Annotated in this window: 151 protein-coding genes and 2 riboswitches (1 of these 153 running past the window's edge); of the genes, 88 read left to right on the top strand and 63 right to left on the bottom strand. The window is 65.6% G+C overall.

Annotation, left to right across the window (positions count from 1 at the left end):
* Nucleotides 1–13: 13 nt before the first annotated feature.
* Entirely contained in the window at nt 14–958 is a 945-nt protein-coding gene (locus N4G42_RS15365; RefSeq protein ID WP_260667791.1) for a LysR family transcriptional regulator, read from the bottom strand.
* 97 nt (nt 959–1,055) lie between these two features.
* Here N4G42_RS15365 and N4G42_RS15360 point away from each other — a divergent pair, with 97 nt between their 5' ends.
* Nucleotides 1,056–2,291, top strand: coding sequence for an MFS transporter (locus N4G42_RS15360; RefSeq protein ID WP_260667789.1), 1,236 nt, complete (start codon nt 1,056–1,058; stop codon nt 2,289–2,291).
* 147 nt (nt 2,292–2,438) lie between these two features.
* Here the strand turns inward: N4G42_RS15360 and N4G42_RS15355 are convergent, their stop codons facing one another.
* Together N4G42_RS15355 and N4G42_RS15350 are read right to left on the bottom strand one after the other, a co-directional pair.
* Nucleotides 2,439–3,035 carry a molybdopterin-dependent oxidoreductase gene (locus N4G42_RS15355; protein WP_260667799.1) on the bottom strand — a complete coding sequence of 199 codons (597 nt, stop codon included), beginning with the start codon at nt 3,033–3,035 and terminating at the stop codon, nt 2,439–2,441.
* A gap of 118 nt (nt 3,036–3,153) precedes the next feature.
* Nucleotides 3,154–4,179, bottom strand: a complete 1,026-nt coding sequence (locus N4G42_RS15350) for an ABC transporter substrate-binding protein (RefSeq protein WP_260667788.1) — start codon at nt 4,177–4,179, stop codon at nt 3,154–3,156.
* A gap of 234 nt (nt 4,180–4,413) precedes the next feature.
* Here N4G42_RS15350 and N4G42_RS15345 point away from each other — a divergent pair, with 234 nt between their 5' ends.
* The 7 genes from N4G42_RS15345 (at nt 4,414) to N4G42_RS15315 (ending at nt 11,814) form a co-directional block, all read left to right on the top strand.
* The gene (locus tag N4G42_RS15345) at nt 4,414–5,232 is read left to right on the top strand and encodes a class II aldolase/adducin family protein (RefSeq protein WP_260667787.1); all 819 of its coding nucleotides are present in this window, start codon (nt 4,414–4,416) and stop codon (nt 5,230–5,232) included.
* A complete protein-coding gene (locus tag N4G42_RS15340) occupies nt 5,229–6,377 on the top strand; it encodes an acyl-CoA dehydrogenase family protein (protein WP_260667786.1) in 1,149 nt (382 codons plus the stop codon). The genes N4G42_RS15345 and N4G42_RS15340 overlap by 4 nt, the downstream gene beginning before the upstream one ends.
* Nucleotides 6,378–6,398: 21 nt before the next feature.
* Complete coding sequence (locus tag N4G42_RS15335) at nt 6,399–7,400, top strand: NAD(P)-dependent oxidoreductase (protein ID WP_260667785.1); 1,002 nt, start codon at nt 6,399–6,401, stop codon at nt 7,398–7,400.
* 146 nt (nt 7,401–7,546) lie between these two features.
* Nucleotides 7,547–8,506: an ABC transporter substrate-binding protein gene (locus tag N4G42_RS15330; protein ID WP_260667784.1), complete on the top strand. Its 960-nt coding sequence runs from the start codon at nt 7,547–7,549 to the stop codon at nt 8,504–8,506.
* A 216-nt stretch (nt 8,507–8,722) separates the two neighbouring features.
* On the top strand, nt 8,723–9,931 hold the full coding sequence (locus tag N4G42_RS15325) for an MFS transporter (RefSeq protein WP_260667783.1): 1,209 nt from the start codon (nt 8,723–8,725) through the stop codon (nt 9,929–9,931).
* Nucleotides 9,932–10,086: 155 nt separating this feature from the next.
* Nucleotides 10,087–11,133 carry a methionine ABC transporter ATP-binding protein gene (locus N4G42_RS15320; RefSeq protein WP_260667782.1) on the top strand — a complete coding sequence of 349 codons (1,047 nt, stop codon included), beginning with the start codon at nt 10,087–10,089 and terminating at the stop codon, nt 11,131–11,133.
* A 15-nt stretch (nt 11,134–11,148) separates the two neighbouring features.
* Nucleotides 11,149–11,814, top strand: coding sequence for a methionine ABC transporter permease (locus tag N4G42_RS15315; RefSeq protein WP_056067588.1), 666 nt, complete (start codon nt 11,149–11,151; stop codon nt 11,812–11,814).
* A gap of 182 nt (nt 11,815–11,996) precedes the next feature.
* Here the strand turns inward: N4G42_RS15315 and N4G42_RS15310 are convergent, their stop codons facing one another.
* The 4 genes from N4G42_RS15310 to N4G42_RS15295 all read right to left on the bottom strand — a co-directional run bounded on the left by N4G42_RS15310 (nt 11,997) and on the right by N4G42_RS15295 (nt 16,393).
* On the bottom strand, nt 11,997–12,776 hold the full coding sequence (locus N4G42_RS15310; RefSeq protein WP_260667780.1) for an N-acetyltransferase: 780 nt from the start codon (nt 12,774–12,776) through the stop codon (nt 11,997–11,999).
* Between the two features lie 86 nt (nt 12,777–12,862).
* Complete coding sequence (locus N4G42_RS15305) at nt 12,863–13,897, bottom strand: tripartite tricarboxylate transporter substrate binding protein (protein ID WP_260667779.1); 1,035 nt, start codon at nt 13,895–13,897, stop codon at nt 12,863–12,865.
* A gap of 61 nt (nt 13,898–13,958) precedes the next feature.
* Nucleotides 13,959–15,263: a glycerate kinase gene (locus tag N4G42_RS15300; protein WP_260667777.1), complete on the bottom strand. Its 1,305-nt coding sequence runs from the start codon at nt 15,261–15,263 to the stop codon at nt 13,959–13,961.
* 41 nt (nt 15,264–15,304) lie between these two features.
* Entirely contained in the window at nt 15,305–16,393 is a 1,089-nt protein-coding gene (locus tag N4G42_RS15295; RefSeq protein WP_260667776.1) for a tartrate dehydrogenase, read from the bottom strand.
* Between the two features lie 167 nt (nt 16,394–16,560).
* Between N4G42_RS15295 and N4G42_RS15290 the strand changes: the two genes are divergently transcribed.
* Nucleotides 16,561–17,535, top strand: coding sequence for a LysR substrate-binding domain-containing protein (locus N4G42_RS15290; RefSeq protein ID WP_260667775.1), 975 nt, complete (start codon nt 16,561–16,563; stop codon nt 17,533–17,535).
* A gap of 116 nt (nt 17,536–17,651) precedes the next feature.
* The gene (locus N4G42_RS15285; RefSeq protein WP_121944071.1) at nt 17,652–18,239 is read left to right on the top strand and encodes a DUF1566 domain-containing protein; all 588 of its coding nucleotides are present in this window, start codon (nt 17,652–17,654) and stop codon (nt 18,237–18,239) included.
* A gap of 55 nt (nt 18,240–18,294) precedes the next feature.
* On the opposite strand, the gene N4G42_RS15280 is transcribed toward N4G42_RS15285, so the two are convergent.
* The 3 genes from N4G42_RS15280 to N4G42_RS15270 all read right to left on the bottom strand — a co-directional run bounded on the left by N4G42_RS15280 (nt 18,295) and on the right by N4G42_RS15270 (nt 20,143).
* Complete coding sequence (locus tag N4G42_RS15280; RefSeq protein WP_260667774.1) at nt 18,295–18,696, bottom strand: carboxymuconolactone decarboxylase family protein; 402 nt, start codon at nt 18,694–18,696, stop codon at nt 18,295–18,297.
* A complete protein-coding gene (locus N4G42_RS15275; protein WP_260667773.1) occupies nt 18,623–19,102 on the bottom strand; it encodes a MerR family transcriptional regulator in 480 nt (159 codons plus the stop codon). Before N4G42_RS15275 ends, N4G42_RS15280 begins: the two co-directional genes overlap by 74 nt.
* Nucleotides 19,103–19,252: 150 nt before the next feature.
* Complete coding sequence (locus N4G42_RS15270) at nt 19,253–20,143, bottom strand: LysR family transcriptional regulator (RefSeq protein ID WP_260667772.1); 891 nt, start codon at nt 20,141–20,143, stop codon at nt 19,253–19,255.
* A 213-nt stretch (nt 20,144–20,356) separates the two neighbouring features.
* Between N4G42_RS15270 and N4G42_RS15265 the strand changes: the two genes are divergently transcribed.
* The 4 genes from N4G42_RS15265 to N4G42_RS15250 all read left to right on the top strand — a co-directional run bounded on the left by N4G42_RS15265 (nt 20,357) and on the right by N4G42_RS15250 (nt 24,494).
* Nucleotides 20,357–20,710, top strand: a complete 354-nt coding sequence (locus tag N4G42_RS15265; RefSeq protein ID WP_165836557.1) for a cyclophilin-like fold protein — start codon at nt 20,357–20,359, stop codon at nt 20,708–20,710.
* A 201-nt stretch (nt 20,711–20,911) separates the two neighbouring features.
* The gene (locus N4G42_RS15260; RefSeq protein WP_409557836.1) at nt 20,912–21,907 is read left to right on the top strand and encodes an alpha/beta hydrolase; all 996 of its coding nucleotides are present in this window, start codon (nt 20,912–20,914) and stop codon (nt 21,905–21,907) included.
* A 3-nt stretch (nt 21,908–21,910) separates the two neighbouring features.
* Nucleotides 21,911–23,230, top strand: coding sequence for an MFS transporter (locus tag N4G42_RS15255; protein ID WP_409557834.1), 1,320 nt, complete (start codon nt 21,911–21,913; stop codon nt 23,228–23,230).
* Between the two features lie 124 nt (nt 23,231–23,354).
* Complete coding sequence (locus tag N4G42_RS15250) at nt 23,355–24,494, top strand: zinc-binding dehydrogenase (RefSeq protein WP_260667770.1); 1,140 nt, start codon at nt 23,355–23,357, stop codon at nt 24,492–24,494.
* 215 nt (nt 24,495–24,709) lie between these two features.
* Here the strand turns inward: N4G42_RS15250 and N4G42_RS15245 are convergent, their stop codons facing one another.
* Nucleotides 24,710–25,003, bottom strand: a complete 294-nt coding sequence (locus tag N4G42_RS15245; RefSeq protein WP_260667769.1) for a DUF4148 domain-containing protein — start codon at nt 25,001–25,003, stop codon at nt 24,710–24,712.
* 295 nt (nt 25,004–25,298) lie between these two features.
* Between N4G42_RS15245 and N4G42_RS15240 the strand changes: the two genes are divergently transcribed.
* From N4G42_RS15240 to N4G42_RS15220, 5 genes are all read left to right on the top strand, one after another.
* Nucleotides 25,299–26,300: an IS1595 family transposase gene (locus N4G42_RS15240; RefSeq protein ID WP_260667768.1), complete on the top strand. Its 1,002-nt coding sequence runs from the start codon at nt 25,299–25,301 to the stop codon at nt 26,298–26,300.
* An 82-nt stretch (nt 26,301–26,382) separates the two neighbouring features.
* Complete coding sequence (locus N4G42_RS15235) at nt 26,383–26,691, top strand: hypothetical protein (RefSeq protein WP_260667767.1); 309 nt, start codon at nt 26,383–26,385, stop codon at nt 26,689–26,691.
* Nucleotides 26,692–26,854: 163 nt separating this feature from the next.
* Nucleotides 26,855–27,943, top strand: a complete 1,089-nt coding sequence (locus N4G42_RS15230; RefSeq protein ID WP_260667766.1) for a DUF6817 domain-containing protein — start codon at nt 26,855–26,857, stop codon at nt 27,941–27,943.
* Nucleotides 27,944–28,209: 266 nt separating this feature from the next.
* Nucleotides 28,210–29,013 carry a MetQ/NlpA family ABC transporter substrate-binding protein gene (locus N4G42_RS15225; protein ID WP_260667765.1) on the top strand — a complete coding sequence of 268 codons (804 nt, stop codon included), beginning with the start codon at nt 28,210–28,212 and terminating at the stop codon, nt 29,011–29,013.
* Nucleotides 29,014–29,298: 285 nt separating this feature from the next.
* Complete coding sequence (locus N4G42_RS15220; protein ID WP_260667764.1) at nt 29,299–31,605, top strand: bifunctional diguanylate cyclase/phosphodiesterase; 2,307 nt, start codon at nt 29,299–29,301, stop codon at nt 31,603–31,605.
* Nucleotides 31,606–31,792: 187 nt separating this feature from the next.
* Here N4G42_RS15220 and N4G42_RS15215 read toward each other — a convergent pair whose 3' ends face one another.
* The gene (locus N4G42_RS15215; protein ID WP_099730040.1) at nt 31,793–32,437 is read right to left on the bottom strand and encodes an FMN-dependent NADH-azoreductase; all 645 of its coding nucleotides are present in this window, start codon (nt 32,435–32,437) and stop codon (nt 31,793–31,795) included.
* Nucleotides 32,438–32,569: 132 nt separating this feature from the next.
* Here N4G42_RS15215 and N4G42_RS15210 point away from each other — a divergent pair, with 132 nt between their 5' ends.
* Nucleotides 32,570–33,517, top strand: a complete 948-nt coding sequence (locus tag N4G42_RS15210; protein WP_056746686.1) for a LysR family transcriptional regulator — start codon at nt 32,570–32,572, stop codon at nt 33,515–33,517.
* Nucleotides 33,518–33,681: 164 nt separating this feature from the next.
* On the top strand, nt 33,682–34,551 hold the full coding sequence (locus tag N4G42_RS15205) for an HDOD domain-containing protein (RefSeq protein ID WP_056746683.1): 870 nt from the start codon (nt 33,682–33,684) through the stop codon (nt 34,549–34,551).
* Between the two features lie 103 nt (nt 34,552–34,654).
* Here N4G42_RS15205 and N4G42_RS15200 read toward each other — a convergent pair whose 3' ends face one another.
* The 4 genes from N4G42_RS15200 to N4G42_RS15185 form a co-directional block, all read right to left on the bottom strand.
* Entirely contained in the window at nt 34,655–35,755 is a 1,101-nt protein-coding gene (locus N4G42_RS15200; RefSeq protein WP_260667763.1) for an ankyrin repeat domain-containing protein, read from the bottom strand.
* Nucleotides 35,752–36,366, bottom strand: coding sequence for a sigma-70 family RNA polymerase sigma factor (locus N4G42_RS15195; RefSeq protein WP_409557833.1), 615 nt, complete (start codon nt 36,364–36,366; stop codon nt 35,752–35,754). Before N4G42_RS15195 ends, N4G42_RS15200 begins: the two co-directional genes overlap by 4 nt.
* 22 nt (nt 36,367–36,388) lie before the next feature.
* Complete coding sequence (locus N4G42_RS15190) at nt 36,389–37,297, bottom strand: hypothetical protein (protein ID WP_260667762.1); 909 nt, start codon at nt 37,295–37,297, stop codon at nt 36,389–36,391.
* Nucleotides 37,298–37,438: 141 nt separating this feature from the next.
* Entirely contained in the window at nt 37,439–39,100 is a 1,662-nt protein-coding gene (locus N4G42_RS15185; RefSeq protein WP_056067627.1) for a methyl-accepting chemotaxis protein, read from the bottom strand.
* 289 nt (nt 39,101–39,389) lie between these two features.
* Between N4G42_RS15185 and N4G42_RS15180 the strand changes: the two genes are divergently transcribed.
* The 6 genes from N4G42_RS15180 to N4G42_RS15155 all read left to right on the top strand — a co-directional run bounded on the left by N4G42_RS15180 (nt 39,390) and on the right by N4G42_RS15155 (nt 44,734).
* Nucleotides 39,390–39,974, top strand: a complete 585-nt coding sequence (locus tag N4G42_RS15180) for an RBBP9/YdeN family alpha/beta hydrolase (protein WP_056067829.1) — start codon at nt 39,390–39,392, stop codon at nt 39,972–39,974.
* A 232-nt stretch (nt 39,975–40,206) separates the two neighbouring features.
* On the top strand, nt 40,207–41,211 hold the full coding sequence (locus tag N4G42_RS15175; protein ID WP_260667761.1) for a sulfate ABC transporter substrate-binding protein: 1,005 nt from the start codon (nt 40,207–40,209) through the stop codon (nt 41,209–41,211).
* Nucleotides 41,212–41,248: 37 nt separating this feature from the next.
* Entirely contained in the window at nt 41,249–42,118 is an 870-nt protein-coding gene (cysT, locus tag N4G42_RS15170; RefSeq protein ID WP_056746214.1) for a sulfate ABC transporter permease subunit CysT, read from the top strand.
* Entirely contained in the window at nt 42,115–43,020 is a 906-nt protein-coding gene (gene cysW / locus N4G42_RS15165; RefSeq protein WP_260667760.1) for a sulfate ABC transporter permease subunit CysW, read from the top strand. The genes cysT and cysW overlap by 4 nt, the downstream gene beginning before the upstream one ends.
* Complete coding sequence (locus tag N4G42_RS15160; protein ID WP_056067633.1) at nt 43,017–44,141, top strand: sulfate/molybdate ABC transporter ATP-binding protein; 1,125 nt, start codon at nt 43,017–43,019, stop codon at nt 44,139–44,141. The genes cysW and N4G42_RS15160 overlap by 4 nt, the downstream gene beginning before the upstream one ends.
* A 56-nt stretch (nt 44,142–44,197) precedes the next feature.
* Nucleotides 44,198–44,734, top strand: a complete 537-nt coding sequence (locus tag N4G42_RS15155) for a disulfide bond formation protein B (RefSeq protein WP_260667759.1) — start codon at nt 44,198–44,200, stop codon at nt 44,732–44,734.
* 134 nt (nt 44,735–44,868) lie between these two features.
* Here N4G42_RS15155 and N4G42_RS15150 read toward each other — a convergent pair whose 3' ends face one another.
* The 3 genes from N4G42_RS15150 to N4G42_RS15140 form a co-directional block, all read right to left on the bottom strand.
* Entirely contained in the window at nt 44,869–45,087 is a 219-nt protein-coding gene (locus N4G42_RS15150) for a hypothetical protein (protein ID WP_056067635.1), read from the bottom strand.
* 186 nt (nt 45,088–45,273) lie between these two features.
* Entirely contained in the window at nt 45,274–45,945 is a 672-nt protein-coding gene (locus N4G42_RS15145; protein WP_099730046.1) for a glutathione S-transferase, read from the bottom strand.
* The gene (locus tag N4G42_RS15140; protein ID WP_099730047.1) at nt 45,942–46,943 is read right to left on the bottom strand and encodes a rhodanese-related sulfurtransferase; all 1,002 of its coding nucleotides are present in this window, start codon (nt 46,941–46,943) and stop codon (nt 45,942–45,944) included. The genes N4G42_RS15145 and N4G42_RS15140 overlap by 4 nt, the downstream gene beginning before the upstream one ends.
* A gap of 91 nt (nt 46,944–47,034) precedes the next feature.
* Between N4G42_RS15140 and N4G42_RS15135 the strand changes: the two genes are divergently transcribed.
* Nucleotides 47,035–48,663: a GAF and HD-GYP domain-containing protein gene (locus N4G42_RS15135; RefSeq protein WP_121943093.1), complete on the top strand. Its 1,629-nt coding sequence runs from the start codon at nt 47,035–47,037 to the stop codon at nt 48,661–48,663.
* 87 nt (nt 48,664–48,750) lie between these two features.
* Here N4G42_RS15135 and N4G42_RS15130 read toward each other — a convergent pair whose 3' ends face one another.
* On the bottom strand, nt 48,751–49,641 hold the full coding sequence (locus tag N4G42_RS15130) for a LysR family transcriptional regulator (protein WP_260667758.1): 891 nt from the start codon (nt 49,639–49,641) through the stop codon (nt 48,751–48,753).
* A 114-nt stretch (nt 49,642–49,755) separates the two neighbouring features.
* On the opposite strand from N4G42_RS15130, the gene bla reads away from it, so the two are divergent.
* Nucleotides 49,756–50,670, top strand: coding sequence for a class A beta-lactamase (gene bla / locus N4G42_RS15125; RefSeq protein ID WP_409557832.1), 915 nt, complete (start codon nt 49,756–49,758; stop codon nt 50,668–50,670).
* Here bla and argA read toward each other — a convergent pair.
* The 4 genes from argA to N4G42_RS15105 all read right to left on the bottom strand — a co-directional run bounded on the left by argA (nt 50,667) and on the right by N4G42_RS15105 (nt 54,984).
* Nucleotides 50,667–52,013, bottom strand: coding sequence for an amino-acid N-acetyltransferase (argA, locus tag N4G42_RS15120; RefSeq protein ID WP_015014347.1), 1,347 nt, complete (start codon nt 52,011–52,013; stop codon nt 50,667–50,669). The two genes, bla and argA, sit on opposite strands and share 4 nt — an antisense overlap.
* 86 nt (nt 52,014–52,099) lie before the next feature.
* Nucleotides 52,100–52,597, bottom strand: coding sequence for a hypothetical protein (locus tag N4G42_RS15115; RefSeq protein WP_260667757.1), 498 nt, complete (start codon nt 52,595–52,597; stop codon nt 52,100–52,102).
* Nucleotides 52,598–52,625: 28 nt separating this feature from the next.
* Nucleotides 52,626–54,737 (bottom strand): AAA family ATPase, encoded by a 2,112-nt coding sequence (locus N4G42_RS15110; RefSeq protein WP_260667756.1) that lies wholly within the window; start codon nt 54,735–54,737, stop codon nt 52,626–52,628.
* Between the two features lies 1 nt (nt 54,738).
* Nucleotides 54,739–54,984 (bottom strand): hypothetical protein, encoded by a 246-nt coding sequence (locus N4G42_RS15105; protein WP_015014345.1) that lies wholly within the window; start codon nt 54,982–54,984, stop codon nt 54,739–54,741.
* Nucleotides 54,985–55,343: 359 nt separating this feature from the next.
* Between N4G42_RS15105 and hrpA the strand changes: the two genes are divergently transcribed.
* Nucleotides 55,344–59,483 (top strand): ATP-dependent RNA helicase HrpA, encoded by a 4,140-nt coding sequence (gene hrpA / locus N4G42_RS15100; protein ID WP_409557831.1) that lies wholly within the window; start codon nt 55,344–55,346, stop codon nt 59,481–59,483.
* Between the two features lie 152 nt (nt 59,484–59,635).
* Nucleotides 59,636–61,321 carry a long-chain fatty acid--CoA ligase gene (locus tag N4G42_RS15095; protein ID WP_260667755.1) on the top strand — a complete coding sequence of 562 codons (1,686 nt, stop codon included), beginning with the start codon at nt 59,636–59,638 and terminating at the stop codon, nt 61,319–61,321.
* A gap of 85 nt (nt 61,322–61,406) precedes the next feature.
* On the opposite strand, the gene N4G42_RS15090 is transcribed toward N4G42_RS15095, so the two are convergent.
* A complete protein-coding gene (locus tag N4G42_RS15090; protein WP_056067655.1) occupies nt 61,407–61,781 on the bottom strand; it encodes a PilZ domain-containing protein in 375 nt (124 codons plus the stop codon).
* A 124-nt stretch (nt 61,782–61,905) separates the two neighbouring features.
* Between N4G42_RS15090 and N4G42_RS25580 the strand changes: the two genes are divergently transcribed.
* The 4 genes from N4G42_RS25580 to N4G42_RS15060 all read left to right on the top strand — a co-directional run bounded on the left by N4G42_RS25580 (nt 61,906) and on the right by N4G42_RS15060 (nt 67,025).
* The gene (locus tag N4G42_RS25580; protein WP_313771916.1) at nt 61,906–64,866 is read left to right on the top strand and encodes an EAL domain-containing protein; all 2,961 of its coding nucleotides are present in this window, start codon (nt 61,906–61,908) and stop codon (nt 64,864–64,866) included.
* Between the two features lie 204 nt (nt 64,867–65,070).
* Nucleotides 65,071–65,562 carry a hypothetical protein gene (locus N4G42_RS15070; RefSeq protein ID WP_260667754.1) on the top strand — a complete coding sequence of 164 codons (492 nt, stop codon included), beginning with the start codon at nt 65,071–65,073 and terminating at the stop codon, nt 65,560–65,562.
* 122 nt (nt 65,563–65,684) lie between these two features.
* Nucleotides 65,685–66,464 carry a 2OG-Fe dioxygenase family protein gene (locus N4G42_RS15065; protein ID WP_260667753.1) on the top strand — a complete coding sequence of 260 codons (780 nt, stop codon included), beginning with the start codon at nt 65,685–65,687 and terminating at the stop codon, nt 66,462–66,464.
* Nucleotides 66,465–66,587: 123 nt separating this feature from the next.
* Entirely contained in the window at nt 66,588–67,025 is a 438-nt protein-coding gene (locus N4G42_RS15060) for a universal stress protein (RefSeq protein WP_099730067.1), read from the top strand.
* Nucleotides 67,026–67,216: 191 nt separating this feature from the next.
* Here the strand turns inward: N4G42_RS15060 and N4G42_RS15055 are convergent, their stop codons facing one another.
* The 4 genes from N4G42_RS15055 to N4G42_RS15040 all read right to left on the bottom strand — a co-directional run bounded on the left by N4G42_RS15055 (nt 67,217) and on the right by N4G42_RS15040 (nt 70,981).
* The gene (locus N4G42_RS15055; RefSeq protein ID WP_260667752.1) at nt 67,217–68,200 is read right to left on the bottom strand and encodes a tripartite tricarboxylate transporter substrate binding protein; all 984 of its coding nucleotides are present in this window, start codon (nt 68,198–68,200) and stop codon (nt 67,217–67,219) included.
* 188 nt (nt 68,201–68,388) lie between these two features.
* Complete coding sequence (gene bktB, locus N4G42_RS15050) at nt 68,389–69,573, bottom strand: beta-ketothiolase BktB (protein WP_056746178.1); 1,185 nt, start codon at nt 69,571–69,573, stop codon at nt 68,389–68,391.
* A gap of 91 nt (nt 69,574–69,664) precedes the next feature.
* Nucleotides 69,665–70,426 carry an SDR family NAD(P)-dependent oxidoreductase gene (locus N4G42_RS15045; protein WP_260667751.1) on the bottom strand — a complete coding sequence of 254 codons (762 nt, stop codon included), beginning with the start codon at nt 70,424–70,426 and terminating at the stop codon, nt 69,665–69,667.
* Nucleotides 70,427–70,465: 39 nt separating this feature from the next.
* The gene (locus N4G42_RS15040) at nt 70,466–70,981 is read right to left on the bottom strand and encodes a MarR family winged helix-turn-helix transcriptional regulator (RefSeq protein WP_056746174.1); all 516 of its coding nucleotides are present in this window, start codon (nt 70,979–70,981) and stop codon (nt 70,466–70,468) included.
* 75 nt (nt 70,982–71,056) lie between these two features.
* On the opposite strand from N4G42_RS15040, the gene N4G42_RS15035 reads away from it, so the two are divergent.
* Nucleotides 71,057–71,962, top strand: coding sequence for a DMT family transporter (locus tag N4G42_RS15035; protein WP_260667750.1), 906 nt, complete (start codon nt 71,057–71,059; stop codon nt 71,960–71,962).
* A gap of 72 nt (nt 71,963–72,034) precedes the next feature.
* Here N4G42_RS15035 and N4G42_RS15030 read toward each other — a convergent pair whose 3' ends face one another.
* Entirely contained in the window at nt 72,035–72,697 is a 663-nt protein-coding gene (locus N4G42_RS15030) for an RluA family pseudouridine synthase (protein WP_260667749.1), read from the bottom strand.
* Nucleotides 72,684–74,894 (bottom strand): ATP-binding protein, encoded by a 2,211-nt coding sequence (locus N4G42_RS15025; RefSeq protein ID WP_260667748.1) that lies wholly within the window; start codon nt 74,892–74,894, stop codon nt 72,684–72,686. The genes N4G42_RS15030 and N4G42_RS15025 overlap by 14 nt, the downstream gene beginning before the upstream one ends.
* A gap of 249 nt (nt 74,895–75,143) precedes the next feature.
* Between N4G42_RS15025 and N4G42_RS15020 the strand changes: the two genes are divergently transcribed.
* Nucleotides 75,144–75,800, top strand: coding sequence for an NAD(P)H-dependent oxidoreductase (locus tag N4G42_RS15020; protein WP_056067837.1), 657 nt, complete (start codon nt 75,144–75,146; stop codon nt 75,798–75,800).
* Nucleotides 75,801–75,866: 66 nt separating this feature from the next.
* Here the strand turns inward: N4G42_RS15020 and N4G42_RS15015 are convergent, their stop codons facing one another.
* From N4G42_RS15015 to N4G42_RS14970, 10 genes are all read right to left on the bottom strand, one after another.
* Nucleotides 75,867–77,237, bottom strand: a complete 1,371-nt coding sequence (locus N4G42_RS15015) for an MFS transporter (RefSeq protein ID WP_260667747.1) — start codon at nt 77,235–77,237, stop codon at nt 75,867–75,869.
* Complete coding sequence (locus tag N4G42_RS15010) at nt 77,227–78,507, bottom strand: acyltransferase family protein (protein WP_260667746.1); 1,281 nt, start codon at nt 78,505–78,507, stop codon at nt 77,227–77,229. Before N4G42_RS15010 ends, N4G42_RS15015 begins: the two co-directional genes overlap by 11 nt.
* A gap of 78 nt (nt 78,508–78,585) precedes the next feature.
* Nucleotides 78,586–79,629, bottom strand: coding sequence for a MerR family transcriptional regulator (locus tag N4G42_RS15005; protein WP_116749683.1), 1,044 nt, complete (start codon nt 79,627–79,629; stop codon nt 78,586–78,588).
* A gap of 4 nt (nt 79,630–79,633) precedes the next feature.
* The gene (locus N4G42_RS15000) at nt 79,634–80,041 is read right to left on the bottom strand and encodes an FKBP-type peptidyl-prolyl cis-trans isomerase (protein ID WP_260667745.1); all 408 of its coding nucleotides are present in this window, start codon (nt 80,039–80,041) and stop codon (nt 79,634–79,636) included.
* 169 nt (nt 80,042–80,210) lie between these two features.
* Nucleotides 80,211–83,099 carry an aminomethyl-transferring glycine dehydrogenase gene (gene gcvP / locus N4G42_RS14995; protein WP_260667743.1) on the bottom strand — a complete coding sequence of 963 codons (2,889 nt, stop codon included), beginning with the start codon at nt 83,097–83,099 and terminating at the stop codon, nt 80,211–80,213.
* A 114-nt stretch (nt 83,100–83,213) separates the two neighbouring features.
* A complete protein-coding gene (gcvH, locus tag N4G42_RS14990) occupies nt 83,214–83,588 on the bottom strand; it encodes a glycine cleavage system protein GcvH (RefSeq protein ID WP_056067689.1) in 375 nt (124 codons plus the stop codon).
* A gap of 87 nt (nt 83,589–83,675) precedes the next feature.
* Complete coding sequence (gene gcvT / locus N4G42_RS14985) at nt 83,676–84,818, bottom strand: glycine cleavage system aminomethyltransferase GcvT (protein ID WP_260667742.1); 1,143 nt, start codon at nt 84,816–84,818, stop codon at nt 83,676–83,678.
* 49 nt (nt 84,819–84,867) lie between these two features.
* Nucleotides 84,868–84,998, bottom strand: a riboswitch (glycine riboswitch).
* 13 nt (nt 84,999–85,011) lie between these two features.
* Nucleotides 85,012–85,117, bottom strand: a riboswitch (glycine riboswitch).
* 5 nt (nt 85,118–85,122) lie between these two features.
* On the bottom strand, nt 85,123–86,400 hold the full coding sequence (locus N4G42_RS14980; RefSeq protein ID WP_260667741.1) for a TRAP transporter large permease: 1,278 nt from the start codon (nt 86,398–86,400) through the stop codon (nt 85,123–85,125).
* Nucleotides 86,397–86,891 (bottom strand): TRAP transporter small permease, encoded by a 495-nt coding sequence (locus tag N4G42_RS14975; RefSeq protein ID WP_056067696.1) that lies wholly within the window; start codon nt 86,889–86,891, stop codon nt 86,397–86,399. The genes N4G42_RS14980 and N4G42_RS14975 overlap by 4 nt, the downstream gene beginning before the upstream one ends.
* 125 nt (nt 86,892–87,016) lie before the next feature.
* The gene (locus N4G42_RS14970) at nt 87,017–87,988 is read right to left on the bottom strand and encodes a TRAP transporter substrate-binding protein (RefSeq protein WP_056067699.1); all 972 of its coding nucleotides are present in this window, start codon (nt 87,986–87,988) and stop codon (nt 87,017–87,019) included.
* Between the two features lie 447 nt (nt 87,989–88,435).
* Here N4G42_RS14970 and N4G42_RS14965 point away from each other — a divergent pair, with 447 nt between their 5' ends.
* The 10 genes from N4G42_RS14965 to N4G42_RS14920 all read left to right on the top strand — a co-directional run bounded on the left by N4G42_RS14965 (nt 88,436) and on the right by N4G42_RS14920 (nt 101,186).
* Nucleotides 88,436–88,894 carry an Lrp/AsnC family transcriptional regulator gene (locus N4G42_RS14965; protein ID WP_056067700.1) on the top strand — a complete coding sequence of 153 codons (459 nt, stop codon included), beginning with the start codon at nt 88,436–88,438 and terminating at the stop codon, nt 88,892–88,894.
* Between the two features lie 252 nt (nt 88,895–89,146).
* Nucleotides 89,147–90,058 carry a LysR family transcriptional regulator gene (locus N4G42_RS14960; protein WP_056067702.1) on the top strand — a complete coding sequence of 304 codons (912 nt, stop codon included), beginning with the start codon at nt 89,147–89,149 and terminating at the stop codon, nt 90,056–90,058.
* Between the two features lie 305 nt (nt 90,059–90,363).
* Complete coding sequence (locus N4G42_RS14955; protein ID WP_108498210.1) at nt 90,364–91,158, top strand: putative hydro-lyase; 795 nt, start codon at nt 90,364–90,366, stop codon at nt 91,156–91,158.
* Nucleotides 91,159–91,183: 25 nt separating this feature from the next.
* Nucleotides 91,184–92,149 (top strand): TRAP transporter substrate-binding protein, encoded by a 966-nt coding sequence (locus tag N4G42_RS14950; protein WP_099730078.1) that lies wholly within the window; start codon nt 91,184–91,186, stop codon nt 92,147–92,149.
* Nucleotides 92,150–92,260: 111 nt separating this feature from the next.
* Nucleotides 92,261–92,770: a TRAP transporter small permease gene (locus N4G42_RS14945; RefSeq protein ID WP_056067705.1), complete on the top strand. Its 510-nt coding sequence runs from the start codon at nt 92,261–92,263 to the stop codon at nt 92,768–92,770.
* A gap of 21 nt (nt 92,771–92,791) precedes the next feature.
* Nucleotides 92,792–94,090, top strand: a complete 1,299-nt coding sequence (locus N4G42_RS14940) for a TRAP transporter large permease (protein ID WP_192421486.1) — start codon at nt 92,792–92,794, stop codon at nt 94,088–94,090.
* Between the two features lie 42 nt (nt 94,091–94,132).
* A complete protein-coding gene (locus N4G42_RS14935; protein WP_260667739.1) occupies nt 94,133–95,098 on the top strand; it encodes a TRAP transporter substrate-binding protein in 966 nt (321 codons plus the stop codon).
* Nucleotides 95,099–95,129: 31 nt separating this feature from the next.
* Nucleotides 95,130–95,678 carry a hypothetical protein gene (locus N4G42_RS14930; protein WP_108498208.1) on the top strand — a complete coding sequence of 183 codons (549 nt, stop codon included), beginning with the start codon at nt 95,130–95,132 and terminating at the stop codon, nt 95,676–95,678.
* Between the two features lie 49 nt (nt 95,679–95,727).
* Nucleotides 95,728–99,381, top strand: coding sequence for a hydantoinase B/oxoprolinase family protein (locus N4G42_RS14925; RefSeq protein WP_260667738.1), 3,654 nt, complete (start codon nt 95,728–95,730; stop codon nt 99,379–99,381).
* Nucleotides 99,382–99,512: 131 nt separating this feature from the next.
* On the top strand, nt 99,513–101,186 hold the full coding sequence (locus N4G42_RS14920; protein ID WP_260667736.1) for a methyl-accepting chemotaxis protein: 1,674 nt from the start codon (nt 99,513–99,515) through the stop codon (nt 101,184–101,186).
* Between the two features lie 93 nt (nt 101,187–101,279).
* Here N4G42_RS14920 and N4G42_RS14915 read toward each other — a convergent pair whose 3' ends face one another.
* Nucleotides 101,280–102,980, bottom strand: a complete 1,701-nt coding sequence (locus N4G42_RS14915; RefSeq protein ID WP_260667735.1) for an electron transfer flavoprotein-ubiquinone oxidoreductase — start codon at nt 102,978–102,980, stop codon at nt 101,280–101,282.
* Nucleotides 102,981–103,119: 139 nt separating this feature from the next.
* On the opposite strand from N4G42_RS14915, the gene N4G42_RS14910 reads away from it, so the two are divergent.
* The 3 genes from N4G42_RS14910 to N4G42_RS14900 all read left to right on the top strand — a co-directional run bounded on the left by N4G42_RS14910 (nt 103,120) and on the right by N4G42_RS14900 (nt 107,923).
* Complete coding sequence (locus N4G42_RS14910; protein ID WP_260667734.1) at nt 103,120–103,902, top strand: SDR family oxidoreductase; 783 nt, start codon at nt 103,120–103,122, stop codon at nt 103,900–103,902.
* 20 nt (nt 103,903–103,922) lie between these two features.
* On the top strand, nt 103,923–104,348 hold the full coding sequence (locus tag N4G42_RS14905; RefSeq protein WP_056067722.1) for an acyl-CoA thioesterase: 426 nt from the start codon (nt 103,923–103,925) through the stop codon (nt 104,346–104,348).
* Between the two features lie 413 nt (nt 104,349–104,761).
* Nucleotides 104,762–107,923: an EAL domain-containing protein gene (locus N4G42_RS14900; RefSeq protein ID WP_260667733.1), complete on the top strand. Its 3,162-nt coding sequence runs from the start codon at nt 104,762–104,764 to the stop codon at nt 107,921–107,923.
* Between the two features lie 71 nt (nt 107,924–107,994).
* Here the strand turns inward: N4G42_RS14900 and N4G42_RS14895 are convergent, their stop codons facing one another.
* The 3 genes from N4G42_RS14895 to N4G42_RS14885 are packed head-to-tail and all read right to left on the bottom strand — an operon-like array spanning nt 107,995 to nt 110,190.
* On the bottom strand, nt 107,995–108,708 hold the full coding sequence (locus tag N4G42_RS14895) for a hypothetical protein (RefSeq protein WP_056067725.1): 714 nt from the start codon (nt 108,706–108,708) through the stop codon (nt 107,995–107,997).
* Nucleotides 108,709–108,716: 8 nt separating this feature from the next.
* On the bottom strand, nt 108,717–109,298 hold the full coding sequence (locus tag N4G42_RS14890; protein WP_260667732.1) for a peroxidase-related enzyme: 582 nt from the start codon (nt 109,296–109,298) through the stop codon (nt 108,717–108,719).
* A 46-nt stretch (nt 109,299–109,344) separates the two neighbouring features.
* The gene (locus N4G42_RS14885; RefSeq protein WP_056067728.1) at nt 109,345–110,190 is read right to left on the bottom strand and encodes an IclR family transcriptional regulator; all 846 of its coding nucleotides are present in this window, start codon (nt 110,188–110,190) and stop codon (nt 109,345–109,347) included.
* Nucleotides 110,191–110,324: 134 nt separating this feature from the next.
* On the opposite strand from N4G42_RS14885, the gene N4G42_RS14880 reads away from it, so the two are divergent.
* The 11 genes from N4G42_RS14880 (at nt 110,325) to pcaC (ending at nt 121,860) form a co-directional block, all read left to right on the top strand.
* Nucleotides 110,325–111,332 carry a Bug family tripartite tricarboxylate transporter substrate binding protein gene (locus N4G42_RS14880; RefSeq protein ID WP_056067729.1) on the top strand — a complete coding sequence of 336 codons (1,008 nt, stop codon included), beginning with the start codon at nt 110,325–110,327 and terminating at the stop codon, nt 111,330–111,332.
* A 40-nt stretch (nt 111,333–111,372) separates the two neighbouring features.
* Nucleotides 111,373–112,293 (top strand): amidohydrolase family protein, encoded by a 921-nt coding sequence (locus N4G42_RS14875; RefSeq protein WP_260667731.1) that lies wholly within the window; start codon nt 111,373–111,375, stop codon nt 112,291–112,293.
* A 12-nt stretch (nt 112,294–112,305) separates the two neighbouring features.
* Entirely contained in the window at nt 112,306–113,325 is a 1,020-nt protein-coding gene (locus N4G42_RS14870) for a Bug family tripartite tricarboxylate transporter substrate binding protein (protein WP_409557830.1), read from the top strand.
* Nucleotides 113,326–113,378: 53 nt separating this feature from the next.
* Nucleotides 113,379–114,065, top strand: coding sequence for a diguanylate cyclase (locus N4G42_RS14865; RefSeq protein ID WP_005792824.1), 687 nt, complete (start codon nt 113,379–113,381; stop codon nt 114,063–114,065).
* Nucleotides 114,062–115,000 carry an NAD(P)-dependent oxidoreductase gene (locus N4G42_RS14860; protein ID WP_260667730.1) on the top strand — a complete coding sequence of 313 codons (939 nt, stop codon included), beginning with the start codon at nt 114,062–114,064 and terminating at the stop codon, nt 114,998–115,000. Before N4G42_RS14865 ends, N4G42_RS14860 begins: the two co-directional genes overlap by 4 nt.
* A gap of 63 nt (nt 115,001–115,063) precedes the next feature.
* Nucleotides 115,064–116,071, top strand: a complete 1,008-nt coding sequence (locus N4G42_RS14855; protein WP_260667729.1) for a Bug family tripartite tricarboxylate transporter substrate binding protein — start codon at nt 115,064–115,066, stop codon at nt 116,069–116,071.
* Nucleotides 116,072–116,111: 40 nt separating this feature from the next.
* On the top strand, nt 116,112–117,068 hold the full coding sequence (locus N4G42_RS14850) for a tripartite tricarboxylate transporter substrate binding protein (protein ID WP_260667728.1): 957 nt from the start codon (nt 116,112–116,114) through the stop codon (nt 117,066–117,068).
* Nucleotides 117,069–117,071: 3 nt separating this feature from the next.
* Nucleotides 117,072–117,980: an amidohydrolase family protein gene (locus N4G42_RS14845; protein WP_260667727.1), complete on the top strand. Its 909-nt coding sequence runs from the start codon at nt 117,072–117,074 to the stop codon at nt 117,978–117,980.
* Between the two features lie 21 nt (nt 117,981–118,001).
* A complete protein-coding gene (locus tag N4G42_RS14840) occupies nt 118,002–118,919 on the top strand; it encodes an SMP-30/gluconolactonase/LRE family protein (RefSeq protein ID WP_260667726.1) in 918 nt (305 codons plus the stop codon).
* A 174-nt stretch (nt 118,920–119,093) separates the two neighbouring features.
* A complete protein-coding gene (katG, locus tag N4G42_RS14835; protein WP_260667725.1) occupies nt 119,094–121,295 on the top strand; it encodes a catalase/peroxidase HPI in 2,202 nt (733 codons plus the stop codon).
* Nucleotides 121,296–121,473: 178 nt separating this feature from the next.
* Nucleotides 121,474–121,860, top strand: a complete 387-nt coding sequence (gene pcaC, locus N4G42_RS14830) for a 4-carboxymuconolactone decarboxylase (protein ID WP_082522567.1) — start codon at nt 121,474–121,476, stop codon at nt 121,858–121,860.
* 38 nt (nt 121,861–121,898) lie between these two features.
* Here pcaC and N4G42_RS14825 read toward each other — a convergent pair whose 3' ends face one another.
* Nucleotides 121,899–122,444, bottom strand: a complete 546-nt coding sequence (locus tag N4G42_RS14825; RefSeq protein ID WP_056067748.1) for a PAS and helix-turn-helix domain-containing protein — start codon at nt 122,442–122,444, stop codon at nt 121,899–121,901.
* A gap of 75 nt (nt 122,445–122,519) precedes the next feature.
* Here N4G42_RS14825 and N4G42_RS14820 point away from each other — a divergent pair, with 75 nt between their 5' ends.
* Nucleotides 122,520–123,227, top strand: a complete 708-nt coding sequence (locus N4G42_RS14820; protein ID WP_056067750.1) for a CoA transferase subunit A — start codon at nt 122,520–122,522, stop codon at nt 123,225–123,227.
* Nucleotides 123,228–123,270: 43 nt separating this feature from the next.
* Nucleotides 123,271–123,912, top strand: a complete 642-nt coding sequence (locus tag N4G42_RS14815; protein ID WP_056067753.1) for a CoA transferase subunit B — start codon at nt 123,271–123,273, stop codon at nt 123,910–123,912.
* Between the two features lie 126 nt (nt 123,913–124,038).
* Here N4G42_RS14815 and N4G42_RS14810 read toward each other — a convergent pair whose 3' ends face one another.
* Nucleotides 124,039–124,335 carry a hypothetical protein gene (locus tag N4G42_RS14810; RefSeq protein WP_056062211.1) on the bottom strand — a complete coding sequence of 99 codons (297 nt, stop codon included), beginning with the start codon at nt 124,333–124,335 and terminating at the stop codon, nt 124,039–124,041.
* A gap of 89 nt (nt 124,336–124,424) precedes the next feature.
* Nucleotides 124,425–124,712 (bottom strand): hypothetical protein, encoded by a 288-nt coding sequence (locus tag N4G42_RS14805; protein ID WP_056746105.1) that lies wholly within the window; start codon nt 124,710–124,712, stop codon nt 124,425–124,427.
* A gap of 530 nt (nt 124,713–125,242) precedes the next feature.
* On the opposite strand from N4G42_RS14805, the gene N4G42_RS14800 reads away from it, so the two are divergent.
* From N4G42_RS14800 to N4G42_RS14785, 4 genes are all read left to right on the top strand, one after another.
* Complete coding sequence (locus N4G42_RS14800) at nt 125,243–126,553, top strand: HD-GYP domain-containing protein (RefSeq protein WP_260667724.1); 1,311 nt, start codon at nt 125,243–125,245, stop codon at nt 126,551–126,553.
* Between the two features lie 310 nt (nt 126,554–126,863).
* A complete protein-coding gene (gene imuA, locus N4G42_RS14795; protein ID WP_260667723.1) occupies nt 126,864–127,790 on the top strand; it encodes a translesion DNA synthesis-associated protein ImuA in 927 nt (308 codons plus the stop codon).
* On the top strand, nt 127,753–129,354 hold the full coding sequence (locus N4G42_RS14790; protein WP_260667722.1) for a DNA polymerase Y family protein: 1,602 nt from the start codon (nt 127,753–127,755) through the stop codon (nt 129,352–129,354). The genes imuA and N4G42_RS14790 overlap by 38 nt, the downstream gene beginning before the upstream one ends.
* A gap of 19 nt (nt 129,355–129,373) precedes the next feature.
* Nucleotides 129,374–132,637, top strand: a complete 3,264-nt coding sequence (locus N4G42_RS14785; RefSeq protein ID WP_260667721.1) for an error-prone DNA polymerase — start codon at nt 129,374–129,376, stop codon at nt 132,635–132,637.
* Nucleotides 132,638–132,911: 274 nt separating this feature from the next.
* On the opposite strand, the gene N4G42_RS25575 is transcribed toward N4G42_RS14785, so the two are convergent.
* A complete protein-coding gene (locus tag N4G42_RS25575; RefSeq protein WP_313771915.1) occupies nt 132,912–134,510 on the bottom strand; it encodes a methyl-accepting chemotaxis protein in 1,599 nt (532 codons plus the stop codon).
* 415 nt (nt 134,511–134,925) lie between these two features.
* On the opposite strand from N4G42_RS25575, the gene N4G42_RS14770 reads away from it, so the two are divergent.
* Nucleotides 134,926–135,744: an alpha/beta hydrolase gene (locus tag N4G42_RS14770; RefSeq protein WP_260667720.1), complete on the top strand. Its 819-nt coding sequence runs from the start codon at nt 134,926–134,928 to the stop codon at nt 135,742–135,744.
* 101 nt (nt 135,745–135,845) lie between these two features.
* On the opposite strand, the gene N4G42_RS14765 is transcribed toward N4G42_RS14770, so the two are convergent.
* Complete coding sequence (locus N4G42_RS14765) at nt 135,846–136,763, bottom strand: LysR family transcriptional regulator (RefSeq protein WP_260667719.1); 918 nt, start codon at nt 136,761–136,763, stop codon at nt 135,846–135,848.
* Between the two features lie 85 nt (nt 136,764–136,848).
* On the opposite strand from N4G42_RS14765, the gene N4G42_RS14760 reads away from it, so the two are divergent.
* On the top strand, nt 136,849–137,685 hold the full coding sequence (locus N4G42_RS14760) for a dienelactone hydrolase family protein (protein ID WP_260667718.1): 837 nt from the start codon (nt 136,849–136,851) through the stop codon (nt 137,683–137,685).
* A gap of 34 nt (nt 137,686–137,719) precedes the next feature.
* Here N4G42_RS14760 and N4G42_RS14755 read toward each other — a convergent pair whose 3' ends face one another.
* Nucleotides 137,720–138,994: a lytic murein transglycosylase gene (locus tag N4G42_RS14755; protein WP_260667792.1), complete on the bottom strand. Its 1,275-nt coding sequence runs from the start codon at nt 138,992–138,994 to the stop codon at nt 137,720–137,722.
* A gap of 317 nt (nt 138,995–139,311) precedes the next feature.
* Here N4G42_RS14755 and sbcB point away from each other — a divergent pair, with 317 nt between their 5' ends.
* The 3 genes from sbcB to N4G42_RS14740 all read left to right on the top strand — a co-directional run bounded on the left by sbcB (nt 139,312) and on the right by N4G42_RS14740 (nt 143,543).
* A complete protein-coding gene (sbcB, locus tag N4G42_RS14750; RefSeq protein ID WP_260667717.1) occupies nt 139,312–140,760 on the top strand; it encodes an exodeoxyribonuclease I in 1,449 nt (482 codons plus the stop codon).
* Nucleotides 140,761–140,928: 168 nt separating this feature from the next.
* Nucleotides 140,929–142,176 (top strand): cystathionine gamma-synthase family protein, encoded by a 1,248-nt coding sequence (locus tag N4G42_RS14745; RefSeq protein ID WP_056746087.1) that lies wholly within the window; start codon nt 140,929–140,931, stop codon nt 142,174–142,176.
* Nucleotides 142,177–142,214: 38 nt separating this feature from the next.
* A complete protein-coding gene (locus N4G42_RS14740; protein ID WP_121944059.1) occupies nt 142,215–143,543 on the top strand; it encodes a protein kinase domain-containing protein in 1,329 nt (442 codons plus the stop codon).
* Between the two features lie 63 nt (nt 143,544–143,606).
* On the opposite strand, the gene N4G42_RS14735 is transcribed toward N4G42_RS14740, so the two are convergent.
* Nucleotides 143,607–144,836 carry a nucleoside recognition domain-containing protein gene (locus N4G42_RS14735; protein ID WP_099730105.1) on the bottom strand — a complete coding sequence of 410 codons (1,230 nt, stop codon included), beginning with the start codon at nt 144,834–144,836 and terminating at the stop codon, nt 143,607–143,609.
* A 277-nt stretch (nt 144,837–145,113) separates the two neighbouring features.
* On the opposite strand from N4G42_RS14735, the gene N4G42_RS14730 reads away from it, so the two are divergent.
* From N4G42_RS14730 to N4G42_RS14685, 10 genes are all read left to right on the top strand, one after another.
* Complete coding sequence (locus N4G42_RS14730; RefSeq protein WP_056062254.1) at nt 145,114–145,827, top strand: YebC/PmpR family DNA-binding transcriptional regulator; 714 nt, start codon at nt 145,114–145,116, stop codon at nt 145,825–145,827.
* Nucleotides 145,828–145,911: 84 nt separating this feature from the next.
* Complete coding sequence (locus tag N4G42_RS14725; RefSeq protein ID WP_099730106.1) at nt 145,912–146,208, top strand: DnaJ domain-containing protein; 297 nt, start codon at nt 145,912–145,914, stop codon at nt 146,206–146,208.
* Entirely contained in the window at nt 146,205–146,780 is a 576-nt protein-coding gene (locus N4G42_RS14720) for a hypothetical protein (protein ID WP_260667716.1), read from the top strand. Before N4G42_RS14725 ends, N4G42_RS14720 begins: the two co-directional genes overlap by 4 nt.
* Nucleotides 146,781–146,785: 5 nt before the next feature.
* Nucleotides 146,786–147,550 (top strand): hypothetical protein, encoded by a 765-nt coding sequence (locus N4G42_RS14715; RefSeq protein ID WP_260667714.1) that lies wholly within the window; start codon nt 146,786–146,788, stop codon nt 147,548–147,550.
* A gap of 169 nt (nt 147,551–147,719) precedes the next feature.
* Nucleotides 147,720–149,012, top strand: a complete 1,293-nt coding sequence (locus tag N4G42_RS14710) for a hypothetical protein (RefSeq protein ID WP_260667713.1) — start codon at nt 147,720–147,722, stop codon at nt 149,010–149,012.
* A gap of 356 nt (nt 149,013–149,368) precedes the next feature.
* On the top strand, nt 149,369–150,460 hold the full coding sequence (locus tag N4G42_RS14705) for a GGDEF domain-containing protein (protein WP_260667712.1): 1,092 nt from the start codon (nt 149,369–149,371) through the stop codon (nt 150,458–150,460).
* A 164-nt stretch (nt 150,461–150,624) separates the two neighbouring features.
* Nucleotides 150,625–151,263 carry a DUF1569 domain-containing protein gene (locus N4G42_RS14700; RefSeq protein ID WP_260667711.1) on the top strand — a complete coding sequence of 213 codons (639 nt, stop codon included), beginning with the start codon at nt 150,625–150,627 and terminating at the stop codon, nt 151,261–151,263.
* 228 nt (nt 151,264–151,491) lie between these two features.
* Entirely contained in the window at nt 151,492–152,562 is a 1,071-nt protein-coding gene (locus N4G42_RS14695) for an HlyD family secretion protein (RefSeq protein ID WP_260667710.1), read from the top strand.
* On the top strand, nt 152,526–155,330 hold the full coding sequence (rbbA, locus tag N4G42_RS14690) for a ribosome-associated ATPase/putative transporter RbbA (protein ID WP_409557829.1): 2,805 nt from the start codon (nt 152,526–152,528) through the stop codon (nt 155,328–155,330). The genes N4G42_RS14695 and rbbA overlap by 37 nt, the downstream gene beginning before the upstream one ends.
* Nucleotide 155,331: 1 nt before the next feature.
* Nucleotides 155,332–156,465, top strand: coding sequence for an ABC transporter permease (locus tag N4G42_RS14685; RefSeq protein ID WP_260667708.1), 1,134 nt, complete (start codon nt 155,332–155,334; stop codon nt 156,463–156,465).
* Nucleotides 156,466–156,532: 67 nt separating this feature from the next.
* Here the strand turns inward: N4G42_RS14685 and N4G42_RS14680 are convergent, their stop codons facing one another.
* Complete coding sequence (locus N4G42_RS14680) at nt 156,533–157,807, bottom strand: amidohydrolase family protein (RefSeq protein WP_260667707.1); 1,275 nt, start codon at nt 157,805–157,807, stop codon at nt 156,533–156,535.
* A 71-nt stretch (nt 157,808–157,878) separates the two neighbouring features.
* On the opposite strand from N4G42_RS14680, the gene N4G42_RS14675 reads away from it, so the two are divergent.
* Nucleotides 157,879–158,238: a VOC family protein gene (locus N4G42_RS14675; RefSeq protein ID WP_056062279.1), complete on the top strand. Its 360-nt coding sequence runs from the start codon at nt 157,879–157,881 to the stop codon at nt 158,236–158,238.
* A 34-nt stretch (nt 158,239–158,272) separates the two neighbouring features.
* Here N4G42_RS14675 and N4G42_RS14670 read toward each other — a convergent pair whose 3' ends face one another.
* From N4G42_RS14670 to N4G42_RS14625, 10 genes are all read right to left on the bottom strand, one after another.
* Nucleotides 158,273–159,196 carry an ABC transporter permease gene (locus N4G42_RS14670; RefSeq protein ID WP_260667706.1) on the bottom strand — a complete coding sequence of 308 codons (924 nt, stop codon included), beginning with the start codon at nt 159,194–159,196 and terminating at the stop codon, nt 158,273–158,275.
* A 114-nt stretch (nt 159,197–159,310) separates the two neighbouring features.
* Nucleotides 159,311–160,372: an ABC transporter permease gene (locus N4G42_RS14665; protein WP_260667705.1), complete on the bottom strand. Its 1,062-nt coding sequence runs from the start codon at nt 160,370–160,372 to the stop codon at nt 159,311–159,313.
* Between the two features lie 25 nt (nt 160,373–160,397).
* Nucleotides 160,398–161,954, bottom strand: a complete 1,557-nt coding sequence (locus N4G42_RS14660) for an ABC transporter ATP-binding protein (protein WP_260667703.1) — start codon at nt 161,952–161,954, stop codon at nt 160,398–160,400.
* Complete coding sequence (locus tag N4G42_RS14655) at nt 161,955–162,926, bottom strand: 5'-methylthioadenosine/S-adenosylhomocysteine nucleosidase (RefSeq protein WP_260667701.1); 972 nt, start codon at nt 162,924–162,926, stop codon at nt 161,955–161,957.
* Between the two features lie 224 nt (nt 162,927–163,150).
* On the bottom strand, nt 163,151–164,161 hold the full coding sequence (locus tag N4G42_RS14650; protein WP_056062290.1) for a BMP family protein: 1,011 nt from the start codon (nt 164,159–164,161) through the stop codon (nt 163,151–163,153).
* Between the two features lie 301 nt (nt 164,162–164,462).
* A complete protein-coding gene (gene upp / locus N4G42_RS14645) occupies nt 164,463–165,092 on the bottom strand; it encodes a uracil phosphoribosyltransferase (protein WP_056062295.1) in 630 nt (209 codons plus the stop codon).
* 83 nt (nt 165,093–165,175) lie between these two features.
* Entirely contained in the window at nt 165,176–166,150 is a 975-nt protein-coding gene (locus N4G42_RS14640; RefSeq protein ID WP_056062298.1) for a threo-3-hydroxy-L-aspartate ammonia-lyase, read from the bottom strand.
* 196 nt (nt 166,151–166,346) lie between these two features.
* Complete coding sequence (locus N4G42_RS14635) at nt 166,347–167,189, bottom strand: enoyl-CoA hydratase-related protein (RefSeq protein ID WP_056746054.1); 843 nt, start codon at nt 167,187–167,189, stop codon at nt 166,347–166,349.
* A gap of 170 nt (nt 167,190–167,359) precedes the next feature.
* A complete protein-coding gene (locus N4G42_RS14630) occupies nt 167,360–168,172 on the bottom strand; it encodes a glycine-rich domain-containing protein (protein WP_260667700.1) in 813 nt (270 codons plus the stop codon).
* 182 nt (nt 168,173–168,354) lie between these two features.
* Nucleotides 168,355–169,893, bottom strand: a complete 1,539-nt coding sequence (locus tag N4G42_RS14625) for a DUF853 domain-containing protein (protein ID WP_260667699.1) — start codon at nt 169,891–169,893, stop codon at nt 168,355–168,357.
* A 79-nt stretch (nt 169,894–169,972) separates the two neighbouring features.
* On the opposite strand from N4G42_RS14625, the gene N4G42_RS14620 reads away from it, so the two are divergent.
* The 5 genes from N4G42_RS14620 to rlmH all read left to right on the top strand — a co-directional run.
* Nucleotides 169,973–170,692, top strand: a complete 720-nt coding sequence (locus N4G42_RS14620; protein WP_015014275.1) for a YebC/PmpR family DNA-binding transcriptional regulator — start codon at nt 169,973–169,975, stop codon at nt 170,690–170,692.
* Nucleotides 170,693–170,807: 115 nt separating this feature from the next.
* On the top strand, nt 170,808–172,088 hold the full coding sequence (gene purD, locus N4G42_RS14615; RefSeq protein WP_056062310.1) for a phosphoribosylamine--glycine ligase: 1,281 nt from the start codon (nt 170,808–170,810) through the stop codon (nt 172,086–172,088).
* Entirely contained in the window at nt 172,088–173,077 is a 990-nt protein-coding gene (hemF, locus tag N4G42_RS14610; protein WP_260667697.1) for an oxygen-dependent coproporphyrinogen oxidase, read from the top strand. The genes purD and hemF overlap by 1 nt, the downstream gene beginning before the upstream one ends.
* A 184-nt stretch (nt 173,078–173,261) precedes the next feature.
* Nucleotides 173,262–174,125 (top strand): ribosome silencing factor, encoded by an 864-nt coding sequence (gene rsfS / locus N4G42_RS14605; protein ID WP_260667696.1) that lies wholly within the window; start codon nt 173,262–173,264, stop codon nt 174,123–174,125.
* Nucleotides 174,126–174,198: 73 nt separating this feature from the next.
* On the top strand, nt 174,199–174,519 hold the 5' portion of the coding sequence (gene rlmH / locus N4G42_RS14600; protein ID WP_007858784.1) for a 23S rRNA (pseudouridine(1915)-N(3))-methyltransferase RlmH. The gene runs 147 nt beyond the window's last position; only the first 321 of its 468 coding nucleotides appear in the window; the start codon lies at nt 174,199–174,201; its stop codon lies beyond the right edge, outside the window.

Here is a 174,519-nt window from a genome sequence, read left to right as displayed (position 1 = left end):
CTAGGCCCAAACCTCACCCCACCGCCCGCATCCCCACCAACCCCGGCATCGCCCCCCGCATCGCCTCCAAAAACAAGCGCAGCCGCGCCGGATAAAACCGCGCATACGGGTACACCAAGTACACCGGCAGCGGCGCCGCGTGCCAGTTGGGCACCAGGTGCAGCAGCTTCCCTTGCCGCACATCGTTGTCCACGATCCATGCCGATGAAATGCATGCCCCCAGCCCCGCCAGGGCGGCACTGCGCAGGGCGTACAGGCTGTCGGTGGCCAGGCGGGGTGTGATGCCAAACGTGTGGGCCTCGCCGCCGGGCTCTTGGGTCAGCGTGACCTCGCGGCGGTAGAAGGTGCTCAAGGCCAGCCAGGGCAGGGGTTGCAGGTCTTGGGCGTGTTGGGGCGTAGGGCGCCCGGCCATGAGGGCGGGGGCGGCCAGCACGATGCGAGGCACCTCGGCCAGGCGCACCGCGACCACGCTGGGGTCGTCCACCGCGCCGACCTGGATGGCGCAGTCAATGCCTTCTGCGATGAAGTTGGGGCGGCGGTCGTGCAGCATCCATTCCACATCCACCTCGGGGTAGCGGCGCAGGTAGGCCATCAGCGGGGCGATGAACTGGTCTTGCCCAAAGGCGTGCGGCGCCAGCACGCGCAGGGTGCCGCGCGGGGTGTCGGCCGTGCCGCGCAGGTCGTCCTCCATGGCGCGCCAGTCTTCCAGTAGGGCCTTGGCGTGGGCAAAGCAGCGGTCGCCGTCTTCCGTCAGCTTCATCACATGGGTGGATCGCTGCAGCAGCTTGATGCCCAGGCTGCGCTCCAGCGCCTGCAGGCGGCGGCTCACGGTGGGCTGGCTGGTGCCCAGCTGCTGGGCGGCAGCAGACAGGCTGCCGGCCTCGACGATGCGGACAAAGGTCTGCATCAGCTCGATGCGGTCGGCGCCGGGTTGCAAGGCTGGCTGGGTGCTGGTCATACGCCAAGCGTATAACGAATCTGCAATTCAGCCTACTACCCAGCACGGCGGCGGGCTAGAACAATCGCACCATTCCTTTTTAACCGATGGTGTTGTGATGTCTTCCATTCAAAATGTGCATGCAAGCGGTGCAGCGGGGCTGGCCCCGGTGGCGCCACCTGCGGAGGGGGCGGTGAGTGCGCCGCTCTTATTGCTGCTGGCGACCACGGCGGGGCTGAGCGTGGCGTCGCTGTACTACAGCCAGCCCATGCTGGGCGTGCTGGGGCCCGATATGCAGGCCGACAGCCGCGTGGTGGGCCTGGTGCCCACGCTCACGCAGCTGGGCTATGCGCTGGGCATCTTGCTGCTGGCGCCGCTGGGCGACCGGTATGACCGGCGCCGCATCATCGTCATCAAGTCCATCGCGCTGATGCTGGCGCTGCTGCTGAGTGGCCTGGCGCCCGGCATGGGCGCGCTGCTGGCGGCCAGCCTGGCCGTGGGCCTGGCCGCCACGGTGGCGCAAGACGTGGTGCCCGCCGCCGCCACGCTGGCCCCGGCCTCACAGCGCGGGCGCATGGTGGGCACGGTGATGACGGGGCTGCTGCTGGGCATCTTGCTGTCGCGCGTGGTCAGCGGATTTGTGGCGCAGCAGTGGGGCTGGCGCACGGTGTATGTGGCGGCGGCGGTGGCCATTGCGCTGCTGACGGTGGCGGTGTGGCGCGGGCTGCCGCGCTTTGCGCCCACCACGCAGATGGGCTATGGCGCGCTGATCGGCTCCATGGTGGCGCTGTGGCGCCAGCACGCAGCGCTGCGCCGCGCAGCCTGGGCGCAGGGGCTGCTGGCCGTGGGCTTCAGCGCGTTCTGGTCCACGCTGGCGGTGATGCTGCACAGCCAGTTCAACCTGGGCACGGCGGCGGCAGGTGCGTTTGGCCTGGCCGGGGCGGCGGGTGCACTGGCTGCGCCGCTGGCCGGGCGCCTGGCCGACAAGCGCGGGCCCGAGGTGGTGACGCGCTACGGCGCCGGGCTGGCGGCTGCGTCGTTTGCGGTGATGGCGCTGGCACCGCTGCTGCCTGCGCAGGCCCAGCTGGGATTGATTGTGGTCAGTGCCATCGGCTTTGACTTTGGCGTGCAGGCCACGCTGGTGGCGCACCAGACCATCGTGTACGGCATCGACCCTGCGGCGCGCAGCCGGCTCAATGCGCTGCTGTTCACCGGCATGTTCATCGGCATGTCGGCCGGGGCGGCGCTGGGCAGCCTGGCGCTGGCGCAGTGGGGCTGGCTGGGGGTGGTGGGCTTGGCCACGGCGGGGTCGCTGGCGGCGCTGGCGGTGCGCATGGGGCGCCGCCGGGGCTGATTTAGGGTGAAGTATGGCTGTAGCGTTAGTGGATCATACGCTGGCAGCTATCAAAAAAAGAGCGACCCTGGGGTCGCTCTTTTTGTTGGGAGGCGGTTTGTACCGCGCTGGCGCTCAACCGCTCCGCGGCGTTGGGCCTGCACTGGCTCAGGTCTTCTTCACCTCAATGTGGTACAGCCCCCAGGGGCACAGGCCAAAGCGCTCCTTCACGGGCTTGTCCTTGAAGGCGGGCAGCACGTCGGCGTCGTACACGGCCCACTGCGGGCCCAGGCCGCCCAGGGCCATGGGCTGGCCGTCGATGTGGGTGGCGACGATCATGCGGTAGGCCTGGGCGTCGGCCATGCTGATGTTGACGTTGTAGCCGTCCACCGCGCGCAGGCCCAGTTGCACGGGGCTGCCAGCGGCCACACCGGCGGCGGCCAGCACGGTGGTGAGCAGGGGGCCCTTGAGCGTGTGGGGCTTGCTGTCGTATTCGAGCGTGGGCTTGATGGTGACGGCGGGCATGCGCGCCAGGGCGGCGGCGTCCAGCGCGAAGGCCTTGTCAAACTGGATGCCGTGTTTGCCCATCATCTGGTCGATGGTGGTGTCCAGCGCGCCGCGGTTGGACTGGGTGATGGCGCCGCTGATGGTGAGCAGCGTGGGGCCGCTGGGGGCCTTGGCCGGCGTGGCGGCGTGGCTGCTGCCTGTGGCGGTCCACAGGCCTGCCAGGCCCATGCCGGCGGCGACGAAGTTGCGCTTGTTCATGCTCATGGGAGGGTGCTCCTTGATGGAAATCAGGGGCGCATGGTAAGCGCAAGCGGTGCTCCCCGCCACGCAAAAAGTGGCACGGGGTGTGGCTCGGCGGCGGGGGGTGTTGTGCATGTCAGGCCGCCTTGTCGATCGCGAAGGGGCGCAACACGTTTTTGAAGCTGCGGTCCCACAGGGGCGCCACTTGCGCGGGGCCGTCGAGCACGCCCAGTTGCAAAAAGGTGTCGGCCACCGCCTGGTGGCCTTGCACCACGGCGTCGTCCACGGGGCGCAGGTCGTAGTCGGTGCTGCGGCTGTTCCACAGCTCGATCAGGTCGCCCACGGGCACGCGGGTTTCGGCTGACTGGGCCCGGGCGTAGTCCAGGTAGTTGCCGTTGGCCCACTGGTAAGCGCGGCGCAGTTGCAGCAGGTAGTCGCTGATGGCGGCGTGGCGCGCGGGGTCGTCCACCGCGCGCGGGTTGGCATAGATGGGAAAGTTGCCCGACAGGTAGCCCACGCCGGTCTTGATCACGCGGGCGCCGTAGCGCAGCCGTGCCAGCTGGCCGTTGTAGCCGTAGATGGCCCAGGCGTCGAGGTCGCCCCGGTCAAAGGCCGACAGCCCATCGGCCGGGGTGAGGTTGATGGCCGTGATGTCGGCAAACGACAAGCCCGCTTCGGCCAGCTGCTTGCTCAGGTAGTAATGCGAGGTGGTGGCGCGCACATAGCCCACGCGTTTGCCTTTCAGGTCGGCAATGCGCTGGATGGGCGCATCCTTGCGGGCCAGGGTGACCTGGTTGTTCAGGTCTTCGCGCACCACGGCAATGAAGCGCACCTGCGCCTTTTGCCGGGCGGCAAACAAGGCAGGGATCTCGCTGCCCGAGCCCAGGTCCAGCGCGTCGCCGTTCAGGGCCTCGATGTGCAGCACGCCGTTGTTCAGCTCGCGCCATTCGATGCGGTAGGGCGTGTTGCCCTGGCCCGATGCGGCGATCAGCGCGCGCCACAGGCCCTTGTAGGTGCCAATGCGCAGCGTGACCTTGGACAGGTCGGGCGTGCCGGGCGATGCCGCCATTGCGGGCACACCCGCTGTGGCCGCCCATGCGGCGGCGCCCAGGCCGGTTTGGAGGAGATGGCGGCGGTTCAGTGAAGAAGGGGTATGGGGCATGGCAGGCTGGTGTGTGGATCGGTGTGTCGAGCCACAAGGTTCCAACAAGCCCGGCGGCAGCGCAAAGACCATTGCGTAGCATCGATATGCGGCAAACGCAGCACCCACCGTGGTGCATGCGAAAACCGCATGTGGTCACGCGGATTTCTTCGTTGGCGCGGGGCGGGGGCGCTCCTATGGTGGGCGGGTTCGTTTCTCTTTCGTCCACCTCACCGATCTGGAAAGCCGCCACCCATGTCTGCCGTCCTCAAGCCCCTGCCCGCCACCGACCTCGCCCGCAACCCCACGCCGCAGCGCAAGGACTGGTTTGATGCGCCCAGCCCGCGCCCCACGGTGCAGGCCGAGCGCCGCTACCGGCAGGAGAACCTGGCCGTGGCCTTTCGGCTGTTTGCACAGCAGGGGTTTGACTACGGGCTGGCAGGCCACATCACTGCGCGCGACCCGGAGTGGACGGACCACTTCTGGGTGAACCCGCTGGGCGTGCATTTTTCGCAGATCAAGGTGTCCGACCTGTTGCTGGTGAACGCGGCAGGCGAGATCGTCATCGGCCAGGGCCCGCTGAACCGCGCGGCGTTTGCCATCCACGCGGCGTTGCACGAGACGCGGCCCGACATCATTGCTGCGGCCCACACCCATTCCACATACGGCAAGGCGTGGTCTGCGCTGGGCCGCAAGCTCGACCCGCTGACTCAGGACTCGTGCATCTTCTATGAAGACCACGCGCTGTTCGACGATTTCACGGGGGTGGTGCTGGAGACGGACGAGGGCTTTCGCATTGGCAAGGCGCTGGGGGCGCAGAAGGCGGTGATCCTGCAGAACCACGGCATCCTGACGGCGGGGCCGTCGGTGGAGGCGGCGGCGTGGTGGTACATCGCTCTGGAGAACGCCTGCCAGGCCCAGCTGCTGGCCGAGGCGGCGGGCACGCCCCGACCCATTCGCCATGAGATCGCGCAGCACACGCATGCACAGATCGGCGGGCCCGGCGGCGCGCAGTTTGCCTTCAGGAGCTTGTTCGACATCCTTGTGCGGCAGCAGCCCGAGGTGCTGCAATGAACGCGCCGCTGACCTGGGGGCAGGTGGCGCGCACGCTGGCGGTGGAGTTTGCCGAGCGCGCCGTGGCGCACGACCGGGACGGGAGTTTTCCGCACCAGAACTTTGCCGACCTGCAGCAGGCCGGCCTGCTGGCGCTGGCCGCGCCGCGCACGCTGGGCGGGCAGGGCGCGTCGGCCGCGCAACTGGGTGAGGTGATTGGCGCGGTGGGTCAGGGCTGCCCGGCCACGGCGCTGGTGCTGACCATGCAGTACATCCAGCAGCGCGGCATGGGGCGGCCCGGCTCCCCCTGGCCGCAGGCGCTGGCCCGGCAGCTGGTGCACGAGTCGCACAACGAGGTGTCGCTCATCAACGCGCTGCGCGTGGAGCCCGAGCTGGGCTCGCCCGCACGCGGCGGCCTGCCTGCCACAGTGGCACGGCACACATCCGAGGGCTGGCGCATCAGCGGGCACAAGGTGTATTCGACCGGCGCGCCCATCCTGCGCTGGTATGTGGTGTGGGCCCGCACCGATGAAGAGGTGCCACGCGTGGGCTCGTTCCTGGTGCGGGCCGGTTCGCCCGGCATCCGCATCGACGCCACCTGGGACCACCTGGGCCTGCGCGCCAGTGGCAGCCACGATGTGATCCTGCAGGACGTGCTGACTCCCCACGACCACGCGCTCGATGTGCGCCTGCCGCAGGACTGGGCCCGTGGCGAGCCCGCCATGCAGGCCGAGATGACGGTGATGCTGGGCGCGCTGTACACCGGCGTGGCCCGCGCAGCGCGCGACTGGGTGGTGCGCTTTCTGCGCGAGCGCACGCCCGCCAACCTGGGTGCACCCCTGTCCAGCCTGCCGCGCGCCCAGGAGGCCGTGGGCCGCATCGAGGCCCTGCTGCTCACCAACGACCGGCTGATCGCCAGCGTGGCGCATGACCTGGACACCGGCACCCTGGTGCCGGCGGTGGACAGCGGCCTGGTAAAAACCGTGGCCACGCAGAACGCCATCGAGGTGGTGCAGGCGGCGCTGCAGCTGTCCAGCAACCACGGCCTGGCACGCAAAAACCCGCTGGAGCGCCACCTGCGCGATGTGCTGTGTGGCCGTGTGCACACCCCGCAGGAGGACAGCGCACACATTGCCGCAGGCCGCCGCGCGCTGGGCCTGGGCTGAGACGATGAGAACGGATACGCCATGAATGCCGTGCTGGCCCCCCGCCCCCTGGTGGTGTTGAACCAGACCGGTGCCGAGGCCGATGCCCTGGTGGCCGCTGCGGGCTTGCCCGTGGCCCTGGCCGACGATGCCGCTGCGCCTGCGTGGGAGCGCGCCGCTGATGCCGATGTGCTGTTCACCGGCCCGCGCAATGGCTGGCGCAATGCGCCCGCGCAGCCCCCGGCGGGCTGGCCGGGGCGCCTGCAGTGGGTGCATGTGGCGTCGGCGGGCATCGATTTCTTTCCGCCTTGGTTGCTGCAGGTGCCGCTGGTGACATGTTCACGCGGTGTGGCGGCTGTGCCCATTGCCGAATATGTGATCACGGCGCTGCTGGCACACCAGCGCCACTGGGACACACTGCGCGTGCAAGGGGCCGACCCATGGCGTGAGACCTTTGCGCGGGTGGACCAGCACCTGCCCGGCACCTTGCAGGGCCGCACGCTGGGCATTGCGGGCTATGGCGCCATTGGCCGCGCGGTGGCCGTGCGTGCACAGGCGCTGGGCATGCAGGTGGTGGCGCTGCGGCGTGGGGGTGCGCCGGTGGATGGAGGGGGTGAAGGCGATGAAGGCGTGCAGGCGGTGGGCTCCATCGAGCAACTGCTGGCGGCGTCTGACCACCTGGTGCTGGCCCTGCCCATCACCGCCCAGACCTACCACCTCATCAACGCGGCCACGCTGGCCCATGCGCGGCCGGGGCTGCACCTGGTGAACATTGCGCGCGGCGCCCTGGTGGACCAGCAGGCACTGCTGCAGGCGCTGGATGCGGGCCGCCTGTCGGGCGCCACGCTGGATGTGACCGACCCCGAGCCTCTGCCCGACAGCCACCCTCTGTACCACCACCCGCGTGTGCGCATCACGCCGCATGTGTCGTGGGCCGCACAAGGGGCTGCGGAGGTGACGGCGCGCAAGTTTGTGGGCAACCTGCAGCGCTTTGTGGCCGGGCTGCCGCTGCACGACGTGGTGGACAGGGAGCGCGGCTACTGAGCGCCGCAGGCCAGCGGGCCACCCCCACCCACACCCCGCGCGCGCATGCGAAAACCGCATATGGATGCTTGCAAGCCTTCGTTGGCGCCGCGTGGGGTGGGTGATGCAATGAATGCCGAATCAACCTTGCCTTCATTGACCACACCATGCTGCGCCGCCAATTCCACCATCTGCTGACCGCCTCGGTCGCTGCCAGTTCATTCCTGTCGCCCGTCCTCACCCATGCCCAAACCTCTTCGCGCGTGCTGCTGCGTGCGGGCGACCAGAAGGGTGGGCTGCAGGCGCTGCTGGACGCAGCGGGCGAGCTCAAAAACCTGCCCTACGACATCAAGTGGAGCGAGTTCCCGGCGGCTGCGCCACTGGCCGAGGCGCTCAACGCCAACGCGGTGGACTTTGGCCCCATTGGCGATGCGCCGCTGCTTTTTACGCTGGCGGCGGGCAGCCGGGTCAAGGCGTTTGCGGCCAGCCGCTCAGATGCCTACGGCACGGCCGTGCTGGTGGCGCCCCACTCGCCGCTCAAGACGGCGGCCGACCTCAAGGGCAAGAGCATTGCCACCAACCGGGGCTCCATCGGCCATCTGGTCACCCTCAAGGCGCTGGAGTCGGCAGGCCTCAAGGCCGACGATGTGCAGCTGCGCTTCATCCCGCCGCCAGACGCCAAGCTGGCGCTGACGCAGGGCTCGGTCGATGCCTGGGCCACCTGGGAGCCCTACACCGCGCTGGCCGAGACCAGCGGCCATGCGCGCGTGCTGGTCAGCGGCCGGGGCCTGTGGTCGGGCCTGAGCTTTCTGGCGGCCACCGATGCGGCCCTGGCAGAAAAGCGTGCTGCGCTGGCGGACTTCAAGGAGCGCGTGGCGCGTGCGCAGGTGTGGTCGTACCAGAACGCCAAGCCGTTTGGCCAGTCGCTGGCGCGCATCGTGGGCATTCCGGCCGATGCGGCGCAGCTGCAGTTTGAGCGCCGCGCCACCCGCTGGCAGGACATCGACGCCCAGGTGCTGGCCGACCAGCAGAAGACGGCCGACTTTTATCTGGCGGCAGGCCTCATCAAGCAGCGGCTGGATGTGCGGGGCACGTTCGACACCAGTTTCAATGTGGGCAAGGGCTGAGGACGGCTGCTCCCGACCTTTCGCCGTTCGGCATTCACCGTTTGCAGCTCGTCCGTCCCGGTGGGCGTTGGGCGGGTTGATGCGCTGGATGTGGTTCTGCAAGCTTCAACGGAACGCGCTGGTGTGCCCAACGCGCCCCTCCCTGACCTTGAGCCACCGGGGTGCATGCCACCCCGCGCCAGCGACCTTGCGCCGGCCGCACCACAATCGGGTCATATGACCTCTTCTTCGACGATGCTGCGGGTGATCAGCCTGGCAGCCTTTTGCAGCATGGCTTCCATGCGTGTCTGCGACCCGATGCTGGTGTCCCTGGCACGCGAGTTTTCTGTCACCACGGGCGATGCGTCGGCCGTCATTGCGGCGTTTGCCGTGTCTTATGGCGTGCTGCAGTTGTTCTATGGCCCCCTGGGCGACCGGCTGGGCAAGGTGCGGGTGGTGATTGGCGCCACGTTTGCCTGTGCGCTCTTCAGTGGCGTGACGGCGCTGGCGCCCACGCTGCCGGTGCTGGTGGCGGCGCGGGCTGCCATGGGGGCGTCGGCGGCAGGCATCATCCCGCTGTCGATGGCATGGATTGGCGACAACGTGCCGTACGAGCAGCGGCAGGAGACCCTGGCGCAGCTGATGGTGGCCACGGTGTCGGGGATGATGGCCGGGCAGTGGTTTGGCGGCTTTGCGGTCGAGGCGCTGGGCTGGCGGGCTGCGTTTGTGGTGCTGTCGCTGCTGTTTTTGACCGCCGCGAGCCTGCTGTGGCGGCAAGCCCGCGCCATGGCGGCCAGCACCCCGGCACCTGCGGCTGACGGTGCGGTGCCGCCCGCTTTTTCGCTGTCAGCGTACTTGGCCAACACGGCCGCGCTGCTGCGCATGCCCCGGGTGCGCTGGGTGCTGACCGTGGTGGCGGTGGAGGGCGCTCTGGCCTTTGGCACGCTGGCTTTTGTGCCCGCACGCATGGTGGACGGGTTTGGGCTGTCGGCCTCGGCGGCCGGCGGGGTGATGGTGCTGTATGGCGTGGGCGGGCTCATCTACAGCCTGCTGGCGCGCCGCTGGCTGGCGCTGCTGGGTGAGCGGGGCCTGGCGCTGATGGGCGCCTCGCTGATCGCTGCCGGGCTGTTGCTGCTGGCCTGGGGGCCGGTGGCGGCCTGGGGGGTGCTGGGCTGCTTCTTTGCCGGGGTGGGGTTTTACATGCTGCACAACACGCTGCAGGTGCAGGCCACGCAGATGGCGCCCGAGGCCCGGGGCACGGCGGTCACGCTGTTTGCGTGCCTGCTGTTCCTGGGGCAATCGCTGGGTGTGCTGCTGGTGGCGGCCAGTGTGGACCGGGGCTGGATCGCGCCCGTGTTCTCGGTGGCGGCACTGGGGGTGCTGGTGCTGGGCGCGCTGGTGTCGCGCAAGGTGAATGGCCGGGTGGCGGTGCCCGCGGGAGCGTAGTCTGGAGTCGGCCGCACCGTGCAAATAACTTTGATGTCTTATTACTTTATTTTTTGATAGTTTGATTCTTTATGGCGCAATAGTACATTCCCTGATCTTTGTGTCTTTTGGGGCCGAACCCGCGCCGCCCGGCGTGTGGCGGCCCTTTGTGTTTCATGATCGAACTACGGGGTATCACCCAAACCTACCAGGGCTCACAAGGCCCGGTCGAGGCGCTCAAGGGCATCGACCTCACCATCCAGCCGGGCGAAGTGTTCGGCATCATCGGCAAGAGCGGCGCGGGCAAAAGCTCGCTGGTGCGGGTGATCAACCTGCTCAACCGGCCCACCAAGGGTCAGGTCATCGTGAGCGGGCAGGACCTGACCCAACTGAACGACGCACAGCTGCGCGAGGCGCGCCGCGAGATCGGCATGGTCTTCCAGCACTTCAACCTGCTGTCGTCGCGCACCGTGTTTGACAACGCCGCGCTGCCGCTGGAGCTGGCGGGCATGGACAAGGCCGCCATCCGCGAGCGTGTGAACCCGCTGCTGGAGCTGGTAGGTCTGGCCCACCTGGCCGACCGCTACCCGGCGCAGATCAGCGGCGGGCAAAAGCAGCGTGTGGGCATTGCGCGTGCGCTGGCCAGCCGCCCCAAGGTGCTGCTGAGCGACGAAGCCACCTCGGCGCTGGACCCGGAAACCACGCGCTCCATCCTCGACCTGCTGCGCCAGGTCAACCGCGAGCTGGGCCTGACGGTGGTGCTGATCACCCACCAGATGCAGGTCATCAAGCAGGTGGCCGACCGCGTGGCCGTGATCGAAGCGGGCCGCATCGTGGAGCAGGGCCGGGTACTGGACGTGTTCACCCGCCCGCAGCAGGCCATCACCAAGAGCCTGATCGACGAGATCCTGCCGCAAGAGCTGCCCGCCAGCGTGCTGGACCATGTGCGCAAGCTGGCAGGCCAGCTGAGCGCAGGACGAACTGGCCAGCTGCTGCGCCTGTCGTACGCCGGGGACAGCGCCTACCAGCCCATCCTGTCGCAGCTGATCCGCCAGTTTGGCGTGGACATGAGCATCCTGCACGGGCAGGTGGATGAGATCCAGGACGAGACCTTTGGCTCGCTGGCCGTGTACGCCAGTGGCGAGGCCGAGAGCGTGCGGGGCGCCGTGGCGCACCTGCGCGCGGGCGAGGTCGAGGTCGAAGAAGTGGCCGTGGCCGGTTAAGAGGGAGCACACATCATGTTCAACAACTTCACGCCAGCCATGCTGGATCTGTTTGCTTCGTCGCTGTGGGAGACGCTCATCATGGTCGGCATCTCCGGCCTGGTGGGCGGCTTGCTGGGGGTGCCTCTGGGCGTGTTCCTGCGCCTGACCGATGACGGCGGGGTGCTGGAGAACGGCCCGGTCAACAAGCTGGTGGGCTGGCTGGTCAACGCCGTGCGGTCCACGCCCTTCATCATCCTGCTGGTGGCCATCATCCCGTTCACGCGGCTCATCACCGGCTCGTCCATCGGCACGGCCGCCGCCGTGGTGCCACTGACCATTGCCGCTGCCCCGTTTGTGGCCCGCCTGGTCGAGGCCGCGCTGCGCGAGGTGGACCACGGCCTGGTCGAAGCCGCGCAGGCCATGGGCGCCACCACCAGCCAGATCGTGTGGAAGGTGCTGCTGCCCGAGGCTCTGCCCGGCATCGTGGCGGGCCTGACCATCACGTTCGTGAGCCTGACCGGCTACTCGGCCATGGCCGGTGCCATTGGCGGCGGCGGCCTGGGCGACCTGGGCATCCGCTACGGCTACCAGCGCTTTCTGCCCGAGATCATGCTGGCCGTGGTGCTGGTGCTGATCTTCTTTGTGCAGGCCGTGCAAAGCCTGGGCGACTGGGCGGTGCGCAAGCTGAGCCACCGGTGAGTGGTGCGTTGAGTGGTGAATGGTTTGCTATTGAATCAATAGCTGCTGGCGCATGATCCACTAGCGCTTGCGGCCTGTTTGGCTTCACACCCATGCGGGGAGGCACTGCGTGGGCCTCTGCGGGGGGCTCTGCGCTGGTCCTGGCTCTCTCGCACCCTCTGGGAGAGGTGCAGAAGCCAATCTCAGCCCGGCACCCGGTAGTGGTAGCCGTAGGCCGTCTTGAACCCCATCGATTCATACAGCCGCAGCGCAGGCGTGTTCTGCGCCCGCACCTGCAGGTAGGCGCTGGTTGCACCGGCCTCCATGCCCCAGTGCAGCAGCGCCTGCACCAGCGCGCGCCCGCGTCCGCCGCCCCGGTGCTCAGGCGCCACGGCCAGGTCGTACAGGCCCACGGCGCCGCGTTCCAGCACCGCCAGGCCAAAGCCCACGGCGTGGCCCTGGGCGTCGTGTTGCAGCGCATAGCCCACCGGGTGGGCGATGGCGTCGAGGATGCTGCGGTGCAGGTTGCGGTGGTGCGGCGCCACGCCGTTGGCCGCCGCAAAACCTTCCAGCCACGCGGGCGATGGCGAAGTGCTGACCAAGGTGCTGCCATCGGGCCGAGGCACCGCGCCCGGCGCCAGCGGCCGGTGCAGGACCAGCGAGGGGTCGAAATGCTGGTAGCCCGCGTCTGCCAGCTCCTGGTCGGCCTCGGCCGGGGCCAGAGGGGAGATGCGGAACACGGCGGGCAAGCCATGCCGCGCATACAGCGCCGCCGCCGCCTCGCGCACTCCGTCGAACGGCGCGCCGGGCACCAGCGCGTTGACCGAGTTGGCACGCTTGGTGTACCCGCCCGACAGCCGGAACACCCAGCCCCGGTGAAACACCGTCTGGTGCGCGGGCCAGGCGTTGAAGGCGCGTTCTTCCAGTGCGCGGACGAGGGCTGCGGGTGCGGTGTTGGCAATGGGGGCGGCGGTGTCGGTCATCGCAGGTTTATACCAACCCACCTTGACCATTCACCTCGCCAGCCACCCTGTGCGACAACTCTTTGCAGCCGCTCTTTTCCACCGGGTCAGTCAGTGGTGATCTTGTTGTCGGCCACCAGCTTGGCAAAACGTGCGGTGTCGGCCGCAATCTGTTCGGCCATCTGCGCGGGGGTGTTGCCGATGGGTTCGGCGCCAATGTCGTGCATGCGCTTTTGAAAGTCCGGCGACTGGATGACCTTGACCATTTCGGTGTTCAGCCGCGCCACCACATCGGCGGGCGTGCGGGCGGGGGCCAGCACACCAAACCAGGTGCCGATGTCAAAGCCCGCAAAGCCGCTTTCTTGCAGTGTGGGCACGTCGGGCAGGGTGGACGAGCGCTTGGCCGTGGTCACCGCCAGGGCGCGCAGCTTGCCCGCCTTGATGTGCGGTAGCACAGGGGTGACGGTGTCGAACGACATCGACACCTGCCCGCCCAGCAGGTCGGTCGTGAGCGGGCCGCTGCCCTTGTAGGGCACATGCAGCAGGGGCTGGCCGATGGAGGTGGCGAACTGCGTGCCGATCAGGTGCTGTGCCGTACCCGCACCGTTGGAGCCGTAGGAGAACTTGTTGGGCGTGGCCTTGATCAGCGCCACCAGCTCCTTCACGTCCTTGGCGGGCGTGGCCGCACTCACAGCCAGCACGTTGGGCACCAGCGCCACGGTGGTGATGGGTGCAAAACTCTTTTGAAAGTCGTAGTTGAGCTTTTTGTACACGCTCGTTGCAATGGTGTGGTGCACCGCGCCCATCAGCAGCGTGTAGCCGTCGGCAGGGGCCTTGGCTACGTAGTCGGCCCCGATGGTGGCGCCCGCGCCGCCCCGGTTTTCCACGATCACGGGCTGGCCCAGGGCTGTGCCCAGTTTTTCGCCCAGCGCGCGTGCCAGCACATCGGTAGTGCCGCCGGCCGCAAAGGGCACAACGATGGTGACGGGCTTGGCCGGCCAGGCCTGCGCGTGCGCCGGTGCGCTGGGCAGGGCACAGGCAGCGCCAGCCAGGGCGGCCAGCGCCAGCAGGTGGTGCCGGCGTGTGGAGGGCGTTGTGGGCGGCGTTGACGGTGGCTGGTGGGGGGTTGCAATGCGTGGCATGGTTGTCTCCGTTGGGTTGTGTTTCTTGTGGTTGCTGGGCTAGGGACGTCGGTGCATGGCGTCAGCCCGTGGCTGCGATCAGGATCGCGCGGAAGTCGTTGACGTTGGTGCCCGTGGGCCCGGTGACCACGGCGTCGCCCAGCGCGCCAAAAAAGGAGTGGGCGTCGTGTGCGTCCAGCGCCGCGGTGGCGTGTTGGCCCAGCGCGGCGGCGCGCTCCAGCGTGTCGGGCGTGGCAATGGCGCCTGCCACGGGCTCCAGGCCATCGATTCCATCGGTGTCTCCGGCCAATGCGTACACGCCGGGCAAGCCCTTGAGCGACAGGGCCAGGGACAGCAGGCATTCCACATTGCGCCCGCCGCGCCCCGGGGTTGGCATGGGTTGCCCTGGTGCCGGTGTGCGCAGGGTGACAGTGCTCTCGCCGCCACTCAGCAGCACGCGGTGCCGTGGTGACGGGGCCTTGGCGGCATAGCGGGCGACACCGGCCAGCACGGCGCCCATGTCGCGGGCTTCGCCCTCCAGTGCATCGCCGAGCAGCGTGGGCTCGATGCCCGCCTGGCGCGCCACCTGGGCGGCTGCCTGCAGGGCCAGGTCGGGTGTTGCAATGACGTGGGTGGTGATGGGGCCCAGCCGGGTGTCGCCGGGCTTGATGCTTTCGCTGGCGGCAGTGTCCAGTGCGGCCAGCACGGCGGGTGGCAGCGCAATGCGGTAGCGCTGCAAGATGGCCAGCGCCTGTGCACGGCTGGTCGGGTCGGCCACGGTGGGGCCAGACGCCACGTCCAGCGGGTCGTCGCCGGGCACGTCGGACATCACCAGGTTGACCACGCGGGCGGGGCTGCAGGCCAGGGCCAGCCGCCCGCCCTTGATGGCCGAGAGGTGGCGCCGCACACAGTTCATCTCGCCGATGCTGGCGCCGCTGCGCAGCAGGGCCTGGTTGAGCGCCTGCTTGTCGGCCAGCGTGATGCCCGGCAGCGGCAAGGGCAGCAGCGCCGAGCCGCCGCCCGACCACAGGCCAATCACCAGGTCGTCTGCTGTGAGGCCCGCCACTGCGGCCAGCATCTGCTGGGCGGCAGCCAGGCCCGCCGCATCGGGCACGGGGTGGGCAGCCTCCAGCACGCGGATGTGCTCGCAGGCGGCAGCATGCCCGTAGCGTGTGACCACCACGCCAGACAGCGGCGCGGGCCAGTGGGCCTCCAGCACCTGCGCCATCTGCGCCGATGCCTTGCCCGCACCGATCACCACCGTGCGGCCCCGCGGCGGGGCAGGCAGATGCGGCGGCAGGCATACGGCGGGCTGGGCCGAGGCCACGGCGGCATCGAACATGCTGCGCAGCCAGTGGCGGGCCTGGGTGTCGATGTGTGCGGTCATCGGGTGGCGGGGCAGGGCGCAGTGCGTGGGAGCCACGTGGCTCAGGCGGCCTTTTGCAGCGGCTTACCGCTGATCAGCGCGCACACGGCGTCGGTCACCTGCGCCGTGGTGGCCGGGCCGCCCAGATCGCGGGTGTGCAGGGCGGGGTTGGCGGTGACTTGTTCGATGGCCTGCATCACGGCGCGGGCGGCGTCGGCCTCGCCCAGGTGCTCCAGCAGCATCACCACCGACCAGAAGGTACCGATGGGGTTGGCCAGGCCCTTGCCCATGATGTCGAATGCCGAGCCGTGGATGGGCTCGAACATGCTGGGGTAGCGGCGCTCGGGGTCGATGTTGCCGGTGGGCGCAATGCCCAGGCTGCCCGCCAGCGCGGCGGCCAGGTCGCTGAGGATGTCGGCGTGCAGGTTGGTGGCGACGATGGTGTCGAGCGTGGCGGGGCGGTTGACCATGCGGGCCGTGGCGGCGTCCACCAGCTCCTTGTCCCACTTCACGTCGGGGAACTCGGTGGCCACCTGCGCGGCAATCTCGTCCCACATCACCATGGCATGGCGCTGGGCGTTGCTCTTGGTGATGACGGTGAGCAGCTTGCGGGGGCGGGATTGGGCCAGGCGGAAGGCGTAGCGCAGGATGCGTTCCACCCCCACGCGGGTCATGATGGACACGTCGGTCGCCGCCTCGATCGGATGGCCCTGGTGCACGCGGCCGCCCACGCCCGAGTATTCGCCCTCGGAGTTTTCGCGCACGATGACCCAGTCCAGGTCCTTGGGCGTGCAGCGCTTCAGGGGCGCGTCAATGCCCGGCAGGATGCGCGTGGGCCGCACGTTGGCGTACTGATCAAACCCTTGGCAGATCTTGAGGCGCAGGCCCCACAGCGTGATGTGGTCGGGGATGTCCGGGTCGCCCGCCGAGCCGAACAGAATGGCGTCCTTGCCGCGCAGCGCATCGAGCCCGTCGGCCGGCATCATCACACCGTGGGCGCGGTACCAGTCGCCGCCCCAGCCGAAGTTTTCGAACTGGAACTGCAGGCCTGCATGGCGGGCGGCCAGGGCTTCGAGCACGCGCTGGCCGGCGGGAATCACTTCCTTGCCGATGCCGTCTCCGGGGATGGTGGCGATTTGGTAGGTTTTCATGAAGGTCTTTGGTCTTGGTGTGTGAAAGCGTTGGGGAAGGCCTGCAGGGATGTCGGGCCGCGAAAAGCGGGTGGAACAAAAACAGTGAGAGCGACTGTAGGCATCCGCTCGTTGTAAAAATGGCGCTCAAGTGAATCCATCGTTAACCTGCAGTTGATAATGCGGCGATGAGCTCCACCATCCAGCCCGCAGAACTGGGCTTCTTCTCGGCACTGGCGGCCAGCCCCAGCCTGAGCGCCGCCGGGCGCGAAATGGGTATCTCCACCGCCGCCGTGAGCAAACACCTGGCGCAGATGGAAAAGCGCCTGGGTGTGGTGCTCATCAACCGCACCACCCGGCGCATGAGCCTCACGCCCGAGGGCGAACTGCTGCTGGAGCGCGCGCGCCGCATCCTGCGCGAGATCGACGCACTGGATGAACTCATCGTGCAGTCCAAGGCCAGCCCCAAGGGCCTGCTGCGCGTGAATGCCACGCTGGGTTTTGGCCGCATGCACATTGCGCCCGTGATCTCGGACTTTGTGCGCCAGTACCCCGAGGTGGATGTGCAGCTGCAGCTGTCGGTGCACCCGCCGCCGATCACCGACGACGCTTACGACGTGTGCGTGCGTTTTGGCGAGCCGCCCGATGGCCGCGTGGTTGCCCGCCGCATGGCCCCCAACCGGCGTGTGCTGTGCGCCGCACCCGCCTACCTGGAGCAGCACGGCAGGCCCCGCGTCCCGCGCGACCTGATGGAGCACCAGTGCATCGGCATCCGCCAGGGCGACGAGGCCTACGGCCTGTGGCGCCTGACCACCGGGCGTGGCAGCAAGGCGCACACCGAGTCGATCAAGATCACCGGCAACCTCACCACCAACGACGGCGAGATCGCCGTGCTGTGGGCGCTGCAGGGCCATGGCATCGTGATGCGCGCCGAGTGGGACGTGAACCGCCATCTGGCCCAGGGCCTGCTGGAGCCCGTGCTGCCGCAGTACCACACGCCTGCGGCCGACATCTATGCGGTGTACCCGCAGCGGCACCAGTTCTCCACGCGGGTGCAGGCGTTTGTGGGGTTCCTGGCCGAGGCATTGGCCGCGTCAGGCACGCTGGCAGGAGTGGGCGTGGGTGGCCGCACGGACAAGCGGCGGGCCGTGCGGGTTTCTTGACCTGATGGGTGGCGCGCGGGCCGCTGCCGGGTTAGGGTGTCGCCAAGGCATCCTGTGATGCCTCTCTGCCCCCGGACCTGTACCTGTACCTGGCTTTCATTGCCCCTGCTTTGCCCATGAAAACATTGTTGCCGCTCATCCCCCCGCTGTTGGTTGCCCTGTTGGCCGGGCCTGCGCAGGCCGCCGATTCGCAGGTGGCCGCCGATTGGTCCCTGTCCGCCGATGGCGCTTATGTGTTGGACCAGCGTGCCGGCCTGGCCTGGCCACGCTGTGTGGAGGGCATGCAATGGACCGGCAAAACCTGCACGGGCCAGCCCCTGCTGCTGGACCGTGCCGAGGCCACGGCCCTGGCCTCTGACCGCTGGAAGGCCGAGGGTGTGGGCTGGCGTCTGCCCCGTGCGACAGAGCTGCAGCGGCTGGTGGACAAGGCGCTGTCGCCCCCGGGCCTCAACCCCCTCCTGTTCCCTGCGGCGCCGGGCCAGTGGCACTGGACGTCCACCGCCAACGTGAGCGCGCCCAGCGTCAACCAGTACACCTACGGCAACATCGCCCAAAGCCGGGCCGGTGATGGTGCGCGGCAGGCGGCCATGATCAACGGCTGGGCGGTGAACCTGTCCACCGGCGAGGCGCGCGGCGATGCCGCGCGGGCCAGCAAGCTGCCGGTGCGGCTGGTGCGGCCGATGCCGGTGGGGGCCGCCAAATAGGCGGTCGCCCCGCTGCAGTCGCATCCGGCAGGACAGGGCGGGGCGGCAGGGCGCTTCAAGCGGTCTCTGGTTGCGCGTCGGCCACTGCAAACACCTCGCGTGCCGCGGCCAGTCCGTTGAGCGCGGCCGGAAAGCCTGCGTACACCGCCATCTGCATCAGCACCTCCACGATCTCTTCCCGGGTGACGCCCACATTCAGCGCCGCCTGCAAATGCACCTTGAGCTGTGGCGTGGCGTTGCCCAGCGCGGTCAGTGCGGCGATGACTGCAATCTCGCGGCTGCGCAGATCGAGTCCGGGGCGCGAATAGATGTCGCCAAACGGAAACTCGATCAGGTAGCGCGCAAAGTCGGGGGCGATGTCGGCCAGGCTGGCGACGACACGCTCACCCGCGTGGCCGTCGATTTCGCGCAGCTTGGCGAGGCCCTGGAGATAGCGGGGTTGGGTTTCGGGGGACATGGGAGCTTCCTTGGTGGGTGGACGACGGGGTGGACCGAAGGGAAGCTTCCAGGCCATGGTAGTGCGCGATCTTGGCTTGCAGCGCCTGTGCGGCTTGCTGCATCGTGGTGATCGTTGCCAGCACCTGCGCCAGGTGCTGTTCCAGCAACTGGCGCCGCTCGGGGGCGGTGGCGTTCCCTTCGCTGCGCAGCCGCGCAAAGGCCTGCATTTGCCCGATGGGCATCTGGGTCTCGCGCAGGCGCAGCAGGAATCCGATCCATTCCATGTCCGACGCCGCATAGCGGCGCTGGCCACCAGGTGCACGGGCTACCGGCGCAATCAAACCGGCGCGCTCGTAGTAGCGCAGGGTGTGTGCGGTCAGGCCGGTGCGTTTGGCGACTTCGGCAATGGTGAGGAGGGATGCCATGGGAACGATTCTGAAAGTTGGAGTGCACTCTAAGTCAAGTGCTGAATCAGTCCATGGTGACGAGGCGCCGCAAAAGGCCATCGTCTAGCCATTTCTCGCTTCCGCAGCCTCGCGACCTTTTGCCACCCGCGTGGCTTGCGAGTAGTCTTTTCAATGCAGCTGCAACGCCTGCAGCACCAGCGAGAACGCGGGTGATGGCTGGCGCCGGCTGGGGTAGTACAGGTGGTAGCCCGCGAACGACGGGCACCAGTCTTCTAGCACCCGCACCAAGCGACCGTCTTCGACGTGGGTGCCCAGCTCGTCCTCGGGCAGTAGCGCAATGCCCAGCCCGGCCAACGCTGCATCGACCTGGGGCGGGGCGGTGTTGAAGATCAGCGGGCCGTCCACCCGCACGTTGACCTGTTTGCCCTTGCGCGCAAAGTCCCACACGTACAGGCCGCCCGAGGTAGGCATGCGCTGGTTGATGCAGCGGTGCGCTGTCAGGTCGTGCGGGGTTTTGGGAATGGGATGGGCGGCAAAGTAGCTGGGCGATGCCACAACGGCCATGCGCAGCGGCGGACCGATGGGCATGGCAATCATGTCCTTGTCGATGGTGTTGCCCAGGCGCACCCCAGCATCAAAACGGTCGGCCACGATGTCGCGAAAGCCGTAGTTCATGTCGAACTCCAGCGTGATGTCGGGGTTGTCGTGCAGCAGCGGCATGAGCTTAGGCAGCAGCGTGGTGTGCATGACGTGGTCGCCGCAGGTGATGCGCACGGTGCCTGCTGGTTTGTCGCGCAGTGCGGTCAGGGCATCCAATTCGGCCTCAATCTCGTCAAAGCGGTGGCCGATGGCGTGCATCAGGCGTTCGCCCGCTGGCGTGGGCGAGACGCTGCGCGTGGTGCGTGTGAGCAGCCGGATCTGAAGGCGCTCTTCGAGGCCACGGATGGTCTGGCTCAGTGCGGACTGCGTGACGCCCAGCGTGGCTGCTGCCCGGGTGAAGCTGCCCTCGCGCGCCACGGTGACAAAGGCCAGCAAGTCGTTCAGGTTGCGTCGCGCCATGGCAGGTTCTGTGGGTTGATTGGTTAGCCATTCTTATAAACCTATTCGTCATTCATTATCTAGTCAGTGCGGCGAGTGCTGGGCAAACTTCTTGCCATGGCAAAACGCATCAGCACCCACCCCTTCCAACGCCTTGCCTTCACGGGTGTCGCCGTGGCATTCACCCTGGCAGCTGCGGGGACGCCAGCTACCACCTTTGCACAGCAGGGCTCCATGAAAATTCAACTGCATACCGACGGCGCCATTGCCACCGCCATCCTGGATAACAACGCCGCCACGCGCGATTTTTTGGCCCAACTGCCGTTGTCGCTGACGCTGCAGAACTATGCGGAGATCGAGCGCATTGCCACACTGCCGCGCAAGTTGTCTACCCCGGCCGCATCGACGGGCATGACCCCTGTGACCGGTGACATCGCTTACTACGCGCCGTGGGGCAACCTGGCGATCTATCTGAGCGGCACTGTTCACGACCGAGGCCTGGTCCGCCTTGGCAAGGTGGACAGCGGCCTTGCAGCCCTGCAACGGCCGGGGCCCTTCACCGTGCGCATTGAGCGTGCCAGCGATTGAACGGCCGCCGTCTTCGCCCCCTCTCGGCACTAGCGCCGAATTCCCCCATCCGCAGGAGCATCGAACATGGACAACACCCTCAACGCCTTGAACACCGACCCCGTTACGGACCCGCCCACCTCGGACCGGCGCGGTTTCCTCATCCGAGCGGGCTTTGGTGCCGCAGCAATCGGCGGGTTGTCTCCTGCAAGTAGCAGTGCGATGACAGCGGGGCCGCAGCCAGCGCCCGGCAAGGTCAGCGGTGCCGACAATTTCTACCGAAGCGACAAGGTGACCGTGCGCAAGGTGACCTTCAAGAACCAGTACCGCATGGCGGTGGCGGGCAACCTGTTTGTGCCCAAGAGCCTGGACCGCAGCAAAAAGAGCCCGGCCATTCTGGTGGGCCACCCCATGGGCGCAGTCAAGGAACAAAGCGCCAACCTGTATGCCACCAAGATGGCAGAGCAGGGTTTTGTCGCGCTGTCGCTGGACCTGCCTTTCTGGGGTGAGAGCGAGGGCCAGCCGCGCAACGCGGTGGCGCCAGACATCTATGCCGAGGCTTTCAGCGCAGCGGTGGATTTTCTGGGCACGCAGGCGATGGTGGACCGCGAGCGCATTGGGGCCATTGGCGTGTGCGGCAGCGGCAGCTTTGTAATCAGCGCTGCCAAGATCGACCCGCGCATGAAGGCCATCGCCACCGTCAGCATGTACGACATGGGTGCTGCCAACCGTGATGCGCTGAACCACTCGCTGACTGTGGAGCAGCGCAAGCAGATCATTGCTGCCGCTGCCGAGCAGCGCTACGTGGAGTTCAGTGGCGGGGCCATCCAGTACACCGGTGGCACGATGCACGAGCTGACGGTAGACACACACCCCATTCAGCGGGAGTTCTATGACTTCTACCGCACCCCGCGTGGCGAGGTCACGCCCAAGGGCGGCTCAGCCAAAACCACCACCCACCCCACGCTGACCAGCAACGTCAAGTTCATGAACTTCTACCCGTTCAATGACATCGAGACGATTTCTCCGCGCCCCATGCTTTTCATCACGGGCGATCAGGCGCACTCCAAGGAGTTCAGCGAAGACGCCTTCCAACGTGCTGCCGAGCCCAAAGAGCTGCACATCGTCCCCGGCGCGGGCCACGTGGATCTGTATGACCGCGTGAACCTGATCTCGTGGGACAAGCTGACGGCGTTCTTTGGCAAGCACCTGGCATAAACGATGACCACTCAGGTATGTGCTGCGCCGTCGGGCGATTTTGACGGTGCGGTGGGTGCAGCGGTGCAGCCTGCGCGCTGGAGCGGTGTCTTTGCGATGACGCTCTGCGTGTTTGCGCTGATCGCATCGGAGTTCATGCCCGTCAGCCTGCTGACCCCCATGGCCGCAGACCTAGGGGTCAGCGAAGGCTGGGCCGGGCAGGGCATTGCGATATCGGGCGCCTTCGCCGTACTCACCAGCCTGAGCATTGCGGCGTTGTCAGGCCGAGTGGACCGCAAGATCTTGTTGCTGGGTCTCACAGCGCTGATGTGCCTCTCTGGCGCGGTCATTGCTCTGGCGCCGAATTACGCGGTGTACATGGCTGGTCGCGCGCTCATCGGGGTGGTGGTGGGCGGCTTCTGGTCGTTGTCTGCCGCCACGGCCATGCGGCTGGTGCCTGCGCAGCACGTGCCACGGGCTTTGGCCATTTTCAATGGTGGCAACGCACTGGCCACGGTGGTGGCGGCGCCGTTGGGCAGCTATCTGGGTGCCGTGGTCGGGTGGCGTGGGGCCTTCTGGGGGCTGGTGCCGGTGGCGGTGGTGGCTTTCATCTGGCAGTGGGTGAGCCTGCCGCCCATGCCTGCCGGGCTGCAGCGCGCGGGGGGCTCTGGTGGTGCGGTTGTCAGGCTGCTGCGGTGCCGGGTGATCGTTGTGGGCATGCTGGCCGTGGGCTGCTTTTTCATGGGGCAGTTTGTGTTGTTTACCTACCTGCGGCCATTTCTGGAAACTGTCACGCAGGTGGGTGGGTTCACGGTGTCGTTCATCCTGCTGGTGATCGGGGTGGCGGGCTTTGTGGGCACTGCGCTGGTCGGCATGGCGCTGGCCAGAGGTTTCTATACGACGCTGTTCATGGCACCCGCCTTGATGGCGCTCATTGCTATCGCACTGGTCAGTCTGGGTGACCAGCTCACCGCTGTCACGGCCTTGCTGGGCGTGTGGGGCCTGGTAGCCACGGCCGCGCCTGTGGGCTGGTGGACATGGGTGGCCCGTTCCATGCCGGACGATGCCGAAACTGGGGGCGGCCTCATGGTGGCGGTGGTCCAGCTGGCTATTGGCCTGGGCTCTACGGTGGGCGGCCTGCTGTTTGACCATGGCGGCTACCAGATCACATTTTTCGTTAGCGCTTTTTTGTTGCTGTTGGCAGCTTTGCTGGTCTTACTGACCTGGCGCGCTGGCATGGCCGAGGGCGATGCTGTTTCAGATGGAGGAAGAGAGACAGGCTGCACACGCGTGAGCAAGCTGACCTCGTATGGGGTGCAAAACAGAGGGGACAGCAAAACCTAGCGTCCTGATGAAAAATGGCGGGTTCCGGTGGGGAGGCTGTGACCTCCTGGCACCGCAGCCTCCCTCCACGTCGCGTCGCTCCATGCGCGCGGCCCCATTTTCATCACCCCACAGCGAGTCCTCCATGAACCCCTCCATCCCTACCACCGCGCTGCAGTTGCGCTCGCTTGTGCAAGCCGATGGCACCTTGCAGATCAGCCTGGAGCCGACCCCCGTGCCCACACCAGGGCCCGAGGAAGTGCTGATCCAGGTGCAGGCCACACCCATCAACCCGTCGGACATCGGCCTGCTGCTGGGCCCCGCCGACTTGTCCACCGTGCAGGTCACGGGCACGGCCGAGCGGCCGGTGGCCACGGCCCGCATCCCTGAGCGCGCCATGCCGGGCATGGCGGCACGCCTGGGCCAGAGCATGCCGGTGGGCAACGAGGGCGCGGGCCTGGTGGTGGCCGCAGGCAGCTCGCCTGCCGCGCAGGCGCTGCTGGGCCGCACGGTGGCGGTGATTGGCGGCGCCATGTATTCGCAATACCGCGCCATGCCTGCGTCGCAGTGCCTGCCGCTGCCGCCCGGGACCACGGCGGCTGAAGGCGCATCGTGCTTCGTCAATCCGCTGACGGCGCTGAGCATGGTGGAGACCATGAAGCGCGAGGGCCACACTGCGCTGGTGCACACCGCGGCAGCCAGCAACCTGGGCCAGATGCTGCTCAAGATTTGCCAGAAAGACGGTGTCGGCCTGGTCAACATCGTGCGCAAGCCCGAGCAGGCGGCGCTGCTGCGCGAGCTGGGCGCCCAGTATGTGTGTGACAGCAGCGCGCCCAATTTCATGGCCGAGCTCACCGATGCGCTGGCCACCACGGGCGCCACCATCGCGTTTGATGCCACGGGCGGCGGCACGCTGGCCGGGCAGATCCTGCAGTGCATGGAGGCCGCCATCAACCGCAAAGCCAAGGAATACAGCCGTTACGGCTCGGCAGTGCACAAGCAGGTGTACCTGTACGGCCACCTGGACACGCGCCCGACCGAAGTGCACCGCACCTTTGGCATGGCCTGGGGCATGGGTGGATGGCTGCTGTTTCCGTTCTTGCAGAAGATCGGCGAAGAGGCCACCCAGGCGTTGCGCCAGCGCGTGGCGGCTGAGCTGAAGACCACGTTCGCCAGCCACTACGCGCGCACCGTGTCGCTGGCGGGGGCGCTGAGCGCCGAGTCCATCGCGTTCTACGGCCCGCGCAACACCGGCGCCAAGGTGTTGATCGACCCGTCGCTGTAAGCGACGTTGCGGGCGCGCGCCTGGTGCCCTTGGGGGGCGCGGCTACACGGCAGGCACCAACAAAAAGGGCTCCCAAAGGGAGCCCTTTTTGCCTGCCCGCCCCTGCGGTTCAGTTAACACTCCCCATGGCTGCAGCACCCGCACCGCGCGAAGTGCCACCACCATGGGAAGTCCCGCAACTGCTTCAATCCAACCCAAGCAGTTGGTCTGCCAAATTACATGGCGCTGAATTCGCCCGAAGGGATTTGGCCGGTGCGCACGGCTTCGGCAGCCTGTGCACGCACGGCAGCGCGGTCAGCGGTGGATTGGTAGGTCACCACACGCGAGCCTGCGGGTTCCATGTTGTGGGTGCGGGCTTCGACAACAGCTTCTGCAGCCACTTCAGCGCGGGTGCGGTTGGTGTCGAACTTCAGGGCAAATTGCGAGCCATCGGCTTCATCGGCATGGGCGCCAAAAGCGGCGAAAGCGGCAACAGCGGCGACGGAGAGGAAACGGGCGGTCTTGTTCATGATGAAAATCCTTAAAAAAACTTAAAAAGCGTCTCAAAAAAGCCGGGTCAGAAACCGTTCCTGAACCGGGTTCGGTGAGTCGCCTTGCGGGTTCGGCTCATCGATGGGATGAACTGTACGCCGATGGTGTTCAGGGAAAAACCACCCAGTCGCAAACTAACTGTTCCAGTATTGAGAACAATCTTTCTATCCTCCCGCGCTCCGTGTGGGATCTTTCGGCGCTCGAATTTTGTTGGAAAAAACTGTATATTCATAAGGGGTATCTATTTAGCTCCAGTGACGTCAGAATTGCTGGATGGAAACCCAGATGCTAACGCCAACTCCTGGACAGGACTACCCTCGCACCTGGAACGAATTTCTTGACTGGTTTGCCACCGAAGAGGCCTGCCAGGCGTTCCTGGAGAAGCTGCGCTGGCCCCAAGGCTTCGTCTGCCCGCGTTGCGGCAACGCTGGCGATGTGTACCGCGCCAGCCGCACCCGCCTGATGTGCCGCTCATGCCAGTACCAAGGCACAGTGACCTCTGGGACCATCTTCGACAAGACGCGCACACCGCTGCGTGTCTGGCTGGCGGCAGCTTGGTACCTGACCAATCAGAAACAAGGCGTGAGCGCCCTGGGGCTGCAGCGCGTATTGGGTTTGGGGAGCTACCAGACCGCCTGGACCATGCTGCACCGGTTTCGACGTGCCATGGTCCGCCCGGGCCGGGACAAGCTCAAGGGGCTTGTGGAGGTGGATGAAACGTACCTGTCCATCACGGATCGCAAGAGTCCCGCCACCCCTGCAGGGCGCAAGAGCAGCACCACCAAAGTGTTGATGGTCATGGCGGTGGAGATCGTGGAGCCCAAGGGGTTTGGGCGCATCCGGTTACGCCGTATCGACCGAGACTCCGCCAGCCACGTCATTCCCTTCGTGCAGGAGGTGATCGAGCCCGGAGCCCAGGTCCGCACTGATGGTTCGGCGGCATACCGCGCTCTGGGAGAACTGGGTTACACCCACCAGCGCACCGTCATGCTCGGCTCAGGCGTACCCGCCCATGTCTCCATGGCGGGAGTGCACCGGGTCGCCTCATTGGTACAGCGCTGGGTGCTCGGAACGCATCATGGCTCTGTACAGCCAGACCACCTGGATGCCTATCTCGATGAATTCGTGTTCCGTTTCAACCGGCGCACATCCAGCTCACGCGGGATGCTGTTTTACCGCTTGCTGCAGCAAGCGGTGGTCACGCCGCCAGTGACGTATGGGGATGTCGTGAGCAAGAACACCGGGGAGAGGCAATCGGATACTATTACTGGATGAAATCACAGTATCAACGGGCTACTGGAGCTAAATAGATACCCCTTATATTCATACAGTATCAAACCACAGGAGAAGCAGCGCCATGCAAGTCATCGAATCCACTTACGCCGTCATCCTGCGCGACTACCCCGAGGAACTCCCGGCCAAGGAACGCATTGCCGCAGAAACCCGGTACGCCAGGGCCCTGGAAAAGCAGCTTGGCGGCCCCGAACAGGTGGCGGCTGCCCTGGACACCATGCAGAGCCTGGAGGAGTCGCCGCCCGAGGTGGTGTCTCCTGGCGATCTCACCCTGCTCAAGGCCTGGGGCAAGGCCAGCGTGGCAGCCCGGCAGGCCGGGTTCCGGGATTTGGGGGAAGGAGAGGGCGCGTACTTTGAGGTGCGGCTGGTCTGAGAGGCTGAAAGCCCGCAGCACGCAATAGGGCTGACCGAGCCGCTATTCAGGCGCGTGCTGGGTGTGAGGGCCGGGTCGCCCCGGTGCTTGCGCACCCGCCGAGTGGGCAGATACTGTGTGTACATTGCATTACCCGCACACTCAACGCCGGAGACACAACCCCATGACCCTGCCGCTTCACCCCCTGGACCCTGACCTGTTTGCCCGCGCGTTGCCGCTGCTGGACGACGAGTGGCTGACCCGTGACCCCGAATTGGCGCCCGTGTTGCCCACGGTGCTCGCGCGCAATGTGGGGCAGGACTGGCACAAGGCGGGCACGTTTCGCCACCACTTGGTGGGCGTGACGCGCACGCTGACGGTGTGGCAGCAGCCGCGTGATGTGCGCCTGTTGGGCCTGCTGCACAGTGTGTATGGCAATGCGTTTGTGGACCTGGTGAAGTTCGACCCTGCCAAGGAGCGTGCCCGGGTGCGCGAGATTGCGGGCGAGTCGGCCGAGCACCTGGTCTACCTGTTCTGCACCCAGTCGCGCACGCAGTTTGTGCAAAAGGTGCTGGCCCATGCGCTGGAGGCGGACGGCAGCCTGGTGCTGCAAAAGGATGGGCAGGACCATGTGCTCACGCCCTACGAGGTGGCGGCCTTCATCATCGTGAGCATGGCCGACACCATCGAGCAGTGGTTCAGCTGGCAGGACGACATCTTTTCGCGCTTTCCCGATGTGCAGCACCGTCACCAGAAGGCGCACTGGGCTGCATCGCTCTGGCCCGGACCCATGCGGCCGTCGGGGCGCATGGTGCACCAGATCAATGGCCTGGCCAAGGCGCTGCAGCACCCGGGGCTGAAGGACGTGCTGCCCATGCCACCCGTGTTTGCACACTGCTCGCAGCACCTGTCTGCCGCCAACGAGGCGGCGGCCACGTCGCTGTACTGGTCCGTCATCCAGCAAGACCAGCCGCTGGTGGACCTGGACGTGGCCACCGGCGTGCTGGAAAGCGCCGTGCGCCACAACCCCTGGGTGGGCGAGCCGCAGATGGTGCTGGCCCAGCTGTACCTGTCCGCTGGCCGCAAGGACGACGCCAAGGCCGCTGCCGAGAGCGCTCTGCACCTGTTCAGCGCTTGGGGCAATGCGTGGGACAAGCGCGTGCAGTGGGACGCCTGGGTGGCCTGGACGCGCATCCTGCTGCAGGGCGCGACGGTGGAGGGCACCTGGCCCGAGCGGCTGGACAAGCTGAACAACGTGGCACTGCGTGGGTGACTTGGAACATCCCCCTGAGTGGCTGCGCCACTTCCCCCTTCTCTCGAATCGCTGCGCGATTCGGGAAGGGGGACGCAGCCCTCGCTGCGGGGCGGCCCTTGCTCGGCTGCCCTCGCCGGGTGCGCACCAGTTTCAGGAGGTGGGGGAGGGGGCACGGGCCTTGTCTTCTTATTCGAATGGGTTGTAATGAAATGAAAACTTAGTTGTTCCAGTTTTATCGGGGAAACCCTAGGATGCGAACCATCTCTCAACGAAAGGTTTTCCCTGTGAACAACAACAAGCGCCTTCTCCTGCAATCCGCCCTGGCCCTGGCCGCTGCTGCCGCTTTCTCGTCCGGCGCCATGGCCCAGGACAAGCCCATCAAGGTGGGCGTGACCGGCGGCCCCCACGCCCAGATCTTCGAGCAGGTGAAGAAGGTTGCCGAGAAGGACGGCCTCAAGATCCAGATCGTCGAGTTCAGCGACTACGTGCAGCCCAACGCCGCGCTGGCTGCGGGCGACCTGGACGCCAACAGCTACCAGCACAAGCCTTTCCTCGACGCGCAAGTGGCCGACCGTGGCTACAAGCTGGTGTCGGTGGGCTACACCGTCAACTTCCCCATCGGCCTGTATTCCAAGAAGGTCAAGAAGCTGGAAGACCTGAAAGAAGGCGCCAAGTTCGGCATTCCCAACGACCCCACCAACGGCGGCCGTGTGCTGCTGGTGCTGCAGGACAAGGGCCTGATCAAGCTGCGTGACGGCGCGGGCCTCAAGGCCACGCCGCTGGACGTGGTGAGCAACCCCAAGAAGCTCAAGTTTGTTGAACTGGACGCCGCCCAGCTGCCCCGTTCGCTGGACGATCTGGACGCCTCGGCCATCAACACCAACTTTGCGCTGTCGGCCGGCCTGAACCCTGGCAAGGACGCCATTGCACAAGAAAACGCCAAGAGCCCCTACGTCAACCTGATCGCCGTGCGTGAAGCCGACAAGGACAAGCCCTGGGTGGCCAAGCTGGTGAAGGCTTACCACTCGGAAGAAGTCAAGAAGTTCATCCAGACCGAATTCAAGGGCTCGGTGCTGCCAGGCTTCTGAAGCTGATCGCAAATGCGCCCTGCAATGAGGGGCGCTGTGACTCTGCGGACTGGTTGCTGCTTCGCCCTCTCTCCCGCAAGGGGAGAGGGGTGGAAAAAGCGGCTGCGACAGCAGTCAAACATCCAAGTATTTTTGGCGTTATGCGCTTTTCCGTAATGCGCAGACAGCTATCCAAATGATAGCGTTTCGCCAACACCATTCCCCTGCGTTGCGCTGGGAAAACTGTGGTGTCGCGCTTGCATACACAATGAGAGGGTAACGTCCAGTAACACCATCCCCTCCACCATGCCCTTCGCGGAACGAATCCTCACAGCGGTCTGGTTGAGTGCGACCACGCTGTTGTTCGTTGCGTCACTGTGGACACCGGCACCGGGCGTGCGGCTGTTTCTGGACAACGCGTCCTGGACGCTGGCGTTTGGGCTGTCTGCCTTCTGGGCCTGGCGTGGCTGGCGGCTGGCGCCGCCCACCGACCGCGCGCTGCACACCGGCCTGCTGATCTTTGCGGTGCTGGTGGCCTTGGGGCAAATGGTGTGGAACGTGCAGGTGGCGCTGGACTGGAACCCGTTCCCCGCGCCCGCCGACCTGCTGTTTCTGGCGGGTGGGCCGCTGTGGGCTGCCACTGTCATCCGCGCCACTTTTGCGCGCCTGTCGCGCGATCGGGCCTACCCGGCCGCCCTGGACTTTGGCGGCACGGTGCTGGCGCTGCTGGCGTTCACGCTGGTGATCTACCTGCCCTCGGGCGAGGTGGACTCGCTGGCCGTGGGCACGGTGCTGGTGCTGTACCCGGCCGGGTTTCTCGCTGCGGCCGGCGTCACGGCGCTGGCTGTTCCGACGGTGGGGGTGCGCATCGACCGGTCCCATGCGCTGGTGCTGCTGGGCCTGCTGGGCTTTGGCCTGAGCTGGATGCAGTGGAACCTCATGGTCATCAGCAACACGGTGCAGCCGGGCATCTGGTTCAACGCCAGCTTCAGTGTATCGGCGCTGGTGCTGGGCTGGGGCGCACGCTGGCTGCGGTTTGAGATGTCGGCAGATTCGACCTACCGCCGCCAGTGCGACCAGGTCATGAACTACGTGCCACTGCTGTCCATGACGCTGGCGGCCATCACCCTGGTGCTGCTGTTTGTGGCGCCCGATGGCAGGGCAGGCATGCAGGCGCTGATCCTGGTGTGCTGCCTGCTGGTGCTGCTGCTGGCGGCACTGCGCCAGACCATTGTGGTGACCCTGCTCAACCGCCTGCGCACGGCCGAGGCCGCCGTGCTGCGCAACGAGGAGCAGCTGTACCGCGTGGCGCACTTTGATGCGCTCACCGGCCTGCCCAATCGACGCTACTTTGAAGACGCGCTGGAGCGCGCCGTGGCCGAGGCCGCGCGCGACACGCACAGCACCAACCGCCGCGTGGCGCTGATGCTGATCGACCTGGATCACTTCAAGAGCGTGAACGAAACCTATGGCCACCGCGTGGGCGACGCGCTGCTGAGCGAGGTGGCGCAACGCATCACCCAGCTGCTGGCGGGGCAGGGCCTGGTGTCGCGGCTGGCCAATGACCAGTTCACGGTGATGCTGCTGCGCCCGGCGTCGCGCACCGAGCTGGCGCAGCTGGCGGCCTCGCTGGTGGAGGGCCTGGCGCAGCCCTGGGAGCTGTCGGAGGTGGGCGCGCAGTACATGGGGGCCAGCCTGGGCATCAGCCTGTACCCGGACGACTCGGCCAACAGCGTGGAGCTGGTGCGCCACGCGCATTCGGCGCTGCACGCCACCAAGAGTGCAGGCCGGGGCTCGTACCGCTTCTACATCGAGGAGTTCACGCAGATCACGCGCGGGCGGCTGGAGCTGCGCCGGCGCCTGCACAACGCATTGCAGGCGGGCGAGTTCTCGCTGGTCTACCAGCCCCAGCTCAACCAGCAGCGCCAGACCGTGGGTGCCGAGGCGCTGCTGCGCTGGTCGGTGGATGGCAAGGCGGTGCCGCCCGACGAGTTCATCCCGCTGGCCGAGGAGAGCGGGCTCATCGTGCCCATCGGGCTGTGGGTGTTCGAGACTGCCTGCCGCCAGATGGCACAGTGGCGTGCCGAGGGCTGGCAGGCGCCCGTGGTGTCGGTCAATGTCTCCACCATCCAGCTGCGTGAGCCGGGTTTCACCCAGACCCTGCTGGGCGTGACCCAGCGCGCCGGGGTGGCGCCCGCCGGCCTGGTGCTGGAGATCACCGAGTCGCAGCTGCTGGACGAGTCCCTGTACGCCATCGCGCTCGATCTGAAGAACGCGGGTTTTGCGCTGTCGATCGACGACTTTGGCACCGGCCACTCGTCGCTCATCAAGCTCAAGCGCCTGCCGGTGAGCGAGCTGAAGATCGACAAGGTGTTTGTGCGCGACATCGTGGTGGACGTGAACGACCGCGAGATCTGCGCCACCGTCAACGCCCTGGCCCGCACGCTGGGGCTGGAGGTGGTGGCCGAAGGCGTGGAGACCGAGGAGCAGCTGCAGTTGTTGATCCGCATGGGCTGCGAGCGTTTTCAGGGCTGGCTGTTTGCACCGGCCCTGGCGCCCGGGCCACTGGCCGAGCAATGGCTGCAGCGGCAGGCGCCGCCCGCTGCGCAGTGACTGCTGGCATGGTGTGGCGTGGGGGCGGCATGGTCCGTGTGTGGCATATCAAAAATGATAGCTGCTCAGGCATGTTCCACTAGCGCATCCGACCGTTTTGCCCTGATAAAAGCCCAAACCCGGCACAGGGCCGGGTTTGGGGGGGCTTGCAGGGCTTGTGCCCTGCGCGCCGTTGTTGCCGCTGGGCTTATGCGGCCTGCGACACGCGACCTTGGTTGGCGGCCACGCTGGTGTGTGTGGAAATTTCCACGTTGGCCGAGGCCAGTGCGGCCGCCTTGGCGTCCGGGCCCATGGCCACGCCTTCGGCACGCACAAAACGCACGTCGGTGATGCCGAAGAAGCCAAACACCACCTTCAGGTAGCTCTCCTGGTGCTCCATCGCCTGGCCGCCTTCGCTGGTCGAGTACACGCCGCCACGGGTGGAGGCCACGATCACCGTCTTGCCACCGGCCAGACCCACGGGGCCCTTCTCGGTGTACTTGAAGGTGCGGCCCGCTTGCGCCAGGCGGTCGATCCAGGCCTTGAGCTGGCTGGGGATGGAGAAGTTGTACAGCGGCGCGCCAATCACGATCACGTCGGAGGCCAGGAACTGGCTCACCAGGGCTTCGGACAGTGCGTTTTCAGCGCGCTCTGCCTCGGTGGCAGCGGCCTGGCCGGTGCGGAACCCCAGCGACTGGGCCGACAGGTGCGAAGGCGCTTGCTGGGCCAGGTCCAGGTATTGCACGGTGGTGCCAGGGTGAGCGGCTTGCCAGGCGGTCACGGTGCGGGCAGTCAGTTGGCGGGACACGGATTGATCACCGGTGATGGCAGAGTCGACGTGAAGCAGTTGCATGAGGGAACTCCTGGGGTTCTGTGGATCGGAGCCACAGCGTGTGGCCATGGGATGAATTGTGGGGATGGATCAATTTGTTGATAAGGTAGTGAACTTGCGATAGATTGTTCTATCCATAGGACGATGAAGCCCATGCAAGATCTCAACGACATGCTGTATTTCGCCGAAGTGGTGGAGCGCGGCGGCTTTGCCGCTGCGGGCCGCGCGCTCGGCATTCCCAAATCGCGCCTGTCGCGCCGGGTGTCCGACCTGGAAACGCAGCTGGGCGTGCGCCTGCTGCAGCGCACCACCCGCAAGCTCTCGCTGACCGAAGTGGGCGAAGCCTATTTGCGCCACTGTCAGGCCATGCGCGAATCGGCCCAGGCGGCGGCCGACACGGTGGCCCAGGTGCAGACCGTGCCGCGCGGCACCATCCGCGTGAGCTGCCCCGTCACGCTGGCGCAGACCGTGGTGGCCGAGCTGATCCCCCGGTTCCTGGCCAGTTGCCCCGAGGTGCGCATCGACATGCTGGTGAGCAACCGCGCGGTCAACCTGGTGGAAGAGGGCATCGACGTGGCGCTGCGCGTGCGTCCCTCGGTGGACGACAGCGGCAGCATGGTCGTCAAGCGGCTGGACCACACCACGCAGATCCTGGTGGCCAGCCCCGAGCTGCTGATCCGCCAGGGCACGCCCCAAACGCTGGACGACCTGGCCAAGCTCGACAGCATCGCCATGTCGGCCCCCGATGGCCGATCGACCTGGAACCTGATCGGCCCGGGCGGCGTGCACCAGGTGGTGCAGCACACGCCGCGCTATGTGGCCGACGACCTGCTCACGCTCAAATATGCTGCCGTGGCCGGCACGGGGGTGTGCTGGATGCCCGACTACATGTGCCAGGAAGAAATGCGCGAGCGCAAGCTGGTGCGGGTGCTGCCCGACTGGGCGCCGGCGCCCGCCATCGTGCATGCCGTGTTCCCCTCCCGCCGGGGGCTGTCGCCCGCGGTGCGGCGTTTTCTGGACTACCTGGGCGAGGCCATGCCCGGCCGCAGCAGCCTGAGCACACGGCAGGCCCTGCAGGGGCTCGACGGCGCCAATATCTGAGAACCTGTTCAAAGTACAGGTTCTGAGGCGCTGGGCGCAAAGCCTGCGCTTGTGCACGGATTCGGTGGGCAAAGCGCTTTTTGGCGCCACAATGCAACGAATTGCAACTGTGCGGGCTGCGCCCGTCCGTGTGGTCGGCACACGCGGCGGCCCGGGGACTTTTTGTGACCGCTCCACACCCCATCGACCAAGACATCCGGCAAGCCCGCGTGCACCCTGCCGTGCGCGCCATCGTGATCCCGCCGTGCCCCGAATCGTTGCTGCGCCTGCAGCAGATCGTGGCGGCGCCTGAGCTGGACTCGACCGCGCTGGAGCAACTGGCATCCTCCGACGTAGCCCTGGCCGCCGCCGTGATGCGGCTGGCCAACAGCCCGCTGTACGGCCTGGCCCAGCCGGTGCAGACCGTGGGCATGGCGCTGACGGTGCTGGGGCTGCAGCCGGCCGTGGAGTTGCTGTCTGCCTTCATCACGCGCAACGCGCTGCAGGTGCGCTCGCCGCTGCTGGAGCATTTCTGGGAAAGCTCGCAGCGCCGCGCCATTGCGTGCGAGCACATCGGCCACCAGCTCTACAGCCTGGACCCGGGGCTGGGCTACAGCTTCGGGCTGTTCTGCCATGTGGGCATGCCGGTGCTGGTGAAGGCGGTGCGGGGCTACGCGGGCACCGTGACCGAGGCCCTGGCGCGCAAGGACCGCACCTTTACCCAGACCGAGAACGCGAGCCACCGCACCGACCACGCGGTGATGGGCGCCATCGTGGCGCGCACCTGGCACCTGCCGGGCGATGTGGCCCAGGCCATCTGGCTGCACCACGACTTTGCCTGCCTGAACGACGAGCAGTTTGATCCCACCGTGCGCCACCTGGTGGCGCTGGGCTTGCTGGCCGAGTTTCTGGTCAACCAGCACGACGGCCTGGCCCCCACGCGCGAGTGGACCCAACACGGCCAGGCCTGCATGGACCACCTGCATGTGACTCAGGACGAGCTGGACCACTGGATCGATGCGCTGCACCCCGCGTTTGAGGCGGTGCGGTTCTGATGATTCCGACGAGCAACTGACTCGCCGCTACCGCCGAGCGGGGCAGCTACGCCCGGCCCCTGCGGACATGACGCAGGCACTGCGAGACCTGCCGGTGCGCTTTTCAGCGGGCCGCTTCCAGCAGCTCTGCCAGGCGCGTGTGCCCCCGCTGTGCCGCGAGCTGTGCCGCATTCAGACCTTCGCGGTCCACCAGCGCCGGGTTGGCGCGCAAGGCCAGCAGCCGCTGCACGGTGGCGGTGTGGCCGTTCATGGCCGCCAGCATCAGGGCGGTTTTTCCTCCGGGGTCGCGGGCATCCACTGGTGTGCCCTGTTGCACGAGGGCTTCGACCTGCTGGGGTTGGCCCGAGCGGGCGGCCTCCCAGATGGTGTTGGGCGAGGCCGCGCCCAGATTCTTTGACATGGCAGGGGCTGCAGCCGCCGTCTGGTGGTCGCGCGCTGCAGAGTCCGCCAGCGGGGCGCGGGTGGCTGGTGCAGCTGCTGCGGCGGGGGCAGCCGGAGCGGTTTCTTGAAGGGCTGGTGCAGGGGAGACTGATGCGCGTTCGCGCCTTTCGGTACTGGATTCGGCGCGGGGGGCTGCGGCCGTCGAGGGCATGGGGGGTGATGCTGGGAAACCGGAGAGGGCCCCGGCTGCGCGAGGTGCTGACAGGGCTTCCTGCTCAGTGGAAGGCGACACAGGAGCCGGCTTGGCTACGGGCTGGGCGGGTACTGGTGTCTGCGCAGGCGCGGGGGGGGCTACCGTGGCGGGCTTGGGGGGCATGGCGTCGGCCGACGGGCCGGTGCTGTTCCGCGTACTTTTCTGCGTGCTTTCCGGCGCAGGCGGAGTGCCCGATGGGGGCTCTGCCGGTGGCGGGAGCGTCGGTGTGGCCGCAGGCGCAGGCGCAGGGGCCGTAGGAGCCTGCGCAGGCGACTCGGCCCGGCGGTGGCTGAAAGCGGTGTCCCGCTCTCCGGGCGTGCCGCGCTCAAACTGCAGCATCAGCAAGCCAGTCAGCCCCACCACGGCCAAGGTGGCCAGGGCCGAAATCTTCCAGCGGGCCTGGTTGGCGGCAGGGGGGGCCACTGGGGCCGCTGATGCCGATGCCGCAGCCGTGGCCATCATCTGGGCATGCGCACGCACGGCATCACGCACATGCACGCCGGGGCGGGCGCCTTCCTGTTCGCTGGCTTCGTGGTAGCGCCGGACCAGTTCGTCATCCTGCCGGGTCATACAAACTCCTTGAGGTGCTGGCGCAGGCTGGCCCGCGCGTAGCGCAGGCGGCTTTTGGCGGTTTCAAAGTTAACGCCGGTGGCCTCGGCAATCTCCTGCACGCTCAGGTCGCCTTCGGCTTGCAACAAAAAGGCCTCGCGCTGCTCCAGTGGCAACTGCTCCACCGCCGCAATCAGCGCAGCCGCCTGCTCCCGCGACTGCAGTTGCCGCACAGGCCCGAAGCCCGAGTCCGCCACCAGCGTGTCCGCCAGGCTGCGCGCATCGTCGTCGCTGGCATCCAGGCTGGCATGGTGTTTGGCGGTACGCAGGTGGTCTACCAGCCGGTGGTGTGCCAAGGTGAACAGCCAGGTGCGGAACCTGGCCTTGACCTCGTAGCGGGCAGCGTTGCGCGCCACCGCAAACCACACGTCCTGCAGCAGGTCGTCGGCCACGGCCTGCACCTTCACGCTGCGAAACACAAACCGCCACACGGCCAGCTCGTGCCGGGCGTACAGCCGGTCAAACGCGGCCATGTCGCCACCGGCGTAGAGCAGCATCAGCGCTTCGTCGGCGTCGTAGGCATCGTGAGAGGGTGGGGCGGCAGGCACCCGGGCATTATGCGAAACCCTCATGCACTCACGGGCCGGCCCAGGCCTACCGTGGGTCGGGTACGTACGACAGGTTGTCCGACTGCGGAAACGCGCGCGGCACATGGGGCACGTGGGGGCGGGCGATGGGCTCGCGGATCACGCCGCTGGCGATCAGGTTCTCGCGGCTGTCGTAGCGGATGCTGATGATTTCATTGGGCTGCTCTTGCAGGCGCGTGAAGCTGGTGTGGGTGACAACCGAGGTCTCGCGCTGGCCGTGCGCCGTGCCTAGCTTGGCCGATGGCATGGGAACGGCCTTGGCCACACTGTCGGCAGATTGTGAGCGGGCAGAGGACTCTGCCTCGGCCGATAGGGCTGGGGCAGCTGGCGCACCGGCAGCCCCAGCGGCTGCGGGCGATGCGGGGTCCTCCCGCAGACGCCCGAGGCCCAGGCTGTTGTCGCGGCGCTGGCTGTAGGGCTCGGGGGTGATGGCGGGGGCAGGCTGGGGCATCGGTGGCTGTTCGCGGAACAGGGCGACGCCAATCACGCCCACATGCGCAGGGCGGCCCGTGCGGGCGGCATACGAGTTGGCGATGTGCGAAAACTCGAAGGCCGCCACCTGGCTGTCGCTCTTGCGCCAGCCGGTGATCTGGTAACGCTCATAGGGCGAGAACACATAGCCGCGCTGGTCCCACGCAGCGGTTTCGCCGCTGAGCACATTCACGCCGTCCACCGACGGCACGGCCAGCATCCGCTCGCCCAACCGGTTGCGCACCGTGATGGCATACCGCGCCCCGGGCCGCCCGGCCACCCAGTATTCGCCCCGGGCGTAGTGCACCGGCAGCGTGGCGCCGGTGTCGCGGTCCACGATGGTCACGTCGGCGAGGCGGCCAATGGCTTGGGCAGGCAGGTGGGCCAGGCCCAGCAGTGCTGTCAGGGCGGCGAGGGCGTGCAGGGTGAGTGAACGGGGTTTCATGGCAGCTCCATCAAAAAAGTGGTGGTGCTGGGTGAAACGAACGGGGCGGGGCAATGGGGTTGAGGGGTACCGAAAAATTCAAGAATTTTTTCAGCACCTCATTGCACCCACTCTGGCGGACCTGCTGTCCGCAATGCTGTCTCAGTGTGCGAGGCGTCGCACGCCGGGGACGGGCAGGGCATTGCCACGATGTACCGGCGTGGCACGCGGTGCATCGAGTCCCATGCCTGCTGAAGCACTGCCGCCGACCTGGAACACGGCCACCAGCTCCGCCAGCCGCTGGGCTTGCTGGCGCAGGTTTTCGGCGGCGGTGGTGCTTTCGCTCACCAAGGCGCCGTTTTGCTGGGTCATCTGGTCCAGCTGGGTCACGGCCACGTTGACCTGCGAGATGCCGTCGCTCTGCTCGGCGGCGGCGGTGCTGATCTCGCCGATGATGCCGTTCACGCGCTGCACGCCTTGCACGATCTCGTTCATGGTCTCGCCCGCGTTGGCCACGAGCTGGGTGCCCGAGTCAACCTTGTCGACGCTGGACTGGATCAGCGCCTTGATCTCTTTGGCGGCCTCGGCACTGCGCTGGGCCAGGCTGCGCACCTCGGTGGCCACCACGGCAAAGCCACGCCCCTGTTCGCCCGCTCGGGCTGCCTCCACAGCGGCATTTAGCGCCAGGATGTTGGTCTGGAACGCAATGCCGTCGATCACGCCGATGATGTCGGCGATTTTCTGGCTGCTGTGGTGGATGTCCTGCATGGTGCTTACCACCTGCTGCATCACTTCGCCGCCCTTGGTGGCTGTGCTGGCAGCGGTGGTGGCCAGGGCGTTGGCCTGGCGGGCCGAGTCGGCACTTTGACGCACGGTGGCGGTCAGCTCTTCCATGCTGGCGGCGGTTTGCTCCAGACTGCTGGCGGCTTGTTCGGTGCGGTGGCCCAGGTTCTGGTTGCCGCTGCTGATGTCGTCGCTGGTGGTGCGCAGCTGCGCAATGTTGTCGCGCACGGCCGACACCAGTTCATGAAAACGCTGCTGCATGTCGCGCACTGCCACCATCACGCTGCCGGTGTCGCCCGCCTTCACTTGCACTGGGGTGGTGAGGTTGCCCTGCTGGATGGCTTGCACCACCGCGCGCACTTCGCTGGGCTCGGCGCCCAGCTCGCGGCCAATGCTGCGTGATACCAGCACCGTCACCGCCACACTGATCAGCACCGCCAACAGCGTGATGGACAGCATCACGCCGGTGAACTGGCTCGCGTCCTGGTTGGCCGTCTGGCTGTTCTTGATGATGCGCGCCTCTTCGTAGTCGATGAGCTTGTTGGCTGCGGCCAGCCATTGCTCGTACTGGGGCTTGGCCTCGGTCCAGAGCATGGCTTCAGCGCCTGCGCGGTCGCCGGACTGCATCAGCGCGACCACCTTGCTGGTGGTGGCTACCGTACGCGCTTCAATGTCTTTGAGCGACTGCACCATAGGGGCCACTTCGGGCGGAATCTCCTTGGCGGTTTTCAGCACGCTGTCCAGCTGCGTGGCGGACTGCGCATAGAAGTCCGCCAGCCGTGCGATGGATTCGATTTCCTTCTTGCGTGCGTCGTCGTTGGGGGCCAGCACCACGTCGCGCACCGCGATGGAGCGGTCGTGCGCCGAGCCCCGGAAGTTGATGGCAGCGCGTTGGATGACCGCGTTCTGCGTGGCATTGGCGGTCAGGGCGCCATCAATGCCCCGTGCAATGAGCACGCTGTAGACCGACATGCCGAGCAGGGCCACGATGACCAAACCGAAGCCCGCCATCAGGCGCTGGCTGATTTTCCATGTGTGCATTGAAAGGTGCCTCTTGAAGTGAAGATGACTAAGGAAGAACCGACCTGGGACAAGCCGCCAATGCAAACCCAACCAGCCGCCGTCGTGCGGAACGGCGCCAGGCGGCTTGTTTGCAATTCGTTACATTGTACGCGTCGGTTTGAAATTAAACCGGTTGGTTTAATTTATTCACTCAATAGTCATTGATTGAAAGAGGCAAGCAGAAGTCGCTTTTTTAGATGATTTGGAGATTAAATAACAAAAATTAAGTCGTTTGGGTTTTAAAGGCTGGCTCGCAGAATCCCTGCCTGTGACCACCACCACCTCCATCATCATCGTCCCCGGCTGGCGCGATTCGGGCCCCGGCCACTGGCAGAGCCTGTGGGCCGAGCGCCTCCCCCACGCGCGCCGCGTGGTGCAGGACGACTGGATCACGCCCACGCGTTCAGCCTGGGTGAGTCAGTTGGAGAAGACGGTACTGGCCGCAACGCACCCTGTAGTGATCGTGGCACACAGCCTGGGCTGTATTGCCACCACCCACATGGGGCCGGAGGCTGCAGCCAAGGTGTGCGGCGCCTTGCTGGTGGCTCCTGCCGACCCCGAGCGCCGCGCCATCCTGAGCGACTTTGCCCCCGTGCCCTACGCGGCGTTGCCTTACCGCAGCATCGTGGTGGCCAGCAGCAATGACCCGTTTTGTCCCATTCGCCTGGCGGGCGCCTATGCCAGGGCCTGGGGCAGCGAGTTTGTGCGCATGCAGAACGCGGGGCATATCAACATCGACTCGGGCCATGGCGAATGGCCGCTGGGCTGGGCGTTGCTGCAGTCTCTGGAGGGCGATCACAGCACCATCCAGCCAGCGGCAGGGTACTCGCAGGTTTCTCCGGCCGCCGCCTGATTGCTATCTAATTGATAGCTTTCGGTGCATGTGTTACCAGCGCTTGGAGCCTGCAGGAGCCGAAATGTCCGGCCCCGAGCAGCTGGTGTGCGGTTTGGGGTCATGGCCCCGGTGCGCCCTTTGAGATGCTTATATGCCAATTCTCGATTAATTAACAAGAATATATTCTTTTGAGTTTTAAGGGGTGGTCCGCACAATGCGGAATCTCCTGCATTTTTTGGGCGACTTCACCATGACTTCTTTGAAACTCAAGACCCTCCTGGCCTCTCTGGCCCTGGCCGCGAGCGGCATGGCTGCCGCTCAAAATTCGCTGCTCAATGTGTCGTATGACGTGGCCCGCGAGTTCTACAAGGACTACAACGTGGCCTTCGCTGCGCACTACAAGAAGACCACCGGCCAGGACGTGAAGATCGACCAGTCGCACGCCGGCTCCAGCGCCCAGGCCCGTGCCGTGAACGACGGTTTGGCTGCTGACGTGGTCACCATGAACACCACCACCGACGTACAGTTTCTGGCGGACAACGGCGTGGTTGCCAAGGACTGGGCCAAGAAGTTCCCACACGACGCATCGCCCACCACCTCGACCATGCTGTTCCTAGTGCGCAACGGCAACCCCAAGAACATCAAAGACTGGGACGACCTCATCAAGCCCGGCGTGCAGGTGATCGTGGTCAACCCCAAGACCGGCGGCAACGGCCGCTATGCCTACCTGGCCGCCTGGGGCGCCGTGCGTGAAAAGGGCGGCACCGAGGCGCAGGCGGCCGAGTTTGTCGGCAAGCTGTACAAGAACGTGCCTATTCTGGCCAAGGGCGGCCGCGATGCCACGGCCACCTTCCTGCAGCGCAACCAGGGCGATGTGCTGATCACTTTCGAATCCGAGGTGGTCTCCATCGACCGCGAGTTTGGCGCGGGCAAGGTTGATGCCATCTACCCCTCGGTGAGCGTGGTGGCCGAGAACCCCGTGGCCGTGGTGGAGCGCACTGTGGCCAAAAAGGGCACGGCCCAGCTGGCCAAGGCCTACCTGGACTACTTGTATTCGGACGAAGCGCAAGAGATCGCAGCCAAGCACGCCATCCGCCCCCGTTCGGAGACCGTGCTCAAGAAGTACGCCGACACCTTCAAACCGCTCAAGCAGTTCACGGTGGCCAAGTACTTCGGCTCGCTGACCGAAGCGCAGAAGGTGCATTTCAATGATGGCGGCCAGTTCGACAAGCTGTACACGCCCGGCGCCAAGTAAATAGGCCCAGCGCTTTTCCCGACTCACCACTGCATCTATGACCACTGCGACCGCTGTGGCCGCAGCCCCGGCCGGACGGCGCGCGCCCAAGCGCGTGCTGCCTGGCTTTGGGCTGTCACTGGGCTACACCCTTTTCTACTTGAGCATCATCGTGCTGATCCCGCTGTCGGCACTGATCTTCAAGACCTTCACGCTCACCTGGGACCAGTTCTGGGCGGCCATCAGCGCGCCGCGCGTGATGGCGTCGTACCGGCTGACCTTTGGCGCATCGTTTCTCGCGGCGCTGGTCAATCTGGTGTTTGGCCTGCTGATCGCGTGGGTGCTGGTGCGCTACAAGTTCCCGGGCAAGAAGATCGTCGATGCGCTGGTGGACCTGCCGTTTGCGCTGCCCACCGCCGTGGCAGGTATCTCGCTCACGGCCCTGCTGGCAGGCAATGGCTGGGTGGGCAGCATTCTGGAGCCCATGGGCATCCAGCTCGCGTTCAAGCCTGCGGGCATTGTGATTGCGCTGATCTTCATCGGCTTGCCATTTGTGGTGCGCACCGTGCAGCCCGTGCTGGAAGACGCCGAAAAGGAGCTGGAAGAAGCCGCCACATGCCTGGGCGCCACGCGCCTGCAGACCTTCACCAAGGTCATCCTGCCCTCCATCACGCCTGCGCTGCTCACCGGCTTTGCCATGGCGTTTGCGCGGGCGGTGGGGGAATACGGCTCGGTGATCTTCATCGCGGGCAACATGCCCATGGTGTCGGAGATCACGCCGCTCATCATCATCGGCAAGCTGGAGCAGTATGACTACGCCGGCGCCACCGCCGTGGCTGTGGTGATGCTGGTCATCTCCTTCATCCTGCTGCTCATCATCAACGCGCTGCAAGCCTGGCAGCGCCGCCACGCGGGGGCTCCAGCATGAGCGGCAACAACTCCCGAACCATTCGCCGCGCCCAGGCGGGCACGACCGAAGCGCCCTGGGTCCGCTACACGCTGATCGCCATCGCCTTGGCTTTCATGCTGCTGTTCCTGGTGTTGCCACTGGCCGCCGTGTTTGCAGAGGCGCTGCGCAAGGGCTTTGGCGCGTACCTGGAAGGCCTGCGTGAGCCCGATGCCTGGTCGGCCATCAAGCTCACGCTGATCACCGCGCTGATTGCCGTGCCGCTGAACCTCGTGTTCGGCGTGGCAGCCGCGTGGTGCATTGCCAAGTACGAGTTCAAGGGCAAGGCCTTCTTGACCACGCTGGTGGACCTGCCGTTCTCGGTGTCGCCCGTGGTGGCGGGCCTGATCTATGTGCTGATGTTTGGCGCGCAAGGCTGGTTTGGTCCGTGGCTGCAGGCGCATGACATCAAGATCATCTTTGCCGTGCCCGGCATCGTGCTGGCTACCGTGTTTGTGACCTTTCCGTTCATCGCCCGCGAGCTCATCCCGCTGATGCAGGCGCAGGGCAACGACGAGGAGCAGGCCGCCATCGTGCTGGGCGCGAGCGGCTGGCAGACCTTCTGGTACGTGACCTTGCCGAACATCAAGTGGGGCCTGCTGTACGGCGTGATCTTGTGCAACGCGCGGGCCATGGGCGAGTTTGGTGCGGTGTCGGTGGTGTCGGGCCACATCCGTGGGCAGACCAACACCATCCCGCTGCACGTCGAAATTCTCTACAACGAGTACCAGTCGGTGGCCGCATTTGCCGCAGCCTCGCTGCTGGCCCTGCTCGCCTTGGTCACGCTGGTCATCAAGACCATTGCCGAACACCGCAACGAACAAGCCCTGAAGGCCGCCGCCGAATTGCCGCCCGAGCGCCCCTCCCAAGGAACGACACCATGAGCATCGAAATCCGTAACGTCAGCAAGCAGTTTGGAGACTTCCAGGCGCTACGCGATGTGAGCCTGGACATTGCCTCGGGCGAACTCATCGCGCTGCTCGGCCCCTCGGGCTGCGGCAAGACCACGCTGCTGCGCATCATCGCGGGCCTGGAGACGGCCGACGTGGGCACCATCCACTTCAGCGGCGAAGACACCACCGACGTGCATGTGCGCGAACGCAACGTGGGCTTCGTTTTCCAGCACTACGCATTGTTCCGCCACATGACGGTGTTCGAGAACGTGGCTTTTGGCCTGCGCGTGAAGCCCCGCAGCGAGCGCCCCAGCGAAGCACAGATCAAGAAGAAGGTCATGGACCTGCTCAAGCTGGTGCAGCTGGACTGGCTGGCCGAGCGCTACCCTTCGCAACTGTCTGGCGGCCAGCGCCAACGCATTGCGCTGGCTCGCGCGCTGGCGGTGGAGCCCAAGGTGCTGCTGCTCGACGAACCCTTCGGCGCGCTGGACGCCAAGGTGCGCAAGGAGCTGCGTCGCTGGCTGCGCCGCCTGCACGACGAGCTGCATGTGACCAGCATCTTCGTGACCCACGACCAGGAAGAAGCCCTGGAAGTGGCGGACCGCGTGGTGGTGATCAACCAGGGCAAGATCGAGCAAAGCGGCTCCCCCCAGCAGGTGTGGGACCAGCCTGCCAGCCCGTTTGTGTACGGCTTTTTGGGCGACGTGAACCTGTTCCACGGCCGTGCCCATGAAGGCCTGGTGCACCTGGACGGCATGCAGCTCGACTCGCCCGAGCACCAGGCCGCCCAGAACGCCAAGGCCTTTGCCTATGTGCGCCCCCACGACCTGGACGTGGAGCGCTACTCCCCGGGCGCGGGCCTGGACGCCGAAGGCCGTCCCCGTGGCATCGTGGCCCAGCTGAGCCGCGCCATTGTGGTGGGCCCCATTGCGCGCCTGGAACTTATTCCGACCGACGATCACAAACCAGCGGACAATGCGTCCCCAGAATCCCTGATCGAAGCGCAGATCCCTGCGCAGCAGTTCAAGGACATGGGTTTCAAGGAGGGTGAGACGCTGGTGGTGACACCACGCCGCGCCCGCGTTTTTCTGGATCACGCCGCCGGTATCTGAGTTGTTTCTCCTTCGAGGCCTCTCTGGGTAACCTGCGGTTTCGAGGGACAAGAATGATGGTGTTGAACTGGATTGATCAGGCCCCGCGTCGTGTGCTGGCGCTGATCAGCGTGGCCTGTGTGGCGATGCTGGCGTTTGGCATGTACCTGCAGCATGTGGTGGGCCTGGAGCCTTGCCCCATGTGCATCGTGCAGCGGTATGCGCTCATTGGTGTTGCTGTATTCACGGCCCTGGCGAGTGCGCGAGGCAATCGGGGCTGGTGGATGACCTGGGCGGTGCTGGCCGTGATCACTGCCGGGTTTGGCGCCTTTGTGGCGGCTCGCCAGAGCTGGCTGCAGTGGTACCCGCCGGAGATCGCTACCTGCGGCCGTGACTTCTACGGCATGATCGAAAACTACCCCATCAGCCGCGCCATCCCCATGATCTTCCGGGGCTCGGGCGATTGCACTGCGATCGACTGGACCTTCCTGGGTGGCTCGATTGCCAACTGGTCGTTCATCTGCTTCGTGGGGTTTGGCTTGGTGCTGCTGGCTGTGCTGTTGCGGGCGCTGAAGGGTGGCAACAAGCGAGGCTCTGGTTATTCGATGGTTTGATGCTTGTGAGGCATGGGCTTGCATGAAAAAGGCGCTCCAGGGAGCGCCTTTTTCGTTATGGGAAGGGCTGCCAGCGCCGGTGTTCCTGCTCCGAGCGCAGTCCCACCTGGTCGCATGAAAGCGCACAAGGTTGGCTATCCAAGCACCATGTCCCCTGCGTCCAGCGAAGGAGGACGCAAAAGGTCTTCGTTGATGCCCATGGTCTGACTGGCGCGTTCTACGGCCTGCCACAGTGGCGCAGGCATTTGCAATATCTCTTCCGGCGACGCGGAGCGCGCGATCCATGCACTGATTTGCAGGTGCTGCTCGTGGGTGAGCAGGTCCAGGTTCAACATTTCATCGATGATTTTCATGCAGGGGCTACAGGGTCGATGGGGTGGCTTGGAGGTGGCTCTGCGCGGTAAAGCCCTGAGGAGGCTGTGCTTTGCATGAAGCGAAGAGGGGTTGCTCCGTGACAACCTCTAGCGTCACGGAGCATGGTGTTTTGTAGAAGAGATGGTACCCAAAGCACCGATCTCAAGCGGTCCAGTGCGACAGCTTCAGCCTGGCATACCGGTGCCATGCGGGAACGGTACGCCTTGTGTACCGTCAACCCATGGGGGCAGTTTGGGCATCACCTGGCCAAACAGCGGACTGGCCTGCCATTGCGCCAGCCAGGCCTGCAGGCGGGGCCACGGCTGTGCGGTCCACCAGTCGGCATCAATGCCTGCAAACTGCCGCACAAAAGGCGCAATCGCCATGTCGGCCAGGGCCGCATGGGTGCCGAACAGGTAAGGCTGATGTGGTGAGAGACGGGCCTCCAGCGCACCCAACCAGGCCACGGCTTGGGCGTGTTCCGCGTCCATGTCAGCGTCCGGGTATCTGCTGGGGTACTTGCACCGGTCCAGCGCCTGCTTGAACGGGCCATCGCATTCGGCTATCAGCGCGAGCATGTCCTCCAGGCTGCCATGGCAGGGGGTGAGCCAGCCTTCAGGGTCGTGGTGTCGCAGCGCCCACAGCATGATGTCCAGGCTCTGCTCCAGCACCTGGCTGCTGGGCAACACCAGCACGGGCACCGTGCCCTTGGGCGATGCCTGCAGCAACCCCTGAGGCTTGCTTTTGAGCACCACCTCGCGCAGTTCGCAAACCTGGCCGCTCACGGCCAGGGCCAGGCGGGCGCGCATGGCATAGGGGCAGCGGCGGAACGAGTACAGGACGGGCAGCGCGGTCATGTTGTGCCATCCATGCCATCGTCCTCCGCGTGCTTGGCCACAGCGCGTGTGGGGCTGCAGGGTTGCTGCGCGCCGATGTGCTCTTGCCCACGCTGCCGGGCCAGCTGCATCTGCCGCTCGCGCTCGGCCAGGGCGCGTTCCTGCTCGGGTGTGCGGGTGCCGTGGCAATACGGGCAGCTCACACCGGGCACGTAGTGTGGCGACTGCAGTTCGGCTTCGCCCAGCGGCATGCGGCAGGATCGGCACAGCTGGTGGTGGCCCGGCGCGAGGCCATGGCCTACGGACACGCGTTCGTCGAACACAAAGCAGTCGCCGTGCCAGCGGCTGGATTCTTCGGGCACGGTTTCCAGGTACTTGAGGATGCCGCCTTCCAGGTGGTACACCTCGTCAAAGCCTTGCGACTTGAGGAACGCGGTGGACTTTTCGCAGCGGATGCCGCCCGTGCAGAACATGGCCACGCGGGGCTTGCCAGCCAATACGCCGCCAGGCTGCGATTGCTGTGCCACCCAGGCCGGAAACTCTGCAAAGGTCCGCGTGTGCGGGTTGATGGCGCGCTCAAACGTGCCAATGCCCACCTCGTAGTCATTGCGCGTGTCCACCACCACCACGCCCGGGTCGTCGATGAGGGCGTTCCAGTCTTCGGGCTTCACATAGGTGCCGGCGTTGCGCGCGGGGTTCAGGCCTGGCACGCCCAGGGTGACGATCTCGCGCTTGAGGCGCACGCGCATGCGGTAGAAGGGCATGCGCTCGGCCAGCGCCTCCTTGTGCTGCAGGGCGGCAAAGCGCGCATCGCTGCGCAGCCAGGCCAACACCGCATGCACGCCCTGTGGTTCGCCCGCAATGGTGCCGTTGACGCCCTCGGGCGCCAGCAACAGCATGCCGCGCACGCCGTTCGCGTCGCACAGGGACTGCAGGGGCTCGCGCAGGGCGGCAAAGTCTGGCAGGTCCACGAACTGATAAAGCGCGGCGGTGAGATAGCGGGGTGTGACCGAGTCCACGAAAAAGGCGTTTTTGAAACAGGAAGGGGGATGATAGCTGTCACCTTTCGTTACGATGCGGGGTTACCAACGCTGCTTGCAAGGTGGTCGCATGAGCAAGGAATCCACTCTCAATCTGTTCCGTCGGCTGGAGCAGCTCAATGGCATCGGCGCTGCGCTCTCGCGCGAGCGGGACATCGACCGGCTGCTGGAGAACATCCTGGAGGCCGCCAAGACCATCACCGGAGCCGACGGCGGCACGCTCTACAGCGTGACGGAAGACCAGTCGGCGCTCAAGTTCGAGATATTGCGCACCGACTCGCTGGGCATCAACCTGGGGGGCACCACGGGCAAACCCATCGACCTGCCGCTGTTACCGTTGCGCACGGCCGACGGCGGGCCCAATGATTCGCTGGTGGCGGCCCACGCGGCCATCCACGACCGCACGGTGAACATTGCCGACGCCTACAGCGCGGCAGGGTTTGATTTTTCGGGCACGCGCGCGTTTGACCAGCGCACGGGCTACCGGTCGCAGTCGTTCCTCACAGTGCCGATGAAGAACCACGACCTCGAACTTATCGGCGTGCTGCAGCTCATCAATGCGCGCGACCCGGACACGGGCGAGGTCATCACCTTCTCGCAAGCCGACCAGAGCCTCGCCGAGTCGCTGGCCTCGCAGGCGGCCATTGCGTTGACCAACCGGCTGCTCATCACGCAGCTCGAACGCCTGTTCGAGTCGTTCGTGAACCTCATCAACCTGGCCATCGACGAAAAATCGCCCTATACCGGCGGCCACTGCCAGCGCGTGCCCGCGCTCACCATGATGCTGGCCGAGGCCGTGGATGCCACGCGCGAAGGGCCGTTGGCCGCGTTCAAGATGAGCGACCGCGACCGCTACGAGCTCAAGATGGCGGGCCTGCTGCACGACTGCGGCAAGATCACCACGCCTGTGCACGTGGTGGACAAGGCCACCAAGCTGCAGACCATCTACGACCGTATCGGCCTGGTGGACACGCGGTTTGAAGTGCTCAAGCGCGATGCCGAACTGGCCGCGCTGCGCCGCCAGCTGGCGCTGCGTCCGGTGGTGGATGCACGGGCTGAAGGCCAGGAGCTGCAGGCCCTGCAGCACGAGATCCATGCGCTGGAGGAAGACCGCGAGTTTCTGCGCCGCAGCAACACCGGCACCGAGGCCATGCGCCCCGAAGACCAGCAGCGTGTGCGCGATATTGCCGCCATGCGCCACTGGCGCAACCCGCAGGGTGTGCAGACGAGCTTTTTGACGGCCGAGGAGGTGGAGAACCTCACCATCCGCTCCGGCACACTGAACCAGGCCGAGCGCGACACCATCAACTACCACATCGTTGCCACCATCAAGATGCTGGAGACGCTGCCCTGGCCGCGCCACCTCCAAAATGTGCCCGAATACGCTGGGGGCCACCACGAACGCATGGACGGCAAGGGCTATCCGCGTGGCCTCACGCGCCAGCAGATGTCGCTGCAGGCCCGCATGATGGGCATTGCCGACATCTTTGAGGCGCTGACGGCCGCAGACAGGCCCTACAAGAGTGGCATGACCCTGTCGCAGGCGCTGGCCATCATGTGCAGGATGCGGGACAACGGGCATATCGACCCCGACCTGTTCGAGGTGTTTGTGCGCGAAGGGGTGTACCTGCGCTATGGCCAGCAGTTTCTGGATGCGGGGCAGGTGGACGGGGTGGATGTGGCGGCGATGGGGTTTTGACACCGCTGCACCCCGTGCATCACGGCGTACGTTTGCTATGTAATTGATAGCTTTTGGCGCATGATCCACTAGCGCTACCGGCCAAAATCATCCCAATTCCTCAGCCCCGGCATCCACTGTGGCGCTGGCCTGTGACATCAGCCAGTCCCGGAACGCAGCCATGGCCCCCGTGGTGGTGCGCGATTGCAAGCGGGTCAGCCAGTAGGCGCCCCGGTGCAGCTCTTGTGCAAAGGGCTGTGCCAGACGGCCCTGCTGCAGTTCGCGCGCGAACATCTTCACCGGCAACAGTGCTATGCCCGCGCCCTGCGCCGCTGCTTCGGCCAGGGTGAGGGACGAGTCGAACACCGCGCCGCGCACCACGGGGCAGGGCGCACCCGCCGCCTCGAACCAGGCCGTCCATTCGTCGGTGCGGTAGCTGCGCAGCAAGGGCTGGCGCGCCAGGTCGGCCATCGTGCGCAGGCCGTGGGCCAAGGCGGGCGAGCACATCACGGACATGGGCGCATCCATGATGCGGTCGGCCTGCGTGCCGTGCCAGGCCCCGTCGCCAAAGCGGATGGCGTAGTCCAGCCCTTCGCCCGCCATGTCCACCCGGTTGTTGTGCGTGAGCAGGCGCAGGTCCACAAAGGGGCAGGTCTGCTGAAAGTCGCGCAGCCGGGGCAGTAGCCAGCCCACCGCAAACGTGCCCACGGCGCCCACGGTCAGCACCTCGCGCGGCCGGGTGTCGCCCAGCTTCTCCAGGGCGTGCTGCAGGTTGCCAAACGATTCCACCACCACGGGCAGCAGTGCCTGGCCTTCGTCCGTCAGCGCCAAGCCGCGCGGCAGGCGCCGGAACAGCGGTTTGCCCAGCCGGTCTTCCAGCTTGCGGATGTGCTGGCTCACGGCGGTCTGGGTTACGTGCAGCTCTTGGGCGGCGCGCGTCAGGTTCAGGTGGCGGGCCGAGGCCTCGAAGACCCGCAGAGCATTAAGTGGCAGGTGCATGGCGCCAAAAAGGTCAAAGTTTTTCTTGGGGCTTTTGGCAATTATTGTCGATGGTGCTGGGGGCTGAACCTCCGTATCGTTCGGGCCTTGTTCCCCACTACGCTTTCAATCGATATGAAAAGAAGACAGTTTTCCTTGGGTTTGATGGCCGCCACGGCCATGCCTTTATGGGGTTGTGCAGCTGCCAGCAACCCAGACCGCCGCGAGCAGACCGCCAGCGCATGGAACGATGCCCTCGCCAGTATCGAACGCGCCGCCCAGGGCCGCCTGGGGGTGGCCATGCTGGACACCGGGTCGGGCCTGGCGCTGGGCTGGCGGCAGGGCGAGCGTTTTGCCATGGCCAGCACCTTCAAGCTGGTGTTGGCCGGCTGGATGCTGGCTCTGGTGGACCAGGGCAAGGAACGGTTGGAAGCGCGCGTGCATTACCCGGCCACCGACGTGGTGGCGTACTCGCCCGTCAGCGGCCCGCGCGCGGGCGATGGTGGCGGCCTGACGGTGGGTGAGCTGTGCTCTGCCACCGTCAGCCTGAGCGACAACACCGCTGCCAATGTGTTGCTGGCCCGCCATGGCGGCCCGGCCGGGTTCACCGCGTTCGTGCGTTCGCTGGGTGACGAGGTCACGCGGCTGGACCGCACCGAGCCCACGCTGAATGAGGCTGCCGTGGGCGACCCGCGTGACACCACCACGCCGCTGACCATGCTGCAGACCATGCAAAAACTGGTGCTGGGCAACGCGCTCAGCCCCATGTCCCGGGCCTGGCTGCAGCGCTGGCTGGTGGAGACCAGCACGGGCGATAAGCGCCTGCGCACTGGTGTGCCGGGCTGGAAGGTGGGCGACAAGACGGGCACGGCGGGCGAGAGCGGCACGGCCAACGACATTGGCGTGTTGTGGCCGCAGGACGGAGGCGCACCGGTGCTGGTGACCTGTTACCTCACGCGCTCCAAGGTGTCGCCGGAGCAGCGGGATGCGGCGATTGCGCAGGTGGCGCGCGCCGTGGCGGCCGCGCGCGAGACTTTCACCCGCTCTTAGAGCTTCTTGACCAGCACCTGGCTCTTGCGGTCCCAGTTGTACTTGCGCTTGCGGGCGTCGGGCAGCCAGTCCGGGTCCACGGGGGAGAAGCCGCGCTTGATGAACCAGTGCATGGTGCGGGTGGTCAGCACAAAGATGCTGTCCAGCCCCAGCAGGCGCGCGCGCTGCTCGATGCGCTTGAGCAGCTTTTCGCCGTCGCCCGTTCCCTGGCTTTGCGGCGATACCGTCACCGCGGCCATCTCGGCCGTTTTGGCTTCGGGGTAGGGGTAGAGCGCCGCGCAGCCGAAGATCACGCCGTCGTGTTCGATGATGGTGTAGGTGGCGATGTCGCGCTCGATCTCGGTGCGGTCGCGCTTGACCAGCGTGCCGTCCTTTTCGAAGGGCTCGATCAACTGCAGGATGCCGCCCACGTCGTCAATCGTGGCCTCGCGCAGCTCTTCGAGCTTTTCGTCGATGACCATGGTGCCGATGCCGTCGTGCACATAGACCTCCAGCAGCAGCGAGCCATCCACCGCAAACGGCAGGATGTGGCTGCGCTCCACGCCGGCCTTGCAGGCCTTCACACAGTGCTGAAGGTAAAAGCCCGTATCGGTGGGCTGCTGCGCCGGGGGCAACTGGGCCAGCAGCGCCTGCGCGGCGGCCAGCGGCAACTCGGTGTCGATGGGGTTGTCGTCGCTCTCGGGCTCGGTGGGCGACATGCGGATGCCCTGCACCTCAGTCAAAAAGATGAGCTTGTCGGCCCGCAGCTCAATGGCCACGCTCGTGGCCACTTCTTCCATGCTCAGGTTGAAGGCCTCGCCCGTGGGCGAGAAGCCAAACGGCGACAGCAGCACCAGCGCGCCCATGTCCAGCGTGCGCTGGATGCCGGCCACGTCCACCTTGCGCACCAGGCCCGAGTGCTGAAAATCCACCCCATCCACAATGCCCACGGGCCGCGCCGTGAGAAAGTTGCCCGAGATCACGCGCACCGTGGCGCCCGCCATCGGCGTGTTGGGCAGGCCCTGGCTGAACGCGGCCTCGATCTCATAACGCAGCTGCCCGGCGGCCTCCTGCGCGCAGTCGAGTGCCACGGAGTCAGTGATGCGGATGCCATGGGAGTACTTGGCCGCATGCCCCTTGGCTGCCAGCTGCTCATTCACTTGCGGGCGAAAGCCGTGCACCAGCACGATCTTCACGCCCATGGCCTGGATCAGTGCCAGGTCTTGCGCAATGCTGTGCAGCTTGCCGGCCGCAATCGCCTCACCCGTCAGCCCGATCACAAACGTCTGGTTGCGGAACTTGTGGATGTAGGGCGCCACCGAGCGGAACCAGGGGACGAAGGTGAAATTGAAGACGGCGGACATGGAGAAAGGTGTTTGGGGCAGTGGTGGTAATGCGCGAGGAGCGAATGATAAGTGTCCTTAGCGACCGGGTGCTGGGATTTGCACGCTCAGCCAGGGTGACCGACGAACAGTGCCGCGATGCGGCTGCGCCAGCGTTCGGCATCTTCCCGCCGGTCAAACCCGCCCAGGTGCATGGGGCGCTCGCCATGCACTGTCAGGCGCAGCACATGGTAGGGGCCGTCTTCTGAGGTGCGTTCCACCACCTCTGGTGGTGCAAAGCGATCAAACGCAATGTGCACAGTGCGGCCCACCAGCGGCCAGCGCGAGGTGCGCCGCACCTGGCGCCTGGCTGGGTCGAAATGTAGCGTCAGCACCCGCCCCAGAGCAATCGCCAAAAACAGCGCACCCATGGCGCAGGCCGCCACCACACACGCGGCGGCCAACAGCAGGTGCAGCCACGGCGTCCGGGCCGTGGCGTGCATCACAAAGGGAACAGGAATCAGGAACATGCCCAGCGCAATGGCGCCCACAAAGAGGCGCATCGGCACCGAGATGTGCTCGGCGTAGTGCAGCCCGTCATCGGACTCGGAAAACCCGCTGGCCATGTCGATCCTTGGTCCTTCGTGCTGGGTGTCACGCCAGCTGGCGTGCAGAGGACGCCGCCCCGCGTGCGCGAAACGCGCTGAGTTTGGCACCAAAAGGCTCCAGCACCAGGCCTTCTTCGGGCAAGGTGCCTGCAGCGTCCGAGGGGGCCTCCAGCGCAATGCCGCAGCCCTGGAGCAGCGCCACCATCTCCGCAGGGGCGATGGTGCCGTGTTCCAGTAAGGCGTCCACCGTGCGCCCCAGTACCTCGTGGTGCGTGGTCAGCAGCGCCTGGGCGCGCTGGTATTGCTGCAGCATCAGCGTCTCGATGGCCTCGTTGCTCGGGCCGATGTCGGTGTTGACATGGTTGTCCATCTCCACGGTGACATCGGTGCGGGCCAGCCGCGCGCCAAAGCCATGGTGGCGGATGTAGCGCGCTGCCTCGGCCGTCACCTGCTTCAAGTCCTGCTCGGCCCCGGTGGTGCAGGCCATTTCTCCAAACACCAGCTCCTCTGCCACGCGGCCCGCCAGGCCTACGCACATCATGTCGAGCGCGTTCTGGCGCGTGGTGGCCTTGAGGCTGGAGAAGCTGTTGTAGCCGCCCTCGAACGAGGCAATGTTGATCTTCACCTCTTGCGGAGCGTGGCCGAACAACACGCAGTACGCCAGCCCGTGGCCTGCCTCGTGCACGGCCAGCAGGGCCCGAAAGTCTGCATTGGCCCGCTGCTTGAGCCGGTTCAGCTCCAGCGTCACCGCAAACGCAGCCTGCACCGTGCCCGCAGGCCCCTGGCCCGACACCAGCAGGTGGCGCTTGTCGGGCGCCAGGTGAATGGCGAACTCCTGGTCCGTTGAGAGCTGCTCCTGCACCACCCATAACGCCGCGTTGACCAGGTTGGCGCTCAGGATCGCGTGCACCGACGAGAACAGTGGCCGCGTGCCCTGCGCAGGGAACACCGCGTTGGCATACAGCTCGCTCAGCACATCCTGCCCGATGGCAAACCGCACGCCACACTGCGCGGCAATATCGTCCACATAGCGTGTGCACAGGTTATGGATGAGGCGCTCATACGTCGCCTTGCTGAACGACGGGTAGACCACATGTTCATTGCCCAGCCGCGCGATCTGCTCGGGCTTGAAGCGTTCGCCCAGCGCCTTCTTCACATCGATGAGCGAGAGCTTGCGGGTCAGGCGGTGAAAGATGTCGGCATCGGTGTCGCAGTCTTCCACGCGTTGTGCGGTCTCGTGGTACATCTCGTCGAGGTTGCCGCATACAAACACCAGCAGCTTGCTGTAGTCGGTCTCCCATGCATGGCTGGACTGCTGAAAGCTGGCAAACAGCGCCTGCACCTTGGCGGGCGGCCACTGCATGATGGCGGACAGCGGCTCCTGCAGCTTCAGCATGCGCTTGAGTTCTTGCGCATCCCAGGCGTCCAGCTGAAAGCGGTAGGGCTTCTTGCCTGCGCGGTCGTCATCGCCATCTTCGGCGCGCTCAGCCTCGTAGTGCGCATCGGCCAGCTTGCGCTCGATGTTGCACAGCGCGCTCAACGCGGGTGGCAGGCGCCCGTCGGACAGCAGCGTCCACACGTCCTGGTAGCGCTCCACCTTTACGTCGGCGCCCTTGGTGTCCACCGTGCGAAACCGCTGGAACTCGTCCAGCACCAGGATGCCCGGCATGCCTTCGTGAATGCCCGAGTCGCCCAGCATGCCCGAGATGGACGAGCTGCGGTAGCTCGCGCCGTGGCTGAAGCCGTCCATCTGCACTTCCACAAACCGGTCGTAAAAGCCCAGCAGCTGGGCCAGCCGCCGCGTGAGCTGCGTCTTGCCCGTGCCGGTCAGGCCCCACAGGCAGACGATGACCGGCCGGGTGATGAGCTGCGGCAGCACGTACCAGGCGCGGATGGCATTGATCACGCGGTCGATCACGTCGTCGATGCCGAACAGCTCGGCTTTCAGTTGCAACGCCGCGTGGGCCAAAGCCTGCTGGCGCAGGGCCAGCTCTGCGCTGCTGGCAACTGGCGTGATGGGCGCGGCTGTCTGGGCACGCACAGGGTGCGCTGAGTGCATCGGGGATGGATGCGCTGCCAGCGTTGGCGCACCGGCCAGCGCCGGATGCGGGGTGGGATGCCGCTGGTGTGGCGGCAGTGGGTTGTTGAAGGGATTCATGTCAATCGTTCAAAAAGGGGTTCTGGATCGCCTTGCGCAGGGCGACGTTGTCCGCACGGCGCTGGGCCCCACGGGTTCGGATGTGCTTGCCTGCCGCGCTGGACAGGCTGCGTTGGGCCAGCGCTGCGGCCACAGGGTTTCGGGGCGGGCCCGAGGCTTCGAGCTTCAGCACCAGGGGCTGCTTCATGCGACGCAGCTTCTTGATTTCACCCTGGGCGAAGGCCCGAGACAGTTTTTTGGCACTCATGGTGTGCACGTACTCCACAAACAAAAAACCCCGGCGATGGAGCCAGGGCTTGCGGAGCGCGTGAAAGAGTGCGCGGGTGCATTTGCCATGGCTGAACTGTGTGTGCACAGTCCAGCCGGGGCGGTGGACTGTGGTCAGACGGGGGCGGCGTAAAGGGCAGACATGTCGGGGACCTCCAGGGGTTCGTTCGGGCCGTGCGCCGAGGGTGGCGCTGAACAGGGGCTTGCGAAGAATGGGCGCGATTTTGGCGGCGCTGGAGGGCTTTGGCAACGAAAAGCGCTGAAAACGCGGCGAAATGTCGTACCAAAAGCACAGATGCAGCGCAGGGGGCAGGGTGCTGCTATCGATAATGCGGGCCTATGTCTTCTTCTGATCCGCGTTTGCCTGCGTCGTCCCGCGTTCCTGCTCCAGCACCCGTATCTGCACCCGCCGCGCCGCCAGCGCCGCTGCGCATCAAGTTCCCCGAGTCGTTGCCGGTGTCGGGCAAGCGCGACGAGATCATGGAGGCCATCACCAAGCACCAGGTGATCATCGTGTGCGGTGAAACGGGGTCGGGCAAGACCACGCAGCTGCCCAAGATTGCGCTGGCGCTGGGCCGGGGCAAGTGCAATGCCAAGCCGGGACAAAAGGGCCAGCTGATTGGCCACACCCAGCCGCGCCGCATTGCCGCCAGCAGCGTGGCCAAGCGCATTGCCGAAGAGCTGAACACGCCGCTGGGCGACGTGGTGGGCTTCAAGGTGCGCTTCCAGGACCGCCTCTCGCGCGATGCGTCCGTCAAGCTCATGACCGACGGCATCTTGCTGGCCGAGACGCAGACCGACCCGCTGCTCAAGGCCTACGACACCATCGTCATCGACGAGGCGCACGAACGCAGCCTCAACATCGACTTTCTGCTGGGCTACATCCGCCAGATCCTGCCGCGCCGGCCGGACCTGAAGGTCATCGTCACCTCGGCCACGATTGATGCGGACCGGTTTGCCAAACACTTTGAAAGCGCCAAGGGTCCGGCCCCGGTCATCATGGTGTCGGGCCGCACCTTTCCGGTGGAGCAGCGCTACCGCCCGTTTGAAGAGAGCCGCGACTACGGTCTGAACGAGGCCATTGCCGATGGCGTGGACGAGCTGTGGCAGGGGAATGCGGCGGGTGACATCCTGGTCTTTTTGCCCGGCGAACGCGAGATCCGCGAGGCTGCCGACCACCTGCGCAAGCACCTGTCGCACCAGCCCGTGATGCGCAACGCCGAGGTGCTGCCGCTGTTTGCGCGCCTCAGTCAGGCCGAGCAGGACCGCATCTTTGACGGCCATACTGGCCGCCGCATCGTGCTGGCGACCAACGTGGCCGAGACCTCGCTCACGGTGCCGGGTATCCGCTACGTGATCGACGCAGGCACAGCGCGCGTCAAGCGCTATTCATTCCGCAGCAAGGTGGAGCAGCTGCTGGTGGAGCCCATCAGCCAGGCCGCCGCCAACCAGCGCGCGGGCCGCTGCGGGCGCGTGGCCAACGGCATCTGCATCCGCCTGTACGACGAGGCGGACTTCAACAGCCGCCCGCGCTTTACCGACCCCGAAATTTTGCGCAGCTCGCTCGCGGGCGTCATCCTGCGCATGAAGTCGCTGCACCTGGGCGATGTCACGCAGTTCCCGTTCATCGAGGCGCCTTCGGGCCGCGCGATTGCCGACGGTTACCAGCTGCTGGCCGAGCTGGGTGCGGTGGACGATGCGAACGAACTCACCCCCATGGGTGTGGAGCTGTCGCGCCTGCCGCTCGACCCGCGCGTGGGCCGCATGATCATCGAGGCGCGCGACCGCAAGGCGCTGGACGAGGTGCTCATCATCGCCAGCGCACTGAGCGTGCAGGACGTGCGCGACCGCCCCATGGAGGCACAACAGCAGGCCGACCAGGCGCACGCCAAGTTCGACGACGACAAGAGCGAGTTCAGCGGGTATCTGAAGCTGTGGAAGTGGATCAACGAGGCCCGGGGCGGGGCGCCCAGCCTGCCATCGGCCCGCGCGCAAAAGGCCATGGCCGCGCAGAAGGCGCCTTCGCAGGCGTATCTGCCGGTGGCGCAGCGCAGCGGCGGGGGCAGCCCAGCGGCAGCGCCTCCTGCACCTGCACCCGCGGGCGCCGCAGTGGCTCCAGCCGCCACCCACAAGCTCAGCAACCGCCAGTACGAGCAGCTGCTGCGCCAGAACTTCATCAGCATCCGCCGCCTGCGCGAGTGGCGCGACATCCACACCCAGCTGCTCACGGTGGTGACCGAGCACAAGTGGCAGATCAACACGCAACCCGCGAGCTACGAGCAGCTGCACCTGTCCATGCTGGCCGGGCTGCTGGGCAACGTAGGCTGCAAGAGTGACGAGGAAGACTGGTACCTGGGCGCGCGTGGCATCAAGTTCTACAAGCACCCCGGCGCGCACCTGAACAAAAAGCCCGGCCGCTGGATCATCGCGTCGGAACTGGTCGAGACCACGCGCCTGTTTGGCAGGGGCATCGCCGCCATCGAGCCGCAGTGGCTGGAGCAGATTGGCGGCCATTTGCTCAAAAAGCAGTTGCTGGACCCGCACTGGGAGAAGAAGTCCGCCGAGGTGGTGGCGCTGGAGCGCGCCACGCTCTACGGCATCGTGGTCTACAACAACCGCCGCGTGAACTTTGGCAAGGTAGACCCGCACGCTGCGCGCGAGGTGTTCATCCGCGAAGCCCTGGTGGGTGGCAACTGGGAGACGCGCCTGCCCTTCCTGGCCGCCAACCAGAAGATGATCGCCAAGGTGGAAGAGCTGGAGCACAAATCCCGCCGGCAGGACGTGCTGGTGGACGACGAACTCATCTACGCCTTCTACGACCAACAACTGCCGCCCGAGGTGTGCAGCGGCCATAGTTTTGAGGCCTGGTACCGCGAAGAAAGCAAAAAGCAACCCGACCTGCTCAAGCTCACCCGCGAGGAGCTGATGCGTCACGAGGCCGCCGGCATCACCACCAACGCCTTTCCCAAGACGGTGCGCCTGGGCGGTGTGGACTGCGCTGCCAGCTATCTGCACGAGCCCGGCGATGCGCGTGACGGCATCACCGTGACCATCCCGCTCTTTGTGCTCAACCAGGTGAGCGACGAGCGCTGCGAGTGGCTGGTGCCCGGCATGCTCAAAGACAAGATCCAGGCCCTGCTCAAAAGCCTGCCGCAGCGCCCGCGCAGCCGCTTTGTGCCGCTGCCCGACAGCGCCACGCGCCTGGCCGAGCTGCTGGGCGCACCCGAGCGCTTTGGCATCGGCGGCCTGACCGAGGTGCTGCTCAAGCAGGTGCGCGACGAAACCTCGCTCGACGTGAAGCGCGCCGACTTCAAGCTCGACATGCTCAGCCCCCATTTGTTCATGAACTTCCGCGTGGTGGACGAGCACGGCCGCCAGCTGGGGCATGGCCGCAACCTGGGCGCACTCAAGGCCGAGTGGGGCGCCAAGGCGCGGGGCGCGTTCCAGGCGCTGGCGGGGCTCAAATTGGGCAGTACAGCCGCCGATGCAGCGGATTTGAAGCAAAAAGCGCCGCAGGCGCCAGAGAATCATGCCCGGGGTGCTATCAAATCAGGAGTTAACGGGCCAGGCCCAGCGGCCAAGCCAGGCGGCACGACGCTTTCCGCACCCGCTGCACCATCGACCCCTGCAGGCCAGCGCTACACCACCTGGACATTCGGCGAGCTGCCCGAACTCATGGAGATCAGGAAGGCCGGCCAGACGCTGATCGGCTTTCCGGCCCTGATCGACGGTGGCGACGCCGTGACCATCGAAGTCTTCGACGAACCCGAGGTGGCCGCCGCCAAGCACCGCGCAGGCCTGCGCCGCCTGTTTGCGCTGCAGATCAAGGACGCCCTCAAGTACCTCGAAAAGAACATCCCCGATCTGCAGAAGATGGCGGTGGCCTACATGCCCCTGGGCACGCAGGAAGAGCTGCGCACCCAGATCATCGACGTGGCGCTGGATCGCGCCTTTTTGCTCGACCCGTTGCCCACCGACGAATACGCTTTCAAGCGCCGCGTGGAAGAAGGCCGGGGCCGCCTCACGCTGATCGCCAACGAGGTCGCGCGCCTGGCCGCCACCATCCTCACCGAATACGCAGCCGCCGCCCGCAAGATCAAAGACACGAAGAACGCGCCCGACGCGACAGCGGACGCCCTGCAGCAGCTACAACGCTTGGTCCCCAAGAACTTCATCGCTGTGGCCCCCTGGGCGCAACTGGCGCACTACTCCCGCTACCTCAAGGCCATCACCCTGCGCCTGGACAAATACCGCGCCGACCCCGCCCGCGACGCCGCCAAGCTGGCCGAGCTGCGCCCGCAAGAGCAGCGCTACTGGCGCCTGGTCGCCGATCGCAAGGGCGCGGTGGATGCCCGCATGCAAGAGCTGCGTTGGCTGCTGGAGGAACTGCGCGTGAGCTTCTTTGCGCAGGAGCTGCGCACGCCCCAGCCGGTCAGCGTGAAGCGGCTGGACAAGTTGTGGGCGCAGATTCAGAGCTGAGATGGGAGGGGCATGCCTGCGTGAACAGCGCGCATGGAACCCGACCTTCGGCGGGGTGCCATGCGTCACATGGGTGACGATCATGGGGGCATTCCCCTTGCTTGGTACAGGTGGGCCATCTAGGCTGCGGGAAACAAGGAGACTGTTTGCCCATGCGCCCTCACTACCAGTTCTGGCCCCGTCGTTTGCCAAAGTCCATCACGCTGCCTGCCACCTCGCTGTGGGACAACCTGGCCACCAATGCACGCCGCTACCCCGACAAGGCGGCGCTGGTGTTTTTTGGAAGCACGACGAGCTACCGCCAGTTGATGGAGAGCGCTGAGCGCCTGGCCGCCAGGCTGGCGCAACTGGGCGTGCAGCGGGGCGACCGCGTGGTGCTGTGCATGCAGAACTGCCCGCAGCTGGTAATGGCCCACTTTGCCATCCTGCGGGCCAATGCGGTGGTGGTGCCGGTCAATCCGATGAACCGGGCCGAAGAGCTCAAGCACTACATCACCGATCCTGACACCAAGGTGGCGATCACCACCGGTGATCTGGCCCCGGAGATGGCCAAGGCCAGCAATGCGTTGGCCCCTGACGAGCGGCTGGCGCATCTGGTGGTCACGCAGTTCTCGGATGCGTTTGACGTGGCCGTGACCGGCATGGATGCGCCGCCCGAGGCGTGGATGGACTGGCTGGGCACGCGCCACCCCTTGCCGGCACTGGAGGGTGGGCAAGCCCACGCCTGGGCAGATGCCCTGGCTTGTACTGATGCGCCCCCCGCTTTGTTGGTAGGCCCGGCCGACCTGGCGCTGTTGCCCTACACCAGTGGCACCACTGGGCTGCCCAAAGGTTGCATGCACCTGCACAAAAGCATCATGCACAACACGGTGGCCGCCAGCCTGTGGGGCAATGGGTCTGTCGACAATGTGACACTGGCGGTGGTCCCCATGTTCCATATCACCGGCATGGTGAGCGTGATGCACACGTCGATCTACTGCGGCGCCACGCTGGTCATCATGCCCCGCTGGGACCGCGACCTGGCCGGGCGCCTGATATCGCGCTACCAGGTCACCACCTGGACCAACATTCCCACCATGGTCATCGACCTGCTGGGCAGCCCGAACTTTGCCAGCTATGACCTCTCCAGCCTGGCCTATATCGGTGGGGGTGGAGCCGCCATGCCGCAGGCCGTGGCGCAGCGCCTTCTGGAGCAATATGGCCTGCGGTATGCCGAGGGCTATGGCCTGACCGAAACGGCCGCTCCGTCGCACGCCAACCCGCCGGACCAACCCAAGCAGCAATGCCTGGGCATTCCGTTCATGAGCACCGATGCGCGGGTTATCGACCCAGACACGCTGCAGGAGCTGTCCGTGGGCGAGCAGGGCGAGATCATCATCCATGGCCCCGAGGTGTTCGAGGGCTACTGGAAGCGGCCCGATGCCACGGCGTCAGCCTTCATCGAGTTCGAGGGCAAACGGTTCTTCCGCTCGGGCGACCTGGGGCGCATGGACGAGGACGGTTACTTCTTTTTGACCGACCGGCTCAAACGCATGATCAATGCCAGCGGTTTCAAGGTGTGGCCCGCCGAGGTCGAAGCGCTGATGTTCCGCCACCCTGCGATCCAGGAGGCCTGCATCATTGCTGCCAAGGACAGCTACCGGGGCGAGACGGTGAAGGCCGTGGTGGTGCTGCGTGCCACGCACAAGGACACGACCGAGCAGCAGATCATCGACTGGTGCCGCGAGAACATGGCCGTCTACAAGGTGCCGCGCATCGTGCAGTTTGTGCCGGCGTTGCCCAAGAGCGGCAGCGGCAAGGTGATGTGGCGCGCGCTGCAGGAGCAGGAAGCGCAGTGACGGGTTGGCACCCGCCGGTTTGACAAACGCGCCAAGAAGAAAAGAGATGCCGCTACGGCGGCGGTGACGAGCCCTGCGGCGGCCGTCAGTGCGCTGCGCCCGCCATGGTCAGTTCGCCCAGGTCCCGCTCCAGCAGGGCAGGGTCGCCCAGTTGCAGCTCGATCAGGCGGCGCAGGTGGGTGACGCTGTCCAGGTCAATGCCCTTGCACAGCAGCCCGGTGTGCAGGCCTTGCACGTGGGCCACCTCGGTGGACATGGCGATGTGGTTGCCCGTGTCGGCCAGGGGGATGGTCAGTTGGCACAACGTGCCTTGCCCCAGCGTGGCCTGCGCGGGCACCATGATCAACGCGCCCTTGAGCGACAAATCCAGCACATGCACGCTGAATGCGTCGGTGGCAGTGGTCAGCAGGGCCGGCGCATCAAAACCAACGCGGACGAAGTGGCGGCGTTCATGGGGCATCGCTGTCTCCTGGGCGGGGCGGGGGTGTGGCACATGCTACCCCAACCGGCACACGGTAGTTAATTTTTGGAGGTTTTTGCAAGCATTCGTTAACATGGTTTCTCCATCACCTGGGGGGTCCCGTGTGAAACCTGGCGTGAACTGGCTGGTGCGGCGCTGTGCCGCGTGGCTCAAAGGCATTGTGTGGGCGGCCGTATTGACGGCCAGCGCCAGCATTGCTGCGGCGCCCCGCGAGCTGCGTGTGGGCGTGTACTCGAACGAACCCAAGGTGTTTGTGGATGCCGACGGCAAGGCCGCAGGCATTTTTGTGGATCTGCTGCAATTGGTGGCTGCGCGCGAGCAGTGGACCATCAAATATGTGCCCTGCAGCTGGCAGGACTGCCTGGATGCGCTGCGCGAGGGCCGGCTCGACCTGATGCCCGATGTGGCTCGCTCGCCCGAGCGCGAGATCCTGTACGACTTTCACCGCCTGCCAGTGCTGCACAGCTGGTCGCAGATCTACCGGACATCAGGCGCGCCCATCTACTCGTTGTTTGACCTGCAGGGCAAGCGGGTCGCGGTGCTCAAGGGCTCCGTGCAGCGGTCCACATTCCTGAACATGGTGGACAGCTTTGGCATCCAGGTGACTTTGGTGGATGCGCCCAGCCTGATAGATGCGTTTGCCATGGTGCAGCGGGGCGAGGCCGACGCGGTCATCTCCAACCATCTGTTCGGCAATTTCCATTCGGCCCGCTATGGCGTGGTGGACACGGGCATTGTGTTCCAGCCCGCTACGCTGTTCTTTGCGACCGGCCCCGGTCGCAATGCAGATGTGTTGGCGACCATTGACCGATCCGTCGAGAACTGGCGCAGTGGCGCCGACCCGGCCTATGCCCAGGTAATGCGCCACTGGGGCGGGCAAGACCCTGGCGTGCAGATTTCCCCCTGGGTGTGGTGGGGGCTTGCGGGCTTGGTGGCGTTCAGCTTGCTGGCCGCGTTGATGGTTGCGATCTTGCGTCGCCAGGTCCAAGAGCGTACGCGCCACTTGCGGGACAGCGAGCAAAAGCTCGCCACCATTTTGGACAGTGTTGGCGCGTTCATCTACATCAAGGGCAAGGACTACCGTTACCAGTACGCCAACCACCACACGCTGCATTACTTTGGCAGGCCGGCGCACGAGGTATTGGGCCATGACGATGCGGCGTTTTTCGACACAGCCACGGCGCAAAGGCTGCGAGCCAATGACCGCCGGGTGCTGGAGGACGGCGAGACGCTGGAAGCGGAGGAGGTGAACACGCCCGCCGCCACGGGCGAGACACGCGCGTTTTTGTCGATCAAGATTCCGCTGCGCCACGCGGATGGCAGCATTTATGCGCTGTGTGGCATCTCGACCGACATCACCGAGCGCAGCAAGGCCGAAGAATCGCTGCAGATTGCTGCCACGGTATTTGAGTCGTTCGAGGGCATGATCGTGACGGGGCCCGACCAGAGGATTCTCAAAGCCAACCAGGCCTACGCGCGGCTGACCGGCTACACGGTGGACGAGCTGGTGGGCCAGACGCCGCGCCTGCTGCACTCGGGCCGCCAGGACACGTCTTTTTACGCGGCCATGAAGAACACCTTGCACTCCAGCGGCATGTGGCAGGGCGAGGTATGGAACCGGCGCAAGGACGGCACCGAATATCCGGCCTGGATCACCATCACCACCGTGCGTTCGCCGCGCGGCGACATCACCCATTACGTGGGCACGCAGACGGACATCTCCAGCCGCAAGGCTGCCGAAGAAGAAATTCGCCTGCTGGCCTTCTACGACCCGCTCACGGGCCTGCCCAACCGTCGGTTGATGAATGACCGCCTGCAACACAGCCTGGCCGCCAGCGCACGCTCAGGCGCGGGCGGTGCGTTGCTGTTTGTGGATCTGGACAACTTCAAGGACCTGAACGACACCCAGGGCCACGAGCTGGGCGACCAGCTGCTGCGCCAGGTCGCCGCACGCCTGGGGGGCTGCGTGCGCATGGGCGACACCGTCGCACGCTTGGGTGGAGACGAATTTGTGGTGCTGCTGGAGGGGCTCAGCCCGCAGGCGCACGAAGCGGCCGCCCAGGCCGAAACAGTGGGGCGCACGGTGCTGCAGGCTCTCAGCCAGAGCTACCAGCTCGACGGCCATTCACACCACAGTTCTTGCAGCATAGGCATTGCGCTGTATGCCGATGCACGCGGCTCGGTGGACGAATTGCTCAAGCACGGCGACATGGCGATGTACCAGGCCAAGGGCGCAGGCCGCAACACCTTGCGGTTCTTTGACCCGCGCACCCAGGCCAATGTGACCGCGCGCACGCTGCTGGAGGCGGGCTTGCGCGACGGGCTGCGCGAGGGGCAATTCTTGCTGCACTATCAGGCCCAGATTCACCAGCAGCGAGGCATTGTGGGCGCCGAGGCGTTGGTGCGCTGGCAGCATCCGCAGCGCGGGCTGGTGTCGCCCGCCGAGTTCATTCCAGTGGCTGAAGCCTCGGGCCTCATCGTGCCGCTGGGCGTGTGGATTCTGCGCACGGCCTGCCTGCAACTGGTGCAGTGGGCCCGCGACCCGCAGACTGCCCACTGGACCTTGGCCGTGAATGTGAGCGCACGGCAGTTCCGCCACAGCCACTTTGTGGAGGAAGTGCTGGGCGTGCTGGAAGAAACCGGCGCCAACCCGCACCGGCTGAAGCTGGAGTTGACCGAGACCCTGCTGCTGGACGATGTGGAGGACACCATCCAGCGCATGGACACCCTGCGTGCGTCGGGCCTGGGCTTCTCGCTGGACGACTTTGGCACGGGTTATTCGAGCCTGAGCTACCTCAAGCGCTTGCCACTGGACCAGCTCAAGATCGACCAAAGCTTTGTGCGCGACCTGCTCACCGACGCCAATGACGCCAGCATTGCCCGCACCATCGTGACCCTGGCCCAGAGCCTGGACCTGGGGGTGATTGCCGAGGGGGTCGAAACCCAGGAGCAACGCGACATGCTGGCCGGGCTGGGCTGCCACACCTGGCAGGGCTACCTGTTCGGGCGCCCCGGGCCGGCGGAGGCACTGCTGCAGGCGGCTGCCAGTGCAACGGCGTCGTGATGCCGGTGGACGTATATCGGACTTGGGCGCCGGCAGCCAAGGCCTTGCGGTACCTCATCTCGCGTCAACAACTGTCGCCATTGGCTGACATTTTGTAGCGTCTGAAAGGTGTAAGGTACAGGAAGCCTTGTGACTCACACAGGGCCGCCCTCCCTGTGCACACGCTGTGTGTGTGCACGGTGTGGCAGTCAGCAGGAGCTTTCCATGAAAAACACCATGTTTCCCACGATCCGTCTTCTTGTTTCGGGTGCGGCTGCGGCCGCGCTCCTGGGCCTGGCGGGCGGCGCGCATGCGCAGGCCTACGTCAATGCCACCGTGGGGGGCGAACTGGCACCCGGCGTGTATGGCCGCATCAACATTGGCAATGCACCGCCACCGCCGCTGATTTACGCAGAGCCCGTCATCATCCAGCGCCCTGCTGTGGTGGTGCCGCGTGCGCCCATTTACCTGTATGTGCCGCCCGGCCATGCCAAGAACTGGGGCAAACACTGCGCTCGTTACAACGCCTGCAGCCAGCCGGTGTACTTTGTGCAGGAGCCGCCCCCACGCCGTGGCAACCCGTACCAGGGGCCGCGCGGGCGCGATGACCATCGCTGGGATGACGACCGTGGACGCGGTGGCAAACACGACCGTGACCATGACCGCGGGTATGGCAAGGGTGAAGGCCGTGGCAAGGGCCATGGCAACCGGGACTGAGCGGCTTGCGACCACGGGGGCTGGCCGGTTGCGTGGATCCGGATGCGGCCCCCACACTGCACCCACCCTGTTTGCGCCATCGCAGAACCTGTGGTGGCGGCTGCGGTTAAGCTCGGGCCTCTATGGCCCAAGTCTCCTTTTCTCCCCCTTTCACTACACCGGCTGACGTCGCCAGCCAGCTGCAAAGCAGCGGCTTTGCCGTGCTCAGCCCTGAGGCCGTTGCCGAATGGGTAGGCGCTGACCTGTCGGCGCTGCTGGCCCTCAACAGCGACTGGGCAGCCTTGCCGCCCGATGAATTCCTGAAGGACGGTGGTCGCTACCGCCGCCGTCGCCACGCCTGCTTTGTGCTGCAGGAGGGCCGGATGGAGCAGGTGCCGCACCGTGCCCACTGGCAGCCCGTGGAGTACAACGCGCTGCACGGCGGCATGGAGCGCTGGTTTGCCCCCATGGAGCCCGCCACCGTGGCGCAGCCGGTGTGGCAGCAATTGCTGGCCGCGCTGGCGGGCGTGTCGGACGCCGTGTTTGCCGGGCCGCAGGCACCGGTGGCCTGGTTTGTAGAGGCGCACCAGTTCCGCATCGACACCACCGACGGCATTGGTCGCCCCACACCCGAAGGTGCCCACCGCGACGGGGTGGATCTGGTGGCGGTGTTTCTGGTGGGGCGCGAGGGCGTCAAGGGTGGCGAGACGCGGGTGTTTGAGGCCAACGGCCCTGCCGGGCAGCGCTTTACGCTGACGCAGCCCTGGTCGCTGCTATTGCTGGACGACGCGCGCATGATCCACGAGTCCACGCCCATCCAGCCGCTCAAGGACGGAGGCTACCGCGACACCCTGGTGGTGACCTGCCGGCGGGGGAACTTCCAGGGCGCGGACGTGGTGGGACTGGCGCCGTCTGGGGTCTGAACACTGCGGCAGAAGTGCATCCGATTTGATGCGAATCAAGATGCGGGGTATGGTGGCGGTTCACACTGTCGCCCATGGTCAGGCCACAAGCCTGGTCCCACCCCTCATTCAAGGAGTAGCACCATGTTCAAACACATTCTGGTTCCTGTCGACGGTTCCAAGACCTCGATGCTGGCCGTGTCCAAGGCCGCAGGTCTGGCCAAGACCTTTGGCAGCGCCGTCACGGCGGTGTATGTGATCGACCCCTATCCCTTCACCGGCGTGGGCGCCGACTTTGCTTACGGCCAGGCGCAATACATCAGCGCCGCCACAGCCGAGGCCAATGCCGCGCTGGACGCCACCAAGAAGGCCATGGCCGATGCGGGTGTGCAGGTCACCACCGTGGTGGGGGAGGGCCATGCGGTGCACGACGGCATCCTGCGCGCGCTGGAGAGCACAGGCGCCGACCTTATCGTGATGGGCTCGCATGGCCGCCGTGGCCTGGAAAAGCTGGTGCTGGGCAGCGTCACGCAGCGTGTGCTGGGTGTGGTGCACATCCCCGTGCTGGTTGTGCGGGACTGAACACGCTCCCCCATGAAGAACGGCTCCGAAAGGAGCCGTTTTTTATTTCAGTGCTCGATGACGCTGCGCACCACCCGTAGCCATCTGCGCTCGGAACAGGCACGCCAGAGGCCAGTGCACCCGTGGAGCTGGCTCTGCCAGTCCACCGGGTGCGTCCCCCTCAGGGGGAAGGCGCGAAGCGCCTCAGGGGGTCACTCAATCTTTGCGCCCGAGGCTTCCACAATGCCCTTCCACTTGGCGTAGTCGGTCTTTAGCAGGGTGTTGAACTGAGCGGACGACATGGCCTCCGGCTCGGCACCCTGGGCGTGGATGGCGGCCTTCATTTCAGGGGTGGCCAGCAGCTTGTTGATTTCTGCATTGACCACGTTCACCACGGTGGCCGGTGTACCTGCGGGCGCAAACACGCCGTACCAGGTGCTCACATCAAAGTCCTTGAAGCCCGACTCGGACACGGTGGGTACTTCGGGCATGGACGAGCTGCGCTTGGCCGATGTCACAGCCAGCGGGCGCAGCTTGCCCGACTTGATCTGGGCCATGGCCGATGGCACCGAGGACATAAGCAGGTCCACGTTGCCCGACAGCGCATCCATCAGCGCAGGGTTGGAGCCCTTGTAAGGGATGTGGCTGAGCTTGATGCCCGCAGCCTTTTCGAACAGGTCGCCTGCCAGATGGATCGAGGTGCCGTTGCCGGGCGACCCGTAGGTGATGGTGCCGGGCGCTGCCTTGGCAGCAGCCACCACGTCGGCCAGCGTCTTGAACTTGGAGTTGGCACTGGTGGCAATGACCACGGGCGTGTAGGCCACATGGGCCACGGCGGTCAGGTCCTTGGTGGGGTCCCAGGGCAGGTTTTTGTACAGCCAGGGGCCGATCACCAGGTTGTCTTTCTGGCCCATGACCAGGTCATAGCCCGTGGGCGCGGCCTTGACGGCCTCGCCAATGCCGATGGTGCCGCCTGCGCCGGCGCGGTTGTCGGCCACCACGGTCCACTTGGCGCTTTCAGTGAGCTTGGTGGCCACCAGGCGCGACAGGATGTCGGTGCCGCCGCCGGGCGGGAAGGGCACGATCAGGCGGATGGGCTTGGTGGGGTATGCCGCAGCGGGCGCAGGTGCCTGGGCGTAGGCCGTGGTGCCCAGCGCAAAGGCGAGGGCGGTGAAGGAAAGCAGGGTGCGCATCATGGTGAGAGGTGTCTCCGTCGGTTCAGTGGTGTGCGGGCCGCCGCCAGGCCGCTGGGTGCGGCTGCGGTTGCCCGGCTGATCTGGGGCAGCGGGCGCCAATGATCGCTGATCGACTGTGGCGCTCGCGTTGCCAATAGCAGGTGGCAGCATCGCGGGTGGCGATGGCAGTGTGCGCACCCGCGTGCAGGTCAGAGGCGCTCAAAAATCGCCGCAATGCCCTGGCCGCCGCCAATGCACATCGTCACCAGCGCATAGCGGCCCTGGATGCGTTGCAGCTCATGGATGGCCTTGACTGTGATGAGCGCACCGGTGGCGCCGATGGGGTGACCCAGCGAGATGCCCGAGCCGTTGGGGTTGACCTTGGCCGGGTCCAGGCCCAGGTCCTTGGTCACGGCGCAGGCCTGGGCGGCAAAAGCCTCGTTGGCTTCGATCACATCCAGATCGGCCACGGTGAGCCCGGCCTTCTTCAGCGCCAGCTGCGTGGCGGGCACGGGGCCGATGCCCATGTACTTGGGGTCTACGCCCGCGTGGGCGTAGGCCACCAGGCGGGCCAGGGGCTTGGCGCCACGGGCCTTGGCGGCACCGGCTTCCATCAGCACCACGGCGGCGGCGGCGTCGTTGATGCCCGAGGCGTTGCCAGCCGTCACCGTGCCGTTTTCCTTGATGAAAACGGGCTTGAGCTTGGCCAGGTCGTCCATCGTGGCGCCGGGGCGGAAGTGCTCGTCGGTGGCGTACAACACGTCGCCCTTCTTACTCTTCAGGGTGACGGGCACGATCTGGTCCTTGAACACACCGGCCTGCGTGGCGCGCTCGGCGCGGTTGTGGCTCTCGACCGCCAGCTTGTCCTGGTCTTCGCGGCTGATGCCCCACTTGGCGGCGATGTTTTCGGCCGTCACACCCATGTGGATGTTGTGGAAGGGGTCGTGCAGTGCGCCGATCATCATGTCCACCATCTTGGTGTCGCCCATGCGGGCGCCCCAGCGCATGTTCAGGCTGGCAAAGGGCACGCGGCTCATGTTCTCGGCACCGGCGCCGATGGCCACGTCGGTGTCGCCCAGCAGGATGGACTGGCTGGCGTTCACGATGGCCTGCAGGCCCGACCCGCACAGGCGGTTGACGTTGTAGGCGGGCGTGCCTTCGCCGCAGCCGCCGTGGATGGCTGCCACGCGTGACAGGTACATGTCCTTGGGCTCGGTGTTGACCACATGGCCGAACACCACGTGGCCCACGTCCTTGCCTTCCACGTTGGCGCGGGCAAGCGATTCGCGCACGACGAGTGCGCCCAGTTCGGTGGGGGGCACGTCCTTGAGGCTGCCACCAAAGGTGCCAATGGCGGTGCGCACTGCGCTGACGACGACGACTTCACGGGTCATGGGGAGGTCCTTTCAGAGAAATTCAGGTCAAAATGGCTGCAGGCGCTAGTGAACCATGCGGTTGCAGCTATTAAAATAGGAGTAATCGGGCTCACGCCTCGCGCACATCGGCCACCGGGTTGGTGCCGAAGTCTGCGCGCTCCAGCCAGGCGAGCACGCGGGTGGCGGCGTCGGCAGGCGATGTGAGCTGGCCACCCGTCTTGAGGTTGGCGAAATTCTGGCGGTCCGGGAAGGCGGCCGGGTCGGCGCCGCGCAGCTGGACCTGCATGTCGGTGTCGATCACACCGGGAGCCAGTGAGCATACCTTGGCCCCATGGGACTTGATGGCCTCGTCCAGCGCCACGCAGCGGGTGAAATGGTCCATGCCCGCCTTGGCGGCGCAGTATGCGGCCTGTGATGCCATGGCCCGGCGGCCGAGGCCCGAGGAGATGTTGAGCACCTTGCGTGGCACCGTCCAGGTGTCCGTCGCGCCCAGGAAAGCAGCGGTGAGTTGCATGGGCGCCTCCAGCCCCACGCGCAGGGCGGTGGCCAGGTCTTCCGCGTCGCTGGCCGACAGCGGGGCGATGCGCGGGATCATGCCCGCGTTGTTGATGAGGGTGGCGCTGGCAAACGCCTGCGGGCCCTGGGCCTGCAGCCAGGCTTGCAGCTTATGGGCCGCCTGCTCGCCCTGCGACAGGTCTTGCTGCCACTGTTCGATGGCGACGCCTGCGGCCCGGGCCTCGGCGGTCAGGTCATCGTTGGCACTGCGGGCGATGCAGATCAGGGTATTGCCGCTGCGCAAGAGCTGCTGGGCCATGGCCAGGCCCATGCCGCGCGATGCGCCGGTGAGGATGTAGAGGTGGTTTTGAGGCATCCCGCCATGTTACTGCGCAGTACACAGGGCCGGGTGTCTTCACTGGCCTCTGCGTGACTCCAAAGCGGACAGCAGCAGGGCCAGCCGCGCATCCAGCGCGGCCAGATCGGCCGCCTTGAGGTCGGAAAGGATGCGGTGTTCGTTGGCCACATGGGCTTCCACGGCGCGGTCGATCAGTTCGAGCCCCTGGGGCGTGAGCTGCACGAGCGAACTGCGGGCATCGGCCGGGTTGGGCAGGCGCTCGATCCAGCCCTGGGCTTCGAGCTTGGCCATGCGGTGCGTCATGGTGCCCGACGTGACCATGAGCGTGGAGAACAGCGTGGTCGGCGCCAGGCAGTAGGGCGCGCCACTGCGGCGCAGCGTGGCCAGCATGTCGAACTCCCAGCGGCTCAGGCCGAATTCGGCAAAGGTTTCATCCAGCCGCCGCTCCAGCAGCGCGGCGCAGCGCTTGATGCGCCCAATGGGGCCCATGGGGCTCGCGTCCAGGTCGGGGCGCTCGCGCTTCCACTGGGCCAGGATGGCGTCGACGGCGTCGGGTTGGCGTGGGGTGGCCATGGGCTTGTGGTGGTTGATTTGTCTTGAATTCAAGATTGTATGGTAGAGTTTTTGTCTTGATTTGAAGATAAATATATGGCTGCTTCACGTGCTTCTGCAAGTTCCTCCGCCTGGCTGGATGCGCTCACCACAGCGCTCGGACCGGTCATCTGGGGCTCGACCTACATCGTCACCACCGAGCTGCTGCCGCCCGACCGGCCCTTCACCGCCGCACTGCTGCGCACCTTGCCCGCGGGCTTGCTGCTGGTGCTGTGGTGCCGCCGCTGGCCGGCCTGGGGCGACTGGATGGGGTGGCGGCGCCTGATGGTGCTGGCGGCGCTGAACATTGGCGTGTTCCAGGCGCTGCTGTTTGTGGCGGCCTACCGGTTGCCCGGTGGCGTGGCTGCGGTGGTGGGTGCCGTGGGCCCGCTGGTGGTGATGGGCCTGACCTGGGCACTGGACCACCGGCGCCCGCCCGCACTGGCGCTGGCGGCCGGGGCGCTGGGTGTGCTGGGCATGGCGGCGCTGCTGCTGTCACCCGGTGCGCGCTGGGACATGGTGGGCGTGGCTGCCGCGCTGGTGGGCACGCTGTGCATGGCAGCGGGCACGTTCTGGTCGCGGCGCTGGCGGTCTGACTTGCCGGTGCTGGCGTTTACCGGCTGGCAGCTGTTGGCAGGCGGCGTGATGCTGGCGCCGGTGGCCTGGGCGGTGGACCCGCCTTTGCCCGCACTCACCCCCACCCACATCGCGGGTTATCTGTACCTCAGCCTGGCGGGCGCGCTGGTGGCCTATGCGCTGTGGTTCCGTGGCATTGCGCGCCTGCCGTCGGTGGCGGTGTCGTCGCTGGGGCTGCTGAGCCCGGTCACGGCGGTGCTGCTGGGCTGGGCGCTGCTGGGGCAGGCCATGACAGGGGTATCGCTGGTGGGCATGCTGGTGGTGCTGGCCAGCATCCTGGCCGTGCAGTGGGCCATGTCGCGCGCCGTGCCGCCGGGCGGGCGCTGATCAGCAACTACTTTTTGCTATTGAATGGATAGCGGTTGGTGCATGTTCCACTAGCGCTGTCGGGCCATTTGGCTAGAAATCGGCCGCCCACTCCAGCGCTACCTGCTCCCCGGTGGTGGGGTGCGCAAAGGCCAGGTGACTGGCATGCAGCAGCAGGCGCGGGGCCTGTGCCTGCGTGGCGGCATTGGCATACAGCCCGTCGCCCAGGATGGCGTGGCCGATGGCGGCCAGGTGCACGCGCAGCTGGTGGGTGCGGCCGGTGATCGGCTCCAGCTCGATGCGCGTGGTCTGAGCCGTAGCGTCTTGCGCCAGTGCGCGCCAGTGGGTCAGGCTGGGTTTGCCCACGGCGTGGTCGATGACGCGCAGCGGGCGGCGCTCCCAGTCGGCAGCAATGGGCAGGTCGATCTCGCTCCAGTCGCCGCCCGCTGTGCCCAGCAGCCCTTGCACCACCGCCTGGTAGCGCTTGTGCACCTGGCGCTCGGCAAACGCGTGGCCCAGGCGCCGCTGTGCGTCGATATGGCGCGCCATGAGCACCAGGCCCGAGGTCGCCTGGTCCAGCCGGTGCACGATGAGCGCGCCGGGCCAGCGCTGCTGGGCGCGGGCGCTCAGGCAGTCTTGCTTGTCAGGCCCCCGGCCGGGCACACACAGCAGCCCGGAGGGTTTGCACAGCACCAGCAGGTCGTCGTCTTCGTACAGCGCCTGTACGCCATCTGCCACGGGTTCAGGCAGGGTCATGGCCCACGATCAGCCGCTGCACGGTGGCGCAAAGCTCTTCCACGTCATTGGGTTTGTGGATCAGGGCTTGCGCGCCTTCGGCCAGCGCGGCCTGTTCGATCTCGGCCGTGACGTAACCCGAGGCCAGGGCCACGGGCAGGTCGGGGCGGATGAGGCGGGCCTCGCGCACCAGGTCCACGCCACAGAAGCCGGGCATGTTGTAGTCGGTGACCAGCAGGTCATAGGCTTGCGGTGCTGCCCGCAACGCAGCCGTGGCCTCGTGCGGGTCGGTATAGCCGCTCACCTCGTAGCCCCGGCGGCGCAGCAGGCGCTGCACCAGGAAGACCAGGGCCTGGTCGTCGTCCACGTACATCACATGGTGCTTCTTGCCAGGCGCACCGCCGGGTGGTTCGGCAGGCTCCGGTGAAGACGTTGCGGCGGCCAGTGGCACGGCCTGCGCGGCGGGGCTGGGCTGCGCACCAGCAGTCGCACCGGTGGCGACCGGAAAGTACAGCGTGAACCGGCTGCCCTGGCCTGGCGCGCTTTGCACATCCACGCCGCCTTCGTGCGTGCGCATCACGCCATGCACCACCGCGAGGCCCAGGCCCGTGCCCTGGCCCACGGGCTTGGTGGTGAAGAAGGGCTCGAAGATGCGCTCCAGCGTGGCAGCGTCCATGCCGGGGCCGGTGTCGCGCACTGTCAGGGCCACGTAGTCGATGGGCGCGAGGCCCAGGCGCTCGGTCAGGCGCTGGTCGGGCTGCACGGTGGCGGCCTCCACATGGATGCTGCCGCGCTCGGTACCAATTGCATGGACGGCGTTGGTGCACAGGTTGAGCAGGGCCTGCTCGACCTGCGTGGCATCGGCCAACACGGGCGGCAGGCCCGCCTGCAGTTGCATATGCAGCTCGATGGCCGGAGGCAAGGTCACGCGCAGCAGGCGCTCGGTGTCGTGCACCACCTCGGCCAGCGACACGGCCGAGCGCTGCGGGGGCTCGTTGCGGCTGAAGGTGAGGATCTGGCGCACCAGGTCGCGCGCGCGGCGGCCGGCCTTGTCGATCTCCAGCAGGCTCTCCAGCACGGGCGAGCCGGGCGCGTGGGTGGCGCAGTCGGCCTTGGCCAGCTCCACATTGCCCAGAATGGCGCCCAGGATGTTGTTGAAGTCGTGCGCGATGCCCCCGGCCATGGTGCCCACGGCCTGCATCTTGTGCGACTCGCGCAGCTGGGCTTCCAGCTCGTTGCGGTGCGCCTCGGCCTTCTTGCGGCCGGTGAGGTCGCGGGCGAAGACGGTGGTGGTTTCCCCGTCAGCATGGCGCTCGAACGACACGCTCACCTCCACGGCCAGCTCCTTGCCGCTGGCGGTGAGGGCCGTCATCTCGCCCAGCAGGGCCTGCGTGGTGAGCTGGGCAAATGCCAGCGCCTGCGCCGCGTCGGGCAAAAAACGGTCGAGCGTGCTGCCCAGCGCGTCGCTGGCACTGCACTGGAACAGCGCGGCCGCCGTGGGGTTGAACACGGTGATGCGCTGGTGCTGGTCCACGCAGATGATGGCGTCCAGCGCGGAGTTGATGACGGCCTCCAGCCGCTTTTCGCTGGCGCGGATCTGCTCATTGCGCTGCTGCAGGGTCTCGGCACTGTGCTGCAAGGCCTGGCGCTCGGCCAGCAGCGGGCCCTGGTCGATCACCGCGCACAAAAACTGCGACAGCGGCGGGCCGCTGGTCTGCGGTGCATCGATGTGGGCAATGTGCAGGTCGCCGGTGATGCGCGTGGCATTGCTGATGGTGAACACCACCTCCTTGACCTCGCTGTGCCCCAGGTCCTGCGCCTGGGCAAAGGCTTCGCGCACGCGCGCGGCGTCTTGCGGGCACACAAAAGGCATCAGCGCGGTCAGGGGCCGGTCGCGCTCGGTGGGCTGGAAAGAGCGGTGCGCCATGGAGTTGGCCTGCACCACCATGTCGTGGTCGTCCACCACCATGAGGGCCAGCGGCACGCTGGCAAACAGGGTTTCGAAGCGTTCGTACGCGCTCTCGGCCACGGCCTGGCTGTAGCGCAGCACCTTGTTCTGGTTTTCCAGTTCGGCCTGGTAGGCGCGCAGTTCGGCCACCAGGCCCTCTGCCGAAGCGCCGGGCGTGCGGGAGTGGGGGACAGGCGGGCGAGGCATGTGCTCTGCGGCTGCTGGCTGGCGGCCTGCAGGGTCCAGAAAAGACAGGTCGGGTTCACTCATGAAGGGGCGCGGTCAGCCGGGTGCGTGCCCGGGCGCTCGCCCAGGCTTTGTCAAGTGTACGCCTGCCCATGTCGCACCACGCGATGGCGGCAGCATCAACAGAGCGCGGTTGCAAAGCGCTTGTGGGTCGATTGTTGATGAATTGCGAACAATCCGTTTCTTTGGCAGGGCTTACCGAACCACCGTGGGGTGCCTACAGTTCCACCATCGATACATCCCTTGAACCACAACTTCTTTCAGGACGCTGCCATGACCACAGACACCACTCTCGCCCAACCCCTGCTGAACAAGCTGCAATGGCGCTACGCCGCCAAGAAGATGAACCCCGCCAAGAAGGTGCCGCAAGAGAAGGTGGAGCGCATTCTTGAAGCCGCCCGCCTGGCGCCCACCTCCAGCGGCCTGCAGCCGTTCGAGATCATCGTGGTGACCGACCCCGCTGTGCGCGCCAAGATCCAGCCCATTGCCTGGAACCAGGCCCAGATCACCGACGGCTCGCACCTGCTGGTGTTTGCGGCCTGGGACAACTACACGGCCGACCGCATCAACATGATGTTCGACCTGACCAATGACCAGCGCGGCTTCAAGAACGAAGGCTGGGAAAACTACCGCCAGATGCTGCTCAGCAGCTACCCCCAGCGCGACGCCGAAGTGAACTTCCAGCACGCAGCCCGCCAGGCCTACATCGGCATGAGCGCAGCCCTGATTGCAGCGGCGTTTGAAGAAGTGGACTCGACACCCATGGAAGGCTTCGACCCCAACGCGCTGGATGAAATCCTGGGCCTGCGTGCGCGCGGCCTGCGCAGCGTCGCCATCTTGCCGCTGGGCTACCGCGCCGACGAAGGCGACTGGCTGGTGAACCTGAAGAAGGTGCGCCGCCCCCGCGAGCAGTTCGTGACCGAAGTCTGAGGATCTCCTCCTCAGGCACAAAAAAGGCTGGACAGTGGTCCAGCCTTTTTTTTTGCGTGGGGAGCCTCAGCGTGTGGCGGGCGCTGCATCCGTCACGCGGCGCATGGGTGTGAGCACAAAGGCCAGTGCCGCCAGCACCACCAGCGTTCCGCCGCTGGCCGCGAACAGCTGGGTGAGCGTGATGCTCTTCATCACCCAGCCCGTCACGGCGGCAGAGATCGGCGCCAGGCCCATGAAGATGAACATGAACAGGCTCATCGCGCGGCCCAGCAGGGCTGGGGGGACCCGGTGCTGGATCCAGGTGAACACGCTCACCTGCATGAAGCCGCCGAGCAGTCCGATGACCAGCATCAGCACTGCGCCTTGCCACACGGCGGTGATCAGACCCAGCGGCATGAACAGCGCGCCAATGATGGCGTCGAACGCAAGAATGGTCATGCCCAGGCTGCCAAATCGCAGCCGGGGCACCATGCCCGACACCACCATGCCCAGCAGCGTTCCCGCGCCGTGGGCGCCCACGATGACGCCGAAGGCGGCGGCACCGAGCTGGGGGCTACTGCTGGCCAGCACCGGAATGGCGATATGGATGGGACCCATGATGAACAGGGCAATGGCGCTCCAGTACAAAAAGCAGGTGCGCAGCTCGCTGTCGCGCCAGAAGTGACCGAGGCCCTGCGCCACCGAAGCGAGCACCGCCTGTGGCGCGGCCGTGGGGGCAGAAAGGTCCGCAAGGCCCGCACGCGTCTGCACCTTGGACAGCGTCCAGGCCGACACGGCGAAGCTCAGCGCATCCAGCGCGAAGGCGATGCCGATGCCAGTGGCGTTGGCGTGTGCTGGCGCATCCGCGGCGGTCTGGCCTGCACCACCGGCGCCAAACAGTGCAATCAGCAGCCCCGCCAGCAAAGGCCCCAGGAACATCGTCAGCTGCCGCATACCCAGGCTGATGCTGTTGGCAGCCTGCAGTTGGGGGCGTGCCACCACCGATGGCATCATGGCCGTGCCTGCCGGAATGCTGAAGGCCGTGGCGAGGCCAATGCCCAGCGATAGCGCGTACACCATCCACAACGACAGCGTGTCCGCAAACACCAGCCCCGCCAGTGCGGCCAACAGCACCAGGTTGACGTATTTGGTGATCATCAGCACCTGCTTGGGCGAGTGGCGGTCGACCAGCGCGCCGCCGATGAGGATGAACAGCGCGCGCGGCACGCTGATGAGGGCCAGCACGGTGCCCAGCACCAGCGTGTCGCCCGTCATCTGCAGTACCAGCCAGGGCAGCGCAATCAAAGTGAACTGGTCGCCCAGCATGGACAGGGCAGAGCCGCCAATCATCCAGCGGAAGTTGGGGTCCTGCAGCAGCGCGGCGCGCGGGTCTGCGGGTGGGATTGCAGGGCCTGCGCCGGGTGGGTGGGCAGGACGGGGTGAGGTGTCAGGTCGCATGAACGAGGTCTCCCAAAGAATGACGGGTGTGCGTTCGCCCCGTGAGCAAGCTGCCCACAGCGGTAAAACGCACGCAAAGGTGGTAACTGGCCAGGCACAGGGCGGTCGTGGCCAGCACATTGATCAGCATCTTGGCCGGGGCTGGAACGGGCAGGCTGTACAGCAGCGCACCCAGGCCCATCGTGAGTGGCAGGTGCACCAGGTACACCCAGTACGAGCTGTCAGCCAGGTAGGCCAGCCAGGCACGGGGCTGGCCGACATGGCGCAGAAACAGCCCGATCAGCGCAAAGCTCCAGAGCCACGACGCGCTGTTGTAGGCCAGGGCCATCCAGAACTGCAGGTGGCGCGTGGCCGATACGGGTGCGGCCAGCAGATCGGTAAACGTCCCGGTGACCAGCACCAGCACAAAGGCCGATGCCTCGGGCTGAGCCAGTACTTCCGAAAGCAGTGCAGTGACCAGAAAGCCCACCAGCCCCAAGCCGGCCAGCGCAGGCCAGTGCCGTTCGTAGTGCGCCATCAGTGCCTTGCGGTGCACGTGCAGGCACAGGCCAAAGCCGTAGAACAGCCCGTTGTGTATCCATTCCGCCAGCGGTGGCAGGAAGGACCCGCTGGGCGTGACGATGCCGTGGTCGTAGCCTGCGCCAATCCACGCCAGGGGCAGCGTGAGCATCAGCAGGCCCGCAGGTGTGCCGCCGAGCCAGAGGGCCCCGCGTTGCAGGGCCTGCTGCAGCCCTGCGGGCAATGCGCGCACCGCCCTCCATGCCACGGGCGTCAGCAGCGCCAGCCACAGCAGCATCCACAAGAACCACAGGTGCATGGTGGCTGGGCCTTGGGGCACGTTGGGGCCTCGGGGCAGCAGGCTGCGGTCTACACCCCAGGTGCCATAGGCCATGCGGTGCAGGAACATCAGCCCGAGCAGCGCACAGGCCACGAACAGCGGCGGCCAGAACAGCGCAAAAGGCAGACCGAGACGGCGCAGGCGGTTGCGCAACATGCCAGCCAGCCCCTGGCGTTGGACCAGCGCCGCTACAAAGAACCCGGCGAGGATGAAGAACAAGGGCATGCGAAAGGCATGGATCACCGCCACCAGCAGGTCCGCCAGCGGGCTGGACCGGTCGTCGTGCCAGGGCAGGGGCGACGGCCGGCTCATGTAGAGCACCGAGACATGCAGCACGATGCCCAGCCACATCATGGTGGCGCGCAGGTTGTCCAGGGCGTGCAACCGCCGGGTGGGGGCGGAGGGGCTGGAAGAGGGTGTCGATCCGTTCATGGGGACCGACTGTGGGGCCTCACGTTGCGTGAGGGTCAAGCACTTTTCAGTGGTTTTTTTGCAGACGGTGTGAGTGTCTCAGCGGCGCGCAGCGACTGTCGCAGCCATGGCGGGAGTGGGTGTGGCCAGCGCGAGCGCCGCCTGCAGGTAGGCGCGCACGGGCGCGCTCAGCGGCGAGCCCGCCTGCAGCAGCGGCTCGTTGGCCGACGCTGTGAGCAGCTTTTTGCGCAATTGCGCATCGCCGCGGGTCAGCTGGTCGAACAGCGTGTTCCAGCGCAGGGCCGCAGCCGCTGCGTCGGTGTGGTTAGTGGGGATTTGGCGGTCCAGCAACTGTTGCACGTCACGTTCCAGTGCCGCCCACGCGGTGTGCGGCACATGGCCCAGCGTGCGCAGGTCGTCGCGGGTCAGGTACTTCTCCAGCAGCGCCAGGCGCAGCTTGATGGCGGTTTCCACGTATTCGATCATGTCGCCGGGCGGTGCGTGGTTGCGCCCCTGCGCGCTGGGCTCGGTGCGAAACATGTGGCCCCAGCGGTCCAGCAGGTCCAGGTCGCCCCCCATCCAGTGCAGCATCAGCGCCATCCAGCGGTAGGCCAGTGCCTGCACCTCGGGCGCATCGGGAGGTAGCTGGCGGTCCATGGCGCTGCGCACCAGGTCTTTGACAACGAGCCAGTCGGCCTCGATCAGGCTCCAGTTGGTGAAGATCTGCTTGAGTTCGGTGGTGCTGAAGTATTTGCCGTAGGTGGTCATCAGCGCCAGCGCCTCGAGCCAGTTGCCCATGTCGGGCTCAGCACCCGCCATGAGGCCGTCGCGCAGCATGGTCAGGCGCCCGCGCAGTTCTGTGGCCTGGGTGATCTGCTGGTCCAGCGCCCGGATCTGCTGGCCGATGATGCGCTGGGGTGCCACCCCTTCGCCCGCCAGCAGCTCGGCAATGTCGCTGAGCGCCAGGCCCATCTGGCGCATGGTCTGGATGCCATGCAGCCGCTGCACGTCGGCCTGGCTGTACAGGCGGTACCCCGCGTCCGACCGGCCCGAGGGCTTGAGCAGCCCGACCTCGTCATAGTGGTGCAATGTGCGCACCGTGAGGCCGGTGCGCCGCGCGAGGTCACCGACCTTCAGCAGCATGGGGTCAGCGGCCCACGGAGATCAGCTCGATCTCGAAATTCAGCGTGGCGTTAGGGGGAATGACGCCACCCGCACCCCGGGCACCGTAGGCAATGCCGGGGGGGCAAGTCAGCTTGGCCTTGCCGCCCGGCTTCATGCGTTGCACGCCTTCGGTCCAGCAAGGGATCACGCCATTGAGTGGGAACGAGGTGGGTTCGCCGCGTTTGTAGGAGCTGTCGAACTCCTTGCCGTCGAGCAACGTGCCCTTGTAATGCACCTTGACCGTGTCGGTGGCCTTGGGCGATTCGCCCGTGCCGTCTTTGAGCGATTCATAGACCAGGCCGCTGGCCGTGGTGACGGGTTTGGAGGTCTGGGCCATGGCGGCGGGAGCCATCACGGCGGTGGCGAGCAGAAGGCACAAGAGGTTTCGCAAAGGAGGCTCCTAAAAGGGTGAATCACAACGCAGCCCGCGATCTTATGCGTGTTCCAGCACCTGCCTGTACGGGCCTCCAACGAAAAAAGCCCTGGGCGAGCGGGCTCCAGGGCTTGCAAGAGCAATGGCGGTGGCGGCAGACCGTGCCGCCGTGGCCTTCGTTGCAGGGTCAGGCGTAGTCGCTCACCGGGATGCAGCTGCAGCTCAGGTTGCGGTCACCCCACACGTTGTCCACGCGGCCCACTGGCGACCAGTATTTGTTGCTGCGCAGCGCAGCCACGGGGTAGGCAGCTGCCTCGCGGGTGTAGGGGCGGTTCCACTCGCCGCACAGCAGGCTTTCTGCGGTGTGCGGGGCGTTCTTGAGCGGGTTGTTGTCCTGCGGCAGCTTGCCTGCTTCGATCTGGCGGATTTCTTCGCGGATGGCGATCATCGCGTCGATGAAGCGGTCCAGCTCGGACAGGGTCTCGCTCTCGGTAGGCTCCACCATCAGCGTGTTGGGCACCGGGAAGCTCAGCGTGGGCGCGTGGAAGCCGTAGTCAATCAGGCGCTTGGCCACGTCTTCGGCCATCACGCCGCTGGTGTCCTTCAGGCTGCGCAGGTCCAGGATGCACTCGTGTGCCACATGGCCGTTCGCGCTCGCGTACAGCGTGGGGTAGTGGTCCTTGAGGCGTGCGCTGATGTAGTTGGCGCTCAGGATGGCGGTCTCGGTAGCGGCCTGCAGGCCTTCGGCGCCCATCATGCGGATGTACATCCAGCTGATGGGCAGCACGGCTGCGTTGCCCAGCGGCGCGGCGCTGACAGCACCCACGCCACCAGGCACGCCCGCCGTGGCATGGCCCGGCAGGAAGGGCACCAGGTCCTGCACCACGCACACGGGGCCCACGCCGGGGCCGCCACCGCCGTGGGGAATGCAGAAGGTCTTGTGCAGGTTCAGGTGGCTCACGTCACCGCCAAACTCGCCGGGGGCCGCCACGCCCACCAGGGCGTTCATGTTGGCACCGTCCACGTACACACGGCCGCCATGGCTGTGCACCAGGGCGCACAGCTCTTTGACGCTGGTCTCGAACACGCCGTGCGTGCTGGGGTAGGTGATCATCACGGCGGCCAGGTTGGCGCTGTGCTGTTCGCACTTGGCTTTCAGGTCCACCAGGTCCACGTTGCCGTTGGCATCGCAGGCGGTCACCACCACTTGCATGCCCACCATCTGGGCACTGGCGGGGTTGGTACCGTGGGCACTGCTGGGGATCAGGCAGATATTGCGGTGGCCTTCGCCACGCGATTCGTGGTACCCCTTGATGGCCAGCAGGCCGGCGTATTCGCCTTGCGAGCCTGCGTTGGGTTGCAGGCTGATGCCTGCATAGCCCGTGGCCTGGCACAGCCAGGCGCGCAGTTGCTCGTCCAGCTGCTTGTAGCCCTGTTGCTGGTCTGCGGGGGCGAAGGGGTGCACGTTGGCAAACTCAGGCCAGGTGATGGGGATCATCTCGCTGGTGGCGTTGAGCTTCATGGTGCACGAGCCCAGCGGGATCATGCTGCGGTCCAGTGCCAGGTCCTTGTCGGAGAGCTGGCGGATGTAGCGCAGCATGCCGGTTTCGGAATGGTGGGTGTTGAAGACGGGGTGTGTGAGGTAGCTGCTGGTGCGGCGCAGCTCGGTGGGGATCAGCGGTTCCACGCCCTTTTCAAACGCATCGAAGGTGGGCAGCGCCTGGCCGTCCTTGGCGAAGATCTTCCACAGCAGCTCGATGTCGGCGCGTGTGGTGGTCTCGTCCAGCGAGATACACAGGTACTCCTCAAAGTAAATCCGCAGGTTGGCGCCCAGGCTGATTGCCTTAGTTGCTATGGATTGTGTAGCGCCCTGGGTGTGCAGGCTCACGGTGTCGAATGTGGCCTGTGCACGCACAGGCGCACCCAGCTGCTGTAGCCCTTGCGTGAGGATGGCGGTGTAGCTGGCCACACGCTGTGCGATGCGCTTGAGTCCTTCGGGGCCGTGGTACACGGCATACATGCTGGCGATCACGGCGGGCAGCACCTGGGCCGTACAGATGTTGGATGTGGCCTTTTCGCGGCGGATGTGCTGTTCGCGGGTTTGCAACGCCAGCCGGTAAGCAGGTTTGCCATGCACGTCCACGCTCACACCCACCAGGCGGCCGGGCAGGCTGCGCTTGTATTCGTCGCCGCAGGCCATGTAGGCGGCGTGGGGGCCACCGGCGCCCATGGGCATGCCAAAACGCTGGGTGGTGCCCACCACGATGTCGGCACCTTGTTCACCGGGCGGGGTGATGAGCGTCAGCGCCAGCAGGTCGGCGGCCACGATGAAGGCGGCCTGCTTGGCATGCGTTTTTTCCACGTCGGCGCGCAGGTCGTCAATGCGGCCGCTGGTGGCGGGGTACTGGGCCAGCACGGCAAAGTAATCGCCGTCCAGCAGGGTGTTCCATTCCTCGGCCGAATTGGCCAGGCGCACTTCCAGGCCCAGGGGCTTGGCGCGGGTCTGGATGACTTCAATGGTTTGCGGGTGCGCGTCGCCTGCCACCACAAACACGTTGCTCTTGCTCTTGACCGAGCGCTTCGCCAGCGTCATGGCCTCGGCGGCAGCGGTGGCTTCGTCCAGCATGGATGCGTTGGCAATCGGCATGCCCGTCAGGTCGCACACCATGGTCTGGAAGTTGACCAGGGCCTCCATGCGGCCTTGGGAGATTTCGGCCTGATAGGGCGTGTAGGCGGTGTACCAGGCGGGGTTCTCCAGAATGTTGCGCAGGATGACGCCAGGCGTGTGCGTGCCGTAGTAGCCCTGGCCGATGAAGCTCTTGAGCAGCTGGTTCTTGCCCGCGATGGCCTTGAGTTCTGCCAATGCGGCCGCTTCGGCGAGCGGCGCAGGCAGGTCCATGCCCCGGCTGCGTGCAATGGAGCGCGGCACGATGGATTCGATGAGTGCACGGCGCGAGGCCTCGCCGATCACCGACAGCATGTGCGCTTCGTCGGCCGCGTCGATGCCGATGTGGCGGGGCAGGAATTCGGTGGCGTTTTCAAGCGCGCCAAGGGGGGTGGCGGATTGCATCAGCATGGGGCAGTCTCGTAGGTCGCAGCGGGTTGGGGACGTTGCCGGGGATGAGGCTCGCACCCAGCAGGGCGGCGTGCCGGGCATGGCCCGGCGCCATGCCCTCTCAGTCGGCAGGGATCAGGCGTTCTTGGCGAACTCGGTGTATGTGGCTTCGTCCAGCAAAGCGTCGAGCTGGCTCGCGTCGGCCAGCTTGACCTTGAAGAACCAGCCAGCGCCCAGTGGGTCGCTGTTGGCCAGCGACGGGTCGGCGCGCAGGGCTTCGTTCACTTCCACCACTTCGCCGGTGACGGGCATGTACACATCGGCGGCGGCCTTCACGGATTCGACGACGCCGGCCACTTCGCCCTGGGCAAAGCTCTTGCCCACTTCGGGCAGGTCCACAAACACCACGTCGCCCAGCGCGTCTTGCGCGTGGACGGTGATACCCACCACCGAGGCGTTGGCATCAGCGGCGTTGATCCACTCGTGGTCTTTGGAGAATTTGATCGTCATGGGAAGCTCCTCAAGCAAAGGAAAAAAGTAAAGGAATCTGCAATGTAAGCGGGTGCGGGCGCAGTCCGGTCGATGCGTCTGGCGAAATCAGCCGCGGTAGTAGTTGGCGGGAACAAACGGCATGGCGCGCACTTCCATGGGCACCACCTTGCCGCGCACGATGGCGTTGACGCGGGTGCCGATGGCTGCAAAGGCGGGCGTGACGTACCCCATCGCCACGGGTTCGTTCACGGTGGGCCCCAGCAGGCCGCTGGTGACCTCGCCAATCTTTTGGCCGTCCGTGCTTTGCAGTTCGGTGTGTTCGCGCACCGGCACACGCTCCAGTGCCACCAGGCCCACGCGCTTGGCGGAAAGGCTGGCAGGGTTGTCGATTTGCGCCAGCACCTTGTCGGCGCCCGGGAAGCCACCCGCACGCACGCCGCCGGTGCGGCGGACCTTCTGGATCGCCCAGTTCAGTGCGGCCTCGGATGGCGTGGTGCTGGTGTCGATGTCATTGCCATACAGGCACAAGCCAGCCTCCAGGCGCAGCGAGTTGCGAGCGCCCAGGCCGATGGGCTTGACCTCGGGCTGGGCCAGCAGGGCGCGGGCGAGCGTTTCGGCCTGCGCGGCGGGCACGGAGATTTCAAAACCGTCCTCGCCGGTGTAGCCGCTGCGGGTCACAAAGCAGTCGCAGCCAGCAATGTTGAATGCTCCACCGGTCATGAACACCAGCTTCTCCACGCCGGGCGCGAGGCGGGTGAGGGCGACGGCGGCCTGTGGGCCCTGCAGCGCCAGCAGGGCGTGGTCCGGCATGGGCACCACCTTGCAGCGCTGGCCAATGCGGGTTTGGATATGGGCAATGTCGCCGACCTTGCAGGCGCCGTTGACGATGACAAACAGGGTGGGTTCGCCATCCTCCACGCCCTGGTTGAAGAACATCAGGTCGTCGATGATGGTCCCCTCATCGGTGAGCAGCAGGCCGTAGCGCTGTTTGCCCACGGGCAGGTCGATCACGTCCACGGGCACCAGGGTTTCAAACGCCGCAGCAGCGTCGGCGCCGACAAGCTTGAGCTGGCCCATGTGCGACACGTCAAACAGGCCGGCTGCGGTGCGGGTGTGCACATGCTCGGCCACCAGGCCTGCGGGGTACTGCACGGGCATGGAATAGCCTGCAAAAGGCACCATGCGGGCACCCAGCTCGACGTGAAGGGCGTTCAGGGGCGTAGTGAGCAGGGGGGCGGTGGCTGACATGGCGGACTCCGGGGCAAATGGGGGCCGTGACCATCAACGTGGTCACGGGATTTGCCCTGCTGTCCGCTTTACCTGAGAGATTCACCGCAGCGCCCTGGCTGGCCGTGCGGTTTGCTCCTTCGGTGGATGGCCTGCACACAGGTTTTTACTGTGGGGCCATCTCTCTCCAGCAAGGGAACGCCCGCATCGCTGCGGGCGGTTGTCAGTCCTTTTGCCTGAGCGTTCGGCGGGTGCCTGCGCCTTCGGCGGTGCTGCGCGTCCTGAGGACAAGACGGAGCACTCTCTCCTGACCCGATGATTCTAACTACTTTGCGTAGACCAGATCCCGGAGTGCCAGCGAGATCGATGGCACATAGGTGATGATCATCAGGCACACCAGAATCACTCCGACAAAGGGAAGCAGGTGCTTGATGATCCGGTCCAGCGAAATTCTGGCCACCGTGCAGGCTGCGAACAGGTTCACTCCAAAAGGCGGCGTGATCATTCCAAGTGCCAGGTTCACCACCATGATGAGACCGAAGTGCACAGGATCAATACCGAAGTGCATGGCCACAGGCGCCAAGATGGGGGCCAGCACAATGATCGCCGCGCTGGTCTCGATGAACATGCCAATCACGAACAGCGCTGCGTTGACGCCCAGCAGGAAGAGGGCGGGGGACTGCAGCACGGCCTCCAGCCACCTGCCAATCGCGTCTGGCACGCCAGCCCGCGTGATGAGGAACGCAAACAGCCCCGCGTTGGCAATGATGAACATGATCACTGCCGATGAGATGGCCGACTTGCGCAGAATGGCGAACAGGTCCTTGAGCTTGATCTCGCGGTAGATCACGACACCCACAACCAAGGCATAGAACACTGCAACGGCCGATGCCTCGGTGGGGGTGAACACACCGCCATAAATGCCGCCGAGGATGATCACGGGCATCAGCAATGCCCAGCCCGCCTGCAGCGTGGCTTTGCCAAAGGGCATGCGCCCATCGCCGTCGTTTTTGCCCCAGCCCTTGTACTTGCAGTACAGCCAGACAAACAGCATCAGTGCACCGCTGATCAGCAGCCCGGGGCCGAAGCCCGCGATGAACAGCTCACCAATCGACACCTCGGCACTCACGCCGTACAGGATCATCGGGATGGAAGGCGGGATGATCACGCCCAGCTCGGCACTGGTGGCCTGTAGAGCAGCGGCGTAACTCGTGGGGTAGCCGTGCTTGATGAGCGCAGGAATCAGGATGGCGCCAATCGCAAACGTGGTGGCGACCGACGAGCCCGACACGGCCGCAAAGATCATGCAGGTCAGCACACAGGTCATGGGCAGGCCGCCCTGCACGCCGCCGACGATGCTCTTGGCAAACTCCACCAGACGGCGCGAGATGCCGCCAGTTTCCATCAGGTTGCCCGCGAGGATGAAGAAGGGGATGGCTGCCAAAGGAAACTTGTTGATGGCTCCGAACATCTCCTTGACGGAGATGAGCATGTTCGCATTGGAGGCCTGGATGCCCAGGATGGAAGCCAAACCGATGGACACAGCCACTGAGACGGTGAGTGCAAAGCACAGCACCATCGTTGAAATCATGACTAAACTCATTGAGCAGTCTCCAGTTCCATACGCAGGGGATCAATGAGGTTGCCGATGATGCCGACCACACAAAAAAGGCCCCCCACAGGCATGGCGAGGTAAGCCCAGAACATGGACACGGATTCCAGCCCGGCCATGCTTTGCACGCCGCCCCGGCGTGCATAGTCCCAGCCGTACCAGATGATGATGCCGATGAGGACCAGGGCTGCCAGTGCGACCACCCAGTCCAGCACCCGTTTGATGCGCGGCGGACTCCAGCGGTACAGCACGTCCACACTCACCATCGCGCCCTGGCGAAACGCGGCCGGAATGGCCAGGAACACCATCCAGATCAGGCTGAAGCGGATGAGCACTTCGGTCCATTCAGCAGGCTGCTCCAGCACAAAGCGGGTCACGATCTGGAACATGCCCAGGGCCGAAGCCAGGGTCAGCATGGCGCAAGCGCCCAGCATGGCGATGAAGGTGGTCCATCGCTCAAAGGTAAGAAAAGCGTTTTTCATGGGGCGGTGCCAACCATGGGTAGGTGGGAGGTGATCAGAACCATCGATCGTTCAAGAATAAAAACGCCCGATAGCGCAATGGCTACGGGCGTTATCAGCTACAAAGGTAATAGCAATGAACAGAATTATTTGACGTCGCGGATCTTGTCGATGGCAGCCTTGCCGAACTGCTTTTCAAACTCGGCGTTGACGGGGGCCAGTGCCGCCACAAACTTGGCCTTGTCCACGTTGTCGATCACGGTCATGCCCTTGGCGCGGAGGTCGGCCACGCCCTTGGCGTCGTCTTCGTCCACGCGTGCACGGTTGGCCTTGGTACCTTCTTTCGCGGCATCGATGAAGGCCTGCTTGTCCGCCGCCGAGAGCTTGTCGAAAGCTGCCTTGTTCATCACGAAGATGCAGGGCGAGTACACGTGGCCGGTGAGCGTGAGGTGCTTTTGCACCTGATCGAACTTGGCCGAGATGATGACGGACAGCGGGTTCTCCTGACCGTCCACCGTGCCTTGTTGCAGCGCCGTGAACACTTCAGGGAAGGCCATGGGCGTGGTGATGATGCCGAAGCCCTTATAGGCGGCTATGTGCACGGGGTTCTCCATCGTGCGCATCTTCAGGCCCTTCAGGTCGCCGGGCTCTTTCACGTCGCGCTTGCTGTTGGTCATGTGGCGGAAGCCGTTCTCGGCCCATGCCAGCGCCTTGAAACCCTTGGCGTCAAACTTGGACAGCAGGTCCTGGCCGATGGGTCCATCCAGCACCGCGCGTGCATGGGCCTTGTCGCGGAACAGGAAGGGGACATCCAGGATCTTGGTCTCAGGCACAAAGTTGGGCACTGGGCCTGTAGAACTGAACGCCAGCTCTTGTGTCCCCAGCTGCACCGCTTCAATCGACTCTCGCTCGCCACCCAGTGCACCGTTGTAGAAGGTCTGTACCTTGTAACGGCCCCCTGTGCGTTTTTCGACCTCTTTGGCAAACGTGTCGATGGCTACACCCTGGTGGGAGTTCTGGGCCGTCGAGATGCTGATGCGCATAGTGGTCTGCGCAGCAGCGGTGGCCACAAAGCCGAGCGCAAGGCTCAGTCCAACGACGAGTTTGGTCAATTGCATGGTGTCTCCTGTTGATGTTGGGGCAGGGGAACGGGGCACTTGGGCTCCTTGCAGAGCCACCCCTGGCCTCAGTCAAATTATGGCGGTGCAGCATGGCCGCAGGCATCCGGGTTTGTGCTGGTAAGCGTGCTTATCAACTGGTCAACCCCGCGTTTGCAGTTGCATTGGCGACACCTCTTTGGAATGGGGCGCCGAGGTTCGTACACAGGACGCATGCCGCCGACGGATGCAAGCGGCTATTCAATCTGGGGAGGCATCTGGAATGCCAAGGGCCCCGTGCTGGCGGTAACCAGCCGGGGCCTTGTCAATTTGTGCGCTCCGGTAAGAGCGCCTTGATGGAAGAAGTATGCGCCGGGTGTTGCAGATGAATTTGCTGAACTTGGTGCATTTCGCCGAATGTGCAGAATAATTTTCTGTATTCGCATGATTTGCTGAATAATCCGGCCGATGGATCGACTGGATAGAAAAATTCTCGCTGTCTTGCAGGCCAACGCTCGCGCCAGCCTGCAAGAGATAGGGCAGGCCGTGGGCTTGAGCCCGTCGCCCTGCTGGGGGCGCATCAAAAAGATGGAAGAGGCCGGTGTCATCCAGGGCTACACGGTGCGCATCAACCCCCAGTCGCTGGACCTGGCCGACACGGTGCTGGTGCAGGTCACGCTCGACAGCCACTCCGACAACACGCTCGAAAAGTTTGGCGAGACACTGGCCAGCATTCCCGAAGTGATCGAGGCGCACCTGGTCTCCGGTGACTACGACTACCTGCTGCGCATCGTCGTCAAGGACACCCGTGATTACGAGCGCCTGCTGCGCGAGAAGCTCTACAAGATCAAAGGCATACGGCACAGCCGCTCCAGCTTTGTGCTGCGGACCTTGAAGAAGGCAGACCTGCCCTTGTTCACCGGGTAGGCCGGTGGTGTGGCGTGGCAAGACGCCACAGGTTCCTTGCAGAAAACTGGCAATGCACTTTTAGCCAGCGCCCCACTGCGAGCAGTTCTGCGTTGTGTCCTTGAAATGCGACGGCACAATGGCTTTTACAGCGCGGTGTTTGCCGGAAAAAGGCATGTGGATTCCGACACCGCGCACCATCACAGTGCGCCCGTCTGGGCAGTGCGCAAAGCCGTTGGTACACAGGCACACCCAGCCCTTCCGAAAAACACCATGAACCTGCGTTTTGTCGAAGCCTTCTACTGGGTGGCCTCTCTCAAAAGCGTGACACGCGCCGCCGAGAAGCTTTTCCTGACCCAGTCCGCGATGTCCAGCCGCATCTCCGCACTCGAAGAGGAGCTGGGCGTGCTGTTGCTGGACCGGCGTGACAAGCACTTCAAGCTCACGGTGGCCGGTGCTCGGTTCCTGGTGTACGCCAAGCGCATGCTGGAGCTACAGCGCCAGCTCAAGACCGAGATGGGATCAGGCGGCCCTTTGGAAGTATCGATTCGTCTGGGCGCCATCGAATCGGTACTGCACTCGTGGCTCATTCCGTGGGTGGAACAGCTGCGCAAGGACAACCCGTTGCTGGAGCTAGAGCTGACGGTCGAGACCACCCCCGTGTTGCTCGACCAGATCCGCCGCGGCACGCTGGATGCCGTTTTCGCAGCCCTGCCGGCGGCCGCGGATGGCATCCGCAGCCAGGCGGTGACGCCCATGGAGATGGTGTTTGTGGGCAACAGCAAAACGCACCGCAAGCGCCGCTATGCGCTGGAAGATTTTGCAGGCGCTGACATCCTGACTTTCCAACGTGGCTCGCAGCCACACGTGTCCCTGCTCGACACGCTGCGCCAGGCCCAGGTGGAGCCGCGTTGCGTGCACACCATCTCGTCGATTTCTGCGATGGTGCAGCTGGTGCAGGGCGGCTTTGGTGTGGCCACTTTGCCGCGCCTGGCAGTGCAGCGCCTGCTGGCGTTTCCAGACCTGCGTGCACTGGCTTGCGACACCGCACTGCGGCCGCTGCCCATCCATGTGAGCTACCGCGAAGACCCCTCGTCACCCGCCATGGAGGCCGTGGTGCGGTCGGCGCTGGACTTCATTGAGCAGCAACAGCCCGCGCCAGCCCGCCGCCCTCGCAAGGGCTGAGCCTTTTGTCAAAAAGCTTCGATGCACCCTGTCGGGTGTGCGCGGCGCATGCCATTTTTTCCTGCAATCCAGGGATTCGTTGATGTCAGGGTTTACCCGTAAATTCCCTCCCAGGGTTTTCCCTTGGCACCAAGATGGTTCGCCTCTCCCCAATGCAGTGCATGGAAAAAATCGATGAGCTGATAGAAATTTTTTGAATTTGCCAGGGTCGTTCACCCCCCAACACAATCTGCCCAACGTCATGCAATTGACATTTCTCAATGCAAGGAAAAACGGTGGACTTCGTTCAAGAAAATTCGCTCGCGGTGTTTGGTTCCGAAGGTGCCAGCAACCCGATCCATGTCCGTGACACCATCCGCAAGGGCCTGTGGACATCGCATACCAGTGGTCTCGCGGATGGCCATGTCCAGGGCAACGTGGTCATCCTCCCCGAGGTGCTTGCCAGTGACTTCCTCCGGTTCTGTCAACGCAACCCCAAGCCTTGCCCTGTACTGGCGGTCAGCGAGCCCGGACAGTTCGCCTTGCCCTCGCTGGGCAAAGGTATCGACATCCGCAGCGATGTACCGCTCTATCGCATCTGGCGTCACGGTGAAATGTCGGAAGAGGTGGCGGACATCGCCAGCCTCTGGCGATCTGACTTGGTCACCTTCGTTCTCGGTTGCTCGTTCTCGTTCGAGTCCGCGTTGATCGAGGCAGGGATCCGCCTGCGCCATATTGACGAAGGAAAGAACGTGGCGATGTTCCGCACCAATGTGCAAACCGAGCCCGCTGGCCCCTTTGGTGGCGCCATGGTGGTGACCATGCGTCCCATGCCGGCAGCAGATGTGATTCGGGCTGTACAGGTCACCTCGCGGTTTCCCAATGTCCATGGCGCGCCTGTGCATATCGGTGACCCGGCACTCATCGGCATCGCCGATCTGGCCCATCCCGACTACGGGGATGCCGTGGCGCTGATGCCCGGTGAGATCCCTGTTTTCTGGGCCTGTGGCGTGACACCGCAATCGGCCATCCTCAATGCCCAGCCGGCCTTCTGCATCACCCACGCCCCGGGTTGCATGCTGGTCACCGATCTTCTTAACCACCAACTTGCCAGCTTCTAAGCGGCTTACCCCCAGGAGTCTCCCCATGAAAAAATTTGCACTGTGTATGACGGCTGTCCTCAGCGTGTGTGCGGCCCAGGCCCAGGTCAAGTGGGACCTGCCCACCGGCTACGGTGCTAACAGCTTCCAGACGCAAAACGTGCAGCAGTTCGCCGATGAAGTGGACAAGCTCACTGGCGGCAAGCTCAAGATCACCCTGCACCCCGGTGGTTCGCTGTACAAGGCCAACGAGATCAAGCGTGCGGTGCAGACCGGGCAGGTGCCTTCGGCAGAGTTCATCCTGTCGGGCGCCACCAACGAGAACCCGTTGTTTGGCGTGGACTCCATTCCCTTCCTGGCGACCACTTATGCAGAGTCCAAGCGCCTGTACCTGGCCGCCAAGCCCGCGCAAGAGAAGCTGCTGGCCGCCCAGGGCGTGAAGGTACTGTTCTCCGTGCCATGGCCCGGCCAGTCGCTGTATTCGCTCAAGCCGGTGAGCACGCCCGCAGACTTTGCCGGCACCAAGATGCGCGCCTACAACCCTGCCACCACGCGCATTGCCCAGCTGCTCAAGGCGCAACCCGTGACGATCCAGCTGTCCGAGCTGGGCCAGGCCCTGGCGACCAACACGGTGCAGAACTTTCTGACGTCGAGCGCCAGCGGCGTGGAGTCCAAGCTGTATGAGCAGGTCAAGTACTTCTACCCCGTCAGCGCGTGGCTGCCGCGCAATGCCACGGTGGTGAATCAGAAGGCCTTTGACGCCCTCGACAAGCCCCTGCAGGATGCCGTGCTCAAAGCCGCAGCTGCCGCCGAAGAACGCGGCTGGGCCACCAGCGAACGTGTGGACAAGGAGTTCATCAAGGAACTGTCGGCCAAGGGCATGACAGTGGCCGAGCCCAGCGACAGCATCAAGAAGGAGCTGGCGAGCATCGGCGAATCCATGACCGCCGACTGGGTGAAATCGGCCGGTGCCGAGGGGCAGGCCATCATCGACGCCTACCGCAAGAAGTAGTCACTTCTGAACATGTCTGAAGGCCCCCACGGGGCCGGGTAGCGCACCGCGCGCTACCCCCGCAATTTCATTACCGCTCCCCCTCTTTTTCAAGCGTTACAGGAGTACGCCATGGACAAGCTCGTCCGAAATTTCTACAGGCTGCTGATGCTGCTGTCCGGCCTGTCGATGCTGGCCGCGTTCGGCGCAGTCACGCTGGGCGTTTTTGCCCGCGAAGTCATCCACCTCAACATCGACGGACTCGACGCTTACGCGGGTTACGCCATTGCCGCCGCCTTGTTCTTTGCGCTGCCCAGCACGTTGCAAAACGGCGATCACATCCGCGTGACGCTCATCCTGGACAGGCTGCCCGCCCGCTGGCGCAGTGCCTTCGAGTGGTTCTGCCTGGTCAGTGCGCTGGTGTTGTCCGTGTACATCGCCTGCTATGCCGTGCGGTCGGTGTGGATCTCCTACATCACCCATGACATCTCGCCGGCAGCCGACGCCTCGCCGCTGTGGATTCCCCAGATCAGCATGGCCATGGGCTGTATTGGCTTTGCGCTGGCGTTTGCCCATGCGCTGGTGCTGCGCTTCCAGGGTGTGGCGTTCATGGCTGTGTCCGAAGCAGCCCGTTCCGAATAACCCGATCCAGGAGAACTCATCATGGACGTCATCATTGCCTTGGGTCTGATCGTGGTGCTGTTCGCAGTGCTCGGATCGGGCCTGTGGATCGGCCTGTCACTGCTGGCAGTGGCCTTGGTCGGCATGGAGTTTTTTACCAACCGCCCGGTGGGCGACAGCATGATGCTGACCATCTGGGGGTCTACCTCCAGCTGGACGCTGACGGCTCTGCCGCTGTTTTTGTGGATGGGCGAGATCCTTTTCCGCAGCAAGCTGTCAAGCAGCATGTTCAAGGGCCTGGCACCGTGGCTGGAGCGCCTACCAGGCCGCCTTTTGCATGTGAATGTGGTGGGCTGCACCATCTTTGCCGCGATCTCGGGCTCATCGGCCGCTACCTGCGCCACCATCGGCAAGATCACGCTGCCTGAACTCAAGCAGCGAGGCTACCCCGAAGATATCTCCGTGGGCACGCTGGCTGGTGCGGGCACCCTGGGTCTGCTGATTCCGCCGTCGATCATCATGATCGTCTATGGCGTGGCGGCCAACGTTTCGATCTCCAAGCTGTTCCTGGCAGGGGTGATTCCGGGGCTGATGCTGGCTGCGCTGTTCATGGGCTACATCATCGTGTGGGCCCTGTTCAACAAAGACAAGGTGCCTGCGCCTGACGCCCGTCTCAGCTTTGTGCAAAAGCTGTATGCGTCCCGCCACCTGATTCCGGTCGTGTCGCTCATCGTCGTGGTGCTGGGCGCCATCTACAGCGGCATTGCCACCGCCACCGAAGCTGCGGCGCTCGGTGTGGCCGGGTCGTTGATCCTGGCCAAGATCGAGGGTTCGCTGAACTGGGAGCGTTTCAAGGAAGGGCTGGTCGCCGCCTGCCGCGTGTACTGCATGATCGGCCTCATCCTGGCGGGTGCCGCGTTCCTCACGCTGGCCATGGGCTTCATTGGCCTGCCACGGCACCTGGCCGAGTTCATCGGCGCGCTGCACCTGTCGCCCTTTGCGCTGATGCTGCTGCTCATCGTGTTCTTCATTGTGCTGGGCTGCTTCCTGGACGGCATCTCCATGGTGGTGCTGACCATCGCGGTGTTGCTGCCCACGGTGGAGGCCGCAGGCTTTGACCTGGTGTGGTTCGGCATCTTCATCGTGCTGGTGGTCGAGATGGCGCAGATCACGCCGCCTGTGGGCTTCAACCTCTTCGTGTTGCAGGGCATGACGCGGCGCGAAGTGACCTGGATCGCACGCACGGCGCTGCCTCTGTTTGCTCTGATGATCGTTGCGGTCGTGATGACGTACTTCGTGCCGGATGTCGTGCTCTGGCTACCACGCCAGATGCAGGGCTGACCCCCAGCACCCACGCCTGAAACGTCCGCGCAGGAGTTCCCCATGAAAACTTTGGTGTTGTTGGCTGCGTTCGCCGTGGCCCCGGTGCTGCACGCCCAGACCCAGTGGAAGCTGGCCACGGGCTACCGCGCGGAGTCGTTTCATACCCGCAATCTCGTGCAGTTTGCGCAGGATGTGGAGCGTGCTTCGGCCGGTGCGTTGCGCATCGAGGTTCACGCCAACAACGCCTTGTTCAAGCTGAACGAGATCCCCCAGGCCGTGCAGGAGGGCAAGGCCCAGGCGGGAGAGACCATCATGACCAACCTGGTGCGGGACATCCCCATCGCCGGGGCGGATGCCGTGCCCTTTGTGGTGCGCAGCTATGCCGACGCGCGGCGCATGTGGGACGTGCAGCGGCCGTTGATCGAGTCGCACATGGCCAGCAAGGGGTTCAAGGCGTTGTACGCCGTGCCCTGGCCGCCGCAGGGGCTGTTCTCGATCAACCCCGTGCGCTCGTCCGCCGACTTCAAGGGCACGCGCATGCGCACCTACAACCCCGGCACTGTGCGCATTGCCGAACTGCTGGGCGCCACGCCCGTGGATGTGCCCATGGTCGAAGTCAACCAGGCTCTGTCGGCCGGCAAGCTCGATTCCATGATCACCTCGGCCCTCACCGGGGTCGAGAACCATGTCTGGGGACAGATCAAGCAGTACTACGGCATCAACGCCTGGTTTCCCAAGAACATCGTGTTTGTGAATCAGCAGGCTTTTGACGCACTGCCTGCACCCGCACGCCAGGCGGTGACCAAAGCCGCCGCCGAGGCAGAAACGCGCGGCTGGGCCATGAGCGCTGCGGTGGCCGAAGAGTCGGTGGCCGAGCTGCAGCGCAAGGGCATCAAGGTGGATCGTGCGCCAGCGGATTTTGATGCCGAACTCAAGCGCCTGGGCGAACGGTTCTCGCGCGAGTGGGTGCGCTCGGTGGGCAGCGAGGCCAACCAGATCTTCATCCCGTACTACACGCAGCGCTGACCTTTCCTGCACGCCTTTCAGGAGAAGCACCATGCACACGCCCTCGGACACCATAGAGATGTACCTGCGCGCCAAGGACCTCAATCGCCCGCACCTCATCGCGCAAGCCTTTGCCGGTGGCGCGCTGCTGCAGATGGAGATGCGCCAGGGCGAAGGGCATGCCCTGGCCTGCACCCTGGGCCGCGAGGCCATTGCCGAGACGCTGGTGCGCAACTTTGGCCGTGCTTATGAAAACGCCTACACCTTTTGCCTGACCGATCCCCCGGCACCGGCCTGCACAGACTTTCAATGCCTTTGGCTGTCTGCCATGACTGCCAAGGACAACCGCGCCGTGTGCGTGACTGGCGGCCAATACCACTGGCGATTTGCCCCTGGCAACCGCCTGGCGCAGGAGCTTCGCATCGTGATCGACACCATGCAGACCCTCCCGCCGGTAGACATCTTGCCCGTGATGGCCTGGGCCGCCTCCTTGGCTGGCCCCTGGTGCCCCGTCGAGCTGGCCCTTGCCACCGCTCCCCCCATTCCTGCCGTGTGGCAGGTCATGCAAAGGCTGGCGCCCGCCAGCGTTGCCATGGCCTAGCCACACCGCCACCACGTCTTTCAACTTTTTTATCTCGGAGCCACTACACATGACCACCATCACACCCCAAACGCACACCCCACGCTGGCAGTTCTGGATCGACCGGGGCGGCACCTTCACCGACATCGTGGCCAAGCGACCCGATGGCTCGCTGACCACCCACAAATTGTTGTCCGAGAACCCCGAGCAGTACAAGGACGCGGCCGTGGCAGGCATTCGTCACCTGCTGGGCCTGAAGCCTGGCGAGCCCGTCACCCCCGCGCAGGTGGAATGCGTGAAGATGGGCACCACCGTGGCCACCAACGCGCTGCTGGAGCGCAAGGGCGAGCCCACGCTGCTTGTCACCACACGCGGCTTTCGCGATGCACTGCGCATCGCGTACCAGAACCGCCCGCGCCTGTTTGACCGCCACATCCAGCTGCCCGAGCTGCTTTACACCGAAGTCATCGAGGCCCGCGAACGCATGGGCGCCCATGGTGGCGTGCTGCAGAACCTGGACGAAGCCACCTTGCGCGGTGACCTGCTGGCCGCCTACGGTCGCGGCCTGCGCAGCGTGGCCATTGTGTTCATGCATGGCTACCGCTACACCCAGCACGAGCAGGCGGCCAAGCGCATCGCACAGGAAGTGGGCTTCACGCAGATCAGCACCTCGCACGAAACCAGCCCCATGATGAAGTTCGTGAGCCGGGGCGACACCACGGTGGTGGATGCCTACCTTTCTCCCATCCTGCGCCGCTACGTGGAGCAGGTGGCCAGCGAGATGCCGGGCGTCAAGCTGTTCTTCATGCAGTCGTCCGGTGGTCTTACCGATGCAGGCACCTTCCAGGGCAAGGACGCCATCCTCTCCGGCCCAGCAGGCGGCATTGTGGGCATGGCGCGCACGGCGGGCCTGGCCGGACACGAAAAGGTCATCGGCTTTGACATGGGCGGCACGTCCACCGATGTGAGCCACTACGCCGGTGCGTTCGAGCGCGAGTTTGAGACCCACGTGGCCGGTGTGCGCATGCGCGCCCCCATGATGAGCATCCACACGGTGGCGGCTGGCGGTGGCTCGGTGCTGGCCTACGACGGCGCCCGTTTTCGCGTCGGCCCTGAGAGCGCCGGCGCCAATCCAGGCCCGGTGAGCTACCGCCGAGGCGGCCCGCTGGCTGTGACCGATGCCAACGTGATGGTCGGCAAGGTGCAGCCCCGTTACTTCCCGAGTGTGTTCGGCCCCGCAGCCAACGAAACGCTGGACGCCGATGCGGTGCGCGCGCGATTTGAAGAAATTGCTGCGCAGACGCAGCGTAGGCCCGAAGAAGTGGCCGAAGGCTTCATCCAGATTGCCGTGCAGCAGATGGCGAACGCCATCAAGAAGATCAGCGTGGCGCGCGGTTACGACGTGACGCGCTACACCCTGCAGTGTTTTGGTGGCGCCGGTGGGCAGCATGCCTGCCTGGTGGCAGATGCCTTGGGCATGTCGCGCGTATTTGTACACCCGTTGGCTGGGGTGCTCAGCGCCTACGGCATGGGCCTGGCCGATCAGACCGTGATCCGCGAGCAGGCGGTGGAGATGCCGCTGGCGGCTGAATCCCTGCCACTGATCGCTGAGCGCCTGGATACGCTGGGTTCTGCCGCGCAGGCCGAGCTGGAGCGCCAGCAGGTCAGTGCGAACCCGGTGCAGGTACGCCACAACGTGCATGTGCGCTACGAGGGCACCGACTCGGCCCTGGTGGTGCCTTTTGGCGACATGGCCAGCATCCAGACGGCCTTTGAGGCCGCCTACCGCCAGCGTTTTGCGTTCCTCATGGCGGGCAAGGGCCTGGTGGTAGAGGCCGTGTCGGTCGAAGCCATGATTGCAGGCGACGCTCCCGCCGAGCCGCGCCTGCCCGTGCACCCGCACCGCAAGCACCCGCAGCGCGAGATGGTGAAGATGTACTCGGGCAGCGCATGGCACGACGCTGCCTTGGTAGTGCGCGAGGACCTGCACCCCGGCGACGTGATCCCCGGCCCGGCCATCATTGCCGAGAAGAACACCACCACCGTGGTGGAGCCCGGCTGGTCTGCGCGCCTGACCGACCTGGACCACCTGGTGTTGGACCGCGTGACGGCCCGCAAGGTGCAGTACGCCGCAGGCACCACGGTGGACCCGGTGCTGCTGGAGGTGTTCAACAACCTGTTCATGAACATTGCCGAGCAGATGGGGCTGCAGCTGCAGAACACGGCGTATTCAGTCAACATCAAGGAGCGTCTGGACTTCAGCTGCGCGCTGTTCGATGCAGCCGGCAACCTGATTGCCAACGCGCCCCACATGCCCGTGCACCTTGGGTCAATGGGCGAGAGTATCAAGACCGTGATCCGCGAGAACGCGGGCAAGATGCACCCGGGCGATGTGTACATGCTCAACGACCCGTACCACGGTGGCACCCACCTGCCCGATGTGACAGTGATCACCCCGGTGTATGTGGCCGAGGGCAACGAGCCCACGTTTTATGTGGGAAGCCGGGGCCACCACGCGGACATTGGCGGCACCACGCCGGGCTCCATGCCACCGTTCTCCACGCGCATTGATGAAGAAGGTGTGCAGATCAACAACGTGAAGCTGGTGGACCGGGGCATCTTTCTGGAAGAGGAGGTGCGCACCCTGCTGGCCACGGGCGGCGGCACCACGCCGTACCCCAGCCGCAACCCGCAGCAAAACCTGGCCGACCTGCGCGCACAGATCGCCGCGAACGAGAAGGGCGTGCAAGAACTGTCGAAGATGGTGGACCAGTTTGGCCTGGATGTCGTGCAGGCCTACATGCGCCATGTGCAGGACAACGCCGAAGAGTCCGTGCGCCGTGTGATCACGCAGCTCAAGGACGGCAGCTTCACCCTGCCGCTGGACAACGGCGCGCAGATCAGCGTGTCGGTCAAGGTCAATGTGGCCGAGCGCAGTGCGGTCATCGACTTTGCAGGCACCAGTCCGCAGCAGATGAACAACTTCAACGCCCCCCGTGCCGTGTGCATGGCGGCCGTGCTGTATGTGTTCCGCACGCTGGTGGACGATGACATTCCGCTCAACGCCGGTTGCCTCAAGCCCCTGCAGGTGATCATTCCGCAAGGCTCCATGCTCAACCCCAACCCGCCGGCCTCGGTGGTGGCAGGCAATGTGGAGACCTCCACCTGCATCACCAACGCGCTGTTTGGCGCCTTGGGCGTGATGGCGGGTAGCCAGCCCACCATGAACAACTTCACCTTCGGCAATGCGCAGTACCAGTACTACGAAACCATTGCCGGTGGTAGCGGTGCGGGCGCGGTGCTGGACGCCTCGGGCCAGGCGGTGCGCGGCTTTGACGGCACCAGCGTGGTCCAGACCCATATGACCAACTCGCGCCTCACCGACCCCGAGGTGCTGGAGTTCCGCTTCCCGGTGGTGCTCGACAGCTACGAGATCCAGCGCGGCTCGGGCGGCGCAGGCCGCTGGGCGGGTGGCGATGGCGGCGTGCGGCGTGTGCGTTTCCTTGAGGCGATGACGGCCAGCATCCTGTCCAACGGGCGACTGAACCCGGCCTTTGGCATGGCGGGCGGCCAGCCCGGCAGGCCTGGTGCCAACCGCGTGCTGCGTGCCAATGGCCAGGTGGAGGAGCTGGGCCACATTGGCGCGGCGCTGATGGAGCCCGGCGATGTGTTCGAGATCGCCACCCCCGGCGGTGGCGGCTTTGGCGAATGTGTCACGTCCTGACGTGATGGCCCGCTGACCCCGGTGGGGCAGGTGTTGTGTGCTCTGAGCCTTTGGGGGCGCACGGTGCATGGCGCTGGCCACCACCGGCTTCCACCCCCGCATGGTGCGGGAAATGAAACAGGAGAACGCTCATGAACTATTTGCCCGCCACTTCCGGGGCGCCTGGCGGCGCCGCCTTCTCCGCCGCACCGGCCGACGCGGAGTTCAGCCGTGCCGTGCCAGACGCTGCCGCTCAGAGCCCTGCACCTGCGCGGCACCGCCGGACTCTGAGCGTGGGGCAAAAGCTGGCGGCCAGCTTTGGCATTCTGGGCTTTGCGGTGGCGCTGCTGGGGGCCACCACCTGGCTCACAGGGCAGGACACAAGCCGCCAGGCCACGTTGCTGACCACGGAGCAACTGCCCATTGAGCGGACCGTGCGCGACTGGAAAACCCAGTCGGTCTATATCGGCCAGATAGCGTTGCGCGCCACGTTGTCGTCCGATGTGTTCCCCCTGGTGGCTGAAATGCGCAATCAGATCGCCGCCGAAGACGCCATGCGCAAGCGCATTGATGAAGCGCTGACCAAGGCGTCTTCCAGCGAGAGCGCGAGGCCGCTGTGGGCACAGGCCCAGGCCGAACGCCAGAAATATGCCGCGCTGCGGGACGCGCTGGTGCAAAACGCCCTCGAAGCCAAGATCATCAGCCAGAAGGAGCTGCAGGAGCACGCCGCCGCGTTGACCCAATACCTGCGGTCCATCGACCAATTGCTCGCGGCCTCCGAACAGTCCTCCCTGAAGACGGGCGACAGCATGATTGCCGACGCGTCCCGTGCGCAATGGGTCAGCGCCGTGGCCGTGCTGGTGGTGGTGGCGCTGTCGGCGCTGTTTGGCTGGCTGCTGCGGCGCTCCATCGTGTTGCCGCTGCGCCAGGCCTCCGAGGCGGCCGCTGTGGTGGCGCGGGGCGACCTCACAGTGCGTATGCAAACCCAGCGTACCGACGAGATCGGTCAGTTGCTCACTGCGCTGGACAAGATGGTCGAGTCGCTGCACTACGTGGTGACCGAGGTGCGTGACTCGGGCGAATCCATCCATGTGGCCAGCTCCGAAGTGGCAGCGGGCAACACCGACCTGAGCATGCGCACCGAGCACGCCGCCAGCAACCTGCAGCAGACGGCGGCCAGCATTGCCCAGCTGGCGCAGATGGTGGCCGCCAATGCCGACAGCACCCGCCAGGCCAATGCGCTGGCGCTCAACGCCACCGAGGTGGCCAGCAAAGGCGGCGAAGTGGTCAGCCAGGTGGTCAAGACCATGGAAGAGATCAACGCCAGTAGCAAGAAGATCGCCGACATCGTGGGCATCATTGATGGCATTGCGTTCCAGACGAATATCCTGGCACTGAACGCCGCCGTGGAGGCCGCCCGCGCGGGCGAGCAGGGGCGCGGCTTTGCCGTGGTGGCCAGCGAGGTGCGGGGCCTCGCAGGGCGCAGCGCCAATGCGGCGCGCGAGATCAAGGCGCTGATCTCCACCAGCGTGGACAAGGTGAGTGACGGCGCCCGGCTGGTGGTGACAGCAGGTTCCACGATGGGCGACATCGTACAAAGCGTGGAGCGTGTGACCACGCTGATGTCCGAGATCAACGAGGCCAGCAGCGAGCAGAGCACGCAGATCGGCCAGGTGAGTCAGGCGGTGGACCAGCTCGACCATATGACGCAGCAGAACGCAGCGCTGGTGGAGCAGGGCGCCGCAGCGGCCCAAAGCCTCAAGGACCAGGCCAACCGGCTGGCGGGTGCGATGGGGCAGTTTCAGCTCACGCGCGCTGCTGCGTGAGGGGTATTGCGCTGCAGATCGGATTGATTCACATAAAAAAGGGCCTGCAGTGCAGGCCCTTCAAGCGCAAGGTACTATGAATTTTGACGGTGCTTACATGCCCGCGTAGTTCGGGCCACCGCCGCCTTCCGGCGTGACCCACACGATGTTCTGCGTGGGGTCCTTGATGTCGCAGGTCTTGCAGTGCACGCAGTTCTGCGCATTGATCTGCAGGCGCTGGGCATCGCCGCCCTTGGTGGTGTCGGGCACAAACTCGTACACACCCGCCGGGCAGTAGCGCGCCTCGGGGCCGGCGTACTTGGCCAGGTTGATGTTGACCGGAACGCTCGCGTCCTTGAGCGTGAGGTGGGCGGGCTGGTTCTCTTCGTGGTTGGTGTTGCTGATGAACACGCTGGAGAGGCGGTCAAACGTGAGCTTGCCATCGGGCTTGGGGTAGACGATGGGCTTGCACTCGGCCGCAGGCTTCAGGTACGCGTGGTCGGGCTTGTCGCGGTGCAGCGTCCAGGGGATGTGGCCGCGCAGCACGAACTGCTCGAAACCGTTCATCAGCGTGGCCGTGGTCAGGCCGTACTTGAACCAGTTCTTGAAGTTGCGGTCCTTGTTCAGCTCGGTGTGCAGCCAGCTCTTTTCGAAGGCTTCGGGGTAGGCGGTCAGCTCGTCGTGCTGGCGGCCTGCCACCACGGCGTCGTAGGCGGCTTCGGCGGCCAGCATGCCGGTCTTGATGGCGGCGTGGCTGCCCTTGATGCGGCCGACATTCAGGTAGCCGGCATTGCAGCCCACCAGTGCGCCGCCTGGGAACACGGTCTTGGGCAGGGCGTTGATGCCGCTGGCGTTGATGGCACGTGCACCGTAGGACAGGCGCTTGGCCGTGATCTCGCCCTTCTCATTTTCGAAGTAGTAGCGGACGTTGGGGTGCGTCTTCCAGCGCTGGAACTCCTCGAACGGGCTCAGGTAGGGGTTGGCATAACCCAGCCCCGTGACGAAGCCCAGCGCCACCTTGTTGCCCTCCAGGTGGTACAGGAAGGCGCCGCCGTAGGTGTCGTTCTCCATGGGCCAGCCAGCGGTGTGCATCACAAACCCGGGCTGGTGCTTCTTGGGGTCGATTTCCCAGAGTTCCTTCACGCCAATGCCAAAGCTCTGCGGGTCGCGGTCCTTGTCGAGCTGGTACTTGGCAATCAGCTGCTTGCCCAGGTGGCCGCGTGCGCCTTCGGCAAACACGGTGTATTTGCCCAGCAGCTCCATACCGAGCTGGAAGTTCTCGGTGGGCTCGCCATCCTTGCCAATGCCCATGTTGCCGGTGGCCACGCCCTTGACGGAGCCGTTGTCGTTGTAGAGCACTTCAGCGGCCGTAAAGCCGGGGAAGATTTCCACGCCCAGGGCTTCGGCCTGTTCGCCCAGCCACTTGGTCAGGTTGCCCAGGCTGATGATGTAGTTGCCATGGTTCTGCGCAAACGGCGGCAGGAACATGTTGGGCACACGAAAGCCCGATTTTTCAGACAGGAAGATGTAGGCGTCGTCGGTGACGGGCTGGTTCAGGGGCGCGCCGCGCTTTTTCCAGTCGGGGATCAGCTCGGTGAGGGCCTTGGGGTCCATGATGGCGCCCGACAGGATGTGCGCACCGGGCTCGGAGCCTTTTTCCAGCACCACCACCGAGACGTCCTGGCCTTTTTCGGCCGCCAGTTGCTTCAGGCGGATCGCAGTGGCAAGGCCGCCAGGGCCGCCGCCAACGACCACCACGTCGTATTCCATGGATTCGCGGGGGCCGTATTGGGCGAGGATTTCTTCGTTGGTCATGGGCTTCTCGTCGGGCGTTTGATAATGGATTATTTTCTACAGAGCGCCGACCGCGCTCTGTCTGTCTGGCGACTGATTGTATTCACGGAATATAGACAATCGAACGACCGTTCTATTTTGATCAGTAGGGAGACTCTAAATGGCATACAGCATCGACTTGTCCGGCCGCGTGGCCTTCATCACGGGCGCATCCAGCGGCCTGGGCGCGCAGTTTGCCCGCACCCTGGCCCGCGCTGGCGCAGGCGTCGTGCTGGCCAGCCGCCGGGTGGAAAAACTCAAGGAGCTGCGCGCGCGCATCGAAGGCGAGGGCGGTGACGCCCATGTGATCGAGCTGGACGTGACCGACCACGACTCCATCAAGGCCGCCGTGGCCCATGCCGAGACCGAAATGGGCTCCATCGACATTCTGGTGAACAACTCCGGCGTGAGCACCACGCAGCGCATCCAGGACGTGACGCCCGAGGACTATGACTTTATCTTCGACACCAATGTGAAGGGCGCCTTCTTTGTGGCGCAAGAGGTGGGCAGGCGCATGCTGGCCCGCTCCCGCGGTGCAGCGCCGGGCAGCTTCACCGGCGGTCGAATCATCAATATCGCGTCGATGGCGGGCCTCAAGGTGCTTCCGCAGATCGGCGCCTATTGCATGAGCAAGGCCGCCGTGGTGCAGATGACCCGGGCGATGGCACTGGAGTGGGGCCGGTTCGGCATCAACGTGAACGCCATTTGCCCCGGCTACATCGACACGGAAATCAACCACCACCACTGGCAGACCGAGCAGGGAAAAAAGCTCATGGACATGCTGCCGCGCAAGCGCGTGGGCCAGCCGCAGGACCTGGATGCGCTGCTGGTGATGCTGGCCAGCGACCAGAGCCATTTTGTGAATGGCGCGGTGATCGCAGCCGACGACGGCTTCGCGGTCTGACCCCTGGGGCACGAGCGGGTATGAAGATCGAAATCCCTGAGGTCAAGAAGCTGGTCTTTGAGATGCGGTTCCCGGTGCGCTGGGGCGACATGGATGCGATGGGCCATGTCAACAACACCGTGTACTTCCGCTACCTGGAAACCGCGCGCATCGAGTGGATGGTGTCGGTGGGCTGCAACCCCGACCCGCGCGGACAGGGGCCTGTCATCGTCAATGCGTTCTGCAATTTCTACAAGCAGCTCGAATACCCGGCCGACGTGTTGCTCAAGCTCTACGTGAGCGACCCGGGCCGCACCACGTTCGAGACCTGGGGCACGATGGAGCGCGTGGACCAGCCGGGCGTGATATGCGCAGCGGGCGGAGCTACGACGATCTGGGTGGACTTTCCGCAGCAGAAGGCCGCGCCGCTGCCCGACTGGATGCGGACGCTGGTGACTGCCAGCTGACCGTCCGTCCCGTCACTTGAGCCCCGTGGCGGGGGCTGGTGGCTCATTTTTTGGACTATTCGGCCGGTAGCGCACGTGATAAATGCCTTGATTGCTATTAAAAAGATAGTGTTTGGGCGATTTGCACCGGTGGTTTGACGACAGAGTTGAAGGCAAGCCTCTGCGAGCACCCAGCACCCGTGCCACTTCTTCCCTCTGCTGGTGGCCCTGCGGTAGCCAGTGAATACGGCTCCACAGGCACCCAGGCGCGGAGCACTGTGCCCATACCGCCGACCCCATACCGCGCCTTCTCATTCAACCTCCTGTTCTTTTTGTTACCTGTTAGGATGACTTCGGCAACGATAGAAGAAAACGAATAGAGCCGGGGAGGGGATTTCCAACACCGCACCGACGTGCTGCTTTGTGCTTTCTGAATGAATTCAACCATCCCAGCAAGCGCGGCTGCCAGCAGCATCAACAAGGTGACCAATCTGGTCATCGCGTCGGTTCTCTTCATGTTTGGCCTGTACGCCTTTGACGAATGGGGGCAGGTCAGGGACCGTGAAGAGGAGCACATGCAGTCCAACCTGGTGCTGCTGACGCGAACGCTGGACACCTTCTTTCTCTCCAAACGCGCTGGCATGTTCAGCCTGGCAGAAACCATCGCCATCTCGCCCGGTGGTATCGACAACCTGGCGCTGGCGCAGCAACTGCTGACGGACTACCGCAAGCACCGCCCCGAAGTCAGCGAGATATCCCTGAGCGAAATGAACGGCAAGGTGCTGGCCTCGTCCCACGCGGCGGACAGGAACGGCCAACCCGGCCTGGTGGATCAATCCGGCTTTCAAGACTTTGCGCGGGACGCTAAGGACCAGCACGACATCTACCTGGGACGACCCCAGCGCGACGCGCAGAGCCAGGACTGGGTGTTCACGCTGCGTTATGTGCTGCGGGATGCGCAAGGCCAGCCCCGGGCGGTGCTGACAGATGTATTTCCGGTCGATTTTCTGGAGTCGCTCTGGAAAGACGCGCCGCTGGTGCAGCAGCTCACAGTGGGTGTGCTGCGCGATGACGGCTACCTGATGACCCGCTTTCCGGTGCCCGCCACGGTCACCAAGGACGAGGTGTATGGCATGCGTCGGGACGGGGTGCTGGTACGGTATCTCGCGCAGCACCAGTTCCCCCTGCAAGGGCGGGTCGAGGGACCCAATGCGCTGTTGAAGGGGCAGAACTTTATTAACCTGTTCCACCGGCTCGACAGGCTCCCTGCGACCGTCTTTGTCGGGCAGCCCGAGAGTCGGTTCTTTCAGGTCTGGGCCCGCAGCATCGACACTCCCCTGGCGCTCACGGCGCTGTTGCTGGTGTTCATCAAGCTCGTGTCGCTGCGCCTCGCTCGCCGCGAGCACGAAGCCGAGCAGCAGCGGCTGGCGGTGGAAAGGGTGCTGCGTGAGAGCGAGACCGAGCAGCGCTCCCTCATCGACAACCTGATGACGGGTCTGGTCATCCACGATGCGACGGGCGCTGTGGTGCGGTGCAACGCCGAGGCCAGTAACCTGCTGGGGCTGAGTTTTGAGCAGATGACCGGCAAGCAGCTGATCGACCCGGCCTGGTCCTTCGTGAACGAGCAGGGGGCCGTCATGCCGGTTTCCGACTACCCCGCCTCCCGGGTGCTTGCGACCCTTGAACCTGTCAACGGGGTGGTGGGAGGCATCGTCCGTGGCAAGGATGCAGGCATCTGCTGGGTGCTGAGCCGGGCCGACCCGTGGTTCACCACCGATGGACAGCTCGACAAGATCGTGGTGACCTTTGTCGACATCACCATGCGGCGCAAGCTGACGTCGCAACTCCAGGACCGCGAACTCAAGTTCCAGGCGCTGTTTGACAACAGCATGGACGCAGTGTTGCTGACCTCGCCCGATGGCACCGTGCTGGCCGTGAACCAGGCGGCTTGCCGACTGTTTGACTTGAGCGAGGCACAAATCATCGCCCGGGGGCGCATGGGGCTGGCCGACCCTGCCGACCCCCGGTTGCAGGAGCTGCTGGTACAGCGCCAGCAGAGGGGGCAGGCGGCCGGCCTGCTGACCATGGTCCGGGGTGATGGCAGCCACTTCACCGCCGAGATCAGCTCCAGCATTTATGGCGACAGTGAAGGCCGCCAATACAGCAGCATGATCGTTCGCGACATCACGGAGCGCCTGCGCAGCCAGGCCGAGCTGGAGGCTGCCAATGCACAGATGCGCCGCATCAACGAGCAGCTGGCCGAGGTGGCGCACTTTGACATGCTGACGCACCTGCCCAACCGCGTTCTGCTGGCCGACAGGCTTCAGCAGGCCATGGCGCACTGTGTGCGTCGCAACAAGTCGCTGGCGGTGGCGTTTCTGGATCTGGATGGCTTCAAGGACATCAACGACCGGTATGGCCATGCGGCGGGCGACGAGTTTCTGGTGGCGATTGCCAAGCGTCTGCGTTCTGCACTGCGCGATGGCGACACGCTCGCGCGCATTGGTGGGGACGAGTTTGTGGCCGTCATGACCGACCTGACGGCCGAGCAGGACTGCGAGCCCCTGCTGTTGCGGCTGTTGCAGGTGGCGGCCGAGCCGTTGCTGGTGAACGGGCAATCCCTGCAGGTGTCTGCCAGCATTGGCGTCACCATCTACCCGCAGGATGGTTCCAGTTCGGAGCAGCTCATCCGCCATGCCGACCAGGCCATGTACCTGGCCAAGCAGGCGGGCAAGAATCGGTTCCACCTGTTTGATGTGGCCAGCGATGCGGCCATCCGGATCAAGCGCGAAAGCCTGGAGCAGATTGCCACCGCCATCGCGCAGCGGGAGCTGGTGCTGTACTACCAGCCCCAGGTCAACATGCAGACAGGTGAGGTGGTGGGGATGGAGGCGCTGGTCCGCTGGTTGCATCCGCAGCGGGGCCTGCTGGCCCCGAGCCAGTTCCTGCCGGTGATTGAAGACCACGATATGGCGATTGCGATTGGCGAGCGGGTGCTGGAGATGGCCCTGTCCCAAATGGCGCAGTGGCTGGCGGTGGGGCTGCGCATGCCGGTCAGCGTCAACGTGTTCTCCAAGCAGTTCCAGCAAGAGGACTTTGTGCACAAGCTGCGCCAGGCACTGGCAGCGCATCCCTCGGTGCCTTCGTCGGCGCTGGAGCTGGAGATTGTGGAGACCAGCGCGTTGCAGGACATGGCCCAGGTATCTGGCCTGATGCACGCATGCGCCGAACTGGGCGTGCGGTTTGCTCTGGACGATTTTGGGACCGGTTATTCGTCGCTGACCTACCTGAAAAAGCTGCCTGCAGAGCTGCTCAAGATCGACCAGAGCTTTGTGCGCGACATGCTCGAAGACCGCGACGACCTGGCCATTGTGCAGGGTGTGGTGGGCCTGTCCAAAGCGTTCAACCGCAAGGTGATTGCCGAAGGTGTGGAGACCGTGGACCACGGCCGCATGCTGCTGGCCATGGGCTGTGTGCTGGGCCAGGGCTATGGCATTGCGCGGCCCATGCCCGCGCAGCAGGTACCGGGCTGGCTGGACCAGTGGCAGGCGCAGCAGCCCTGGGTGCGCGAGACCGATACAGACTTGCCGGCCTGAGGTCCTGAGGTCCTGAGGTCATGCGGAGCATCGCGCGGGTATCGGTCCGTTGAGTCGCTGTGGGACGACCTTTATCGTGGGGGCAGGGCAACACATTGCGCCAGAGGCATGCCCTGTGCCTCTGAGGCGCCCAGCAGCAAAAGGCGCTGCAGTTCTGGCAAATAACGGATGGCTGTCTGCGGTGCGCTGTAGCCGTTGCTGTTGTTCAGGCGTTCTTGCATGCGCAGCACAAGACGGCTGGGCAGGTGTTCGATGCTGAGGGTGCGCACACCCGTGTAGAAGGTGGTCTCTATGGTGCCTTCGGTGCCGAAAAAGCCGCCACCCACGCGCGCCGCGCGGCGCCGGCCCTCGAAGGTCGTGGCGATGCGCAGTTTGTCGTCACGGCTGGTACAGCTCCCCTCGAAGGCCGCAGCGCACTCCATGGGCAGCGGATTCTGTTGCACCAGCACTGCCTGCACGGACGGGGTGTGCAGCAGTGCGGGGGGCACGGGCTCCAGGCGTACGCAATCGGCGGTGGGTACGACCTGCCACGCCGTAGCGCCCGGCGAGTCAGGGATTTGCAGGCGCGAGCCTGCAACGCCCGCACCGAGGTAGTAAGTGGGCGCCGCCCCCGTGCTGGACTCTTCGCGGAAGAGCGAGGCGGACCGCAACGGCGACAGCGCGCCAGCGGGCACGGCCACAGTCAAAGGGTGAAAGGGCAGCGTGCCCTCCGGTGGCCCAAACCCTGCGGCCTGTACCGCAGGCGCGGCCAGCACCCAAAGCCAGATCGTTCGTGCGGAGCGCATGGTTTGGATCAGGCCGCAGGCTTGGCCTTGGGCACACGGCCCATCAGATAGAACTCTGGGTTGGGCTGCATGCCCGCAAAGCTGGCCATGCGGTTGGACAGGCCAAAGAATGCCGTGATGGCGGCGATGTCCCAGATGTCCTCGTCATCGAAACCATGGGGGTGCAGGGCCTCGAAATCCGTGTCGTCGATCTCGTGGGCGTTCTGGCACACATTCATGGCGAAGTCGAGCATGGCCCGCTCCCGGGGGCTGATGTCCGCCTTGCGGTAGTTCACCGCCACCTGGTCGGCGATGAGCGGCTTCTTCTCGTAGATGCGCAGGATCGCGCCATGCGCCACCACGCAATACAGGCACTGATTGGCCGCGCTGGTGGTGGTGACGATCATCTCGCGCTCGCCCTTGGTCAGGCTGCCTTCTTCCTTGAGCATGAGCGCGTCGTGGTATGCAAAGAATGCACGCCATTCCGCTGGCCGGCGGGCAAACGCGAGGAACACGTTGGGGATGAATCCCGCCTTCTCCTGCACTTCAAGAATCCGCGCGCGGATGTCCTCGGGCAGGGTGTTCAGGTCAGGGAAGGGGTAGCGGTTCACGGCAGTCTCCTCGGTTTTTGTGTGGGGTGTATAACGGATGCAAGTATCAGGGATGCCATTGCGTCGCCCGCACGGGGGCATGGGCCGGCGCGGCCGAACTGCCAGCCAGCGCGTAGGACAACTGTGTCGCTGCAGCGACCACGGTGTGCGCCAGCGCTTCGAGCTTTTCGGCGGGCAAACGCGAGGCCGGGCCTGAGATGCACACCGAGCCCATGAGCCGCCAGTGCATGCCAAACACCGGCGCCGAAACGGTGGCCACGCCCTGTTCCCGTTCACCAATCGACCAGTGGTAGCCCTTCTTGCGGATCTCTTCATAGGCCTTGCCCGGCTCGCCCGAAAACGCCAGGATCACGCGGCCCGGCGAGCCCTTGTCCAGCGGCAGTCCTTCGCCCATGCGGGCGTGGTGGCGCAGCGCCTGCGGGCCTTCCACACGGACAAGGCAGGTGCGCACATTGCCTTCACGCACGTAAAACGCAGCGCTTTCGCCGGTGGCAAGGGTCAGTTCACGCAGCGCGGGCTCCAGCACGTTCTGCACGTCAAAGCCTGCCTGGTAGCGCGCACCCAGCCAGCCTGCTGCCGGACCCAGGCGCCAGTCGCCATCTTCGCGCTGCACCATGAACCCGGACTGCGCCAGCGTGCGGGCCAGGCGCAGTACGGTGGTCTTGTGAAGGCTGCAGCGGCGGCTCAGCTCTGCCAGAGACAGGCTGGATTCGCCCAGTGCAAAGGCCTCCAGCACCTGCAGCGCACGCGTCACGGCGATCACGCCACCGGTGTCCTTGGTCGCCGCATCGGTCGGCCGGTCTGCGCTTTCATCGACCCCGGCGGTGGTGGCATTTGGCTGGGTGGCCTTGCGCGGGGCAGGGCGCGCGGGCGAAGAGGGTGGGTTGCTCATGGCGCAATTCGTTTCATTGTGTGCAACTGCATTGTATGGGTTGAAACGCGTGCGTACATTCGCACACCACGGCGCCAGGCCCGAACAGGCCCTTGCAGACCGGTGTGACGAACCACCATAACGGAGACAAATCCATGACCGCTTTTTCATCGCTTTCACGTTCTTTGAGTGCTCGCCTTTGCGCCGCTTTCCTGGGCCTTGCGGCCGTGGCCGTGCCCCACGGCGCTGCGCAGGCGCAGACGGCCTACCCCGCCAAGGCCATCCGCCTGATTGTTCCGTTCCCCCCCGGCGGGGGCACCGACATGATCGCCCGCGCCGTGGCGCAGAAGATGGCCGACCAGAACAAGTGGAGCGTGATCGTGGACAACCGCCCTGGCGCCGGTGGCAACCTGGGGGTGGATGCTGTGGCCAAGGCCGACCCGGACGGCTACACGCTGGTGATGGGGCAGACCAGCAACCTCGCCATCAATCCCACGCTGTACAAGAAGCTGCCCTACGACCCGCTCAAGGACCTGGCGCCGGTGGCGCTGGTGTCGTCCTCGCCCATCGTGATGGCGGTGCCGGTCAACTCGCGCTTCAAGACCTTTGCCGATGTGGTGGCTGCCTCCAAGGGCAAGCCTGATGCCCTGACGCTGGGCTATTCGGGCAACGGCACCGTGGCCCATCTGGCCGGGGAGCTGGCAGAGAACGCTGCTGGCATCCAGTTGCGCCACATCCCTTACAAGGGCGCGGCCCAGGCCATGACGGACCTGATGGGCGGACAGATTGATCTGTACATGTCGTCCGTGCCCACGCTGCTGGGCCATGTGCGCAATGGCAAGCTCAAGGTCATAGCCATCACCTCGGCCCAGCGCTCGGCGCAGCTGCCGGATGTGCCCACGCTGGCGGAGTCCGGGTTCAAGGGCTTTGAGGCCGTGACCTGGTTCGGAGTGCTGGCCCCTGCGGGTACGCCCGCAGCCATCGTGGCGCAGCTGAACAAGGCCATCAACCAGGCCCTCAAGCAACCGGACGTGGCGGACAAGCTGCGCTCTGAAGGCGGCGACATCCTCGGGGGCACGTCCGAGCAGTTTGCGGCACTGCTGCGCACCGAAGTGCCCCGCTGGTCCAAGATCGTGAAGGACTCTGGCGCCAGCCTGGACTGATCGAGCCGCCACGTTCATCCCCCGCTGACTGCCCATCGCCATGACCCGCGATCGCCTTGTCACGCCCGTACCGTTCTCGCTGGGAACGACGGCGCCCCGTACCGCACTGCCTGCGGCGGCGTGCGACTGCCACGTGCACGTGTACGACCAGCGCTTTCCCATAGCGCCGGGGGCCAAGCTGCTGCCGCCCGACGCGTCGGTGCAGGACTACCGCGCGCTGCAACAGCGCATCGGCACCCAGCGCACCGTGCTGGTCACGCCCTCCACTTACGGCGCAGACAACCGCTGCATGCTGCAGGGCCTGGCGGCGCTGGGTGACAACGCCCGAGGCGTGGCCGTGATCGATGGCCGCGAGAGCGATGCGCAGTTGCAAGCCCTGCACGATGCGGGCGTGCGCGGTGTGCGGCTCAATCTTTCGCTGGGCGTCACCGGCACGGTGGACTCCATCCTGCCGCTGGCCCGGCGCATTGCGCCCTGGGGCTGGCATCTGCAGCTGCTGATGGCGTCCGATGTGCTGGCTAGCTTGGGCGATGTATTGCGCAACGTGCCTGTGCCCCTGGTGTTTGACCACCTGGGCCGCATCGCACCCGAGCAAGCCGGGAAGCACCCAGCCCACGCACTGCTGCTGCAGCTGATGGGCGAGGGCCGGGCCTGGGTCAAGCTCTCGGGCGGCTACATCGTCAGCGCCACCCACGCGGTGGACGACCCGGCGCTCGATGCACTGGCCGTCGGCTACCTGCGTGCTGCACCAGAGCGCGTGCTGTGGGGCAGCGACTGGCCCCATGCCACTGCCAGTGCTGGCCTGCACCCCGTGCCGGACGACGCATTGCAAATCGACACCCTGGCGCGCTGGTGCGATCAGGCCGGTGCGGATGCCCTGCGCCGCGTGCTGGTCACCAACCCTGCCGCGCTTTACGGCTTCTCGCCGGTCTCGACTTCTTCATCCCCCACCCCTGTCTGAGGGCCTTGCACCATGACCTCTTTGGTATCTCCCCTTTCTACGCACGGCGCGCAGCGCCGCCACCTGCTGACCACCCTGGCCTTTGCGGGCGCAGGTGTGGGGATGGGGCTGCCCGCCTGGGCGCAAAACGATTGGCCTGCGGGCAAGCTCATCACCTGGGTGGTGCCGTATCCCGCTGGCGGCAGCACCGACGTACTGGGCCGCAACATTGCCCTCAAGCTGGGCGCGGCCCTGTCCACCAACGTCATCGTGGACAACAAGGCCGGGGCCACCGGCACCATCGGCGCGGCCTACGTGGCCAAGGCGGCGCCCGACGGGCTCACGCTGCTGGGCACCTCCATCGGCCCGCAGGCCATCGCCCCGCACCTGATGGCCAAGCTGCCCTACGACCACATCACGGCGTTTGAGCCAGTGATCACCGTGGGCACCATCCCGCACATCCTGGTGGTGGGCGCCAACCAGCCCTTCAAGACGGTGGCCGACTTGCTGGCCGCCGCCAAGGCCCAGCCGGGCAAGCTGGCGTTTGCCTCGGGCGGCAACGGCACCATCTTGCAAATGCAGGGCGAGCTGCTGCAGCAGCAAACCGGCGCGCGCTTCATCCATGTGCCCTACAAGGGCGACACCCCCGCGCTGCAAGACACGCTGGCCGAGCAGGTGCAGTTCATGTTTGCCCCCGCAGCCGCCGCGCTGCCGCATGTGCAGTCGGGCAAGTTGCGCGCCCTGGCCGTCACCTCTGCCCAGCGCCTCAAGGCCCTGCCTGCAGTGCCCACCATGGGCGAGGCGGGGCTCAAAGACTTTGTGGTGGAGCAGTGGCAGGCCGTGTTTGCGCCCGCCAAGACGCCCGCCGCCATCGTGCAGCGCCTGAACCGCGAGATTGCCGCCACGCTGAAAGACCCCGCCCTCATCGCCCTGGCCGACAAGCTGGGCGTGACGCTGGTGGGCGGCACGCCCCAGCAGCTGGGTGAGCTGCAAAAGGCCGACTCGGCCAAGTGGGCCAAGGTGATCAAAGACGGCGGCATCAAGGCCGACTGAGCACCGCCTCACTTCATTCCATTTTTCTTCCTCCCTTCAACCGGACCATTCCCATGAGCCAACTCCCTGAAATCATCCGCACCATCGACCGCGTGAGCGGCGACGTTGTTGCCCAGGCCGCTACCTACCAAGCCGCCATCCTGGCCGACGTGGCAGGCCGCCGTGGCACCATGCATGGCCGCGTGGCGCCCGTGCACCAGTCCATGAAGGTGGCAGGCCCCGCCTTCACCGTGGAAGTGCGCCCCGGCGACAACCTCATGATCCATGCCGCCATCGCGCTGGCCCAGCCGGGCGATGTGCTGGTGATTGACGGCAAGGGCGACCAGACGGCGGCGCTGATGGGCACGCTGATGCTCAGCGCCTGCAAGAAGCGCGGCCTGGCGGGTGTGATCGTGGACGCCGCCATCCGCGACAAGCTGGAAATTCTGGAGCTGGACTTCCCCGTGTTCAGCGCGGGCTTCAACCCCGCAGGGCCCACCAAGTACGTGCCCGGCCGCATCAACCACCCCATCAGCGCCGGTGGCGCGGTGGTGAACCCGGGTGACCTGGTGGTGGGCGACGCCGATGGCGTGGTCGTCATCGAGCGCGAAAAAGCCCCCGCCATGCTGGCCCTGGCCGACAAGAAGGTGGCCGACGAAGCCGCCCGCATCGAAGCCATCGCCCGTGGCGACACCGCATCGAAATGGCTGCCTGCGGCCCTGCGCGCTGCGGGCGTTTTGAAGGAAGGGGAATCGCTGTGAGCCCAACCATCATCGTGACCGGCGCCGACCTGGCGCAACAAGCCCTGGATTTGCTCACAGGCTACGAGATCGTCTACGCAGGCAAGACGCCGACGGAAGAGGACATGGTGGCCCTGTGCGGTGCGCACAACCCCGTGGCCATCATCGTGCGCTACGGCAAGGTGGGCGCTTCGGTGATGGACGCGGCCCCTGCGCTCAAAGTCATCTCCAAGCACGGCAGCGGCACCGACACCATCGACAAGGTGGCGGCCAACGCCCGTGGCATTGAAGTGGTGGCCGCCGTGGGCGCCAACGCCGCCGCCGTGGCCGAGCAGGCCCTGGCCCTGCTGCTGGCCTGTGCCAAATCCGTGGTGGCATTGGATGCGCGCATGCACGCTGGCCACTGGGACAAGGCCACGCACAAGAGCCTGGAACTGGGCGGCCGCACCGTGGGCCTGGTGGGCCTGGGTGCGATTGGCCTGCGCTTTGCCAAGATGGCCGACGCTCTGGGCATGCGCGTGATTGGCTTCGATCCGTTTGCCAAGAACCTGCCCGCCTATGTGCAGGCGGTGGACCTGGAGACGATCTGGCGCGAATCCGATGCCGTGTCTTTGCACTGCCCGCTGACCGACGAAAACCGCAACCTGCTGAACGCCGCCACGCTGGCGCAATGCAAGCGCGGCGTGATTGTGGTGAACACGGCACGTGGTGGCCTGATCGACGAGGCCGATCTGCTGGCCGCCGTACGCTCAGGCCAGGTCATGTCGGCCGGGCTCGACAGCTTTGCGGTGGAGCCGATGACGGCGGGCCACCCCTTCCAGGGCGAGAAGCACTTCATCCTCAGCCCCCACATTGGCGGCGTGACGAGCGATGCCTACGTGAACATGGGCGTGGGCGCGGCGAAGAACCTGCTGGCCGTGCTGGCCCGTGCACCGCATGCAGTAGCCGTCGCCTGAGCGCCGGCCTGCCCCAAGAACATGGCCGGGCAGGGTGCCCGGCCGCACAGGAGACAACAGACCATGGCACGCAATTTCAAGAAAAATAGTCCTCTTGCGCTAGTCAATCATGCGCTGGCAGCTATTGTTTTAGTAGCGTCTGGCGCCGCCTGCGCGCAAACGGGCGCAGCAGCCTATCCGACCAAGCCCGTGAAGCTGGTGGTGGGCTTTGCCGCCGGTGGCCCCACAGACGTGGTGGCGCGTGCGTTTGCCGACCACGCCAGCAAGGCGCTGGGCCAGCCGTTCATCATCGACAACAAGCCGGGCGCGGGCACCATCATTGCCGCCCAGGCCGTGGCCAGCGCCCCGGCCGATGGATACACGCTGCTGTTCGGTGCCACCAACCACACCATGATTCCGGCGCTGTACCAGGGCCGCGTCAAGTTCGATACGGTGAAGTCCTTCCGCCCCCTGTGCACGGTGGCCAGCAGCCCAACGGTGCTGGTGGTGACCCCCAGCCTGCCGGTCAAGACACTGGCCGATTACCAGGCCAAGGCCCGCGCCGAGCCCGGCCGCGTGACAGCAGGCACAGCAGGGGTGGGCAGCTCAGGCCACTTTGCCACCGAGATCTTTGCCCGCGCCCAGGGCCTGCAGCTCAACCACGTGCCCTACAAGGGCGCCGCACCCGTGGTGACGGACCTGATGGGCGGGCAGCTCGACAGCTCCTTTGCCACCCTGGGCTCGGTGCTGCCGCAGATCAAGAGCGGCAAGCTGCGTGCGCTGGCCGTGGGCGCGCCCCAGCGCTCTGCCTTGGTGCCCGAGGTGCCAACGTTTGCCGACGCAGGAGGTGGCAACTACGCTGCCGACGTGTGGTACGGCGTGCTGGCCCCGGCAGGCGTGCCCGAGCCCATCGCCCAGGCGCTGGAGCGCACGGCCGCCGAATTTGCCAAGAGCGAATCGGCCGCTGAAAAGCTGCGCGGCCTGGGGATGGATGCCGAATCGGTGTGTGGCAACGCCTTTGCGACCCGTGTGGCCCGCGAAGCTGCGACGTATAGCCAGATTGCCAAGGCGCTCGATCTCAAAGCAGATTGAGCGGCCCTGTTGTAGAACCCAGAACTGATTGGAGACAGGTATGTTTCGCTTCCTCAAACCCCTGATCGCCGCCTGCGCCCTGGCCGCTGGCGTGGCCCACGCCGCCTTCCCCGAGCGGCCCATCACCATCGTCGTGCCCTACGCCCCCGGTGGCGCGGCCGATGCCGTGGCCCGTGTGGTGGCCACCCGCCTGGGCGCCAAGCTCGGCGGCAGCGTGATCGTGGACAACAAGGCCGGTGCCAGCGGCACCATTGGCGCCAGCTTTGTGGCCAAGGCCCCGGCAGACGGCTACACCATGCTGTACGACGCCACGCCTTACTCCATCAACCCGCATCTTTTCCCCAAGATGCCGTATGCCAGCACCGCACTGCAGCCGCTGTCGCTGGTGCTGCTGGCGCCCAACGTGCTTATCGTGAAGGCCGATGCACCCTACAAAAACGTGGGCGAGCTGATTGCCAAGGCCAAGGCCCAGCCGGGCAAGATCAACTTTGCTTCGGGCGGCAGCGGCACGGTGCAGCGCCTGGCGGCCGAGCTGATGGCCCAGAAGCTGGGCCTGGACATGGTGCATGTGCCCTACAAGAGCGGCGGCCCCGCCATCACCGATGTGATGGCCGGCCAGGTGGACTTCATGTTCGGCACCGTGGCCGCCACCTACCCGCATGTGGCGGGCGGCAAGCTGCGTGCGCTGGCAGTGTCGGCGCCTGAGCGTTCCAAGCGCCTGCCCGATGTGCCCACGGTGGCCGAGGCGGCCATCCCCGGCTACGAGGCCTATGAGTGGAACGGCGTGTTTCTGCCTGCGGGCGTGCCAGCCGACGTGGCCACCAAACTGCAGCAGGCCCTGCAAGAGGTGCTGAAAGAAGACGAAGTGAAGCAGCGCCTCGCCGACCTGGGCGCCCAGCCCATCGGCTCCACGCCCGCAGACTTCGCCGCCTTCCTGAAGAAGGAAGACGCGAAGTGGGGCGAGGTGGTGAAGAAGGGCAATATCAAGCTGGACTGACTGATGCCTTTGCCAGCGCTGACCACGCCCGTGCCGCACTCCGTGGGCCTGAACCGCCCGCAGCGCCAGTTACCCCCCGGCGCGTGCGACAGCCACATGCACATCTTTGACCCGCGCTTTGCGCCGTCAGCCCACTGGCCGCGCACGCCGCCAGTGGCGCCCGTGGCGGTGTACAGGCAACTGCAGGCGCGCCTGGGCACCACGCGCACGGTGGTGGTCACGCCATCGACCTACGGCACCGACAACGCCTGTACGCTGGATGCGCTGGACCAATTGGGCGACGCTGCACGCGGTCTGGCCGTGGTGGGCGAGGACGTGAGTGCCGACGAGCTGAGCCACCTGGCCGCACGTCGCGTGCGCGGGCTGCGGGTCAATTTCGTCTCACCCCAATCGTGGGGCACCACCACGCCCGCCATGCTGGCCACCCTGGCCGGCAAGGTGGCAGAGCACCCGGCGTGCGAGGGCTGGCACATCCAGATCTTTGCGCAGCCGGAGCAGCTCATAGCCCTCGCGCCCCAGTTGCATGCGCTGCCCGTGCCCCTGATCATCGACCACCTGGGCCGCATCGATCCCGCCGAAGGCCCGGCCGCAGAGGCCTACGGCGTGGTGCGCGGCCTGCTCGATGGTGGCAACACCTGGGTCAAGCTCTCGGGCGCCTACATGCGCTCGACCGTGCATGGCCCCAGCTACGCCGACACCCTGCCGCTGGGCCAGGCCCTGGCGCAGGCCGCGCCGGATCGCCTGGTGTGGGGCAGCGACTGGCCGCACACCACCGAGGCGCCCGGCACTGTGAACGATGCCGATCTGGTGGATCTGCTGCAGGCCTGGGCTGGCAGCGACGCGGCCATGGACCGCATCCTGGTCGACAACCCGGCGCGGCTGTATGGTTTCGATACCGCTCCCGCCGCCTGAACGCATTGGAAAGACCCCACCATGTTTTTGTTGCAAGCCCCTGAGGTCCGCGATCTCGACCTGTTCACCTCCATGCCCGAGCCCTTTCGTCGCAGTGAGCGTAGCGACTGGGCCGACGCCAACCGGGGCGGCACCATCACCGATTCGTTCCTGGAGGGCCCGGTGTTCGACGACGCAGGCAACCTCTACGTCAGCGACATCCCCTGGGGTCGTGTCTTTCGCATCAACCCCCAGGGCGACTGGGCGCTGGTGGCCGAGTACGACGGCGAGCCCAACGGTCTCAAGTTCTTGAAGCCCGGCACGCTGCTCATCACCGATTACAAGAACGGACTGATGCAGCTTGACGTGGCCACGGGTGCCGTCACCCCGTACCTGCAGCGCCGCAACAGCGAGCGCTTCAAGGGCGTGAATGACCTGATCTTTGACGCCGAAGGCAACCTCTACTTCACCGACCAGGGCCAAAGTGGCCTGCACGACCCGAGTGGTCGCCTGTACCGCCTGCGGCCCAATGGTCAGCTCGACTTGCTGCTGCACAACGTGCCCAGCCCCAACGGCGTGGCCCTGTCGCCCGACGGCCGCGTGCTCTACCTGGCCGTGACGCGCGGCAACTGTGTGTGGCGCGTGCCGTTGCTGCCCGATGGCAGCGTGGCCAAGGTCAGCCAGTTCTTCACCTCGTATGGCCCCAGCGGCCCCGACGGCCTGGCCGTGGATGCCGGGGGTCACCTGCTGGTGGCCAACCCGGGCCTGGGCTATGTGTGGGTGCTGAACCACCGGGCCGAGCCCGTGCAGGTGCTGCGAGGTGCACCGGGCAGCTCGACCACCAACCTGGCGTTTGGCGGGGCAGGGCGTACCACGGTGTATGTCACCGACTCTACCCATGGGCGAATCCTGAGGGCTGACATGGGTGCACCTGGGCTGCCGCTGGCGCGTTCGCGTTGACGCTGCCCCAGCCTCAACTTGTCTGGGGTCGCAACGAAATCAATGAGAGCATGATGCTTTATTAATATTGACTATTAATGAGATTCAATCGATTCAATTTACCTGTCATCGTTTGCTTCCTACCATCTGCCCTGTCGATACGTTTTGCCGACGCGATTTCACAGGAGATGACCCATGACGACCGAAGCTAAATGCCCCTTTGACCACACCAAGGCCGTGCCCACGGGCCCCCGCAATGCCGACTGGTGGCCCAACCAGCTCAATCTCCGCCCCCTGAACCAGAACTCCCCGCTCACCGACCCGATGGGAGACGGCTTCAATTACGCCGAAGAATTCAAGAGCCTCGACCTTGCTGCTGTGAAGGCCGACCTGCGCGCACTGATGACCGACTCGCAGGACTGGTGGCCCGCAGACTTTGGCCACTATGGACCGCTGTTTGTGCGCATGGCCTGGCACAGCGCGGGCACCTATCGTCTGGCAGACGGCCGTGGTGGCGCGGGAGCTGGGCAACAGCGTTTTGCGCCGCTCAATAGCTGGCCCGACAACGCCAATCTGGACAAGGCGCGCCGCCTGCTGTGGCCCGTCAAGCAGAAGTACGGCCGCAAGATCTCGTGGGCCGACCTGATGATCCTGACCGGCAATGTGGCGCTCGAGTCCATGGGCTTCAAGACCTTTGGCTTTGCCGGCGGACGCCCTGACGTGTGGGAACCCGATGAAAACGTGTACTGGGGCGCTGAATCCACCTGGCTGGGCAGCGACAAGCGCTACAGCGGTGAGCGCGACCTGGCCAATCCGCTGGCTGCTGTGCAGATGGGCCTGATTTATGTGAACCCCGAAGGCCCGAACGGCAACCCCGACCCCATCGCCGCCGCGCGCGACATCCGCGACACCTTTGCGCGCATGGCGATGGACGATGAAGAGACCGTGGCGCTGATTGCTGGCGGCCACACCTTTGGCAAGACCCACGGTGCAGGAGACGCGGCCTTGGTGGGCAAGGAGCCCGAAGGCGCAGGCATCGAGGACCAGGGCCTGGGCTGGAAGAGCAGCCATGGCTCTGGCAAAGGTGGTGACACCATCACCAGCGGCCTGGAAGTCACCTGGACCACCACGCCCACGCAGTGGAGCAACAACTTCTTCGAAAACCTGTTCGGCTACGAGTGGGAGCTGACCAAGAGCCCGGCAGGCGCCCACCAGTGGACGGCCAAGGGGGCTGCAGCGACGATCCCGCACGCACACGACCCGTCGAAAAAGCTGGTGCCCACCATGCTCACCACCGACCTGTCGCTGCGCTTTGACCCGGCCTACGAAAAGATCTCGCGCCGCTTTTTGGCGCACCCCGAGCAGTTTGCCGATGCATTTGCGCGTGCCTGGTTCAAGCTCACGCACCGTGACATGGGGCCGCGTGCCCGCTATCTGGGGCCGGAGGTACCTGCCGAAGTGCTGGTCTGGCAAGACCCTGTGCCTGCCGTGGACCATGCGCTGGTGACCGCGCAGGATATCGCTGCGCTCAAGGCCAAGGTGTTGGCATCGGGCTTGTCGATTTCGGAACTGGTATCCACGGCCTGGGCCTCTGCCTCCACGTTCCGGGGCGGCGACAAGCGGGGCGGCGCCAACGGCGCGCGCATCCGTCTGGCTCCACAAAAGGATTGGGCTGTGAACCAGCCTGCGCAACTGGCCAAGGTGCTGGGTCAGCTCGAAGCCATCCAGCGCGAGTTCAATGCGGCGCAGACGGGTGGCAAGAAGATCTCGCTTGCGGACCTGATCGTGCTGGCCGGTGGCACTGCCGTGGAGGCTGCCGCAAAGCAGGCAGGGCAGGACGTGACCGTTCCCTTCACGCCTGGCCGCACGGATGCCTCGCAAGAGCAGACCGATGTGCCGTCGTTCGAGGTGATGGAGCCTGTGGCCGATGGCTTTCGCAACTACGTGCGCCCTGGCCTGGAAGGCGCCGTGGCCGAGCTGCTGGTGGACCGCGCCAACCAGCTCACGCTGACAGCGCCCGAGATGACGGTGCTGGTGGGTGGCCTGCGCGTGCTGGGTGCCAACGTGGGGCAGGCAACCCATGGTGTCTTCACGCAGCGCGTTGGTACCTTGAGCAATGACTTCTTCGTGAACCTGCTCGACATGCGCACCCAATGGCAGAAGTCGGCGGGTGCAGCGGGTGTGCTGGAAGGTGTGGACCGCAGCACAGGTGCCAGAAAATGGACCGGCACGGTGGCCGACCTGGTGTTTGGCTCCAACTCGGTGTTGCGTGCGCTGGCCGAGGTCTATGCCAGCAGCGATGCACAGGCAGTGTTTGTGCAGGACTTCGTCAAGGCTTGGACCAAGGTGATGAACCTGGACCGGTTTGACCTGACCGCGGGCGGTGCCAGCGCCTGATCAGTGAGGCCTTGCTCCCATGTCGTCAGGGGATGGCATGGGGCGAGCCGTTCACGAAGCCATGAAGCCCGGCGTGTGCAGTGCATGTGCCGGGCGTTCTGTTGTTTGCGCGGTGGAAGCCCTGCGTGCGCTCGCTACCATCGGGCCTTGATGTTTCAACCCTTCAAGGAGAGCCCGCGTGACACCAACCCCGACCAAAGACTACGAAAAAGGCCTGGCCACCCGCCGTGAGGTCATGGGTGACGATTTTGTGGACCGTGCGCTGGGCAACGCCACCTCTTTCACGCAGCCCATTCAGGAATACATCACGCGCAACGCATGGGGCGATGTCTGGCAGCGGCCCGGGCTGGACCGCAAGACCCGCAGTCTCATCACGGTTTCCATGTTGATCGCGCTGGGCAAGCAGCATGAACTCAAGGGCCATGTGCGTGGCGCGCTGAACAATGGCGCTACCGCGGAGGAGTTGCAGGAAGTATTGCTGCACGCCAGCGTCTATTGCGGCCTGCCGACGGCGGTAGAGGCGTTTCGCACCGCCGCCGAAGTCATCGACGGCCCGGCCAAGTAGGCAATAAAAGGCGGTAGTGCTGTCCTTCGAGGGCAGGTTCAGCCGCCGGCCAGCAGCTTGTGCACCAGGTCGGCGGCGGTGGAGGCGTTGTACTTGCGCATGAGGCGCGCGCGGTAAATTTCTACCGTGCGGTGGCTGATCTCCAGCGCCCGACCGATCTCCTTGGAGGTCAGGCCTTCCAGCAGGCGGGCGGCTACCTCGCGCTCTCGGCCCGTCAGCTCCGCCTTCACGGCGCGTTGCGAACTCAGATCTTCGAAGCTCCAGATGCCGGACTCATGCGGGGCATCGCGGTTGAGTGCGCGGCCGGACACGTGGCACCAGAACACTTCGCCATTGGCGCGCTTCATGATGCGGTTGTCCGCATAGTGGCCCTTGGCGTTCAGGATGGGCTCCATGTGCGCCCCAAGCCGCTCATATTCGTCGGCGCTGGGATAGAGTATCTGGAACGACTGGCCGATCAGCACTTCGCGCGAGGCGCCGAACATTTCGCAGACATGGCGGTTGCAGTCCACCATAGTGCGGTTGCGCGAGAGCACCAGCCCCACAGGGGCCATGTCGAAAGCCAGTCGGTAATCAACGTCCATAGTGCTAATCTTTACGGAAAACTACTTATTTAAGTACGTAGTATCGTAGCGCATCCCATTCATAAGGAGATCGTGGTGAACAAGTTATTCCCCTCCGCAGCCGAGGCCCTGAAGGGCGTGGTTGCAGATGGCCAACTCATGGCTGTTGGCGGCTTTGGACTGTGTGGCATTCCTGAAGCCTTGATCGACGCGCTGCGCGATTCAGGCGTGAAGAACCTGACCGTGATCTCCAACAATGCGGGCGTGGACGGCTTTGGCCTGGGCAAGCTGCTGGAAACCCGCCAGATCAAGAAAATGATCTCGTCGTATGTGGGCGAGAACAAGGAGTTCGAGCGCCAGTACCTCGCTGGCGAGCTGGAGCTGGAGTTCACCCCCCAGGGTACGCTGGCCGAAAAGCTGCGTGCGGGCGGTGCGGGCATCCCGGCCTTCTTCACCAAGACCGGCGTGGGCACCATCGTGGCCGAGGGCAAGGAACTGCGCGAGTTCGATGGCGAAACCTATGTGATGGAGCGTTCGCTGGTGCCCGATGTGTCGCTGGTCAAGGCCTGGCGTGCCGACAAGTCGGGCAATCTGCAGTTCCGCCTCACGGCGCGCAACTTCAACCCCGCTGCGGCCACGGCCGGCAAGATCACCATCGTGGAGGTGGAAGAGGTGGTGGAAACCGGCGCCATTGCGCCCGACCAGATCCATCTGCCTGGCATCTATGTGCACCGCATCGTGCACAACGCCACGCCCGAGAAGCGCATCGAAAAGCGCACCATCACCGAAAAAGCGGGCGTCTGAGCCGCTGCCGCACAACCGTACAGAACAAGCTGGAGAAGTATCTATGTCGTGGAGTCAAGACCAAATGGCGGCCCGTGCCGCCCATGAACTCGAAGACGGCTTTTATGTGAACCTGGGCATTGGCATCCCCACGCTGGTGGCCAACTTTGTGCCTGCCGACAAAGAGGTGTGGCTGCAGTCCGAAAACGGCATGCTGGGCATCGGCCCGTTTCCCACCGAAGACGAAGTGGATGCCGACCTGATCAACGCCGGCAAGCAGACCGTGACCACCATCAAGGGCTCGTCCATCTTTGGCAGCGACCAGTCGTTTGCCATGATCCGTGGCGGCAAGATCAACCTGTCGATCCTGGGCGCCATGCAGGTCAGCGAAAAGGGCGACCTGGCCAACTGGATGATCCCCGGCAAGATGGTCAAGGGCATGGGTGGCGCGATGGACCTGGTGGCTGGCGTCAAGCGCGTGATCGTGCTCATGGAGCATGTGGCGCGCAAGAAGGATGGCACCGAAGACCTGAAGATCCTGCCCCAGTGCACGCTGCCCCTCACGGGCGTGGGTGTGGTGGATCGCATCATCACCGACCTGGCCGTCATGGACGTGACGCCCCAGGGCCTGAAGGTGGTGGAGCTGGCTCCCGGCGTGAATTTTGAGGCCCTGCAGGCCAAGACCGGCGTCAAGCTGATCCCATAAGCATTTGAGCCACCCCTGCAGTGGAGTGGCATCACAAAAAAGGCTGGGGCCCCTCACAGGGCCCCAGCCTTTTGCATTGGCAATTTTCACAAAGCCCTCATGCAGTCTGCATGGGGCCTCTGGCAATTACATTGCGTTGCCGATTTCGCCCGAAGAGATCTGGCCCGTGCGCAGGGCTTCAGCAGCCTGGGCACGCACAGCAGCACGGTCAGCCGTGGACTTGTAGGTCACCACACGCGAACCAGCGGGTTCGATGGAGCGGGTCTGGGCCACGGTAGCGGCTTCGGCGGCCACTTCAGCGCGGGTGCGGTTGGTTTCGAACTTGGTGGCGAACTGCGAAGCATCGGCTTCATCAGCGTGGGCACCAAAAGCGGCAAAAGCGGCGACAGCAGCAACGGACAGGAAACGGACAGACTTGTTCATGGTGAAACTCCGGAAAATTCTAAAAAGAGGACTTGGGTACTGAGAGATACGGCGCAACCAGGGCGGCAGATTCAGCCACCCCTGGTGAATCAGCCGCGCTCACCCGAAGAAATCTGGCCGGTACGCACTGCCTCAGCAGCCTGTGCACGCACGGCAGCGCGGTCGGCCGTGGACTTGTAAGTCACCACACGCGAACCAGCGGGCTCGATCGAGCGGGTCTGGGCCACGGTAGCAGCTTCGGCAGCCACTTCAGCACGGGTGCGGTTGGTTTCAAACTTGGTGGCGAACTGCGAAGCATCGGCTTCGTCAGCCTGGGCACCAAAAGAAGCGAAAGCGGCGACAGCGGCGATAGACAGGAAACGTGCGGTGTTGTTCATGATGGAAATCCTTGAAGTTAAAGAAGCGGCTCAAAAAACCGGAACAAAGCGCCAAAAACAAAGAGAGCTGCCTGGGACCGGGTTCGGTGAGTCGCCTTGCGGGTTCGGCTCATCGATGGGATGAACTGTACGCCGGTGGGGTGCAGAGAAAAACCACCGGGTCGCGAACTAACTGTTCCAGTATTGTGAACAATCAATGTGGAACTTTTCAGGGTTTACCCAAGCCTGACTGTCCAGGATCACCAAAAAGCAGGCTATCGGCGACATTGTTGAATGGAAACCCTGACGCCTATTTGGGACAATGACATTGGGGTGACAGGGGCTTTGTCATCCCGGCGAGCCCGGGCGGGTCCAGGTCTTGGTCATGGGAATCCGGACGCGTGATCTCTGCCATGCGGCAAAAAACGAGCATGGGTAGCAGCGCCTGCTGCTTGATGTGCATCAAGATTGCATGTCTGTATCGCGTCACGCGAGTCAGTGCCCCGCAAGAGAACCCCCTATAGTGCGAAGTAACGATTTGTGTTGCTTGCATGACCGATATTCTTCTTTCAGCGGATGCCGAGGACGCTGACAGTCCCCATTACTTGCGTGCGCTGACCGACATGGCCGACCGGCGTACGGTGGTCGCAGGTGCTGCCATCTACACCGACAACGGCATCAAGCTGGTGGAGAAGGGCGCGCGCATCGACAGCCGCCTGTACGACCGTCTGGTGCAGCACAAGCTGCGCGAACCCATTGACCGCCATCTGTCCATCGAAAACCCGGTGGACGTGCCATCACTGCTGGCCCTGGGCCAGACGCTGATCGAGCAGGAAACCCTGCCCGCCATGCTGGCCGAGGCCCTGGGGTCCGGCGCCCGGTTGCTGGCTCCCCTGCGGTCCCTGCCGTTGCCTTCTGCCATGGCCTGCAAGCTCACCGTGATGCGTGACCAACGGCCCACGCTGTTCCAGCACAGTCTGGTGATGACCACCGTGGCGGTATTTCTGGCGGTCAAAAGCGGGCTGAGTGAACGCGATTGCAGCACGGTGGCGGCCGCTGCGCTGCTGCATGACCTGGGCGTGCTGCACATGGACCCGGCCTGGGACGACCCGGACCACAAGATGGTGGGGGTAGGGCGCAAGCACCTGGTAGCCCATCCCATCTCGGCCATGCTCATGATCCGCGACACGCAGGCCTATCCACGTGCTGCCGAAGTGGCCGTGCTGGAGCACCATGAGCGCATGGACGGCAGCGGCTATCCGCGCGCCTTGCTGGGGGCGGACATCACACCCATGGGCCGCATCCTGCTACTGGCCGAAGTGGTGGCCGCCTTCTACGAGAAATACGACGACATGCCCGCGCAGCGGCTGTCGCTGGTGCTGCGGCTCAATCACCGCAAGTTTCCTTCGGCACTGGTGGCGTTCATCCTGCCGCTGCTGCAGGAGGAAGTGGCCCGCGAATCGGCCTTGATGCCTCTGGGTAACGATGCGCCCCGCCAGATCGAATTGCTGGCCGAAGCCTTTGCCTATTGGGACCAGCTCAAGGCGGCCTTGCCCCCGGACACGGCGGCCAAGTCTTCTACGGGCACTGCCTTTGCGTTTACCGATTCCCGCCTCATGGCATTGCAAAAAGCCCTGATCGAAGCGGGCTCGCACCCCCGGCACCAGGGCGAGTTGCTGGCGCAATTGCAAGGCGACGCCATTGGCATGGCCGAGGTCGCCCTGGTGGGACGCGAGGCCTTGTGGCAACTGCAAAGCATCCTGAACGCCAGCCACCGCCGCTGGCCCCAGCTCTCGGACCGTGCCACGCCTGCTGATGCGGCGGTGGCGGACTGGTGCGACTGGGCGATGCGTACGCTGTAAGCAGACTTTCGGATCGACCCCGCGAGAGCACGGGGTTTGCCTCTTCCACTGGGTGCTCTGACGCGCGGCGTTTGCTGGGCATCGCAACCCGAAAGGAAGGTCTCCTCCGCCACGCCACTCGTCGTCGCGCGCCTGGATTGGCGTGGCGGGAGAGGCCTTCGCAGTGGCAAAAATAGTGTGAACAAGCCCTTGCCTGCGTCGACCTCCTCATACCGACGTCCTTGGTGGGTCTTCGCTTCCAGGTTCACCCATTTGGCAAAATACTGGTTATATTTACAGTATTCGTGTTGCCTCAACTTCTCCCACCACCATGCCTGCGCCACGCCCCTCTTTGCGGGTTGCGTCCGATTTGCCCATCCCCGTGCCTGGGGTGTGGCATGCCGACGCGCTGGGGGCCAGCGCGCAGCGCGTATTGCCTTCGGGCCATGCCGCGCTGGATGCCCAGCTGCCGGGTGGCGGCTGGCCAGTGGGGGCCCTGAGCGAAGTGCTGCAGCCCCTGGCGGGCTTGCACGAATGGCAACTGGTGCTGCCCGCACTGGTGCAGGCCACGGCCCGGCAGAGCGGGGCGGTGGTGCTGGTGGCGCCGCCGTGCGAGCCTTTTGGCCTAGCCTTGCAGTCGCAGGGGTTGCGGGCAGAGCAGGTGTGTGTGGTGCATGCCGACTCGCCCATGGTCGCCTTGTGGGCGGCCGAGCAGGCGCTGCGCTGCCAGGGCGTGCTGGCCGTCATGGCCTGGCTGCCCCAGGCGCAGCCTGCCGCCTTGCGGCGGTTGCAATTGGCGGCGGCCCAGCAGCAGCAATTGTTGTGGGTGTTTCGTCCGGTCGATGCCCCAGGGCCCGCATCACAGGTGTCTCAGGCGTCGCCGGCCCAATTGCGGCTGCAGGTGCAGGGGCTGGCTTTGCCAGGGGATGCCGCAGCAGCCCCCGGCATGCAGGTGCAGATACTCAAGCGCCGGGGGCCTCCGCTGGCGCAGGCGCTCCAACTGCCGGGCTGCCACCCTCAGCTGGCGAAGGTGCTGGTGGCACAGGCCGAGCGGCGCCGCGCTGCGCAAGAGGCTGCCATTGCCCAGGTGGCGGGGCGCCAGGCTGCAGCCGCCCATGTGGCCGGGGCCTTGGCGGGTTCGCTGGCGCGCCATGTGCCCCCAGTCCAGGCCGTATGCGAGCCAGGAGGCCGACCCGGATGCCGGCCAGAAGGGAGCAGGCATGCACTGGATCGCCCTGCCATTGCCCTGGTGCGATGAGGCCGCCGCCTTGGCGGGTACAGGCACGGATAGAAATACCGGAGTGCTGAACGCCGCGGCCGGCTGGTGGGCCTTGCGCTTCACGCCGCGTGTGGCGCTGGCCGATGGCGAGGCGGTGTTGCTGGAGGTGTCCACCACCGAACGCCTGTGGGGCGGGCGCGATGCGCTGCAGGCACTGGTGCTGCAAGCCTGGGCCGATGCGTCGACCCGATGCGAAGGGGAGGGCGTCGCCCCTCCACCCGTCCGCAGCACTGAAGAGCCTGCCCATTCCTTTGGAGCGACCACAGCCCCTGTGTCCCATGCACCGACTGTGTGGGGCACAGGCCCCACCGCCCTGGTTGCCCAGGCCAGGCTGCGCATGGCATTGACAGGGCGCCCCTGCCCACCGCAGGGCAGTGCAGAGAGCCTGCCTTTGCACACGCTGACGGCGCTGCGTCCCCATGTGGCCAGCCTGGAGCGCATGGGGTGCCGCACCTGGGGGGCGCTGCGGGCGCTGCCGCGCGCGGGCGTGGCGCGGCGCCTGGGGGCGGGCGTGCTGCAAGTGCTGGACCAGGCCCTGGGCGATGCCCCCGAGGCCCATGCCTGGCTGCAACTGCCCGAGCAGTTTGTGTTGACCACCGAGCTGCCCGCCTTGGCCGCGTCGGCCGACGCACTGCTGTGGAGCGCCAGCCGCAGCCTGACGGCCCTGCAGGCCTGGCTGCAGGCGCGCCAGCAGGGTGTGCTGGCGCTGGAGCTGGCCTGGCGCCACGATCTGCGGCGCCTGGATGGCGTGGCGCTGCCCCCCACCCAGGCGCTGCAAGTGCGCACCGCCCAGGCCACCCACGACCTGGTGCACCTGCGGCGCCTGCTGGCCGAAAACCTGGCGCGCACCACGCTGGCCGCGCCGGTCAACCAGATCACGCTGCGGCTGCTCGACGCGGCCCCGTTGCCGCACCGCAGTGCCAGCCTGCTGCCCCCGGGGGAGGTGGGCGGGCGTGACCCCACAAGCCATGGCAGCACCGACCCGGCCGGTACCCCCGGCGAGGCCCTGCACCAACTGCTGGAGTGCCTGTCGGCCCGCCTGGGGGCCGACCACGTGGTGGCCCCGGTGCTGCTGGCCGACCATCGGCCCGAACGCATGCAGCAATGGCGACCGGCCGCTGAAGTGCTGGGCATGCCTTCGGCTGTGACGCGCAATGCAGCCACGCGGACACCCACCGGTCCTGTGCCCGCGCGTGCGGACGGTGCTTCGCAAGGCATCGTCCCGGATGCCCCCTTGTTGCCCACCTGGCTGCTGAACCCGCCCCGGCAGCTGGCCGTGCAGGGCAACCGCCCCTGCCACCACGGCCTGTTGCGCTTGCTGGCCGGGCCCCACCGGTTGGAGGCGGGCTGGTGGTCTGCCATGGACGACGCTGTGGACCCAGCACGCCCCTGCGCAGAACTGGCCTTGCGCGATTACTTTGTGGCCCACAACGACGTTGCGGGACTGGTGTGGGTGTTTCGCGAGCGCCTGGCGCCTGCGCTGGACGGCACGCCAGCGGTGGCTCGCCCACACCGCTGGTTCTTGCACGGAATCTTTGGGTGAGCGGGCAGGGTGGTTGTGCATGGGTTTGACGCACCGACATCCTTCACAGGCCACTGCGGTGCCAGGCCCCGCAGCGGGCGCGGGCGAGCTGCCGGGCTATGCCGAGCTGCACTGCCTGTCCAACTTCAGCTTTCAGCGCGGCGCATCGCACCCGCAAGAGCTGGTCACGCGTGCTGCCCAACTCGGCTACCAGGCGCTGGCGCTGACGGACGAATGCTCCGTGGCCGGCGTGGTGCGTGCCTGGGGGGCGGCCAAGGAATGTGGCCTGCACCTCATCGTGGGCAGCGAGTTTTTGTGGGGTGACCTGCGGCTGGTGGCACTGGCGCGCGATGCCGAGGGCTGGGGCAACCTGTGCGAGTTCATCACCGCCGCCCGCGCCGCTGCGCCCAAGGGGCAATACCGCGTGGGTGCGGACAGCCCCTGGCACTTGCTGCAGGGGTGCGAGCTGCTGCTGGCACCATGCCGTCAGCGCTTTGATGCTTCTGATTTTGTAGCAATCAGCGCATTTATCACTAGCGCTACCGGCCAGTTAGGCTCTCAAAAGGCTTCGCATGTGTGGCTGGCGGTCGAATTGCACCAGGCCGCCGACGACAGCCTGTGGCTGGCCACGCTGCAGCGCGTGGGCGCTGCACTGCAGCTGCCGCTGGTGGCGGCGGGCGACGTGCACATGCACGCCCGCTCGCGCAAGCCGCTGCAGGATGTGATCACCGCCGTGAAGCGCGGCTGCACCGTGGCCGCGTGCGGCTTTGCGCTGCAGCCCAACGCCGAGCGCCACCTGCGCCAGCGCGTGCGGCTGGCGGGCATCTACCCGCCCGAATTGCTGGCGGCCACGCTCACCGTGGCCGGGCGCTGCACTTTCAGCCTGAGTGAGATCCAGTACCGGTACCCGCTGGAGACCGTGCCCGAGGGCATGACACCTGCCCAGGCACTGGCCTGGCTGGTAGAGCTGGGGGTGCGAAGCCATTACCCGCTGGGCGCGCCCGAGGGCGTGCAGGCGCAGATCCGCAAAGAGCTCGACCTGATCGCGCACTGCGGGTATGAGATGTATTTCCTGACCGTGCACGACATCGTGCGGTTTGCGCGCAGCGTGGGCATCCTGTGCCAGGGCCGGGGCTCGGCGGCGAACTCGGTGGTCTGCTACGTGCTGGGTATCACGGCGGTGGCCCCCGAGCAGTCCCACCTGCTGTTCGAGCGCTTCATCAGCAAGGAGCGCAGCGAGCCTCCTGACATTGATGTGGACTTCGAACACGACCGGCGCGAAGAGGTCATCCAGTACATCTACGACAAATACGGCCGCGACCGCGCCGCCATCGCCGCCGTGGTCACCTGCTACCGCACACGCAGTGCCCTGCGCGACGTGGGCAAGGCCCTGGGCGTGGCGCCCGCCCTGGTCGATGCGTTTGCCAAAGACCACCACTGGTTTGACGAAACCTTTGCCACCGACCGCCTGCAGGAGCTGGCCCAGGCGGTGGGCGTGTCGCTGCACCGGCACATCGCCCGGCTGTGGCTGGAGCTGGCTGCCGACCTGAAGGACTTTCCGCGCCACCTGAGCCAGCATGTGGGCGGCTTTGTGCTGACCCAGGGCAAGCTCACGCGGCTGGTGCCGGTGGAGCCCGCCAGCATGAAGGACCGCTCCGTCATCCAGTGGGACAAGGACGACCTGGATGACATGGGCCTGCTCAAGGTCGATGTGCTGGCCCTGGGCATGCTCAGCGCGCTGCGCCGCTGCCTCAACCTGCGCGCAGCCCTGCGCGGCGAGCACTGGGGTCTCAAGGAAATCCCGCGCGAAGACCCCGCCACCTACGACATGATCTGCGCCGCCGACACCGTGGGCGTGTTCCAGATCGAAAGCCGCGCCCAGATGAGCATGCTGCCCCGCCTGCAGCCGCGCGAGTTTTACGACCTGGTGGTCGAGGTCGCCATCGTGCGCCCCGGCCCCATCCAGGGGGGCATGGTGCACCCGTATCTGCAGGCGCGCGAGCGCCGGCGCAAGGGCGAGCCTCTGCAACTCGAAAAGCCGGAGCTGGAGGATGCCCTGGCGCGCACGCTGGGCGTGCCCATCTTCCAGGAGCAGGTGATGCAGATCGCCATGATCGCGGCGGGCTTCACCCCCGGCATGGCCGACGACCTGCGCCGCTCCATGGCCGCCTGGAAGCGCAAGGGGGGCGTGCATCGCTTTGAAGAGTCCCTCAAACAGGGCATGAAAGACCGGGGCTATCCCGCCGAATTTGCCGACCGCATCTTTCAGCAGATGCTGGGCTTTGGCGAATACGGCTTTCCTGAAAGCCACGCCCACAGCTTTGCGCTGCTGGCCTATGCCAGCAGCTGGCTCAAGTGCCACGAGCCCGCATGCTTTTTGGCGGCGCTGCTCAACTCGTTGCCCATGGGCTTTTACAGCGCCTCGCAACTGGTGCAGGACGCCCGCCGCCACGGCGTGCGCGTGCTGCCCATCGACGTGACCGTGAGCGACATCGACTGCACGCTGGAGGGCAACCCCGAGCCCCTGCGCCCCGCACGCGGCCTGGGCGCACCGCCGCTGCCCCAGCCCGCCGTGCGCCTGGGCCTTCGGATGGTCAGCAGCCTGCACACAGACGCCGCCAAACGCCTGCTACAAGCACGCGCCACAGGTCCCGCCTTTGCCAGCACCGAAGACCTGGCCCTGCGTGCCCAACTGAGCCAGCAAGACCTGCAAGCCCTGGCCGCCGCCGACGCCCTGGCCAGCCTGTCGGGCCACCGGCGCCAGCAGATGTGGGACGCCGCCGCCCAGCACAGCGCGCCGCCCCTGTGGCGCGACGTGCCCGTGCACGAGGCCCCGCTGCAACTGCCCGAGGCGCCCGAGGGCGAAGAAATCCTGTTCGACTATGCCGCCACCGGCCTCACGTTGCGCCGCCACCCCCTGGCCCTGCTGCGCCCCCGCCTGGCCCGCTGGCGCCTGCAAACCGCCCTGCAACTGCACAGCGCCGCCCACGGCCGCAAGGTGCGCGCCTGCGGCATCGTCACCGTGCGCCAGCGCCCTGGCACCGCCAAGGGCACCATGTTCGTCACGCTGGAGGACGAAACCGGCCCCGTCAACGTCATCGTCTGGCCCGCCCTGGTCGATGTGTGGCGCAATGCGCTGCTGCGGTCACAGCTGCTGGCGGTGGAAGGGGTGTGGCAATGCAGCGCCGGCCCACCCGGCAGCACGGCGGTGGTGCGCCACCTGGTGGCCCAGCGCTTCAAGGACCTGACGCCCCTACTGGGCCGCATGGGGCAGGCGCTGCAGGGAAGCCGGGATTTCCACTGAAGGAGAGTTTCCGAGGCTCGTAGCGGGGATGGCAGTCAGGCTAAACAGCGGCCCATGGGGCTTGCGCGCCGCCAGTCCCCCAGCGCCTGGCACTCTAGATAGAGCGCTTGGCTGCTTGCTGTATGCAGCCGTTTAAGACGGGGCTCCAAAAGAAAGCCCGCACGAGGCGAGCCAAGAGTGAGGGTGTCGGCAAAGGGCAAAGCCGACGGCCGATAGTAGCGGTCTTGGCGTGCCAAGCCCACCCGACGATGGTCGTATTGCGCAGGTTGCAATCCTATTGAAGGCGAGGCGCAGCGAACGATAGCCCAGGCATGCGTGCCAAAGCTCCGCGGCCACCAGGCAATTTGAAGAACGCGACCGCACTGACAAGTTCTGCAGCCTGATTGTTCAAGCTGCTGGCCGCGGCTGCCATCTCTTCCACCAACGCGGCATTCTGTTGGGTGACCTGGTCCATTTGGGTCACAGCTTCGCCCACCTGCGCCACGCCCTGGCTTTGCTCTTGGCTGGCGGCGCTGATCTCACCCATGAGGTCCGTCACCCGCTTGATGGAGCTCACCACTGCCGTCATCGTCGTGCCTGCTTGGTCCACCAGGGTTGTGCCCTGACTCACTCTCGAAACGCTGTCATCGATCAGCGTTTTGATCTCTTTGGCCGCTTCTGCGCTGCGCTGTGCCAAGTTGCGCACCTCGGTGGCCACCACGGCAAAACTGCGGCCCTGTTCGCCGGCCCGTGCTGCTTCCACCGCTGCGTTCAGTGCCAGGATGTTGGTCTGGAACGCAATGCCATCGATGACGCTGATGATGTCCGCAATTCTCTTGCTGCTGTCGTTGATGCCCTTCATGGTTTCGACGACCTGACCGACCACCTCGCCCCCTTGTATTGCGACCGTAGAGGCGCTCATTGCCAGCTGGTTGGCCTGGCGTGCGTTGTCTGCGTTTTGCCGGACGGTGGAGTTCAGCTCTTCCATGGACGCCGCCGTTTCTTCCAGCGCGCTGGCCTGTTGCTCTGTGCGGGCGCTCAGATCGTGGTTGCCCTGGGCAATTTCTGAGGAGGCCGTAGACACGTTCTCAGAGTTTTGCCGAACCATGCTCACGGTGTTCACCAGGCTTTGCTGCATGCGCTCCAGCGCTGCCATGAGCTGTCCCGTTTCATCCGTACTGGTGACCTGGATGGTGGTGCTCAGGTCACCACCAGCCACATGCTCTGCCAGTTGCACAGCTTGGGCCAACGGGCGGGTGATGGAGCGCACCAGCAAGAGGGCTGTCACCACGGCCAGCACTATCGCAAGGGTCGAGATCAGCAGCAGCGTTGCGCGTGCATTGGCATAGGTTGCCTCCGACTCTGCCCGGGATGCCTCCGAGCCGTCGCTATTGATCTTTACCAGCTGGTCCAGCGTCTCCATGGTCAGATCAAACAGCTTCTTGGACTCACCCTCCACGAGACTCCGTGCCTGATCGTTTTCGTTCTTGCGCGAGAGTGCAAGCACGCGGTCATCCACCTCACGGTACTGCTTCCATTGCTGCACGAGCTGGTCATATGCCTTGCGTTCGTTGTCCCCGCTGATGAGCTTCTCGTAGGCCTTCAATGACTGATCCAGTTTCTGCCGGTCGGTCACTACTTTCTTGTCAATCGCCTCCATCGCCGCCGCGTCGGTATTCATGACATGACCCAATACGGTCATGCGTGCCACCAACAGCTGCGAGTCCATCTCATTGGCTGCCCGCACACTGGGGAGCCAGTTGTCCGCAATTTCCACGGTGGCTGACCGCATGGTGGAGAGCTGGAGGGCAGCCAGCCCTGCAAGCCCCATCAGCAGCAATATCAGGGTGGCAAATGCACCGTACAGGCGGGTCGAGATTTTCAGATTTTTCATGTCGGCATCTTTCTGGATGGTCTTGTCTCGACGGGATTCCTTGAATCCTCTCTAACCCGGGCAGTCATGGCGGGGGCGTTGGGCTTGACCTTCAACGGCCTGTTTTCACCTGCCGCTAAGGTTGCCGCCTGTCGATTTAATCAAATATATCATATTAATCATTTGACAGTAAAGGCCAAGATCATTTTTCGGTGTCTGTCCGGCATTCGGACCGACCCTTCAGGTGTGCTCCGCGAGTCGGAATCGAGCGTCTTCTGTTCCCGGGCCCGCGTTCTTGGCGGCATGGAGCGGCTGGATTAACTTGGTCTTAAGGAATTTGTCTGTCACCCACGCAGCCGTGCGCCCGCGGGGCCCCTATGATGGCCGGGGTGTGTCGCATTCACCCGCCACCATGGCGCAGCAGGAGGAACCACACATGGGCATGGAGTTTCAGCACGCGCGCAGAAGTGCGCTCATTTGCGCGGCGTCCGCCGTCCTGACCGCCTGTGGAGGCGGAGGGGCCGGCGACGGTGCAGGGCCCTCCGCATCAGGCCAGGTGATCAACTCCACCATCAAGTCGGTTGCCAATGGCAACACGTACGCCATTCAGGTTTTCTTGCCAGAGTCGTACGCCAACAGCACGACCGTTTTGCCTGTGATCTACGCGACCGAAGGGGACGCTCCGTACGGGGACGCCAATCGCTCGCGCTTTGACACGTTCAATGAGGTCATGCAGCGCCGGGGTACCCAGGCTGTTTTGGTTGGCATTGGGGGAACGGCCTGGAGGGGCACTGACTTTCTCATGCCCGGCGCAACGAAGTACCTCGACTTTCTGGTGAAAGAGCTGGCGCCAACCATTGAGAGCCAGTACCGGATTGATCGCAAACGAAGGGCGTTGTCGGGCTTATCCCATGGTGGCTACTTCGTTCTGGCCGCGCTGATACTGGAGGCGCGTGCAGGTGTGCCCCCCAGTTTTTCATACTACCTGTCGACAGAGTGCAGCGTGGGGGAGCACACCAGCCCGGCGGGGGTCTTAGCGTTTGAAAAGCAGATTGATGGAGAGGCTGTGCCAGCGACCTTGTTCCTTGCGGGTGCGAGTGGCGGCAACCACCCACTGATCGGTATCCCTGTTTTCAATCAGATCGCCTCTCAGAACCTACCGGGCCTGGTATCGCTCAAGGCCGAGTACAACACTTCGCATGTGGGTGCGGATGTGCCTGCATTTGAAGATGCGTTGAAGCGGTTCTTTTCCTAGGCGGGCGTTGTGCTGCGGCGCCTGCACCTGCGCCAGCGTCCGGCGCAAGAACCAATGCACTTTTCTCGGTCATTGCCACGTGCAGACATCGGGTCATCCCTTCATGACTCCAGCTTCACCAGGCGATGCAGCGGTGCCCCTTTGGCTCCCGCAACCACCGCCTCTATCAATGCCCGCGCGGGCACTGACAGCGCTCGGTCCCTCTGCTGCATCACAAACACCTCGCGCTGCACGGTAGGGCGCAGGGGCGAAAAGCGCAAATCGGCAGCATCCCTGTGCGATGCGCCCAGTGCGGACATCACCGCAATGCCCACGCCAGCCCGTGCCATGGCCAATTGCAGGGCGAGGCTGGAGACTTCCACCCCATGGTCCATGTGTGCCACCAGGTCAGAGCCTTGCGCGCGCAGCACGCTGACGATGCTGGTGTCGCTGCCTTCCTTCAGCAGAGGCAGGTCGCCCAGTGTTTCGGTACGGACCCAGGCCTTGAGCTGGTGCAGCTGTGGGTTGAACAGAAGACCCAGCGGTGCGCTCAGCAGCTTGGTGCAGCGCAGGGCCTCGGTGCGGCCAACGGGTGAGCCGATGCCGAAGTCCACTTCGCCTTGTGCCACGCGGCGGGTGATGCCCTGGCTGTTGTCGTTGACCACGCGCACCCGCACGCCAGGGTGTGTTTTTACGAAGGACTGGAGGATGTCGGGCAGCACGGTGCAACCAAAGGCCTCGCCCACTGCCAGGCTGACCGAGCCGCTTTGGCCCGTGGCTTCACCCTGGATCAGGGCGGCGGCCTCCGTCAGGTCGTGCAGCAACCGTTGGGCGACGGGCAGGAATCGCTCACCCTCTGGCGTCAAGGCCAGTTGGCGGGTGGTGCGCAGGAATAGCGCGACCCCCAGCTGGCTCTCAAACTCTTGCAGCGCGCGGGTGAGCGCGGGCTGGCTGATGTGCAGGGCCTCGCTGGCGCGCGAGATGTTGCCCACGGCGGCGGTGGTCACAAACATGCGCAGCTGGCGTTGGGTGAGATTCATAATGATTGGCTATGAATTGCATCAATTGATGCATTGGATAGGAATTGTGCCGCTTTCTACAGTGCAACCCCAAAGGAGTTGCACCATGAAAAAAATCTCGATCCTGTCTCTGGCCATCCTGTTGTCTCTGGGCCTCAATGCTGCCCAAGCCCAAACACCAGTAGGGGAGGTCAAGGGCACAGCGACGGTCCACACCGAGGCGTCTGCTAAAGGCGTGATGGCAGGGGCGCAGCTGGTGTTACCCGCCCAGGCCACCGGAGGCGCCGCCTATGTGGGGGCGTTCAAGGATGCGCCCGCCACGGTGCGCAACAAGGTGCCCGTGGTGGTGTTCCTGCATGGCTCGTCGGGCCTGGGGCTCAAGGCCATTGGCGAGTGGCAGCAATGGCTGGGCAGCCTGGGCATTGCCAGCGTGGCGCCCGACTCATTTGCGCTGCCTGACCGCGTGACCTACAAGTCGCCCGCCAGCAAGGAGGCGTACGAAAAAATCCACGCGCTGCGCCGGTCGGAGATCACCCTGGCACTGCAGACCTTGCAGACCCAGCCTTGGGCGGACATGCAGCGTCTGGTGCTCGCAGGCACCAGCGAGGGCGCGACGGCCGTGGCACGCTATGGCGGCGCCGAGTTTGCGGGCCGCATCATCTTTTCGTGGAGTTGTGAGGACAACTACTTTGTGGAGCGGCCTGACACTGCCGTGGTGCCGGGGCAGCAGGTGCTGAATATCATCAGTTCGGCCGACCCCTTCTTCTCACCCACCAACACCTGGCTGGGCAACGCCTCGGCCAGCGGGCATTGCGCCCGGGCCTTCAAAGACCATCCGCAGGCCAGCGTGGTGTTGATCCCCGGCGCGCCCCACACACTGCTGAACCTGCGGGCGGCGCGGCAGCCGGTGCAGGGCTTTCTGGTGGATTTGTTGAAGCTCTGAAAACCATAGGTGCCCCACGGCGGCTGCAGGGCATTCAGGGCGCCTGCAGCTTTTGCAGCAGTTCCAGCGTCGGGTACCCGTCGGCCACCGTGCCCAGGCTGCGTTGGTAGCCGCGCAGGCCTGCGCGGGTGGCGGGGCCCATCACGCCGTCGGGGGTGCCTGCGGCAAAGCCTTTGCGGTTCAGGGCTTCTTGCAGCGTTTGCAACTGTGCACGTGACAGCGGCTCGATGTCGCGGGGCCACGGCGTGGCCACCGGGCCGCCGCCGTCGATCTGGCGCGCGAGCAGGGCCACGCCCAGCGCGTAGTTGACCGAGTTGTTGTAGCGCAGGATGGTGCGAAAGTTGTTGCCCACCAGAAACGCCGGGCCCCGTGCACCCGCAGGGGTAACGATGGAGGCCCCGGCCAGGTCGGGCAACGGCGCCCCGTCGATGGACCGCACCCCTTCGGACTCCCACTGGGCTGTGGTCTGGCGCACGGCGGGGTCGGCGCGGGCGTGGTCGAACGTGGGGGGCAACTGCACTTCGGCTCCCCATGGCTCACCGGACTTCCAGCCCGACCGTGCAAGGAAATGTGCGGTGGAAGCCGTCACATCCGGCACGCTGCCCCAGATGTCGCGGTGCCCGTCGCCGTCGGCATCCACAGCGTAGGCCAGGAACACCGAGGGCAAGAACTGCGTGTGCCCCATGGCCCCGGCCCACGATCCGATCATGCGGTCGGCGGCGATGTCGCCCTGGTCGATGATGCGCAGTGCGGCCAGCAGCTCGGTCTGTGCCCAGGTGCGGCGGCGGCCTTCGTAGGCCAGGGTGGCCAGTGCATCCACCGTGCGGAAGGTGCCAAAGTTGCTGCCGTAGTTGCTCTCCATGCCCCAGATGGCGGTGATGACGCTGGCCGGCACGCCGTAGCGGGCGGCTGCGGCCTGCAGGGCGGTGCTGTGCGCCGCCAGCTGGGCCTGGCCCTGGGCGATGCGCTGGGGGGAGACGGCGCTGTCGAGGTACGCCCATGGGGTGCGGGTGAACTCGGGCTGGGCGCGGTCCAGCTCGACCACGCGGGGCAGCCACTGCGTCTTGCCCAGCACGTCGCGCACAGTGGCGGTGCGAATGCCCGCCTCCAGCGCCTGGGCCGAAAAGCTGCTCAGCCATTGGGCAAAGCCGGCCGTGTGGTCGGCATCGGGGCTGGCCTGTGGCGGTGTGGCGGGTGAAGCTGTGGGCGGTGTGGCCGCAGCCACAGGTTTTGCTGCGGGTGTGGGGGTGGGGCTGGGGGCTGACGCGCAGCCCGCGAGGGCGAGGGCGAGGGCAGCTGCCAGGGCCATTCCGGCAACGCCTGTGGGGGCGTGGGCACGGGAGGCCGCGACCGGCAGGGCGGGGGCGCGCCCCAGGGAGCAAGGGGAAGCAATGGAACTGGGCATGCGCCATTGTCCCGCGTGCCAGCCCGCGTACAGGGGGCGAATGTGCATCAGTCCGTATGGTGAATATGATTACTATGTTTTTGATAGCTGCTTGCGCATGTTCTACTAGCGCTTGCGGCCAAAAACACTGAAAAATGCGGTTACAGTGGCGGCTTGATCGCCTTGCGCCCCGCCCGCCGTGCGCGAGCCTCCGCCTGCAGCCCCCTGTTAGCCTACCGACCATGGCGCCCCACACCTTTCTCTGGCACGACTACGAAACCTTTGGCGCCAACACGCGCCGCGACCGGCCTGCGCAGTTCGCGGCCATCCGCACCGATGCCGAGCTGAACGAAATCGGCGAGCCGCTGATGCTGTACTGCCAGCCCGCCAACGACTATCTGCCCGACCCGGTGTCGTGCCTCATCACCGGCATCACGCCCCAGCAGTGCCTGGAGCAGGGCGTGCCAGAGCACCAGTTTGCCGCGCGCATCGAGTCCGAGTTTGCGCAGCCCGGCACGATTGGCGTGGGCTACAACACCATCCGGTTTGACGACGAGATCACGCGCTTCATGTTCTGGCGCAACCTCATCGACCCCTATGCGCGCGAGTGGCAAAACCAGTGCGGCCGCTGGGACCTGCTGGACGTGGTGCGCATGACCTATGCGCTGCGGCCCGACGGCATCACCTGGCCCAAGAAGGAAGACGGCGTGACGCCCAGCTTCAAGCTGGAGCACCTGTCCAAGGCCAACGGCCTGCAGCACGATGCCGCGCACGATGCACTGTCGGACGTGCGCGCCACCATTGCGCTGGCACGGCTGATCCGCCAGCACAACACCAAGCTGTTTGACTTTGCCCTCAGCCTGCACAAGAAGGACCGCGTGGCCGCCGAACTGCGGCTGCCCGCCACCACGGCCACGGCGCGGGCTTTTTTGCATGTGTCGGGCATGTTCCCCACCGAGCGCGGCTGCCTGGCTGTGATGTGGCCGCTGGCCAGCCACCCCACCAACAAGAACGAGCTGATCGCCTGGGACCTGGCCCACGACCCACGCGAGCTGGCCACGCTGAATGTGGAGGACATCCGCCTGCGCATGTTCAGCAAGGCCGACGCGCTGCCCGAGGGCGTCACGCGCCTGCCCATCAAGACCATCCACCTGAACAAGTCGCCCATGGTGGTGGGCAATGTGAACACGCTCACGCCCGCGCTGGCGCAGCGCTGGGGCATCGACCTGGCCCAGGCCGCACAGCACGCCGAGGTGGCGCGCGCGCTGCCCGACATGAGCGGCATCTGGCCGGCGGTGTTTGCCCGCCCGCAAGAGCCGGCACCGGATGTGGACCAGGACCTGTACGGCGGTTTCGTGGGCAACAACGACCGGCGCCTGTTGAACGATCTGCGCACCCTGAGCGGCGACCGACTGGCCAAGGCGCGTGCGAACTTTGATGACCCGCGGCTGGCCGAGCTGCTGTGGCGCTACCGGGCGCGCAACTTTCCGCAGACGCTGTCGCCCGAGGAGCAGGAGCGCTGGGAGGCGCACCGCGCCGCCTGCCTGTTCGACGGGCAGGGCGGGGCGCGCACGGTGGAGCAACTATTCTCCGAAATCGACGAACTCTCGGAGACCGCCGACGACGAGCGGACGCAAGACATTCTGGGTGCCTTGTACGATTACGCTGAACACATCGCACCTGAACGGTAGCCATCGAGAGAAGCCCCCCTGAGGCGCTGCGCGCCTTCCCCCGGAGGGGGACGCTCCCGGTGGCTTGGCAGAGCCAGTTCCACGGGTGCGCTGGCGTCAAGGGCGCGCCGGTATTTATCGTTTTGCCTTGCACGTAGACCAGTTGAAACAGAGCAGCCGCAGATTTTTATGACGACACCGCAGAACCACAGTTTCACCACCCAGATCGTGCACGCCGACCGCCTGGGCGGCGCCGAGCACGGGGCCATCCACAAGCCCATTCACACCTCGGTGCAGTACGGCTACGAGAAGGTCGAGGACCTGATCGCCGTCTTCCAGGGCACCGCCAAGGGCGGCTTCAACTACGCGCGCCAGGGCACGCCCACCACGGCGGCGCTGGAGGCCAAGATCACGCAGATGGAGCGCGGGCACGGCTCCATCGTGTTCTCCACCGGCATGGCGGGCATCTGCGCGGTGTTCCTCACCCTGCTCAAGGCGGGCGACCATCTGGTGGCCAGCCAGTTCGTGTTTGGCAACACCAACAGCGTGTTCGGCACGTTGGCCGACCTGGGTATTGAAGTGACCACCGTGGACGTGACCGACGCGGCCAACGTGGCTGCCGCGCTGCGCCCCAACACCCGCATGGTGTTTGTCGAAACCATTGCCAACCCCGGCACGCAGATCCCCGACCTGGAAGGCATCGGCGCACTGTGCAAGGCGCATGGCGCGCTCTACGTGGTGGACAACACGGTGGCATCGCCCTACCTGTTCCGCGCGGCCACGGTGGGCGCGGGGCTGGTGGTCAACTCGCTCACCAAGAGCATTGGCGGGCAGGGCGACGCGCTGGGCGGCGCCATCACCGACACGGGCCTGTACGACTGGTCGGGCTACCCCAACATCTTTGCGGCCTACCGCAAGGGCGATGCGAAGGGCTGGGGCCTGCAGCAGCTGCGCAAAAAAGGCCTGCGCGACATGGGCGGCACGCTGTCGTCCCACGCTGCCCACCAGCTGGCGCTGGGCGCGGAGACTTTGTCGCTGCGCATGGACCGCACCAGTGCCACCGCACTGGCGCTGGCGCAGCGGCTGGAGGCGCACCCGGCCGTCTCGCGCGTGCTGTACCCCATGCTGCCCTCGCACCCGCAGCACGCGTTTGCGCGCAAGCACCTCAAGGCGGGCTCGTGGCTGCTGTCGTTCGAGCTGCGCAACCCCGACCAGTGCCTGGCCGTGTGCAACCGCCTGCAGTTGCCCATCAAGGCCACGGGGCTGGCTGACACGCGCACGCTGATCATCCCGGTGGCGCACACCATCTTCTGGGAGGCCGGCCCCGCCGTGCGCGCCACCATGGGCATTGCCGACAGCATGATCCGCCTGTCGGTGGGCCTGGAAGAGGCGGAAGACCTGCTGGCCGACTTTGAGCAGGCGCTGGCCGGAGCCTGACCCCACCTGAACTGCCCACCCTGACCGGGAGCCCCGCCATGGCCACTGCCACCTCTGCACCGCCCGCTAACATCGGCAAGTACCGCATCGAGCGTGAACTGGGGCGGGGCGCCAGTGGCATCGTGTACCTGGGGCTCGATGGCTTCCGGGGCCGCAAGGTGGCCATCAAGCAGACCCACGCGCACCTGCTGAAGGTGCCCGAGCAAGCCGAGCGCTACCGCAAGCTGCTGCGCAACGAGGCCGCGCTGTCGGGCCGCCTGCGCCACCCCAACATCGTGCGCCTGCTGGATGCGGACGAAGAAGCGCTGCCGCCCTATCTGGTGCTCGAATACGTGGACGGCCAGCCGCTGTCCGACTTCGCAACGCCCGACACCTTGCTGCCCGTGCCCCAGGTGCTGGACATTGCCTTCAAGTGCTGCAACGCGCTCGAATACGCCTACCGCGAGGGCCTGGTGCACCGCGACATCAAGCCCGCCAACCTGATGCTGGCGCGCGGCGGCGATGTGAAGCTGACCGACTTTGGCGCCGCCCTGTCGCTGCGCAGCGATGCCACGCAGCTGTCCGGCCTGGTGGGGTCGCCGTCGTACATGTCGCCCGAACAGGTGCGCGAGCAGGACCTCACCCACCACAGCGACATGTTTTCGCTGGCCGTGGTGGTGTACGAGCTGCTCACCGGCCGCCGCCCGTTTGATGGCGACACCGACTTCGCCACGCTCTACAAGATCAGCAACGAGACGCCCACCCGGCCCAGCCTGCTGCGGGCGTCGTTGCCTGCGCATGTGGACGAGGTGTTGCTGCGTGCGCTGGCCAAGCAGCCCGTCGACCGCTTTGCCACCTGGGCCGACTTTGCCCAAGCACTGCTGGCCGCGCACCGGGGCCTGCCCCGCCAGAAGTCGCAAGACACCGAGGCCGAGCGCTTTGCACGCCTGCGTGCGCTGCCGTTTTTTGCCGACTTTCACGACGTGGCGCTGTGGGAGCTGATGCGCCTGGGCAGCTGGCGCCGGCTGGAGCAGGGCACGGTGCTGATGCGCGAGAACACGCCCGGCGACTCGTTCTGCATCCTCATCGAAGGCCAGGTGGCCGTCAGCCGCCAGGGCTGGAACCTCAGCACCCTGGGCCCCGGCGTGACCTTGGGCGAGATGACCTACCTGCGCCCCGACAACCGCATCCGCACCGCCACCGCCGTGGCCGAGACCGAGGTGCTGGTGCTCAAGGTGCGCAACCCTGCGCTGCGCGAGGCGTCGGAGGATTTGCAGTCGCGCTTTGACAAGGCCTTCATCAAGCTGCTGGTCGGGCGGCTGATTGCCACCAACGAGCAGCTGGCTGAGTGGGAACTGGTGGCTGCGCCAGGGCCCGCTGGCGGTTGATACCCTGATTGCTACTTAATTGATAGCTGCCAGGGCATATTGCACTAGCGCTACCAGCAAAAACTATCCAAAAAACCGGTAGCACACCACAATGGCGGCCACCACGCCCGCCAGCTCGGCCAGCAAGGCGCAGCCCACGGCGTGCCGGGCGCGCTGAATGCCCACGGCCCCAAAGTACACGGCCAGCACGTAGAACGTGGTTTCGGTGCTGCCCTGGATGGTGGCGGCGGCCAGGGCGGCGAAGCTGTCTACGCCCTGGGTCTGCATGGTCTCGATGAGCATGGCACGCGCCGCGCTGCCTGAAAACGGCTTGACCAGGGCGGTGGGCAGGGCGTCCACAAACCGGGCGTCGGCACCCAGTGTGGTCACGCACCAGCGGATGCCGTCCAGCACGTAGCCCAGCGCCCCCGAGGCGCGGAACACGCCCACCGCGCACAGCATGGCCACCAAGTAGGGCAGCAGGCCCTTGGCCACGTCAAAGCCTTCGCGCGCCCCCTCGATGAAAGCCTCGTACACCGGCACCTTGCGCCACGCGCCCAGCGCCACAAACAGCACGACCAGCGCAAACAGCGTGAGGTTGCCCAGCAGCGACGACAGGGATGCCAGTGCGGCGGCACTCAGCGTGGTGAGCAGCGCCATGAACCCGCCCAGCACCAGCGCCACGGGCAGCAGGTAGGCCAGCACCACGGGGCTCCACAGCGGCAGGCGCTGCACCACGGCCACGCTCAGCAGCCCCACCAGGGTGGAGGCAGACGTGGCCAGCAGGATGGGCAGGAAGACCAGCGTCGGGTCGGGCGCACCCTGCTGCATGCGGTACATGAAGATGGTCACTGGCAGCAGCGTGAGCGACGAGGCGTTGAGCACCAGGAACAGGATCTGCGCGTTGGTGGCGGTGTCGGGCTCGGGGTTCAGCTCCTGCAGGGCCTTCATGGCCTTCAGGCCCATGGGCGTGGCCGCGTTGTCCAGCCCGAGGGCGTTGGCGGCAAAGTTCAGCGTCATCAGGCCCAGGGCAGGGTGGCCCCGGGGCACACCCGGCATCAGGCGCAGGAACAGCGGGGCCAGCCACCGGGCCAGGGCATCGACCAGGCCCGCCCTCTCGGCAATCCGCAAAAAGCCCAGCCACAGCGTGAGGGTGCCAAACAACAGCACCATCACCTCGACCGACAGTTTGGCCATGGCAAACAGCGCTTCGACCATGGCCGCAAAAATCTGGGCGTTGCCCCCCACCAGCCATTGGGCCAGGGCCGCGATGGCCGCCGTGAGGAAAAAGCCCAGCCAAAGGGTGTTGAGCATCAGTGCACCGGGCAGGGGTCAAAGGAAGGAGCTTTGCGCATGTCGCCGAGGTTAACTGCACCGCTGCGTGCAACTGGTGGAGAGCGTGGCGGAAGGGCAACGAAAGTGTCCATGGTGGTCAGTGGTACCCTATAGGGTTCGGTCGGAAGTTGCACACCCATCCTCTGGGGGCTGTTCGGGAGGCGTTTTTTCTCCCGGCGGCTCCTGCATGGCTGCAGTAACTCCCACACACGGCGCCCCAGCGCGCCGCATTCACATCAAGGAAAAGAGATCCATCATGGGCGCGCAGTGGAAAGCAAAAGGCAAGGCACAGGTGGCCGACGCCAAGGGCAAGCTGTTTGGCAAGCTGGTCAAGGAAATCACCGTGGCTGCACGCGGCGGTGCCGACCCGGCCAGCAATGCCCGCCTGCGCCTGGTGGTGGAGCAGGCTCGCAAGGCCTCCATGCCCAAGGACACGCTGGAGCGTGCCATCAAGAAGGGCTCGGGCACCGGCGCGGACGCGGTGAACTACGAACGCGTGATCTACGAAGGTTTTGCCCCCCATCAGGTGGCCGTGATGGTTGAATGCCTGACCGACAACGTGAACCGCACGGCCCCCGAGATGCGCGTGCTGTTCCGCAAGGGCCAGCTGGGCACCTCGGGCTCGGTGGCCTGGGACTTCAACCATGTCGGCATGATCGAAGCCGAGCCCGCCACCCCCGACGCGGACCCCGAACTGGCCGCCATCGAGGCCGGTGCGCAGGACTTTGAAGCGGGCGACGAAGAGGGCACCACCACCTTCTGGACCGACCCCACCGACCTCGACTTGGTCAGCCGCGCGTTGCCCGCCCACGGCTTCACGGTGCTGTCCGCCAAGCTGGGGTACAAGCCCAAGAACCCGGTGAACCCCGCCAACCTCACGGCTGAGCAGCTGGAGGAGGTTGAGAACTTCCTGGCGGCCATCGATTCGAACGACGACGTGCAAAACGTGTTTGTGAGCCTGGGTGGTTGATGTGCGCGCGCAGGCGCCGACACAGGTGCTGAAGAGGGTGCCCTGGATGGCGCCCCTGGCTTTGACGGACGGACTGACTGTTTCATGACTGCTGACCACTACGCAGCCCTTGGGCTGGCGGCCAACGCGTCGCTGGCGGACATCAAGAAGGCTTTTCGCCAGAAGGCCTCGTTCTACCACCCCGACCGCAACACGGCGCCTGACGCTGCACAGCGCTTTGCCGAGGTGCAAAAGGCCTATGAGGTGCTGTCGGACGACGACGCCCGCCAGGCCTATGACGACAACCGCCGCCGCAACCTGCTGGACGACCCGCTGCAGACCGCCCAGGAGATCTGGCAGGCCTACAGCGCACGCATTCTTTCTCATTCTTCCGCCCTGTGAAACTTTCTCCCTATTTTTATGACCTGCGCTCGGCCTACCAGGCCGAGCTGGACGACCTGGTGTCCGACTCCGAGGGCAACGACGTTCTGCGCAAGCGCCTGGCCGAAAAGCGCAACGAGATGGCGTTTTTGGTGCAGATGATGGAACTGGCCCCCGAAATGGTGGCCGTGGTCTTTCACCGGGGCTTTCGCTTTACCAAACCGGCTGCACTGGAGCACCTGCTGGGCTTGCCGGTGAACGAGCTGCCCGACTGGCACAGCCTGACCCATGCCGTAGCGTTGGAGCCCTGGGCAATGAGTCTGGCCCAGACCGTGTTGCGCGAACCCCAGGGCGCACGCTTTCTGACGGTAGCCGCCGGCCTGGAATACCTGCAACAGCACGCGCGCCTGGCTCCGGCCGCAGCGTCGCATGGCGACAGCGATGCCGAGGACGATGGTGAAGATGCCGCCGAGCACGATGACGACTACAACGCGTTGAGCGCCGACGACGCGGTGGACCCGCAGAACAGCCGTACGCGTGAAGAGTCCAGTGCCAACTGGCTGGCCGATGTGGGCTTTGAGCGCAAGGAATGACGACCATGAGCAGCAGCACCAACCAACACCTCGCCCTGATCACCAAGACCACCAGCCTGATTGCGGCCGGTGACATCGTGGGCGCCGAGTCGGCCCTGGCCGAGCTGGCCGACACCGACGGCGACGGCGCGCTGATGGTGGTGCTGGACCAGCTGGCGCCCAAGGACATCCTGGCCGTGATGCGCGAGTACGACGACTCCAAGGCTTCGGTGGTCAACATGCTGGTCACGCCCGAGCAGTTTGCGCGCGCGATGGTGCTGGAAAAGCAGTACAAGGACCTCACCCACACCCACCTGCGCAACATGGTCAACGCGGTGGTGTTCCGTGACGATGCCGACCCGGTGGAGTTCCTCACCGCGATTGGCGACCTGGAGGGTGGCGCCGAGGCCCTGGCCAACTACTTTGCCGAAAAGTGGAGCCGCATCGAGGCCTTTGCCCGCACCGGCACCTTTGACGCCACCGAAGACTACGGCGTCACACTGAGCGACGACGAGCTGCTGGCCTCGGGCTATGTGCAGCCGCGCATCGACCTCGATGAAGTGGCCGACCGCGACTGGATGCAGATGGCCTGGCTGCTGCGCTATGAGTGCCGCGACCTGTTCATCGAGATGCTGCTGGTGCTGCGTGCCAAGGCCCGCGCGTTTGACCAGGGACTGGAAGAGGGCGACGAGACGTCCGAAGAAGACGATGGCAAGTTCGAGACCAGCGAAACCGACCGCGGCAAGGCCACGCCTGCCGCACGGGCTTCCGACGAAGAGTCTGCAATTTAGTGAACAACCCCCTGAGGCGCTTCGCGCCTTCCCCCTTCTCTCGAATGGCTGTGCCATTCGGGAAGGGGGACACCGCCAGCGCGGCGGGGCGGCCCTTGCGCGGCGGTCCTGGTATGGGCCGCGCCAGTTTCATAGCCCATGAGCAGCGCGAAGCGCGATAGATTCAGACATGACCGTGCCTCCCACGCCTTCCTCAATTTCTGCACCAGTCGCTACTGCCAATGCCCTGCAACTGCACGACGCGCGCCCTTTCTTTGAAAAGGCGCTGGTCTACGGCGTGCAGCACGGCCTGATTGACGCGGACCGGCTGGAAACCATCAATGCCGATGCGCCCAAGGGCATGGTGCAGATCGCGCGTTACTTTGGCAGCGAGTTTCTGCGCCCCGAACTGGAGAAGGCGCGGGACCGCATGGTCAACCTGATCAGCCTGTACCTGCTGGAGACCACGGACGGTGATCTGGCCAAGGCGGCGGTGTCGCTGCGCGACAACTCCTTTTTGTCGCGCTCCAAAGGCGGCTCGGACATGCTCAAGCGCCTGATCGCCATGCCCGAGAGCAGCAACTTCGGCATGGGCGGCTATGCGGATGCCGAAACCCCACTGCTAGCTGCCTGGTCGCTGCGCAGCCATGCCGACTACCGCGCCGAGCTGGCCCGCCGCAGCCACATCGCCCAGGCCATCGCCGCCGCCGAGTGGCTGGCCGCGCAGTACGACCTGGACACCGACGAGCTGGAAACCGCCGGGGCCGACGCCGAGGCCGTGATCCGCACAGGGTTGCTGATGCAGGCGCTGAACCCTAAGGCCATGGCGGCGAGTGAGTGGCCCAGCGCCCCGGTGTTTGAAAAGCTGGTGACTGCACTGCGCAAAAAGAAGGCACCCCTGCCGACGGCGCTGCGCCTGCCCCCCGGCGTGCCGGCAGAGCTGCGTGACGTGCTGCAAGCCCAATGCGCCACCGTGCTGGCCGACCTGCCCAAGCTGCTGCAATCCGCTGCGCCGCTGCACACCCTGCTGCGCCCCATGGGCGCCTTCAGGGCACGCTACTTCCTGCTGGACGACCCTCTGGCCGAAGTGGACAGCTTTCACCGCAGCCTGGATGTGCTGGAGGACGACGACGAGCCTCCACAGCCTGCTAGCAAGACATGGACCAAGGCGACCGGGGGCAACGACGATGAGCACTCGCTGCTCACGCTCTTCCTGTGCCTGGCCGCCGGTGCGCCCAAGAAAACGCTGCTCACCGAGAAAACCGCCGCCAGCCTGGTGCGCAAGATCCGCAAGTCTGGCCTGCAGCCCGAGCTGGCGTCTGACTTCATCCGCAGCCACGCGGCTGCCGCCTTCCAGCAGGACTACCTGGCTCTGTGGTCTGGTTTTTTGCAAGACGCGCAGGCCACGCTGACCAGCGACCGCGACTACCAGATGCACGATGCGCTGGCGCTGCTGCGGCGCGAATGCCACGTGGTGGGTTGACAGGTGCTCCCAGCGGCCACGCGAGGGGGTATGGCCTGAGGGGCTCCAAGCGCCGGCTGAAGCACTGCATTGCTGCCCGCAAAGCGTCGCGGGGCAGTCAATGCTCTCGGTTACCATTGTTAACGTTGATAGTCATCTCACAGCCGGCAGGCGATAGCAGCCGGGCGTTGAGCGATGGCGTCGCGTTGTGAACCCCACTCCATCGCCTGCCCGTACCCTCTGTGCACAGCCCCACCCTCCTTATCGTCGCGGCCATTCTTGCAGCGCTGGTCACTGGCGTTTTGTCCGCGGTGTGGCTCTTCAACAGACGTATTCCGGGACTTCGCCTCTGGGCGCAGGCATTGTTCTGCGCCACTGTGTTCTGCATCAACCTGTTGCTGCGCGACCATGTGCCTCTGCCGTTGTCTGTCGTGCTGGCGCAGTCTTCCATTGCTTTGACTGCATACCTGTGCCTGCTGGGCGCACGCGAGTACATGGGCAAGGCGCCCCTGGGGCATGGTGTTGCCGCTCTGGCCTTGGGGCTTCTGCTGGCGACAGCCTTGTTTTTTACCCTGGTGAAGCCTAACGTGCAGGTGCGCATCGTGCTGACGGGTCTGGTGCCAGGGGTGATATTCATTGCGGCTGCACACACGCTGGCACGTGGCGGTTTTCGCAATGTACCCGCACGGTACCTGTTTGCGGCCACGGTGGGTGTGCACGGTGCCTTCTTGCTCGTGCGGCCCTTATTGTTCAAGCTGGCCGCACCCGCCGAAGGGGCGCAACCCGAGGTGGGCATAGTGGCTGCGCTGTCGCAGTTTGTGGTTCTGGAGTCCACCCTCGCTGTGGTGCTGGTGGCGTTCGGCGCATTGATGCTGACCAATGAGTTCATCACCAACGAGCTGCGCCACTTGGCCGAGGTGGACCCGCTGACCAATGTGTTCAACCGCCGCGCGTTTCTGACCCTGCTGGACAAAGCCATCAGCAACGCCCAGCGCACGCAGACGACGCTGCCCGTGCTGGTGATGGACTTGGACCATTTCAAGAAGGTCAACGACAGCTGGGGCCACCGCGCGGGCGACGATGTGCTGCGCCATTTTGTGATGCTGGCCCAGCGCTGCCTGCGCAAGGAAGACGTGATGGGCCGCCTGGGGGGTGAGGAGTTCGCGATCTTCTTGCCCAATGCAGGGGCCGGTGGCGCCATTGCGGTGGCCGAGCGCCTGCGCGCCATGGTGGAGGCCCACCCTGTGGTGACCGAGCAGCGCAGCATTGCGCTCACGGTGAGTGTTGGTGTCACCCTGTGCGCGGGCAGCGAGTCGGCGGGTACGGCCTTGCAGCGTGCGGACGAGGCCATGTACCTGGCCAAGGAGCGGGGGCGCAACCGGGTGGAGATGACGGTGGCCCCAGCAGCGCCCTTGGTCCCCGTTACGGCAACCCCCGCGCCGGCCGCACCAACCACCCTGGCGGCCTAGGAGCGGCGGTGCGCCGGGAAGGCGCCCAGGCCTTGCAGCTGTGCGCCATGGCGGGCTGTGTCGGCTGCCCGACCCTGGCGATGGCTGCAGGGGGCACAAGGCAGGCGCTGCCCGGCACAATCAAAGCTTTCACACCACCCCCGGTGATGCGGGCAGACAACCCCATGGCAGTTCCACCCCCTCCTGGCGCACCCAAAGCCGCTACCCCCGCAGCCATCCACCCCTCGCCCCCTGCACCGCCTGCAGCGCCCGACCGGAGGGCGTTTCTGGCCATCGGCACGGGGGTAGCGCTCGCAGCGGCTGGTGCTGCCGGGTATTTTCTGCACCAGCCGGACAACGACAGGCAGCTGGTATTTGCCACCCTGCACGATGCGATGCGCGAAGCCGAGCGGCTGAACGCAGCTTCCGTCCACGCGCTGGAACCCGCCACGGCCTGGACCTGGGCACAGACGCTGGTGCATTGCGCACAGAGCATTGAATATTCGCTGAAGGGTTTTCCGTTGCCCAAATCTGCGCTGTTCCAGAACACCCTTGGGGCTGCAGCTTTCAAGGTGTTTACCCTGCGGGGACGCATGAGCCACAACCTGGCAGAGCCTATCCCGGACGCCCCCGCGCTGGATGCGCAGGCCACGGACACATCGGCCGCCATGGCCCGCCTGCGCCAGGCGGTGCAGGACTTTGCCATCCACACGGGGGCGCTGCAGCCTCACTTTGCCTATGGTGCACTGAGCCGTTCGCAGTACGAGCAAGCGCATGCCATGCACCTGGCCAATCACCTGTCGGCCTTTGACGGGCGCGGGTAGGGCAGTCTCCGGCAACCGACGCGACGCCTCTCAGAACCCGCAGCGGCTAGCTTGTGTCGCATGCGGAAGCCCCGCGCAATTGCAGCGAAATTGATGCAAGTCAAGCGAGGCGGCTGGCCACGAGCAGCCCATGAAGGCGCTGCGCTTACGATGCATTTTGAGGTGAGGCGCCTTTGCTGACGTGACTGGAAATGCGCTCCTGCCTCCGCATCAAAAGGGATCAGAGCCATGGGCAGCAAGTGGAAAATTTATGCGGCCGCCGCAGCGCTGTTGTTGCTGGGCACCGTGCTGGTCGTGCGGTGGGCGCCCTGGCAGCCCAAGGGGCCCGGCCCTGGGTTTGTGAGCGGCAATGGCCGCATCGAGGCCACCGAGATTGCCGTGGCCACCAAGCTGGCGGGGCGTGTGCTCGATGTTTTGGTGGCCGAGGGCGATTTTGTGAAGGCGGGGCAGCCCCTGGCCCGCATGCAGATCGACGGCCTGCAGGCCCAGCGCGAAGAGGCCGTGGCCCGGCTGCAGCAGGCGCAACTGGCCATCAGCAGTGCCCAGGTGCAGGTGGCCCAGCGCGAGAGCGACTACCAGGCCGCCTTGGCCGTGGTGGCCCAGCGCGAGAGCGACCTCGACACCGCCCGCCGCCGCCTGCCGCGCTCTGAGCAGCTAGCGCGCGAAGGCTTTTTCTCCAGCCAGTTGCTCGACGATGATCGCGCCAAGGTGCGCAGCCAGCAGGCCGCTGTGACGGCTGCCAAGGCCCAGGCCAAGGCCGCACAGGCGGGCATTGGCGCGTCGCGCACGCAGGTGACCAGTGCCGAGGCCAATGTGCGTGCGCTTGAGGCCACGCTGGCGCGCATTGATGTGGAGCTGGCTGACAGCGAACTCAAGGCACCGCGCGACGGGCGGGTGCAGTTCCGCGTGGTGCAGCCCGGCGAGGTGGTGGGCGCAGGTGCGCGCGTGCTGCAGCTGGTGGACCTGAGCGACGTGTACATGACCTTCTTTTTGCCTGAGACCGTGGCGGGCCGGGTAGCACTGGGCAGCGAGGTGCGCATCGTGCTCGATGCCGCACCGGGCTTTGTGATCCCGGCCACCGTGTCGTTTGTGGCCAGCACCGCGCAGTTCACGCCCAAGACGGTGGAGACCGCCAGCGAGCGCCAGAAGCTCATGTTCCGCGTGCGCGCGCAGATTGACAAGGCGCTGCTGCTGCGCCACCAGGAGCAGGTCAAGACCGGTCTGCCTGGCGTGGCCTGGCTGCGGGTGGACCCTGCGGTGGAATGGCCCGCCAACCTCGCCGTCAAGGTCGACCAGTGAGCCGAGCGGCCAGCGTGGCACCCGTGGCCCGCCTGCGTGGCGTGGGCCAGCGCTACGGTCGCACGGTGGCGCTCGCAGACATCGATTTGGAAGTGGCCGCGGGCCGCATGGTGGGCCTGATCGGGCCGGATGGCGTGGGCAAGTCCAGCCTGCTGGCGCTGGTGGCGGGCGCACGCGCGGTGCAGCAGGGCACGGTGGAGGTGCTGGGCGGCGACATTGCCAAAGGCCGCCACCGCAGCCGGGTGTGCCCCCGCATCGCCTACATGCCCCAGGGCCTGGGCAAGAACCTGTACCCCACGCTGTCGGTGGAAGAGAACCTGCAGTTTTTTGGCCGCCTGTTCGGGCACGACGCGGCCGAGCGTCGCCGGCGCATCGATGAGCTCACGCGCAGCACCGGCCTGCACCCGTTCCTGGCGCGGCCTGCGGGCAAGCTCTCGGGCGGCATGAAGCAAAAGCTGGCCCTGTGCTGCGCGCTCATCCACGACCCGGACCTGCTCATTCTGGACGAACCCACCACCGGCGTGGACCCGTTGGCGCGCGCGCAGTTCTGGGATTTGATCGGCCGCATCCGCGCCGCGCGGCCCGGCATGAGCGTCATCGTGGCCACGGCCTACATGGAAGAGGCCCAGCGTTTTGAATGGCTGGTGGCCATGGACGAAGGGCGCATCCTGGCCACGGGTACGCCTGCCGAGCTGATGGCTCGCACCGGGCATGATGCGCTGGAGCAGGCCTTTGTGGCCCTGCTGCCCGAGGCCAAGCGCCGGGGCCACCAGGCGGTGCAGATTCCGCCGCTGGACCGGTCGCAGGCGGATGACGCCGCCAATGTGGCCATCGAGGCGCGCGACCTCACCATGCGGTTTGGCGACTTTGTGGCGGTGGACCACGTGAGCTTTCGCATCCAGCGGGGCGAGATTTTTGGCTTTCTGGGCAGCAATGGTTGCGGCAAGTCCACCACCATGAAGATGCTTACCGGCCTGCTGCCTGCGAGCGACGGGCAGGCCTGGCTGTTCGGCCAGCCGGTGGACCCCAAGGACATGGCCACGCGGCGGCGGGTGGGCTACATGTCGCAGGCGTTTTCGCTGTACAGCGAGCTGTCGGTGGAGCAGAACCTGGTGCTGCATGCCCGGCTGTTCCACGTGCCCGAGGCCAAGGTGCCCGCGCGCGTGAAGGCCATGCTGGAGCGCTTTGACCTGCAGGCCGCCCGCAGCGCACTGCCCATGAAGCTGCCCCTGGGCATGCGCCAGCGCCTGTCGCTGGCCGTGGCCATGGTGCACCAGCCCGAGCTGCTGATCCTGGACGAGCCCACCTCGGGCGTGGACCCCATGGCACGCGACAACTTCTGGCGCCTGATGGTGGAGCTGGCCCGGCGCGACAAGGTCACCATCTTCATCTCCACCCACTTCATGAACGAGGCCGAGCGCTGCGACCGCATCTCGCTGATGCACGCAGGGCGCGTGTTGGAGAGCGCTGCGCCGCAGGACATCGTGGCCAAGCGCGGCGCCGCCACGCTGGAAGAAGCCTTCATCGGATACCTGGAAGATGCTGCGGGCACGGCCCAGGCTCCTGTGTCCGAGGCGGCTTCGGGCCCCACTGCGCTATTGCCGGTGTCCGCGCCCAACACTCCCACCTGGCCCACCCGCCTGCGCCAAAGCCTGGCCCGCATCCACAGCACCCAGTGGCGCGAGGCACTGGAGCTGCGCCGCGACCCGGTGCGTGGTGCCATGGCGCTGCTCGGCTCGCTGATCCTGATGTTCGTGATGGGCTACGGCATCAGCATGGATGTGGAGAACCTGCGCTTTGCCGTGCTGGACCGCGACCAGACCGCGCTGAGCCGCGCCTACACGCTGAACCTGGCGGGCTCGCGCTACTTCACCGAGCAGCCGCCGATTGCCACCTATGCCGAGCTGGATGCGCGCATGCGCTCCGCCGAGATATCGCTGGCGCTGGAGATCCCGCCCGGCTTTGCCCGCGACGTGGCACGTGGCCAGCCGGTGCAGATCGGCGCGTGGGTGGACGGCGCCATGCCCCAGCGCGCCGAAACCGTCATCGGTTACGCCCAGGGCCTGCACCAGCAATGGCTGGTGGAGCAAAGCCGCAGCCGCACGGGCGTGGTGCCCCGGGGCCTGCTGGAGGTGGAGCCGCGCTACCGCTACAACCCCGACGTGCGCAGCCTGCCTTCCATGGTGCCGGCCGTGATTCCGCTGCTGTTGCTGATGCTGCCCGCCATGCTCACGGCCCTGGCGGTGGTGCGCGAGAAGGAGCTGGGCTCCATCATCAACCTGTATGTCACGCCCACCACGCGCACCGAATTCATGCTGGGCAAGCAGCTGCCCTATGTGCTGCTGGCGCTGTTCAACTTCGGCTTGATGTGCCTGGCGGCTGTGACGGTGTTTGGTGTGCCCATCACCGGCAGCTTTGCCACGCTGACGCTGGGGGCCGTGCTGTTTTGCCTGTGCTCCACGGGCATGGGGCTGCTGGCCTCCACCGTTACGCGCAGCCAGATTGCAGCCATGTTCTTCGCCATGGTGGGCACGCTCATCCCGGCGGTGCAGTTCGCGGGGCTCATCAACCCCGTGTCGTCCATGACCGGTTTTGCACGCTGGGTGGGCGAGGTCTACCCGGCCAGCCACATGTTCACCATCAGCCGGGGCGTGTTCAACAAGGCGCTGGGCCTGCAGGATCTGCAGGCCGAGTTCTGGCCCATGCTGGTGGCGGTGCCGGTCATCGTCGGTACTGCGATCTTGCTGTTACGCAAGCAGGAGACCTGACATGGCGCTGCGTGGCCGCTGGTCCAACATCTTTCGGTTAGGCATCAAGGAGCTGTGGAGCCTCTGGCGTGACCCGGCCATGCTGTTCCTCATCGTCTACACCACCACGCTGGCGGTGTACTCGGCGGGCATGGCGCAGCCCGAGACGCTGCACCACGTGCCCATTGCCATCGTGGACGAGGATGACTCGGCCTTGTCCCAGCGCATCGCCACCGCGTTCTATGCGCCCCAGTTCACGCGCCCCGCCATGATCAGCATGCGCGAGGTGGACCCGGGCCTGGACGCCGGCCGCTTCACGCTGGTGCTGCACATCCCCGCGCATTTCCAGCGCGATGTGCTGGCGGGCCGGGTGCCGCAGGTGCAGCTCAACATCGACGCCACGCGCATGGGGCAGGCGTTTGCGGCCAATGGGGCGGTGCAGCAGATCGTGCAGCTGGAGGTGGCCGAGTTCGTGCAGCGCGACCGCACCGTGGCCGAGCAGCCCATCGAGCTGACGGTGCGCTCGCGCTTCAACCCGGCGCTGAACCCCGCGTGGTTCGGCTCGCTGATGGAGTTGATCAACATCGTGACCATGCTCTCCATCATCCTCACCGGCGCCGCGCTGATCCGCGAGCGCGAGCATGGCACGGTGGAGCATTTGCTGGTGATGCCCGTCACCCCCGGCGAGATCATGCTGGCCAAGGTCTGGGCCATGGCGCTGGTGGTGCTGGTCGCTACCTGGGTGTCGCTCACGGCGGTGATCCGCTGGGCGATTGGTGTGCCCATCGAGGGCTCGGTACCGCTGTTTCTGCTGGGGGCCACGCTGCATCTGTTTGCCACCACGTCCATGGGCATCTTCATGGCCACGGTGGCGCGCAGCATGCCGCAGTTTGGCTTGCTGATGGTGCTGGTGATGATGCCGCTGCAGATGCTGTCGGGCGGCGTCACCCCGCGCGAGAGCATGCCGCTGTGGGTGCAGTACGGCATGGCCCTGGCGCCCACCACGCACTTCACCGAGCTGGCCCAGGCCATCCTCTACCGGGGCGCAGGCTGGGCGGTGGTGTGGCCGTCGCTGGTGTGGCTGCTGGGGATTGGGGCGGTGCTGTTCAGCCTGGCGCTGGCGCGGTTTCGCAAGACGATTGCGCGCATGGCCTGAATGTCGGGGAGACTGTATGTGCTATCGAATATATAGCTGCCAAGGAATGATCCACTAGCGCTTGGAGCTAATTCGATGCGAAATCCACGCTGCCGGGCCGCCCAGGCAGGTTCAGTTGCGCCACGGACGCCGGGCTGCTGGCCACCCGTTGGCCGCGCCGCCACACACCCAGGCGCGTGGCCCGCAGGCGGATGGCGTCCACCGGGTTGCGCGCATGCAGCAGCACCAGGTCGGCATGGCAGCCGGGGGCGATACCGTAGCCCTCCAGCCCCAGCAGCTTGGCGGGATTCACCGTCACCGCATCAAAACACTGCCGCATCGCGGCCTGGCTGGTCATCTGTCCCACGTGCAGGCCCATGTGCGCGGCCTCCAGCATGTCGGCGCTGCCGCCGCTGTACCAGGGGTCGAGCACGCAGTCGTGGCCAAACGCCACCGTCAGGCCCGCAGCCATCAGCTCGGGCACGCGGGTCATGCCACGGCGCTTGGGGTAGGTGTCGTGGCGGCCTTGCAGTGTGATGTTGATGAGCGGGTTGGCCACCACGCCCAGGTCGGCCTCGGCCATCAGCGCCATCAGCTTGCTCACGTAGTAGTTGTCCATGCTGTGCATGGAGGTGAGGTGAGAGCCCGTCACGCGGCCCTGCAGTCCCAGGCGCTGGGTTTCGTACGCCAGGGTTTCCACGTGGCGCGAGTGCGGGTCATCGCTCTCGTCGCAGTGCATGTCCACGCGTTTGCCCCGTTCGGCCGCCAGTTCGCAAAGGATCTTCACGCTCTCGGCCCCCTGGGCCATGGTGCGCTCGAAGTGCGGAATGCCGCCCACCACGTCCACACCCATGTCCAGCGCGCGTTTCAGGTTGGCCAGCCCTCCGGGCGCGCGCAGCACGCCGTCTTGCGGAAAGGCCACCAGCTGCAAATCCAGGTACGGCGCCACGCGCTGCTTTACATCCAGCAGCGCCTGCACCGGCAGCAGGCTGGGGTGGCTGGTGTCCACATGGCTGCGGATGGCCAGCAGCCCGCGCGCCACGGCCATGTCGCAGTACTGCAGCGCGCGCTGCACGATGGCGTCGTGGGTCAGCGTGGGCTTGAGTTCGCCCCACAGCGTAATGCCTTCGAGCAGCGTGCCGCTCTCGTTCACGCGCGGCTGGCCGTAGCTCAGGGTCGAATCCATGTGGAAATGCGCGTCCACAAACGGCGGGCTGACCAGCAGGCCACCGGCGTCCACCGTCTCATGCGCAGGGGCTTGCAGGCCTTCGGTCACTGCGGTGATGCGGCCGTCCTGCACGGCGATGGACATGTTCTGGCGGCCGTCGGGCAGGCTGGCGTGGGTGATGAGCAGGTCGAGCATGGTGGGGAAGTGTAGATATTCGTCTGGACGTGCAGGCACACTGCGGGGTCTCAAGAAGAAAGTGTCATCCGATGAACGCACATGAAAAGCTGAACTACGTCGAATTTGCCGCGTGCGATGTGCCCGCCACGAAGTCGTTCTTTGAAAAGGCCTTTGCATGGACCTTTGTGGACTATGGTCCCGAATACACGGCCTTCTCGGGCCAGGGGCTGGACGGCGGCTTCTTCCGCGCCAGCCTGTGTTCCACTCCAGCCACTGGCGGCGCCTTGCTGGTGTTCTACAGCGCAGACCTCGAAGCCACATTGGCCAAGGTGGAGGCGGCGGGTGGCCATGTGGTCAAGCCGGTGTTCGACTTTCCGGGAGGACGGCGCTTTCACTTCACCGAGCCCAGCGGCAACGAGTTTGCGGTGTGGTCCGACCAGAGGGTGTGAATGAATCTGGCGTGGTGGGCTCATTCGCATCTTCTCATCGCTCCCCCTTGCGGTAGGGCTTCATCAGCGCCTGCGGATACGCCGCCTTGCGTGCCACCAGCACCAGCGCCAGGATGGACAGCAGGTACGGCAGCATCAGATACACCTGGTACGGCAGCCACGCATCGCCCGCCTGCTGCAGCCGCAGCTGCAGCGCGTCAAAGAAGGCAAACAGCAGCGCACCCAGCAGCGCCTTGCCGGGCCGCCACGAGGCAAACACCACTAGCGCCACGCAGATCCAGCCGCGCCCGTTGATCATGTTGAAGAAAAACGCGTTGAACGCCGACAGGGTGAGGAAGCTGCCCGCCACGCCCATCAGCGCCGACCCGGCCACGATGGCGCCGGTGCGCATGGCCGCCACCGAGATGCCCTGACCCTCGGCCGCCTGCGGGTTCTCGCCCACCATGCGCACCGCCAGGCCCAGCGGGGTGCGCATCAGCACCCAGGCCAATAGCGGCACCAGCAGCAGGGCCAGCAGCGTGAGTGGTGTTTGAGCCGACAGGATAGGAATGCCCAGCCACTCCATCGGTGCAAAGGGCTCGATGGTGGGTGGCGTGTTCACCTTGGGGAAGCTCACCCGGTAGCCGTAGTAGCTGAGCGCCGTGGCGAGCAGCGTGATGCCGAGGCCGGACACATGCTGCGACAGCGCAAGCCCCACGGTGAGCCATGCGTGCAGCAATCCAAACACTGCACCGGTGAGCGCCGCCACCAGCACCCCGGTCCACAGTCCATGGCCCGTGTACACCGTGAGCCAGCCGGTGAAGGCGCCAGCGACCATGATCCCTTCAATGCCCAGGTTGAGCACCCCGGCGCGTTCGCACAGCAAAACCCCCAGCGTGCCCAGAATGAGCGGGGTGGCGACCCGCAGGGTGGCAATCCAGAACGCGGGGTTGGCGAGGATGTCGAGCAGTTCGGTCATGCGGCTGCTCCGTGGAAATTTGCTTTTATTTCGATAGCATCTGGCGCATGATTCACTAGCGCTAGAAGCCTATCGGGCTTGAAATTGTGGTGTGTATGGGTTGTCATGGCTGCTTCACTTCCACCGCACGCGGTACTGCGTCAGCAGCCCGGCCACCAGCACCGCAATCAGCGAAGTCGCCACGATCACATCCGCAATGTAGGTGGGCACGCCCACCGCGCGGCTCATGCTGTCAGCCCCCACCAGCACGCCCGCCACGAAGGTGCCCGCCGCAATCACGCCCAGCGGGTGCAGTCCGGCCAGCATGGCGATCACGATGCCGCTGTAGCCGTAGCCGGGCGACATGTCGAGCGTCACATAGCCAGTGCGGCCCGCCACTTCGATGGCGCCGGCCAAGCCTGCGAGCCCGCCGGAGAGCAAGGCGACCAGCACCACCGTGCGGGTGATGGGCACGCCCGCAAAGGCAGCAGCGCGTGCATTGGCCCCCGCAGCACGAATGTCAAACCCCGGCACCGTGCGTGCCAGCAGCGCCCACAGCATCACGGCCAGCGACACGGCCCACAGCAGGCCCGTGTGCATCCGCGTCTGAGGCACCAGCTTTGCAAGTTCCAGGTCGCCCTGTAATGCCACACTCTGAGGCCATCCCATGGAGAGCGGGTCTTTCATCGGCCCATCGAGCAGGGCTGACACCAGCAGCAGCATGATGAAGTTGAGCAGCAGTGTGGTGACCACCTCATCCACGCCCAGCCGCGCCTTCATCAGCGCCGGGCCCAGCAGCAGCGCCGCGCCTGCCAGCGCGGCCGCCAGCATCATCAGCGGAAAGAGCACATAGGGCGACCACTCCAGCCCCGTGCCCCCATGCATGCCGCCCACGGCCACGGCGGCGAGCGCCCCGGCATAGAGCTGCCCCTCGGCCCCAATGTTGAACAGCCGCGCGCGGAAGGCCACGGCAGCTGCCAGCCCGGTCAGGATCAGTGGCGTCGCGCGGGTGAGGGTTTCTGTCAGTGCAAACACCGAGCCGAACGCGCCCTGCAGCAGCAGCGCGTAGGTGCGGCCGACGGGCGCACCGGCCCACAGCACCAGCAGTCCACTGATGAGCAGCGTGAACACCACGGCGCCCACCGGCGCCAGCACGTAGGCGGCGGGGGAGGTGTGGTTGCGTTTTTCAAGTCTCATGCTGGGTTGTTCTTGTTGTTGTCGCTCAATGAGCAGCGCCCGCCATGGCCAGGCCGATGGCTTCGCGTGTCCAGTCTTCGGCGCGTCGCGCCTCGCTCAGTTGTCCGTCGTGCATGACGGCCACACGGTCACCCAGCGCCAGCACTTCGTCCAGATCATCCGAGATCAGCAGCACGGCCGCTCCCGCATCGCGCGCGTTGATGAGCTGCTGCTGCACAAACATCACCGCACCAATGTCCAGCCCCCAGGTGGGCTGGTGGGCCACGATGAGCTGGGGTGCAGGCGCGGTGTAGCCCGCTGCGTCCTTCGGCGGAATCAGCGCCCGGCCCAGGATGAGCTTTTGCATGTTGCCGCCCGACAGCGACCGGGCGGGGGTGTCCGGCCCGCCGCCGCGCACGTCAAAGGTCTCGGCCACGCGCTGTGCATGCTGGCGCGCAGCGCGGCGTTTGACCCAGAAGGCTCGGAACCACGGGTGCGCAAACCAGGGGCCGCGCAGGCGTTCGGCCACCGCGTTCTCCCACACGGGCAGGTCGCCCACCACGCCCACGGCGTGGCGGTCTTCGGGGATGCGGGCCACGCCCTGGCTTACTAGCCAGGCAGGCCGCGCTTGCAACGGTGCGCCGCGCAGCGTGACCTGGCCGGTGGAGGCGCTGCGCACGCCGCACAGCAGGTCGGCCAGTGCCACCTGGCCGTTGCCGCTCACGCCCGCGATCGCCACGATCTCGCCTGCGCGCAAGCTGAGGGACACACCGTTCAGCCGGTCGCGCCCCGTGGGGCCGGTGCTGACGTTGGTCAGGGTGCAGATGGGCTCGCCCACATTCTTGGCGGGGCGGCGCTCTGCCGCCTCAATCGCATGGCCCACCATCCATTGCGCGAGCTGCCCCTGGGTGGTGCCCTGCGCAGGCGCCTCGGCCACCAGCTTGCCCTGGCGCAGCACGGCCACGCGGTGCGAGACGCGCAGCACCTCGCCCAGCTTGTGGCTGATGAAGATGATGGACAGGCCCTGCGCCACCATTTGCGCCAGGGTGTCGAACAGCGCCTCGCTCTCTTGCGGGGTGAGCACGGCGGTGGGCTCGTCCAGGATGAGGATGCGGGCACCCCGGTAGAGCGCCTTCAGGATTTCGACGCGTTGGCGCTCGCCCACCGAGAGGCTGCCCACCTTCGCATCGGGGCTCACGGGCAGGCCAAACTGCTGCGACACCGCCAGCAGCTTGGCGCGCGCCACGCTGCGGCGCGAGAAGGGCTGCCACAGCGGCTCGCTGCCCAGCAGCACGTTGTCCAGCACCGTGAGGTTGTCGGCCAGCGTGAAGTGCTGGTGCACCATGCCAATGCCCGCCGCCAGCGCTGCACGCGGCTGGCCGGGCGGCAGGGGCTGGCCAAAGACTTCGATGCTGCCTTCGTCGGCCACGTAGTGTCCGAACAGGATGGACATCAGCGTGGACTTGCCTGCGCCGTTTTCGCCCAGCAGGGCCAGCACCTCGCCGCGTGCCAGGGTCAGGCTGATGGCGTCGTTGGCGACGAGCTTGCCGAAGCGTTTGGTGATGCCCGACAGTTTCAGGACGGGGGCGTTGGTGGAGGCCATCTACTTCCACGCCGCCAGAAACGCCCGCAACACCTTGGCCGAGTTGGCGGCCGCCAGGCCCATGAAGGTGCCCATTTCGTTCTCGCCATCACCACCACCGGCCAGGTCGCTCAGCGACCGGAAGGCGATGTAGGGCACGCCGTTGCTGTGCGCGACCATGGCGGTGGCGGCGGTTTCCATGTCGAGAACGTTGGCCTCGAAGGTCTTGAAGGCGTATTCGCGGAAGGCCTTGTTGTCCACAAAGGCCTGGCCCGATACGCCGTTGCCGCCCACCACCAGTTGTGGGCGCTGCTTGAGGCAGGTGCCGGCCAGGCAGTGCTCCAGGCCCACGTTCTGCAGGCTGCGGGCGGTGGCCAGCATCTTGGGGTCGGCTTCGAACCAGAACTTCTTGCTGAGTTGGGGGTTGGCAGCCGATCGCACCTCCACCGGGCGCGGGTGCATCATGCCGAAGGCGGGCATCGTCAGCTCGCTTTTCATCCACGCGGGGGCGCTGTACTGGCCGGGTTTGTCTTCACGCGCCATCAGCCATTCCATGTACTGGCCCCACTGTGCGGGCACCGTCACGTCGCCAATGTGCAGGCTAGGGTTAACGCCGCCCGCAATGCCGCTGAAGACCACGTGGCTCACGTGGAAGCGGTCCAGCACCAGCTGGGTGTTCATGGCCGCGTTGGTCATGCTGATGCCCGACAGGAAAACCACCACGGGTTTGCCCTCCAGCGTGCCGGTGGTGAACTCCACGCCGTTGATGCTGTGCTTGGCAGGGTGCTGCACCTGGGGCAGCAGCACGGTCAGCTCGGGCGCAAAGGCGGAGATGATGGCGATGCGGGGTGTGTCGTCCAGCCGGACAGCCGTCTTGCCTGTCGGGCCGGATGCACAACCGGCGAGTGCACCAGCCAGTGCCAGTGCTCCCAGCAGGCGGGTGAAATGAGAGGCGATGAAGTGCCGCAATGGCATGGACGAGGAGGTGGTCATGGGCATACCAGGCAGGGACAGAGACGGACGGATAACGGCAACAAAAAAGGGCCACCGCGATGAGTGGTGGCCCAGGTATTTACCCGCCTTGTCTCGCATGGGTGGTTTGGAGTGGCTGACAAAGCTCAGCGCAGCGGTTCTGGCTAGGCGCTGTGTCGCAGGCAGTACTGCAAGTACGACAAGACACAGCAACAACGCCAGAAGAGTTTTGTCATCCACTCCCCTTACTTGGCCGTGGACTTGGGCTGGCTGTCGTCCACCTTCACGGTGAACTTGCCGGCCAGGATGTCGGCCTCCTTGGCCTTGACCTTGGCGACGATGTCGGCCGGCACCTTCTTCTCGAAGGTGCCCAGGGGCGCGAGTTCGGAGCCCTTGTGCTTCATCATCGAATATGGGCCGTAGTCCTCGGCCGTGAATTTGCCGTCCTTGACCAGCTTGAGCGCGCGCTCGATGCTGGGCTCCATGTGCCACAGGGCCGATGCCACCACGGTGTCGGGGTACTGCTCTTGCGTATTGATCACGTTGCCGATGGCGAGCTTGCCTTTTTCCTTGGCCGCGTCGCTCACGCCAAAGCGCTCGGCGTAGAGCACGTCGGCGCCCTTGTCGATCATGGCGAAGGTGGCTTCCTTGGCCTTGGGTGGGTCAAACCAGCTGTTGATGAAGGTGATGGTGAACTCGACCTTGGGGTTGGTCTCTTTGGCGCCCGCCATGAAGGCGTGCATCAGGCGGTTGACTTCGGGGATGGGGAAGCCGCCCACCATGCCGATCTTGTTGGTCTTGGTCATGCCGCCAGCCACCATGCCGCTGAGGTACGCGGGCTCCTGGATGTAGTTGTCGAACACGCTGAAATTGGGCGCCTGTGGCTTGCCGGAGGAGCCGAGCAGGAACGAAGTCTTGGGGAAGTCCTTGGCCACCTTGCGGGCGGCGGCTTCTACCGCAAAGGCCTCGCCCACGATGAGCTGGTTGCCGCCGGTGGCGTACTCGCGCATCACGCGCTCGTAGTCGGCGTTGCTCACGTTTTCGCTGGCCTTGTATTCGATCTCGCCACGTGCCTCGGCGGCCTTGAGGGCCTTGTGGATGCGGCTGACCCATTGCTGTTCAAAGGGCACCGTGTAGATCGCCGCGACCTTGATCTTGGACTGCGCGAAGGCCAAAGAGGGCGCCATCGCCATGGCGGCCGAGAGGGCCATGGAGGTGCAGAGCAGGCGTCCGGTGAAGATGCGGCGAGTGGTCATGGTGGGGTTCCTTCAGACAAGCAAACAAGGAGGTTGGGTGTGCTGCTACCAAGCAAGGAGCGCGCCAGTCGGTGGCTGTGTAACTGCAAACCAGCGGCAAGTCTGCCAGAGGAAAGCCACCAGTTGGTAAAAAAATGGTGCATGCGTGCAGCGCATCCGGAAACCAGGCTGGGGCACCCCACCAGGGTAGGGCTCACAATGGGCTGTTACGCAACGCAGGGAGGCCCGGTGATGAAAAAAAAAGCCACCGCTGGGCGGCAGGCCCTGCGGTGGCTGGTGCACGGGCGCTGCCGTTGTGCGCTTATTTGGTGCCAAAAATGCGGTCACCCGCATCGCCCAGGCCTGGCAGGATGTAGCCGTGGTCGTTCAGCTCGCGGTCGATGGCGGCGGTGAAGATGGGCACGTCGGGGTGGGCCTTCTGCAGCGTGGCCACGCCTTCAGGGGCGGCCAGCAGGCAGACGAACTTGATGGAGCGGGGGTTGAGCTTCTTGAGGCGGTCCACACAGGCTGCGGCGGAGTTGCCAGTGGCCAGCATCGGGTCCACCACGATGATGTCGCGCTCGTCCATCTCGGACGGCATCTTGAAGTAGTACTCCACGGGCTGCAGCGTGGCCGGGTCGCGGTACAGGCCGATGTGGCCCACGCGGGCGCCGGGCACCACGTTGAGCATGCCGTCCAGAAAGCCGTTGCCCGCGCGCAGGATGGAGACCAGCACCAGCTTCTTGCCATCGATCATCTTGCCGGTCATGGTCTCCAGCGGGGTTTCGATCTGCACATCCTGCAGCGGCATGTCGCGGGTCACTTCGTACGCCATCAGCGTGGACAGCTCGCCCAGCAGGCGGCGAAAGCTGTTGGTGCTGGCGTCTTTCTTGCGCATCAGCGTGAGCTTGTGCTGGACGAGGGGGTGGGTGATGACGGTGACGTTGCTCATGGGGAACCTGAAAGGAGAAGGGCAGAGGCCTTTGCGCTGACGAACAGGCGCGCTCTGCCGCGCGGTGAGTGAAAAAGTGGGGGCTAGTCTGCCAGAAACCGTGCCAGCCGCGACAAATCGACGTTGCCGCCGCTGATGAGGATGCCGACGCGCGCTCCGTGGATGTCGACGTTGCCATGCTGTGCCCCGGCGAAGGCCAGGGCGCCTGTGGGCTCGACCACGATCTTCATGCGCTCGGCAAAAAAGCGCAGGGACTCGACCAGTTGCTCGTCGGTGGCGGTGACCATGTCGTCGGCCAGGCGCTGGATGATGGGGAAGGTGAGCTGGCCCAGCGCCTGGGTTTGTGCGCCGTCGGCAATGGTGTGGGGCGTGGGGATCTGCACCACATGCCCGGCCTTGACCGACTGCTGGCCGTCGTTGCCCGCTGCGGGCTCCACCCCTACCACCCGGCATTGCGGCGCCAGGGCCTCGGCGGCCAGCAGGCTGCCCGCAAGCAGGCCGCCGCCGCCGACGCAGACGAACAGGTAGTCCAGGTCAGGCACTTCTTCAAAAAGCTCCTTGGCCGCCGTGCCCTGGCCCGCGATCACATGGGGGTGGTCGAACGGGGGGACCAGCGTCATGCCGCGCTCCAGCGCCAGGCGGCGGCTGATGGCCTCGCGGTCTTCGGTGTAGCGGTTGTAGGTGACGACCTGGGCGCCATAGTCGCGCGTGGCGGCCATCTTGGAGGCGGGGGCGTCCTCGGGCATGACGATGGCGGCAGGCATGTCCAGCAGCCGGGCCGACAGTGCAATGGCCTGCGCGTGGTTGCCCGCCGAGAAGGCGAGCACACCACGTTCGCGCTGCTCATCGGTGAACTGGGCCAGGGTATTGAACGCGCCCCGGAACTTGAAGGCGCCGGTGCGCTGCAGGTTCTCGCACTTGAAGAACAGCTGCGCGCCCAGCCGCTCGTCGGCGGTGCTGGAGCGCAGCACGGGCGTGCGGTGCGCCATGCCCTTGAGCCGGTGCGCGGCAGCGGCCACATCGTCGTAGGTGGGTGGGGTCAGGCTGGGCAGCGTCATGGTGGCGGCATCCTTGTGGGCAGGGCTGGAAGACGGCCAAACCCCTTAAGGCCTGATGATAGCCCTTTGCCTCGCCATTTCAAGCAAAAGGGCTTGCAAGCGCTAGTGCTGCATGCCTGGGCAGCTATACATTTTGATGTGGCACATGCCCGTGCGCGCACCGCAATCCGGGCCGCATGGCGCGGCCCGGCGGCGCTCAGCCCAGCTCGCTGAACCGTTGCAATGGTGTGAGCGCCGGGAACTCGCCCGCGCGTTTTTGCTTCATGGCCGTGACCGATTCGCGCACATGCTGGTTGCTCCAGATGGCGCCCTGCAGCCAGCCCATCTGGCGCAGGCTGTCTTCCACGCTGTGGTCGCGCGCGTAGTTCACGGCCTGCTTGGTGCCCCAGATGGCCACCGGGGGTTTGGACGCGATCTCCTTGGCGCACTGCAGCGCGGCAGCCAGCATGGCCTCTTGCGTGTCGAACACCTCGTTGACCAGGCCATAATCCAGGGCCTTGGCGGCGCTCAGGCGCCGGCCGGTGTAGGCCAGTTCTTTGACCACACCCAGCGGAATGAGCTTGGGCAGGCGCTGCAGCGTGCCCACGTCGGCCACCATGCCGATGTTGATCTCCTGGATGCAGAAGAACGCATCCTGCGTGGCGTAGCGGATGCAGCCTGCGGTGACCATGTCCACCGCGCCGCCGATGCAGCCGCCGTGGATGGCCATGATCACGGGGATGCGCAGGTTGTCGATGCGTGTGAAGGTGGCCTGCATGTCGGTCAGCAGGTCGAAGATGGCGGCCCGGCCTTCGGGGCTCTGGTCGTCCATGGTGATGGCGCCGCCAAAGGTCTCCAGCGCCATCCCGGCGCTGAAATGTTTGCCGGTGCTGCTGATGACCAGCGCCCGCGCCTCGCCCGCCTGGTGCAGCTGGGCCAGCACCGTGTCCAGCTCGCGCCAGAAGGTAGGGTGCATGGTGTTCATGGCCTCGGGTTTGTTCAGAACCAGATGGGCCACGTGGTCAGTGATGCTGAGGGAAAAGCAGGTGAGGGTGTTCATGGGGTGCCACTGTAGACCGGTGGGTGCAGGCCCGGTCGTCGCCTGGGTGACTGGGCGTGATTTCAGGCCATTTTGGCTGCATGCGCTAGTGCATCATGCCTGGGTAGCTATCAAAAAGAGAGTGATTGGGGTTGGCGTTGTGCCGCCCGTGGGGCCGGTGGACCAGGCGCTCAGTCCCCGCCGCCACCACAACCGCCGCCGTCGCCCCCGCCATCCCCGCCGCCGTCACTGCCTGCATCCGAACTCTCGGCACCGCCAAAGTCGCCCGAGCTGCCGCTGTAGCTGCCGTCCGAAAAACTGGTGCCGCAGTAGCTGTCGCCGCCGCTGCCGCCCGCGTCGCTCTTGCGGGCAATGTCGGAGCAGTCGGGCACGTAGCTGAAGCCTCCGGCAATCGCGAACTTGGCGTCCAGTGCAAACAGCAGGGGCAGGCGGCTGGGCGCCTTGGGGTCGATGGATTCTTCCTTGCACACCCAGTACCAGCAGCGGCGCAGGCCGTCGTTGTGGCGCGCCTTGTGGCCCAGCGCCTCAGCGGGAGTGTGGTGCAAAAAGAAACCCAGTGCGTTCTGGCACCACAGTTTGTACGCCTGCGTGTGCAGGATGAATTCGTGCCACAGCGCATCGACCGCCTTGGAGGGCATGGCCACAAACTGCTGGTTGCTGCGCAGGCAGGCCATGAAGAACTGGCGCAGGCCGCGTTCCACCAGTTCACAGTCGCGGGTGCTCAGGTGGGGGTAGGTTTCGCGCAGCTTGCGCTGCAGAAAGCGGGGCAGGGGAGCCTCGCGGATGTAGCGCTGGCGCACTGCGTTGGTCCACTGGATCACCAGCGCCGTGATGGTCACGGTGGCCATGAAGTACAGGACCCAGGGCCAGCGCAGGCGCCAGGCGCCTGCAAAGATCCCGAGGATGGCCGCCACCCACACCCCAATGGCCAGCAGCATGACCTTGCCGCCCCAGCGCAGCAGAACGTTTTCAATGCGTGTCATCGTCCCTCCTTCTTTTTTGTTGTTGTGTATGGCGATTTCACGGCGGTCATGTGACTGATTTGTGACGAATCGCAGGGTGTCGTCAAAAGGTCACAGGCGCCGTGTTGTGCGCTTTCACAGGGAGGCGAGCCAGTGGCGGGAGGGGCGCCCGGTCTATGACGCCGGGCGCCGTCCCAACGGCGTCAGCGGCGCTTGCTGCCGCCGCCAAAGATGCCGCCGAGCACACCCCGCAAAATCTCCTTGCCGATCGTGGTGCCCATGGTGCGCACGGCGGACTTGGCCATGGTCTGCGCCAGGCCGTCGCGTTTGCCACCGCGCGGGCCGGTGCTGCCAAACAGCACGTCGTTCAGCCCGCCCAGCAGGCCGCCGCCTTCTTCGGTGGGCGCACCAGTGGCCACCTTGCCGTTGCCCCCGCCCGCTGCGTTACCCGCCTGCCCGCTGGCTTCGGCGGCGCGGCCCTTGAGTTTTTCGTAGGCCGACTCGCGGTCCACCACCTTTTCATACACACCCGCGACCAGAGAACTGGCCATCAGGGCCTGGCGCTGCTGCGGGGTGATGGGGCCCAACTGGCTGCCGGGAGGCAATACAAACACGCGCTCGGTCACGCTGGGGCGGCCCTTGGCGTCCAGAAAGCTCACCAGCGCCTCGCCCACGGCCAGCTCGGTGATGGCGGTTTCAATGTCCAGCCCCGGCTTTTGCCGCATGGTGGTGGCCGTGGCCTTCACGGCCTTTTGGTCGCGCGGGGTGAAGGCGCGCAGCGCGTGCTGCACGCGGTTGCCCAGCTGGGCCAGCACGCTGTCGGGGATGTCGAGCGGATTCTGGGTGACGAAATACACACCCACGCCCTTGGACCGCACCAGTCGCACCACCAGCTCGATGCGCTCGATGAGCACTTTGGGCGCCTCGTTGAACAGCAGGTGGGCCTCGTCGAAGAAGAACACCAGTTTGGGCTGCTCGGGGTCGCCGATCTCAGGCAGCTGCTCGAACAGCTCGGACAGCATCCACAAGAGGAAGGTGGCATACAGGCGCGGCGAATTCATGAGCTTGTCGGCCGCCAGGATGTTCACCACGCCATGGCCGTCCACGGTCTGCATGAAGTCCTGGATGTTGAGCATGGGCTCGCCGAAGAACTGCGTGCCGCCTTGCTGCTCGATCTGCAGCAGGCCGCGCTGGATGGCGCCCACGCTGGCGGCACTCACGTTGCCGTACTCGGTGGTGAAGTCCTTGGCGTTGTCGCCCACATATTGCAGCATGGCGCGCAGGTCCTTCAGGTCCAGCAGCAGCAGGCCGTTGTCGTCGGCGATCTTGAACACCAGATTGAGCACGCCCAGCTGGGTCTCGTTCAGGTTGAGCATGCGGCCCAGCAGCAGCGGGCCCATGTCCGACACCGTGGCGCGCACCGGGTGGCCCTGTTCGCCAAACACATCCCACAGCGTGGTGGGGCAGGCCAGGGGCGTGGGCAGGTCCAGGCCCCGCTCCTTGAGCACGGCGGCCAGCTTGTCGCCAATCTTGCCGGGCTGGCTGGCGCCCGTGAGGTCGCCCTTCACGTCGGCCATGAATACTGGCACACCGATGCGGGAGAAGTTTTCCGCCAGGGTCTGCAGGGTGACGGTCTTGCCCGTGCCGGTGGCGCCGGTGATGAGCCCGTGGCGGTTGGCCAGGCCGGGAAGCAGGTGGCATTCAATCGTGTCGTGCTTGGCAATCAGCAGGGGTTCGGCCATTTCGGGTTTCCTCGGGGGTACGGGTTCGGCAAAAAGTAAAATCCACCGACTAGATTAAATCAATACAAAAGGACTTCTCGTGGCAGGACACAGTAAATGGGCGAATATCCAGCACCGCAAAGGGCGCCAGGATGAAAAACGCGGCAAGATCTGGACCCGCATCATTCGTGAAATCACTGTGGCCGCCCGTGCCGGTGGCGGTGACCTGTCAGCCAACCCCCGCCTGCGCCTGGCGGTGGACAAGGCCAAGGCGGCCAACATGCCCGCCGACCGCATCAAATACAACATCGACAAGGCCACGGGCAACGCCGAAGGCCTGACCTACGAAGAAATCCGCTACGAAGGCTATGGCATTGGCGGCGCAGCCATCATGATCGACACCATGACCGACAACCGCGTGCGCACCGTGGCCGAAGTGCGCCATGCGTTCAGCAAACACGGTGGCAACATGGGCACCGAAGGCTCGGTGGTGTTCCAGTTCAAGCACTGCGGCCAGCTGATTTTTGCCCCCGGTACCAGCGAAGACAAGGTGATGGAAGTGGCGCTGGAGGCGGGCGCTGAAGACGTGGTGACCGACGAAGACGGCGCGGTGGAGGTGCTGACCGCCCCAGCCGACTTTGAAGCGGTAAAGAACGCGCTGGAGGCCGCAGGCCTGACGGCCGAGGTAGCGGGCGTGACCATGCGGCCCGAGAACACGATCGAGCTGACCGGCGAAGATGCCGCCAAGATGCAGAAGCTGCTGGATGTGCTGGAAGACCTGGACGACACGCAAGAGGTCTACCACAACGCGGCGCTGTGACTTCGCATCCGTTGATCACCGCTTTTTTCTTGCCCTGACCTGTTTTCCGACTGATATTCCCCCGAATCCCGCCCAGCAGCGCAGCTGCTGTGGGCCGGATTCACAAAAGGTTCCTATGAAAGTACTTGTGATTGGTGGCGGCGGCCGTGAACACGCGATGGCGTGGAAACTGAGCCAGTCCCCCAAGGTGACCAAGGTGTTTGTGGCACCCGGCAACGGTGGCACGGCCCTGAACCCCAAGCTCGAAAACGTGGCGATCTCCGATGTGCGCGAACTGCGCGCGTGGGCCCAGGCCGAAAAGATCGCGCTGACGGTGGTGGGCCCCGAGGCCCCACTGGCGGCAGGTGTGGTCGACGAGTTCCGTGCCAACGGCCTGCGCATCTTCGGCCCCACCAAGGCGGCAGCCCAGCTCGAAAGCTCCAAGGCCTTCTCTAAGGCCTTCATGCGCCGCCATGGCATCCCCACGGCCGACTACGACACCTTTACCGACCCGGTCGCCGCCCACGCGTTTGTGGACCGGCTGGGCGCACCCATCGTCATCAAGGCCGACGGCCTGGCAGCGGGCAAGGGCGTGGTCGTGGCCATGACGCTGCAGGAGGCCCACGACGCGGTGGACTTCATGCTGGTGGACAACAAATACGGTGTGACGCACAACGAAGGCGGTGCGCGCGTGGTGATCGAGGAATTCCTCGAAGGCGAGGAAGCCAGTTTCATCGTGCTGTGCGACGGCAAGAACGTGCTGGCGCTGGCCACCAGCCAGGACCACAAGCGCTTGAAGGACGGCGACGAAGGCCCCAACACCGGCGGCATGGGCGCGTATTCGCCCGCCCCCGTGGTCACGGCCGATGTGCATGCCCGCGCGATGCGCGAGATCATCCTGCCCACCATCCGGGGCATGGAAAAGGACGGCATTCCCTACACCGGCTTCCTGTATGCGGGCCTGATGATCGACGCCAAGGGCCAGCCCAAGACGCTCGAATTCAATTGCCGCATGGGCGACCCCGAGACGCAGCCCATCCTGATGCGCCTGAAAAGCGACTTCAGTGACGTAATGGCCGCTGCTGCTGACGGCAAACTCGACCAGATGGAACTGCAATGGGACCGCCGCACCGCGCTGGGCGTGGTCATGGCCGCCCATGGCTACCCGGAGAACCCGCGCAAGGGTGACCCCATCACTGGCCTGCCTGCTGAGGCGGACGATGCCGTGGTGTTCCATGCGGGCACGCAGCTGAAAGATGGTGTGGTCAGCGTGACCGGTGGCCGGGTGTTGTGCGTGACGGTGCTGGCCGACAGCGTCAAGCAGGCGCAGCAACGTGCGTATGACGTGGCACGCGGCATCCAGTTTGATGGCGCGCAGTACCGCCGCGACATTGGCTTCCGTGCCCTGAAAAGCTGATGGCAGACGCTCAGACCCTGAACCCTGCCGACACGGTGACCCGCGTGCGCGGCTACCTGGTGGGCCTTCAGGCCCGCATCACCGATGCGCTGGAAGCCGTGGAAGCCGCTGAAGGCGAGGGCGGCGCACGCTTTCTGGCCGATGCCTGGAGCAAGCCGCCCGGCGAGCCGCTGCAGGGTGACGGCATCACCAAGATCATGGAAGGCGGCCGCGTGTTCGAGCGCGCGGGTTGCGGCTTCAGCCACGTACGCGGCCCGCAGCTGCCACCTTCGGCCACGCAGCACCGGCCCGAGCTGGCGGGTGCGCCGTTTGAGGCCATGGGCGTGTCGCTGGTGTTCCACCCGCGCAACCCTTATGTGCCCACCGTGCACATGAACGTGCGCATGATCGCCGCCGGCCACCCCGGCCAGGCGCCCACCTGCTGGTTTGGCGGCGGCATGGACCTCACGCCGTACTACGGGTTTGAAGAGGATGCGGTGCACTTTCACGGCACCTGCCGCGATGCGCTCAGCGCCTTTGGCGACGACAAGTACCCCCGCTTCAAGCAATGGTGCGACGAGTACTTTTATCTCAAGCATCGCAGCGAGCAGCGCGGCGTGGGCGGCGTGTTCTATGACGATTTCTCGGAGCTGGGCTTTGAACAAAGCCTGGCGATGACGCAGTCGGTGGGCGATGCCTTTCTGGGCGCCTACCTGCCCATCGTCGAGAAACGTTGGGGCATGCCCTACGGCGAGCGCGAACGCGGCTTCCAGCTGTATCGCCGGGGCCGCTATGTCGAGTTCAACCTGGTGTGGGATCGGGGTACACACTTTGGCCTGCAGTCGGGCGGGCGAACCGAGTCCATTTTGCTGTCCATGCCGCCGCTCGTGTCTTGGTCTTACCAGCGCTCTGACGCAGCCGATTCGGCCGAAGCCGACCTCACGCAGCGCTTTTTGGTGCGGCGCGACTGGCTGGCTGAAGGCCTTGGCGCAGCGCAGTCAATGGCCTGAAAAACGCAAAAGCTATAATTTCAATAGCTGCCCGCGCTTTTCACATGAGCGCAAGAGGTCAAAAACACCTCATATTGCTGCAGCGCCCCAGCACAACACCCGCGCAACACTCAAGGCCCAGCCCGCTGGCTGCGCGATGCGTTGCACGCTATATTGATTCCATTCCCTCTCTATTCACCGCCTGATGACCACCTCCACCAAATCGGAAACCGCTGCCAAAAAAGACGTCACCAAACTCCAGCGCGCCATCGTTGATGGCCTGGAAGACGTCAAGGCGCAAGACATCCAGGTCTTCAACACCGAGCATCTCTCGCCGCTGTTTGAACGGGTGATCGTGGCATCGGGCACCTCCAACCGCCAGACCAAGGCCCTGGCCGCCAGCGTACGCGACGCGGTCAAGGAGGCAGGGTTCTCCAAGCCCCGCATCGAAGGCGAAGACAACGGCGAATGGATCATCGTGGACTGCGGCGCGGCTGTGGCGCATATCATGCAACCGGCCATCCGCCAGTACTACCGCCTGGAAGAGCTGTGGGGCGACACCCCCGTGCGCCTGAAGCTCGGCACAGCCAAGCCGGTGTCCAGCGCGGCCACGGAGTTGGCCGAGAAGAAGTCGGCCCAGAAGGCGGCCAAGTCGGATGCCAAGGCGGCAGGCAAGGCGCCCGCCAAGAAGGCGGCGGCCCCCACCGTAGCCCCCCGTTCGGGCAAGGCCACTGTCAAGGCGGTCGCCAAGACCGCTGCGAAGACTGCTGCCAAAACAGCCCCCAAGCCCGCTGCAAAAACTGCCGCCAAGGCTGCACCTGCCAAATCGGCTACCAACACAAGTACCGCCAAGCCAGCCAGCAAGACCACTGGCGCAGTTGCCACCAAGAAGCCCGCAGCCACCAAGACCCCTGTCAAGACGGTGGTGGTCAAGCCCGGTGGCGCCAAGAAGCCTGCGGCCAAGAAGTCGCCAGCTGCCAAGTCCCCTGCGCGCGCAGCTGCCAAGCCAGCCTCCGCATCGGGCTCCAAGCCCGCGGCCAAGAAGGCACCTGCTCGCAGCAAGGGCTGATCCGTTTCAGCTGCCGCGCGCTCCATCGCTTGCGCGCGGCAGCGGTGACTCCCTCACGCATCCAGGTTGATCCATGAAGCTGCTGATAGTGGCGGTCGGTCAGCGGGTGCCCGACTGGGCGCAGACCGCGTACGACGATTACGCCAAACGTTTTCCACCTGAACTCAAGGTCGAGCTCAAGGCCGTCAAGACCGAGCCGCGCGGCTCCAAGACGCTGGAGACGCTCTACGCCGCCGAGCGCGAGCGCATCGAAGCCGCCATTCCGCGTGGCACGCGCGTGGTGGCACTGGACGAGCGCGGTACCAACCTCACCACCAAGGCCCTGGCCGAACGGCTCAAGGGCTGGCAACTGGGCGGTGACGATGTGGCATTGGTGATCGGTGGCCCCGACGGG

Origin of the sequence: Acidovorax sp. K2F (assembly GCF_025246485.1) — a bacterium.
Lineage (GTDB): Bacteria > Pseudomonadota > Gammaproteobacteria > Burkholderiales > Burkholderiaceae_C > Acidovorax > Acidovorax delafieldii.
The sequence above is the reverse complement of the archived record's forward strand: the minus strand, read 5'-3'. Positions and strand labels throughout refer to the sequence as shown.

What these genes read in the sequence shown, in the direction of transcription:
- N4G42_RS15365 (WP_260667791.1), bottom strand. Translation starts at nt 958, where the DNA reads ATGACCAGCACCCAGCCAGCCTTGCAACCCGGCGCCGACCGCATCGAG.
- N4G42_RS15360 (WP_260667789.1), top strand. Translation starts at nt 1,056, where the DNA reads ATGTCTTCCATTCAAAATGTGCATGCAAGCGGTGCAGCGGGGCTGGCC.
- N4G42_RS15355 (WP_260667799.1), bottom strand. Translation starts at nt 3,035, where the DNA reads ATGAACAAGCGCAACTTCGTCGCCGCCGGCATGGGCCTGGCAGGCCTG.
- N4G42_RS15350 (WP_260667788.1), bottom strand. Translation starts at nt 4,179, where the DNA reads ATGCCCCATACCCCTTCTTCACTGAACCGCCGCCATCTCCTCCAAACC.
- N4G42_RS15345 (WP_260667787.1), top strand. Translation starts at nt 4,414, where the DNA reads ATGTCTGCCGTCCTCAAGCCCCTGCCCGCCACCGACCTCGCCCGCAAC.
- N4G42_RS15340 (WP_260667786.1), top strand. Translation starts at nt 5,229, where the DNA reads ATGAACGCGCCGCTGACCTGGGGGCAGGTGGCGCGCACGCTGGCGGTG.
- N4G42_RS15335 (WP_260667785.1), top strand. Translation starts at nt 6,399, where the DNA reads ATGAATGCCGTGCTGGCCCCCCGCCCCCTGGTGGTGTTGAACCAGACC.
- N4G42_RS15330 (WP_260667784.1), top strand. Translation starts at nt 7,547, where the DNA reads ATGCTGCGCCGCCAATTCCACCATCTGCTGACCGCCTCGGTCGCTGCC.
- N4G42_RS15325 (WP_260667783.1), top strand. Translation starts at nt 8,723, where the DNA reads ATGACCTCTTCTTCGACGATGCTGCGGGTGATCAGCCTGGCAGCCTTT.
- N4G42_RS15320 (WP_260667782.1), top strand. Translation starts at nt 10,087, where the DNA reads ATGATCGAACTACGGGGTATCACCCAAACCTACCAGGGCTCACAAGGC.
- N4G42_RS15315 (WP_056067588.1), top strand. Translation starts at nt 11,149, where the DNA reads ATGTTCAACAACTTCACGCCAGCCATGCTGGATCTGTTTGCTTCGTCG.
- N4G42_RS15310 (WP_260667780.1), bottom strand. Translation starts at nt 12,776, where the DNA reads ATGACCGACACCGCCGCCCCCATTGCCAACACCGCACCCGCAGCCCTC.
- N4G42_RS15305 (WP_260667779.1), bottom strand. Translation starts at nt 13,897, where the DNA reads ATGCCACGCATTGCAACCCCCCACCAGCCACCGTCAACGCCGCCCACA.
- N4G42_RS15300 (WP_260667777.1), bottom strand. Translation starts at nt 15,263, where the DNA reads ATGACCGCACACATCGACACCCAGGCCCGCCACTGGCTGCGCAGCATG.
- N4G42_RS15295 (WP_260667776.1), bottom strand. Translation starts at nt 16,393, where the DNA reads ATGAAAACCTACCAAATCGCCACCATCCCCGGAGACGGCATCGGCAAG.
- N4G42_RS15290 (WP_260667775.1), top strand. Translation starts at nt 16,561, where the DNA reads ATGAGCTCCACCATCCAGCCCGCAGAACTGGGCTTCTTCTCGGCACTG.
- N4G42_RS15285 (WP_121944071.1), top strand. Translation starts at nt 17,652, where the DNA reads ATGAAAACATTGTTGCCGCTCATCCCCCCGCTGTTGGTTGCCCTGTTG.
- N4G42_RS15280 (WP_260667774.1), bottom strand. Translation starts at nt 18,696, where the DNA reads ATGTCCCCCGAAACCCAACCCCGCTATCTCCAGGGCCTCGCCAAGCTG.
- N4G42_RS15275 (WP_260667773.1), bottom strand. Translation starts at nt 19,102, where the DNA reads ATGGCATCCCTCCTCACCATTGCCGAAGTCGCCAAACGCACCGGCCTG.
- N4G42_RS15270 (WP_260667772.1), bottom strand. Translation starts at nt 20,143, where the DNA reads ATGGCGCGACGCAACCTGAACGACTTGCTGGCCTTTGTCACCGTGGCG.
- N4G42_RS15265 (WP_165836557.1), top strand. Translation starts at nt 20,357, where the DNA reads ATGAAAATTCAACTGCATACCGACGGCGCCATTGCCACCGCCATCCTG.
- N4G42_RS15260 (WP_409557836.1), top strand. Translation starts at nt 20,912, where the DNA reads ATGACAGCGGGGCCGCAGCCAGCGCCCGGCAAGGTCAGCGGTGCCGAC.
- N4G42_RS15255 (WP_409557834.1), top strand. Translation starts at nt 21,911, where the DNA reads ATGACCACTCAGGTATGTGCTGCGCCGTCGGGCGATTTTGACGGTGCG.
- N4G42_RS15250 (WP_260667770.1), top strand. Translation starts at nt 23,355, where the DNA reads ATGAACCCCTCCATCCCTACCACCGCGCTGCAGTTGCGCTCGCTTGTG.
- N4G42_RS15245 (WP_260667769.1), bottom strand. Translation starts at nt 25,003, where the DNA reads ATGAACAAGACCGCCCGTTTCCTCTCCGTCGCCGCTGTTGCCGCTTTC.
- N4G42_RS15240 (WP_260667768.1), top strand. Translation starts at nt 25,299, where the DNA reads ATGGAAACCCAGATGCTAACGCCAACTCCTGGACAGGACTACCCTCGC.
- N4G42_RS15235 (WP_260667767.1), top strand. Translation starts at nt 26,383, where the DNA reads ATGCAAGTCATCGAATCCACTTACGCCGTCATCCTGCGCGACTACCCC.
- N4G42_RS15230 (WP_260667766.1), top strand. Translation starts at nt 26,855, where the DNA reads ATGACCCTGCCGCTTCACCCCCTGGACCCTGACCTGTTTGCCCGCGCG.
- N4G42_RS15220 (WP_260667764.1), top strand. Translation starts at nt 29,299, where the DNA reads ATGCCCTTCGCGGAACGAATCCTCACAGCGGTCTGGTTGAGTGCGACC.
- N4G42_RS15215 (WP_099730040.1), bottom strand. Translation starts at nt 32,437, where the DNA reads ATGCAACTGCTTCACGTCGACTCTGCCATCACCGGTGATCAATCCGTG.
- N4G42_RS15210 (WP_056746686.1), top strand. Translation starts at nt 32,570, where the DNA reads ATGCAAGATCTCAACGACATGCTGTATTTCGCCGAAGTGGTGGAGCGC.
- N4G42_RS15200 (WP_260667763.1), bottom strand. Translation starts at nt 35,755, where the DNA reads ATGACCCGGCAGGATGACGAACTGGTCCGGCGCTACCACGAAGCCAGC.
- N4G42_RS15195 (WP_409557833.1), bottom strand. Translation starts at nt 36,366, where the DNA reads ATGAGGGTTTCGCATAATGCCCGGGTGCCTGCCGCCCCACCCTCTCAC.
- N4G42_RS15190 (WP_260667762.1), bottom strand. Translation starts at nt 37,297, where the DNA reads ATGAAACCCCGTTCACTCACCCTGCACGCCCTCGCCGCCCTGACAGCA.
- N4G42_RS15185 (WP_056067627.1), bottom strand. Translation starts at nt 39,100, where the DNA reads ATGCACACATGGAAAATCAGCCAGCGCCTGATGGCGGGCTTCGGTTTG.
- N4G42_RS15175 (WP_260667761.1), top strand. Translation starts at nt 40,207, where the DNA reads ATGACTTCTTTGAAACTCAAGACCCTCCTGGCCTCTCTGGCCCTGGCC.
- cysT (WP_056746214.1), top strand. Translation starts at nt 41,249, where the DNA reads ATGACCACTGCGACCGCTGTGGCCGCAGCCCCGGCCGGACGGCGCGCG.
- cysW (WP_260667760.1), top strand. Translation starts at nt 42,115, where the DNA reads ATGAGCGGCAACAACTCCCGAACCATTCGCCGCGCCCAGGCGGGCACG.
- N4G42_RS15160 (WP_056067633.1), top strand. Translation starts at nt 43,017, where the DNA reads ATGAGCATCGAAATCCGTAACGTCAGCAAGCAGTTTGGAGACTTCCAG.
- N4G42_RS15155 (WP_260667759.1), top strand. Translation starts at nt 44,198, where the DNA reads ATGGTGTTGAACTGGATTGATCAGGCCCCGCGTCGTGTGCTGGCGCTG.
- N4G42_RS15150 (WP_056067635.1), bottom strand. Translation starts at nt 45,087, where the DNA reads ATGAAAATCATCGATGAAATGTTGAACCTGGACCTGCTCACCCACGAG.
- N4G42_RS15145 (WP_099730046.1), bottom strand. Translation starts at nt 45,945, where the DNA reads ATGACCGCGCTGCCCGTCCTGTACTCGTTCCGCCGCTGCCCCTATGCC.
- N4G42_RS15135 (WP_121943093.1), top strand. Translation starts at nt 47,035, where the DNA reads ATGAGCAAGGAATCCACTCTCAATCTGTTCCGTCGGCTGGAGCAGCTC.
- N4G42_RS15130 (WP_260667758.1), bottom strand. Translation starts at nt 49,641, where the DNA reads ATGCACCTGCCACTTAATGCTCTGCGGGTCTTCGAGGCCTCGGCCCGC.
- bla (WP_409557832.1), top strand. Translation starts at nt 49,756, where the DNA reads ATGAAAAGAAGACAGTTTTCCTTGGGTTTGATGGCCGCCACGGCCATG.
- argA (WP_015014347.1), bottom strand. Translation starts at nt 52,013, where the DNA reads ATGTCCGCCGTCTTCAATTTCACCTTCGTCCCCTGGTTCCGCTCGGTG.
- N4G42_RS15115 (WP_260667757.1), bottom strand. Translation starts at nt 52,597, where the DNA reads ATGGCCAGCGGGTTTTCCGAGTCCGATGACGGGCTGCACTACGCCGAG.
- N4G42_RS15110 (WP_260667756.1), bottom strand. Translation starts at nt 54,737, where the DNA reads ATGAATCCCTTCAACAACCCACTGCCGCCACACCAGCGGCATCCCACC.
- N4G42_RS15105 (WP_015014345.1), bottom strand. Translation starts at nt 54,984, where the DNA reads ATGAGTGCCAAAAAACTGTCTCGGGCCTTCGCCCAGGGTGAAATCAAG.
- hrpA (WP_409557831.1), top strand. Translation starts at nt 55,344, where the DNA reads ATGTCTTCTTCTGATCCGCGTTTGCCTGCGTCGTCCCGCGTTCCTGCT.
- N4G42_RS15095 (WP_260667755.1), top strand. Translation starts at nt 59,636, where the DNA reads ATGCGCCCTCACTACCAGTTCTGGCCCCGTCGTTTGCCAAAGTCCATC.
- N4G42_RS15090 (WP_056067655.1), bottom strand. Translation starts at nt 61,781, where the DNA reads ATGCCCCATGAACGCCGCCACTTCGTCCGCGTTGGTTTTGATGCGCCG.
- N4G42_RS15070 (WP_260667754.1), top strand. Translation starts at nt 65,071, where the DNA reads ATGAAAAACACCATGTTTCCCACGATCCGTCTTCTTGTTTCGGGTGCG.
- N4G42_RS15065 (WP_260667753.1), top strand. Translation starts at nt 65,685, where the DNA reads ATGGCCCAAGTCTCCTTTTCTCCCCCTTTCACTACACCGGCTGACGTC.
- N4G42_RS15060 (WP_099730067.1), top strand. Translation starts at nt 66,588, where the DNA reads ATGTTCAAACACATTCTGGTTCCTGTCGACGGTTCCAAGACCTCGATG.
- N4G42_RS15055 (WP_260667752.1), bottom strand. Translation starts at nt 68,200, where the DNA reads ATGATGCGCACCCTGCTTTCCTTCACCGCCCTCGCCTTTGCGCTGGGC.
- bktB (WP_056746178.1), bottom strand. Translation starts at nt 69,573, where the DNA reads ATGACCCGTGAAGTCGTCGTCGTCAGCGCAGTGCGCACCGCCATTGGC.
- N4G42_RS15045 (WP_260667751.1), bottom strand. Translation starts at nt 70,426, where the DNA reads ATGCCTCAAAACCACCTCTACATCCTCACCGGCGCATCGCGCGGCATG.
- N4G42_RS15040 (WP_056746174.1), bottom strand. Translation starts at nt 70,981, where the DNA reads ATGGCCACCCCACGCCAACCCGACGCCGTCGACGCCATCCTGGCCCAG.
- N4G42_RS15035 (WP_260667750.1), top strand. Translation starts at nt 71,057, where the DNA reads ATGGCTGCTTCACGTGCTTCTGCAAGTTCCTCCGCCTGGCTGGATGCG.
- N4G42_RS15030 (WP_260667749.1), bottom strand. Translation starts at nt 72,697, where the DNA reads ATGACCCTGCCTGAACCCGTGGCAGATGGCGTACAGGCGCTGTACGAA.
- N4G42_RS15025 (WP_260667748.1), bottom strand. Translation starts at nt 74,894, where the DNA reads ATGAGTGAACCCGACCTGTCTTTTCTGGACCCTGCAGGCCGCCAGCCA.
- N4G42_RS15020 (WP_056067837.1), top strand. Translation starts at nt 75,144, where the DNA reads ATGACCACAGACACCACTCTCGCCCAACCCCTGCTGAACAAGCTGCAA.
- N4G42_RS15015 (WP_260667747.1), bottom strand. Translation starts at nt 77,237, where the DNA reads ATGCGACCTGACACCTCACCCCGTCCTGCCCACCCACCCGGCGCAGGC.
- N4G42_RS15010 (WP_260667746.1), bottom strand. Translation starts at nt 78,507, where the DNA reads ATGAACGGATCGACACCCTCTTCCAGCCCCTCCGCCCCCACCCGGCGG.
- N4G42_RS15005 (WP_116749683.1), bottom strand. Translation starts at nt 79,629, where the DNA reads ATGCTGCTGAAGGTCGGTGACCTCGCGCGGCGCACCGGCCTCACGGTG.
- gcvP (WP_260667743.1), bottom strand. Translation starts at nt 83,099, where the DNA reads ATGCTGATGCAATCCGCCACCCCCCTTGGCGCGCTTGAAAACGCCACC.
- gcvH (WP_056067689.1), bottom strand. Translation starts at nt 83,588, where the DNA reads ATGACGATCAAATTCTCCAAAGACCACGAGTGGATCAACGCCGCTGAT.
- gcvT (WP_260667742.1), bottom strand. Translation starts at nt 84,818, where the DNA reads ATGTCAGCCACCGCCCCCCTGCTCACTACGCCCCTGAACGCCCTTCAC.
- N4G42_RS14980 (WP_260667741.1), bottom strand. Translation starts at nt 86,400, where the DNA reads ATGAGTTTAGTCATGATTTCAACGATGGTGCTGTGCTTTGCACTCACC.
- N4G42_RS14975 (WP_056067696.1), bottom strand. Translation starts at nt 86,891, where the DNA reads ATGAAAAACGCTTTTCTTACCTTTGAGCGATGGACCACCTTCATCGCC.
- N4G42_RS14970 (WP_056067699.1), bottom strand. Translation starts at nt 87,988, where the DNA reads ATGCAATTGACCAAACTCGTCGTTGGACTGAGCCTTGCGCTCGGCTTT.
- N4G42_RS14965 (WP_056067700.1), top strand. Translation starts at nt 88,436, where the DNA reads ATGGATCGACTGGATAGAAAAATTCTCGCTGTCTTGCAGGCCAACGCT.
- N4G42_RS14960 (WP_056067702.1), top strand. Translation starts at nt 89,147, where the DNA reads ATGAACCTGCGTTTTGTCGAAGCCTTCTACTGGGTGGCCTCTCTCAAA.
- N4G42_RS14950 (WP_099730078.1), top strand. Translation starts at nt 91,184, where the DNA reads ATGAAAAAATTTGCACTGTGTATGACGGCTGTCCTCAGCGTGTGTGCG.
- N4G42_RS14945 (WP_056067705.1), top strand. Translation starts at nt 92,261, where the DNA reads ATGGACAAGCTCGTCCGAAATTTCTACAGGCTGCTGATGCTGCTGTCC.
- N4G42_RS14940 (WP_192421486.1), top strand. Translation starts at nt 92,792, where the DNA reads ATGGACGTCATCATTGCCTTGGGTCTGATCGTGGTGCTGTTCGCAGTG.
- N4G42_RS14935 (WP_260667739.1), top strand. Translation starts at nt 94,133, where the DNA reads ATGAAAACTTTGGTGTTGTTGGCTGCGTTCGCCGTGGCCCCGGTGCTG.
- N4G42_RS14930 (WP_108498208.1), top strand. Translation starts at nt 95,130, where the DNA reads ATGCACACGCCCTCGGACACCATAGAGATGTACCTGCGCGCCAAGGAC.
- N4G42_RS14925 (WP_260667738.1), top strand. Translation starts at nt 95,728, where the DNA reads ATGACCACCATCACACCCCAAACGCACACCCCACGCTGGCAGTTCTGG.
- N4G42_RS14920 (WP_260667736.1), top strand. Translation starts at nt 99,513, where the DNA reads ATGAACTATTTGCCCGCCACTTCCGGGGCGCCTGGCGGCGCCGCCTTC.
- N4G42_RS14915 (WP_260667735.1), bottom strand. Translation starts at nt 102,980, where the DNA reads ATGACCAACGAAGAAATCCTCGCCCAATACGGCCCCCGCGAATCCATG.
- N4G42_RS14910 (WP_260667734.1), top strand. Translation starts at nt 103,120, where the DNA reads ATGGCATACAGCATCGACTTGTCCGGCCGCGTGGCCTTCATCACGGGC.
- N4G42_RS14905 (WP_056067722.1), top strand. Translation starts at nt 103,923, where the DNA reads ATGAAGATCGAAATCCCTGAGGTCAAGAAGCTGGTCTTTGAGATGCGG.
- N4G42_RS14900 (WP_260667733.1), top strand. Translation starts at nt 104,762, where the DNA reads ATGAATTCAACCATCCCAGCAAGCGCGGCTGCCAGCAGCATCAACAAG.
- N4G42_RS14895 (WP_056067725.1), bottom strand. Translation starts at nt 108,708, where the DNA reads ATGCGCTCCGCACGAACGATCTGGCTTTGGGTGCTGGCCGCGCCTGCG.
- N4G42_RS14885 (WP_056067728.1), bottom strand. Translation starts at nt 110,190, where the DNA reads ATGAGCAACCCACCCTCTTCGCCCGCGCGCCCTGCCCCGCGCAAGGCC.
- N4G42_RS14880 (WP_056067729.1), top strand. Translation starts at nt 110,325, where the DNA reads ATGACCGCTTTTTCATCGCTTTCACGTTCTTTGAGTGCTCGCCTTTGC.
- N4G42_RS14875 (WP_260667731.1), top strand. Translation starts at nt 111,373, where the DNA reads ATGACCCGCGATCGCCTTGTCACGCCCGTACCGTTCTCGCTGGGAACG.
- N4G42_RS14870 (WP_409557830.1), top strand. Translation starts at nt 112,306, where the DNA reads ATGACCTCTTTGGTATCTCCCCTTTCTACGCACGGCGCGCAGCGCCGC.
- N4G42_RS14865 (WP_005792824.1), top strand. Translation starts at nt 113,379, where the DNA reads ATGAGCCAACTCCCTGAAATCATCCGCACCATCGACCGCGTGAGCGGC.
- N4G42_RS14855 (WP_260667729.1), top strand. Translation starts at nt 115,064, where the DNA reads ATGGCACGCAATTTCAAGAAAAATAGTCCTCTTGCGCTAGTCAATCAT.
- N4G42_RS14850 (WP_260667728.1), top strand. Translation starts at nt 116,112, where the DNA reads ATGTTTCGCTTCCTCAAACCCCTGATCGCCGCCTGCGCCCTGGCCGCT.
- N4G42_RS14845 (WP_260667727.1), top strand. Translation starts at nt 117,072, where the DNA reads ATGCCTTTGCCAGCGCTGACCACGCCCGTGCCGCACTCCGTGGGCCTG.
- N4G42_RS14840 (WP_260667726.1), top strand. Translation starts at nt 118,002, where the DNA reads ATGTTTTTGTTGCAAGCCCCTGAGGTCCGCGATCTCGACCTGTTCACC.
- katG (WP_260667725.1), top strand. Translation starts at nt 119,094, where the DNA reads ATGACGACCGAAGCTAAATGCCCCTTTGACCACACCAAGGCCGTGCCC.
- N4G42_RS14825 (WP_056067748.1), bottom strand. Translation starts at nt 122,444, where the DNA reads ATGGACGTTGATTACCGACTGGCTTTCGACATGGCCCCTGTGGGGCTG.
- N4G42_RS14815 (WP_056067753.1), top strand. Translation starts at nt 123,271, where the DNA reads ATGTCGTGGAGTCAAGACCAAATGGCGGCCCGTGCCGCCCATGAACTC.
- N4G42_RS14810 (WP_056062211.1), bottom strand. Translation starts at nt 124,335, where the DNA reads ATGAACAAGTCTGTCCGTTTCCTGTCCGTTGCTGCTGTCGCCGCTTTT.
- N4G42_RS14805 (WP_056746105.1), bottom strand. Translation starts at nt 124,712, where the DNA reads ATGAACAACACCGCACGTTTCCTGTCTATCGCCGCTGTCGCCGCTTTC.
- N4G42_RS14800 (WP_260667724.1), top strand. Translation starts at nt 125,243, where the DNA reads ATGACCGATATTCTTCTTTCAGCGGATGCCGAGGACGCTGACAGTCCC.
- imuA (WP_260667723.1), top strand. Translation starts at nt 126,864, where the DNA reads ATGCCTGCGCCACGCCCCTCTTTGCGGGTTGCGTCCGATTTGCCCATC.
- N4G42_RS14790 (WP_260667722.1), top strand. Translation starts at nt 127,753, where the DNA reads ATGCACTGGATCGCCCTGCCATTGCCCTGGTGCGATGAGGCCGCCGCC.
- N4G42_RS14785 (WP_260667721.1), top strand. Translation starts at nt 129,374, where the DNA reads ATGGGTTTGACGCACCGACATCCTTCACAGGCCACTGCGGTGCCAGGC.
- N4G42_RS25575 (WP_313771915.1), bottom strand. Translation starts at nt 134,510, where the DNA reads ATGAAAAATCTGAAAATCTCGACCCGCCTGTACGGTGCATTTGCCACC.
- N4G42_RS14770 (WP_260667720.1), top strand. Translation starts at nt 134,926, where the DNA reads ATGGGCATGGAGTTTCAGCACGCGCGCAGAAGTGCGCTCATTTGCGCG.
- N4G42_RS14765 (WP_260667719.1), bottom strand. Translation starts at nt 136,763, where the DNA reads ATGAATCTCACCCAACGCCAGCTGCGCATGTTTGTGACCACCGCCGCC.
- N4G42_RS14760 (WP_260667718.1), top strand. Translation starts at nt 136,849, where the DNA reads ATGAAAAAAATCTCGATCCTGTCTCTGGCCATCCTGTTGTCTCTGGGC.
- N4G42_RS14755 (WP_260667792.1), bottom strand. Translation starts at nt 138,994, where the DNA reads ATGGCCCTGGCAGCTGCCCTCGCCCTCGCCCTCGCGGGCTGCGCGTCA.
- sbcB (WP_260667717.1), top strand. Translation starts at nt 139,312, where the DNA reads ATGGCGCCCCACACCTTTCTCTGGCACGACTACGAAACCTTTGGCGCC.
- N4G42_RS14745 (WP_056746087.1), top strand. Translation starts at nt 140,929, where the DNA reads ATGACGACACCGCAGAACCACAGTTTCACCACCCAGATCGTGCACGCC.
- N4G42_RS14740 (WP_121944059.1), top strand. Translation starts at nt 142,215, where the DNA reads ATGGCCACTGCCACCTCTGCACCGCCCGCTAACATCGGCAAGTACCGC.
- N4G42_RS14735 (WP_099730105.1), bottom strand. Translation starts at nt 144,836, where the DNA reads ATGCTCAACACCCTTTGGCTGGGCTTTTTCCTCACGGCGGCCATCGCG.
- N4G42_RS14730 (WP_056062254.1), top strand. Translation starts at nt 145,114, where the DNA reads ATGGGCGCGCAGTGGAAAGCAAAAGGCAAGGCACAGGTGGCCGACGCC.
- N4G42_RS14725 (WP_099730106.1), top strand. Translation starts at nt 145,912, where the DNA reads ATGACTGCTGACCACTACGCAGCCCTTGGGCTGGCGGCCAACGCGTCG.
- N4G42_RS14715 (WP_260667714.1), top strand. Translation starts at nt 146,786, where the DNA reads ATGAGCAGCAGCACCAACCAACACCTCGCCCTGATCACCAAGACCACC.
- N4G42_RS14710 (WP_260667713.1), top strand. Translation starts at nt 147,720, where the DNA reads ATGACCGTGCCTCCCACGCCTTCCTCAATTTCTGCACCAGTCGCTACT.
- N4G42_RS14700 (WP_260667711.1), top strand. Translation starts at nt 150,625, where the DNA reads ATGGCAGTTCCACCCCCTCCTGGCGCACCCAAAGCCGCTACCCCCGCA.
- N4G42_RS14695 (WP_260667710.1), top strand. Translation starts at nt 151,492, where the DNA reads ATGGGCAGCAAGTGGAAAATTTATGCGGCCGCCGCAGCGCTGTTGTTG.
- rbbA (WP_409557829.1), top strand. Translation starts at nt 152,526, where the DNA reads ATGGCCCGCCAACCTCGCCGTCAAGGTCGACCAGTGAGCCGAGCGGCC.
- N4G42_RS14685 (WP_260667708.1), top strand. Translation starts at nt 155,332, where the DNA reads ATGGCGCTGCGTGGCCGCTGGTCCAACATCTTTCGGTTAGGCATCAAG.
- N4G42_RS14680 (WP_260667707.1), bottom strand. Translation starts at nt 157,807, where the DNA reads ATGCTCGACCTGCTCATCACCCACGCCAGCCTGCCCGACGGCCGCCAG.
- N4G42_RS14675 (WP_056062279.1), top strand. Translation starts at nt 157,879, where the DNA reads ATGAACGCACATGAAAAGCTGAACTACGTCGAATTTGCCGCGTGCGAT.
- N4G42_RS14670 (WP_260667706.1), bottom strand. Translation starts at nt 159,196, where the DNA reads ATGACCGAACTGCTCGACATCCTCGCCAACCCCGCGTTCTGGATTGCC.
- N4G42_RS14665 (WP_260667705.1), bottom strand. Translation starts at nt 160,372, where the DNA reads ATGAGACTTGAAAAACGCAACCACACCTCCCCCGCCGCCTACGTGCTG.
- N4G42_RS14660 (WP_260667703.1), bottom strand. Translation starts at nt 161,954, where the DNA reads ATGGCCTCCACCAACGCCCCCGTCCTGAAACTGTCGGGCATCACCAAA.
- N4G42_RS14655 (WP_260667701.1), bottom strand. Translation starts at nt 162,926, where the DNA reads ATGACCACCTCCTCGTCCATGCCATTGCGGCACTTCATCGCCTCTCAT.
- N4G42_RS14650 (WP_056062290.1), bottom strand. Translation starts at nt 164,161, where the DNA reads ATGACCACTCGCCGCATCTTCACCGGACGCCTGCTCTGCACCTCCATG.
- upp (WP_056062295.1), bottom strand. Translation starts at nt 165,092, where the DNA reads ATGAGCAACGTCACCGTCATCACCCACCCCCTCGTCCAGCACAAGCTC.
- N4G42_RS14640 (WP_056062298.1), bottom strand. Translation starts at nt 166,150, where the DNA reads ATGACGCTGCCCAGCCTGACCCCACCCACCTACGACGATGTGGCCGCT.
- N4G42_RS14635 (WP_056746054.1), bottom strand. Translation starts at nt 167,189, where the DNA reads ATGAACACCCTCACCTGCTTTTCCCTCAGCATCACTGACCACGTGGCC.
- N4G42_RS14630 (WP_260667700.1), bottom strand. Translation starts at nt 168,172, where the DNA reads ATGACACGCATTGAAAACGTTCTGCTGCGCTGGGGCGGCAAGGTCATG.
- N4G42_RS14625 (WP_260667699.1), bottom strand. Translation starts at nt 169,893, where the DNA reads ATGGCCGAACCCCTGCTGATTGCCAAGCACGACACGATTGAATGCCAC.
- purD (WP_056062310.1), top strand. Translation starts at nt 170,808, where the DNA reads ATGAAAGTACTTGTGATTGGTGGCGGCGGCCGTGAACACGCGATGGCG.
- hemF (WP_260667697.1), top strand. Translation starts at nt 172,088, where the DNA reads ATGGCAGACGCTCAGACCCTGAACCCTGCCGACACGGTGACCCGCGTG.
- rsfS (WP_260667696.1), top strand. Translation starts at nt 173,262, where the DNA reads ATGACCACCTCCACCAAATCGGAAACCGCTGCCAAAAAAGACGTCACC.